This window comes from Pseudomonas extremaustralis (genome assembly GCF_900102035.1).
Taxonomy (GTDB): domain Bacteria; phylum Pseudomonadota; class Gammaproteobacteria; order Pseudomonadales; family Pseudomonadaceae; genus Aquipseudomonas; species Aquipseudomonas extremaustralis.
Map to the genome: position 1 here is coordinate 896,565 of NZ_LT629689.1, position 227,960 is coordinate 1,124,524.

Here is a 227,960-nt window from a genome sequence, read left to right on the forward strand (position 1 = left end):
TTGGCTTTGGCGTTCATCGCCGCGATGAAGGCCGCATAGCCGCCCGGATAATGGTGGGCCAGGCTGGCGGCAGCGCGGTTTTCCGAGGACATCAGGGCAATCAGCAACATCTCTTTGCGCGGCATTTGGCTGCCGATCTTCACGCGGGAGAACACGCCTTTCATCTCCGGCGTGTCGCTGATGTTGATGTCGATGTATTCATCCATGTTCTGCTTGGCCTCAAGCACGATGAGGCCGGTCATCAACTTGCTGACCGACGCGATGGGCACCACCACGTCGGGATTGCTGGAATAGATGACCTTGTTGGTCTGCAGATCCACCAGCATGGCGCTGCCGGAAGCGATTTGCAGTTTGGATGTATCACGCGGGGCCAGGGTGGATTCGGCGGCGTGCGCAAAGGTGCCTGTGAAAGCGAACAATAGGCTGACGAGAGAGAGACGAATTTTCACGCGGATGAACTCGCTAAAAAAGTAAAGAAATCCCGTTCTGCAACGGGCCTTATGAAAAATCACGTTACATTTTAGGAGTATGGATCAGAAAACGATAGAGAGCCTTTAAATAAAGGCTGTAAGACGATGATTGGTCGAACTTGTACTTATCCGTGGACAAAAAATGGCCCGCTTATGGGCGGGCCAAATGGAGTTCTTCAAAGGAGTAGGGGTAAGTTGCGCCCGATTGCGTCGATGGCGGGTGAAAAGGATGTCGAAGAATCGAGAAACCAGAGCGATCATCAGCCTCGGCGGCGTTATTGAATGCGCGGTTCAGCGCTTCCCCGTTGGCGGACCCCTGCACGGTGAAAGCAGAGCATGAGGTTTACACCCAAAACAAAAAGCCCTGCGCGAAGGCAGGGCTTTTTCAGTGCGGCGGCCGATCAGCCGTGCAGGGTTTCTGCGGCATACAAGGTGTTTTCCAGCAGGCAGGCACGGGTCATCGGGCCGACGCCACCGGGTACCGGCGTGATCCAGCCGGCACGGGGCAGGGCGGTTTCGTACACCACATCGCCGACCAGCTTGCCATCAGCCTGGCGGTTGATACCGACGTCGATGACGATGGCACCTTCTTTGATCCACTCGCCTTTGACCAGGCCCGGCTTGCCGGCGGCAACCACCACCAGGTCCGCCCGGCCAACGTGGCCGGCCAGATCCTTGGTGAAGCGGTGGGTGACGGTCACGGTGCAGCCGGCCAGCAACAATTCCATGGCCATCGGGCGACCGACGATGTTCGACGCGCCGACGATGACGGCGTCGAGGCCGTACAGGTCGACACCGGTGCTTTCCAGCAGGGTCATGATGCCTTTGGGCGTGCACGGGCGCAGCAGCGGGATCCGCTGGGCGAGGCGGCCGACGTTGTACGGATGGAAGCCGTCGACGTCTTTGTCCGGGCGGATGCGTTCCAGCAGCTTGGAGGCGTCCAGGTGCGCGGGCAGCGGCAGTTGCACCAGGATGCCATCGATCGCCGGGTCGTCATTGAGGCCGTCGATCAGGTCGGTGAGCGCCTGTTGGGTGGTGTCGGCAGGCAGGTCGTAGGCCTTGGAGATAAAGCCGACCTCTTCACAGTCTTTACGCTTGTGCGAGACATAAACCTGAGAGGCAGGATCGCTGCCGACCAGGATCACCGCGAGGCCCGGCGTGCGCAAGCCTTGCTGGCGACGCTCGGTGACGCGCTTGGCGATCTGCTGGCGCAGGCTGGCGGCGATTGATTTGCCGTCGATAAGTTGTGCAGTCATTACGCGTGATTAACCATCGAGAGGGGGAAGAAAAGTGCGCGCATTCTCGCATGCCAAGACGTGAGGGCAAAGGCGCTTGGTCTGCAAATTGGCCTAACCCCTTAAATAAAATGAATTTTTTTTAAAAAAGATTTGACGGGTTTCGGGACCCTCTATACTATTCGTCGCACTTGTCGGGCACAGCCTAGCACTGGTTAAGAAGGTCGAGTGGGATTGTTGTTCTGCAAGGCTGGAAGCACTTAGTTTGTAATCCTCCAAGAGTACAGATTAATCAGGCGCCCGTAGCTCAGCTGGATAGAGCATCCGCCTTCTAAGCGGATGGTCGCAGGTTCGAGTCCTGCCGGGTGCGCCATTAGGCAGCTTTGGCACAAGTAGCGCTATATGGTGGGCGTAGCTCAGTTGGTAGAGCACGGGATTGTGACTCCCGTTGTCGAGGGTTCGATCCCCTTCGTCCACCCCATATTTAGAAAGGCGCCAGATTAATCATCTGGCGCCTTTGCTTTAAGAGCTTCAAGCGCGGATGTGGTGGAATTGGTAGACACACTGGATTTAGGTTCCAGCGCCGCGAGGCGTAAGAGTTCGAGTCTCTTCATCCGCACCAATTAAAGCTTTGTTCAGCCATGGGGCAGGGCAAGGCTCAACAAAGAAGTGGTTTGGTTTCTTTGTTAACGCAATATGGTGGGCGTAGCTCAGTTGGTAGAGCACGGGATTGTGACTCCCGTTGTCGAGGGTTCGATCCCCTTCGTCCACCCCATATTCGAAAGGCGCCAGATTTAACAGTCTGGCGCCTTTTTTTGTTTTAGCGTTTCGAGTATCGGCGGCTGCAGGCACTGGGTCGCAACGGCAGGGCGTTTCGTCGTATTTATGTTTCTCGATGATGCTGCGCTGCCTGCCGATCCCGTTCTCGGGGTTGGCCGTCAGGGAGATGATTGGCGACCTCTTCTATATATAGAAGGGTTGGCGCAGAGCCCTGGCGTGATTGGCTGTATTTGTCACCGGGGCGAGGTGCATTCGTGCATTCGTACCGATAAATTGCCTGCTGTTTTTTTACCCGTTTCCAGTAGGGTGACTTCTTGAGTTTGACCCACTAGAATGCATGCCCTTGATTCTGGGGTCGGAAACGGCCGGCTAACGTCTGTGCAACGAGGAATATCCATGCAAGTTTCTGTTGAAAATACTACTGCTCTCGAGCGCCGCCTGAGCATCACCGTGCCGGCAGAGCGTATCGAAACTGCGGTCAACAAGCGTCTGCAGCAGACTGCCCAAAAGGCCAAGATCGCTGGTTTCCGTCCAGGCAAAGTGCCAATGAGCGAAATCAAGCGCCGTTTTGGTGCCGATGCGCGTCAGGAAGCTGTCGGTGACGTGATCCAGGCTTCTTTCTACGAAGCGGTCGTTGAGCAAAAGCTGAACCCGGCTGGCTCGCCTTCGATCGAGCCCAAGTCCCTGGAAGCTGGCAAGGACCTGGAATACGTAGCCGTATTCGAAGTGTTCCCAGAGTTTGAAGTTGCCGGTTTCGACGGCATCGCTATCGAGCGCCTGAGCGCCGAAGTGGCTGATTCCGACCTGGACAACATGCTGGAAATCCTGCGCAAGCAGAACACTCGTTTTGAGGTGGCCGAGCGTGCCGCCCAGAACGAAGATCAGCTGAACATCGATTTCGTGGGCAAGGTCGACGGCGAAGCATTCGCTGGCGGCTCGGCCAAGGGTACTCAACTGGTGCTGGGTTCCAACCGCATGATCCCTGGTTTCGAAGACGGTCTGGTGGGGGCAAAAGCCGGCGAAGAGCGCGTGCTGAGCCTGACTTTCCCGGCTGATTACCAGAACCTGGACCTGGCTGGTAAAGCCGCCGAGTTCACCGTGACCGTCAACAGCGTTTCCGAGCCTAAGCTGCCAGAGCTGAATGAGGCGTTCTTCGCTCAATTCGGCATCAAGGAAACCGGGATCGAAGGCTTCCGTACCGAAGTTCGCAAGAACATGGAGCGTGAGCTGCGTCAGGCCATCAAGTCCAAGGTCAAGAACCAGGTCATGGACGGTCTGCTGGCTACCAACCCGATCGAAGTGCCTAAGGCTCTGCTGTCCAACGAAGTGGATCGCCTGCGCGTGCAAGCGGTTCAGCAGTTTGGTGGCAACATCAAGCCAGACCAACTGCCGGCCGAGCTGTTCGAAGAGCAAGCCAAGCGCCGCGTCGTGCTGGGCCTGATCGTGGCCGAAGTGGTCAAGCAGTTCGACCTCAAGCCTGACGAAGACCGCGTTCGCGAAATGATCCAGGAAATGGCTTCGGCCTACCAGGAGCCTGAGCAGGTTGTGGCTTGGTACTACAAGAACGACCAGCAGCTGAACGAAGTACGTTCGGTTGTGCTGGAAGAACAAGTTGTGGATACTGTTCTGCAGAAGGCTAAGGTGACCGATAAAGCGGTCTCTTACGAAGAAGCAGTCAAGCCGGCGGAAGCAGCACAAGCCGACTGATTGTCCAATTCGTTGGAAATTCAACCATAAGCCAGCCTCGCGCTGGCTTATGCGTTTTCAAGACATGACTATTTGGGAGTAACTGCAGAGCATGTTCCGTAATTCCTATATTCAGCAGAACTCTGATATCCAGGCCGCAGGCGGCCTGGTCCCGATGGTTGTCGAGCAGTCCGCTCGTGGCGAACGCGCCTACGACATCTACTCGCGCCTGCTCAAGGAGCGAGTGATCTTTCTGGTGGGCCCGGTAGAGGACTACATGGCCAACCTGATCTGTGCGCAACTGCTGTTCCTTGAAGCGGAAAACCCGGACAAGGACATCCATCTTTACATCAACTCTCCGGGCGGTTCGGTAACGGCGGGCATGTCGATCTACGACACCATGCAGTTCATCAAGCCGAACGTATCGACTACGTGCATCGGTCAGGCATGCAGCATGGGCGCGTTCCTGCTCACCGCGGGTGCTCATGGCAAGCGTTACTGCCTGCCGAACTCCCGTGTGATGATTCACCAGCCACTGGGCGGTTTCCAGGGCCAGGCGTCGGATATCGAAATCCACGCCAAGGAAATCCTGTTCATCCGCGAGCGTCTCAACACGCTGATGGCCAAGCACAGCGGGCGCACCCTGGAAGAAATCGAACGCGACACCAATCGCGACAACTTCATGAGCGCGGAAATGGCGCGTGAATATGGGTTGATCGACGAAGTGATCGAAAAGCGCCCCGCTTAATATAAGCCGCTCAAAATAAGGCTGTTCGGCACATCCGACACCTGTGGGCTTGAAAAAGCCCGCATAAGCCTTCATCTTGTGTTGCAAGCCTATCGGATTTGGATCGAACGAATGACTGACACCCGCAACGGCGAGGACAACGGCAAGCTGCTCTATTGCTCCTTCTGTGGCAAAAGCCAGCATGAAGTACGCAAATTGATTGCCGGCCCCTCGGTCTTTATCTGCGACGAGTGCGTCGACCTGTGCAATGACATCATCCGTGAGGAGGTGCAGGAAGCACAGGCCGAAAGCAGCGCGCATAAATTGCCTTCGCCTAAAGAAATCAGCGGCATCCTTGACCAATACGTCATTGGTCAAGAGCGTGCAAAGAAGGTTCTGGCCGTAGCGGTGTACAACCACTACAAGCGTCTGAACCAGCGTGACAAGAAAGGCGACGAAGTCGAACTCGGCAAAAGCAACATCTTGCTGATCGGCCCTACAGGCTCGGGTAAAACCCTGCTTGCGGAAACCCTCGCTCGCCTGCTGAACGTTCCGTTCACCATCGCCGACGCCACCACCCTCACCGAGGCTGGCTACGTGGGCGAAGATGTCGAGAACATCATTCAGAAACTGCTGCAGAAGTGCGACTACGACGTAGAGAAAGCCCAGATGGGTATTGTCTACATCGACGAAATCGACAAGATTTCGCGCAAGTCCGACAATCCGTCGATTACCCGGGACGTTTCCGGTGAAGGCGTACAGCAGGCTCTGTTGAAGCTGATCGAAGGCACGGTTGCTTCCGTACCGCCGCAAGGTGGCCGCAAGCATCCGCAGCAGGAATTCCTTCAGGTTGATACGCGTAACATCCTGTTCATCTGTGGCGGTGCGTTCTCCGGTCTGGAAAAGGTTATTCAAAACCGTTCCACCCGTGGCGGCATCGGGTTCAGTGCAGAAGTGCGCAGTAAGGAAGAAGGCAAGAAGGTGGGCGAGTCCCTGCGTGAAGTCGAGCCTGACGATCTGGTCAAGTTCGGTCTGATCCCTGAATTCGTTGGCCGTCTGCCGGTCCTGGCTACGTTGGACGAGCTGGATGAGGCTGCTCTGATTCAGATCCTCACCGAGCCGAAAAACGCCCTGACCAAGCAATACGCCAAGCTGTTCGAGATGGAAGGTGTAGACCTCGAGTTCCGTACCGACGCGCTCAAGTCCGTGGCCAAGCGGGCGCTGGAGCGTAAGACGGGTGCACGTGGCCTGCGTTCTATCCTCGAAGGCGTGTTGCTCGACACCATGTATGAAATCCCCTCGCAATCCGAGGTGAGTAAAGTGGTGATTGACGAAAGCGTTATAGAAGGTAAGTCCAAGCCACTGTATATCTATGAAAACAGTGAACCGGCTGCCAAGGCTGCGCCAGACGCGTAAGCGTTTCGCAGTTTCGGTACAAACAAGGGGCCTCTAGGGGCCCCTTTGTTTTTCATAAGAATTTTTACTGCGTGTAACAGCAGGCATTGAGCTTGTTTTTTTTACACGCAGCCCCCATCTTGGCTTCAAGCTTACTTTTCAACTGTCATAGAGGCGAAATCATGAAGACAACCATCGAATTGCCTCTCCTGCCGTTGCGTGATGTCGTCGTCTATCCGCACATGGTTATCCCGCTGTTCGTGGGGCGCGAGAAGTCTATCGAAGCCCTCGAGGCTGCGATGGCGGGCGATAAGCAGATCCTGCTGTTGGCCCAGAGAAATCCTGCTGACGATGATCCGGGCGAAGACGCCCTGTATCGCGTTGGTACCGTGGCAACCGTGCTGCAACTGCTCAAGCTGCCCGATGGCACCGTCAAGGTGTTGGTGGAAGGCGAACAGCGCGGCGCGGTCGAGCGGTTCATGGAGGTGGACGGCCACCTGCGTGCCGAAGTGGCACTGATCGACGAAGTCGAAGCTCCTGAGCGTGAGTCCGAAGTTTTTGTACGCAGCCTGCTCTCGCAGTTCGAGCAGTATGTGCAGCTGGGCAAAAAAGTCCCGGCTGAAGTGTTGTCGTCCCTCAACAGCATCGATGAGCCAAGCCGCCTGGTCGACACCATGGCGGCGCACATGGCGCTGAAAATCGAACAGAAGCAAGACATTCTGGAGATCATCGACCTGGCCGCCCGTGTTGAACACGTGCTGGCGCTGCTGGATGCCGAAATCGATCTGTTGCAGGTCGAGAAACGCATTCGTGGTCGCGTGAAGAAACAAATGGAGCGCAGCCAGCGCGAGTATTACCTGAATGAGCAGATGAAGGCCATTCAGAAAGAACTCGGCGACAGCGAGGAAGGCCACAACGAAATCGAAGAGTTGAAAAAACGCATCGATGCCGCCGGCTTGCCAAAAGACGCCCTGACCAAAGCCAATGCCGAGTTGAACAAACTCAAGCAAATGTCGCCGATGTCGGCCGAAGCCACTGTGGTTCGTTCCTACATCGACTGGCTGGTGCAGGTACCTTGGAAGGCCCAGACCAAAGTCCGCCTGGACCTGGCCCGCGCCGAGGACATCCTTGATGCGGATCATTACGGCCTCGAAGAAGTCAAAGAACGCATCCTCGAATACCTCGCCGTGCAAAAGCGCGTGAAGAAAATTCGTGGCCCGGTGTTGTGCCTGGTCGGTCCGCCGGGTGTGGGTAAAACCTCCCTAGCCGAGTCCATCGCCAATGCCACCAACCGTAAATTCGTGCGCATGGCCCTCGGCGGCGTGCGCGATGAAGCGGAAATTCGTGGTCATCGGCGTACCTACATCGGTTCGATGCCAGGAAGATTGATTCAAAAGATGACAAAGGTGGGTGTACGCAACCCGCTGTTCCTGCTCGACGAAATCGACAAAATGGGCAGCGACATGCGTGGCGATCCGGCATCGGCTTTGCTGGAAGTGCTCGACCCCGAGCAGAACCACAACTTCAATGACCACTACCTGGAGGTCGACTACGACCTCTCCGATGTCATGTTCTTGTGCACCTCCAACTCCATGAACATTCCGCCAGCGCTGCTGGACCGGATGGAGGTGATTCGTCTGCCGGGCTACACCGAAGACGAGAAGATCAATATCGCGGTCAAATACCTCGCGCCCAAGCAGATTTCAGCCAATGGCTTGAAAAAAGGCGAGATCGAATTCGAAGTCGAGTCGATCCGTGACATGGTGCGCTACTACACCCGCGAGGCCGGTGTACGGGGGCTTGAGCGCCAGATTGCGAAGATTTGCCGCAAGGCGGTCAAAGAACATGCGCTGGAAAAACGTTTTTCGGTGAAGGTCACCGCCGATGTGCTGGAGCACTATCTCGGCGTGCGTAAATTCAGTTATGGCCTGGCTGAACAGCAGGACCAGGTAGGGCAGGTGACTGGCCTGGCGTGGACCCAGGTGGGCGGTGAACTGCTGACTATCGAAGCTGCAGTGATCCCGGGCAAAGGTCAATTGATCAAGACCGGTTCCCTGGGTGATGTGATGGTCGAGTCCATTACTGCCGCGCAGACCGTGGTACGCAGCCGCGCGAGGAGCCTGGGGATCCCCCTGGACTTCCACGAGAAGCACGATGTCCATATCCATATGCCTGAGGGGGCGACCCCTAAAGACGGTCCTAGTGCAGGTGTAGGCATGTGCACGGCGCTGGTGTCGGCATTGACTGGCATTCCAGTGCGCGCCGATGTCGCAATGACCGGGGAAATTACCCTGCGTGGTCAGGTATTGGCGATCGGTGGTTTGAAAGAGAAACTGCTGGCTGCGCATCGAGGTGGCATCAAGACCGTGATCATTCCAGAAGAGAATGTTCGCGACTTGAAGGAAATCCCGGACAACATCAAGCAGGATCTTCAGATTAAACCGGTTAAATGGATTGACGAGGTCCTGCAAATTGCGCTGCAATACGCGCCGGAGCCCCTGCCGGATGTAGCTCCGGAGATAGTCGCGAAGGACGAAAAACGCGAGTCTGATTCCAAGGAAAGAATTAGCACGCATTAATCCGCTAAAGCCTGGGGGCTTCCTTGACAGCTTTTTAGAGCCCTTGTTATAAAGCGGCTCTTAAGTGTCTGTAGGCCATTCAGCACTGGTTTTTGCTTTCACCAAAAAACTTAGAATCATACTCAATAGATATATAAGGGGACTTAGAGTGAACAAGTCGGAACTGATTGATGCTATCGCCGCATCCGCTGATATCCCGAAAGCTGCTGCTGGCCGTGCGCTGGACGCAGTAATCGAATCCGTCACTGGCGCTCTGAAGGCCGGCGACTCTGTGGTGTTGGTAGGCTTCGGTACTTTCTCTGTGACTGACCGTCCAGCGCGTACTGGCCGTAACCCACAGACTGGCAAAGCACTGCAAATCGCTGCTGCCAAGAAACCAGGTTTCAAAGCCGGTAAAGCCCTGAAAGAAGCTGTTAACTAAGCGTCGATCAAGCCTTACCTACCCGGGTCGGACGCCGTCCGGCCTGGCAGCGGAGCGGCAGCTGACCCATGTATCCATCGGGTCACCAAGCCGGGGGTGTGGGTTAAACCCCCCGTCCGCTCCGCCAGTTACGAGAAGGCGCATCCTCGGATGCGCCTTTCTTCTATCCGGACTCTACCCACGCTCCACGGTTGCCAATTTTTGAAGTTCAACCGTTTCTGGGGGACGCATGCTGCAAAATATCAGGGACAATTCACAAGGCTGGATTGCCAAGACCATTATCGGGATCATCGTCGCATTGATGGCGTTCACCGGTATCGAGGCCATTTTCCAGGCTTCGACCAATACCAAGCAGGACGTGGCCAAGGTCAATGGTGAAAAAATCACCCAGACCGAGCTGAGCCAGGCCGTCGACATGCAACGTCGCCAACTGATGCAACAGCTGGGCAAGGATTTCGATGCTTCGCTGCTGGACGAAAAACTGCTGCGCGATGCGGCGCTCAAGGGGCTGATCGACCGCAAGCTGCTCCTGCAAGGCGCGGCTGATTCCAAATTTGGCTTCTCTGAAGCGGAGCTGGATCAGGTGATCCTGCAGACGCCGGAATTCCAGGTGGATGGCAAGTTCAGCGCCGAGCGCTTTGACCAGGTGATCCGTCAACTGGGTTACAGCCGTCTGCAGTTCCGTCAGATGATGACCCAGGAAATGCTGATCGGCCAGGTTCGTGCAGGCATCGCAGGCAGCGGTTTCGTGACCGATGCCGAAGTGCTGGCATTCGCCCGTCTGGAAAAACAGACCCGCGACTTCGCCACCGTCAACATCAAGGCCAACCCTGCAGCGGTGAAACTCACCGACGATGAGGTCAAGGCTTATTACGACCAGCATGCCAAGGAGTTCATGACCCCTGACCAGGTGGTCATCGATTATCTGGAGCTGAAAAAGTCGTCCTTTTTCGACCAGGTCAGCGTCAAGGACGATGAACTGCAGGCGGCCTATCAGAAAGAAACCGCCAACCTCGCTGAACAGCGTCGCGCGGCGCATATCCTGATTGAAGTCAACGACAAGGTCACCGACGCGCAAGCCAAGGCCAAGATCGAGGAAATCCAGGCGCGCCTGGCCAAAGGCGAGAAATTCGACGCCCTGGCCAAGGAGTTCTCCCAGGACCCCGGTTCGGCCAACAATGGCGGCGATCTCGGGTTTGCAGGGCCTGGCGTCTACGACCCGGATTTCGAAACTGCCTTGTACGCCTTGAACAAGGATCAGGTCTCGGCACCGGTGCGCAGTTCCTTCGGTTGGCACTTGATCAAGCTGTTGGGTGTCGAGGCTCCAGAAGTGCCGACGTTTGACAGCCTCAAAGGCAAGCTGACCCGTGAACTCAAGACCCAACAGGTCGAGCAGCGTTTTGTTGAAGCTACCAAGCAACTCGAAGATGCGGCATTCGAAGCTTCCGACCTGGCTCAGCCAGCGTCTGACCTGAAATTGACCGTGCACACCTCCGCGCCGTTTGGCCGTGAGGGTGGCGAAGGTGTTACGGCCAACCGTGCCGTGGTCACCGCTGCGTTCAGCCCGGAAGTATTGGATGAAGGTGCCAATAGCACTGCCATCGAACTGGACCCGGAAACCGTCATCGTGCTGCGTGCCAAAGAGCACCTCAAACCTGCGCAACTGCCGTTGGAAAGCGTTGCCACGGCTATTCGTGCACAGATGACCAAGGAGCGCGCCAGCGCGACGGCCAAGACTCACGCTGACGAGTTGATCGCTAGCCTGCGTGACGGCAAGACCCCGCTGAACCAGCCGGTTGATGGCCAGGCGTGGAAAGTCACCGCGGCGGCTACCCGTGGCCAGGAATCGATCGATCCGGCCGTGCTGCAAGCCGTGTTCCGTATGCCCAAGCCTGCGGCGAAGGACAAACCGACCTTCAGCAGCGTGACCCTGGCTGACGGTAGCCTGGTAATCGTGCGCTTGAACGGCGTCAATGAAGCCGTTGCTCCAACGGACGAAGAAAAGGCGCAATACCGCCGTTTCCTCGCTTCCCGTATTGGTCAGCAGGACTTCGCGGCGTATCGCAAGCAACTGGAAGCCAAGGCTGACATCAAGAAGTACTGATGTCGTTTTGAAAGAAAAAGCCCCCGGCCTGAAAAGACCGGGGGCTTTTTCATGGGCGTTTGCCCAGCGCCAGCAGCATCAACAGCGCCACAGCCCAGGGAAAAGCCACGACGCCCCAGCTCTGTAATAGCAAACCGCCCGCCAAACCGCCTCCCGCAATGCCCAGGTTCCACACGGTCACCAGCATCGACTGTGCGGCGTCAGCCGACTCGCCGGCTGACTTGGCCAGCGCGGTTTGCAGCAGTGCCGGCAAACCACCGAATGCCAGGCCCCAAACCGCCACAGCGCTGTAGATGACTGTTGGCGAGTCGATCCAGAACACCAGCGACAGGGCCAGCAGGCCAAACAGCGAGCAACTGATCAGCACCAGCGGTCGCAGCCATCGATCGATCAGCAGCCCGACCAGCCAGATACCCAACAACGCCGACAGGCCAAATACCAGCAGCACCCGGTCTATGTCGGCCTCGATTCCCGCTGGCGCCAGCAGAGGCGCGATGTAGGTGTAGAGAATGTTATGGGCCAGCACGTAGGTAAAGGTTACCCATAGCACCGGACGAATACCCGGCAAGCCCAGCACTTGGCGCAATCCCAAACGTTTATCCGCCCGTTCGCCGGCAAAATCCGGCAGTTGCAGGCGCGCCCATATCAGCAGCACCAGCGTCAACCCGGTCATGATCGCAAAGCTCAGGCGCCAGCCAACGGTGGTACCGAGGAAAGTCCCCGCGGGCATGCCCAGTGACAGCGCCAACGGTGCGCCCACCATCGCCACGGCAATGGCGCGACCTTGCAGGTGAGGGGCCACCATGCGGCTTGCATATCCGGCCAGCAACGCCCAGAGCAGCCCGGCGAACACACCGGCAAAAAAACGTGCCGTCAGGCTCAGGCCGTAGTGGCTCGAAAGCGCGGTCATGCTGTTGACCAGAGCAAAGCCGCCGATGGCGAGCAGCAGTAACGGGCGCCTGCGCCAGCCACGGGTCAGCAGGGTGAGGGGGATGGCCGCCAACAGCGATCCCAGGGCATAGACAGTGACCAATTGGCCTGCCAGCGCGGGCGACACACCGAGGCCTTCGCTCATTTGCGGCAGGAGTCCCGCAGGCATGGCTTCGGTGAGGATGGTAATGAAACCGGCGCATGCCAGGGCCAGCAAGCCACCCAGTGGCAGCGCATCAGGTTGGGCGGACACGGGGTTTTCGGTCAGAGAGGGGCTGTCGTTCATGAGGTCGTATCCATGCAGAAGGTCAAGGACGCAGGGTAGAGGGCTGTGATGCACGGAAAAACAGGCTAAGGTTCCTGACTTATCGGACGTTGATGTCCGCAATAGGCAGGGATGGGGTCATGGACAGCTTGGGCAGCCTTTCGGTATTTGTGCAGGTGGCGGAGACGCGCAGCTTCACCGGCGCAGGCCGCGTGTTGGGGGTGTCGTCGTCGGCAGTGGGCAAAAGCATTGCGCGCATGGAAGAACGCCTGGGCGTGCGCTTGTTTCATCGCAGCACTCGCAGCATTACCTTGACCAGTGAAGGCTCGCTGTTTCTTGAGCGGTCGCGGCGTATTCTGGCGGAGGTGGAAGCGGCAGAGCGGGAGCTGACGCTGGCCAGCACCACGCCCAGGGGCAAGTTGCGCATCAGCGTGCCGCAAGTGCGGGGCTTGCTGATGCCGGTACTCAGCGCTTTTATGCGTGCTTATCCGGACATCGAGTTGGATGTGGATTTTTCCGACCGTATGGTGGACGTAATCGAGGAGGGTTTCGATGCGGTGATTCGTACCGGTAAGCCAGAAGATTCGCGCTTGATGGCCCGTCATCTGGGGCATTACCACCTGGTGCTGGTGGGCACGCCGGGGTACTTCCAGCAACACGGCACACCGAGCCTGCCCCGACACTTGAACGAGCATGCCTGCCTGCGCCACAAGTTCTGCGCCACGGGCAAGCTGGAACCCTGGCCCTTGCGGCTGGAGGCTGGCGCTGTGGAGCCCATGTTGCGCACCCCGTTGGTCAGCACCACGATCGAGTCCCTCAATCATGTGGTGCACGAAGGCTTGGGCATCGCCTGCCTGCCGGACTACATGGTCAATCAGGCCGTGGCAGAGGGACGCCTGCAACGGGTGCTGGATGACTATCTCGAGCATCAGGGCAGTTTCTGGATGCTGTGGCCATCCAGTCGTCACGCTTCTGCCAAATTACGCGTGTTTATTGATCATATGTGCGCCGGGCTTTTTCCTGCAGGCCCCGCTGTGTAGGCCTGTGACGTTTTACCGACAGGAATGCGCGCGCCAAGGCCTCGTTCTGTTGCACAATACGGCCCTGACTGTTTTCCTCAGGATTTTCAATGTCGACATCATTTCACTTGCGTAGCCTCGGGTTGGCGCTGGTGCTGGCGGGCGCTGCGGGCTGCTCGTCACCCAAGACCGCTATTTATGAACATGAGAGTTTCGACGACTCCGGCACGTTCTCGCGGGATTATCCGGTCTCCGATGTCGCCGCATGCGAAGCCGCCCGGCGTGCGTTGCTGAGCCAGGGTTACATCATCACCAGCAGCGATCCGAAACTGGTCGTGGGCAACAAGAGTTTCCAGCAGACCGGCGAGACTCACCTGCAGATCAGCTTCAACGTGGTGTGTGCCGACGACGGCAAAGGCAAGAACCACTCGACGATGTTCGCCAACGCCTTGCAGGATCGCTATGCGCTGAAGAAGGTCAACAATTCCGCGAGCCTGGGTGTAGGCGTGCTGGGTTCGGTGTCGATGCCGATCGGTTCCACCGATGACTCGATGGTGAAGGTGGCGAGCGAGACCGTCTCGGCGCCGAAGTTCTATGAGCGTTACTTTTCGTTGGTGGATTTGTTCCTGCCCCAGGAAGTGAAGAAGGCCGAGCACATTCCCGAGAAGCCAAAAGCCGAACTGGGTGTGCCTGAGCCTAAAGCAGCGCCGGCGGTCGAAAAGGTCGAGGCGCCGAAGGAGCAGCCCGCCGCCCCAGCGCCTGCAGCTTCCGAGCCCACCGCGCCGCAGCATGAGCCGGCACCGAGTGCCCCGCAACAAGAGCCGGCCCCAGCACCAACGAACTCGGAGCTGCCGGCCCCGACCGAGGCGATTCCGCCGTTGCCGACCCCTGCGCAGTGAGAGGCCAGCCGGTGATGAGCCCCGGCTGATAAATTCTCCAGGCGCTACTACGTTTAATCCTGTAATGCAGGAACGTCACAGCGCTGACTTTTTTTCGTCATCGCGGCACTTTAGGCTGGTCTTGCAGGTCTTAATTGGCAGCTGCTTTGAACCCTAAGGAGCCTTATATGGACGATTACCAGGAAGAACTGCTCGAGTACCAGGCGTTTGAGTTGGACCCGCTGGAACCGGACGACGCAACAGAGCTGTAAGACCGACTTCAGGCGGAATGCCGCTGACTGCGGCGAAATTCCCCTGGGGTCTGGTTGTTCCATCGCCGGAACGCCCGTTGGAAGGCCTGGGCCGAGGCAAAACCGAGCAAGTAGGCGATCTCGCCGAACGCCAGTTCCGTGTCGCGAATGTAGGTCATGGCCAGGTCGCGACGGGTATCGTTGAGAATGGCGCGGAACTGAGTACCTTCTTCGGCCAGTTTGCGGCGCAGCGTCCAGGTCGGCAGCTTCAAGCGTGCCGCCACTTCTTCCAGGTCGGGTTCCCGACCGCCATTGAGCATCGGCCCGAGCAAGCGGGTAATGCGCTCGCGCAGGCTGCGGGTGCGCGTCAGTTGCTCCAATTCCCGTTCACACAGTTGCAGCATCAGTTGCCAGGTACTCGGACAGTGCTGCGGGTTGCGCAGGGCCAGGGTTTGCTGGCTCAGACGCAATTGATTGACCTCGGCGCCGAAGTGGACCGGGCTGTCACTCAGGATGCTGTACCGCTCGCTGTACTCGGGGGCGTCGAATTCGATGTCGATGCGCTGTGCCTGTACCGTCTGCTGGGCCAGGTTGGACAATTGGTGCAGCCAGCCGGCAATGATCGAATCCACCACGAAACGGTTGTAGGCGTTGTAGGGGCTGATGGAGTAGAACCGCAGCCAGGCGCCTTCGGCATCTTCATGCAAGCTCGATTGCCCGCGATAGTTGGAACCGTACAGGGCTTCGAAGCGGGTCAGCGTGCGTGCCGCCTCGCGTACGTTGGGCGCCTGGGCGGCGGTGACGCCGGCCAGCCCGGCCTGACTCAAACGGCTGAACTGGCCCATGCGCAGGCCGAGGCCGGGGTCGCCGGTAAGTTGGATGGCCCCATGGCCCAGGCGCATATAGCGCGGGATCGATAAGCGTGCTCCTGCCTCGGCAAGTCGCGCCGGGTCAAGGCCGTATTGCAGCAGCAGCGGTTGCGGGTCCAGGCCATGGCTGTGGACGGCATCGGCGAGGGTCTGCACGAAGCCTACCGACAGATCCCCCAGGCGCACCGGCTTCAAGGCGCTACAGCCAGATATTCAGCAAACGCGCGCCACGGGCGTCGCCGTCGGCGCTGATTTGGCCATGGCTGCTGAGGAAGCTGTGCCCGGCGGTACCCAGGTCCCAGAACTGCCCGCGCAGAAATACGCTCATACCGGCGACGGCGTGGCTGACCGGTTGCTGGCTGATCAGCGTAAGGCGCCGCCACGCTTCGCCCTCGCTGAGTTCTTCAGGCTTGAGGCTCACTTGCGGCGGCGTCGACACGCTTTTGAAGCCGCGCCAGGGTCGGTCCCACGTATCACGACCCAGCACAAAGGCCGGCACGGCGATCAGTTGCGCGCCGCGCTCGTTGAGTTTGCGGTAGTTGTCCGGGTACCAGCTGTCACTGCCCACCAGCACGCCCAAGCGGCCGGCCGGAGTGTCGAACACGTTGACGAGGTTTTCATCGCCGGACTCGATAAAGCCGCGTTCATCGTAAATCGGATAGAACTGGCGCTGCGGCTCGCCGATGGGCAAACCGTCCGCGGCAAACACCACGCTGGCGTTGTACAGCGCACCATGACCGACCTGCAATTGGCCCTGGCTGACACTCGGGTTCGGCAAGGCGATGGAGCCGGCCACCAGCGTGACGCCGAACTCCTTGGCCAGACCGCCGAACAGCACCTGGTAGTCCCGCGCCATGGCCGGGGCTTTCATGCGCAGGTAGGCGTCGTCGGTACGATTGTCGCCGGTGGCGCTGATCCAGGCGCGCAGGAACAGCACCGGGTTGCTGGCCGACAGCCAGTTCATCGCATCCTTGGCATGCAGTGCCTGGTACACCTCGTTCTTTTCACCGGCCAGCATTAGCCATGTGCCGATATGTTCGGGCAGCACCACGATGGTCTTGTCGTTGATCAGCCCCTGTTCCCGTGCCTTTTGCAGATAGGCCGCGAGTTTCAGGTGCAGGCGTTCCAGGCTCTGGTAGTCGGCGGGGAACAGCTCCGGCTGGACCCCCAGCAGATTGCCGCGATCGGCGGGCAGGCCTTCATTCAGGGCGAGGGTGATGCGCAGGTCCGACAGGTAATGCGCCACGGGGCGTTCCTGGGTCCAGACCAGATACGCGGCGACGGCGGCAACCAGGGCCATGGAGAGGGTGAAGCCAAGAAGTTTACGCATGGGGCAACAGACAACAGACCGTGTGCTGGGTTCGTCGACTAGGGTAGGGCCCATGTACCGGCTTGCCAAGGGGCGCTGTGCATTTGGATCAATAACTTGTCAGTTTCGGTCATTGAGCGGTAATCCATCGCCTCTTAGTCTGTGGGACATAAACCGATGGGGCGTCATTCGAACGCCTCACGTCCCGTGATGATCCGTTGTGGAGCTTGACCATGACCGCTGCTGCCTACCCGCACCTGCTGGCCCCGTTGGACCTGGGTTTTACCACCTTGCGCAACCGTACCCTGATGGGCTCGATGCACACTGGCCTTGAAGAGAAACCCGGTGGTTTCGAGCGCATGGCGGCCTACTTTGCCGAGCGCGCCCGTGGCGGCGTGGGCCTGATGGTCACCGGCGGCATTGGCCCGAATGATGAAGGCGGCGTGTATTCCGGCGCGGCCAAGCTGACCACGGACGAAGAAGCGCAGAAGCACAAGATCGTGACCAAGGCCGTGCACGAGGCGGGCGGCAAGATCTGCATGCAGATCCTTCACGCCGGCCGTTATGCCTATAGCCCCAAGCAGGTCGCACCCAGCGCGATCCAGGCGCCGATCAATCCGTTCAAGCCCAAAGAGCTGGACGAGGAGGGGATCGAGAAACAGATCCGCGATTTCGTCACCTGCTCGTTGCTGGCCCAGTCCGCCGAGTATGACGGTGTGGAAATCATGGGCTCGGAAGGCTATTTCATTAACCAGTTCCTCGCGGCGCACACCAACCATCGCACCGACCGTTGGGGCGGCAGCTACGAAAACCGCATGCGCCTGGCAGTAGAGATCGTGCGCCGGGTGCGTGAGGCGGTTGGCCCGAATTTCATCATCATCTTCCGCCTGTCGATGCTCGACTTGGTGGAAGGCGGCAGCAGTTGGGAAGAGATCGTGCAACTGGCCAAGGCCATCGAGCAGGCGGGCGCGACCCTTATCAACACCGGGATCGGCTGGCACGAAGCGCGCATCCCGACAATCGCCACCAAAGTGCCGCGCGGCGCGTTCAGCAAAGTCACCGCCAAGCTGCGCGGTTCGGTGCAGATTCCGCTGATCACCACCAACCGCATCAACACGCCGGAAATCGCCGAAAAAATCCTGGCCCAGGGCGATGCCGACATGGTGTCGATGGCGCGCCCGTTCCTTGCTGACCCGGAATTCGTCAACAAGGCCGCTGCGGGCCGAGCCGATGAAATCAACACCTGCATCGGCTGCAACCAGGCCTGCCTGGACCACACCTTCGGCGGCAAGCTGACCACGTGCCTGGTCAACCCACGCGCGTGTTACGAAACCGAGCTCAACTACTTGCCGGTCAAGCAGATCAAGAAAATCGCCGTGGTCGGCGCTGGTCCTGCGGGTCTGGCCGCTGCCACGGTGGCGGCCGAACGCGGTCATCAGGTGACGTTGTTCGATTCCGCCAGCGAGATCGGCGGTCAGTTCAACATCGCCAAGCGCGTGCCGGGCAAGGAAGAGTTTTTTGAAACCCTGCGTTATTTCAATCGTAAATTGCAGACCACCCACGTCGAGGTGTGCCTCAACACCCGTGTCGATGTTGCGCAACTGACGGCGGGCGGCTACGACGAGATCATCCTGGCCACCGGGATTGCGCCGCGCACGCCGGCGATTCCGGGGATCGACAATGCCAAGGTGCTGAGCTACCTGGACGTGATTCTCGAGCGCAAACCGGTGGGCAAGCGCGTGGCGGTGATCGGTGCCGGCGGTATCGGTTTCGACGTGTCGGAATTCCTCGTGCACCAGGGCGTGTCCACCAGCCTGGACCGTGACGCGTTCTGGAAAGAGTGGGGCATCGACACCCAATTGCAGGCCCGTGGCGGCGTGGCCGGCATCAAGCCTGAGCGCCATGCGCCGGCACGCGAGGTGTTCCTGCTGCAGCGCAAAACCTCCAAGGTCGGCGACGGCCTGGGCAAGACCACCGGCTGGATCCACCGTACCGGCTTGAAGAACAAGCAAGTGCAGATGCTCAACAGCGTCGAGTACCTGAAGATCGACGACGAGTGCCTGCATATCCGCATCGGCGCCGAGGGTGAGCCGCAGCTGTTGGCGGTGGACAATATCGTCATCTGCGCCGGCCAGGACCCGTTGCGCGAACTGCAGGACGGCCTGCTCGCAGCGGGCCAGAATGTGCACTTGATCGGCGGCGCCGATGTGGCGGCCGAACTCGACGCCAAGCGCGCCATCAACCAGGGCTCGCGCCTCGCCGCCGAGCTGTAAGACCAGGGAAGGGGCGGTGTTAGACTACCGCCCCTTTTTCATGCAGACGCCGCTCCGATGGGTCCTTTCGATTGGCTTCCCCGTGCCCCGCTTGAATCCGTGCAGCTGGATTGGCTCAACGGCGTCGAGTTGGCCGTGCTGCGCCTGGATCGCATCGACCCGCTGATCAGCGGCAACAAGTGGTTCAAGCTCACCGAGCACCTGGCCTTGGCGCAGCAGGCCGGCGCCAGCGGGATCATCAGCCTTGGCGGCGCTTACTCCAACCATCTGCATGCACTGGCGGCGGCGGGGAAACGCTTTGGTTTTCCCACCGTCGGCTTGTTGCGTGGTCATCCCCAAGACACCCCCACCGTGCTCGACCTGAAAGCCTTCGGCATGCAACTGCATTGGCTCGGCTACGGCGGCTATCGCGCGCGCCACGCGGCGGATTTCTGGACGCCGTGGCGCGAGCGATACCCGGGTTTCTATCCGGTGCCCGAAGGCGGTGGCGGGATGGCCGGGGCGTTGGGATGCGCTGTCTTGGTCGAACAGGCCCGCCAGCAATTGAGCGATGTGGGCTGGGCCGATTACGACGCCTGGTGGTTGGCGGCAGGCACCGGGACTACGCTGGCGGGTCTGGCGCTCGCGGAAGCGTGCGCGCGCCCGGTGTACGGTGCGCTGGCGGTGCCGGATGATCACGGCGTCGCACAGAACGTGCAGGCCCTCGTAACGGGTGGGTATGCGTTGCTGGACGCCAGCCGGGGAGGCTTTGCGAAGGTCGATCCGCTATTGCTCGAATTTATCGAAACCACCGAGCAGGCCTGCGGTGTACCTCTGGAGCCGCTCTACACCGGTAAAGCGTTGCTGGCGTTGAAGCAACAGATCGAGGCCGGGCGCTTCGCCCCCGGCACTCGCCTGATCTTCGTGCACACCGGCGGCCTGCAGGGCCGCCGAGGTTTGGCGGTCTAGCGTTTGGGGATCATGCGCCGCACAGTGTTATCGCGCATGAAGTAGTGATGGTACAGCCCGGCCAAGGCGTGCAGGCCAATCAACCAATAGCCGATCGCGCCGCCCAGCTCGTGCCATTCCTTGATCTGCTTGGACAGGTCCTTGTTTTCGCCAATCAACGGCGGCAGCTCAATCCCGTAGAACATCACCGAATGCCCTTGGGCGCTGACGATCAGCCAGCCGGCAATCGGCATGCCGATCATGAACAGGTACAGCGCCCAGTGCATCAGGGTCGCCAGCAACGCCTGCCATTGCGGTGGTGCCGGGATGATTTTCGGTGCGACCCCCAGGGAACGTGCAAACAGGCGCAGCCACACCAGGACAAATACGGTCAGGCCGAACATGAAGTGCAGCTCCACGATCAATGCCCGCCCGCCACTGCCTTTGGGAAAGATCCCGCGAAACTCAATGCAGGCGTAAACCACCGCCAACAGCACCAGCATCAACCAGTGCAACGCAATCGACATGGTGCTGTAGCGCGTATCGGAATTTTTCCACGGCATCGCTTTTTTCCTCACTCATCAGGGCATATCTCCGTTCTTCGGTGACGAAGTCCTTTTACTGTATGCCTGTTTTACGTGATTTGCCTCGCGCGAATGTCCTTGTGTTGACCTTGATCAGTGACTTTGTGGCATTTCTCCGCGGGCCAGGCGTGCGTTGATGTCCGCGATGACCGCCGGCAGTTCGATGAGGGTGTCGATCAGGTAATGCGGGCGCGAGCCTTTGAACATCGCTTCGATGCGTTGACGTTCACCGCTCAAGGTGGCGGCATCCAGGTCGCGGAATTGCGCGTAGGTCAGGCCCAGGGCATTACCGGAGCAGGTCAGGGCCACGGTCCACATGCCGGCACGGCGACCTTCGAGAATGCCTGGCACGGTGTCGTCGACCTTGACGCACGCCGCCACATCGTCGATGCCCAGTGCGATCACGTTGGCCAACGCCTGGGCCGGCCATGGGCGGCCGTTGGGCACTTCGTCGGTGGCCACCACATGGTCGGCGATGTAGCCGTTGGTGGCGGCCAGCGCGACGACCTTGTCCATCACTTGCTTGGGGTAGCCGGAGCAGGAGCCGATCTTGAGGCCCTGCGCGCGAAGGCGGGCGATGGTGTCGAGGGCGCCTGGGATAAGGGCCGAGTGCTCGGCGATCTTTTCGATCTGCAGCGGCATGAAGCGTTGGTAGATGGCGGTGACGTCGTCGTCGGTAGGCGTGCGACCGAACGCCTGGCGGTAGCGCTCGGCGACTTGCGGCTGGTCGCAGAGGGTGCGGATGTGGTCCCACTTGCCCATGCCCATCGGGCCACGGGCTTCTTCGATGGAGACGTGCACATCGAACTCGGCGAAGGCCTCGACAAAAATCTGCGTGGGCGCGAAGGAGCCGAAGTCGACCACAGTGCCGGCCCAATCGAGGATGACGGCCTGGAGGGTGTTGGGATTTTGGTAATTCATGATTCAGATCCTGTAGGTAAAGAGCCTGTAGAAGCGAGCTTGCTCGCGAAAAACCTGAGGGCGCCGTTGTGAACCAGGCGCCCCGCGTTATCGTTAAAGACTTTCGCGAGCCAGCTCGCGCCTACACATTTCTTGCAGCACTTGGCCGATCGCCTTGACCGCAGCGTGCATGCCTGCCGCGTCGACATGGCCGATGCAGCCCACGCGGAAGGTGTCCACCTGGGTCAATTTTCCGGGGTACAAGATGAAACCCTTGGCCTTGACCCGCTCGTAGAAGTCTTTGAACTGATAGCGCGGGTCTGTCGGTGCGTGGAAGGTCACGATGATCGGCGCCTGGATCACCGCCGACAGGAAGCTGCGCAGGCCCAGGTCGGCCATGCCCTCGAGCAGTGCCTGGCAGTTGTCGGCGTAGCGTTTGTGGCGGGCGGGCAGGCCGCCTTCTTCCTGGTATTGCAGGAGTGCTTCGTGCAGGGCCGCGACCACATGGGTCGGCGGGGTAAAGCGCCATTGACCGGTCCTGGCCATATAGCTGTGCTGGTCGAACAGGTCCAGCGCCAGGGAATGGCAGTTGCCCTGGGCGGCGGCCAGTGCCTGTTTGTTGGCGAGCACAAAACCCATGCCCGGCACGCCTTCCAGACATTTGCCCGAGGCAGCGATCAACGCGTCGAACGGCACTGCGCGGGCATCGATCGGCAACGCGCCGAAGGAACTCATGGCGTCGACGATCAAGCGCTTGCCGTGCTGTTTGACGACCTGGGCGATGTCCGCCAGTGGATTGAGAATGCCGGTGCTGGTTTCGCAGTGGATCAACCCGACATGGGTGATGGCCTTGTCGGCGTGCAGCAGGCGGTCGACGTCGGCGGCGGTGGTGGGTTCGTCCTCGGCGGTTTCAAAGGTGCTGAAGTCGCGGCCGAGCACTTCGCAAATCTTCGCCAGGCGTTTGCCATAGGCACCGTTGATCAGCACCAGCACCTTGCCGGCGCGGGGGACCAGGGTGCCGACGGCGGCTTCGACGGCAAAGGTGCCGCTGCCCTGCAAGGGCACGCAATGGTGACTGCCTTCGCCCTGCACAATCGCCAGCAGTTGCGCGCAGACGCTGGCGGTGAGGGCGTTGAAGCGATCGTCCCATGAGCCCCAGTCTTCCAGCATGGCCTGGCGGGTGCGGGCAGAAGTCGTCAGAGGGCCGGGGGTCAACAGGATGGGCGCGGCAGTGTTCATCTCGGGTTCTCGCAAGGCGTCGGGGTTGAAGCTACGGCGCCTAAATTGCAGTTTGGCTTGTTATCAATCAAATTATTTGTTGTTATGCGAGCTATCAGTGAGGCCGATAGCTATGAACCTGTTTCAGTTGCGTGCATTCGATGCCGTGGCCCGCGAGGGCAGTTTTACCCGTGCGGCGGCGCGGCTGTTCATCAGCCAGCCGGCGGTGACCGGGCATATCAAGGCGCTGGAAGAGCACTACCAGATCCCGTTGCTGCGCCGCACCGCGCGCCGGGTGGAGTTGACTGAGGAGGGCGCGCGGCTGGCGGCGATCACGCGGGCGATCTTCGGCCTGGTGGACGAAGCGCAGACGCTATTGGAGGCCAACCGGCAACTGCTCAGCGGACGCCTGGAAGTCGCGGCGGATGGCCCGCACCTGGTGATGCCGATGATTGCCAGCCTGCGCGCGCGCTACCCCGGAATTACCGTCAACCTGCGCCTGGGCAACGCTCAGGAAACCCTGGCCGCGCTGTTGTCCGAGCATGCGGATGTGGCGGTGCTCACCGAAGTGGAACCGCGCAATGGCCTGCACCTGCAAGCGTTGGCGCAGTCGCGGATCTGCGCACTGGTGCCGGCCGGCCACGCGTGGGCGACGCACATGGAGGGCATTCGCCTGGATCAACTCAACGACGTGATCATGGTGTTGCGCGAGCCCGGTTCCATCACCCGGCGCACCTTTGATGACGCCTGTGTGGCCGCGGATGTGCGGCCTAAAGTGCTGCTGGAATTGGACAGCCGCGAAGCGGTTACCGAAGCCGTCGCCGCGCAGTTGGGGGTGGGCGTGGTCTCGTCCATGGAGGTCAGCCCGGACCCACGGGTCCAGGCGGTGGCGATCCAGGGCGACGGGTTGCTCAACCGGCATATGCTCGGTTGCATGGAGCGGCGCCGCTCATTGCGTTTGATCCAGGCGTTTTTCGAGTTGGCGCCCTGATGGTTTTTGGTGGAACGATGGGTTCTTGCGCTATAAACTCTGCCCCCAAAGCGCCGGCCAGTAGACGTTTCGGCGCGATGGACAGAAGAGAGCGAGTCATGGGCGCACAGTGGAAAGTCAAACATAAAGAAGCGGCAGCCAATGCCAAGGGCAAGATTTTCGGCAAGCTGGTCAAAGAAATCACCATCGCCGCCCGAAACGGCGCCGACACCGCGACCAACGCCCACCTGCGTCTGGTGGTGGAGCAGGCCAAAAAGGCCTCGATGCCCAAGGAAACCCTGGACCGCGCCATCAAGAAGGGCGCCGGTCTGCTCGGCGAAACCGTGCAGTACCACCGCGTGACCTATGAAGGGTTCGCCCCGCACCAGGTGCCGCTGATCGTCGAGTGCGTGACCGATAACATCAACCGTACCGTGGCTGAAATCCGCGTGGCCTTCCGCAAGGGCCAATTGAGTGCGTCCGGCTCCGTGGCCTGGGACTTCAACCACGTCGGCCTGATCGAAGCCTCGCCGGACCGCCCTGACGCCGATGCCGAAATGGCCGCCATCGAAGCCGGCGCGCAGGATTTCGAAGACGGCGAAGAAGAAGGCACCACCCTGTTCATCACCGAGACCACCGACCTCGACGCCGTGCAGAAAGCACTGCCGGAGCAGGGCTTTACCGTGCTGTCGGCCAAGCTGGGCTACATCTCGAAGAACCCGGTCAGCGGCTTGACCGATGAGCAGATGGCTGAAGTCGAGGCTTTCCTGGAAGGCCTGGACAACCATGATGACGTACAGGACATGTTCGTCGGTCTGGCCGGCTGATCCATAACCGAATAAATACGGTCAAACATGTGGGAGCGGACTTGCTCCCACATTCAGTTCAGGGGTGTGGCACGGATTGCAGCAGCGCTTCGACGTCCTCGAAGCTTGGCCGCGCCAACACCTCGGGCTGACAGCAACGTGCCTGCAAGCCTTCCAACAGCTGACGCGTTGCGTCGTTCAAGCCTGTGTCGATCCGCTCCAGCAACTCCCCGAGCAACACCCCGAACGCACGCACTTCAATACGCTGCAAGGCCCGGGTCTGCAAGGTGTCTGCCGTGGCATGGAACGACGCCGCGCCAAAGTCCCCCAGCAGGCAATCCCCAACTTCATTCCACAGAATATTGTGGCCGTACAAATCGCCATGGGTGATGCCGTGCCGGTGCAAGTGCGCCGCCACCGACGCAATGCCCTGTGCCATGCGCAGCGCTACCTCGAGGCTGAAGCGGGTAGTCGGTTCATAGATATCCCGGGTGCACGAGGCCAGGCTCGGTAGGGCGGCGAGGTTGCGGTAGCTCGGGTCGATCAGGTCCATCACCAGCGCGGCCTGCGCCTCGGGGTGGCCGACCACGCGGCCCTCCACCTTGATCAAATTGGGATGCAACCCGGCGGCGATGCAGGCCTGCATTTCGTGCAGCGGCGAGCCGTCACTGGTGATGGTGCCTTTGTAGAGCTTGACTGCGACGGGTTGCGCCAAGGGTGTCCACAGCGCCTTGCGAATCACCCCGGAAGCGCCTTCGCCCAGCACCTCGGCCATTTCCAGTTCGGACCAGGGGATATTCGGCGTGGTGTCATCCGGTGCCACTTCCTCGGCCATCTCCACCGGGTTACCGGCGTAGGCCAGCCAGGTCAGGCTCGGTAACGCCAGCAGCCACGCGGGCAGATGCGTCAGGCGGTTGGAGGCGATGCGGATCAGTTCCAGGTTTGTGCACTGGGCCAGGCTTTCAGGCAGATGGGCCAGTTGGTTGCCGGCCAGCATCAGCTTTTGCAGCAGGGGCCGCTGGCCCAATTCGTCGGGCAATTGGCTGATACGGTTGTCGGTGAGGATCAGCCAGCGCAACTGCGGCGGTAGCGCGGCGGCGGGAACATGGCTGATCTGGTTGGCCTTGAAGCCGATCATGCTCAGCTTCGCGCACTGACCCAGACACACCGGCAGTTCGGTAAAGAGGTTGTCCGAACAGAACAGCACGCGCAGGTGCGGCAGGCGGTGCAGGTCGTCGGGCAGGCTGCTCAGGGCGTTACCGCTGAGGTTGAGGATTTCCAGGGAATCGGCCAGTTCGAAGATTTCCCGCGGGAATTCGGTCAGCCCACAGGACAGGTCCAGGCGCGTGATGCCGGCCAATTGGCCGGTCTTGAGTTGGGCGAGGGTATGCATGAACGGCGCGATCACTCGGCAAGAGGGCTTGAAGGGCGCTCATGATACCGACTCGGACAGGACTTGCGGGGCGCCCTGTTGCAATTGGTTCAGGCGACTGGCGGTGCGCGCCAGGTCGATAGCCTGTCCCGCCAGGCTCTCGGCCAGGGATCGTGCGCCGATCAGGATCAGGTGTTTGTCTTGGTCGTACAGCACGTCCACCAGGTTGATAAAGCGCTGCTGCACGGCAATCGGGCAATCCCCCAGCAGGGGCAGGCCGTCGATGATCCAGTGGTCGAAGTCCTGGCACAGCAGCAGGTAGTCCATCACCGCCGTCAGTTGTTCGCAGAGGTCGCCGAAGGTAAAGACGATGGTCCGTGCGTGATGGCGGCGGCCTGTCAGCTGGCGGTTACCGACCGTCAGGGACTGCGCCGGGCCCTCCGTGGCAGGCAGACCGAGGGCTGTACGCTGGGCCGCCGTGCCCGGCCACACGTATTGGCCGGTGGTAAAGCGCTGCGTGGCATGGGCCTGGGGCAGACGGCGAAAATCCTGGGGCGAACTGACTTCCAGCACCTCCATCCGCGCGGCGATCAGGTCGATGACCGGCTTGAAGCGCTCGTGATACAGCGGGTTGGGCAACAAGCCCGCGGGCGGGTAGTTGGAGGTGACCAGCACCAGCACACCGCGCTCGAACAGCGCCTTGAACAGTCGGGTGATGAGCATCGCATCCCCGATGTCGTGGACATGGAACTCGTCGAAACACAGCACCCGGCAGCCCGCCAGTTGTTCGTCGAGACTGGCGGCCAGGGCGTCGGCGTGCTCACGGTGCTTGAACAGGCTGCGGTGCAGATGGGCGAAAAAACCGTGGAAATGCACGCGTTTTTTCTCGGTGATCGGCAGCGCCTGAAAAAAACCGTCCAGCAGCCAGCTTTTGCCGCGCCCCACCGGGCCGTGCAGATACAGGCTGCGCGTGGGCTGGCCGGCGAGCAGGCGTTGGCATTCGCGCGACATCGCCGCAATCGCCAGGGCCTGGCCGGCGCTGAGGGTGTAGCCCTGTTGTCGGGCCTTGTTCTGAAAGAATGTCTGGATGGAAACGTCGTTGTAGCGGTCGGTTTTTTTACCGAGCAAACGACGGATCAGCGGTAGCACGGCCAATGGGAATCACTCTGTGGTGCGGTGGTCGCTCACTTTAGGCGGCGTACCGCCGTTTGACCAATAGGAAAGTGCGCCGCCAGCCATCTCGAAACGGCATGTCGCTGCCGAGTGTGGGCGTCTAGAACTTCAGCATCGGCGGGGCGGGCTGATCCGTCGGACTGACCACCGCATAGTTGTAGCCGGCGCCGGACCAATACTGGGCCTGCAGCCCATCGGCGCTGCGGCTGCCACGGGGCAGGAAACCGTTGTCCGGTCCCGGCGGACGGATGTAGAAACTGATGCGCCGACCTTGCGGGTCTTCATACAGCACCATGGCCGCAGCGCCTTGGTCGGTGGTGAGCAGGCGCCCGCTCACCGGGGTGAATCCTGCCGCGCTCAAGTCAGGCAGACGATGGGCGTGGCTGAAGTAACGATCGAGCCAGGCTTGCATCGTGTCGCCGCCCTGGGTGTTGTAGTCGGCGGGCATGATGCCGTCCTGGGCAAACAGGCGGAACGCTTGCATCGCATCGGCCATGGGCAGCAGGGGCGGCTCGGTGGCTTCGCGGGCATGCCAGCCGCCAAGGCCGCCAAGGCTGATGGCCACCAGCAGCAGCGCCGCCGTGGCGAAGTGGCGGCGCGACTGCTGCTTGATACGTTGACGAATCAGCGCTGGGTCCAGGTCCGGGTTGGCCGGCTGTTGCAGCGCACCGGCCAACGACGCGCGCAGCGCTTGCGCGTCCTGTTGCCAGGCGTGGACCTGGGCGGCGACATCGGGGTGGGCCGCCAAGTAGGTGTCAAGCACGTGCCGGTCGCTCTCCGGCAACTGGTGATCGACGTAGGCATGCAAATCGCGTTCGCTGGGGGCAGGCTGATCATTTGAGTATCCGCAGGGAAGGGCTGGCGATTTCGCCATCGCTGAGTTGACGCAGGGCCTGGCGTGCCCGAGACAGGCGCGACATGACGGTACCGATCGGCACGTCAAGGATCTCGGCGACCTCCTTGTAGCTCAAGCCCTCGACCGAGACCCACAGCAACAGGGCGCGTTGTTCGCTACCCAGTTGATCGAAGGCTTGCAGGGTCGACTGGGCGATCACTGTACGTTCCACCGACGGCTGCGCGTCATCACGGCCGGTGAAAAACTCCAACATGCGCCCATAGCGTCGGCTGCGGCGATGAGCGTCGAGAAACTGCCGGTACAGGATCGAGAACAGCCACGCGCGCAGATCGCCCTCGCTGCGTTTGTCGGCCCAGCGGCTGATCGCCCGTTCCAGGGTCGACTGCACCAGATCGTCGGCGCTGCTGACGTTACGGGTCAGGGACACGGCGAAGCGCCGCAGCCTGGGGATGAGTTCACGTAACGGTTCATCGAGTTCATGCATGGGAGTGGGAGTCTAGCCGGTTGTGATGAGGTAGACGCTGGCCGTTGTAGGTTATTCCACCTTCAGCAGAAAGAAATCTTACGCAGCACAAGTGGGAAAGCTCTGCATAGCTTGTGAGTCTGTAATCCCGGGTCCCGTCCTCTATCCACCCCCTTACCTGCCGGCACTGAGTTGGCAGTGAAACAATGAGGGTGTGTCCATGACGTTTTCACCAACCGATAAACCGTGTTTTTCCCGCCGTGCGCTCACTCACTTGCCGGATGCGCAACAGGTGCTTTTCGAACAGTGGGGATGTGGCCCGTCGGCCCGGCCGGGTTTCAGCAGCGTGCACCAGGCAGTCGAAATGCATGCGGCGCGGGCGCCCGAGGCGACGGCGGCGGTGGCTGCGGGTCAACGCATCAGCTATGGGCAACTCAACCGCCAGGCCAACCGCTTGGCCGCGCGGTTGATCGAGCAGGGGGTGGCACGCGGCGACACGGTGGCACTGTTCGTCGAGCGCTCGATCCCCATGCTGGTGGGGTTGCTCGCGGTGTTGAAGATTGGCGCGGCGTATGTGCCCCAGGACGCACGGATCGTGCCGCCGCTGCAACTGGCGATGGTCCTCGAAACCTTGACCGCCCCGGTGATATTGACCCTGTCGAACCTGCAAGCGTGTGTGCCCGAAGCGCAAGCGCAGCGGTGCCTGTGTCTCGATGCGTTTCTGGCCGAGGAGCCTTGGGTGGCCGAGGACAACGATCGGGTGTCGACCGCAGTCGACCCGGACGACCTGTGTTTTGTGTTGTTCACCTCGGGCACCACTGGGCGGCCCAATGGCGTGCGTGTCAGCCATCGCAACCTGTGCAACATTTTACTGACCGAGCCTGGGCGGATGGGCATGGCGCCGGGGCGCAACGTGGGGCAGATCCTCAATATCGGATTCGACATGGCCGCCTGGGAAATACTCGGCTGCCTGGCCCATGGCGCCACCCTGATAATTCGCGGCAAGGACATTGCACACACCGCCGCACAGTGTGACGTATTGATTGCCACGCCTTCGATCCTCGCCACCCTCGATCCGCAACGCTGCCCCGATCTCAAGGTGGTCGCGGTGGCCGGTGAGCCTTGTCCTCAAGGGCTGGCCGACCGCTGGGCCGCGCACTGTGACTTCTACAACGGTTGCGGTCCGACCGAAACCACCATCGTCAATACCTTGCACCGGCATGTGCCCGGCACGCCGTTGAGCATTGGCCGGCCGACACCCAATAACACCGTGTATGTGCTCGACGCGCAGGGCCGCGCCTGTGAGCTGGGCGAAACCGGTGAAATGTGGGCAGGCGGTGCCGGTGTGACCGCAGGCTACCTGGGCAACGCCGAACTGACTGCGCAGCGCTACCGGCCGGACCCTTTTCTGGGGGCCGGGGCCGTGATGTTTCGCACGCGGGACCTGGGGCGCTGGACCCGTGACGGGCAGCTCGAACCCCTGGGACGTGTCGATGATCAGGTCAAGATTCGGGGCTTTCGCGTGGAACTGGACGCCGTATCTGTCGCGCTGGAGGCCGGCGACGGATGCGCGCGCGCGGTGGCGCTGAAACTCGACGAGCGCACTCTGGTCGCGTTCGTAACCCCCGCCAGCGCCGATATCGATGCTTGTCGGCATCAGTGCGAGCAGCGCCTGGCCTATTACTGCATGCCTCGGGCGATCTACGCCCTGGATCAACTCCCCCTGACCGCCAGGGGCAAGGTGGATAAAGCGCAGTTACTGCACTGGGCACGGCAACGACAGGACGTGAAGGAGATCGGCGATGTTTGAGGCCTTGACCCGCACGCCGATCCCGCCGAAGTCGACCCTGTGGCGCAGGGTGTCGGCGCTGCCCCTGTTTTCCTATTACCACCGGCTTTTCGCCTTGGTCATGGCCTGCAATGCAGCGGTTCTGTGGCTGGGGCCGGGCATACAGGCCATGGGCCTGGAACGTCTCTCGAGCCTGGTGCTGATCAACCTGTCGCTGGCGACATTGATCCGCCAGCAATACCTGATCAATGCGCTGTTCTGGTTGGCTACCCGCGTGCCGGTGGGCTGGCCGCTGGCGATCCGGCGCCGGGTGGCGAAGGTCTATCACTTCGGCGGTTTGCACAGCGGCGCTGCCCTGGCGGCCACCGGCTGGTTCGTCGCCATGGTCTGGGTACAGGTGCTGATGCACGTGCGTGAGCCTGGCAGTGTTTCGTCCCTGCGGCTGTGGCTCAGTGGCGGCTTGATGGCCTTGCTGCTGTCGATGGTGATCATGGCGTTGCCGTGGGTACGAGGCCGTTTTCACAATGGTTTCGAACGCGTTCACCGGTTCGCCGGCTGGAGCGTATTGCTGGTGTTCTGGGGGATGACGTTGCTGGCGCCCGCCGAAGGTTCGGCGAACCCGTTGTACAGCGGCACGTTTTGGATGCTGGTGGTGCTGAGCCTGAGCGTCGCCTTGCCATGGCTGCGCCTGCGTAAAGTGCCGATCGCTACGGTGCGGCCGTCCGGGCATGCGGTCATCGTGCGATTCACCCACACCACGCCCTTTACCGGTTCTTCCACCGCCATCAGCCGGAGCCCGCTGCTGGAGTGGCATTCATTCGCCAATATTCCTGCGCCGGGCCAACCGGGGTTTCGCCTGATCATTTCCCGGGCCGGGGATTGGACGGGGCAGTTCATCGAGCAGTTGCCATCCCATGTGTGGGTCAAAGGGATCACCACGGCTGGGGTCGCGAATGTGGAAACGCTGTTCAAGTCGGTGCTGTACATCGCCACCGGCAGCGGTATCGGCCCGGTATTGCCGCACTTGCTGGCCGGCAACGTGCCGCTGCATCTGATCTGGTCGACCCGCAGTCCGCGACAAACCTACGGTGACGCGTTGGTGGAGGAGATCCTGCAGGCCCAGCCGCAGGCGCTGATCTGGGACACCGATGCGCGTGGCAAGCCTGATCTTGTGCAACTGGCCTGTGGCGCCGTCCAGGCATTCGGGGTGGAGGCGGTGATCTGCATTGCCAACCAGGGTTTGACCCGGCGTGTGGTGCAAGAGTTGGAAGCCCGGGGAATCCCTGCCTATGGCGCGATCTGGGATTCGTGAAACGGCGTTGTGGGTCAAACAAATCAATCTGTGGAGGTGTCTATGAATCTCGTTATCGAGCGTCACGATCGGGTGGTGCTGGTGCGGCTCAATCGGCCGCAAGTCAAGAATGCGCTGAGTTCGGCATTGATGCGGGAACTGCTTTCGTGCCTGGAGGCACTGGACCAGGATCCCCAGGTCGGCTGCTTTGTCGTCACCGGTACGGCCGATTATTTCGCCGCAGGGGCCGACATCAAGGAAATGAGCGGCAAGTCCTATCTGGACATGTTGAACGAAGACTATTTTGTCGGCTGGGAGGCCTTTACCCGTCTGCGCACCCCGACCATTGCCGCCGTCGCTGGGTATGCGTTCGGCGGAGGTTGTGAACTGGCGCTGATGTGCGACATGATTTTTGCGGCCGATACCGCCACGTTCGCTCAACCGGAAATCAAGCTGGGCGTGATGCCGGGCATGGGCGCGACCCAGCGTTTGACCGGGCTGATCGGCAAGGCCAAGGCCATGGACCTGGTGCTGACCGGTCGACCGATGACGGCTCGCGAGGCCGAGCAGGCAGGCTTGGTATCCCGTGTCTATCCAGCAGCGACATTGTTAGCCCAGGCGCTGGAGGTGGCGGCGCAGATCGCCGGGTTCTCCCGAACGGCGACGCGGGCAGCGCGGGAGGCCGTGGCGCAGTCCCTGGAGCTGGGCTTGCATGAGGGCGTACGCCTGGAACGTCGGCTGTTTCATGGCTTGTTTGCCACCCCGGACCAGCATGAAGGCATGCAGGCCTTTTTGAGCAAGCGGCACGCATCCTTCAACCAGTCGTAAGGCGACGGGAACCCCCGGCAATTCATCTGCCATGAAAAAACTACAGTGAATGGGGAATAAACCTACATGGGATTCGTCCCATAGCACTTTCCCTTGCGGCCACGTGCCCTGGAGCTATTCATGGTAGATCATTCATCGCCGCCCAAACCGCCCCTCAGCACCGCCAGCCGGGTCATCAGGCTGGCGTGTATTGCCGGGGTGGTGGCGGTCATGGCCGGGGCATTCGCCTACGTCAACGGCACCCTCGACCCACAGCGCCTGCGTCCGAAAACCCTGGTCAATGCCCTGGAAACCAACAACGGCGTGCACCCGGGGTTCCGGCGTAACCACGCCAAGGGCGTATGCGTCGCCGGGTATTTCGAGAGCAGCCCTGAGGCGCGGGCCTACTCCAGCGCCCAGGTGTTCAGCGAAGCCAGGACCCCGGTGGTCGGCCGTTTCGCTTTGCCCAGCGGCAACCCCTATGCGCCGGACAGCAGCGTGCCGATCCGTAGTTTCGCCGTGCAGTTCAACCAGGCCAACGGCCAGCAATGGCGCACCGGGATGAACAGCATGCCAGTGTTCCCGGTGGGCACGCCCGAGGCGTTCTACCAGATGCTCAAGGCCGGCGCACCGGACCCGGCCACCGGCAAGCCCAACCCCGGGAACATGCCGGCGTTTTTTGCTGCCCATCCCGAGACTGCGGCGTTTCTGGCGTGGGTCAAGACCGCCAAGCCTTCGGCCAGCTATGCCACCGAAACCTATAACGGCATCAATGCCTTTTACCTGGTGGGTGCCGATGGCAAGCGTCAGGCGGTGCGCTGGGGTGTCGTCCCGCAGAGCCAGGACGCGCCGGATGCTGTTGCGCCAGCCGGCAATGATTTTCTCGAAAAAGACCTGGTGCAGCGCCTGGCGTCAGGACCGTTGCGTTGGCAGTTGAACATGACCCTGGCCAACCCCGGCGACCCACTGGATGACGCGAGCAAGACTTGGACCGGCGAGCACAAGGTGCTGAACGCCGGCACCCTGGTCCTGCAAAGCAGCCAGCCCCAGGCGGATGGCGATTGCCGCGACATCAACTTCGACCCGCTGGTGTTACCGAGCGGTATCGAAGCCTCCAATGACCCGCTGCTGGCCGCGCGTTCGGCAGCTTACGCCAGTTCCTACCTGCGTCGTGCCGGTGAAGTCAGCCCGTTGCACAGCGCGCCCCAGGAGTCGAAGCAATGAATGCCCAACCCCGGTTTTTCGCGCCCCTGGCGCGCCTGTTGCACTGGCTGATGGCGCTGATGGTCATCGCCATGCTGTTTATCGGCGCGGGTCTCGCGGCGTCCGTTTCCGAGCGGCATGAATGGTTGATCCACCTGCACAAGCCGTTGGGGATTGCGATCCTGGCGCTGGTGATCGTGCGGCTGGCGGTGCGTTTCTCCACGCGCCAACCGCCGTTGCCCAGCGATCTGCCGCTGTGGCAGGTGTTGGCGGCCAAGGCGTCCCACCTGCTGCTGTATGCCTTGATGCTGGTGCTGCCGCTGTTGGGTTGGGCAATGATTTCGGCGGCGGGCGACCCGGTGATGCTCAGCAGTTCCCTGCGGTTGCCCGCGCTGGTGACGGCCAATGCGCCGCTGTTCGCCGTACTGCGCAAGGCCCATGGATTTTTGGCTTATGTGCTGTTCCTGACGGTACTGGTGCACTTGGCGGCAGCGTTGTTCCATGGGTTGATTCGGCGTGACGGCGTACTGCAAAGCATGACCGGCACCAAGGACTGACGCCTAGCGCAAGGACGTGACGATGTCCGCCACCGTACTCAACACATCCTTGCCCAACTGCATCGAGCGTTTACCTGACCAGCCGGTTTGTGGGTTGGGGGCGTCGTCGTTGTCCTTGAATGGCATTTCCAGGGTCAGGGACAGGCAGTCGTACTTTTCGCCCACGGCGTTGCAGGCCAGGGTCATGTTGGCTTCGCCCGGCAGGTCGCGGGTGTAGCCATGGACGGTCTGGAAGTCGCGGGTCAGTGCGCTCAGGTGGCTGCGAAAGCGTTTCTCCAGCCCTTCGATGCGCGGGGTGTAGCCGGGGTTGCCTTCGCAGCCGGCGGTGAAGACGTAGGGGATTTCCTCGTCGCCGTGGATATCGAGGAACAGGTCCACGCCGTATTTTTCCATTTGCTGCTGCACGAACAGCACTTCAGGGCTGTTCTCTTCGCTAGCGCTCTGCCAGGCACGGTTGAGGTCCTGGCCCTTGGCGTTGGTGCGCAGGTGGCCGTGGAAGGCACCATCCGGGTTCATGTTGGGCACCAGGTACAGGTCGGCGACCGCCAACAGTTTTTTCAGTTCGGCGTCGCCGTCCTGTTGCAGGCGTTCGATGACGCCTTCCATGAACCACTCGGCCATGTGTTCGCCGGGGTGCTGCTGGGCGATGATCCACACGTTGAGGCGATCTTCACCGCCTTTGCCGCGGCGCAGCAGTTGGATATCACGACCTTCGACACTCTTTCCGGTGGCCAGCAACTGGGTGTCGGTGCGGTTCAACGCTCGCTCGATCAGCCAGTCGTGGCGTTCGCGGCTGTAGGGTTCGAAATAGGCGAACCAGGCGTGCTTCTCGCGGGTTTCGAGGCTGATATGCAAAATCTCGCCGTCAAACCGCGTGGGGACGCGAAACCAATGGACATGGTCGTAGGATGCCACGGCGTTGTAGCCGCTCCATGCATGCTTATAGGAAGACTTGCCGGCGTTGCTCAGGCGAAAGGTGTGGGTGTGGCCCACATGCATGCCTTCGGCCTTGAAGTGGAACCATTGGAAATGGGGGCTGTGAGTGTCGGGGTTGATCGCCAGCAATAACTGGTAGGCATCGCTGGCGTCGAGTACCTGGATATTGCCACTGTCGAAGTCGGTGCTGATCCTGATGGAGGTCAAAGCCACTGTCATAGTCTGGGTGCCTGATTATGATTGTTGTGGCGGCTATATTACACAGGAGCCCGGTAAAGACTGGATGCAAAATTGTTGCAGGGAGGAGGGGGGCGTCGTCCATGACGCTGTCGCAGCTTAGGTTCTGTGAGATTGATTCTCAAGCGCTATTTTGCAATGAGTTGGGCTGGAGCGTTCGGCTGGCTTTCTTTGGGAGATGGTCTTTTGCTACCATTCGCGCCATCGAGCGACACACAGTCTTCATTAGCCTGAAGCCAAGCCAGGGAAACTGGCAAAAAAAAGACCCGGCCAAAGAGCCGGGTCAAAAACCGTGATTAGCCTGATGAGGAGATATTCCAAGAGTCCGACCTAAGGTCCCTTGGTCTATCGACTGATCTCGCGATCAGTTGCCTCCAATAGTAATCATTATCATTTGCAAGTCAAATGTTTTTATCCGTGGGATAGAAATATTTTTGCTTCGCTCCCGCTATACGTTTGCCTGGGCCTGCGGCGCTTGCAACGATCGCTCCACCATCGCCTTCGCCATATCGATCAGATACACCACTGAAAACGCCAGGTCCCGGTGGTTGCCCTGGTGGCTGCTCGCCGACTCATAGGCCGTGGCCGCCGCGCTGCGCAGCAGGTCCGAAGCGTGCACCAGGGCTTCCTCCTGGCTGATGCCCGGCTTGATGGTGAACAGGGCGCCGTCCGCAGCTGGCACCGACATATTTTCTTTCAAGTAAAAGTCCAGTGCGCGCTGTGCGGCACCGCTGCTGCGCAGGTCTTGCAGATCATCGGATTGTGGGGGTTCAGGCAGGAGGCGAGGGCTCGTGGTCATAAGGGGCGGTACTCTCAAGTGGGGGCTGAAAACCTTATGCCTGATAATAGTACGTATCGTATTTATGTCGTTTTATGGATTACTACAAACTGTTTATTGCCCTGGAAAATACCTGACGTATCGTCATGCCCCATGGATAAGTGGATAGCGTTGGTGAAGGCCAACATGGAAGACCGCAAGGTCACGCAGGGAGAGCTGGCTGAACGCTTGGGCATGTCCCAGGGCGGAGTCGGCCATTGGCTGAACAAGCGCCGTGTGCCGAGCCTGGCGGATATGACGCGGGTGCTCGAAGCCCTGGGGCTTGGGTACCTGGAAGTTGCGTTGGAGATTCGCGAAAAGACCGACGAGAACCTGACTGCACATGCCCGCTACAACCCCTCTTTCCGTTACCCGGTCAGCGACTGGAAAGGCCTGTGCGAAGTGCGTGAAGAACGCGCGACCTACGGCGCGGCCCGCTTCGAATCGACCGATTACCACGCCCACGGCGAGGCGTTCTGGCTCCCGGTAACGGGCGATGCGATGACCGCCCCCAGCGGCTTGAGTATCAGCGCCGGGATGATGATCCTGGTCGATCCGGCCATCACGGCCGAGCCTGGCAGACTGGTGGTCGCCCAATGGGCCGGTCACCCCCAGGCCACCTTCCGTCAGTTACTCGAAGAGAGCGGCCAGCACTACCTGGTGCCGCTCAACCCTACCTATCCGAAGCGGCTGTACACCGACGATTGCCGCATCCTGGGCGTCGTCGTGCAGGCCACGGTGAAGTTTTAACCCGCTGCTTCGAGCTCCACCAGCGCGCAACCTTCGGCAACCATTTCGCCTTCCTGGCAGAACAGCGCCTTGATCATCCCGGCCTGGGGCGCCCGGATGCTGTGTTCCATCTTCATCGCTTCGAGCACCACCAACTGCGTGCCAGCCTCGACGGCCTGGCCCACCTCCACCAGTATCCGCACGATGCTGCCGTTCATCGGCGCGCTGAGCCCACCCTGATGGGAGTGGTTGGCTTCGACCGCCGCAATCGGATCGAACAGGCTCACGCCGTGCATCTCGCCGTCCCAGCGCAGGAACACGGTGCCTTCGCTGCGTACCGCCAGAAGCGCGCGACGCACACCCTGGCGTTCGATCAGCAACTGCTCGCCCCGCAACTGCGCGGCATTGTCCGCCAGCGTCATCCGCCGATCCTGGCCGTTGCAGCTCAAATGCAGCGAGATTTCGGCCGGTAATCCAGCGCGAAAACCTCGTGTATCCGCCCAAGGCCCATCGCCCGCCGGCAAGCTCTGTATGAAGGCCGAACCCGCCGCCTGCCAGAACTCATCACTCAACGGCCCCGCCTGGGGCAACAGTTCGTCCTGATAGCGTGGAATAAACCCGGTATCCAGTTCAGCCGCCGCGAACGCCGGATGCCCGATAATGCGCCGCAGAAAGCCCAGGTTGGTCTTGAGCCCGCCGACGGCAAACTCATCGAGCATGCTCAACAACCGCAGGCGCGCCTGTTCGCGGTCCTCGCCCCAGGCAATCAGCTTGCCGAGCATCGGGTCGTAGAACGGCGAGACGCTGTCGCCTTGTTCGACCCCGCTGTCCACCCGGCGCCCAGGGCCCGGGGCCGATTCGCGGTACAGCGTCAGGTGCCCGGTCGCCGGGAGGAAATCGTTCGATGGGTCTTCGGCATACAAGCGCACTTCGATCGCATGCCCGATCAGCGGCACTTGCGCCTGAGTGATCGGCAGCGCCTCGCCCTGAGCCACGCGAATCTGCCAGGCCACCAGATCGAGGCCGGTAATCGCCTCGGTGACCGGATGTTCGACCTGCAGTCGCGTGTTCATCTCCATAAAGAAAAATTCGCCACGCGCATCCAGCAAAAACTCCACGGTGCCCGCACCCACGTAACCGATGGCCTGGGCCGCGCGCACTGCCGCTTCGCCCATCGCGCGGCGTTGCTCAACGCTCAACCCCGGTGCCGGTGCTTCTTCCACGACTTTCTGGTGACGACGCTGGATCGAGCAATCACGTTCGTTGAGGTACAGGCAATGCCCATGCTGATCGGCAAACACCTGGATCTCCACATGACGCGGTTTGAGCAGGTATTTCTCCACCAGCATCTGCCCATTGCCGAACGAGGACAGCGCCTCACGCTGGGCCGACGCCAGGGCTTCGGCCAATTGGCTGACGTCTTCGACCACCTTCATGCCCTTGCCGCCCCCGCCGGCCGTGGCCTTGAGCAGCACCGGATAGCCGATGCGCGCGCAGGCGTCGCGAAAGGTGTCCAGGTCCTGGGCTCTGCCGTGATAACCCGGCACCAGCGGTACGCCGGCGGTTTCCATCAGCGCCTTGGCTGCCGATTTGCTGCCCATGGCATCGATGGCGGAGGCGGGCGGGCCGAGGAAGATCAAGCCCGCGGCCTCGATTGCACGGGCAAATTCGGCGTTTTCCGACAGGAACCCGTAGCCCGGATGAATCGCCTGGGCGCCGCTGGCGTGGGCGGCGGCGATCAGTTTGTCGATTTGCAGGTAGCTGTCGGCGGCTTTGCTGCCGCCCAGGTCGACACGGATATCCGCCTCGCGGCAGTGGCGTGCATCACGGTCGATGGCGCTGTGGACCGCCACGGTGCTCAGGCCCATGGCCTTGGCGGTGCGCATCACCCGGCAGGCGATTTCGCCCCGGTTGGCCACCAGTACGCGGGTCAATGTGCTCATGGGCGCGGTTCCTGTGGCTGCCAGCTGGGTGGACGTTTTTGCAAAAAGGCGCGCAAGCCTTCCTGGCCTTCGGCGCTGACGCGGATGCGCGCGATGGCATTTTCGCAATAGCGACGCAGGGCCGGGGTGAGTGCGCCGTTGCCGACTTCACGCAGCAGGTCCTTGCTGGCGCGCATCGCCGCCGGGCTGTTGTGCAGCAGGTTGGCGATCCAGTGTTCGACCTGGCGGTCGAGTTCGTCAATCGGATAGCTTTCCGCGAGCAGGCCGATTTCCCGCGCGCGCTGGCCGTCAAAGCGTTCGGCGGTCAAGGCATAGCGCCGCGCCGCCCGTTCGCCGATGGCCTGTACCACAAAGGGGCTGATCACCGCCGGCGCCAGGCCGATGCGCACTTCCGAGAGGCAGAACTGCGCATCATCGGCACCGATGGCCATGTCGCAGCAACTGATCAGGCCCAGCGCGCCGCCATAGGCCGCGCCTTGCACCACCGCCAGCGTGGGGATTTTCAGCTTGGCCAGGTTGTACATCAGCTCCGCCAGTTCGCGGGCGTCGTCCAGGTTGGTGGAGTAATCCAGCTCGGCCGATTGCTGCATCCACGCCAGATCGGCACCGGCGCTGAAGTGCTTACCGCGCCCGCGCAGCACCAGGAAGCGCAGGGACGCATCCGCCTGGACCTGGTCGAGGGCGATGATCAGTTCGCGGATCATTTGCGCATTGAACGCGTTGTTCTTGGCTTCGCGACTGAGCCACAGCGTGGCGAAACCACGGCTGTCGGTGATCAGTTCGAGGGTGTTGAAATCGCTCATGGGGGACAGCTCCATTTACATGCGGAACACGCCGAAGCGGCTCGGCTCGATGGGCGCGTTCAGCGCGGCAGACAGTGCCAGGGCCAGTACGTCGCGGGTCTGCAACGGGTCGATGACGCCGTCATCCCACAGGCGCGCACTGGAATAGTAGGGATGGCCCTGGGTTTCATACTGGTCGAGGATCGGCTGCTTGATCGCGGCTTCTTCCTCGGCGCTGAAGGCGACCCCCGCGCGTTCGGCCTGTTCGCGCTTGACCTGCACCAACACACCGGCCGCCTGTTCGGCGCCCATCACGCCGATGCGTGCGTTGGGCCACATCCACAAGAAACGCGGGTCATAGGCGCGCCCGCACATGCCGTAGTTACCGGCGCCGAAGCTGCCGCCGATGATCACGGTGAATTTCGGCACCTTGGCGCAGGCCACGGCGGTGACCAGTTTGGCGCCATGCTTGGCGATGCCGCCGGCTTCGTATTTCTGGCCGACCATAAAGCCGGTGATGTTCTGCAGGAACAACAGCGGAATCCCGCGCTGGCAGGCCAGTTCGATAAAGTGCGCGCCTTTTTGCGCGGCTTCGGCGAACAGAATGCCGTTGTTGGCCAGGATCGCGATCGGGTAGCCGTGCAAGTGCGCAAAGCCGCACACCAGAGTCGTGCCGAACAGCGCCTTGAATTCATCGAACACCGAGCCATCCACCAGCCGCGCGATCACTTCGCGTACATCGAAGGGCTGTTTGGCATCGGCCGGGATCACACCGTAGAGTTCTTCGCCGCTGTACAGCGGCGCCACCGACGGGCGTTGCCGCAGCTCGCCCTGTTTGCGCCAGTTGAGGTTGGCCACACTGCGGCGGGCCAGGGCCAGGGCGTGTTCGTCGCTGTCGGCATAGTGGTCGGCTACCCCGGAAATCCTGCAGTGCACATCGGCGCCGCCGAGGTCTTCGGCGCTGACCACTTCACCGGTGGCGGCCTTTACCAGCGGCGGGCCGGCGAGAAAGATGGTGGCCTGCTGGCGCACCATGATCGCTTCGTCGGCCATGGCCGGCACATAGGCGCCGCCGGCGGTGCACGAGCCCATCACCACGGCGATCTGCGGGATGCCCTGGGCGCTCATGTTGGCCTGGTTGAAGAAGATCCGTCCGAAGTGCTCGCGGTCCGGGAACACTTCATCCTGACGCGGCAGGTTGGCGCCGCCGGAGTCCACCAGGTAGATGCATGGCAGGCGGTTCTGCTCGGCGATGGTCTGGGCGCGCAGGTGCTTTTTCACGGTGAGCGGGTAGTAGGAGCCGCCTTTCACCGTGGCGTCGTTGGCGACGATCATGCATTCGACGCCTTCCACGCGGCCGATCCCGGCGATCAACCCCGCCGCGGGTACCTCTTCGCCGTAGACCTGATGGGCGGCCAACTGGCTGAGTTCAAGGAACGGCGAGCCGGGATCGAGCAGGCGATTGATGCGCTCGCGCGGCAGCAGTTTGCCCCGCGAGGTGTGCCGCTCCTGAGCCTTGGCGCCGCCGCCTTGCTGCACTTGGGCAAGCAGGGTGTGCAGGGCATCGACCTGTTGGCGCATCGCCGCGCTGTTGGCGGCGAATTCCGCCGAACGCGGGTTGAGTTGGGTGTGCAGGGTGGCCATGGCGCGCTCCTTCAGCGGGTTTCGTTGAAGAGTTCGCGACCGATCAGCATCCGGCGGATCTCACTGGTGCCGGCGCCGATTTCATACAGCTTGGCGTCACGCAGCAGGCGTCCGGCGGGGAATTCGTTGATATAGCCATTGCCGCCCAGGATCTGGATCGCGTCGAGGGCCATTTGTGTGGCGCGTTCGGCGCTGTAGAGGATCACCCCGGCTGCGTCCTTGCGCGTGGTCTCGCCGCGCTCGCAGGCCTGGGCCACGGCGTAGAGGTAGGCGCGGCTGGCGTTGAGTTGGGTGTACATGTCGGCGACCTTGCCCTGGATCAGCTGGAATTCGCCGATGCTCTGGCCGAACTGCTTGCGGTCGTGGATGTACGGCACGATCAGGTCCATGCACGCCTGCATGATCCCGGTGGGGCCGCCGGACAGGACGACGCGTTCGTAGTCCAGGCCGCTCATCAACACCTTCACGCCGCCGTTGAGCACGCCGAGGATGTTGTCTTCGGGCACTTCCACGTCATCGAAAAACAGCTCGCAGGTGTTGGAGCCGCGCATGCCGAGCTTGTCGAATTTGTTGCTGCGGCTGAAGCCTTTCCAATCGCGCTCGACGATAAAGGCCGTGATGCCGTGGGCGCCTTTTTCCAGGTCGGTCTTGGCGTAGATCACGTAGGTGCTGGCGTCGGGACCGTTGGTGATCCAGGTCTTGCTGCCGTTGAGCACATAGCGGTCGCCGCGTTTGTCGGCGCGCAGTTTCATCGAGACCACGTCGGAGCCGGCATTCGGTTCGCTCATGGCCAGGGCGCCGATGTGTTCGCCGCTGATCAGTTTCGGCAGGTACTTGAGTTTCTGGGCGTGGGTGCCATTGCGGTTGATCTGGTTCACGCACAGGTTGGAGTGGGCGCCGTAGGACAACGCCACCGACGCCGAGCCGCGGCTGATCTCTTCCATGGCCACCACATGGGCCAGGTAGCCCAGGCCGGCGCCGCCGTATTCCTCGGCAACGGTAATGCCCAGCAGGCCCATGTCACCGAACTTTCGCCACAGGTCTTCGGGGAACAGATTGTCGCGGTCGATCTGTGCGGCGCGGGGGGCGATCTCCTTGGTCACGAAGGACTGCACCTGATCGCGCAACATGTCGATGGTCTCGCCGAGGGCGAAGTTCAGGGACGGGTAACTCATGGCAGGCACCTTAATGTGAGCATTGTTGTTGTGCGGATTGGGCGCCAGGGGAGGGCGCTCACCTTTACGTTAACGTAAGCTTGCGTTGCGGCGCTGTCAATCGTAGTTTACGTTTACGTCAACCTACAAAAAAGACAACAGGGGTCGTTATGGATCAACCGAATCCGAGCTACAGCCGTGGCTCCCAGGACAAGACCTTGCTGGCCATGACCATTGGCCAGGCCTTCGACCGCACCGTTGCGCAGTATCCAGACGGCGATGCCCTGGTGGTGCGCCATCAACGGCTGCGCTACACCTGGCGGCAATTGGCCGAGACCGTTGATCTGCACGCCCGCGCATTCCTGGCCCTGGGCATGCAAACCGGTGACCGCCTGGGTATCTGGGCTCCCAACTGTGCCGAGTGGCTGATCTGCCAGATGGCCAGCGCCAAGCTCGGGGTGATCCTGGTCAATATCAATCCGGCCTATCGCAGCAGTGAATTGGCCTACGTGCTCGAGCAATCGGGCTGCCAGTGGCTGGTGTGCGCCGGCGCGTTCAAGACCTCCGATTACCACGGGATGCTGCGAGCGCTGAACCCCGACTTGCGCGGCCTCATCAGCCTCGATCCCAGCCCGCCGCCGGGGTTCATGCCCTGGTCGCAGTTGGCGGCCCTTGGCGCCGGTATCCCGCCCGAGCAACTGCACAACCGCCAGGCCAGCCTGCACGTCGATCAAGCCGTGAATATCCAGTACACCTCCGGCACCACCGGCTTTCCCAAGGGCGCGACCCTCAGTCACCACAACATCCTCAATAACGGTTACATGGTCGGCGAAAGCCTGGGCCTGACCGCGCAGGATCGCCTGGTGGTCCCGGTGCCGCTGTACCACTGTTTCGGCATGGTGATGGGCAACCTGGGCTGCATCACCCATGGCACCACCCTGATCTACCCGAATGACGGCTTCGACCCATTGCTGACCCTCACCGCCGTCGCCGAAGAGCGCGCCACCGGCCTGTACGGCGTGCCCACCATGTTCATCGCCCTGCTCGATCACCCGCGCCGCAGTGAGTTCGACCTGAGCAGCCTGCGCACCGGGATCATGGCCGGCGCCACGTGCCCCATCGAAGTGATGCGCCGGGTCATCGGCGAGCTGCACATGGGCGAGGTGCAGATCGCCTATGGCATGACCGAAACCAGCCCCGTGTCCCTGCAAACCGGCGCGGATGATGATCTCGAACGTCGCGTGACCACGGTCGGGCGTACCCAGCCGCAACTGGAAAACAAGCTCATCGACATCGATGGCAACACCGTGGCGCGCGGTGAGGTCGGCGAACTGTGCACCCGCGGCTACAGCGTGATGCTCGGCTATTGGAACAACCCCGAGGGCACCCGCGACGCCGTCGATGAAGCCGGCTGGATGCACACCGGCGACCTGGCCACCATGGATGAGCACGGCTATGTGTGCATCGTCGGGCGCAACAAGGACATGATCATTCGCGGTGGCGAGAACCTGTACCCGCGGGAACTCGAAGAATTCTTCTTCACCCACCCGGCGGTGGCGGACGTGCAGATCATTGGCATTCCCGATCCGCGTTACGGCGAAGAGATCGTCGCCTGGATCAAGTTGCACCCCGGCCATGGGGCCACGGCACTGGAGCTGCAAAGCTGGTGCAAAGGCCGGATCGCGCACTTCAAGACTCCCCGGTATTTCAAGTTCGTCGATGAGTTCCCAATGACCGTGACCGGCAAGATCCAGAAATTTCGCATGCGCGAGATCAGTCTCCAGGAGCTGCGGCGCGATGGCTGAAGCGTCATGCATGTCTACCGCTTGACGCTGGAACCCATTGCCTAGAGTGGCGGGATATTCCGCCATTTAAAGGTCATGCACATGACAGACAAGGTCATCGATCCCACCGCGCTCACTGCTGAGGATGAGCAGAGTCTTCACGCCAGGGTCATCAGCGACAACACCCCCGAGTGGTACACCGGAGCCCTGGACGCGCGCAAAACCGAGCTGGCCGCGCTGGATCTGCGCATTCCGGATTGGTACAAGCAGGCTTCAGCGGCGGACAGGGAGCGGATGAAGGAGGTCCATCTGCGCAGCCGCCGTTCCTTGAACCATCTGGACCAATTGTTCAGCCCGCTGAAAAATCCAGCGGACTATGCCGAGCCGTTGCTGGTGGCCGAAATAGAGAAAACCTTCGGTCAGCGCCTGGACGTCAGAAAGGTGTTCTATGCGCGAAAGATGGAGCAAAAGGAGTGCAATCCCGGCCCTGAGGAGGTGCCCACCGACAGAGTCAGCGCCCTGGAGCCTCAGTTCTACTTCTATAAAGGCTTGAGCCTGCTCGAAGCGGCCTTGAACAATTTCACGGAGGATGAGGCCAAACGACCGGTCTGTAGCGATTGCCACCTGATCACCCGGTACGATTTCCACCGATATCCCGCCAGCAAGCTGCATGTTCCGGCGAATGTCCAGGCGCTCAAGCTGGACATCGAGGCCCATGAGTTCGCCGCCATGTGCCGCCGGTTGGACCTGGGGGGCACGTATTTCGAATATATGCGTTCCGGGATCAATGCCCATATCCTCCCGCAGCCATCGGGCGCCCGGCCTGGAAAACTCTACGCCACGCTGATGACCAGCCATCGGAACCAAGTGGAACTGGCCGCCGAAATCGCCTTGATGAAGGGCGATATCCAACCCTCCCATTACGCCTTGATCAAAGCCATTCTGATCAAGCAGGCCGGGAACAAATGGGGCAAGGACATCGTCTCGTTCTGTCGCTTCAAGCTGTACTCGTTCCAACTGGACAGCATCCTGGTCATCGGTCCGGTGGTGTGGGAGGACTTGCTGGTCAACTCCGAGCTCCGGCCGCGGCCATGCATGGTTTACATCCCTGGCGACCCGCTTCACCCGCTCAAGGCTTATGACAACATCGGCGCTTTTACCGAGCATCTGACCACACGCCTGTGCGCTGTCGAGTACCGCCAGTTCTTCAGTCAATTCGTGCCGTTGTCCGAGCAGGATGGGTTTTATTCAAAGCTCAAGACATTGCTCGACCCTGGCGGCAACTACACGCCCGACCAGGATTTCGATGCGGCGAAGAAAAGCAAAATCACCGAGCAAGGCCATTACGGCCACCACTGGAGCGACCTGTGGTACGAGAGTGCCGTAAAACGCGTGTGCTTTATCATGGACAACGTTAGCTCCAGTGCGGTATCGACCGCAGACATCACCAAACGTGCCTACAACGCCTGGCTCTGGTCCTGGGGCAGCAAGGCCCTGGATATCCTCAACCTGGCGGCGTTCGTGGTGCCTTTCCTTGGGGAAGCGATGCTGGTGGTCGGCGCGATACAGATGATTTACGAGGTATGCGAAGGCATTAGCGCGTGGTCCGACGGCGATACACGTGCCACCTGGGCGCATTTTTCGGCGATGGCTCTGAACCTGGCAGGGCTGGCGGTTCCCAAAGTCTTGCTGGTGGCAAAGGACACGGCGATCGTCAGGCGCCTGGTGCATGTCGAGTTCGGTGGACGCACCCGTTTGTATGATTTCAATCCCGCGAGCTATCGGCATCAGCTCGCGTTACCGAGCGGTCTCAAGCCCGACGCCAGGGGGCTTTATGCCCACGAGGGGCGAACGTACCTGCCGGTCGAGGACGGCCACTATCAGGTGCAGGCCGCACAAACCGGTGACGACTTCAGGCTCATTCACCCCGACGGCGAGTCGCGCTATGCACCGCGCATTCGCCATAACGGCGAGGGTGCCTGGGTGCATGAATTCGAACAACCCCAGACCTGGGACCGCAGCACCTTGCTGCGGCGTCTCGGGCCCCGTGTCGAGAAGCTGAGCGATAGCCAACTGGAACAGATCCGCCTGATCAGCGGGGTGACGGATGATGAATTGCGCCGTGTCTATGTGGACCAGCAACTGCCGCCACCGTTATTCAGGGAAACCCTGCGGCGCTTTGAGTGGGCGGGCAAGCATCAAGCATTTATCGAGCAGTTGAGCAGCGCCGATCCGCAGGTGTCCAGCCGGGCCGATTGGGCTTTGCAATTGAAGGTGTTGGTGGACACTGGCATGTGGCCAAAATCCAAGGTGCTGGTGGTGTTTGACGCGCAAGGCGACCTGGTATGGCGATCGGCAGACGTCAAGGCGCGCGGACAGGTTGTGAAGCTCGATGTCCAAGAGATCGAGAACGGCGGGCTGGTGCCGTTACTGCTCAACCAGCTGAGTGAGCCTGAAATACGCCATTTGCTCAACGAAGCCGGTCTCAAGCGCCTCATGCGTGGGCGTGTGGCCATGGCGGGCGGCCTGGAGCTGGACGACACCGCAATTCCCAGGCCGAAAAATTCGGAGGAACTCGATGCTCAAGTCGAGCGCTTGATGCAAGAGTGGCGTACACCTCAGGCGCGGGCGTTACGCTACCGCGACCAGTTGCTGGGCGCCGCGAAACGCACGCGAGGCAAACTGTTCAGGGATGAGGTCACTGCGGGCGAGCTCTCCAGTGACCGCCATGTACAGTTGATCCAGCGTCATTTCCCCGGCCTGCCCAAGCTCGTGGCCGAGGAACTGGTCGACCAGGCCAACAGCCGCGATCTGACCCGGATGGACAGCACCTCGCGCCTGCCGTTGCGTCTGGCCGAAGAAGCCCGCAACTACTTGCAGAAAGCCCGGCTCATGCGTGCCCATACCGACCAGCTGTTCGACAGCGAGATGACCATGGACAGCGTGCATCTGGCGCTGCACAAGCTGGCTGCATTGCCTGGTCGCCTCGAGGGGGTGGGCATCGAGCTGCGCGCGGGGGCGTATGACGGTGAGGTGCTGGGCCGGGTAGGGCGCGCGGATGCTCCCCGCCAGTTTCGCCTGGTGCGGATGAGCATGAAGGAGTGGGCGGTGTACAGCGGGCCAAAGACGGTGGAGTACTGGCGGTCGGACCCCGATGCGTTCTACAGCGCGCTATGGATTGCCAGCAACGGCCAGTTCAGCGACTTTCCAGGGCTCAGGGCCTCGACCCAGGCCTTGAAGGCAGAGATTGCCGCGCAGCCCCTGAGCGAACAGGCGAGCAGGCAAGCCCTGGGCATGCAAGCCATCAAGCCGGGTTTCAAGTCGCCGATGCGCTTGTCCGATGGGCGGTTTGGCTATCCGCTGAGCCCGGTAGGCGGCACTGGCGGAGGGATGACGCTCTGTGAAATGAACGCGCGTTCCTTGTACCCCTCCAAAACGTTCGAAGAAACCATCGAGATGCTCGGGCTTCAAGGGCGTGGCGAGGCGGTATGGTTGGCACGATTGAATCAGCTTCAACAGGAGTTCACGCAACTGGACAAGGACTTGGTCGCCTGGCAGCAGGAGGGGGAGTCGGGTTACCGCAGGGCCCGGCGTCGAGTCAGCGCGTCTATCAAGGACGCTTGGCAGCGTCTGTCACCCCAGGCGTTTGCGGCTGATCAAACCCCTATCGGACATGTCTTGGAGTTGACCGATGAGGCAATCGGCGAGCTGCCTGCGCTGACGGCGAACATGGACCATGTGGGCAGCCTGGTGTTGCATCGTCTGTACCTGTCCGACAGTTCGTTGCCCTTTCTCGAATCGTTCGGCGGCCTGCGCTGGCTGAATATGCGTGAGAACAACCTCACGCGGTTGCCGGAATTCGCCAACGGCGGCACGCGGCTGACCAAACTCAACTTGAGTCGAAACGATATCCAGCTGACCGAACAAAGCCGTGCACGCCTGGAAGCCATGCAGAACCTGAAGATCCTTAACCTCTCCGACAACCGTCGCCTGGGATGGACCGCCGACTTGCGCGGCATGCGCAATCTGAACCAGCTTTACCTGCACGATACCGGCACCACCACATTCCCTGCGGGGGCGGAACGATTGACCCATCTGGCGCGCATCGATCTGCACACCAACCGCATCACGACCCTGCCGGAATACGCTTACCAGCACCCGGAACGCATCAACGTGCACGACAATCCGCTGTCGGCAGCGACCCTTGCGCGGCTTCACGGGGAGATTGCGCAGCAATGGGATGATCACGTGACGGCGGCTGAGGCGCGGACCTTATGGCTGCGTGACGTGCCGCCAAGCGAGCGGGCGCAGCGTGGCGAGCTGTGGGACGACGTGCTGGCCGACCCGGAGTCGAACGCATTTTTCACCGTGTTGGCCGACACCACCCGCAGTGCCGAATACGCCTCGCAGGCCACCCGCTCCGGGTTGGCGGCACGTCTGTGGGACATGCTCGAAGCGACTCGGGAAAGCCAGGAGATCCGCGAGACGCTGTTCAGCACCGCTGATGACCGCGTCACCTGTGGCGATGGCAGTACGGTCGAGTTCATGAACCTCGAAAGGGCATTGATCGGGGCAAGGGCGCTGGCGCTGGCGGGAGAGGCCAATGCCGAGGGCGCGCTGGTCGGCACCGCCAGAAAGCTGTTTCGCCTACACCTGGTGGATGCCATTGCACAACGGGACGTCGAGGCGCGCGGGCCTGGTTTCACGGAACAGGTCGAAGTCATCATGGCCTACCGCATCAAGTTGGCGGACCGCCTGGAACTGCCGATCAAGACCCGGGAGATGTTGTTTCCCCATCAAGCGAATGTGAGCGAGGCCGCGATCGACGAGGCCTACGAGCACGTCATCCGTGATGAACAGGTGGCAGCTGACGAAACGACGTTTTTCGTCGCCCAGGGCTTCTGGCAAAAACACCTGCGCAGCCGCTACGCCCAGGAACTCGAGGCGTTGATGGCGCCGGCTCGTGCGCAGCTCACGGAAAAAGCCGAGGCGCTGGAAGAACTGTCGGAGTGGCAAACCCGGCAGGCGAGCAGTGCGGATCCGGCGCAATGGCAGGCACGCCACCATGAGCTGGTCGACACCCTGGGGCGGCTGTTGGGCAAGCGTCGGGATGAAATCCTGGTCGACGGTTCGATGCAAAGTGCTTTTTACGTTGAGCAGTACAATGCCCTCGGCGTTGAGCAACTGGCGCAGGAGACGCAGGCGATGGGCACCTTGACTCGCTCGGTACTCAATAATTTTGCGGCGGTGCAAGGGACTGACGTCTGAAACGTCACAAAACACAAAGGGGACCCGAAGGTCCCCTTTAACGTGTCGTTGCGTGCTCTTTTTTTATTATTGAGGGGCGGTCTATTGTTGTTTTTGGCAACCGTGGCCCTTTACCGCTGTTTTTGGCGACCCCCATGCGGGATCAAGAGCAAACGTATTTTTTTGAGCGCTGATCTGCTTCTTCGTTAACGATCCAACCAGTGGGTAGCTACCTGAGGTAGTTTTATTTTTCTCTAACCGGTTGCGGGTTTCGGCATGCCGTTCCCTGCGAAGCACATCTTCTCCAAAAAAATCTGTTAGCTGCGTCTCTGCCGTGTTGTTTTTGTTATGTCAGAGTCGTTACGTCTTATTTTTATTAGGTTTGGCGCTTTTTATTCTTGTTATGCCATAGAGATAGCAGAAGCCGTGCCAACTTTTTAAAAGCCTTTAAAATCAATGATTTGAGTTTTTCGTGGGAAATTTCTTGCGGCAGATACGACAAATTATGTTCCCGTGTTACTCGATGTGTAGGCGTGCGGTAACACATTGTCACGGCCGCGCTACTCAAACGGCGTTACATGCCTTGGCCACACGCGAGCCGCTCGGGCGGCCCACGACCTGGCTGATTTGCCGGCCCGCGCCGATCAACGCCTGCAGGTCGATACCGGTGTGGATACCCAGGCCGTCGAGCAGGTACACCACGTCTTCGGTGGCGACGTTACCGCTGGCGCCCTTGGCATAAGGGCAACCGCCGAGGCCCGCAATAGAGCTGTCGAATACGTTGATCCCTTCCAGCAGGCTGGCATAGATGTTGGCGATGGCCTGGCCATAGGTGTCATGGAAGTGGCCAGCCAGCTTGTCCCGTGGCACCTGCGCGCCGACCACTTCGAACAGACGTCGCGTGGCGCCTGCCGTGCCGGTGCCGATGGTGTCGCCCAGGGATACCTCGTAGCAGCCCATGGCATACAGCTCCCGCGCGACCGCCGCGACTTGTTCGGGCGCGATGTCGCCTTCGTATGGGCAACCCAGCACGCAGGACACATAGCCGCGCACACTGATCCCCTGCTGCCTGGCCGCTGCCATGATCGGCGCGAAGCGTTCCAGGCTTTCGCTGATGGAACAGTTGATATTGCGCTGGGAAAACGCCTCGGACGCCGCTGCGAACACCGCGACTTCCTTCACGCCCGCCGCCACCGCATCTTCAAACCCGCGCAGGTTCGGCGCCAGTGCCGCATAGGTCACCCCCGGCTTGCGCTGGATCTGCGCGAACACCTCGGCGGAACCGGCCATCTGCGGCACCCATTTGGGCGAGACGAAACTGCCCACTTCGATATAACTCAAGCCCGCCGCGCTGAGGGCGTCCACCAACCGGACCTTGTCGGCCACGCTGATGGGCTGGGCTTCATTTTGCAGGCCGTCGCGCGGACCGACTTCGACCAGGCGTACGTGTGAGGGGAGGGACATAGCAGTTACCTTCTGGTCAATGGCCGACCTGGGCCATGGTTTGGGCCAGGGCCTGGGTGCAACGCTCTTCGGCGGTGTCCAGTTCCAGCTTCATCTGTTCGATATCCAGCAGTTGCTGTTCCAACTGCTCGCGGCGCTCGGCGATCTTGGCCAGCATGCTGTTGAGTTGGACGTGGTTACCGCTGGTAGGGTCGTACAGTTCGATCAACTCGCGGCATTCGGCCAGGGAAAAACCGATGCGTTTGCCACGCAGGATCAGTTTGAGGCTGACCTTGTCCCGCGCCGAATAGATGCGTTCCTGGCCCCGGCGTTCCGGGGCCAGCAGGCCTTGTTCTTCATAGAAGCGAATGGCGCGGGTGGTGATGTCGAGCTCGCGGGCGAGGTCGGAGATGCTGTAAGTGGTGCTCATGGGGGCGCTCAAGAAGGTCTTGGCGTTAAGCTAATGGCAGGTTGACGTAAACGTCAAGCCTGCAGGCCATTCTCCTGTAGGAACGAGCTTGCTCGCGAAGAACCTGAGAGCGCCGCATTCATTCAGGATGCCCGCGTTATCGTTGACGTTCTTCGCGAGCAAGCTCGTTCCTACACGGAATGGGCTTGCAGTTTGTCCAGCTTCTTTTCATGGGCTGTGACCTGCTGGCACAACTCGATCATCTGCTCGCGCATCCAACGGTTCGCCGGGTCCTGATCGGTGCTTTCGTGCCAGTACAGGTGAGTTTCCACCGGTGGCACGTCATTGACCGGCAGGTTGAACCAGTGCAGTTCATGGCGGCGGGCGAAGCGCTCGGGCACGGTCATGACCATGTCGGTCTGTTGCAGCACTTGCGAGGCCATCAGGTAATGCTGGGAGCGCAGGGCGATCTTGCGCTGGATGCCCATCTTGCCCAGGGCCAGGTCGACATGGCCCAGGCCGTTGCGGCGGCTGGAGATATGGATATGGGTCAGCGATAGGTAATCATCCAGGGTGAACTTGTCCTTGCCCGCCATCGGATGGCCCTTGCGCATGGCGCACACGTAACGGTCTTCCATCAGCTTGACGTGACGCACCTGTGGGTCGGTGTTGAGCGGCGCGTCCACGGCAAAGTCCAGGCGCCCGGCGGCCAGTTCCTTGGTGGTTTCGCGGCGTTTGGACAGGAAACTCTCGATCACCACCGTCGGCGCCAGGCGGCGCAGGCGCTGGAACAGCGGCGGCAGGATCACCGCTTCGGTGAGGTCGGTCATGCTGATGCGGTAGGTCTTGGCCGCCTGCTGCGGGTTGAAAATCCGGCTTTCCTGCACCGATACGCGCAGCAGCGACAGGGCGTTGCGCACCGGGCCGATGATGTTCTGCGCCATCGGCGTGGGCACCATGCCTTGGGCGGTGCGCACGAACAGCGGGTCATTGAAGGTTTCGCGCAGGCGCGCCAGCGCATTGGACACCGCCGGCTGGGTGATGCCGACAATCTGCCCGGCGCGGGTCAGGTTGGCTTCGGTGTAGATCGCGTCAAAGACGATAAACAGGTTGAGGTCGACCTTGCTCAGATTCATTTCGTTGCGCTCTTATTGTTAGGTGTCCATGCCCCGATCATATATCGGTGATGAATGTTAATACACGCCGAGAATAGGCTAGGTAAATTATCAACGCTGTTCTAGCATCGATTGCATGACCTAAACAACCTCTCAAAGAAGGGAGCTGCTCATGGATTTCGCCTATTCGCCCAAGGTTCAGGAACTGCGTGAACGCGTCACTGCGTTCATGGACGCTTACGTTTACCCGGCCGAACCAGTGTTCGAGCGCCAGGTCAGCGAAGGCGACCGCTGGCAGCCCACCGCGATCATGGAAGAGCTCAAAGCCAAGGCGAAAGCCGAGGGCCTGTGGAACCTGTTCCTGCCCGAATCCGAACTGGGCGCCGGCCTGACCAACCTCGAATACGCGCCGCTGGCGGAGATCATGGGCCGCTCGCTGCTGGGCCCGGAGCCGTTCAACTGCTCCGCGCCGGACACCGGCAACATGGAAGTGCTGGTGCGCTACGCCAACGCCGAACAGAAACAGCGCTGGCTCGAACCGCTGCTGCGCGGCGAGATCCGCTCAGCCTTCGCCATGACCGAACCCGACGTGGCCTCCTCGGACGCCACCAACATGGCCGCCCGTGCCGAGCGCCAGGGCGACGAATGGGTCATCAATGGCAAGAAATGGTGGACCTCCGGCGCCTGCGACCCGCGCTGCAAGATCCTGATCTTCATGGGCCTGAGCAATCCCGACGCACCGCGCCACCAGCAGCACTCGATGATCCTGGTGCCGGTGGACGCCCCTGGCGTGAAAATCGTGCGCCCGCTGCCGGTGTTCGGTTATGACGATGCGCCCCACGGCCACGCCGAAGTGCTGTTCGACAACGTGCGCGTGCCGTACGAAAACGTCCTGCTGGGCGAAGGTCGTGGCTTTGAAATCGCCCAGGGTCGTCTTGGCCCGGGCCGTATTCACCACTGCATGCGTTCCATCGGCATGGCCGAGCGCGCGCTGGAACTGATGTGCAAACGCGCCGTCAGCCGTACCGCGTTCGGCAAGCCCTTGGCGCGCTTGGGCGGCAACATCGACAAGATTGCCGACTCGCGCATGGAAATCGACATGGCGCGCCTGCTGACTCTGAAAGCGGCGTACATGATGGACACCGTGGGCAACAAAGTGGCGAAGAGCGAAATCGCCCAGATCAAGGTGGTGGCGCCGAACGTGGCATTGAAGGTGATCGACCGCGCGATCCAGATCCATGGCGGTGCCGGCGTCTCCAACGACTTCCCGCTGGCCTACATGTACGCCATGCAACGCACCCTGCGCCTGGCCGACGGCCCGGACGAAGTGCACCGCGCGGCGATCGGCAAGTTCGAGATCGGCAAGTATGTGCCCAGGGAACTGATGCGCGGCGGGCAGTAACACCGCGCCGCCAGCCATCGGGAGCAAACCCCCTCCCACACCCCAGTAGGAATGCAGTCGAATGTGGGAGGGGGCTTGCCCCCGATGACGTCGGATCAGGCAATACAGATCCGACCGTCCTCAGTACACCCAAACCTCCACCCGCCGATTCTTGATCCGTCCCTCATCCGCCGTATTCGCCGCCACCGGCATCTGCGCGCCGAACCCGCGGATATCGCGCAGCACCACGCCGCTTTTCACCAGTTCCCGCCGCACCGCCATCGCCCGCAATTTAGACAACAGCGCCGCACGTTGCGGGTCGTCCTTGGCGTCGCCAAATCCTACCAGGGTCACTTGTTTATTCAGCTTGTCGTGGCTTTTCAGGTAGGCCACCACCCGCTGCAAATCCTGGTGCGCCTTGTTGTCGAGGCTGGCGCTGCCCTCTTCGAAGCGAAAATTCACCGTCAGGCGCTGAGCGTCACGGGCGATGGCCTGATAGTCCTCGGGCATCGACGCCCGTGGCTCCACGGCCATCGCCTGCACCTGCTGCGCGATGAACCCGTTGGCCGCGACAATCGCCTGGCCCTGGCTGCTCTGGGTAAAGTCCACCAGCGCCTTGGCCCACGGGGTCGGGTTGGAGGGCGGCAGGTAGAAGAACAACCGGCGCGACAGTGGGTAGTCTTCGGTGGCAATCAGGCTGTTCAACGGCAACATTGGTTGCGAATCGCCATCGACGATCGCCACGGCCTTGGCCTGGCGCACATAGGGCAGGCCGATGAAACCGATGCCTTGTGGGTCCTGGCTGACGGCGTCGGATAGCTGCTCGCTGGATTCGAAACGCTTGGCGGACGCGGCCAGGGGCTTGCCGCGCAGGCGTAGCACCAGTTCCTTGAAGGTGTCGTAGGTGCCGGATTGGTCATCCCGCGCGTACAGATGAATGGGGCCGCCGATACCGCCCAGGGCTTCCCACGTGCTGATCTCGCCGTTGAAGATCTGCGCCAGTTGCTCGGTGTTCAGCGTATTCAGCGGGTTGCGCGGGTTGAGAATGATCGCCAGGCCGTCGATGGCGATCACCTGTTCGGCTTCCGGGCTTTTCAGGTCGCCCAGGGGTTCAAGGTCGACCAGTTCGCTGTCCTTGATCGGGCGAGAAGAGGCAGCGAGGTCGGCGCTGGCTTTTTTCAACGCGGCAAACCCGGTGCTTGAGCCATGGGCCGCGACGTCTATGGTGACCGTCTTGCCCTGGCGCGTCTTGCCGACCACGCGCTGTTCATTGGCGCCGCCGCCAGGTTCGCGGTGCACCGACTGCAAGCCCCGGTGCTCCATCAATCCCTCGACCAAGGCTGGGCCCAGCGCCGCGCCAATGGTGTTGGAACCCTGGATGCGCAATGCAGGGCCCTGGTCGGGGATGGGGAGGGGGGCGGCAACGACGGCAAAGGAACACGCGCAACATAACAAGGACAAAACGCGCAGCAGCATGCTGGCACCATCTCAGGACAAAGGGAGTGCCGCGAGATTAAGTCAGTAAGGTTGCAGCAATGTGACTGATGTTCAGCAGGTCAACATGTGGGAGTGGGCTTGCTCCCACAGTTAACCGAGTGCAGCCGGAAAGTCAGCTCAACTCGAGCCAGATCGGCGCATGGTCGGACGGTTTCTCCAGGCCGCGCAGTTCGTAATCCACGCCGGCATCCTTGACGCGCGGCACCAGGCCGGTGGAGGCCAGAATCACGTCGATACGCAGCCCGCGCTTGGGCTCATCTTCAAAGCCGCGGCTGCGGTAGTCGAACCAGCTGAAACGGTCGGTCACATCCGGGTTCAGGTGGCGGAAGCTGTCCACCAGGCCCCAGTTTTTCAGGCGCGCCATCCACTCGCGTTCTTCGGGCAGGAAGCTGCACTTGCCGGTTTTCAGCCAGCGCTTGGCATTGTCGGCGCCGATGCCGATATCGCAGTCTTCCGGGGAAATATTCACGTCGCCCATCACCACCAGGGCCTGGTCATTGCTGAACTGGCTCTCCAGTAGGTGTTGCAAATCTTCGTAGAAACGCTGCTTGGCCGGGAACTTGGTGGGGTGGTCGCGGCTTTCGCCTTGTGGGAAATAGCCGTTCATGATCGTGATCGGATGGCCATTTTCATCGGCGAAAGTGCCCCAGATGAAGCGGCGCTGGGCGTCTTCGTCATCGCTGGCAAAACCTTTGTGCACGCTCAACGCTTCCTGGCGCGAGAGCAGGGCCACGCCGTAATGGCCTTTTTGACCGTGGTAGTAGACGTGATAGCCCAGGGCCTGCACTTCGGCGAGGGGGAACTGCTCGTCATGGACTTTGGTTTCTTGCAGGCCAATCACATCGGGTTGATGCTTTTCAATCAGCGCCGCCAACTGATGAGGGCGGGCGCGTAGACCGTTGATATTGAAGGAGACGATTTTCATGGTCGGCAGTCCGGTCCTGGCAAAAAGGCGATGCTAGCCGACAAGTCAGACGGGGGCCAGCGTGGCGGTAGGACAGATGCACTGCTAATGTCTGGGAACGACTGGCGCTGCGTAGGTTCGTACCCATAAGAACGCCATCCTTTGAGTGGCGCCCAGGGAGATTGACTATATGCCTGACACTTTGAACGCCATTGCCGAAATCCGTCTGCTCAACAGCGACTATTCACCCGAGGCTCGCTCGCTGTTGTACCAGGCCTATCGGCATGAGCCGACGTTCGCCTACATCTTCGAGGCGGAACGTCCAGGCTATGAACAGCGGGTGCGCGCTACGGTGCGCGAGCTGGTGAAGCAACATTTCTTTCAGAAACTTCCCGCCATTGGCCTGTTCATCAACGATCGTCTGATCGGCGTCGCGCTGATCGCGCCGCCGCAACGGCGCCTGGGGATTACCGAGAGCTGGGCCTGGCAACTGCGCATGTGGTTGAGCACCGGTGTACGCGGCACCCGGCGCTATCTGGACTACTACAATGCGGTGCTGGCGTGTTTGCCTAGCGAGTCGGTGCATGTGCTGCCGCTGCTGGGTATCCACCCGCAATTGCAAGGCAAGCACTACGGTGAACAGCTGCTTGAAGCGGTGCACAACTGGTGCGCGGAAGACCCGCATTCGTCCGGCGTGGTGCTGGATACGGGCAATTCACGCTATCTGGATTTCTACAAGCGCCAGGGCTATGAGGAAGTCGGCGAAGTTGCTGTAGGACCGATCCTGGAGCATGTGTTTTTCCATCCCAATCCCCAGGTGTCACATGCTGCAACGGCTTAGCGCTGAATTTTCAGAATCGTCTGAGTACTAAGTTTCTCCTCAGCTCGTGTAGCATCCCCGGCTATGAAGTTTCCAGGAAGAGTTACCAGCGGCTTGATTCTGCTGTTCACAAGCTGCGGCGCATTCGCGCAAAGCGAATTGGACGTACGGATCAAGCCCTCGAACGACGCGTTGAAAGCCAACATCGAAGGCTACATCGGCGGTGTGGGCGATCGTGATGAAGAGGCCTTGCTGCGGTTCAGCCGTGGCGCCGAAGAGCAGGCGCGCAAAGCGGCCCAGGCGCTGGGTTTCTATCAGCCACGGATCGAGAGTTCTGTCGTGGGCGGCAAGAACCCGCGCCTGACCCTCACCATCGAGCCCGGCGAACCGGTGCATCTGCGCAACGTGACCATTCGGGTCGACGGCCCGGCCGCGAACCTCAAGGGCTTTCGCGTACCCGCCAGCAACGAGCTCACATCCGGCGCCGTACTCAACCACGGGCATTACGAAGACGCCAAGCGCCTGATCCAGAACCAGGCTTCGCGCTACGGCTTTTTCAGTGGGCGTTTCACTCGCCAGACACTGGCGGTAGACCCCAGGGCCGGCGTCGCCGATATCGAACTTGTCTATGACAGCGGTCCGCGCTACACCTTGGGCAAGGTCAGTTTTGCCGGCGATACACCGTTCGACGAAGAGCTGCTGCAACGCATGGTGCCGTTTAAAAGCGGCGATCCCTACGATTCCGAGCTGATTGCCGAACTCAACCAGAACCTGCAGGGCAGCGGCTTTTTCGAAGGCGTGCGCGTGGACGCCGCCCCGGCCGCCTCGGTCAACGACATGATCCCGGTGGCCGTACGCCTGGAAACCCGCAAGCCGCGCACCATGGGCCTGGGCCTGGGGTTTTCCACCGACGTCGGCCCGCGCGGCAAAGCCAATTGGACCCGCCATTGGGTCAATCCCCAAGGCCACAGCTATGGTTGGGAGGCCGAGCTCTCGGCGCCGCGGCAGAACGTGGGCCTGTGGTACGACATTCCGCTGGACCCGCCGCTCACCGATAAACTGCGTTTTGCCGGCGGCTACCAGAATGAAGAAATTGCCAACACCGACACCCTGAGTAAATTGCTCACGCTGGGGCCCGAATGGCACAGCAAGCTGCCCAGCGGCTGGACCCGGGTGATCTCGTTGAAATACCAGCGCGAGGAATATCGCCTGGGCAATGACTCGGGCATGAGTAACCTGGTGATGCCGGGGATCAGTTATTCCTACCTGCGCAGCGATAACCGTATCGATCCCCACCATGGCTACCACGTGCAATTCGATTCCAAGGTGGCCAAGGAGGGCCTGGGTTCGGACACCAACCTGCTTTACGGCACGGCGATGATCAAGGGCCTGACCACCTTGTGGGACAACCATCGTTTCCTCGCCCGTGCACAGGTGGGCGGTAGCGCCACTAACGGCTACAAATCGGTGCCGCCGTCGCTGCGCTTCTTTGCCGGTGGCGACCAGAGCGTGCGCGGCTACGAATACCAGACCCTGTCGCCGGAAAACGACCAGGGCGACCGCATCGGTGGCCGCTACATGGTGGCGTTGAGCGCCGAGTATCAATATTCCATCGCCGAGAAATGGCGGATCGCGACCTTTATCGACCAGGGCAACTCCTTCAACACCCTGGAAATGCCTAGCCTGAAAACTGGCGTTGGCGTGGGTATCCGCTGGGTCTCGCCGGTTGGCCCGATCCGCCTGGACCTGGCCCACGCCTTGGAAGATCCGGGCGGCATTCGATTGCACTTTTCCATGGGGCCTGAGCTGTGATGCGTGGTTTGAAAATCGCGGGGCTGGCTGTCGCGGCCGTTCTCGCCCTGGTAGTGCTGGGACTGTGGACGCTGCTTGGTACCCCGGCTGGCAGCCGCTGGGTCTTGGGCCAGGTGCCGGGCTTGAGCGTAGAGAACTTCCAGGGGCGTCTGGGCGGTGGATGGAGCGCCGATCATCTGTTGTGGCAACAGGACAGCAGTCGCGTCGAACTCACTGCGCCGGCCGTCGATTGGTCGCCGGCGTGCCTGTTGCGCATGACCCTGTGCATCAACCGGTTGGACGTGGAGCAAGTCAGCCTGCAATTTCCACCTGGCACCGAAGACAGCGGCGGGCCGATCCAACTGCCGGACCTGAAACTGCCCCTGTCCATCCAGTTGGGCGACGTTCGCGTCGGTAGCCTGCTGTTCAACGGCAGCGAAGAACTCAAGGGCCTGCAACTGGCGGCGCATTGGACTGCCGCCGGTATGCAGATCGATTCGGTGCGCTTGGAGCGGGAAGCCCTGGTACTGGACCTGGCCGGGCTGCTACAACCCACTGGCGACTGGCCATTGACCGCCAGCGGCAACCTGAGCCTGCCCTATGCGCCGGGCGGTGCGCCGTGGACGGTCGCGCTCAAGGTTGACGGCGACCTGCTCAAGACCCTCAAACTCGATGCCGACAGCCGCGGTTACTTGCCCGCCAGGCTCAGCGGCGAGCTGCAACCCCTGGCGGACAACCTCCCGGCCGAGCTGCGCATCACCGCCGACAGTTTCAAACCCAGCGCCGATTTGCCCGACACGCTGCAACTCAATCAACTCGATCTCACCGCCAAGGGCGACCTGAAGAACGGTTATCAAGTGCTCGGCAAGGCTGTATTGCCGGCGCAAAAAGGCCCGGTGGACCTGCTGCTGCAAGGCAAGGTCGACGCCAGGGGCGCGCAGATCGCCGGCCTGGAGTTGACGGCCGGCGACCGCCAGAGCCTCAGGCTCAGCGCCGAGCTGGATTGGCAGCAAGGCTTCAGCGCCGAGGCGAAAATCGCTTGGCTGGATTTCCCCTGGCATCGCCTCTATCCGGTGATTGACGAACCTCAGGTGGTTTTGCGTACTTTCAACGGCGAGGTCTCCTACAAGGACGGCAACTACCTCGGCAATCTCAAGGCCGATCTCGATGGTCCCGCCGGCAAGTTCAATGTGGTCACGCCGTTCAGTGGCGACCTCAAGCAGATCTTCCTGCCCGAGCTGAAACTGAGCGCCGGCCAGGGCAAGGCTGAAGGCCACCTGAACCTGCAATTCGCCGACGGCATCGCCTGGGATACGGCGCTGGACTTGTCGGCGCTGAACCCTGCTTACTGGGTTGCTGAATTGCCGGGGACCCTGGCCGGACCGCTGCGCAGCAAAGGTGAGTTCAAGAACGAACAGCTCAAGCTGAGCGCCGACCTCGACCTCAAGGGCCGCCTGCGCGGGCAAACCGCCGTGCTGGCGGCCAAGGCCGAAGGCGCGGGCGCGCAATGGACCCTGGCCAACCTGGACATGCGCCTGGGTGACAACCGCATCAACGGCAGCGGTAGCCTGCAACAACGCCTGGCCGGGCAGATCGATATCAAGCTGGCGCGCCTGGCCCAGTTGTGGCCGCAGTTGCGTGGGCAGATCAACGGTCGGCTCGATGTGGCCGGCAGCCTGAAAGCGCCCCAGGGCAAACTCGACCTCAAAGGGCAGCAATTGGCGTTCGCCGACAATCGCCTGCAAAGCCTGACCCTCGCCGCCAACCTCAATAATGCCCAGCGCGCGCAGATCGACCTCAAAGGCAGCGGCATCCAAAGCGGCGACACCCAGGTCGGCACGCTCACCGCCAGCGCTCAGGGCGATATCAACAGTCAGAAAGTCCAGCTGGATCTGGCGGGCCCGTTGGTCCAGCTCGCCCTGGCCCTGGACGGCAACCTCGACAAAGGCAACTGGCGCGGTCGCTTGGCCAGTGGCGACATACAAGCCGGCGGCCAGGACTGGAAGCTGCAAGCCCCGGCAAAAATCGAGCGCCTGGCCGACGGCAGGCTGACCTTCGCGGCGCACTGCTGGGTCTCCGGCCCGGCCAGCCTGTGCGGGGAAGACCAGCGGTTGATGCCCGAGCCCAAGTTGCGCTACCACCTCAAGCAGTTTCCCATCGACAGTCTGGCCGCGTTCTTGCCCAAGGATTTTGCCTGGCAGGGCAAGCTCAATGCCGACATCCAGCTCGACCTGCCCGACAGCGGTCCCAAAGGCGTGGTGTCGGTGGATGCCAGTGGCGGCACCTTGCGGGTCAAGGATAAGCAGCAATGGCTGGATTTCCCCTATGACACCCTCACCCTGGAAACCACCCTCAACCCCAAGCGCATCGACACGCGGCTGAACTTCCATGGCGGCAAACTCGGTGAGTTGTTGCTGCAGGCGCAGATCAACCCGCTGCCGAAAAACAAGCCGATCAGCGGCAACTTCAACCTTACCGGCCTCGACCTGGCCGTGGCGCGGCCGTTTGTGCCGATGGTGGAAAAGCTCCACGGCAAGCTCAACGGCAGCGGGCGTATTTCCGGCGGGTTGCTGGCGCCGCAGGTCAGCGGCAACGTGAATCTGGTGGACGGCGAGATTTCCGGGCCGGAGCTGCCTGTCAGCCTCGAGGACTTGAATGTGCAAGCGCTGATCGCTGGCGAAAGCATGGAACTCAATGGCACCTGGCGCAGTGGCAAGGCCGGACAGGGCAGCCTCAAGGGCCAGGTCGAATGGGCCCCGGCGTTGGCAATGGACCTGCGCCTGCAAGGTTCGCAACTGCCGGTCACGGTCGAACCCTATGCCGTGCTGGACGTGGCGCCCGACCTGAAAATCAGCCTGAAGAATGACCACCTGGCGATTGCCGGCAAGGTGCGGATCCCACGCGGTGACATCACCGTGCGCGAACTGCCGCCCTCGACGGTAAAGGTCTCGGACGACGCGGTGATCATCGGCAGCCAAACCGAAGAGGGTAAGCCGCCGATGGCCATGGCCATGGATATCGACGTGGCGGTGGGCGAAGACCAGCTCAATTTCTCGGGCTTCGGCCTTACCGCCAAGGTCCAGGGGAATGTGCATATCGGCGACAACCTCGACACCCGTGGCGAGCTGTGGCTTAACGATGGCCGCTACCGTGCCTATGGTCAGAAACTCGATGTGCGCCGCGCAAGGTTGCTGTTCGCCGGGCCGCTCGATCAGCCCTATCTGGATATCGAAGCGATCCGCAAGACCGACGATGTGATCGCCGGTATCCGCCTGAGCGGCAGTGCCGAGCAGCCCACCACGCAAATCTTCTCGGAACCGGCCATGAGCCAGGAACAGGCGCTGTCCTACCTGGTGCTGGGGCGTCCGCTGAGCAGCACCGGCGAAGACAACAACCTGCTCGCCCAGGCCGCCCTTGGCCTGGGCCTGATGGGCAGCGCCGGGGTGACCTCGGACCTGGCCAGGGACTTGGGTATTAAGGATTTCGAGCTCGACACCCAGGGCAGCGGCACCACCACGGCGGTGGTCGCCAGCGGCAAGATCACCGAGAAACTCAGCCTGCGTTATGGCGTGGGGGTGTTCGAACCGGCCAGCACCATCGCCTTGCGCTATCTGTTGAGCAAGAAGGTGTACCTGGAAGTGGCCAGCGGCGTGGCCAGCTCGTTGGATATTTTCTACAAGCGGGACTTCTGACCCACACCTCTGTAGGGGCCGGCTTGCTGGCGAAAAACGCCCAGGCGCCACGTTCATCCTGACGACTCACGTCATCGTTAACGACCCTCGCTGGCAAGCCATCTCCGGTTTTGCATTTCCTCCGGTCGTCGGTCAATTAGCAAGCAAGCTAATTATTCATTTTGACATTCGCTGCCTAAGCAGTAATATCCCGTCACACATTCACTGCCTAGGCAGTAATAAGGTGACTTTGGATGAAGCACTTCACCCCCGAAAACTTCCACAACTGCCACCTCGGCCTGTTGCTGGGCCGCGCCGCGATTCTCAAGGACCGCATCATCGACACCCACATGGAACCCCACGGCATCACCGCCGCGCAGTTCAAGGTGCTGATCATCATGGCGCAGTTTGGCGTCGACACCCCGGCAGAGCTATGTCGCCACCTGTCCCTCGACAGCGGCTCGATGACCCGCATGCTCGACCGGCTGGAGCAAAAAGGTTTGCTCAGTCGTAAGCGTTCCGAGCTGGATCGCCGCCAGGTGCAGCTGGTTCTCACCGAGGACGGTCAGCAGCTGGCGGGCATGCTGCCGCATATCGGCGCCCAGGCGTTGAACCAGTTGGCCGGTGCATTGGAGCCCGGCGAGTTGCAGACCCTGGAAAAGATCCTCAAGAAAATTCTGATAGCTGCCGGTGATTCCATCACCCTGCAGCGGGTAGGTAAAGAATGAACACACGTGCCCTTTGCCTGGTCCTCGCGGCCATGAGCATGGCCGGTTGCGCCAACTTCAGTGGCCTCGATACCCAGGGCCAGCGCCTGGATGCCAACACCCTGCAAACCGGTAAATCCCTCAGCGGCGTGACGCTGTCGAGTGCCGCGTGGCCCCGCGCTGACTGGTGGAAAAGCCTCGGCGACCCGCAACTCGACAGCCTGATCTCCGAGGCCCTGCAAAACAGCCCGGATATGCAAGTGGCCAGCGCCCGTGCCCATCAGGCCGAAGCCGCCGCGTATGCCGCGAATGCCGCGCGTATGCCGACCCTGGATGCCAGCGCCGGCGTGAGCCGCTCGCGCCTGGCCAGGGACCAGGACCCGCTGGGGCAGGGCGACGCTTACTCGACCGTGCGTAACATCGGTGCCAGCTTCAATTACAACTTTGACCTCTGGGGCGGCCAGCGCGCCGCCTGGGAAGCGGCATTGGGCCAGGCCCGTGCCGCCGAAGTCGACCAACAGGCCGCGCGCCTGACCCTCGCCGCCGATGTGGCCAAGGCCTACAGCGACCTGGGTCAGGCCCATATCGTGCGTGACCTGGCCATCGATGACCTCAAGCGCACCCGGACAATGCTCGACCTGAGCCGGCGGCGCCTGAACTCGGGCATCGACAGCCAGTATCAGTACCAGCAGACCGAAAGCCTGGAAGCCAGCTCCCAGTCCCAACTGATCGATGCGGAAAAACAACTGCAGAGCGCCAAGATCGCCCTGGCGGTGTTGCTTGGCAAAGGCCCCGACCGTGGCAATGAGCTGGCCCGCCCGAGTGTGCTCAAGCCCAATGCCGTGGCTGTGCCCTCGGTATTGCCTGCCGAATTGCTCGGCCGCCGCCCGGACCTGATCGCCGCTCGCTGGCGTGTGGAGGCCGCAAGCAAGAACATCGCCGCCGGCAAGGCCAGCTTCTATCCCAACCTCAACCTCAGCGCGAGTGCCGGGGCCGAGTCGTTGCTGGGGGATGCGATGTTCGGTTCGGCCAGCCGCTTCTTCAACATCGCGCCGACGATCTCGCTGCCGATCTTCGATGGCGGCCGCCTGCGCGCCAATCTCGACGCGCGCGACGCCGACTATGACCTGGCCGTGGCGCAGTACAACAAAACCCTGGTGCAAGCCCTGGGCGATATCGGCACCACCCTTTCACAACTGCGCGACACCGGTCGGCAGATCAAGGCCCAGCAACACGCCGCGGACATTGCCCAGCAGTCCTACGACACCGGGATGCAGCGCTACAGCTCCGGGATCGGTAACTACCTGGATGTGCTCAGCATCGAGCAGCAATTGCTCCAGGCCCAGCGTCAGCTGGCGACCTTGAATGCGGCGCAGATCGATCTGTCGATTCAATTGATGCAGGCCCTGGGCGGCGGCTACGGCGCCGACAACGTGGCAGCGACCACCCCAGCCACACGCACGGAATAATTCGAGGTATTTGTCATGGCCACTGCCGAAAGCACCACCGCAACACAATCCAAAGACAACAACCCACGCAAGCGCAAAGTCATGCTGGTCGGCCTGGCGCTGATCGTCATCCTCAGCGTCGTTGGCGTGTGGGGCTGGCATGAACTCTACGGACGCTTCAACGAAAGCACCGACGATGCCTATGTGAACGGCAACGTGGTGGAAATCACCCCGCTGGTCACCGGCACCGTGGTCAGCATCGGCGCCGACGATGGCGACCTGGTCCACGAAGGCCAGGTGCTGGTCAACTTCGACCCCAACGACGCCGCGGTCGGCCTGCAAAGTGCCCAGGCCAACCTGGCTCGCACCGTGCGTCAGGTGCGCGGTTTGTACAGCAACGTCGACGGCATGAAAGCCCAGGTCAATGCGCAGAAAGCCGATGTGCAAACCGCCCTGGACAACTTCAACCGCCGTAAAACCCTGGCCCAGGGCGGGGCGATTTCCCAGGAAGAACTGTCCCACGCCCGCGACAGCCTGACCGCCGCCAAGAACGCCCTGACCAACCTTGAACAACAGCTCAAGACCAGCAACGCCCTGGTGGATGACACCGTGATCTCGTCCCATCCGGACGTGCAGGCCGCCGCCGCACAACTGCGTCAGGCCTACCTGGCCAATGCCCGCAGCACCTTGATCGCGCCGGTCACCGGCTACGTGGCCAAGCGCACCGTGCAATTGGGCCAGCGCGTGCAGCCGGGGACCGCGTTGATGGCGGTGATCCCGCTGAACCAACTGTGGATCGATGCCAACTTCAAGGAAACCCAGCTGCGCGATATGCGTATCGGCCAGCCGGTGGACATCGAGTCGGACATCTACGGCAGTGACGTGAAGTACAGCGGCACAGTGGACAGCCTGGGTGCCGGGACCGGCAGCGCGTTTGCCCTGCTGCCGGCGCAGAACGCCACCGGTAACTGGATCAAGATCGTGCAGCGTGTGCCGGTGCGTATCCATATCAACGCCGAGGAACTGGCCAAGCACCCATTACGGGTGGGCTTGAGCACGGTGGTCAATGTGGACCTGCACGACCAGAGCGGCCCGATGCTGGCGCAACAGCCGCCGCAAAAGGCCTCGTTCACCACCAACGTGTACGACCGCCAACTGGCCGAGGCAGACGCTATGATCACCCAGTTGATCCATGACAACAGCATCGCCGCGCCCAAGGCTGTGCAACGCTGATGAGCCATAACGCCTCCTTCACGCCGCCCAGCCTGCTGATGGCCACCATTGGCCTGTCGCTGGCGACCTTCATGCAGGTGCTCGACACCACCATTGCCAACGTGGCATTGCCGACGATCTCCGGCAACCTCGGCGTGAGTTCGGAGCAGGGCACCTGGGTGATCACCTCGTTCGCAGTGAGCAACGCCATCGCCTTGCCGCTGACCGGTTGGTTGAGCCGGCGCTTTGGCGAGGTGAAGCTGTTCCTGTGGGCGACGATGCTGTTTGTACTGGCGTCGTTCCTCTGTGGTATTTCCACCTCGATGCCCGAGCTGATCGGCTTTCGCGTGCTCCAGGGGTTGGTCGCCGGGCCGTTGTACCCGATGACCCAGACGTTGCTGATCGCGGTCTACCCGCCGGCGCGGCGCGGCATGGCCCTGGCGCTGCTGGCGATGGTCACGGTGGTGGCGCCGATTGCGGGGCCGATCCTCGGCGGCTGGATCACCGACAGCTACAGCTGGCCGTGGATCTTCTTTATCAACGTGCCCATCGGCGTGTTTGCGGTGATGGTGGTGCGTTCGCAGCTGAAGAAACGCCCGGTAGTCACCAGCCACCAGCCGATGGACTATGTGGGGCTGCTGAGCCTGATCGTCGGGGTTGGCGCCTTGCAGATCATCCTCGACAAGGGCAACGACCTGGACTGGTTCGAATCCAACTTCATCCTGATCGGTGCAGCGATTTCGGCGATTGCCCTGGCGGTGTTCATCATCTGGGAACTCACCGACAAGCATCCGGTGGTCAACCTGCGGCTGTTCGCCTACCGCAACTTCCGCATTGGCACCATTGTGCTGGTCCTGGGCTACGCGGGGTTCTTCGGCATCAACCTGATCCTGCCGCAGTGGCTGCAAACCCAGATGGGCTATACGGCTACCTGGGCCGGTCTGGCGGTGGCGCCGATCGGGATTCTGCCGGTGGTGATGTCGCCGTTCGTGGGCAAGTACGCACCCCGGTTCGACCTGCGCCTGCTGGCGGGCCTGGCGTTCCTGGCGATTGGCTTGAGCTGCTTCATGCGGGCCGGCTTTACCAATGAAGTGGACTTCCAGCACATCGCCCTGGTGCAACTGTTCATGGGCATCGGCGTGGCGCTGTTCTTCATGCCGACCTTGAGCATCCTGATGTCCGACCTGCCACCGCACCAGATCGCCGACGGCGCCGGGCTTGCGACCTTCCTGCGCACCCTGGGCGGTAGTTTTGCCGCGTCGTTGACCACCTGGATCTGGATTCGCCGCGCGGACCAGCACCATGCCTACATGAGCGAGAACATGACCACCTACGACGCGGCGACCCGCGATGCGTTACAGGCGCTCGGCGGGGCAGGGCACAAGGCGTATGCGCAACTGGACCAGATCCTCACCAGCCAGGCGTACATGATGTCCACCGTGGATTACTTCACGTTGCTGGGGTGGATGTTCATGGCATTGATGCTGCTGGTGTGGCTGGCCAAGCCGCCGTTCACTGCCAAAGCGGGACCTGCGGCGGCGGGGCATTGATGTTGCGATAACCTCTGGAGCGAGCTTGCTCGCGAAAAATGTGAAACCACCGCGGGGCATCAGGTGCCCCGCGTCAGCGTTGACGAATTTCGCGAGCAAGCTGGCTCCTACAGGGGAGGGGGTCAGTTGCCGGGCAGTGCTAGTTGTGGGTTGACGAAATCGAACGCTGCTAACTGAAACCCTTGCCCATCGACCTGCAGCGCCCAGCCTTGCTTGTCCCAATCCCCCAGCACAATGCGCTTGGCCGCCTGGTCGCCAATCTGCAACTTATGGATGGCCGGGCGGTGCGTGTGGCCGTGGACCAGGGTGCGGACGCCGAACTGCTGCATCACCCGCGGTACTTCCTCGGGGGTGACGTCGACAATATCGTTGGTCTTCATGCGTGTCTGCGTGCGGCTCTCGCTGCGCAGTTTGCGCGCCAGCCTGTGTCGGGTGCGCAGCGGCAGGTGACGCAGGATAAACAGCACGATCGGGTTGCGCAGGATGCGCCGCAGCTTCATATAGCCAAGGTCGCGGGTACAGAGGCTGTCGCCGTGCATCAGCAGCACGGGCTCGCCATACAACTGCACGACACTCGGGTCCTTGAGCAAGGTGGCGCCTGCCGCTTTGCAGAACGCCTTGCCGATCAGGAAATCGCGGTTGCCATGCATGATGAAAATCGGGGTGCCACTGTCGCTCAGTTCACGCAGGGCAGCGCAGATCGAGCGTTGGAAATCGCTCATCCCATCGTCGCCAATCCAGGCTTCGAAGAAGTCCCCCAGAATGTACAACGCCTGGGCGCCACGGGCGCGACCGTGGAGCAGATCCAGAAACGCCCGGGTAATGTCCGGGCGCTCCTCTTCCAGATGCAAATCTGAAATCAGCAATATCACTCAATGATCTCGGCTTTCTCGATGATCACGTCTTCGACCGGTACGTCCTGGTGACCGGCTTTACCGGTGGTCTGCACGCCCTTGATCTTGTCGACGATGTCAGTGCCTTCGGTGACTTTACCGAACACTGCGTAGCCCCAACCCTGCACGTTCTTGCCGCTGTGGTTCAGGAAGGCGTTGTCGGCGACGTTGATGAAGAACTGCGCGGAGGCCGAATGCGGCTCCATGGTACGGGCCATGGCGACGGTGTACTTGTCGTTGGAAAGGCCATTGTCCGCTTCGTTCTGGATGCTTGGGCGCTTGTCTTTCTTTTCTTTCATGCCCGGCTCGAAACCGCCGCCCTGGATCATGAAGTTGCCGATGACGCGGTGGAACACCGTGTTTTCGTAGTGGCCGGCTTTAACGTACTCGATGAAGTTGGCGACGGTGAGCGGCGCTTTCTCGGCGTTCAGTTCGATGACGATGTCGCCGTGGTTGGTGCTCAGTTTGACTTGAGTCATATCTACTACTCGTTCAGGAAATTCGTGGGGCGCGCGTGTCAGGCGCCAGACCGGCATGGCTAAACAGCGGCCAAGGCGCGCAGTTTAGCGTGCCCGCCAGGAATTTCGAGGTGGTTTTTTACCGCCCAGGCAATTAAAGCCGCAGTTTTCGGCCGCGCTCTGTCAGCGGGTTGACAGGTTCGGCTATGATAAGCGCTTTGTTTTATCGGCCTAACCTGGCCCAGTACTTCCGTCTGTTCAAGGATCCTATGAGCAAGCCCACTGTCGACACTACCTCGAATTCCAAGGCCGGACCTGCCGTCCCGGTCAACTTCCTGCGCCCGATCATCCAGGCGGACCTGGATTCGGGCAAGCACACGCAGATCGTCACCCGTTTCCCGCCAGAGCCCAACGGCTACCTGCACATCGGTCACGCCAAGTCGATCTGTGTGAACTTCGGCCTGGCCCAGGAGTTCGGTGGCGTCACGCACCTGCGTTTCGACGACACCAACCCGGCCAAGGAAGACCAGGAATACATCGACGCCATCGAAAGCGACGTGAAGTGGCTGGGCTTCGAATGGTCCGGTGAAGTGCGCTATGCCTCGCAATATTTCGACCAGTTGCACGACTGGGCCGTGGAGCTGATCAAGGCCGGCAAGGCCTACGTCGACGACCTGACTCCGGAGCAGGCCAAGGAATACCGTGGCAGCCTCACCGAGCCTGGCAAGAACAGCCCGTTCCGCGACCGTTCGGTGGAAGAGAACCTGGACTGGTTCGCCCGCATGCGCGCCGGTGAGTTCCCGGATGGTGCCCGCGTACTGCGCGCCAAGATCGACATGGCCTCGCCGAACATGAACCTGCGCGACCCGATCATGTACCGCATCCGCCATGCCCACCACCACCAGACCGGTGACAAGTGGTGCATCTACCCCAACTACGACTTCACCCACGGTCAGTCGGACGCCATCGAAGGCATCACTCACTCCATCTGCACCCTGGAGTTCGAGAGCCACCGTCCGCTGTACGAATGGTTCCTCGACAACCTGCCGGTACCGGCGCACCCGCGTCAGTACGAATTCAGCCGCCTGAACCTGAACTACACCATCACCAGCAAGCGCAAGCTCAAGCAACTGGTGGATGAAAAGCACGTCAACGGCTGGGACGACCCGCGCATGTCGACCCTGTCGGGCTTCCGCCGCCGCGGCTACACCCCGGCGTCGATCCGCAACTTCTGCGAGATGGTCGGCACCAACCGCTCCGATGGCGTGGTCGACTACGGCATGCTCGAGTTCAGCATCCGCCAGGACCTCGACGCGAACGCTCCGCGCGCCATGTGCGTGCTGCGTCCATTGAAAGTCGTGATCACCAACTACCCGGAAGACAAGGTCGATCATCTCGAACTGCCGCGTCATCCGCAGAAAGAAGAACTCGGCGTGCGCAAGTTGCCGTTCGCCCGTGAAATCTACATCGACCGCGATGACTTCATGGAAGAGCCACCCAAGGGCTACAAGCGCCTGGAGCCGAACGGCGAAGTGCGCCTGCGCGGCAGCTACGTGATCCGCGCCGACGAAGCCATCAAGGACGCCGATGGCAACATCGTCGAACTGCGTTGCTCGTACGACCCGGACACCCTGGGCAAGAACCCTGAAGGCCGCAAGGTCAAGGGCGTGGTCCACTGGGTACCGGCCGCGGCCAGCATCGAATGCGAAGTGCGCCTGTACGACCGCCTGTTCCGCTCGCCGAACCCTGAGAAGGCTGAAGACAGCGCGAGTTTCCTCGACAACATCAACCCTGACTCCCTGCAAGTACTCACTGGTTGTCGTGCCGAGCCATCCCTTGGCAACGCACAGCCGGAGGACCGTTTCCAGTTCGAGCGCGAAGGTTATTTCTGCGCGGATATCAAGGACTCGAAACCGGGCGCTCCGGTATTCAACCGTACCGTGACCTTGCGTGATTCGTGGGGCCAGTGATTAAGGAACCGTCGTGCTAACGATCTACAACACGCTCAGCAAGAGCAAAGAAGTCTTCAAGCCGCTGGATGGCAACAAGGTGCGCATGTATGTGTGCGGCATGACCGTATACGACTACTGCCACATCGGCCACGGCCGCAGCATGGTTGCCTTCGACCTGGTGACTCGCTGGTTGCGTTTCAGCGGCTATGACTTGACCTATGTGCGCAACATCACCGACATCGACGACAAGATCATCAACCGCGCCAACGAAAACGGTGAGTCGTTCGACGCCCTGACCGCGCGCATGATCGCCGCCATGCACGAGGACGAGGCACGCCTCAACATCCTCAAGCCGGACATGGAACCGCGTGCCACGGATCACATCCCTGGCATGCACGCGATGATCCAGACCCTGATCGACAAGGGCTACGCCTACGCCCCGGGCAACGGTGACGTGTACTACCGCGTCGCCAAGTTCATGGGCTACGGCAAACTGTCGCGCAAGAAAATCGAAGACCTGCGCATCGGTGCGCGCATCGAAGTCGACGAAGCCAAGCAAGACCCCCTCGACTTCGTGCTGTGGAAAGGCACCAAGCCGGGCGAGCCAAGCTGGGAATCGCCCTGGGGTCCAGGTCGTCCGGGCTGGCACATCGAATGCTCGGTGATGTCCACCTGCTGCCTGGGCGAGACCTTCGACATTCATGGCGGCGGTAGCGACCTCGAGTTCCCGCACCACGAGAACGAAATCGCCCAGAGCGAAGCCGCCACCGGCAAGACCTACGCCAACGCCTGGATGCACTGCGGCATGATCCGCATCAACGGCGAGAAGATGTCCAAGTCCTTGAACAACTTCTTCACCATCCGCGACGTGCTGGAAAAGTACCACCCGGAAGTGGTGCGTTACCTGCTGGTCTCCAGTCATTACCGCAGCGCGATCAACTACTCGGAAGACAACCTCAAGGACGCCAAGGGCGCCCTGGAGCGTTTCTACCACGCGCTCAAAGGCCTGCCCGCAGTGGCTCCGGCTGGCGGCGAAGCGTTCGTGGCACGCTTCACCGAAGTCATGAACGACGACTTCGGCACCCCGGAAGCCTGCGCGGTGCTGTTCGAGATGGTCCGCGAGATCAACCGCCTGCGTGAGAGCGATCTCGACGCAGCGGCTGGCCTGGCGGCGCGCCTGAAAGAACTGGCGAGCGTGCTGGGCGTGTTGCAGATGGAAGCCGATGACTTCCTGCAAGCCGGTGCCGAAGGGCGTGTCGATGCAACTGAAGTGGACGCGCTGATCCAGGCACGCTTGGCGGCTCGGGTCAACAAGGACTGGGCGGAGTCCGACCGTATCCGTGACCAACTGACCGCGATGGGTGTGGTGTTGGAAGACGGTAAGGGCGGGACGACGTGGCGGTTGGCTGATCAGGCTTGATCTGTAGGCGCTGAATGAAAAACGCCCCGACTGGTTCGGGGCGTTTTTTTGCGGACTCGCTTAGGGGCGTTGCCACCACCAGTTCAGGTCGCGTTTGACCGGAAGTGCCAGTGGGTGTAACAGGAAACATATGAATGCGAACCAACCTATTGATGGGTAGGTTTCAATGAGTTCCGGGCAACTACCAAAATATAAATATTTATCAAATTTGAAAGCCTCCAGAAGTGGCATCATGAAGAAAATATTTATTGCGAGCCCCAAGTAAAACTTTGTATATCCGAGATTTTTGCTGGAGAGGATGACTTTCATGCTGTAGGCAACTAGCAGGCCAAAAATTGAAAATGCAGGGAATGCCCAGATGATCATTTTTTTAACTCTTCGTGTATTTGCTTTAGTGTCACTGCATCTATGGTCGCCTCCGTCGTCAGTGAAATCGGATGCATGGTTTTATAGGCTCGCACATTGTCTGCGTCGAGGTATCTGAACAGGCGCCAGGCATCAGGCTTTAGCACGCGCCTAGCGAGACTAGTAACGGACAGCCCGATATCAACGGCACCATAGGCTATGTCGGCCTCTCCCTCGCCATAACCCATCGCGGATGATAGCGCCTTATATCCCAGGCGCAGAGGGCCAGTCGTATCTGATTGTCCTGTCATAAGATTACGTCCATTTTCATACATGTTGTTCGCACCATGTGCCATCAGTGGCACTCCTGCGATGACGCAAAGTGTTCCAACTGAGACGTAGCAGATCCCTACCCCCGTGGCGATTTGAAAGCCGCCAGCAACGATACCTAATCCCTTTAATGCGATTTCTCGTGACTGATTCGACAAGCTGCGATGTTCGGTTTCTATCTCGATCAGCCCTTGTGCAAAACTCTTCTCACCTTGCTCAACATCGCTAACAATACTGCGCGCGTAATAGGCCACTTCTCGATTGAACAAGGACCTTGTAATCCCATCGTGCAGATGCCGCGCACTTATCGTGCAAGCATGGTTGGTCAACTGTGCTGCGGCTTCACTGATCTTCCAGAACTCGTGGGAGGTTGATATCGACGTTTCACTTTTTTCTTTCATCGGCTGTCTTGATCCCGGTGTCCTTCCTGGCATTTGTTGCCGATGGACTCCTGGGTCGAACAACCGGCAGAAATCAGCCCTTGGGTTTCGCCGATGAGGGTCATGTAACCGTGATTAGCCATAAAGATCTCCTGACGTGTACGGCTTTCAGATTACGAAAAAAAACAAATAGGAAATATCGGATGTTTCGCTTTGAAGGGTGTGAGTTATATGTAGGATATTTTCCTGTTTCTGCGCAGCATGTTGTATTTGCGGCTTTTTTTCGGTCTGGAGGGCGATAGGATCGCGTCGCGGGGGGATTGCTGCCGTCGTTGGAATCGATCGGGGCTATGTCGATGGTTTGGCTGGTTGTACGTCCAATGACCCTGGACGGATGGCCAATTGCAGCTACTGGCCATGGGGCACCGCAGAAAACCTGTGTCGTCTTTCTTGACAAATATCTGGATACGATCCTGACTTAAGTCAGAGAACGTCCATGCGGTTCGCGGCGAAACAGTTTTATCTCTTAAAGAATTTTGATCTCCTCACCGGTACGAAGGATATTGAAATGAATAAGATATTTTCTGTATTGGCGCTGCTGTTATGGATGCCAATTTCCCATGCACAAAGTGTGTGGCTGCAACTGCAAAGTCGACACGATACTGTAGAAGTTGTTGAAGTGGCCATCGGTGATTACAGAGTCCCGCCGGCCATTTCAGCAGAACATGCCGCGGTCGAGCGAGGCTGGAAAGTGGTCGCGGTGGATGCCCAAGGTAATACGCTTTATAGCAGTACGCTCGATGACAGCCGTTATCTTCGAGGCGAAGTCTTTAATGAAATAACGGGTGAGATCCGAAGTGTCAGGGAAGCGCCTGCGGTCGAGGGCAGCGAAGAAGTATTGCTCCCCTACGACAGCCAGGTTTCCCGGATCAGGATCTATCGCATTGACCTTAAAACGGATGAAGCACTTAAAGGCAATGTACCGCGCAAACCACTGGTTGAACTTGATCGCCAGGCCATCGAGCGCCTGTCGAAGCGCGCTCCCTTGCGTGGCGTGCTCGGTGATATCGACAGCGATAAAGTTGTCATGCTCAATCCGGACGGCAGCACACAGCGAAAGCCGTTGGTGTTCGCGATTGTCGGGGACGGTTATGCCCAGGAAGATATGGGGACGTTTCGTGAAGATGCCCAGGCGGCCATCGATATCATTATGGGTGATACTGTTTTCGATGCGATTAAAGATAAAGTGGGTTTCTTGCGTTATGACCATGTTTCGCCGGTATCCGGCCAGCCCGATACTAAGAATATTGAAACGATCATGCGGCACAGTAATCAGTTGGGGCATGGCATTTACGATGTGTCCATTAAACTGTCCAGGTTTACGTACCACCAGATCGGCGTCGGTGGGCTGGCCAGTACCAATAAGATTTATATCTTTAAGCCGAGTGCCAATACGCCGCTGGCAATCACATCGATTCCCCATGAAATCGGGCATGCGTTGTTCGGACTGGCGGATGAATACCCCTCTTATGACTACGGCGGATATTGTTCCGGTAACGAGCCTGCGACGCCGAACATTACCCATCAGACCGATAGAGCAAGAATCAAGTGGGGTGACCTGATCGGTGCGCAGACAGCTGTTCCAACCGACGAAAATGCGGCGGAGGCAGGCGCGATAGGTTTGTACACCATCCATAAAGACTGTCTGTACAACGGCGTGCCCCAAGGCGTCATGGGCGGTGGGCGCTATGGCGTGAAGAGTCACGATGCCGGTTGGGGAGCCATCAACGAGCGGCAGATTCGCAGGGTCCTGCATGCCTACCTGGGGAACGATGTGCCGCTCATTTTTGCCCCGTCGGTTGTCATGAAAGTAAAGGTCGGCGAGAAACGCGAGCCCATAACCTCATCTTTCCGTGACAGCCGCGTTCCGTTGATCATGGAAGCAGGGTCGACCAGTGTGCCCAATGCTGGCGGAACGCCGTTTACGTATCGCTGGAAGATATCTGCTGAACTCAGTCCACAGGTCAACGGGCGTTACGCGCAAATCCTGGCCCCCGAAGCACCGCATTTCATGCAATACCCGGTTGAAGTCGAGGTCTCGGATGGCAAGGCTACGAACGCCCGGGCCGAGATGCTGAAAATCCTTCCCACTGTGCGAGTCAAGGGGCAAATCACCGGGGCCTCTTCTGCGGTCGGGGGGACATGGGTGGACCTCACGGCCGACACCTCCCATGAGGGTGGAGATAACCCGGAATTCCAATACAACTGGAGCGTGCCGGCCGGTTGGACCCAACCCATCGGTCTCACTCGTTCGACGTTGCGTGTCCTCGCCCCTACGCCCACTGCCAGCACGCCGTTCGCGCTCAGTGTCCGTGTCACGCCAGTGGTGAACGCGCCAGGTACCGAGAACGATCCCTACCCGCAAAAAATCAGCATTCCTGCCGATGCCGTGACATTGGATACCACCGTGGTCGTTCGGCGCCGGCAACCGGTCGACATTGACCCCTATGCCAAAATCCAGGGGCCTTTGTCGATAAAAAGCGCCCAAGCCTTTCGGCTCGATGGGTCCGGTTCCGAGATCCCCTATTCGTCAGCGAAGATGACGTATCGGTGGAATGCCGTCGATTTTGAGCCATCCAGTTCGACCGAAGTGGCGCCTGAGTTCAAGGCACCGGCGAAAGCGGGCAGTTATCCCGTGTCTCTGACGGTGACCAACAGCGAGAATCGCAGCAACACCGTCACGCGTACCCTTCAGGTCGAGTCCGATGAGGTCACACCTGGCCCCGACAGGTTGGAGGGACCGCAGATGCTGATGTCCGGCGAAGTCGTTACCTTCAACGCCGTCGTCAACAACCTGCAGGATGTTCGCGGCTATAGCTGGTCGTTCTCGCCAGGATTTGTCTTCCAGAACGTGAATGCCCCGAATATCGTGGCGAAGGGGCCTGTGGTCACGCAAAGCACGGCGGGCAGGGTGGTGGTCTTGGTTTATCGAAGCGGCCCCAACCCCACTTCGCTGTCCAAGGATGTCGTGATAGAGCCCAAGCCAGTGGACAGCCCAGCGCCGGTGGCGACGATCAGTGGTCCTGCCACGGTGGAAGCGGGCAAGACACTGACGCTGTCGGGCGTGGGGTCGAGCGGCGACAATCTGCGTTATGCATGGACGGCAAATGAGTTTTCGCCTGCGTCTTCCGCCGGGGTCGGTCCGATCTTTACCGCGCCTGCCACGGCTGGCCCACGCACCATCACCCTGACGGTGACCGCCGCCGACAACCGCAGCGCCAGTGCCGATCATACGGTGAACGTCACCGCTCGGCAGGCCAGTGACTGCGCGCCGGCCTGGGTGGCGAGCAAGGCCTACGCGACGCCCAACGAGAGGGTGTCCTATGACGGCTACAACTACGAGGTCGCGCACTGGACGCAGAATAATCGGCCGGACCTGAACTTTGTCTTGAGCGGTGCAGCCAAGCCGTGGCGACGCTTGAGTCCTTGCACGCCCTGAGGCGGGAGGCCCCACTCTCTCTCGCCACGATAAGCCTGGAGCGCTGCGTTATCGTTGACGACCTTCGCGAGCAAGCTCGCTCCTACAAGGGGGGCGGCGCGCCAGGCTTGCAGGCAACGCCAGCTACCGGCTGTTGTAGGAGCGAGCTTGCTCGCGAAAAACCCGAGAGCGCCGCATTTTTCCAGCATGACCGCGTTATCGTTGACGATCTTCGCGAGCAAGCTCGCTCCTACAATGGGGGCGGCGCGCCAGGCTTGCAGGCAACGCCAGCTACCGGCTGTCGTAGGAGCGAGCTTGCTCGCGAAAAACCCGAGAGCGCCGCATTTTTCCAGCATGACCGCGTTATCGTTGGCGATCTTCGCGAGCAAGCTCGCTCCTACAAGGGGGCCGGCGCGCCAGGTTTGCAGGCAACGCCAGGTACCGGCTGTTGTAGGAGCGAGCTTGCTCGCGAAAAACCCGAGAGCGCCGCATTTTTCCAGCATGACCGCGTTATCGTTGACGACCTTCGCGAGCAAGCTCGCTCCTACAAGTGCCTTGTGGCACCGCCCACCTGTAGGAGCGAGCTTGCTCGCGAAAAACTTCAAGGCACCGCCGGCATCCAGGCTGCCCGCGTTATCGGGATGCTGCGGCTATGGCGTTTTTTCAGTGCGACGGCTGCTGACCTCGGCGGGCACGTCATCGCCGGCCATGCGCTTGCGGAACAGCGCCGTCCTGGCCAGCAGCAAGGTGGTGACCGGCACCGTGATCGACAGCAAAACCGGGATCAGCCACCCATGCAGTACCGGGCCGGACTTGAGCATCGAAAAATAGAGGATCGATGCCAGCGCCACGCACCAGGCCCCCAACGTCGAGGCCAATGCCGGTGGGTGCATGCGCTGGAAAAAGTCCTTCATGCGCAGCAACCCGATTGCGCCAATCAACGCAAACATGCTGCTCAGCACCAGCAGCACGGCCACGCACACTTCAATCCATAGCGGCATCATTCGATCACCTCGCCACGCAGCAGGAATTTGGCCAGGGCAAACGAGCCCACGAAGCCAAACAGCGCAATCAGCAACGCCGCTTCAAAGTAGGTGTCACTGGCATAGCGAATGCCCAGCACCAGCATCATCAGCATCGCCAGGATATACAGGTAGTCCAGCGCCAGGACCCGGTCCTGGGCCGACGGGCCTTTGAACAGGCGCACCAGGGTCAGCACCATGGCCAGGGAGAACAGGAACAGGCTGAACAGGATCGCATTGGCGAGCAGGGGGCTCATTCGAAGATCTCCATCAGGGGTCGCTCGTAGGTGGTCTTGAAGTGCTCGATAAACCGCGCTTCATCGTCCAGATCGAACACGTGCAGCAGCAGGATGCTGCGGTCCAGGGCCAGTTCCGACCAAATGGTGCCGGGGACCACGGTGGTGATCATCGACAGCGCAGCCAGGCCGTTGGCGTCGCGCAGGTCCAGGGGGATCTTGATAAAGCGCGAACGTGGCGGACGCGAGCCGCACACCAGTACCCCCCAGGCCACTTGCAGGTTGGACACGATCACGTCGCGGCCCACCAGGAAGAACAGGCGGATGACCACACCGGGACGTCGGATGCGGATCGGCAGCGGACGCAGCGGCGCCATCAGCAGTGGCGCGAGAAAGCCCATCAACGCACCTAGCAGCAGGTTGCCGGGGCTGGCCGACAGGTTCAGCACCAACCACAACACCCACAGTGCCAGGGACAGCCACGGAGCAGGGAACAGCCGTTTCATGGTTGCACCTCCAGCGCGGCGGCCTTGGCTTCGGGGCTGAGCACCGGACGCGTCGCCATCACCGCCATCACGTAGCGTTCGGGGTTGTTCAGGCTGTCGGCGGCGGCCTGGGTGTAGCGCATCAGCGGTTCGGCCTTGAAGGTGAGGAGAATGCTCAGGCCGAGCAGCAAGAAGATCGGCACGCACTCATAGCGGCGCAGCAGTGGCGAGGGCCGTTCTTCCGGAGTCCAGAAACGCTGGATGCCCAGGCGTGCAAAGGCGATCAGCGAGGCCAGCCCGGAGAGGATCAGCAGTGCCACCAGGCCCCAGGCGGCGGGGCGGATCGGCGTGTCACCGCTTGCCCCCAGGCCAGACGGATTGACCAGTGCACTCAACAGGCCGAGCTTGCCGATAAACCCGGACAGCGGCGGCATGCCGATGATCAACAGTGCGCAGGCGATAAAGCTCAAGCCAAGGAACGCCATGGTCCAGGGGATGACCTGGCCGACCACGGCTTTCTGCTCGTCATCGAGGTTCACGCCGGGCCGCGGATGCAGGGATTCCATGGCCTTGGGCAGCGCATCGATCTCTTCGTCCAGCGGCAGGTCGTTGGCCGAGCGCGACCGTTCGATCAACTCGGCCAACAGGAACAACGCGCTCAATGCCAGCGTGGAACTGACCAGGTAAAACAACGCACCGGCCGTCAGGCTTGGCTGGGCAAAACCCACCGCCGACAGCAGGATCCCGGCGGACACCAGAATGCTCAGGCTCGCCATGCGTTCCAGGCGCTGCGCCGCCACCATCGCCAGTGCCGCGCAGACGATGGTGGCCATTCCGCCATACACCAGCCAGTCACCGCCAAACAATGCCGAGGCACCGGCCTGGCCGGAGAACAGCAGTGTCCACAGGCGCAGTACGGTGTACACGCCGACCTTGGTCATGATCGCGAACATCGCCGCCACCGGCGCGCTGGCCGAGGAATAGGCCGGCGCGAGCCAGAAGTTCAGTGGCCACATGCCGGCTTTGGCCAGGAAGGCGGTCGCGAGGATCGCCGCACCAGCATGCAACAGGCCACGATCGGCTTCCGGCACCAGCGGGATCTTCAGCGCCAGGTCGGCGAAGTTCAGCGTGCCGGTGACGCCATAGATCATCGCCGCACCGATCAGGAACAGCGTCGATGCCAGCAGGTTGATCGCAATGTAATGCAGCCCCGCCGATACCCGCGCACGACCCGAACCGTGCAACATCAGGCCATAGGACGCCGCCAGCAGCACCTCGAAGAACACGAACAGGTTGAACAGGTCGGCAGTCAGGAAGGCGCCGTACAGGCCCATCATCTGGATCTGGAACAGTGCATGGAAACTGGTGCCCGCCCGGTCCCAGCGAGCCATGGCGAACAGCAGCGCACTTACGCCGATGATCCCGGTGAGCACCATCATCAGCGCCGACAGTTGGTCCACCACCAGCACGATGCCGAATGGCACCTGCCAGTTGCCCGGCAAGTACACGCCAATCGAGCCGGGGCCGCCTTTTTGCGTCCAGTACAGCAGCAGGATCGCGATACCCAGGCCGAGCATGCTGGAGAACAGGTTGATCTTGGCTTTGAGCGGACGGCGTTTCTCGCCGAGCATCAGCATCAGCGCGGCGGTGAGCAGCGGCAGCAGGATCGGCGCGACGATCAGTTGATTCACCCAGTTCATTCCTTGGGCTCCCGGCCGTCCACATGGTCGGTGCCGGTCAGCCCACGGGATGCCAGCAGCACCACCAGGAACAACGCGGTCATGGCGAAGCTGATCACGATTGCGGTGAGTACCAGGGCCTGGGGCAGCGGATCGGTGTAGTTGAGCAGGTCTTGCGGCACGCCGTCCTTGATGATCGGCTCCTTGCCGATGAACAGGCTGCCCATGCTGAAAATGAACAGGTTGACCCCATACGACAGCAGGCACAGGCCCATCACCACTTGGAACGTCCGTGGCCGCAGGATCAACCAGACGCCGGAGGCCGCCAGGACCCCAATGGCAATTGCGATGACTTCTTCCATCAGGCGGCTCCTTCCGTTGTGGCAACCACTTTGGCCTGGTTGCTCGGTTTATGGGCCCGCACGGATTGGTGACCGAGGGCGGTGAGCATCAGCAGGGTCGAGCCGACAACCATGGCGTATACGCCAACGTCGAAGAACAGCGCGCTGGCGATATGAATATCGCCAAGCACCGGCAAGCTGAAATGCCAGGTATGGGTGGTGAGGAACGGGTAGCCGGCAAACAATGCGCCAAGCCCGGTTAGGGTGGCCGAGAACAGGCCGAAGCCCATCCAGCGCATCGGCCGCAGGCTCATCTGTGCCTCGACCCACTGGGTGCCGGCCACCATGTATTGCAGGATAAACGCCACCGACATCACCAGCCCCGCGACAAACCCGCCGCCCGGTTGGTTGTGGCCGCGCATGAACAGGTAGAACGACACCACCAGCGCAATCGGCAGCAGCAGGCGCACCAGCACCGCTGGCACCATCATGTAGCCCAGGGCGGTGTCACTGGCCTGGCGTGGGTTGATCAGGTCGGTGGCCACGTCCGGCGCGAGTTGGCGCTGTTGCGCGGGCAGTTGCATGCTTTCCTTGGAGGGGCGGAAGCGTCGCAGCAGGGCATACACGGTCAGCGCCACGGCGCCGAGCACAGTGATTTCGCCGAGGGTGTCGAAGCCACGGAAGTCCACCAGCATCACGTTCACCACATTGCTGCCGCCGCCTTCGGGGAGGGCGCGGCTCAAGTAGAACGAGGAAATGTCGTTAGGCGTCTGGCGGGTCAGCATCGCGTAGGACAGCAGCGCCATGCCGCTGCCCACCACGGTGGACAGCAGGAAGTCGCGCACCCGGCGAATCCGCGCCTTGCGCAAGGTGTTCGGCAGCGGCGACACCTCCTCGATCCGCCGTGGCAGCCAGCGCAGGCCCAGCAGGATCAGCACCGTGGTGACGACTTCCACCACCAGTTGCGTCAGCGCCAGGTCCGGTGCCGAGAACCACACAAAGGTGATGCAGGTCATCAGGCCGCACACGCTGACCATGGTCAGGGCCGCCAGCCGGTGATACTTGGCTTGCCAGGCGGCGCCCAGGGCACAGGCAATCGCCAGCAGCCACAGGGTCACGAACACAATGGAACCTGGGATTTTCGGGCGGTCGCCCCAGCTCAGGCCACTGTTGAGCATCGGGATCATGCCGCCGATCACCGCCACCAGCACCAGCAGGAACAGCTGGGTCTGCAGGCGCTTGGTACTGATGCGTTTTTCGATCCGGCGCACGCCGCGCATCATCACCACCAGGCAGCGCTCGAAGCCACGCTTGCCATTGAAGTAGCTGATGATCGGCGGGTACTTGAAGCGGCCACGCTTGAGTTGCTTGCGCAGCAGCAGGTACAGCACCACGCCGCCGGACATGGCCACCAGGCTCATGATCATCGGCGCGTTCCAGCCGTGCCAGATCGCCAGGCTGTATTGCGGCAGGACGCCGCCCACCACTGGCAGCGCGGCGGCGGCGAGGATCGAACCGACCACCTGGGCCGGGAAGATCCCCACCAGCAGGCAGGTGAACACCAGCAACTCCACCGGGGCGCGCATCCAGCGCGGCGGCTCGTGCGGAGTGTGGGGCAGGTCGGTGGCGGGCGGGCCGAAGAACACATCGACCGTAAACCGCAGGGCATAGGCCACGCTGAAGGTACCGGCGATGGTGGCGATTACCGGCAAGGCGATTTCCACCCATTTTGTCGCCGAGATAAACACGGTTTCGGCGAAGAACATCTCTTTGGACAGGAAACCGTTGAGCAGCGGTACCCCGGCCATGGACGCACTGGCCACCATCGCCAGGGTCGCGGTAAACGGGATCAAGCGCACCAGTCCACTGAGTTTGCGGATGTCTCGTGTGCCGCTTTCATGGTCGATGATGCCCGCGGCCATGAACAGCGAGGCCTTGAAGGTCGCGTGGTTGAGGATATGGAACACCGCCGCGACGGCGGCCAACGGGCTGTTGAGGCCCAGCAGCAGGGTGATCAGCCCGAGGTGGCTGATGGTGGAATAGGCCAGCAGGCCTTTGAGATCGTTTTGGAACATGGCGCAGTAAGCGCCGAGCAGGAGGGTGATCGCGCCGGCACCGCCGACGATCCAGAACCATTCTTCGCTGCCGGACAGCGACGGCCACAGGCGGGCCAGCAGGAACACGCCGGCCTTCACCATCGTCGCCGAATGCAGGTAGGCCGAAACCGGCGTTGGCGCCGCCATGGCGTGGGGCAGCCAGAAGTGGAAGGGGAACTGCGCGCTTTTGCTCAAGGCGCCGATCAGCACCAGCACCAGCATCAGGGGGTACAACGAATGCGCGCGGATCTGATCGCCCGCCGCCAGCACCTGGTCCAGGTCATAGCTGCCGACGATATGCCCCAGCAGCATCACGCCAGCCAGCAGGCACAAGCCGCCGGCGCCGGTGACCATCAACGCCATATAGGCACCGCGCCGGGCATCGGCGCGGTGGTGCCAGTAGCCGATCAGCAGGAACGAAAACAGGCTGGTCAGTTCCCAGAAAAATACGATCTGGATCAGGTTGCCGGAGATCACCAGGCCAAGCATGGCGCCCATGAAGGCGAGGAAAAACGCGAAGAAACGCGGCACCGGATCGTCCGGCGACATGTAGTAACGCGCATACAGCGAGACCAGCGCGCCGATGCCCAGCACCAGCATTGAAAACAGCCAGGCGAAGCCATCCATGCGCAGCACGAAGTTCAGCCCGAGGCTGGGCAACCACATGAATTCTTCGCGGATCACGCCACCATCGGCGATCTGGGGGTAGAGCAGGGCGACTTGAAGGGTGCCGACCAGGGCGACAAGGCCGGCGAGCAGGGATTCGGTGTTACGTGCGTTGTGCGGCAGCAAGGCCGCCAGACAGCTGCCAATGAATGGCAGAAGCAGTAGAACTATCAGGGACATAGGCTTCTAATCTGCGGGAGTTTGGGATGCATCATACGTGCCGCTTTGGTGATCACCAAACGGCAACATGTGGCAGGATCCTACAAGGTAGGCCCAAAATCCCGGCTTGGCATGCTTTCCGACCTTAGCCCTGTTGCTCTTGTTCCCGCTCGTTCTGCAGTTCGATAGCCTTTTGCCCGCGCGTCTTCAACTCGCTCACGATGACCGCCAATACAATCAACCCCGCCCCCACCATGGCAATCGGCGGGAAACGCTCCCCGGCAATCCGCCCGACTACCCCGGCCCATACCGGCTCACCGGCATAAATCAACGTTGCCCGGGTCGGCGAAACACTCTGCTGCGCCCAGTTCATCGCCACCTGGATCACCGCACTGGTCAGGCCCAGGCCCACCGCGCTGAACAGCAGCAACCACGAAAAGCCCGGCAACGCCTCGCCCATCGGTACCACCATCAGGAACGACAACAACGACGCAGTGGACAGTTGCACCACGGTGACCCGGCGCACATCCACCTGGCCGGCAAAGGCGCTGATCAGAATGATTTCCGCCGCAATCGCGATGGCACCGATCAAGGTCGCGATTTCACCGGGGCTGAAGTCCAGCGAAGCGCCGGCCGGGCCGGTCAACAACATCAGCCCGGCAAACGCGAGCATGATGCCAAGGCTCGGCATCAAGCCCGGACGACGGCCGAGCACCAGCCATTGCAGCAATGGCACGAACGGTACGTAGAGCGCGGTGATGAAGGCCGACTGGCTGCTCAGGATCGTCTGCAGGCCGATGGTTTGCAGCCCGTAGCCGAACATGATCGCCACGCCGATAAATACGCCGGCCTTCAACTCGAACAAGGTCAGGTCGCGCAAGGTGCGCAAGGAAAAGCAGCCGACCACGATGGCCGCTGCCGCAAAGCGCAGGCCGACGAAGAACATCGGCCCGCTGACGGTCATGGCGTGTTGCACCAGCAAAAAGGTGCCGCCCCAGATCATGGTGATGAACACCAGGATGCATTCGGCTTTGCTGAAGCGGTTGAAACGCGAAGGAGAGTTCGGGGGGGTCATGGCGGCTCGGTCTTGCAAGGGAAAGGCACGGACCGCACAATGCGCCGCACGCTGGGCAGTATACTGCGCACCCCCACCCATTGAGCAATATAGTGCACAAAGAAAATCCACAACGGGCTTCGGTCCTGCAGCACGTCAGCCAGAACGTCCGTCGCCTGCGCCGCGCCGCCGACATGAGCCAGACCGCGCTCTCGGAAAAATCCGGGGTCAGCCGGCGCATGCTGGTGGCTATCGAGGCCGGCGAGAAAAACGTCAGCCTGTCCACCCTCGATCGTGTGGCCGAAGCGCTGGATGTGGCCTTCAGCGACCTGATCCAGGCCCCGGATGCCCCCGACCACAGCCGTATCAACGAACTCGCCTGGGCCGGTGACATTCCCGGCAGCAAGGCGGTCTTGCTGGCCAGGGCCCACGCCCGGCGTGAAGTCGAACTGTGGGAAATGCGCTTGGAACCGGGAGACTGCTACAGCCCCGAGCCAGACCCGGAAGGCTGGAGCGTGCAGTTGTTCGTGTTCGAAGGCCACCTGACATTGGTGCTGGACGACCAGGAAAAACACGTCGCCGCCGGTGAGTTCTATATGTTCGCCAGCCGCCAGGCCCACGCCTATCGCAATGATGGCGACGTGGCCCTGCGCTTTGTGCGCAATGTGGTGATCTAACTGTTGACCCGGCAACAGTGGATGGACACTTTGCTGGATTGCGCATTGGCAATGTATCCGTGATGACCCGGCAACCTACTGATTTTATTGACGATTAATTTCAGGCACGACTCCTGCAATCACTCCAGTAATCCCTCGGACCCTGGAGTCGGCCCATGTCAGCCCACCCTCAACACCCTGCTCATATCATCCGCTCAGACGCGGAAGCCATCGAGGTCGCCAAACGCCTGGCCGAACGCTTCGCCGTCGACGCCAGCGTGCGCGACCGCGAGCGACGCCTGCCTGTGGCGGAACTCGACGAATTTTCCGCCAGCGGCCTATGGGGCATCACCATCCCCAAGGCCTACGGCGGTGCGCAAGTGTCCTATGTGACAGTGGCAGAGGTGATCAAGTTGATCGCCGCCGCCGATCCGTCTCTGGCGCAGATCCCGCAGAACCACCTGGGCGTGGTGGATATCCTCTTGCAAACCGGCAGCGAGGAGCAAAAGCGTTACTACTTTGAAAAGGTCCTGGCGGGTTACCGTTTCGGTAATGCCTTTTCCGAGGCCAAGAGCAAAAACGCCGGGACTTTCGATACCCAGATCCGTGTACACGGCGATCACGCCCGCATCGACGGCGAGAAGTTCTACTGCACCGGCGCGCTGTTCGCCCATATCGTGCCCGCCGTCGGCACCAACGAAGCGGGCAAGGCCTTTATCGCCTTCGTCGAGCGCAATGCGCCGGGTCTCACGGTCATCGACAGCTGGGACGGCTTCGGCCAGCGCACCACCGCCAGCGGCGGCGTGACCCTGGACGGCGTGACCGTGCCGTTGAGCGCGGTGATTCCGGCTCACCTGGCGTTCGACAACCCCACCGCCGACGGCCCGATCTCGCAAATCATCCAGGCGGCGGTCGACACCGGCATCGCCTTGGGCGCCCTCGAGCAAGCGAAGCTTTATGCGCGCCAGGCCCGTCCATGGATCGACAGCCAGCAGGATCACGGCTGGCAGGACCCATTCACCATCGCCGCCATCGGTGATCTGGAATGGCGTGTACATGGCACCGAAGCCATCCTCGCCAAGGCCGGTATCGCCGTCGACCAGGCCCTCGCCGAGCCGAACGAAGACACGGTCGCCAACGCTTCGCTGATCGTTGCCCAGGCCAAAGTCCTGTCGGCCGAAACCGCGTTGCTTGCCAGCAGCAAGTTGTTCGAACTGGGCGGCACCCGCTCGGTGACCGGCAAGCACAACCTCGACCGCTTCTGGCGCAACGCGCGCACCCACACCCTGCACGACCCGGCCCGCTGGAAATACCACCTGATCGGTAACTTCGTACTCAACGGCGTGAAACCCGCACGCCATGCCTGGAACTGAGGAGCCTGCCCCCATGAATGCACTGACCCAACCCACCGCGCTTGACCAGGCTCGCCAATTGCTGGAAAGCACCCGCCGTTTCGTCAAGCACAGTGATGACCCTTACGTGATCAGCCGCTTCGGCGACTGGCAGATTCGCGTGGACGTGGCGGCCGCCTTGCAGGAATACGCCGAGACCCATCCAACGCCTGTCGCCGCCACCGAAGCGCAGATCGCCGCCGCAGAGGCCTTGCTGTTCGCCAGCGCCGCCGAATTCGAACTGACCGGCCAGCGCACCGCGTTGCCGGCGACCCTCGAAGACCCGTTGCGCTGGAAGTACCAGCTTGTCGGCAACTACCACCTCAACGGTGTCGCCCCTGGGAGTGCGGTTTGATGGCTCGTGAAATCCGCTTGAACGCCTTCGACATGAACTGCGTCGGTCACCAATCCCCCGGTCTGTGGGCGCATCCCCGTGACCGTTCGTGGCAGTACAAGGACCTGGAATACTGGACCGACCTGGCGAAAATCCTCGAGCGCGGCAAGTTCGACGGCCTGTTTATCGCTGACGTGCTGGGCATCTACGACGTGTACAACGGCAATGGCGACGCGGCGATCCGCCAGGCGACCCAAGTGCCGGTCAACGATCCGCTGTCGCTGATCGCGCCGATGGCGCTGGTCACCGAACACCTGGGGTTCGGCCTGACCGCGTCGTTGTCTTTCGAGCACCCGTACCCGTTCGCCCGCCGGCTCTCGACCCTCGACCACCTGACCAAGGGCCGCATCGGCTGGAACATCGTCACTTCCTACCTGGAAAGCGGTGCGAAGAACCTCGGCCAGAAAGCCCAGACCGAACACGACGCGCGCTATGACTACGCCGAGGAATACCTGGAAGTTTGCTACAAACTCTGGGAAGGCAGTTGGGAGGACGGCGCCGTGCTGCGTGACCGCGAGCGCCGGATTTTCAGCGATCCGAGCAAAATCCACGAGATCCACCACGTCGGCAAACACTTCCAGGTGCCCGGCATTCACCTGTGCGAACCGTCGCCGCAGCGCACACCGTTGCTGTACCAGGCGGGCGCGTCCAGCCGAGGCAAGCAATTCGCCGCCGAACAGGCCGAGTGTGTGTTTGTCGCCGCACCGTCCAAGGCGCTGCTGAAAAATACCGTCGCCGACATTCGCCGCCGCGCCGCCGAGGCCGGGCGCGATCCAAGGAAAATCCTGATCTTCAACCTGCAGACGGTGATCGTCGGCGAGACCGATGCGAAGGCCAAGGCCAAGTTCGACGAATACAAATCCTACGTCAGCTATGAAGGTGCGATGGCGCTGATCTCCGGCTGGACTGGCATCGATTTCAGCCAGTTCAAACCGGATGAGCCGCTCAAGCACGTGCACACCAACGCGATTCAGTCGGCGGTGGAAGCCTTCTCCACCGCGGACCCGAGCAAGGTCTGGACGCCCAAGGAGCTGGCCGACTGGGTCGGTATTGGCGGCTTTGGCCCGCTGTTCGTCGGCAGCCCGGAGACGGTCGCGGACTTGTTGCAGGAGTGGGTGGAAGACACTGACGTGGACGGCTTCAACCTGGCCTATGCGCTGACCCACGAAACCTTTATCGACGCGGTGGAACTGCTGGTGCCGGAGTTGCAGAAGCGCGGGGTCTACAAGACCGAATATGCCCAGGGCACGTTGCGCGAAAAGTTGTTCGGCGAAGGCCCGAGGTTGCCGTCGAACCATCCCGGCGCCGGCTACCGCGACCTATCAGGCTCACATAAAACCAATGTGGGAGGGGGCTTGCCCCCGATAGCGGTGGGTCAATCAAAAGTGTTCTAACCGACACACCGCCATCGGGAGCAAACCCTCTCCCACCTTTGGATTTTCATTGCCTGATCAACATCAGCCAGCGGACCACCGCACGCTTGACCACCCAATAGGAGCATCACCCCTATGAGCGTGCACGCACTCAAACGTCCGCTGGTATTGGAATGGCCTGCCGAACGGCTCGACAACTTGCCCAATGCCCTGGAACAACTGCACCACTGGGCGCAGATCACGCCGCTGCGTACAGCACTGCGCCACAAGCGCCAGGGCCAGTGGTATGCCTGGCGCTGGATCGACACCTTGCGCGATGTGGAACGCCTGGCCGACGGCTTGCGCCAGCAGGGTTTCAACGAGCAGTCACGGCTGGCCCTCAGCGGCGCGTACGAGCCTAACCTGTTGCTGTTGGCCCTGGCCGCGCAGTCCGTGGGCGGCCAGGTCCTGACCCTCGCCGACGACCTGGACGCCGAGGCTTTGCAGCAACAGTTGTGGCGCATTCGTCCGACCCATTCTTATGTGCAGGGTCGCCAGCAGGTGCGGCATTGGCAGGCCGCCAACGTGTTGGACTTCAACCAATTGCTCGGTCCGGCAGACCCAGCGCAACACGTGCAGCGCTGGTGGCAGCCGCGCGACGAAACGCTGTTTTGGAGCGAGGAGGGGACTCACTGGCAAGGCGGCCTGGCGGTCGTGCTGGCGCAATGGCTGAGCAGTGGCCATGGTCTGGCCTTCCCGGAAAGCCAGGCCTCGTCCCGGCGCGATCGCACTGAGGTCGCACCGACCGGCCTACTGCTGTCATCCCCGCGCTTGCAGCACGTGGCCGACGACATCGAAAGCCGTCTGGCGCCCCACGGCACCTGGCGTCGTCGCCTCTGCGACTGGGCCATCGCCCACCCGCAAAGCGGCCTGCGCCGTCTGCTGAAAAACCGCGTACGCAAACTGCTCGGCTTTCAACGCCTGGCCTATATCTGGCAACCGCTCAAATCCACCGACGAGCCAACGTGGCTGGCTGAATTCAAACGGGACATCGCATGAGCCAAGCCATTCTCCAGGTGCGGGATATCTCGCTGTCGTTCAAAGGGGTCAAGGCGATCAACGCCTTGTCCTTCGATGTACAGCGCGGCGAGATCTGCGCGCTGATCGGCCCCAACGGCGCCGGTAAAAGTTCATTGCTCAACGTGCTCAACGGCGTGTACCGCTTCGACGCCGGCGAGATCGTGTTCGAGGACCAGCACTTCCAGCGCATCGACCCCTTGGGGGCGGCGCGCCGCGGCATTGGCCGTACCTTCCAGAACAACGCACTGTTCAAGAAGATGAGCGTACTCGACAACATCCTCACCGGCCTGTCGCGGCACATGCGCAGCACCTTTATCGAACAGGCCCTCGGTTTGCCCCGTGCACGGCGTGAAGCCGAGGCATTCCGCTTGCAGGCCCAGGGCATCCTCGAGTTTCTCGAACTACAGGCCTATCGCGATGTGCTGGTGGGCAACCTGTCCTACGGCCTGCAAAAACGTGTGGAACTGGGCCGTGCCTTGATCGCCGGGCCCAGCCTGTTGCTGCTCGACGAACCCATGGCCGGGATGAACGCCGAGGAAAAACAGGAAATGGCGCGCTTCGTCGCAGATGTAAACCGCGAACTAGGCACCACCGTGGTGTTGATCGAACACGACATCGGCGTGGTCATGGGCCTGTCCGACCACGTGGTGGTGCTCGACTACGGGCGCAAGGTCGGCGACGGCACCCCGGCCGAGGTGCAAGCCAACCCCGAGGTCATCGCGGCCTACCTGGGAGTCAAGCACTGATGACGTTCTTCCTCGAAACCCTGCTCGGCGGACTGCTCGCCGGCACCATGTATTCCCTGGTCGCCATCGGCTTCGTGCTGATCTACAAGGCCAGCGGCGTATTCAATTTCGCCCAGGGCTCAATGCTGCTGTTTGCGGCGCTGACGTTTGTCTGCCTGCATGACCAGGGCGTGCCGTTCGCGTTGGCGTTGCTGCTGACGGTGATCGTGATGATCGTCGGCGCCTTGTGCATCGAACGCCTGGTGCTGCGGCCACTGGTCAACCGTTCGCAGATCACGCTGTTCATGGCCACCCTGGGCCTGTCGTTTGTCATCGAAGGCCTGGCCCAAGGCCTGATGGGTTCGCAGGTGCGCGCCCTGGACTTGGGCATCGACGACGTGCCGCTGTTCCTCGGGCCGTTGATGCTCAGCCAGTTTGATCTGATCGCAGCGGCGGTCGCGGTGGTGCTGGTGACGGTGCTGGCGCTGCTGTTCAACAAGACCCGCATCGGCGTGTCGCTGCGTGCGGTGGCCGATGACACCACGGCGGCGCTGTCCATCGGCATCAACCTCAACCGCATCTGGCAGATCGTCTGGGCGGTCGCCGGGATTGTCGGGCTGGTGGCCGGGCTGTTGTGGGGCGCGCGCCAGGGCGTGCAATTCTCGCTGTCGCTGGTGGTGCTCAAGGCCCTGCCGGTGTTGATCATCGGCGGCTTCACCTCGATTGGCGGGGCGATTGTCGGCGGGCTGATCGTCGGCGCGGCGGAGAACCTTGCCGAGGTGTATATCGGCCCGCTGATCGGTGGCGGCATCACGCCGTGGTTCGCCTACGTATTGGCCCTGGCCTTCCTGTATATCCGTCCCGCCGGCCTGTTCGGCGAGCGCGCCATCGAGCGAGTCTGAAACCATGTCGCTACCTGTAGCTCAACAAACCGCGCCGCTGCTGCTGATCCAGCGCCGCGTGCCCTTTGGCCTGATCGGCCTGCTGGTACTGGCTTTTATCGTGGTACCGCTGTGGGGCAACGATTATTGGCTCAATGCGATCCTGATCCCGTTCCTGGTGCTGTCCCTGGCCGGTCTGGGACTGAACCTGTTGACCGGCTACACCGGGCAGACCTCGGTGGGCGCGGCCGGTTTCATGGCCGTCGGCGCCTTCGCCACCTACGGGTTCCTGCTGCGCCTGCCGGAGCTGGGCTTGCCGCTGGCGTTGCTCGGCGGCGGCCTGATCAGCGCCGTGGTCGGCCTGGTGTTCGGCCTGCCCAGTTCGCGGATCAAGGGCTTCTACCTGATGGTCACCACCCTGGCGGCGCAGTTTTTCCTGGAGTGGGTGTTTGTCAAATTCCCCTGGTTCTACAACTACGGCTCGTCCGGCACTATCTCCGCGCCCAGACTGGCGCTGTTCGGCCATGACCTGAACACGCCGTTGGGCCGTTACCTGCTGACCCTGGTGACGGTGCTGCTGCTGACCTGGACCGCGATCAACCTGGTGCGCAGCCAGGTGGGCCGCAACTGGATGGCGATCCGCGACATGGACACCGCCGCCGCCGTGGTCGGTATCCCGGTGGTGCGCTACAAGCGCCTGGCCTTCGCAGTCAGCTCGTTCTACCTGGGTATCGCCGGCGCGCTGTGGGCCTTCGCCTACCTGGGCACGGCCAGCGCCAGCAGCTTCGATATCAACCGTTCGTTCCAGATCCTGTTCATCATCATCATCGGTGGCATGGGCAGCATCGCCGGCAACTTCGTCGGTGCGGCGTTCATCAGTTTGCTGCCGATCTTCCTCAGCCACGCCGGGCAGCTGTTGTTCGGCGGTTCGGTGGATGCGGGGCAGTTGCAGAACCTGCAGAAAATCATCTTTGGCGTGTTGATCATCGTGTTCCTGATCAAGGAACCCGAGGGCTTGATTCGCCTGTTGCACAACCTTCGCGATCGGCTGCGTCAGTGGCCGCTACGTTTCTGACCTCTATGAGAACTCCCATGCGTGCATCCTTGAAACGTTCCCTGGCCGGCGCCGCGCTCTCGTTGGCCGTGCTGGCCGGTGCAGTCCCCCAGGCCATGGCTTCGGCCGACCAGCAATTCTTCCCCCTGGCCACCTACCGCGTCGGCGCCTATGCCTCCAGCGGCGTGCAGGTGTGGGCCGGGATGATCGACTACCTGCGCTACATCAACGAGGTCGAAGGCGGTATCAACGGCGTCAAATTGGTGTGGCAGGAATGCGAGACCGAATGGACGGCGGAGAAGGGCATCGAGTGCTACGAGCGCTTTAAAAATGGCCTGGATGGCGCGCCGGTCGCGGTGTATCAGCCCAACGGCGCACCGGCGGCCTATGCCCTGAGCGAACGGGCGGAAGTCGACAAGATCCCGCTGATCACCCTCGGCTACGGTCGCACCGAAGCCACCGACGGCACGGTGTTTCCCTACAACTTCCCGGTGATGCTGACCTTCTACAGCGAAGCCTCGTCCCTGGTGAACTACATCGCCCAGCGTGAAGGCGGCTTCGACAAACTCAAGGGCAAGAAGATCGCCACGGTCTACCACGACTCGGCCTACGGTCGCGAAACCCTAGGGCCACTGAAGTTGCTCGCCGAGAAATACGGCTTCGAGAATATCCAGATTCCGGTGGCCGACCCCGGCAACGAGCAGTCGGCGCAATGGCGCCAGGTACGCCAGGCCAACCCGGATTGGGTGTTCCTGCGCACCTGGGGCGTGTCCACCCCGGTGGCGGTGAAGACCGCTGCACGCTTCGGCTTCCCGGTGGACCATATCGTCGGCGATATCTGGGCCAGTTCCAGCGAAGACGTGTTGCCCGCCGGTGACGCCGCCAAAGGCTACCTGGCGCTCACGCCATACCCGGCCGGAGCGGATTTCGAAATCCACAAACGCCTCAAACAGTACGTACTCGATAAAGGCCACAGCGACCTCAAGGACCTGAAGAACTTCGGCAGCGTCTATTACAACTCGGGCCTTGTGAACGCCGCCGTGGCGGTCGAAGCGATCCGCACCGCCCAGGCCAGATTCGGCAAGCGCCCGCTCAATGGCGAAGAGGGCCGCTGGGGCCTGGAACATCTGAATATCGACGACGCGCGGCTCAAGGCCATGGGTTACCTGGGCCTGATGCAAAACCTCAAGCTGTCGTGCCGTGACCACGAAGGCGGTGGTTCGGCGCGCGTGCAGCAGTGGGACGGCACCCAGTGGACGCTGGTCAGCGACTGGATTGCCGCCGACCGCGCCTTGTTGCGCCCGCTGATCGACGCAAAATCCGCAGCGTTCGCCAAGGAAAAAGGCCTGACACCACGCACCTGCACCGGGGATGAATAAACCATGAGCCAGACTGCCGCTGTATCCGCCAGCCCGTCGCTGTTGAGCGTCAATGACATCGAAGTGATCTACGACGGCGCGATCCTCGCCGTCGCCGGGGTGTCGCTGAGTGTGCCCAAGGGCGCGATCGTGGCGCTGCTCGGCGCCAACGGTGCGGGCAAGAGCACCACGCTCAAGGCGATTTCCGGGCTGGTGCGGGCCGAGCGCGCCGAGGTCAGCCGTGGCGTGATCGAATACGCGGGCGTCGACCTGGCCGGTGTCGACCCCAGCCAGCGGGTGCGCCAGGGCATGGTGCATGTGCTCGAAGGCCGTCATGTGTTCGGCCAACTGACTGTTGAAGACAACCTGCGCAGCGGCGGTTTTGTACGGCGCCTGAGCCGCAAGGCCATGGAGGCGGACCTGGAGCGCATCTACGCCTGGTTCCCCCGGCTCAAGACCAAGCGCCATACCCGCGCCGGACTCACCTCCGGCGGCGAGCAGCAGATGGTCGCCATCGGTCGGGCGTTGATGACCCGTCCTACTTTGGTACTGCTCGACGAGCCGTCCATGGGGTTGGCGCCTATGATCGTGCAGGAAATCTTCGAGATCATCGCGCAGCTCAACCGCGAACAGCAGGTGAGCTTCCTGATTGCCGAGCAGAACATCAACGTCGCGCTCACCTATGCGTCCCAGGGCTACGTGCTGGATACTGGCCGCGTGGCCTTGAGTGGCAGCGCCGCCGAACTGTTGGCGCGGGGCGATTTGCACGACATTTATCTGGGTAAACAGTAAAGGCGAATTTGCATGACTGAAACCATCCGCAACGCTGATGTCCTGATCATCGGCGGCGGCCTGAGCGGTACCATGCTGGCCGTGCAACTGCTGCGCCTGCCTGGCCGGCGGCAGATCCTGGTGATCGAACCGCGCAGTGAACTCGGGCGTGGCGAGGCCTACAGTGCAGTCGAACTGGGCCACACCTTGAACGGCAACGCCGCGCGCATGAGCGTCGACCCGGACAATGCCGACGACCTGACCCAATGGCTCACCGACTACATCGGCGCCGGCGGCTGGCCGCAGGCGCACGAACAGCCTGTGCCCATCAGTGAATTGTTCCCGCCTCGCGGGATTTTCGGTTTGTACGCGCAGCAGCGGCTGGCCGAAGCCAAGGCGCAGTCAGCGTCCAGCGTCGAGCATATCCGCGCCGAAGTGGTCGACCTGCAAGTGGACGCCGATTCGGTCCTGTTGACCCTCGACAACGGCCAGCACCTGCGCGGTGCCCACGCCGTATTGGCCACCGGCATGTTCCCGGCGGCGCGTACGCCGCAAACCCAATCCAGCGGCTTGAACGCCGCCGCCGTGGACCCTTGGGACGTGGCGGCCATGCGCCAACTCGACCCACTGTCGACGGTGCTGATCATCGGTTCCGGGTTGACCATGGTGGATGCCGTGGTGTCCCTGGAGCAGGCCGGGCATCGTGGGCCGATCGAGGTGTTTTCACGCCATGGCCTGTTGCCGCACGTGCGCCGGCAGCCGCCGGGCTGGGAAGATTTTCTCGGTGCCGACCACAGCCTGCGCAGCCCTCGGCAATTGCTGCGCGAAGTGCGTCGCCAATGCCGGATCGCGCTGGCCCAGGGCATTGATTGGCAGGCGCCGCTGGACACGGTGCGCGCCCATATCGGCCGTTTGTGGAGCCAGGCCAGCGAGCGCGAGAAACGCCAGTTCGTGCGTCATGTGCGGCCCTGGTGGGAGAGCCATCACCACCGCTCGCCGCCGTTGAGCGCGCAGTTGGTGGCGCGGCTGCATGAAGAGGGGCGGCTGCGGATTCGTGCTGCGTCGTTCAAGGGGCTGGAGCCGGGTGGGGAGGGCGTGACGATTCGTCTGCGCCCGCGTGGCGAACAGGCGCTTACCCAGGTGTCCGGCGCCGCGCTGATCAACTCCAGCGGCATCGAATACGACTGGCGCCGGGTGGCAAGGCCGCTGCCGCAGCAGTTGCTCAAGCGTGGGTTGATTCAGCCTGGGCCATTGGCGTTGGGGATTGCGGCGGACACCTCCGGCGCGGTGCTGGATGCTCGGGGGCAGGTGAGCCCGCGGCTGTTCGCCATGGGCCCGCCTTTGCGCGGGATGTGGTGGGAGAGTACGGCGGTGACGGATGTGGCGTTGCAGGCGAAGGCGTTGGCGGCGCGATTGGGGCGGGGCTGACGGGGGCGCCCCTCACCCCCCCGCCCTCTCCCCGGAGGGGAGAGGGAGCCGACCGAGTTGCGCGGGTTGATACATTGACCTGAACCACCGAGTCGATTGTGGATTCAGAGGCAAAGCTTCAGGTCGATGCAGAGCTCCAATATTCCCCGATCGGCTCCCTCTCCCCCTGGGGAGAGGGCTGGGGTGAGGGGCCAATCTCAAGCCGAACCCCGCCTCAAGACCCCACCCGCACAAACCCCGCCTTCAACCCGAACACCTCAACCCCCTGGGGCGTCGACTGCCCGGTGGTCACCGTCACCCGCTCCACCGGCTGGTCCATCGCCGCGCGATACTCCACCGTCATGTCCGGCCGGATCGCCTGGCTCGGAATCACTATCGCCTGGGCATTGTTGTAGGTGACGATGGTCAGCCGCGCACTCATCCCCAGGCGCACACGCTGCACTTGCTGGGGCGTCAGCTGGGGGATCGACAGGGTCACCGGAAACTGCGCGCTGCCCTGGCTGTCGCTGGCAATCGCCAACCCGCTGACCACACTCACCGAGCCGGTCAGGCGCTCGCCATCAAAGCCATCGCCCAGCACTTCCACGGCCTGGCCCTGGTGCAGTTGGTTGATGTCCAGCTCGGAGACTTTGGCGACGATTTTCAAGCGTTCGATATTGGCCAGCCCGAACAGCACCTGGCCTTGACTGACCTTGCTGCCGGCCTGCACGGGCGTGTTGTTGTTGGCGCCGCCCTGGGGTGAGTTATTGCCGGGCGCGGGCACCACGATGCCGGAGAAGGGCGCCTTGACTTCCCGGCCGTCGAGCAGCTTGCGCAGGGCCTCGTATTTCACCGTGGCGTTGGTCAGTTCCATATCGGCGATCTGCCGGTATTCGCCCTTGCCTTGCTCCAGTGCCTGTTGCAATTCGCTGCGGGCCGACGTGAGGTCCAGCTGTTGTTGTTGGGCCTGTTGCTTGAGGTCGTCCAGTTCATTGCGCGGGATGATGCCGCGCTGGAACAGGTTTTCGCTTTCGGTCAGTTTGCGCTGGGTATTGCCGGCGGTCATTTCTGCGGTGCGCAGGCTGCGGCGCGCGCGGCTGACGGTGGGGCTGCTGTCCCAGTCCTGCATCTCTTGCACGGTGCGCCGGGCCTTGAGCTGGGCGGAAAGAGCGTCGCGCAATTGCACTTCCAGGGTGGACGGGTCCATGCGCAGCAGGACCTGCCCGGCCTCGACCCGCTGGCCTTGCTCCACCAGGTTGGCCTGCACATTGCCATCGAAGGGCGCAGTGAGGGTCAGGGTGGTGTCGGGCTCGATCTTGCCCACCAGGCCGATCTGGTGCACCAGCGGGTCGGGCTTGACCGCCAGCCACTGTTCGGCGGCGGTGGCCGGGTTTGAAGCCGGGCTGCGCAAGGCCAGTCCCGCGCCGGCTAGCAACACGATCACCGCAGCGCCGAGCAGGCGTTTCTGATTAGTAGTCATTGAGGGCGATTTCCCAACTTTCCAGCGTCATGCCCAGGGTCAAGTCGAGCTGGGTCTGGGCGTTCAAATAAGCGATCAGCGCATTGATTTGCGCGTTTTCGGCGTTGCGCAGGTCGGTCTCGAAGCTCAGCACCTGGAAGTTGGTGGAGCGTCCGGCGCTGAGTTTTTCCCGCTCGATCTCGATCTTGCGCCGCGACAACTCCACCGCACGCTGGGAGATTTCATATTGGCGCCACCGGGTGCCGAGGTCGCGCACCACATCGTTGACGCTGCGTTCCAGTTCCTGGCGGGCATCGGTGATGCGGATCTCCTGGTCCTCGACGTTCACCCGCGCGCGCACTTCGGCCTGGCGCGTACTGATATCGCCGATGGGGATCTGCACCTGCACCCCGGCGTAGCTGTCCCACGTGCGGTTGCTGCTGCGCCCGGCATCGTTGTCGTAGTTGTCGCGGATCTGGTTCGCGCCGGCCACCAGGTCCACTTGCCAGCGCGCGGAGTCCTTGGCGATCACCAGGTTGAGGTCGGCCTGCTGGCTGCCGAGCAGAGTGGCGAGGTATTCCGGTTGCTGGGTCTGCGCCAGGTTGAAGGCTTGGCGCTTGTCGATCTGCATGGGCTTGGCCTCCAGGGCTTCGGTGGCGCGAATCGGCGTGGACAGGTCCAGGGCCAGCAGGCGCAGGAGCGCCAGGCGGCTGGTGTCCAGTTGGTTCTGCGCCTCTTCCACGCCCAGTTGTTGGGTGGCGATGTCGGCCTCGGTCTGCACGATTTCAAACTCGGCCATGCGCCCGGCGCTGATCAACGCCTTGTTCACTTCCAGCAAGGTGCCGGAACGCTTGAGCGCATCCTGCACGATGCTCAGTTGCTCCTGGGCGCGCAGCAACTCGCGGTAGGTGGCGATGATCTGGCTGATGGTCTGCGCCACGGTGGCCTTGAGGTTCAAACGGTTGGCCTGTTCCGCCAGGCGCGACAGACGCAGCGGCGCGGTGGTGGCGTTCCAGCCGGCGCCGCGCATCAACGGTTGGATCAATGCCAGGTCCAGGCCGTCGCTGCGGTAGCGGCCGGCGCGGTCGGCGTTGTTCAGTTGCTGGGTCCAGGCCATGCTCAGGCGGGTGCCGTACTCACCGAGCAGGCTGGTGGCCGGCGCCACGTTGGCGTTGCGCGAATTGTCGCTGGAGCCGCGGGTACTGCGGTAATAGCTGTTGAGGGTGAGCTTGGGGTTGAACGTATCTTCGGCTACGCGCAGGTCGAATTTCTGCGCCACCCGTTGCAGGTACGCGCTGCGGATCGCCGGGTTGTTGCGCAGGCCCAGGTACACGGCGTCGCCCAGGGTCAAGCTGGTGGTCTGGGCATTCAGCGATACGCTGCGCTCGTAACCACTGCGGGTGGTACCCGGCGCCGACGGTTTGATGACTACCTCGGCGGCCACACCGGGCAGGCACACCAACGCAAGCAGCCACAGGCCTTTACTCATCGCGCAATGCCTCCACCGGCTGCAACCGCGAGGCCGAGACCGCCGGGTAGATACCGAAGAACAAGCCCACAAACAGCGTACTGCCGATCCCCAGGGGCAGGGCGGCGACGGCCAATGCGAACGCCCAGCCGGACAGCCACGCATACAGCCACGCGGCCGTCATGCCCAGTACCGCGCCGCACAGCGCGCCGACTGCGGTGAGCGTCACCGCTTCGAGCAGAAACAGGTTGCGGATATCCCGCTGGCGCGCGCCCAGGGCCATGCGAATGCCGATCTCGCGGCGGCGTTCCGAGACGTTCATCAGCATCACGTTCATCACGCCGACACCGCCACCGATCAGGGAGATCGCGCCCAGGGCCAGCAGCAGGTAAGCGAAGGTGCGGCTTTGGCGGGTCATGCCGTCGATCATTTGCTGGGGCACCGTGATGCCGACCTCGTGGTCGGTGAGTTGGGCATTCAAGGCGGCGGCGGCCTGCGTCGCGATATGCTCCATGTCCTGGTCGGGGGCGGCGCGGATGATCACGTTACCGATTTGCGGGGTGGCGTAGATCCGGCGCATGCCGTCGGCGGGGAGAAACAGCGACTCGTTGGCCTGGACCGGCATCAGCATCGCCCGTGGTTGAGGCTGCAGGAGACCCACCACCACAAACAGGTAGTCGTTGATGCGCACGCGCTCGCCCACTTTCAACGCATCGCCCGGTGTGCCCAGGCGCTGGGCCAATTGCTCGCCGATCACGGCGTAGGTTTCGTTGGCATCGAAGCTCGACAGGAAACGCCCGTCCTGCACCACCAGGCGCATGGCGTCTTTGATGTCCGGTGTGATGCCGACCACATTGGCATTGGCGCTGCGACCATGAAACACGACAGGCCCGCTGAACAGGGTGAGCGCGCCAATATGGGCAATACCGGGGACGGCCTGGCGCACGGCGTCGAGATCGAGGTGGGTGCGCATCGGCACATTGCTGTTGCCCTTCGGCGGGAATTGGACGACCAGGGTGTCAGTGCCCATGTCCTTGAAAATCATCGCGGCATCCACCGCCGCGTTGTGGCCGATATTGATCAATGCCACCACCGACGAACTGCCGATCACGATACCCAGCAAGGCCAGGATCGAGCGTTTGCCCAGGGTGCGCAGGCTGACGAGCGCCTCGTGCAGCAGTTGGCTCAGGCTCTGTTCGACCCGCGGGCTCATCGGCACCCGGCCTCTTGCACCACGCCGTTGCGCACCAGGATCTTGCGTTCCAGGCGCTCGGCGATGTGCGGGTCGTGGGTAACGATGATCAGCGTGACCTGTTGCTCGCGGTTCAGCGCCAGGAGCAGGTCCATGATCTCTTGGGCCGTGGTGCTGTCGAGGTTACCGGTGGGCTCGTCGGCGAGGATCACCGACGGCTTGCCCACCAGCGCGCGGGCAATCGCCACGCGTTGGCGCTGGCCGCCGGAGAGATCGGCGGGACGATGGTGGGCGCGTTCGGCCAGACCGACCTGTGCGAGCATGCGCAGGGCCTGTTCCACCGACTCATGGCGCGACATACCGCGATAGCTCAGGGGCAGGGCGACGTTGTCCAGGGCGCTCAGGCGTGGCAGCAGGTTGAAGCTCTGGAATACAAAACCGATCTGCTGGTTACGGATCGCGGCCAGTTGGTCGGGGCTGGCGTTGAAAATATCGTGGCCGGCAAAGTGGTACTGGCCGCAGTTGGGCAAGTCCAGCAGGCCGAGGATATTGAGCAGGGTGCTTTTGCCGGAGCCCGAGGCACCGAGGATGCCGCAGCTGTCCCCGCTGGCGATGGACAGGCATACATCATTGAGAATCGACAGGTGTTGCCCGGCCAGCTGATAGCTTTTGCCGATGCCTTGCAGAGAGATCAAGCCTGGGTGCGCGGGGGTGTTTGTCATCATGACTACGCCTTCAGTCTCGATGCTGCCGCCACGCCCCTGAAAAGCTTTGTAACAAGTTCGGGAGCCGCCTGGTACGCGTCACGGACTGGTTTTGTTTCTTGTTTTTAAAATATTCTTTGAATACTAACCGCGTTCCGTCGGCTTCGCCAGCCATGGAGATAGAGCGTTTTTACCCTTTGAAACGATTTGCTCAGCGGGCGTCCATACTCCCCAACGAGTCCTCGACCTGCCTTGAAAAGCCCATCAGTCAAGGCTTTTGACCCTATGGCGGAGTGTCATCACTTGCTTTAGGACGGCGGGCCCGGTATAAAAAAATCAAATTATTTTTTAAAACAATATTTCCCACGTGGAACTTTTATGGCCGCGAAGAAACTCAGCGCTCCAAACATTACCAAGACTCGATTGCTGGATGCGACAGAGGCTCTTTTTATCAAGTACGGTTATGACGCGGTGTTGCTGCGGCAAATTACCGAGCGTGCCCAGGTGAACCTGGCCGCCGTGAATTACCACTTCGGGGACAAGGATTCCCTGATGAAAACCCTGCTGATGCAGCGCCTGGAGCCGCTCAACGAGCAACGCCTGGAACTGCTGGCACGGTGCGAAGCCGAATCCGACGGCCCGCTGGACTGCGACACCCTGCTCGGCGTGCTGTTCGCCCCGGCCATGGGCCTGGAGCGCAGCGATCCGGCCAGTGGTGAAGGGCGTTCGTTCATTCGGTTCCTGGGGCGGGTCTACAGCGACACCTCGCCGTTCATCCAGGAATACCTCAAGGTGCATTACCAGCCGGTGTTCCAGCGTTTCTTCGAAGCCTTCGCCCTGGCCTTGCCGGATTTGCCCCGCAATGAGCTGGGCGTCCGCCTGCAATTTGCGCTCAAGGCGATTTCCGGGGTAATGGCGGGGACTGAACTGCGCTTGCTGATGAACTCCATGAGCCTTGGCCGCCCGGCGACGGATGCCGAAGTCATGGCCAAGTTGATCACGCTGGTTTCTGCGGCGATTCGCGTGCCACAGCAAAGTCCGGAAGCTGAAAATGCCTTGGCCAAGGTGCTGGATACCCAGCGCGCGATTCGCGAGCAAGCCTCTGCATCCACAAGCAAGGTCTCGCGTTAGGTCAAATTCCAGGCAAAAAAAGCCCGCTGGGGCGGCGGGCTTGATTTGCAACATTTGTAACGGATGAGGCTTCACCCTACGTCTGTGGATGTGAATAAAGCGTGAAAGAAATGTAAGAGAAAGTGTGAAAGTGAAGCGTCTATTTCAAAGCACGAGCGGTTTTGTACGTGACGCTACGGACTTCCGTTCGTCGCTACTGTCAAATTTCACAGCTAGACGCCTGTACTGAGCGGGTCTTTGATTTCCCTAGGCGCGTGTTCTGTAAACACGCTGTTCAACCTGGAGAATGAAAATGTCGACCAAGCCCTCCTCTTCAAGACCTGTTCCCAATGCCAAGAAACCAGCTGTCCGCAAGCCGGCGCCCTACGATCCAGCGGTTACAGTAATCGAAGATCTGGACTCTCCCTACACGTCTCCGCTACAGGTCACGCCTGTACAAGGCGCGTCGTACGGATTGGGCCTGCGTCATATCGAAGGAGGCGTCGACTTTATCTTCGAGCGGTGGTTCGAGCTTCGAGAAGGTGACACTTATCGCATATATTTCGGGAATGTCAGCAAGGCCGATAGCACCATCACGGCCGCTCAGGTAAGCGAGGATCGATTCTTCTTGAATGTCCCTCGAGAATCATTGGGCTTTCAACCCGGCATGAGTTTTTTATTCATTCCGGACGTTTATGGTGAGGTACTCAGGATAGGCTCCTCGACCCCCAGTACTTCCCCCCCTCAGATCGTATTTATCAAGCAAACCCGTCCTGGCGGCATTGATAAGGGCCCGTTTGAGCAGTGGCACTCGGAGCTGCATTTGACGCTTAGGGACAAGATCATCGGTGCTGGGCAAAGCACGACGGCAACGATCAAGGCCTGGGAGCACATGAGGGTCAATGACCTGGTGATGTTCTATTGGGGAGGAAATCGTTTCGAGATTCCTCGGATAACGCCCGAGCAAGTGGGGCAGGACCTGACGTTCGAGATTGACGAGGCGTTTATCGTCGCCGCCGGCAGCGGGGAGCATGCGGTGGCATTCTATTTGTATGACGAAGTGCTCAATATGTCGGGTGAATTGCAGCACTGGAGCAAGCCGGTACACATATCGGTGAACCTGCAACTGACGCTGCTTCCCGAACCGTTCATTCTGGAGGCTGACCTTGATCTGATGGCACTGGATGCTGACGCGCTGGGCAAAGAGCCTGCAAACGCGCTGGTGGAGATCCCGTTCCGCAATCCGCCGTTGTTCCGAATCGGTGACGAGATCGTGCTGACGGTTCATGGGATGACTTTTGATGGAACCTATATCAGTGAGTCGTTCAGACAGAGTGTCAAGAAAGTGCCTGATTACCTCTATTTCCCGATCCGTAATGAGGTGGTCAGGTCCTTTTTGCTCAGTACGATGGTTGTCGATTACGTGCGCATACGCGCGCTGACGGAGGATCTGCCTTCCAGAAGTGCGTCCGTTGCAGTGATCGGTCAGCGTTATGATTTGCCCAAGCCGAGTGTCAATGAGGCTCATGGCCCATTCATCGCGCCGGACCATGTTCGCATTACCGTCAATATGCCTGACTACCAGCCCTCAGGTTCCCCGGGTGATGCTCTGGAGGTCAGGCTCAATGGCTTGCACGTGGATAACACCCAGGAGCTTGTTACCTCGACCCGTCTTGCGGGCACCCCCCCACGTACCCGCGACTTTGAGAACGCTCTCTATATGCGTCTGGAAGGGTTGAGGGACACCAACGTTCACTACATCGTCCACGGCGCGACTGGGTCCCGTGAATCCGAGCGTCTGTGGGTGCAAATCGGACGGCCACCTCGGGATCAGCCGGCTCCGGTGATCTGGGAAGCGGTTAATGGCAACGTCGACCCCAAGACGGTGGGTAGCGTCGGCACCCTCGAGCTGCGGGCGAATTTCAAACAGGGCGACATCGTTACCGTCCACTACACCGGCTCGAACAGTGGTTTGCTGCAGGAGGAATACACGCTGTTCATGGACGCTAACCCGTTACTTATAGACATTTCAAAGAACTTGTTCCTCGATAACATCGACGGAACGCTCACGGTCAGCTACTGGATTGATCGTGGCGGTGTTTATCTGTATTCCGAAGAACTGGTGGTAAGCATCGGAACTGCCTTGGGTGAGTTGTTCTTGGCTGAGGTGCTGCAGGCGACGACTGAACCCGATGAACTTGACCCGATGCAGGTCTGGCCGAACGGCGCGACAGTGCGGTTGCGGTATGACTCGATCAAGCCTAAAGACAAGGTGGAGGTCAAATGGGTAGGACTGGCAGGTGCCGGCTCCTACTTTGAAATCAAGGAAAACCAGAGCGGGGACCACATCGACTTTACCGTCCCCTCCGACGTCATCGGGTTTAATATCCACCCCCTTGGACGCGATATCCTGGTGTCGTTCACCGTTATCCGCAACGGCTTCGCCACGGATTCACCCGTTCTGACGCTGCGCCTGCTGAGCCTGCATCATCCGTCGGGTCCGGTAATCGACAGCATTGGCGAGGATGCGGTACTGCACGTGCCGCTGCTTGCCGATTTTGATGAAACCCGCGTACCTGCCTGGCCTTACGCCAAGGTAGGGCAGCGCATGTGGCTCGCGTATGACGGTACGCGCAATACGGGTGCGGCTTATAAAAACGAGATTTTTCGTGCGCGTCCTGTCGACGTCAGTGAGGCGCTCTATGGCGTCAGCAGCGAAACGCCGGTGCTGGCGTTGCGTAATTTGCAGGAGTGGTCGGAGTTGACCATCCGCTTCTGGGTCGCGTTTGACCATAGCGATGAACTCGACAACGCGGTGTTGTTTGAGGTCCGGCACCATAGGATCGAGCTGGTGTCCGCTACCTTTCCTTTCCCGAAAATCAAGGATTCGGTGCCCCAGGATGAACAGGTGGTGTCCATCAATCCCCTGAGCGTCGAAAACAAATGTCAAGTGCTGGTGAGTTATCCGAACATGAACCAGGGCGGTACGGACAGGGTTACCTTGAACTGGATCTACGCGGACGGGAGCATCGCGTATATCGCGACCCAGGACGGGCTGGACGGTGGCACCGTAACGTTCAATATCAAAAACGACCTCATCGCTCGCAGCGTCAACAGCACGATTCACCTGCAGTATTCGGTTGAGCTGGGCCGGGGAGGGTCCGCCGTCTCCGAAGAGCAAACGGTCGTGGTGGGCACCATCCTGCCGGCCAGTCTTCCGCGTGCACTGATCAATAACGTGGCCCACGGTGGCAGCCTTAACCCGCCGGGCTTCACGGGCGATGGCTTGGCGGCCAGTCAAAAATGGCCCCTGAGCCTTGCAGGCCAACGGGTGTGGCTGACTCTCACCACTAGCAGTTCCGGCATCGCACCGCTGCCAGTGCTGGTAAATCACTCGTTGACCCCACAACAGCAGGCCAACGGATTGGCGAACATTGCGGTCAGTCGAGCCTGGTTACTGAGCCTGCCCAACAATGCACGTATCACGCTGCATCTGAAGGTCACGTTCAATGGCAGTCAGGACGAGTCTGATGCGGTACCGTTTCCGACTACCGAATACACCATCAGCCTGCTCAGCCCGTTGGTTGTGGACACAAGCACTGCTTTCCTTAGCACACGTACTTACCTGATACCGGGTAATCCCGGAGTGTTGCCAGCGTTTGGTTCCGGCAACTCGGTTCGCCGTGCTGCGACAGGCGGCACAGCGCCGTATAGCTACTCCTCCAACAATACGGCGGTGGCGGTCGTCGATTCGACGGGGTTGGTCACCGTGCGCGGCAACGGGACAGCGACGATCACCGTGCGAGACTCCTCCTTACCGGCGCAAACGCGCAGCTATGCGGTTTCTGTCAGTGGTGTGGTGCTGTGTTATGGCTTGGGGGGCGGTGGGTTTGCGCAAATCCGTAACAATGCCAGCAGCCAAGGGTTGCGCCTGGCAAGCATTGATGAGTTACGCGCATTGAGCAATGCATATGGTTCCCGCTGGCCGATGGGTAATTTTTCCTATTGGTCGAGTACTTACGGAGGCAGAAACTTACTCTTCGATTATTACTACGGTCGGAACATCAATACAGGCGCTGAGGCCAACTTTAAAGTCTGGGCGGGGAACAATCTGCTGGGCGTAGGCTTGAGGTAGTCGTCAGAAGGGACAGCCTTATCTGATGATGGGTAGGCTGTCCCTTTTTTCCAGGCTCAAATCTTCCACTGCCTGGATGTCTTCGCCAAACGCTGGCGCATTGCATCGATGTTTGCAGCCAATTGCAGGGTCAGTAACCGATATCCATCCATGGCACTGTGCAGTGGCACTTCAAGGGTTGGCTCCTGAGTCGAAGTCGAACTCGGTCTCTCCAACCGCTCCGTCACCCCCGATTTCAACGCCCGCGCCATCCCCACCAACTGCACCCGGATCTGCCGGTGCTCGGCCCGCAATATCAGTTGCATTCGCGCCATCGCTTGTTTGTCCTGTGGGTCGGGGCGGGTATTGCCGAGAATCTCCAGGGTGCTGATGCACAGACGCAGGTGCCGCTGGATCGTGTCCAGTTCGGTCATGGAAATCCGCACTTCCTTGGACACCGATGGCATCAGCGAACGCAGTTGCAGCATCGCCGCATTCAGGCGGTTGAGCAGTTTCAGGTGCTCATCGTCAGTGACCGACTGGCCATTGATGATCCGGCTGTAGATCTGCGCGCAATCACGCAAGGCACTGGCCAGGTTGTAGCGCCACGAGTACACGGCATACAGCGGCAGGGCGAAGGAGAACGCCAGGGCCAGGGCGATGCCGATCAGGATGTCGACGGTGCGCCACAGGCCGTCGGAAATCGGATTGTCCCCGTGGCCGGCGACGATGAACACCGTGATCGCCGACAGCAGCGCGATGTAACCGCCCTTGCCGATGGCGTGATAGGAAAAGAACCCGCACACCCCCGACATCAACAGATAAGTCAGCAGCGATTGGCCGAAATAGGCCTGCTGCAGCACGATCAACAGGCCGACGCTGGCGCCGATCAAGGTGCCATAGGCGCGTTCCACGGCTTTCTTGCCGATATTGCCGTGGTGCTGCAAGCCGCCGATCACGATCAGCATGGTCACCGACGCCCATTCACCGTGGGGCAGGTTGATGCCGGTGGTGAGCAGGATCGTGGCCAGCAAGCCGATGGACACGCGCACGGCGTGGATCAACTTGGCATGGCGATAGCGGCGGTACGGGTCGAGCAGCGGACGCAACAGGCGCCGGGCAAACGCAGGCAAAGGCAGGTTAATCAACAGCGCATCGTCCTCTAGAAAATGTAGTCGGTGGTCAGGAAGCTCGAATCACGGTTGTGCAGGATCTCGCCCAGCAGCGCCTTGTTGCTTTCCTGGAACTTGGTGGCCACCAGGGTGCGGATCGAAAATACGCGCAGCGCGTCATGTACCGACAGGGTGCCTTCGGCCGAGTTCTTGCGTCCATTGAAGGGAAAACTGTCCGGCCCGCGTTGGCATTGGGCGTTGATGTTGATGCGACCGACCTGATTGGCGAAGGTGTCGACCAAGCGGCCGATGTCCGCCGGGTTGGTGCCGAACAGGCTCAGTTGCTGGCCGAAATCCGAGTCCAGCACGTAGTCGATCACCGTCTCCAGGTCGCGATAGGGCACGATCGGCACCACCGGGCCGAATTGTTCCTCATGGTACACGCGCATCTGCGGGTTCACCGGGTACAGCACCGCCGGGTAGAAGAACGACCCGCGACTGATGCCGCCGTTGTCATTCACAACCCTGGCGCCGTGTTGCGCCGCATCGGCTACCAGCGCGTTGAGGTAATCCACCTTGCCCACCTCGGGCAATGGCGTCAGCGAAACGCCGTCTTCCCAGGGCATGCCGGGTTTAAGCGTGGCCAGCTTGCGGTTGAATTTCTCGATAAAACTGGCGACCACATCCTCGTGCACAAACAGGATTTTCAACGCGGTGCAGCGCTGCCCGTTGAACGACAGGGAGCCGGTGATCGCTTCGCTGACGGCGTTGTCCAGATCCACCTCGGGCAGCACGATGCCAGGGTTTTTCGCATCCAGGCCCAGCGCGGCGCGCAAGCGGTGCGGCCTGGGGTGCAGTTTTTTCAGGTCGCTGGCGGCCTTGTTGGTGCCGATAAAGGCAAAAATGTCGATCTTGCCACTGGCCATCAGCGCGCTGACGGTTTCACGGCCGCTGCCGTAGATCACGTTGATCACCCCGGCCGGGAAGCTGTCGCGGAATGCTTCCAGCAACGGGCGGATCAGCAGCACGCCGAGCTTGGCCGGCTTGAACACCACGGTATTGCCCATGATCAGCGCCGGGATCAGCGTGGTGAACGTCTCGTTGAGCGGATAGTTGTAGGGGCCCATGCACAGTGCCACGCCCATCGGTACGCGGCGGATCTGGCCGAGGGTGTCCTGTTCCAGCTCGAAGCGGCTGGAGCGGCGGTCGAGTTCCTTGAGGGCATTGATGGTGTCGGTGATGTAGTCGCAGGTGCGGTCGAATTCTTTCTGCGAGTCCTTGAGGTTCTTGCCGATCTCCCACATCAGCAGCTTGACCACCGCCTCGCGCTGTTCGCGCATGCGCCGCAAGAACGCTTCCACATGCTGGATCCGCTCGACCACGCGCATCGTCGGCCATGCACCCTGGCCACGGTCATAGGCACGCACGGCGGCGTCCAGCGCGGTGAGGGCGGTGTCGGCGTCCAGCAACGGGGTGCTGCCGATATGCACGCGTTCGTCCCCGAATTGCACCGGGCTGATGACCTGGGCCAGCGGGCCGTTCCACATCTGCAGTTGACCGTCGACCAGGTAGTCACGCTGTTCGATGGGCGCTGCCAGGCGGAATTGCTCGGGAATATCGGCGGCGCTGGCGGGAAACAGCTGGGCAAGCAGGTTGTTGGTGCTCATGGCGCTACCCCTGAAATGGTTTCAAAACATGACTAGAGAGTCACCCAACAACCGGCTTCATGGCAAGGCTTGTGCGCTTTGGAGTACGCACGGTGGCATGCGCCGGGTAAACTCTGTGGCTTTCTTGAAGGAGTTCACATGAGCCAGTACCAGCCAGGCATTCTTGCCGCACCGGTGCCTTTGCAGGCACGCCATTTGTTTTTTGCCGTGGATACCCTGGCCGCCGTGCCCGTTGCGCTGGACGCGTTGCTGCAGTTGGCCGATTCGGCGGCAGTGGTCGGGTTTGGCGAGCCGCTGGTGAAAGCGCTGGGTACCAGGATTGAAGGCTTGCGCGCTTTCCCTGACGTGAACGGGCCGGGCGCGCATAACCCATCCACCCAGCAGGCGCTGTGGGTGTGGCTGCATGGCGAGGATCGCGGCGAACTGTTGCTGCGCAGCCGTGCGTTCGAAAAGGCCCTGGCCCCGGCGTTCCGCCTGGTGCAGTCGATCGAAGGCTTCCGCTACAAGACCGGCTTCGACCTCACCGACTACGAAGACGGCACCGAAAACCCCCACGATGACGCCGCCGTTGAGGCCGCCCTCACCGACAGCGGTGCCAGCTTCGCCGCGATCCAGCAATGGCAGCACGACCTCGACGGCTTCGCCGCCTTGCCCGCCGAGGAGCGCGACCACATCATCGGCCGCCGCCATGGCGACAACGAAGAACTCGAAGACGCCCCCGAATCCGCCCACATCAAGCGCACCGCCCAGGAAAGCTTCACCCCGGAAGCCTTCGTGGTACGCCGCTCCATGCCCTGGGCCGAGAACGGCCAGGCGGGGTTGATGTTCCTTGCGTTCGGGCATTCCTTCGACGCGTTCGAAGCACAGCTGCGCCGCATGAGCGGCCTGGAAGACGGGATCGTCGATGGCCTGTATCGCATCAGCACGCCATTGACCGGTGGCTATTACTGGTGCCCGCCGGTCAAGGATGGGCGTTTGGACTTGAGTGCCCTGGCAGTCCAAGCCCACTGACGGCCTGGGCAGTGGTGGCACATAGGGAAGTGCCTGTCTTTAAAAGGCGAACCTTCTGACATTCGGCGCGGATAGCAACTCTTTACTCTCTGGGACTTCGCAGACCCAGGAACTTATGCGGTTCTCTGGGTTGCCCTTTTGCCGACCTTGAGTGAAGCGCGCCATGGAGAATCAGAGATTTGACCTTTCCAGCCCAAACCGAAGTGAGCCGATGTATGTTTCAGACCCTCCTTGCGCGCCGCCTCAACCGCCTGCACAAATAAGTGACGACACACTCGCGCCACTGAAGAACTGGTGCCATCCCTTCAAGGATAAGATCAACCCGTTGCTGCAATTGACCCAGATGGCCAATGCGGTGGCGGGGTATTACCCCTTGGGACGCAATGGCCTACCGCATCGACGAGCACTCGCCGACCACGACCTACGTCGTTGAACAGCTGTGCGTGCCAAAGCCCTTTTCACGCAATTTCGTGCTGGTACGCCATCGACTTGTCGCACCCGAAATCGAAGGAAGCCCGGACGAACCGCCAAGCCTGACTTTTTATAGCCTGTACATGCACCTGCGGGATTGGGCGGTTTACAGGCATGACCCTTCCATTCCCCGTCCGGCCTTCTGGCCCGAGGGACTAAGCGGCCATGTTAAAGCTACGGCGGGGGATACACTCCCAGGCCATCCCAGGGAACAGGGTCTGAAGGTTTACAACCAGGCGCAGCACGGCAAAGCGCTGGGATTGCTGTCACCGGGGACGCCAGTGACGGTCAGCGGCAAAGGTGAACTCCGAAAACTGGAAAACACCCATGGGCCTGATCGCTTGAAAAGCGCCGATGGTTCGCTGCTCGGTTACCTTCACATTGACTATCTGGCCCACATCGCCGGTGATGAGTATCGGATCAAGGCGAATCCCTCACTGCGCGTGCGCGCCGAAGCCAACATCAGCAGCACCATCCTGATGGAGCTGCCCCATGGCACGGAAGTTACCGCCAGCGGCGAAGGCGCATTCCGTAAGCTGGAGCGCGTCAATCAGTATGTTCACTTCGACTCCTTGGACGGTGTGCGCGAACCCATAGCGGACCGCATTGTGGTTCTCGATCAGCCCATCGCGATCAAAGCGGGCGACTTGATCGGTCATATGGGGACTTACCAAAACGGCGATGCGGAACACCCGGAAACAAAGTTGCATCTGGAAGCGTTCAGTGCTGACTGCGTGGAATCATTCATAGAGACGAGCCGTGCCTGGGCACAACGACTGCCCATCACAGGCAAGACTTGGCTGAAACTTGCCAAGGGCACTACCCTCGTAATGCATCAGGCGCATTTCAGCGCCACCTACCCACCCAGCCTGAACGAAGCCAACACACTCAGTGATGCCGATCTACTGGTGCCTGATAGCTTGCTCAATGGCCTCCCAGCCGAGAATAAAATCACTATCGCGGCAACGGCAGACCGAAAAACCTGCCACTGGTACCGCCTTGATGGATTACTCCACGACGCGAATGGCACGTTACTCAATGGCTGGCTGCGCGAAGAAGTGGGCATCACTCCGAGGGTCAACCCGTGGTCGTGGGAAGGCTACGACGTCATTTTCAACGACGACGCCCCTGGACAATCCCTGGCGTCCTTTTTTCGAGCGGTTGGCCAGTTCAGCGAGGGAGAACTCGAACGCCATGGGGACTTGGCCGACAAGTCGGATAAAGGGCCGCTAAAGAGCCGTCTGTACGACATCATCGACCGTGACCGAGATGGGAACATGACCGCTGCCGAGTTGCAGTCAGCCATTGGCCTACCCGCGCACGCTCAATCGCTGGCGCAACTGATCGTCCACTACGAAAGCGAATGGCGCCACACCCCCCATAAGTGGGACGCGCTGGATGAAGTGCTTGACCATAGTGCTTCGACCCCACTGCGGAACTGGCTGGCGGAAAAGGAGCGGATCAAGCAGATCAGTTGGTGGAATGAAGTGGCACTGAAAGTGGGGTTGCCGGTGCATGGGCGGGTGTATCACTTGCATCCGGTGGGGTTGGGAGCACGTTTCTTAGTCGTCAGTCCTCTAGAAATCACCTTCGCGCAGTTGAAAATGATATTTCCTACTGCTGATGATAGTGATATTGATGTAGTGCTTGGTGAGATAAACGGTCGCTTAAGCGAGTTTAAGTTAGATACTAGACTGCGGCAGCGCCACTTTTTCGCTCAGATTAAAGGGGAGGTGGGTTCCTCTATGAGAGGCGTCTCTGAGAGTTGGGAGTATTCACGGGAAGTCCTGAGATCATTTAGTGCTTACTATCGCGCGTATCCGATCGAAGCAGAAGAGGACGGATACTTGAAAGATAAGCAGGGGCGGATTGTTCGCAGGGCTAATCAGCGAAATGTTGGTCGCAAGCATTTTCAGCGATTAAATGGTAATCGGGAGTCATTTCCTGATGATGGATATAATTTTCGTGGCAGAGGTTTAATACAGATAACGGGGTATGAAAAATATAATGGATTCATGTAGGCGTATTCTAAGTATTGGCAGGGCGCCGTACCCAATACAGTGGAGGATCCGGATCTTATTAATGAAGGGCCATACGAAGCGCTTTGTGGTTCTGGCTGAATTATAGGATCTATGATGCAGAGTGTGGAAATGGTTTTTCGGATGTTGGCGGTGTGACAAGAAGAGTGAATGGAGGGGACGTTGGGCTTGAAGAGAGAAAGGCTGCATATGAACTTGCGGAGAGGGTTCTGACTTGAGCGTAATCAACGGTAGGATGGTGGTTTTTTTGACTTCTCTGGGCGTGAGTTTAGATTCGTACAGTGCTGGATTCAGTCTGTGTGCACCTGATGAGTTGATCATCGCTTCTTGTCAGTTGGAGGAAGCAAAGAGCAGGACGGTATCTTTTTGTGCTAGTGCTGATAGGGCGATGGTTAGTTATAGGTTTGGTTTGAGTACGAATGTGGAGATAAACTCTGTTTTTTTCAGTGATAGGACGTTAAGTCGGTGGGTGGATCTCGCCACCTATACTGTTTATCTGGGGTTTAGGCGAGGTGAATATAGTTATGTTTTTGGTGTTCCACAGGAGAGACCAGGTGCTAAATCTTTTCTGGACGTGTTCAAGGATAACAAGGCTATCATGAGTGCTAAATGCACCGATAATTCATTTGGGGAAAAGGACATAAGGAGCAGTGCGATAAAAGAGGTGGCAGACGAATTCGTTAGAGGTTATGGCTTTGTGTTTCCGCCTAATGATATTGCAGAGCACTAAAGTGGTTATTGCGCAGGTTGAGTGTCAATGAATTCGTTAAGGAAGGTTCAGCTGTTCCGTAGGGTGAAGTATCTTTTGGCATGGGTGTTTTCTTGGGGCTCGCGCATGAAAATTCTGACAGACAAGCAATCGCGCACTGAAAAAATCCCCGGCTGCCCGTAATCTAGACGCCTCTGTTACCTGCACGGACCGTTCATGTCTTCTGTTGCCGATGGGTTGCCCCTCAATAAACGCCTGCCGGCCGTCATTGCGATTTCCCTAGGAATCGGCATGGCGACCCTAGACACGGCCATCGTCAACACCGCGTTGCCCACGCTGGCGGAAGGGATCGGTACCGATTCCGCCTCGGTGATCTGGGTGGTCAACGCCTACCAACTGGCAATCATCGCCACGGTGCTGCCGTTTGCCTCCCTCAGTGATGTGCTTGGGCATCGACGGGTGTACCTCGGCGGGTTGCTGCTGTTTATCCTGTCGTCGTTGTTCTGCGGGCTGGCCGGTTCGCTGGTCACCCTGACAGTCGCGCGGGTGGTGCAGGGGCTGGGGGCGGCGGCGATCATGAGCGTCAATACCGCGTTGCTGCGGCATATCTACCCGTCAAAAATGCTGGGGCGGGGCCTGGGGTATAACTCGCTGGTGGTGGGCTTGGCCTTTACGCTGGGGCCGACGGCGGCGTCGGCGATTCTATCAGTGGCGACCTGGCATTGGCTGTACCTGATCAACGTGCCGCTGGGGTTGCTGGCCCTGGCGTTGGGCATGCGTTCATTGCCGACCCTGCCAATCGCCGGGCATGCCTTCGACCGCTTGGCTGCCGTGTTGTGCGCCGGGTTGTTTGCCTTGCTGGTGTTGGGGCTGGGCACCGCGGTGCATGGCGCTCAGGGCGCGCTGACCCTGGGTTTGATTGCGCTGGCGCTGGTGTGCGGCGCCTTGTTGTTGCGCCGCCAGGTCGGCCACCCTGCGCCGATGCTGGCCCTGGACCTGTTCAAGCGGCCGGTGTTTGCGTTGTCTTCCCTCACCGCGATCTGCGCATTCAGTGCCCAGGGCCTGGCCTTTGTGTCGCTGCCGTTTCTGTTGCAGGCGGTGCTGGGCCATAGCCAGGTGGAAACCGGTTTTCTGATGACGCCATGGCCTGCCGTCGTGGCGGTGATGGCGCTGGTGGCGGGGCGGTTGGCGGACCGTGTGTCCCTCGGCGTGTTGTGCGGGATCGGCCTGTTGATGCTGGGCGTGGGCATGGCCGCCTTGGCGAACCTGAGCACTGGCGCGTCGGCGTTCGATATCGGCTGGCGCATGGCACTGTGCGGCGCCGGTTTTGGCTTTTTCCAATCCCCCAACCTCAAGGCCTTGATGACCAGTGCACCGTTGGCCCGCAGCGGCGGGGCCAGCGGTATTGTGGCGATTTCGCGGTTGCTGGGGCAGACGCTGGGCGCTTCATTGGTGGCCCTGTGTTTCCATCTGTCCTCGGGAAGCGGCCCGCACTATGCGCTGTGGCTGGGTTGTGTGTTCGCACTGGTAGGCGCCGTGGCCAGCGGTCTGCGTTTATTGCCCTATGGGAAAAAGGCGTGATTGGGCGTTGTAAAGAATCGGTTGGGAAGGCTACCGTGGCGACCTGAATATTTCGGGATGTTTCAGATTTATGTCCAGCCTGGCCCACCGCACTGCTGATGTCACTTCCCGCCGCGCTGCGCTGACCCTTGCTTTATGCCTGCCCAGTGATGTGTTGCTCTACCTGCTGCTGCCCATGGAGTCCCAGGCCTTTGGGATCACGCTGGCCCAGGCCGGGATACTGCTGGCGGCCAACCGCCTGGTGCGGATTTTCGGCTACCGCCATGTTCTGAATTTTTATGCGCGCAACGGCGACCGCCTGACCTGCATGATCGCCGCCGGTGCCGCGATGTTGTGTGCCCTGGGCAACTCGATGTTGTCGGGCTTCGCGGCGCTGCTGGGGTTACGGCTGGTGTGGGGCCTGTGTTATGCCGCGTTGAACCTGTCGACCCAAGTGCTGGCCACCTCGGAACCGACAGGCGCCGCGCGCCGCGCAGGGCGTTCACGTGCGTTGATAGCCCTGGGGCCGATGCTGGCATTGCCACTGGGCGGATGGCTGACGTTATGGGCAGGTCCGCGTCCGATCTTTCTGATTCTCGCCGGCTGCTGCCTTGTGGGACTCCTGATGGCGCGCGGGCTGCCCGCCGCCGCGCATGATCTGCACAGCACACTGGGGCGCCGCTTCAAGTGGCCCGACAGCGTGGCGATGTGGTCGTTTATCGAAGGCGTAGCGCTGGATGGGCTGTTTATTTTTGGTCTGTCGATCCAGGCGCAGAAACTGCTGGGCGGCGATGCGGTGTTGATCGCCGGGGGCTTGATGGCGCTGCGTTATGTTTCGGAAATGCTCCTGAGCCCGTTGGGCGGCCACGCAGCCCAACGGTTTGGTGCCACCTCGATGTTGTTGCTGTTTTCGTTCCTCAGTGCGTTGGCGTTGACTGCGTTTGGCAGCTACTGGGTGATCGTCGGCGCGGCGGCGGTGCTGGTCCTGCGCGCGTTGCAATTGCCGTTGGTGACCACCCTGGTGGCCGAGCGCAATCCCGGCACCATGCGGGTATCGGCGCTGGCCTCGAATGCCGTATGGCGCGACATCGGCGCGGGCATGGGGCCTTTGCTGGCAGGCCTGTTGCTGCCGATTGCCTCGGCGCCGCTGGTGTTCGGCCTGGCGGGTACGGCGATTGCGGTGAGCGCGATATTCTGCTGGCGAGCAAAAATTTCCCACTGATGAGATGAGGTTGTCTGTGTGCTTTCAAGAGTCTTTCGTACAAACGCTGGATGATGCCTACCGACACTGGACCGGCCAGGGGCTGCCGGCCCCGGCGCACCTGGACTCGCAACAACGCCTGGCCTGGCTGCACAGTCACGCGCCCTACAGCCTGCTGGCCCATGATGGCGCGGCGGACCCGCGTTTTACCTACGTCAATGAATGCGCGCTGAAGTGCTTCAAATACCCGCGCGAGACCTTCATCGGCATGCCCTCGCGTTTCAGCGCCTCGGAGCTCGACCGCGCCGCACGCCAGGTGCTGCTGGAGCAGGTCACTGCCAACGGTATCGCCGAGGGCTACAGCGGCTGGCGGGTGGATGCCCATGGCCAGCCGTTCATGATCCACGCCGGCGTGGTGTGGACCTTGTTGGATGAAGCGGGTCGAGCCGTTGGCCAGGCGGCGTTGTTCTGGCCGGATGAACAGCGCGTCGGCGTGTTGGCTTAAGCGCTCTTCAGTTGTTCCAGCCAGACGGGGTCGAGGCGGGTTTGCTCGGTGTCGATTCCCAGCGCGTGCATCTTCGCCTGATGGGCTTCGATTTCCCCGACCAATTGCGCCTGGGCACTGGAATTGGCGTCCAGCGCATGCATCTGCGTCAGCCCCAGGTGATAGAAACGCAGCACTTTGATCGCCGTCGGGTCGTTGGCTTGCACCCGTTCGGTGACGGTGTGCATCACATTGGTCACGCGCATCAGGTTGCGCTTGAGCTGCCAGCCATACACCGCGGGCGCCAGCCATGGCTGGGTCCAGAACGGGCCACGCACCAGCGCGACGGTGATTAGCACCCCGGCGAAGACGCCTGCGACGTTGAAGCGAAAGTTATCGCCGCCGGCCTCGCCGAACAGCATCACCGCCAGGCTCGACAGCAGCATCGCCAAGGCAATGAACAACACGGCCACGATCAGCGTGCTGCGGCGGGTTTGTTGACGGTAGGTGACGGGGTCGCAGGGTTTGAGTTCGAACATCCGGGTTATATCTCCATAAAGGACTGGCATCTTCGCATGCTTTGGGCAATCAAGTTGAATGATGGTAAGGGCGCCTTTCTCCAAACCTGTGCAGGCCGCCCACCCCCGCGAGGTGAACCATCATGGCCGAATACAAACAGCCCCGACCCTGATCGCACGCCCGGCGAAAAAAAGCCGCCCTAGATCCGTTGGGCGGCTTGAAAAAGTAAACCGAGCCCCGCTATCGAGTGGGGCTTTTGTTTATCTGGGGGGTGTCCATTTGACGTCGGTAATGCCGTACTTCTCGGCCCATGGGCGTGTGGTCTTCTTCACTTGTTCGTGACCCACCCGGCCTATGCGACTCACGTGGGCAATGTCGGCATCAACGGCCGCCCAGTGCCAGGCCTCTGCGTTGTTCATCACTTCGGCACGCACCACAAAGGACTTTGGTTGGCCGTGCAAATGGTAGTGGATGGTGTAGATCTTTGCGGTACTCATGTTGCCTCCCTGTCTTGTTATAGATGGATAGGGGAGCGTTCAAAAAGGTTCATTCAAAATGACAATCTGCAAGGCCTAAGTGACTTAGGCAGGTCGCCACGCACCCGCAATTGCCATGGGCAGGGCCAGTGCATCAAAGCCATCGATCCGCTCGCCACGGTGACCACTGTTTGATTTGCGCGATTGTTCCCCCAGAACGCAAAAACGGCGCCCGAAGGCGCCGTTCTGTTTACCGCATCCCGCTAAGCGATCAAACGCCCAGCACCGCGTGCTGCACCAGGGTGAGCAACGGTTGTGGGTACACGCCGAGGAAGAAGGCGAGCACTGCGATGGCCAGCAGCATCACGCCGCCAGCTTTCTGTTCCCAGTGCAGCTCGGCATCCACGCGACGCAGGTTTGGCTCGATCAGGTACAGGGTGACCATCACGCGCAGGTAGTAGAACACGCCGATGGCGCTACCCAGGATCAGCGAGGCAACCAGCCACCATTGATGTGCTTCAACGCCGGTCGCGATGATGTAGAACTTGCCGATAAACCCAGCAGTGAGCGGGATACCGGCCAGGGACAGCATCATCAGGGTCAACACGGCGGTCAGGTACGGACGGCGCCAGAACAGGCCGCGATACTCGTACAGGGCGTCGGCGTCACGGCCTTTGTACGGCGAGGACATCAAGGTGATGACACCGAAGGCGCCGAGGCTGGTGATCACGTAGGTGACCAGGTACACGCCGATCGCTTCCAGGGCCAGGCCTTTGCTCGCCACCAGGGCGATCAGCAGGTAGCCGAAGTGGGCGATGGACGAGTAACCCAGTAGACGCTTGAGGTTGTTCTGGGTCAGCGCCAGCAGGTTACCGAACAGGATCGACGCAATGGCGATCACGCTCAGCACGTTGCTCAGCACGCCGGTGTTGGCCGCCGGGGAGATCTGGAACAAACGCACCACCACCGCAAACACCGCAACTTTCGTCGCCGTGGCCAGGAACGCGGCCACCGGCGCCGGAGCACCTTCGTACACGTCCGGGGTCCACAAGTGGAAGGGCACCAGCGACAGTTTGAAGGCCAGGCCGATCAGCATCATCGCCAGGCCCAGTTGGGCGATCGGCGCAGGCATGCTGGTGCTCGCCAGGGCGTGACCGATACCGGTGAAGCTCAGGCTGCCGGCTTCGGCGTAGAGCAGGGCCATACCGAACAACAGGAACGCGGAACCGGCGGCCGACAGCACCATGTACTTGATGCCGGCTTCCAGGGAGCGCTTGTTGAAGAAGGCATAGGCCACCAGGCCGTAGGTCGGGATCGACAACAGTTCCAGGCCGATGAACAAGCCGGCCAGGTGCTGCGCGCTGACCAGCACGATGCCACCGGCCGCAGCCAGAAGAATCAGCAGGTACAGCTCTTCGCGGTTGCCCGGATAACCGGTGCCGCCTTCGCCGAGGTAGGCGTGGGCGAGGGTGACGCAGGCCAGCGTGGCAACGAGGATCAACGCGATATACAGCAGCGCGAAGTCATCGATCATCATCAGCGGGGTCACCGCCAGCGGAGCGACCTTGAGTGCCGGGATGATCGACAACAAGGCCAGGTTCAAACCCGCACAGGACAGCAGGAAGGTTTGCGCATGATTGCGGCGGCAGGCGATCGCCAGCATCACCACCACAATGGTGAGGCTGGTGATCAGCAGCGGCGCAAGCGCGATAAAGTGTTGGATCGTGAATTCCATAGCGCTCTTACCGGGCCGAAGCGAGTTGAGAGAAGGCGGTGCCGAACCACTGCTGCACGCCATGCATCGTTGCGGCAGAAGTGTCCAGGAACGGTTGTGGGTACACGCCGATGTAGATCAGCAGGACCGCCATACCGAGCACCATGATCAGTTCGCGAGCATCCATACCGCGCAAGACGGTGTCCGACTTGGCCGGACCGAAATATGCACGGTGGATCATGATCAGCGAGTAGACCGAACCGAATACCAGGCCGGACGTGGCAATTGCACTGATCCACGGTGTCTGCACGAACGTGCCCATCAGGATCAGGAACTCGCCGATGAAGTTACCGGTGCCCGGCAAGCCCAGGGACGCGGCGGCAAAGAACAGGCTGATCGCCGGCAGGTAGGCGATGCGCGACCACACGCCACCCATCTCACGCATGTCACGGGTGTGCAGGCGCTCGTACAACTGGCCACTGAGGATAAACAGCGCAGCGGCCGAGACACCGTGGGCCAGCATCTGGATCACCGCGCCTTGCAACGCCACCTGGCTGCCGGAGTAGATGCCGATCAGTACGAAACCCATGTGGGAAACGGACGAGAACGCGACCAGACGCTTGATGTCGGTTTGGGCGAAGGCCAGGAACGCACCGTAGAAGATCCCGATCAGACCCAGGGTCATGGCGATCGGCGCGAACTCGGCCGAGGCATTCGGGAACAGCGGCAGGGCGAAACGCAGCAGGCCATACGCCGCCGTCTTCAGCAGGATACCGGCCAGGTCCACGGAACCGGCGGTCGGCGCCTGGGCGTGAGCATCCGGCAGCCAGGAGTGGAACGGCACCACCGGCAGCTTGACCGCGAAGGCGATGAAGAAGCCCAGCATCAGGATGTACTCGGTGGTCAGGGACATCTTGGTTTTCAGCAGGTCGGCGTAGTTGAACGTAATCACGCCAGTGCTGTTGAAGTTGACCAGTACCAGACCCAGGATCGCCACCAACATGATCAGGCCGGAAGCCTGGGTGAAGATGAAGAACTTGGTCGCCGCGTAGATCCGGGTTTTCTTGCCGTCCGAAGAACTGTGACCCCAGAGCGCGATGAGGAAGTACATCGGCACCAGCATCATTTCCCAGAAGAAGAAGAACATGAACAGGTCGAGGGCGAGGAACACGCCGACTACGCCGCCCAGGATCCACATCAGGTTCAGGTGGAAGAAGCCCACGTGACGCTGAATCTCTTTCCAGGAGCAGAGTACCGAGAGGACACCCAGCAGGCCGGTCAGCAGGATCATCAGCAACGACAGGCCGTCGAGGGCCAGGTGTACGTTGATGCCGAAGCGCTGGATCCAGACGTGCTTGAACTCAAGCGCCCAGGTCGGGTCGGCGCCAGGCGCCGGAGCAAATGAATAGTCACCATGGGCCCACAGCCAGAGGCCGAGCGCGAGTTCCAGGGACATGGTCAGCAACGCAATCCAGCGGGGGAGGGTGGCGCCGAAGCGTTCACCCATCCAGCAGAGCAGGCCGCCGATAAAGGGGATCAGGATTAGCCAGGGCAGAATCATGACGGGCTCGTTTCCTTTCGCAAGTTCGCAAAGTTCGCAATGTGCATAGTCAGACCGCTACCACAACGATGGCGCCGATCACCAGAACGGCACCAGCCGCCATGGAAGCTGCATACCAACGCAATTGGCCAGTCTCGCTGCGGCTCAGGGCGGTGTGACCACCCTTGGCGGCGCGCGGGATCAAACCGATGGTCTGGTCGAGCGGGTCTTTGCGCAGTACATGGCTGATGGCAAGGTAAGGCTTGACGAACAGTTTGTCGTAGATCCAGTCGAAGCCCCAGGCGGCGAACCACCAGGCCGAAAGGAAGCGGCCGATGCCACTGTTGGCGACGGCAGTCACGAAGCGACGCTTGCCGAGGAACAGCAGGGCCGCCAGCAGGATACCGGCGATGGCAATGGCGCCCGAGGCGATTTCCAGGCTGTGCTGGGCGTCGCCGCCGGCATGGCCGACGCTTTCAGGCAGTACGCCGGCCAGTGGCGGGGTGATCAAGGCGCCGATGAAGGTCGACAGGATGATCAGCACCGACAGTGGCAGCCAGTGGGAGATGCCGTGGCCTGCGTGCGCTTCAGTCTTGGCTTCACCGTGGAAGGTGATGAAGATCAGGCGGAAGGTGTACAGCGAGGTCATGAAGGCACCGACCAGACCTGCATACAGCAGACCGTGGTTACCGCTGGCAAAGGCTTCCCAGAGGATTTCGTCTTTCGAGTAGAAACCGGCGGTCACCAGCGGCAGGGCAGCGAGTGCGGCACCACCGACGATGAAGCTGGCGTAGGCCAGTGGCAGTTTCTTCCACAGGCCGCCCATCTTGAAGATGTTCTGCTCGTGGTGGCAGGCAACGATCACCGCACCGGACGCGAGGAACAACAGGGCCTTGAAGAAGGCGTGGGTCATCAGGTGGAAGATCGCCGCGTCCCAGGCACCGACGCCCAGGGCCAGGAACATGTAGCCGATCTGGCTCATGGTCGAGTAGGCGAGGATACGCTTGATGTCGGTCTGCACCAGCGCGGCGAAGCCGGCCAGTACCAGGGTCACGCCGCCGACCACGCCCACCAGGTGCAGGATGTCCGGCGCCAGGGTGAACAGGCCGTGGGTACGGGCGATCAGGTAGACACCGGCGGTCACCATGGTTGCGGCGTGGATCAGTGCCGAAACAGGCGTCGGGCCGGCCATCGCATCCGCCAGCCAGGTTTGCAGCGGCAGTTGCGCGGATTTACCCACGGCGCCACCCAGCAGCATCAGAGTCGCCAGGGTGATCCAGAAGTCGCCGACCTGGAATTTCTGCGGTGCCAGCACCAGCAGTTCCTGGATGTTCAGCGTGCCTACCTGTTGGAACAGGATGAACAGGCCGATGGCCATGAACACGTCGCCGATCCGGGTGACGATAAAGGCCTTGAGTGCTGCGTTACCGTTGTTGCGGTTGCTGTAGTAGAAACCGATCAACAGGTACGAGCACAGGCCCACGCCTTCCCAGCCGAAGTACAGGAACAACAGGTTATCGCCCAGCACCAGGAACAGCATGCTGGCGATAAACAGGTTGGTGTACGCGAAGAAGCGCGAGTAACCGGCTTCACCGCGCATGTACCAGGACGCGAACAGGTGGATCAGGAAGCCCACGCCCACCACCACGCCAAGCATGGTGATCGACAGGCCGTCGATGTAGAGGGCGAAGTTAGGCTTGAAGCCCTCCACCGACATCCACTGCCACAACACCAGGGTGTAGTGGCCGCCTTCCGGTGGCGCGACGTTGAATTGCCAGATGACGTAGGCGGCGACGATCGCCGACAGGCCAATGGAACCCACACCGACCAGGGCCGAGAGGTTTTCCGACCAGCGTCCGCGAGAGAACGACAGCAGCAGGAAACCGATCAGGGGAAATACGAAAGTCAGAAAGATCATGTTCATCCGCGCATCTCACTGGCAGCGTCGATATCAAGCGTGTGGAAGCGACGGTACAGCTGCAGCAGGATCGCCAGGCCGATACTGGCCTCGGCGGCTGCCAGGCTGATCACCAGGATGAACATCACTTGTCCATCCGGCTGGCCCCAACGTGCACCCGCCACGATGAACGCCAGTGCCGCGGCGTTCATCATGATTTCCAGGCTCATCAACACGAACAAAATATTACGGCGAACCATCAGGCCGACCAGGCCAAGGCAGAACAGGATGCCGGCGACCGCCAGACCATGCTCCAAGGGGATAGCAGGCATCGTCATTGCTCCTTGGCTTCGTTACGGCCCAAGTGGAAGGCGGTGATGGCTGCGGCGAGCAGCAGCATCGAAGCCAGTTCGACCACCAACAGGTACGGGCCGAACAGGCTGATGCCCACGGCCTTCGCGTCGACGGTGGTGTGGCCGATGGCCTGGCCGCTCTGGTGAGCGAACAGGACATACAGCAGTTCAGCCAGCAGCAGCGCTGCCAGGACGACCGGGCCGAGCCAGATGCCGGGCTTGAGCCAGACGCGTTCCTGGGCGACCGAGGCCGGCCCGAGGTTGAGCATCATCACCACAAACACGAACAGCACCATGATGGCGCCAGCGTAGGCGATCACTTCCAGCACACCGGCGAACGGTGCGCCGAGGCTGAAAAAGGTCATGGCCACGGAGATCAGCGAAATGATCAGGTAGAGCAGGGCGTGCACGGGGTTGGTGTTGGTGACCACGCGAAGCGTCGACACTACGGCGATACCCGATGCGAAATAGAAAGCGAATTCCATCTTTCTTCCTTAAGGCAGCAAGCTCTTCACGTTGATCGGCTCGGCTTCGTTTTGTGCGGCGCCTTTCGGCTTACCGGCAACGGCCATACCTGCAACACGATAGAAGTTGTAATCAGGGTTTTTACCGGGACCAGAGATCAGCAGATCTTCTTTCTCGTACACCAGGTCCTGACGTTTGAACTCGGCCATCTCGAAATCCGGTGTCAGCTGGATCGCGGTGGTCGGGCAAGCTTCCTCGCAGAGGCCGCAGAAAATGCAGCGCGAGAAGTTGATGCGGAAGAAGTCCGGGTACCAGCGACCGTCTTCGGTTTCAGCTTTCTGCAGGGAGATACAACCTACCGGGCACGCCACGGCGCACAGGTTGCAGGCTACGCAACGCTCTTCGCCATCGGGGTCGCGGGTCAGCACGATACGACCGCGATAGCGCGGCGGCAGGTACACCGCTTCTTCCGGGTATTGCAGGGTGTCGCGTTTGCGGAAGCCGTGACCGAACACCATCACCAGGCTTCGCAACTGGGTACCGGTACCCTTAACGATGTCGCCAATATATTTGAACATGGGTCAAATCCTCACTGAACCGCGCCCGCTGGCGTGTTCAACAACACAACGGCAGCAGTCACCAGCAAATTGATCAGGGTCAGCGGCAGGCAGAAACGCCAGCTGAAATCCATCACCTGGTCATACCGTGGACGCGGAATGGACGCGCGCAGCAGGATAAACAACATGATGAAGAACGCGGTCTTCAGTAAGAACCAGAAGATCGCCAGCTGCGGCAGGATGCCGAACGGACCGTGCCAGCCGCCGAAGAACAGCGTGACCAGCAGGGCCGAGATCAAGATGATGCCGATGTACTCACCGACGAAGAACATGCCCCATTTCATGCCGGCATATTCAATGTGGTAACCGTCGGCCAGTTCCTGTTCCGCTTCCGGCTGGTCGAACGGATGACGGTGAGTCACGGCCACGCCAGCGATGAAGAAGGTACAGAAGCCGAAGAACTGCGGAATGATGAACCACAGGTTCTGCGCCTGGTATTCGACGATATCGCGCATGTTGAACGAGCCGACCTGGATCACGATGCCCATCAGCGCCAGGCCCATGAACACTTCGTAGGACACGGTCTGGGCCGAAGCCCGCAAGCTGCCCAGGAGGGCGAACTTGTTGTTGCTCGACCAGCCGGCGAACAGCACCGCGTAGACCGACAGACCGGCCATGGCGAAGAAGAACAGCAAGCCGATGTTCAGGTCCGCGACGCCCCAGGTCGGGGTGACCGGGATGATCGCGAAGGCGATCAGCAAGGCGCTCATGGCCACGACCGGCGCCAGGGTGAAGATCACCTTGTCGGCGAACGGCGGGGTCCAGTCTTCCTTGAAGAACATTTTCAGCATGTCGGCAGCGATCTGGAACATACCGAATGGGCCGACGCGGTTCGGACCATAGCGGTCCTGCCACCAGCCCAGCAGGCGACGTTCGACGAAGCTGAGCAGCGCGCCCGCCACGACCACGGCCAACAGGATCACGATGGCCTTGACGACCGAGATGATCACGTCGATCACTTCAGGGGTGAACCAAGTCATTGCGCTGCCTCCTGCAGACCATCAACGGTTTTGCCAAAGATGGCCGGCGGGATACCGGCGATACCCTTGGGCAGTGCGACCAGGCCGGCGCCCAGCTCTTCGTTGATACGCAGTGGCAGACGCAGGGTCTGGCCAGCCACGTTCAGGCTGAGCAGGGCACCGTCGTTGACACCCAGGCGATCGGCTTCGGACTTGGCCAAGGACACGTAGGCTTCTGGAATGCGCTCTTGCACCGGCGCGGCCTTGGAAGAGGTCTCTTCGCTGCCGAACAGGTGGAAGAACGGCACAACCTGCCAGGTGCCCTGGGCCGGGTTGAACGGACGCGGTACGGCGGCGAACCAGTTCAGCGCATCGCCCTGGGGTTCGATCAGGCGGGTGCCCGGGTCGCCAGCGCGGATGTGACCACCGACTTCGTCCTGGAATTTGTTCCAGGCCTGCGGCGAGTTCCAGCCCGGCGACCAGGCGAACGGCACCTGCTGACGGGGCTCGACCGAACCCGAGTAACCTTCCATGGAGAAGGCGAACGCGGTGTCCTCGTCCTGCGGGGTACGCGGCTCGTGCACGCTGATATTCGCGCGCATGGCGGTACGACCGGAGTAGCGCAGCGGCTCACGGGCCAGTTTCAAGCCCTTGATGCGGAACGCGGCGGACGGCGCGGCGTCGACAATGCGCGCCAGTTGCGGTGCGCTCGCGGCGACAGCGGCGGTGACGTGGTCGAGCAGGGTCCAGTCGATCGGCTGGTTCAGCAGGGTCGAGCGCAGGGCATGCAGCCAGCGCCAGCCTTCGTGAACCTGGATGCTGGCGTCCATGTACTTCGGATCGAACACCTGGAAGAAGCGCTGGGCGCGGCCTTCCTGGCTGACCAGGGTACCGTCGCCTTCGGCGAAGGTGGCGGCCGGCAGCACCAGGTCGGCACGCTCGCTGGTAGCGGTCTTCTGGTGGTCGGCGACGATCAGCACTTTGGCGGCGTTCAGTGCCGCGTCAACCTTGGCGGCATCGGTGCGGGTGTACAGGTCGTTTTCCAGCACCACGATGGCGTCGGCTTTGCCGTCGATCACGGTTTGCAGGGCTGCGTCCAGGGATTCGCCACCGAGCATGGCCAGGCCAAGGCTGTTGGCTTCCGGTACGACCAGGCTGATGGAACCGTTCTTGTCGCGCAGCTTCAAGGCCTTGGCGATGTTGGCAGCGGCTTCGATCAGTGCCTTGGAACCCAGCGAGGTACCGGCAATGATCAGCGGACGCTTGGCCGCCAGCAGGGCGTCGGCGATGCGCTGGGCGAGCGCCACGGCTTCAGCGTCCAGGCCTTCGACGGCAGGCGCGCTGGCGTCGAGGGCGTGGGCCACGGCAAAACCGAGGCGGGCCAGGTCATCCGGCGCGGCGTGTACGCATTCTTCGGCGATGTCGTCGAGCTTGGTTTCGGCCAGGCTGGCGATAAACAGCGGGTTCAGCGCGTGCTGGCCGATGTTTTTCACTGCGGCGTTGAGCCAAGGCTGTACGCGCATGGATTCGGCCATGGCTTCGGCCTTGCCTTTGACCGACTGACGCAGCGACAGGGCGATACGCGCGGCGGTCTGGGTCAGGTCTTCACCGAGCACGAAGATCGCATCGTGGTCTTCGATGTCGCGCATGTTCGGTACCGGCAGCGGGCTGTCGTTCAGCACCTGCAGGACCAGGCGGATGCGCTCCAGCTCACCGGCTTCGATACCGCTGTAGAAGTGTTCGGCGCCGACCAGTTCGCGCAACGCGTAGTTGCTTTCGAGGCTGGCGCGTGGCGAACCGATACCGACGATGTTGCGACCGCGCAGCAGGTCGGCGGCTTTATCCAGGGCTTCGTCGGTGTTCAGCTTCGCACCGCCGGCCAGCAGTGGCTGGCGTGGGCGGTCTTTGCGGTTGACGTAGCCATAGCCGAAACGGCCACGGTCGCACAGGAAGTACTGGTTGACCGAACCGTTGAAGCGGTTTTCGATGCGACGCAATTCGCCGTAGCGTTCGCCGGGGGAGATGTTGCAACCGCTGGAGCAGCCATGGCAGATGCTTGGTGCGAACTGCATGTCCCACTTACGGTTGTAGCGCTCGGAGTGGGTCTTGTCGGTGAACACGCCGGTCGGGCAGACCTCGGTGAGGTTGCCGGAGAATTCGCTTTCCAGTACGCCGTCTTCAACGCGACCGAAGTACACGTTGTCGTGGGCGCCGAATACGCCGAGGTCGGTGCCGCCGGCGTAGTCTTTATAGAAACGCACGCAGCGGTAGCAGGCGATGCAGCGGTTCATTTCGTGAGCAATGAACGGGCCGAGTTCCTGGTTCTGGTGGGTGCGCTTGGTGAAGCGATAGCGGCGCTCGTTGTGGCCGGTCATCACCGTCATGTCTTGCAGGTGGCAGTGACCGCCTTCCTCACAGACTGGGCAGTCGTGGGGGTGGTTGGTCATCAGCCATTCGACGACACTGGCGCGGAACGCCTTGGATTCTTCATCGTCGATGGAGATCCAGGTGTTGTCGGTGGCTGGGGTCATGCAGGACATGACGATGCGACCACGGGTGTCGTTCTCGTCGGTGTACTGCTTGACCGCACACTGGCGACAGGCACCGACGCTACCAAGCGCGGGGTGCCAGCAGAAATACGGGATGTCGAGGCCTAGTGACAGACACGCCTGTAACAGGTTGTCCGCCCCATCGACTTCGAGCGCTTTGCCGTCTACGTGGATAGTGGCCATGGTTCAAAGATCTTCGTTGGCCCGTTGTCAGCGGGCGTGGCTAATGGAATCTTGTTATTCATGTGCATCAACACAGCCTTGACGGCGTCAGCACATGACGAGGCGAAGGGCACGGACCTTTCGCCTGTTTAAGCGTTACGCGCCGACTACGATCGGCTTCGCCAGAGGCGGGACGGCGGCGCGGGTAGGCGCGATGCCGGCTTCGAACTCCGAGCGGAAATATTTGATTGCGCTGCCCAATGGCTCCACGGCGCCCGGTGCGTGAGCACAGAAAGTCTTGCCTGGGCCGAGGAAACCGACCAGACCCAGCAGGGTCTCGATGTCACCCTCGCGGCCTTCGCCTTTTTCCAGGGCCATCAGCAGCTTGACGCTCCACGGCAGACCATCGCGGCATGGGGTGCAGAAGCCGCAGGATTCACGGGCAAAGAACTGCTCCATGTTGCGCAGCAGCGAGACCATGTTCACGGTGTTGTCCACCGCCATCGCCAGGCCGGTACCCATCCGGGTGCCCACCTTGCCGATGCCGCCGGCATACATCTGTGCGTCGAGGTGCTCGGGGAGCAGGAAGCCGGTACCGGCGCCGCCTGGCTGCCAGGCCTTGAGGGTGTAGCCGTCGCGCATGCCGCCGGCGTAGTCCTCGAACAACTCGCGCGCGGTTACGCCGAACGGCAGTTCCCACAAGCCAGGGTTCTTGACCTTGCCGGAGAAGCCCATGAGCTTGGTGCCCATGTCTTCACTGCCTTCGCGGGCCAACGATTTGTACCAGTCCACGCCGTCGGCAATGATCGCCGGCACGTTGCACAGGGTTTCGACGTTGTTCACGCAGGTCGGCTTGCCCCACACGCCGACGGCGGCAGGGAAGGGTGGCTTGGAGCGCGGGTTGGCGCGGCGGCCTTCGAGGGAGTTGATCAGTGCGGTTTCTTCACCGCAGATATAACGCCCGGCGCCGGTGTGCACGAACAGCTCGAAGTCGAAGCCCGAGCCGAGGATGTTCTTGCCCAGCAGGCCCGCTGCCTTGGCTTCTTGCACGGCACGGTTGAGGTGCTTGGCGGCGGTGGTGTATTCGCCACGCAGGAAGATGTAGCCACGGTAGGTTTTCAGCGCACGGGCGCTGATCAGCATGCCTTCGATCAGCAGATGGGGCAGTTGCTCCATCAGCATGCGGTCTTTCCAGGTGTTGGGCTCCATTTCATCCGCGTTGCACAACAGGTAGCGGATGTTGATGGATTCGTCTTTGGGCATCAGGCCCCACTTCACACCAGTGGGGAAGCCTGCGCCGCCGCGGCCTTTGAGGCCGGCGTCTTTGACGGTCTGGACGATGTCGTCCTGGGCCATGTCGGCGAAGGCTTTACGCGCAGCGGCGTAGCCGTTCTTGGCCTGGTACTCGTCGAGCCATACCGGCTCGGCATCGTCACGCAGGCGCCAGGTCAGCGGGTGAGTCTCGGGCGACCGCTTGATGCGGTTGGCCGGGCCGAAGGAAGTCAGGGTCATGGGTAGCCCTCGAGCAATTGGGTCACGCCAGCAGGCTGCACGTCACCGAATGTGTCGTCGTCGATCATCAGCGCCGGCGCCTTGTCGCAGTTGCCCAGGCAGCACACCGGCAGCAGCGTGAAGCGGCCGTCCGGGGTGGTCTGGCCGAGGCCGATGCCTAGCTTGGCCTGGATTTCGCTGACCACCGATTCGTGGCCACCGATGTAGCAGACCATGCTGTCGCACACGCGAATGATGTGGCGACCCACAGGCTGGCGGAAGATCTGGCTGTAGAACGTGGCCACGCCTTCAACGTCGCTGGCAGGGATGCCGAGGATCTCGCCGATGGCGTAGAGGGCGCCGTCCGGCACCCAGCCACGTTCCTTCTGGACGATCTTCAAGGCTTCGATCGACGCCGCGCGCGGGTCTTCGTAGTGATGCAGCTCGTGCTCGATGGCCGAGCGCTCGGTTTCACTCAGGGTGAAACGGTCTGTCTGGATAAGCGTGCTATTCATGCTTAGCGGTCCACGTCGGCCATAACGAAATCGATACTACCCAGGTACGCAATCAAGTCCGCGACCATCTCGCCTTTGATCACCGAAGGGATCTGCTGCAAGTGGGCGAAGCTTGGGGTACGGATCCGGGTGCGGTAGCTCATGGTGCCGCCATCGCTCGTCAGGTAATAACTGTTGATACCCTTGGTCGCTTCGATCATCTGGAAGGACTCGTTGGCCGGCATCACCGGGCCCCACGAGACTTGCAGGAAGTGCGTGATCAGGGTTTCGATGTGCTGCAGCGTGCGCTCTTTCGGCGGTGGCGTGGTCAGCGGGTGATCCGCCTTGTACGGGCCGGCCGGCATATTGCGCATGCACTGCTCGATGATCTTCAGGCTCTGGCGCATTTCTTCGACGCGCACGATGCAACGGTCGTAGGCATCGCCATTGGCCGCCAGCGGCACTTCGAACTCGAAGTTCTCATAGCCGGAGTACGGACGCGCCTTGCGCAGGTCGAAGTCGCAACCGGTGGAACGCAGGCCCGCACCAGTGACGCCCCATTCCAGGGCTTCCTTGGTGTTGTACTGGGCAACGCCGATGGTCCGGCCCCTGAGGATGCTGTTGTCGAGCGCGGCTTTCTGATACTCGTCCAGACGCTTGGGCATCCAGTCGATGAATTCCTTGACCAGTCGATCCCAGCCGTTGGGCAGGTCGTGCGCCACACCGCCAATGCGGTACCAGGCCGGGTGCAGGCGGAAACCGGTAATGGCTTCGATGACCTTGTAGGCGCGCTGACGGTCGGTGAAGGTGAAGAACACCGGGGTCATGGCGCCGACGTCCTGGATATAGGTACCCAGGAACAGCAGGTGGCTGGTGATCCGGAAGAACTCGGCCATCATGATGCGGATGGTGTCGACGCGGTCCGGCACCTTGATGCCGGCCAGTTTCTCGACCGAGAGCACATACGGCAGGTTGTTCATCACGCCGCCGAGGTAGTCGATACGGTCGGTGTACGGGATGAAGCTGTGCCAGGACTGACGCTCGGCCATCTTCTCGGCACCACGGTGGTGGTAACCGATGTCCGGCACGCAGTCGACGATTTCTTCGCCGTCCAGTTGCAGGATGATACGGAACGCACCGTGGGCCGAAGGGTGGTTCGGGCCCAGGTTGAGGAACATGTAGTCCTCGTTGGTGCCGGAGCGTTTCATGCCCCAGTCTTCCGGACGGAAGCGCGCAGCTTCTTCTTCCAGCTGCTGCTTGGCCAGGTTGAGGCTGAAAGGGTCGAATTCGGTGGCGCGGGCCGGGAAGTCCTTGCGCAGCGGGTGACCTTCCCAGGTTGGCGGCATCATGATGCGCGTCAAGTGCGGGTGGCCGGGGAAGTCGATACCGAACATGTCCCAGACTTCGCGTTCGTACCAGCTGGCGTTGGGCCAGATACCGGTCACGGTCGGCACGCTCAGGTCGCTTTCGGAAAGAGCGACCTTGATCATCACGTCGCTGTTACGTTCGATCGACAGCAGGTGATAGAACACGGTGAAGTCGGCACCGCTCGGCAGCCCCTGGCGCTTGGTGCGCAGGCGCTCGTCCACGCCATGCAGGTCATAAAGCATGACGTAGGGCTTGGGCAGGTTACGCAGGAAGGTCAGGACTTCGACGAGCTTGGCGCGCGCCACCCACAGCACCGGCATACCGGTGCGTGTGGCCTGGGCGGTGAAGGCGTCAGGGCCAAAACGGTTATTGAGTTCGACGACCACATCCTGGTCGTCTGCCTTGTAAGGCGGGATGTACAGAGCACTGCCTGTAGTCATGGTTTTTTATCGCTTTCGGTCAACGTAAAGAATGAAACCAGGTTTTCGTTCTATGAAAGAAACGGTGCTGGATCAGACTTCGTCGGGGCTGCGCAGGTTGGTGACCTGAATACGCTGTTCGCGGCGCTGTTCCTTTTGTGACGGCATCTCGGCGCGGTAGACGCCTTGATCTCCGACAACCCAGGAAAGTGGGCGACGCTCCTTGCCAATCGATTCCTGCAACAGCATCAAGCCTTGCAGAAATGCTTCGGGGCGGGGCGGGCAGCCAGGCACGTAGACGTCCACGGGCAGGAACTTGTCCACCCCCTGAACCACGGAGTAGATGTCGTACATGCCACCGGAGTTGGCGCACGAACCCATGGAGATAACCCACTTCGGCTCGAGCATTTGCTCGTAGAGACGCTGAATGATCGGCGCCATCTTGATGAAGCAGGTTCCGGCGATAACCATGAAATCCGCCTGGCGCGGTGATGCCCGGATCACCTCGGCGCCAAAGCGCGCGATGTCGTGGGGCGCCGTGAAGGCGGTGGTCATTTCCACGTAGCAGCAGGACAGACCGAAGTTGTACGGCCACAGGGAGTTTTTACGTCCCCAGTTGACCGCGCCACTCAGCACGTCTTCCAGCTTGCCCATGTAGATGTTTTTGTGGACTTGGTCTTCTAACGGATCGGAAACGGTTTCCCGTTCGCCGATGGGGTACTGCTCGTTAGGAGCATCCGGGTCGATCCTGGTGAGATTGTATTGCATCGCCAAAGCCTCATTGTTTCAGCTTCGCTTGCCGCTTGCGACGAGCTTCCGGAGCCCAATCAAGGGCGCCCACTCGAAATAGGTAGACAAGGCCTGCCAACAGAATTGCTATGAAAACGAGGGCTTCGACGAATCCGGTCCAGCCGCTTTCGCGGACGGACACAGACCAGGCAAAGAGAAAGAGGGCTTCGATATCGAAGATCACGAAGAGCATCGCGACCAGATAGAATTTGGCGGAGAGTCGCAGGCGGGCACCACCTGTAGGCAGCATGCCGGACTCGAACGGTTCGTTCTTGCTGCGGCCCCAGGCTTTTGAGCCTAGGAGGCTGGAGACGCCGAGCATGAAGGCACAGAGGCCGACAACACCGAGGAGGAAAATGGCAAAGCCCCAGTTGTGGGCCATGAGTCCTGTCGCTTCGGTCATGCTGGTAATCCTTAGCAGAGAGCAAAGGTCTCTGAGCTCGAGAAAGTAATAATGCAGTGACGATATGTCGCAGCGCAATCAATCGCGTTGATTTTATGGCTAAACACCGGGCAAGTAAAATTCCGATGGTGAAATTATTCGATGGAATAACGGCATAGTGTACCTTCCTGGGGCTGCAGCCCTTGTAATTCGGGCATTAGCGGGCATTTGATCAAATGTGTTTTGTTTAACCTGTAACAGCGTTTTCATGTGCCAAATGATAATGAATGTTGTTTGGGTGGGTTTTAAGTGGGTGGTTGTGGTGGGGCGGGGGAAGTTGCCGTTACTTGCTTGATTACCGCTTAGTTGCCGGAATGGATCTTTTAACCGATTTGATCGCGCTGAATGCCGCTCTGGATCAATATTTTGTACAAAAAACTTCAGGCTCATCACATTTGCCCCCTCCCATATTTTTGGTCCTGGTGGTCTCCAGAGCGCATTTTTCCGGGCAAAAAAACGCCCCGAACGAGTCGGGGCGTAATTGTCGCGCGGTACGGCGGTTAGCTCTTCAGCGGGACCGCAGTGGCCGTGTTCTCACTTCAATCAGTGGAACTGCTCTTCTTCGGTCGAACCGGTCAGCGCGGTCACGGACGAGGTGCCGCCCTGGATCACGGTGGTCATGTCGTCGAAGTAGCCGGTGCCGACTTCCTGCTGGTGAGCCACGAAGGTGTAACCTTTGGCGGCGTCAGCGAATTCCTGCTCCTGCAGTCGCACGTAGGCGGTCATGTCGTTGCGGGCGTAGTCGTGCGCCAGGTTGAACATGCTGTGCCACATGTTGTGAATGCCGGCCAGGGTAATGAACTGGTGCTTGTAGCCCATGGCGGACAGTTCGCGCTGGAACTTGGCGATGGTCGCGTCGTCCAGGTTTTTCTTCCAGTTGAAGGAAGGCGAGCAGTTGTAGGACAGCAGTTGGTCCGGGTATTCCTTTTTGATCGCTTCAGCGAAGCGACGGGCTTCTGCCAGGTCCGGCTTGGCGGTTTCGCACCAGATCAGGTCGGCGTACGGGGCATAGGCCAGGCCGCGAGCGATGGCCTGGTCGAGACCGGCGCGTACTTTGTAGAAGCCTTCCTGAGTACGCTCGCCAGTGACGAACGGTTGGTCGTAAGGGTCGCAGTCCGAAGTCAGCAGGTCGGCAGCGTTGGCGTCGGTACGGGCCAGGATGATGGTCGGTGTGCCGGCAACGTCAGCCGCCAGACGGGCAGCGGTCAGTTTCTGTACGGCTTCTTGGGTCGGTACCAGTACCTTGCCGCCCATGTGGCCGCATTTCTTCACCGAGGCCAGTTGGTCTTCGAAGTGAACGCCGGCGGCGCCTGCTTCGATCATGCTCTTCATCAGCTCGTAGGCGTTCAGTACGCCGCCGAAACCGGCTTCGGCGTCAGCCACGATTGGAGCGAAGTAATCGATGTAGCCTTCATCGCCCGGGCCTTTACCGGCTTTCCACTGGATCTGGTCGGCGCGACGGAACGAGTTGTTGATGCGCTTGACCACGGTTGGTACGGAGTCCACCGGGTACAGCGATTGGTCGGGGTACATGGATTCAGCGGAGTTGTTGTCCGCAGCCACTTGCCAGCCGGACAGGTAGATCGCCTGGATACCGGCTTTTACCTGTTGTACTGCCTGGCCACCGGTCAGGGCGCCCATGCAGTTGACGAAATCTTTGTCGGGACGGAAGGAAGGCTTGGCGCCCTGGGTGACCAGGTTCCACAGCTTCTCGGCGCCGAGTTTTGCAAAGGTGTGCTCAGGTTGAACCGAGCCACGCAGGCGGACGACGTCAGCAGCGGAATAAGCGCGGGTCACGCCTTTCCAGCGTGGGTTTTCAGCCCAATCTTTTTCAAGGGCTGCAATTTGCTGTTCGCGTGTCAGTGCCATGGGGAAAAACCTCGTCGCATAGGTCTGGGTGGAAAATTCCGTTTGCCAGCCACGTATTCAGTGCGTGGCAATGGCTGCTCGCTGATCAGAAGCTTAGGTGTTCAAGTCAAGTTCGGCGGAGAAGGCGACGGGATGAACGAAGAGGCTCAAGGGCGGAATTGAGCAGGTAAGGGCGAACTGCGAACGGTCTTCGGGCGTCGTGGGCCTTTGTACGATCCATCAGTGTGTAGCCGGGTTACCTGGTTAGCTTCCGTCCCTCGGGACAACTTCGTTCCAGTCGCAACCTCGTCAAACACACCTTGTGGGCGGTACAGACACGAATCGGCTCAGGTGGATAACTTGGAGCGACGATCCGAAGGCCCTTGCCAGGGCCTCTGATTAGCGGGAGCGAGGCCATCATGCCCATGCTTTTTTGGATCGTCAAATGTTTTGTAGTGGTTTTTTTCAAGCACTACATCTTTAGTCTTAGGCGACTCGCCAGTCAGGTTTTGATGCTTCAGTTCAGAGTGTCGACTTTAACCCGCAAAGTCAGGTCGTCGCGGCCCTGGGTAGCGTAATTACGGGTTGTAGTGGATTTGTCGGCTTGTGTCTCGCGATTGATGCCGGCCACGGTAATCCATTCGCCCAGGCGACCGCTGATGGTTGTGTCGGTGCTTTGCACATTCACTACATCGGGACGCTCCTGGCTCATGCGGTCGTGATTGGTGCTGATCGCCAGGTGCACGGTCTCACCTGTGACGCTGGCGGTGACGTAGAAACCCTGGGTGACATTGCGGTACTGGGTCTGGTTTTGCGGGCGACCGTAGCTGTCGGGCTGGGTGGTGGTCAGCGGAACGCTCTGGCCCACCTGGATCAGTGCGGGGACGCCTTCGCTGGCCTGGATCTGCTGGATGCCGCCATCCCGGCTGGTGGTGCCGTAGCTGATGATGCGGGTCTGGCTGTCGGCGCTGTTTTGCTGGTTGTTTTCGTTGGTGTCGACGGTGATCAGCAGGCGTTTGGCTGGCGTGTCCAGTTGAGCGAGCAGGGCGCGCAGGTCCTGAATTTTGCCAGGGTCGGCGTTCACGATCAGTTGATTGCCATAGGCGCTGACGGTGCCGTCTTTACCGATGAAGTTCTGCGCCACAGGCAATAGGTCGGTGCTGGTGCGGTTGCTCAGGTTGACGACTTCGGTGTCGGCCGCCGCCGTGAAGCTGGCGGTCAGGAGGAGGGCGGTGAGCAGGGTGCGTAGGGACATGTCCGTTATCTCTGCGAGTCAAAGGCTTGATAGTGCCAGTTTGTCGGCCTGGCAGGTCGCAAGTTTAGTGAGGAACGAGCTGGATGTGCCGGGCGGGCCTGCTGTGGTGAGCGGGCTCGCCCCGCGCTGGGCTGCGCAGCAGCCCCCATAAAAAACGCCGCGTTCTTTCAGAAAGAACGCGGCGTCTGGTTTTGAGGCTGCTACGCAGCCCAGCGCGGGGCGAGCCCGCACGCCACAGGGATCAGCCCTCGCGCACCATGTCGACGTGCGGAATCCCGACTTCGAGGAATTCCTCGCTGACGATCTTGAAGCCCAGTCGTTCATAGAACGGAGCAGCGTAGACCTGTGCGCTGAGGAACTGCTTGGTCTGGCCGCGTTTCTCTGCCTCGCCGATCACCGCTTCCATCAGCTTGTCGCCGACTTTAAGTCCGCGCCAATCCTTGAGGACCGATACGCGACCGATTTCGCCGCTAGGCAGCAGGCGTGCGGTACCAATCGGAAAGTCGCCTTCATACGCCAGGAAATGCACGGCGTCTGCGTCGTCCGCATCCCACTCAAGTTCAGGTGGGACTGATTGTTCAGCGATAAATACCGCTTCACGAATGCGCCGAATCTCGGCGATATCCTTTTGCCAGTCCGCGACACGTACGTGAATCTTATTCATCGGCAAACCCCAGGCTTCCTTGCTTGACCAGCTCGCATAGCAGGTCGCGGCCATCTTCGTCCGCCAGCCACTCGCCAAGGTTATCGCTGTGCAGCGCATCGGCCGAGCACACCAGTTTCAACAATTCACGCAGTTTGCCCGGCAGGTAGCGGCTCTGGCCGCTGGCGAACAGCAGCACGTCGTCGTCGACTTCGGACCAAGCCATGCGTGCGCTTGGGTTGCGCACCAGGATCGCACCGTCTTGCAGGCTGCTGATGAAGTCTTCTTCGATCAGCTCTTCGCCAGCGATCAGCTCCGGGTAGCGTGGCTCGGTCATGAACTGGCCGAACCAGGTCAGCAGCATGCGCTCGTCGCTCATGTGCTCGGCCAGCAGGCTTTTGAGGCGGTCCAGGGCGTCGCTCTGGATCTGGTGTGGGTCGCTGACCGGCTGGGCATCCGCATCGGTGTAGCGCTCTTCGTCGGTCAGGTACTGAGCGAGGAAGTCGGTGAAGTGGGTCAACACCTCGGCGGCGCTCGGGGCGCGGAAGCCGACCGAGTAGGTCATGCAATCGTCTTCGGCAATGCCGAAGTGGGCCAGGCGTGGCGGCAGGTAGAGCATGTCGCCCGGTTCCAGCACCCATTCGGCGCTTTCTTCGAATTCGGCAAGAATGCGCAGGTCGGCGTGTTGCAGCATCGGACTTTCAGAGCTGCACATCTGGCCGATCTTCCAGTTGCGCTTGCCATGGGCTTGCAGCAGGAACACGTCGTAGTTATCGAAGTGCGGACCCACGCTGCCGCCGGGTGCGGCGAAGCTGATCATCACGTCGTCGATGCGCCAGCTCGGCAGGAAGCGGAACTGCTCCAGCAACTCGGCGACTTCGGGCACGAATTGGTCGACCGCCTGCACCAGCAGGGTCCACTCGCGCTCGGGCAGGGTGCTGAAGGTGTCTTCGGTGAACGGGCCGCGACGCAGTTCCCACGGGCGCTCGCCGTGTTCGATCACCAGGCGCGACTCGACTTCTTCTTCCAGCGCCAGGCCTGCCAGTTCGTCGGCGTCGATCGGGCTTTCGAAATCAGGAATGGCCTGACGGATCAGCAGGGGTTTTTTCTGCCAGTAGTCGCGCAGGAATTCCCGTGCCGTGATGCCGCCCAGAAGTTGAAGAGGGATATCAGGATTCATGTGTAACCTATTGAAAAAAAGCACTTTTAAGACTGAAATAAAAACGCCCGGCGCGGCCGGGCGTCTCAAAGGAGCTTGCGGTAATCAGATACGTTTGGCTTGGGCCACGGCGTTGCCGATGTAGTTGGCCGGGGTGAGCAGTTTCAGCTCGGCCTTGGCAGCGGCGGGCATATCCAGGCCGTCGATGAAAGTTTGCAGCGCTTGCGGGCTGATGCCCTTGCCGCGTGTCAACTCTTTGAGTTTCTCGTAAGGGTTTTCGATGTTGTAGCGGCGCATCACGGTCTGGATCGGCTCGGCCAGGACTTCCCAGCACGCGTCCAGGTCAGCGGCGATTTTCTGCTCATTGAGTTCCAGCTTGCTGATGCCTTTGAGGCTGGCTTCGTAAGCGATCACGCTGTGGGCAAAGCCCACGCCGAGGTTGCGCAAAACGGTGGAGTCGGTCAGGTCGCGCTGCCAGCGGGAGATCGGCAGCTTGCTGGCCAGATGCTGGAACAGCGCGTTGGCGATGCCGAGGTTGCCTTCGGAGTTTTCGAAGTCGATCGGGTTGACCTTGTGCGGCATCGTCGACGAACCGATCTCGCCGGCAATGGTGCGCTGCTTGAAGTAGCCCAGGGAGATATAGCCCCAGATATCGCGATCGAAGTCGATCAGGATGGTGTTGAAGCGTGCAATGGCGTCGAACAGTTCGGCGATGTAGTCGTGCGGTTCGATCTGCGTGGTGTACGGGTTGAAGCCCAGGCCCAGTTCGTCTTCGATGAAGGCGCGGGCGTTGGCTTCCCAGTCGATCTCGGGGTAGGCCGACAGGTGGGCGTTGTAGTTGCCGACAGCGCCGTTGATCTTGCCCAGCAACGGTACCGCAGCGACTTGAGCGATCTGGCGCTCCAGGCGGTACACCACGTTGGCCAGTTCTTTGCCCAGGGTCGTCGGTGAGGCCGGCTGGCCGTGGGTGCGCGACAGCATTGGTACTTCGGCGAAGCGAATGGCCAGCTCACGGATGGCTTCGGCGGTCTGGCGCATAAGCGGCAGCATCACGTCATCACGGCCTTCGCGCAGCATCAGGGCGTGGGACAGGTTGTTGATGTCCTCGCTGGTGCAGGCAAAGTGGATGAACTCGCTGACCTGGGCCAGTTCCGGCAGCTTGGCCGCTTGCTCTTTGAGCAGGTATTCGATGGCTTTGACGTCGTGGTTGGTGGTGCGCTCGATCTCTTTGACACGCTCGGCGTGCTCCAGAGAGAAGTTTTCCGCCAGGGTGTTCAATACCGCATTGGCTTCGGCGGAGAACGCCGGCACTTCACTGATGGCAGGGTGAGCGGCCAGGCGCTGGAGCCAGCGCACTTCAACCAGTACACGGGCACGGATCAGGCCGTATTCGCTGAAAATAGGGCGCAGGGCCTGGGTCTTGCCGGCGTAGCGGCCGTCAACAGGGGAAACCGCAGTGAGCGAAGAAAGCTGCATGGGGTGTTCTCGGACAGTCGGGCAACGAAATGGGGCGCGTATCATACATGAAAAAATCCGCCGGTCCGTTGCCAACTGACCGGCGTATTACGCGTAACGGCTGAAAAGGGCCTGTCGCTGCGACTTATTCGTTGCGCATCAACGGGTAAAGCTCTTTAAGCAATTTGCGACGGCTGATGACCAGTTGCCAGCGATGACCGCCCAATTGGCGCCACAACCGCGCCGAGCGAATACCGGCCAAGAGCAGGGCGCGGATTTTCGAGGCGTTGTTCGGTTGTTGCAGGTTGCGCATGTCACCATGCACCTGGATGCGCTGGCGCAAGGTGCTCAAGGTGTCCTGGTACAGCGCGCCGCAGGCGGCGATAACGTTTTCGTGGGCCGGACCGAAGTGTTCGACCTGGGACTGGATCTGCGGCAGACGCTTGCCGATGGTTTCCAGCAGGTCGTCTCGCTTGGCCAGTTGACGCTCGAGGCCAAGCATCGACAGGGCGTAGCGCAGTGGTTCGCGCTGCAAGGTGCTCGGGTCGCGTTCCAGGGCGCCGACCAGTGCGCGGTAGCCTTCACGCAGCGCCAGATCGTCACCGCCATAGACTTCCAGCGTGTCCTTAGGGTCGCGGATCAGCAGGCTGCCGAGCATGCAGGTCAGGCCGGCTTCAGTGACCTGGCCGGTCTTGGCGATCTTGTCCACCAGTACTGCGGCGAGGAAGACGCCGCCCAGTGCTGTCAATTGCTCCTGGGTCGGGGTCATGCCGGGTTGCTCCAGGGTTCGGCGACTTCTATCACGCCGCCGCCCAGGCACACTTCGCCATCGTAGAACACCACGGACTGGCCGGGCGTGACCGCGCGTTGCGGGTCATCGAAGGTGGCGCGGTAACCGCTGGCGGTTTTTTCCAGGGTGCAGGGCTGGTCGCTCTGGCGATAGCGCACCTTGGCGGTCAGGCGGCGCGGGGCGCTCAGGTCCACCGGGTTGACCCAGTAGATGTCCGAAGCGAGCAGCGCGCGGGAGAACAACCAAGGGTGGTCATTGCCCTGGCCGACGATCAGTTCGTTGTGCTCCAGGTCCTTGACCAGTACGTACCATGGCTCGTCACCGGCGTCTTTCAAGCCACCGATGCCCAGGCCCTGGCGCTGGCCGATGGTGTGGTACATCAGGCCGTGATGACGACCGATGACCTCGCCTTCGGTGGTCTTGATCTCGCCCGGTTGCGCTGGCAGGTATTGCTTGAGGAAGTCGCTGAAGCGGCGTTCGCCGATAAAGCAGATCCCGGTGGAATCCTTTTTCTTCGCGGTGGCCAGGTCGTGCTTTTCGGCAATCCTGCGTACTTCGGGCTTTTCCAGTTCGCCCACTGGGAACAGGGTCTTGGCGATCTGTTCGCCGCCGACGGCGTGCAGGAAGTAGCTCTGGTCTTTGTTCGCATCCAGGCCTTTGAGCAGTTCGGTGCGTCCGTCGATATCGCGGCGGCGCACATAGTGGCCTGTGGCAATCAGGTCGGCACCGAGCATCATGGCGTAGTCGAGGAACGCCTTGAACTTGATCTCTCGGTTGCACAGGATATCCGGGTTCGGCGTGCGACCGGCCTTGTATTCGGCCAGGAAGTGCTCGAACACGTTGTCCCAGTACTCGGCGGCGAAATTGGCGGTGTGCAGCTTGATACCGATCTTGTCGCAGACAGCCTGGGCGTCCGCCAAGTCGTCCATGGCGGTGCAATATTCCGTTCCATCGTCTTCTTCCCAGTTCTTCATGAACAGGCCTTCCACCTCATAACCCTGCTCCATGAGCAGAACGGCGGAAACGGAAGAATCCACGCCGCCGGACATGCCGACGATGACGCGCTTCTTTTGTATGTCAGAAGGGGCTGGATCACGCATAGGGTTTCAACGGGTGTCTTGAAAAAGGACGCGATTCTATCAGGCTGCAGCCTCTAAGGCTAAAGAGAAGGTCGGATCAATTCGAGACTGTGGCGCTGGCCGTTCAAATAATCATCGATGCAATGGATGATCAGCTCGCTGCGCCAGGCATCGCGCAGGGTCATCAGCTCGTCACGGGTCAACCAGCGGGCACGCACGATGCCTTCGTCCAGTTGATAGTCTGGGTGATGTTTCAGGGCCTTGGCGGTGAAGCACACGCGCTGGTAGGTCACGCCGTTGCTCGGTGCGGTGTACAGATAGATGCCGACGATGCCGGTGGCTTCGACGTCCCAACCGGTTTCTTCGAGGGTCTCGCGCACGGCGGCTTCGATCAGGGTTTCGTGCGGGTCGAGGTGGCCGGCGGGCTGGTTGAGCACGGCGCGGCCGCCCTTGAGTTCTTCGACCATCAGGAAGCGGCCGTTGTCTTCGACGATGGTGGCGACGGTGATGTGGGGTTGCCAGGTCATGGGATGCCTTTCGATTCTGAGTGCTGTGTGGTCTTGGAGCAGGATTACCGTCAGTGTAGGAGGGAGCAAGCCCTTTCCCATATTTGGAATGCTGGAAACACAAACCCCGGCACAGGGCCGGGGTTTGTTTGCATCGTTACAACTTTACTTCAGCTTGGCAATCGCCGCATTGAGCGTGTTGCTTGGGCGCATGACCTTGCTGGTCAGCTCTGGGTTTGGCGCGTAGTAGCCGCCAATGTCCACAGGCTTGCCCTGTACAGCGTTGAGCTCGGCAACGATGGTTGCTTCGTTCGCGGTCAGGGTCTTGGCCAGTTCGCTGAATTGACCTTGCAGTGCAGTGTCTTCAGTCTGCGCGGCCAGGGCCTGGGCCCAGTACAGTGCCAGGTAGAAGTGGCTGCCGCGGTTGTCGATATTGCCGACTTTGCGCGATGGCGACTTGTTGTTGTCCAGGAACTGGCCGGTGGCCTGGTCCAGGGTCTTGGACAGAACCAGGGCTTTCGGGTTTTTGTAGGTTACACCCAAATGCTCAAGCGATGCCGCCAGGGCCAGGAACTCGCCCAGGGAATCCCAGCGCAGGAAGTTTTCTTCCAGCAGTTGCTGCACGTGTTTCGGTGCCGAGCCGCCGGCGCCGGTTTCGAACAGGCCGCCACCGTTCATCAGCGGCACGATCGACAGCATCTTGGCGCTGGTGCCCAGTTCCATGATCGGGAACAGGTCGGTCAGGTAGTCGCGCAGTACGTTACCGGTTACCGAGATGGTGTCCAGACCTTTGCGAGTACGCTCCAGGGTGAACTTCATCGCGTCGACCGGCGACATGATGCGGATGTCCAGGCCTTCGGTGTTGTGGTCTTTCAGGTAGGTCTGGACTTTCTCGATCACCGCACCATCGTGGGCGCGCTGTGGGTCCAGCCAGAAGATGGCCGGGGTGTTGCTGGCGCGGGCACGGTTGACGGCCAGTTTGACCCAGTCCTGGATCGGCGCGTCTTTGGCTTGGCACATGCGGAAGATGTCGCCGGCTTCGACGGGCTGCTCCATCAGCAGCTTGCCCTTGCTGTCGGTGACGCGGACGACGCCGTCAGCCTTGACCTGGAAGGTCTTGTCGTGAGAGCCGTACTCTTCGGCTTTCTGGGCCATCAGGCCAACGTTCGGCACGCTGCCCATAGTGGTCGGATCGAACGCGCCATGGGCCTTGCAGTCTTCGATGACGGCTTGGTAGATGGTGGCGTAGCAGCGATCCGGAATCACGGCCTTGGTGTCATGCAACTTGCCGTCGGTGCCCCACATTTTGCCGGAGTCACGGATCATGGCTGGCATCGAGGCGTCGACGATAACGTCGCTCGGTACGTGCAGGTTGGTGATGCCTTTGTCGGAGTTGACCATCGCCAGGGCAGGGCGCGCGGCGTAGACCGCCTGGATGTCCGCTTCGATCTGGGCTTGCTGTTCGGCTGGCAGGGCCTTGATGCGAGCGTACAGGTCGCCGATGCCGTTGTTCAGGTTGAAGCCGATCTGCTCCAGCACGGTGGCGTGCTTGGCCAGGGCGTCTTTATAGAATTCGGCAACGATCTGGCCGAACATGATCGGGTCGGAGACCTTCATCATGGTGGCTTTCAGGTGAACCGACAGCAGTACGCCTTGTTTCTTGGCGTCTTCGATTTCAGCGGCGATGAAGCTGCGCAGGGCGTTCTTGCTCAGTACGGCGCTGTCGATGATTTCGCCAGCTTGTACGGAAGTCTTTTCCTTCAGTACGGTTGCGGTACCGTCTTTGGCGATCAATTCGATTTTGACAGCATCGGCTGCTTCGATCTGTACGGCTTTTTCGCTGCCGTAGAAGTCGCCGTGGTTCATGTGAGCGACGTGGGATTTGGAGTCGGCAGCCCAGGCGCCCATTTTGTGCGGGTGCTTGCGAGCGTAGTTCTTGACCGACAGTGGTGCGCGGCGGTCGGAGTTGCCTTCGCGCAGAACCGGGTTCACGGCGCTGCCCTTGATTTTGTCGTAACGTGCACGGGTTTCTTTTTCCGCGTCGGTGGTTACGGTTTCCGGGTAGTCCGGCAGGGCATAGCCCTTGGCCTGCAGTTCCTTGATGGCCGCCTGCAACTGAGGGGTCGAGGCACTGATGTTAGGCAGTTTGATGATATTGGCTTCAGGCGTAACGGCCAGGGCGCCCAGTTCGGCGAGGTGGTCCGGGACGGCTTTGTTGCCCAGTTGCTCGGGGAAGCTTGCGAGGATGCGCCCGGCGAGGGAAATGTCGCGGGTTTCCACGGCAATATCAGCGGAAGCGGTGAAGGCCTCTACGATAGGCAGCAGTGAATAGGTGGCGAGGGCTGGTGCTTCGTCGGTGAAGGTGTAGATGATCTTCGAGCGGGTGGGCATATTCGGATTAACTCTCTTCTTTGCTGAAAGCGTGCGCAGAAACTCGAGATGCGCCGGGTAGAGCGCGTTCGTTCAAAGTCATCCATGAGCGAAAGGTCGAGGTTTCTTCGCGGTGATGTTGGGTTGCATCAGTCGAGCGTCAAGCGGGTGGGCTATTGTAATAGCCCTGCTTTCTGGCTGAGGGCTCGGTTCTAGAGCGGTCCGCCGTCGTGACTCTTAGGTCAGCGGCGGCATTATACATAGGTCGCTATGCTTACGCCGAGCCTTCATACAAAAGGTGTGTCGTCCATTGGTCTAAAGGTCGCAGGTACCGGGTTACGCCTAAAGTCGCACGATGTGCTCAAGATTGGCATTTTTCCCTTTGCTTTCAGGCTTGTAGGCGACAAATTATGCTGTTTTCGATGCAAATGAGCATGGCGTGAGGTTTCGGTCGCCATTTATCTGGAGTAGGCTCGAACGCAGCCAGATGTTTAATCCATAGATGGAGTTCAGCATGGGATACAAGAAGATTCAGGTTCCGGCAGTCGGCGACAAAATCACCGTCAATGCAGACCATTCTCTCAATGTTCCTGACCAACCGATCATTCCTTATATCGAAGGTGACGGTATTGGCGTCGACATCAGTCCGGTGATGATCAAGGTGGTCGACGCCGCTGTTGAAAAAGCTTACGGCGGCAAGCGCAAGATTTCGTGGATGGAAGTTTTCGCCGGTGAAAAGGCGACTCAAGTCTACGACCAGGACACCTGGCTGCCCCAGGAAACCCTGGATGCGGTCAGGGACTATGTCGTTTCCATCAAGGGCCCGCTGACGACGCCGGTCGGCGGTGGTATCCGTTCGTTGAACGTCGCCCTGCGCCAGCAACTCGACCTTTATGTGTGCCTGCGCCCTGTGCGCTGGTTCGAGGGCGTGCCGAGCCCGGTCAAGAAGCCGGGTGATGTGGACATGACCATCTTCCGCGAGAACTCCGAGGATATTTACGCCGGGATCGAGTGGAAGGCTGGCTCGCCCGAAGCGATCAAGGTGATCAAGTTCCTCAAGGAAGAAATGGGCGTTACCAAGATCCGTTTCGACCAGGACTGCGGTATTGGCATTAAGCCGGTTTCCAAAGAGGGTACCAAGCGCCTTGCGCGCAAGGCCCTGCAATATGTAGTGGATAACGACCGCGAGTCGCTGACCATTGTGCACAAAGGCAACATCATGAAGTTCACCGAAGGTGCCTTCAAGGAATGGGCCTATGAAGTGGCAGCCGAAGAGTTCGGCGCGACGCTGCTTGACGGTGGGCCGTGGATGCAGTTCAAGAACCCGAAAACCGGCAAGAATGTGGTGGTCAAAGACGCTATCGCCGACGCCATGCTCCAGCAGATCCTGCTGCGCCCGGCCGAGTACGACGTGATTGCCACCCTCAACCTCAATGGCGACTATCTGTCTGACGCCTTGGCGGCGGAAGTGGGCGGTATCGGTATTGCGCCGGGGGCCAACCTGTCCGACACCGTGGCCATGTTCGAAGCCACCCACGGTACTGCGCCCAAGTATGCGGGCAAGGATCAGGTCAACCCGGGGTCATTGATCTTGTCGGCGGAAATGATGTTGCGCCATATGGGGTGGACGGAAGCGGCCGATTTGATCATCAAGGGCACCAATGGCGCTATTTCGGCCAAGACCGTGACCTATGACTTCGAGCGCCTGATGGATGGTGCCAAGCTGGTGTCGTCGTCTGGCTTTGGGGATGCGCTGATCTCGCATATGTAAGTCGAAGGCTATAAAAAAACCGGCCATTCTGATGAATCAGGATGGCCGGTTTTTTTGCGGGCTATTTATTCAAACGTTGATCAGGCCGTTTGTTTGGTTTTCGATTGAGCGGATTGATCTGTTTGAGGTTTCGCTCCATGCGTTTCCTTGTGGGTTTTTCCGGGCATCCCTGCGCAGGCTGCACAAATATCTACGGCGTGCAGTCCCTTGGGTCCTTGAATGATTTCAAATTCCACGTGTTGGCCCGCTTTCAGCGTCTTGTATCCGTCCATTTTGATCGCTGAGTAATGCGCAAAAAGGTCTTCGGACTTGCCATTTTCAACAATGAAGCCGTATCCCTTGGCATTGTTGAACCACTTGACCTTGCCACTGATCTTGACGCCAGACATACCCATATCCCTCTGCACCAGACTCCATCACTGGAGTATCATCCAGTTTATCCGTCCTAACCCGAATAAATAAGGTTGACTGCGCGGACCTTTTTTACCCACTGTGGGTTCTATTGGTTGTAACACCGATTTGCCGATAGTCAAGGCGACCGGTTGGTCAGAGTTGAAAATCTGGCAGGTCGCCCCCACCACTGTATTTGAACCACTGACGAACCTTTCTTTCCATGCATGCAATCAGCCAGATTCGACTAACATTCAATCAGGATCGACCGGATCACGAACACGATGACGACGGTTCTGCAGGCATTGCTGTTCAGGAGGCCAAGCCTGCTCTACAGGCGCCGCCGATGTACAAGGTGGTTTTGTTCAATGATGACTACACACCGATGGATTTCGTGGTCGAAGTGCTCGAGGTGTTTTTTAACCTGAACCGCGAGTTGGCGACCAAGGTAATGCTGGCCGTTCACACAGAAGGACGGGCAGTATGTGGAGTGTTTACCCGCGACATCGCCGAGACAAAGGCTATGCAGGTCAACCAGTACGCCAGGGAAAGCCAGCATCCGCTACTCTGTGAAATCGAGAAGGACGGTTAACGCCGACCACTTGGGTATGAGGTGAAGCTATGTTAAACCGCGAGCTCGAAGTCACCCTCAATCTTGCCTTCAAGGAGGCTCGTTCGAAGCGTCATGAATTCATGACCGTAGAACACCTGCTGCTGGCACTTTTGGATAACGAAGCTGCCGCCACCGTTCTGCGTGCGTGCGGCGCCAACCTCGACAAGCTCAAGCATGACCTGCAGGAGTTTATCGACTCCACCACGCCACTGATTCCCGTGCACGACGAGGACCGTGAGACCCAGCCAACCCTGGGCTTCCAGCGGGTGTTGCAGCGCGCTGTTTTCCATGTGCAGAGCTCCGGTAAGCGCGAAGTCACGGGCGCCAATGTGCTCGTGGCGATCTTCAGCGAACAGGAAAGCCAGGCAGTGTTTCTGCTCAAACAGCAGAGCGTTGCCCGTATTGATGTCGTCAACTACATCGCCCACGGTATCTCCAAGGTGCCAGGGCACGGCGATCATTCCGAGGGTGAGCAGGATATGCAGGACGACGAGGGCGGTGAGTCTTCTTCTTCGGGCAATCCACTGGATGCCTATGCGAGCAACCTCAATGAGCTGGCGCGCCAGGGGCGGATCGATCCGCTGGTGGGGCGTGAGCTCGAGGTCGAGCGTGTGGCGCAGATCCTGGCGCGTCGTCGCAAGAACAATCCGTTGCTGGTGGGTGAGGCTGGCGTGGGTAAAACCGCGATTGCCGAAGGCCTGGCCAAGCGTATCGTCGATAACCAGGTGCCTGACCTGCTGGCCAACAGTGTCGTCTACTCCCTTGACCTGGGCGCTTTGCTCGCGGGGACCAAATACCGTGGCGATTTCGAGAAGCGCTTCAAGGCGTTGCTCGGCGAGCTGAAAAAACGCCCGCAGGCGATTCTGTTCATCGATGAAATCCACACCATCATTGGTGCCGGTGCGGCGTCCGGTGGGGTGATGGACGCCTCTAATTTGCTCAAGCCATTGCTGTCGTCGGGCGATATCCGTTGCATCGGATCGACCACGTTCCAGGAATTCCGCGGCATTTTCGAGAAAGATCGTGCCCTGGCGCGCCGCTTCCAGAAAGTCGATGTGTCCGAGCCTTCGGTTGAGGACACCATCGGCATCCTGCGTGGGCTCAAGGGGCGTTTCGAAGCGCACCATGGCATCGAGTACACCGATGAAGCCCTGCGTGCCGCTGCCGAGCTGGCGTCGCGCTACATCAACGATCGGCACATGCCGGACAAGGCCATCGACGTGATCGACGAGGCCGGTGCCTACCAGCGCCTGCAGCCGGTCGAGAAGCGTGTGAAGCGCATCGATGTGCCTCAGGTCGAGGATATCGTGGCGAAGATCGCGCGGATTCCGCCAAAACACGTCACCAGTTCCGACAAGGAGCTGCTGCGTAACCTCGAGCGCGACCTCAAGCTGACCGTATTCGGCCAGGATGCGGCCATCGATTCGTTGTCCACGGCGATCAAGCTGTCGCGTGCGGGCCTCAAGTCGCCGGACAAGCCTGTTGGTTCATTCCTGTTCGCCGGCCCGACCGGTGTCGGCAAGACTGAAGCAGCGCGGCAGTTGGCCAAGGCTATGGGGATCGAGCTGGTTCGTTTCGACATGTCCGAATACATGGAGCGTCATACCGTGTCGCGCCTGATCGGTGCGCCGCCAGGCTATGTCGGTTTCGACCAGGGCGGCCTGTTGACCGAGGCGATCACCAAGCAACCGCATTGCGTATTGCTGCTCGATGAAATCGAGAAGGCGCATCCGGAAGTCTTCAACCTGCTCTTGCAGGTGATGGATCACGGGACCCTGACCGACAACAACGGGCGCAAGGCGGACTTCCGCAACGTGATCGTGATCATGACGACCAACGCCGGTGCCGAAACGGCCGCCCGGGCTTCGATTGGCTTCAGCCATCAGGATCACTCTTCCGATGCCATGGAAGTGATCAAGAAGAGCTTTACGCCGGAGTTCCGTAACCGTCTGGACACCATTATCCAGTTTGGTCGCCTCAGTCATGAGGTTATCAAGAGCGTGGTGGACAAGTTCCTCACCGAGCTTCAAGCGCAGTTGGAAGACAAGCGTGTGCAGTTGGATGTTACGGATGCGGCGCGCAACTGGCTGGCAGAGGGTGGCTACGATGCGGCAATGGGCGCTCGCCCAATGGCGCGTCTGATCCAGGACAAAATCAAACGGCCGTTGGCTGAAGAGATCTTGTTTGGCGAGCTTTCCGATCATGGTGGCGTAGTGCATATCGACCTGAAGGACGGCGAGCTGACCTTCGAGTTCGAAACCACCGCTGAAATGGCCTGACCGCTATACCTGTAGGGGCGAGCTTGCTCGCGAAGAGCGTCGGCGATAACGCATTTTTCCTGATTCAGAGCGTTGTCCTTGGGTTTTTCGCGAGCAGGCTCGCTCCTGCAGGTGTTTTGCGGTCGCTATAAATCCCACGCACACAAAAACGCCCGGCATAACCGGGCGTTTTGTATTGACTTGTTTAACGAGCGCGGTAAGTGATGCGCCCTTTGCTCAAGTCATAGGGCGTCAGCTCGACGCGCACTTTGTCACCGGTAAGAATACGAATGTAGTTCTTGCGCATCTTGCCGGAGATATGCGCGGTTACGACGTGCCCATTTTCCAACTCCACACGAAACATGGTGTTGGGCAGGGTGTCGACGACAGTGCCTTCCATTTCGAAGCTGTCTTCTTTCGACATGCAGTAAAGCCCTCGGTATCCAGTGAATGGCCCGGTGCAACTGCGCCAGGCAAAAGCGGCGTGCATTGTGCCCGAAAAAGGGTGTTTAAGCCAAGGGGTTCTAGTTAAGCGTGACCCATCTTTGATTAATCAGCAGCTCAATGGGCCGATATTGGGTCTTGTAGTTCATCTTTTTGCAGTTTTTGATCCAATAACCGAGGTACACGGCCTCCAGTTCCTGGCGCAATGCTTCGCCAATTTGCCAGAGGATGGCAAAACGCCCCAGGCTGCGGCGCTCCTCGGCCGGCTCGTAGAAGGTATAGACCGCAGAGAGGCCATTGGGCAGCAAATCGGTCACGGCGACCGCCACCAGGCGACCGTCGAGGCGAAACTCATAGAATCGCGAGAAGGGCAGGTCGCGTACCAGAAAGGTGGAGAACTGGTCGCGGCTGGGTGGAAACATATCGCCGTCGGCGTGACGTTGCTCGATGTAGCGCTGGTAAAGATCGAAATACTCTTCGGTAAACCTTGGCTTGCTCGCGGTCACCGTCAGGTCTGCATTGCGTTTGAGGATGCGTTTCTGATTGTGGGCCGGCACAAATTGCGCAACGGGGATGCGTGCCGGAACACAGGCATTACAGTTCTGGCAATGGGGTCGGTACAGATGATCGCCGCTGCGCCGAAAGCCCATTTCCGAGAGATCGGCGTACACGTGCACATCCATCGGCTGGCTGGGGTCGAGGAACAGCGTGGTGGCCTGCTCGTCGGGCAGATAGCTGCAAGAGTGGGGTTGAGTGGCATAAAACTTCAAGCGCGCCAACTCGGTCATGATCAACCCTCGGATAAGCTTTGAAATAAGTGTAAGCCAGGTGCGCGCAAGTCGCCTAGGAAACCCATGGTCCAGTATTGGGTTGATCGAGAAAGTCACGCAGGAAACCCGCGAATTCGCTGCGTGAAATGGCACGCGCGCCCAGACTGTGCAGGTGATCGTTGGGCATCTGGCAGTCGATCAGCACAAAACCCCACGCCTGCAATTGGCGGGTCAATGTCACAAAGCCGAATTTGGACGCGTTGTCCGCGCGGCTGAACATGGATTCGCCAAAAAACAGCTTGCCCATCGCCAGGCCGTACAGGCCGCCCACCAGCTCGCCGTTGTCCCATACTTCCACCGAGTGGGCGTAGCCGCGCTTGTGCAGCTCCAGGTAGGCGTTCTGTATGCCTTCGGTGATCCAGGTGCCATCAGCATAGGCGCGCGGCGCGGCGCAGGCCTGGATGACCGCAGCGAAATCGTGGTCGAAGGTGACGGCATAGCGCTGCTGGCGCAATAGTTTGCCCAGGCTGCGGGAGACATGCAGTTCGTCCGGGAATATCACGGTGCGCGGGTCGGGCGACCACCAGAGAATCGGCTGGCCTTCCGAGAACCACGGAAAGCAGCCGTGGCGGTAGGCCTGGATCAATCGGTCGGCCGACAGGTCGCCACCGGCGGCGAGCAGGCCATTGGGTTCGCGCATGGCTTTGGCCAGCGGAGGGAAGGTCAGGGTGTCGCGTTGCAACCAGGTCAGCATGGCATCCAGGCTTATGGAAGGGGAGGGGGGTGGCAGGTAGGTCATCTGCCCCAAGGGGATGATTATTGTCGAGCCTGTGCTGTGGGGCCAGCCCGAATCTGTCATGGGTGAGCATTAGCGTTAACAGGTGTTTCTGCAACTCTCTGCATAAGGCGTGGTCGTAATCGGGTCTGGCCGATACAGGCCATTTGCCAAGCTTGCCTGGATTGGTAAAAGCCGCTCATAAGCCTTTGTCAGCAAAGACAATGCATGCTCAAATTGAACATGTTGCAGCACGCTAATGGCTATGCTGTTGGAAGACCGCCAAGCGGCGTGGCATCAAGGACACAAACCCGTACAATGCGGCCATTGTCGTGTTATCGCCATTTCATCCAGCAATCGCTCAGTGTAAAAAGTAGATTCAACGACGCTCGTTCATTTTTCAACTGCCCGGATTCGGCAGTATTTGCAGTCATTCAACAGATGGACGCGCTAAAGGCGCAGGAAAAGACCCGTTTTGAAGAAAACCACCGCGACACCCAAGACAGTCGTGCCGGCCTGGCGTCAGCACCTGCATTATCGACTCAAGGAAGGTGCGCTGATCGCGATCGGTGCGCTGTGCCTGTTCCTGATGATGGCCTTGCTCACCTATGGCAAGGACGATCCGGGCTGGAGCCATAACAGCAAGATCGAAGACGTACAGAACTTCGGTGGGCCTGCCGGTTCCTACAGCGCCGATATCCTGTTCATGGTGTTGGGTTACTTCGCCTATATCTTCCCGCTGCTGTTGGCGATCAAGACCTGGCAGATCTTTCGCCAGCGCCATGAGCCGTGGCTGTGGAGCGGCTGGTTGTTCTCGTGGCGCCTGATCGGTCTGGTGTTCCTGGTGCTGTCCGGCGCGGCGCTGGCGCATATCCATTTCCATGCGCCTACCGGCCTGCCGGCGGGCGCGGGCGGGGCGCTCGGCGAAAGTCTCGGCGACCTGGCGCGCAAGACCCTGAATATCCAGGGCAGCACCCTGATGTTCATCGCGCTGTTCCTGTTCGGCCTCACGGTGTTCACCGACCTGTCGTGGTTCAAGGTGATGGATGTGACCGGCAAGATCACCCTCGACCTGCTGGAGCTGTTCCAGGGCGCCGCCAACCGCTGGTGGGCGGCGCGGGTCGAGCGTAAGCGCATGGTGGCCCAGTTGCGCGAGGTGGATACCCGTGTCAATGAGGTGGTAGCCCCTAGCACCCCGGACCGCCGTGAGCAGGCCAAGGTCAAGGAGCGCTTGATCGAACGGGAGCAGGCCCTGAGCAAACACATGTCGGAACGCGAGAAGCAGGTGCCGCCGGTGATCGCTCCCGCGCCACCCAAGCCGGCCGAGCCCAGTCATCGCGTACAGAAAGAGAAGCAGGTACCGCTGTTTGTCGACAGCGCCGTCGAAGGCACCTTGCCGCCCATTTCGATCCTCGATCCGGCGGAAAAGAAACAACTCAACTATTCCCCTGAGTCCCTGGCGGCCGTCGGCCATCTGCTGGAAATCAAACTCAAGGAATTCGGCGTCGAAGTGTCGGTGGATTCGATCCACCCCGGCCCGGTGATCACCCGTTACGAAATCCAGCCTGCCGCTGGCGTCAAGGTCAGCCGGATCTCCAACCTGGCCAAAGACCTTGCCCGTTCCCTGGCCGTGACCAGCGTGCGCGTGGTGGAAGTGATTCCCGGCAAAACCACCGTGGGCATCGAGATTCCCAACGAGGACCGCCAGATCGTGCGCTTCTCCGAGGTGCTGTCGACCCCGGAATATGACAACTTCAAGTCGCCGGTCACTCTGGCCCTGGGTCATGACATCGGCGGCAAGCCGGTGATCACTGACCTGGCGAAAATGCCTCACCTGTTGGTCGCCGGTACCACTGGTTCCGGTAAGTCGGTGGGTGTGAACGCAATGATCCTGTCGATCCTGTTCAAGTCGGGCCCGGAAGACGCCAAGCTGATCATGATCGACCCGAAGATGCTGGAATTGTCGATCTACGAAGGTATTCCGCACCTGTTGTGCCCGGTGGTCACCGACATGAAGGACGCCGCCAACGCCCTGCGCTGGAGCGTCGCCGAGATGGAGCGGCGCTACAAACTGATGGCGAAGATGGGTGTGCGCAACCTGTCGGGTTTCAATGCCAAGGTCAAGGAAGCCCAGGACGCCGGCACGCCACTGACGGACCCGCTGTACAAGCGCGAAAGCATCCACGACGAAGCACCATTGCTGACCAAGTTGCCGACCATCGTGGTGGTGGTCGACGAATTTGCCGACATGATGATGATCGTCGGCAAGAAGGTCGAAGAGCTGATCGCACGTATCGCCCAGAAGGCCCGTGCCGCCGGTATCCACTTGATTCTCGCCACCCAGCGCCCTTCGGTGGATGTGATCACCGGTCTGATCAAGGCCAACATCCCGACGCGCATGGCGTTCCAGGTATCGAGCAAGATCGACTCGCGGACCATCATCGACCAGGGTGGCGCCGAACAACTGCTGGGCCACGGTGACATGCTCTACATGCCGCCGGGCACCAGCCTGCCGATTCGCGTACATGGCGCGTTCGTTTCCGACGATGAAGTGCACCGCGTGGTGGAAGCGTGGAAACTGCGCGGCGCGCCGGAATACAACGACGATATCCTCGCGGGTGTTGAAGAGGCCGGCAGCGGCTTCGACGGCGGCAGCAGCGGTGGCGACGATGATGCTGAAACCGACGCGCTGTATGACGAGGCCGTGGCCTTCGTGCTGGAAAGCCGTCGCGCCTCGATTTCCGCAGTGCAGCGCAAACTGAAAATCGGCTACAACCGCGCCGCCCGCATGATCGAGGCCATGGAAAATGCCGGCGTCGTCACCGCAATGAATACCAACGGTTCGCGCGAAGTCATCGCCCCCGGGCAGATGCGCGACTGATCCCGCGCCGCGTGGCAGCACGCGGCGCGTCCTAACGACTCAATGAGGACTCCCATGCGTCTTATCCGCATGCTGTTGTTGCCGGCACTGGCCCTGACTGCTGTTTCGGCCCACGCTGATCCAGCCTCCGTCGCGAGCCTGACCAACCTGCTGGACAAATCCAAGACCCTGACCGCACGCTTCTCCCAGCTGACCCTGGATGCCGGCGGTACCCGGTTGCAGGAAACCGCCGGTGAAATGGCCGTGCAGCGTCCAGGTCTGTTCTACTGGCACACCGAAGGCAAGGCCGAGCAGACCATCGTTTCCGACGGTCAGAAGGTCACGCTGTGGGACCCTGACCTGCAACAGGCGACCATCAAGAAGCTCGATCCACGCTTGAACCAGACCCCGGCGCTGCTGCTGTCGGGCGATGTGTCGAAGATCGACGACAGCTTCGACATCACCTCCAAGCAAACCAGCAACGTGATCGAGTTCACCCTCAAGCCGAAAACCAAGGACACGTTGTTCGACACCCTGAACCTGTCGTTCGGCAACGGGGTGATCAATAACATGCGCCTGATCGACAGTGTCGGTCAGCGCACCGATATTCTGTTCACCGGGGTAAAGGCCAACCAGCCGGTGCCGGCATCCAAGTTCAAGTTCGACATCCCCAAGGGTGCCGACGTGATCCAGGAATAATCTGCCTAGAGGTTTCAAGCGCTGCCCATGGACCTGTTTCGAAGTGACCCGATTGCCCAGCCTTTGGCCGCACGCTTGCGTTCGACCAATCTGGATGAGTACGTCGGCCAGGAACACCTGCTCGCTCGCGGCAAGCCCTTGCGTGAAGCGCTGGAGCAGGGTGCGCTGCACTCGATGATTTTCTGGGGCCCGCCGGGGGTGGGTAAGACCACTCTGGCGCGGCTTCTGGCGAAAGTCTCGGATGCCCACTTCGAAACGGTTTCGGCAGTGCTGGCCGGGGTCAAGGAGATCCGCCAGGCGGTGGAAGTGGCCAAGCAGCAGGCCGGGCAATACGGCAAGCGCACCATCCTGTTCGTCGACGAAGTGCATCGCTTCAACAAATCCCAGCAGGATGCGTTCTTGCCGTATGTCGAAGACGGCACGTTGATTTTTATCGGTGCAACCACCGAGAACCCATCCTTCGAATTGAACAACGCTTTGCTCTCGCGGGCGCGGGTGTATGTGCTCAAGAGCCTGGATGAAGCGGCGATGCAAAAGCTGCTGCACCGGGCGCTGAGCGAAGACAAGGGGCTGGGCAAGCGTCATCTGAGCCTCAGTGATGAAGGCTTCAAGATCCTGTTCAGCGCCGCCGATGGCGACGGCCGTCGCTTTCTCAACCTGTTGGAAAACGCCTCCGACCTGGCCGAAGATGGCAGCGAGATCGGTGTCGATCTGTTGCAGAGCCTGCTCGGCGACACGCGTCGGCGTTTCGATAAGGGTGGCGAAGCCTTCTACGATCAGATCTCGGCGCTGCACAAATCCGTGCGCGGTTCCAACCCCGATGGGGCGTTGTACTGGTTTGCGCGGATGATCGACGGTGGTTGCGACCCGTTGTACCTCGCCCGCCGCGTGGTGCGCATGGCCAGCGAAGATATCGGCAATGCCGACCCCCGGGCCTTGAGCCTGTGTCTGGCAGCGTGGGATGTGCAGGAACGCCTGGGCAGCCCGGAAGGCGAACTGGCGGTGGCCCAGGCCATCACTTACCTGGCCTGTGCGCCGAAAAGCAACGCGGTATACATGGGCTTCAAGTCCGCGTTGCGCGCGGCCGCCGAACACGGCTCCCTCGAAGTGCCGCTGCACCTGCGCAATGCGCCGACCAAACTGATGAAACAACTGGGTTACGGTGATGAATACCGCTATGCCCACGATGAGCCGGACGCCTATGCCGCTGGCGAAGATTATTTTCCCGATGAGCTTGAACCGCAGCGGTTCTACCAGCCGGTGCCCCGTGGCCTGGAGCTGAAGATCGGTGAAAAGCTCAATCACCTTGCCCAACTCGACCGGTTAAGCCCCAAACAGCGGAGAAAGTAGTGCTCAAGACGATTCTTGCCGTGTCCGCAGCCGGCATCGCTGGTACATTATTGCGTTTCGCCACCGGCACTTGGGTCAGCACCCACTGGCCAAGGCATTTTTATGCGGCGACCCTGGCGGTCAACCTGGTGGGCTGTCTGATCATCGGGTTGTTGTACGGCTGGTTTCTGCTGCGCCCGGAAGTGCCGATTGAAATTCGTGCCGGCTTGATTGTCGGCTTTGTAGGCGGTCTGACCACCTTTTCATCCTTTTCACTGGATACGCTACGCCTGCTGGAAAGCGGGCAGGCCCTGGTCGCCTTCGGGTACTTGGGCATCAGCGTGTTCGGCGGGCTGCTCGCCACCTGGGCTGGCCTGTCCTTGACCAAACTTTGATAAACGAGAGACCGACATGCTCGATTCCAAACTGTTACGTAGCAACCTTCAGGACGTAGCGGACCGCCTGGCATCCCGTGGCTTCACCTTGGATGTCGCGCGCATCGAAGCGCTGGAAGAACAGCGCAAGACCGTCCAGACCCGCACCGAAGCACTGCAGGCTGAGCGCAATGCACGTTCCAAATCCATCGGTCAGGCCAAGCAGCGTGGCGAAGACATCGCGCCGTTGATGGCGGATGTCGAGCGCATGGGCACCGAGTTGTCCGACGGCAAGGTCGAGCTGGACAGGATTCAATCCGAGCTGGATTCGATCCTGCTGGGCATCCCCAACCTGCCGCACGAGTCGGTGCCGGTGGGTGCGGACGAAGACGGCAACGTCGAAGTGCGTCGCTGGGGCACGCCAAAAACCTTTGATTTCGAGATCAAGGATCACGTCGCCCTGGGCGAATTGAGCGGTGGCCTGGATTTCGAAACCGCCGCCAAGTTGTCCGGCGCGCGTTTTGCCTTGCTGCGTGGCCCGATCGCACGCCTGCATCGCGCCCTGGCGCAGTTCATGATCAACCTGCACACCGGCGAGCATGGCTACGAAGAAGCCTACACCCCGTATCTGGTACAGGCTCCCGCACTGGTGGGTACCGGCCAGTTGCCCAAGTTCGAGGAAGACCTGTTCAAGATCGGCCGCGACGGTGAAGCGGACCTGTACCTGATCCCCACTGCCGAAGTGTCGCTGACCAACATCGTGTCCGGTGCGATCCTCGACGCCAAGCAACTGCCGATCAAGTTCGTCGCTCACACTCCGTGCTTCCGCAGTGAAGCCGGTGCGTCGGGTCGCGATACCCGCGGCATGATCCGCCAGCACCAGTTCGACAAGGTCGAGATGGTACAAGTGGTCGAGCCGTCGACCTCCATGGAAGCCCTGGAAGGCCTGACCGCCAACGCCGAGCGCGTGCTGCAACTGCTGGAGCTGCCGTACCGCGTACTGGCCTTGTGCACTGGCGACATGGGCTTCAGCGCCGTGAAGACCTATGACCTTGAGGTATGGGTGCCGAGCCAGGACAAATACCGCGAGATTTCGTCGTGCTCCAACTGCGGCGATTTCCAGGCCCGTCGCATGCAGGCGCGTTTCCGTAACCCGGAAACCGGCAAGCCGGAACTGGTGCACACCCTCAATGGTTCGGGCCTGGCCGTAGGCCGTACCCTGGTGGCCGTGTTGGAAAACTATCAGCAGGCCGACGGTTCGATCCGTGTGCCTGAGGTGCTCAAGCCGTACATGGCGGGCATCGAGGTCATCGGCTAAATGGAATTTCTGCCGCTGTTTCATAACCTGCGCGGCAGCCGTGTGTTGGTCGTCGGCGGTGGGGAGATTGCCTTGCGCAAATCCCGGCTGCTGGCCGATGCCGGTGCGGTGTTGCGGGTGGTTGCTCCCCAGATCGAAGGCCAACTGCGTGAGTTGGTACTGGGCAGTGGCGGGGAATTGATGCTGCGCGGTTACCAGGAGGCGGACCTTGACGGTTGCACCCTGATCATCGCCGCGACCGACGACGAGCCATTGAACGCGCAAGTGTCCAGTGATGCCAAGCGCCGTTGCGTGCCGGTCAATGTGGTGGACGCGCCGGCCTTGTGCAGCGTGATCTTCCCGGCAATCGTCGACCGCTCGCCGCTGGTGATTGCAGTGTCCAGCGGCGGCGATGCGCCGGTGCTGGCGCGCTTGATCCGGGCCAAGCTGGAAACCTGGATTCCGTCCACCTACGGTCAACTGGCCGGGCTGGCGGCGCGTTTTCGCGCCCAGGTCAAAAGCTTGTACCCGGATGTGCAGCAGCGCCGCGCGTTCTGGGAAGAAGTGTTCCAGGGCCCGATTGCCGATCGCCAATTGGCCGGGCAGGGCGATGAAGCCGAGCGTCTGTTGGTCGAAAAGGTCAACGGCGCGCCACCCCATGCGCCGGGTGAGGTGTATCTGGTGGGCGCTGGCCCGGGTGATCCGGACCTGCTGACCTTTCGGGCCTTGCGCCTGATGCAGCAAGCTGACGTGGTGTTGTATGACCGCCTGGTGGCGCCCGCGATTCTCGAGCTGTGCCGCCGTGATGCCGAGCGTGTTTACGTCGGCAAGCGTCGCGCCGACCACGCCGTGCCGCAAGACCAGATCAACCAGCAGTTGGTCGACTTGGCCAAGCAAGGCAAGCGTGTGCTGCGCCTCAAGGGTGGCGATCCGTTCATCTTTGGTCGTGGCGGTGAAGAAATCGAGGAACTGGCGGCCCATGGCATTCCGTTCCAGGTGGTGCCGGGAATTACCGCCGCCAGTGGCTGTGCGGCGTATGCCGGGATTCCGTTGACCCATCGCGACTATGCGCAGTCGGTACGCTTTATCACCGGACACTTGAAGGACGGGACCTCGGACCTGCCCTGGCATGATCTGGTGGGGCCGTCCCAGACCCTGGTGTTCTACATGGGCTTGATTGGCTTGCCGATCATCTGCGAACAGTTGATCAAGCACGGGCGTGCGGCGGATACCCCGGCGGCGTTGATCCAGCAGGGCACCACGTCCAACCAGCGCGTGTTTACCGGCACCCTGGCGGACCTGCCGCGCATGGTGGCGGAGCATGAAGTGCATGCTCCGACGCTGGTGATCGTGGGTGAGGTGGTGGTGTTGCGTGAGAAGCTGAAGTGGTTTGAAGGCGCTCAGGCTCAGGTTTGAGCCTTAAAGACATCGCAAGCAAGCCCCCCATTTGACTGTGTTCACAGATTCCAATGTGGGGGGGCTTGTTCCCGACGAGGCCTTCAGGCACAGCCCACCTTTCGGATCAATGCCAGACGCCGTTCCCGCTTAACCGCTTCCGATCATGCGGGGCATCAAACCGCTGCAATGGCCCCTTCGGCACAATCCCGGTGGGGTTGATGGTGCGATGGCTAGCGTAGTAATGGCCCTTGATGTGCTCGAAATCCACCGTCTCGGCTACACCCGGCCACTGATACATCTCCTTCAGCCAATTCGACAGGTTCGGATAATCGGCAATCCGCCGCAAATTACATTTGAAGTGGCCGTAATACACCGCATCAAAGCGAATCAGCGTGGTAAACAGCCGCACATCGGCCTCGGTCAAGTATTCGCCGGCCAGGTAGCGGTGGTCGCTCAGGTGCTGTTCCAGGTGATCCAATTCGGCAAACACATCATCGAACGCGCTTTCGTACGCCTGTTGCGAAGTGGCGAAGCCTGCGCGATACACGCCGTTGTTGACGGCCGGGTAGATCCGCTCGTTCAGCGCGTCGATGACCGGGCGTAGCGCATCGGGGTAGAAATCCAGGGTGTTGCCGGTCAAGCCGTTGAATGCGCTGTTGAACATGCGGATGATTTCCGCCGATTCATTGCTCACGATGCGATTGAGCTTTTTGTCCCACAGCACCGGTACGGTGACGCGCCCGGTGTAATCGGCGGTATCGGCGGTGTAACGCTGGTGCATGAAGACCAGGTCGTCGAGCCTGTCGCCAGTGGAGCCGTGGGCTTTGTCGAAGGTCCAGCCGTTTTCCAGCATCAGCCAACTGACCACCGAGACGTCGATCAGGTGTTCCAGTCCTTTGAGCTTGCGCAGGATCAGTGTGCGGTGGGCCCAGGGGCAGGCGAGGGACACATAGAGGTGGTAGCGACCGGCTTCTGCCTTGAATCCCCCTTCGCCCGTCGGGCCCGGCGCGCCGTCGGCGGTCACCCAATGGCGGCGTTGTGCCTGTTCGCGTTGGAAAGCGCCGTCTGCGCTACTTTCGTACCACTGGTCTTTCCAGTGTCCTTCGATCAGTAAACCCATGACTGGCTCCTCGACTAATAAACGTTGGAGCCCAGTCTAAAGGGATGAGTTCGAACTAAAAGCGCAAAGACCCGGAGTGAATTATCGATTAAATCGATTTATCCCGCGTATCCCAGTATTGCTGGGCCAATTCGAACGCCTGCTCCCTTGGGTGGCCAAGGCCACGCAACGCCAACGCCATAGTCGCGATCAGCGCCAGTTGCGGGTAGCTGTCCTCGATGTCGCCTCGCCATACCGCCTTTAGCTGTTCAGGCTCGAGCGTGGCCGGTTTGACGTGGCGCTGGGCGGAGAGGGCCGGCCATTCTTCATCCCAGCTCTGGCCTCCGGTGGTGCCGTAAAGATGGCTGAGTGTGTCGGGGTTGATTTCGATCTCGCCGCCATCGCCCTTCACCACAATCACATTGTCGCCCAGCAGGCCACTGGCATCGCGGTGCACGCCCTGGTAACCGGGATGAAAAATGCTTTGCAGGCCGCACCGGGCATTGAGCGGGTTGAGCAAGCGCGCCAGCGAGTGGATCGGCGAGCGCAGCCCCAGGGTGTTGCGCAGGTCGATCATGCGTTGCAGTTGCGGTGCCCAGTCGCCCAGGGGGATGAACGCCAGGTTGCCTTGCTCGAAGGCCGTCTCGACCTGTTGCCAGTTGCGGCACAGCGGGATCTGCAAGGTGTCGAGCAATTGTTCGGTGTACAGCCGGCCGGCGGTGTGCGCGCCGCCGCCGTGCATGAGGATGCGCACGCCGTTTTGCGCCAGGCACTTGGCCGCTAGCAGGTACCACGGCAGGTGGCGTTTCTTGCCGGCGTAGGTCGGCCAGTCGAGATCGACATTCAACGCCGGCGCGTGCAGGCGCTCGCGCACGGCCTCGGTGAAACCGGCGAGTTCTTCGGGGCTTTCTTCCTTGTGGCGCAGCAGCATCAGGAAGGCACCGAGCTGGGTATCCTCGACTTTTTCGTCGAGCAGCATGCCCATGGCTTCGCGGGCTTCTTCGCGGGTGAGGTTGCGCGCGCCGCGCTTGCCTTTGCCCAGGATGCGTACGAATTGCGCAAACGGGTGCTCTGCAGGGGTTTCGAGGGTCAGCGGGGCAAAGTCGGTCATAAGCAATTCGTCGGCCTGGGCAGGCCCGCCAGCTTGGCGGCGAGTTTGGCGGGAGTGCCGTTGAACAATTTGTTGAGGTGCAGGCTGTTGCCCTTTTCCGGGCCCAGCTTCAAGGCGGTGTATTTGATCAGCGGGCGTGTGGCGGGGGATAGCTGGAACTCGGCGTAGAAGCCGCGCAGCAACTCGAGGATTTCCCAGTGGTCCGCGGTCAGTTCCAGGGCTTCGACGGCGGCCAGGGCGTTGGCCACCTCCGGTGACCACTCGTTCAGGTCGACAAGGTAGCCGTCCTTGTCCAGTTCGAGGCTGCGTGAGCCTACGGTCAGGGTGTTCATAGCCAAGTGTTGACCTTGTCGTAGTCGATCGACAGTTGCACGAAACCCGGGTAGTCCACGCTGTCGGCCCAGTCCGGCAGGGGCATATTGCGCGCCTGCATGTCTTCAGCCAGCACAAAGACTTTCACGCCCTTGGTTTGCAGGATGGGGCTGTGCAGCCCGTAGGCACCGTCGCCGCAGAGCAGGATCGCGTCCTCGACGCCGCAGATGCGCAGGCAACTGTCGAGGCGGCTATCGGTAAACGGGGAGTGGGACACCACATGTAGAGTTGACATCAGAGGGTCATCACCTGGTCGTAACGGTCAATCAATTTGGAAATGGCTGCGCTGTCCAGCGGCTGGGCGCTGACAGGCTGGGTGAGCCCGCGCTCAGTCAAGCTGTGGCTGCAAGCGAACACATCGTCGATGCCGAACAGCCCTAGTGCCTGCAAGTTGGCACTGAGGTCTTTCTGTTGCACGGCCTTGGCGTCCTGGTGCGGCGCGAGCTGGAACACGCCGTCGTCCATGAACAGCAGGCCGATGGGCAGATCGAATGCACCGCCGGCCAGCACGATATCCAGCGCTTCCCGCGCACTCGGCCCGGACCAGGGTGCCTGGCGGCTGATCACCAACAAGGATTTGGACATGTTACGGCCCTCCAAAACAGATCAGGCGGTCGGCCGTCTGCGCAGCGTCGTGCAATTGCCCCAGGCCCGAGAGCGCCCACGGTGCTTCCAGATTGACCGCGCTGCGCTGATAGCGCGTGGCTTCCTCCTGGTCGAGCACGCCACGACGCAAGGCGGCGGCGATGCACACCACGCCGTCGAGTTGGTACACATTGACCAGTTCACGCCATTGGCGGGCGATGTCTTGCTCATCCTGGGGCGCAACGATGTTATTGGAGGCGCTGTACACGCCATCCTGATAGAAAAACAACCGCACAATCTCATGCCCGCCAGCCAACACCGCCTGGGCGAACAGCAGGGCGCGGCGCGAGGAGGGTGCGTGGGCGGCGGAAAACACGGCAATCGCAAACTTCATGGAACACTCTGCAAGCAAACGTGGGCCAATGATAAAGCCGCTTGCACGAAAAAGCCCGCCGTGATCAAAACGGTCACTGTCGCTGATCGTTCTGACGATTGCCCGTAGGCCCGCAGCTGCCTAGTCTGTGGGAATTCGAAACCCCAATGGAGTCTCCATGACAGGTCCCCTGGCGTCCCTCAAAGTATTGGATTTTTCCACCTTGTTGCCCGGCCCGTTTGCGTCCTTGATGCTCGCGGACATGGGCGCCGAAGTGCTGCGGATCGAATCGCCCACCCGCATGGATCTGCTGCGGGTATTGCCGCCCCATGATCAGGGCACCTCGGCCAGCCACGCCTACCTCAATCGCAACAAGCGCAGCCTGGCGCTAGACCTCAAGCAGGCTGCGGCGGTGGAGATCGTGCACGCGCTGGTCAAGGACTATGACATTGTCCTCGAGCAGTTCCGTCCTGGGGTGATGGAGCGCCTGGGTTTGGGTTATGAGGCGCTCAAGGCGATCAATCCTCGCTTGATTTATGTATCGATCACCGGCTACGGCCAGACCGGCCCTTATAAGGATCGCGCCGGACACGACATCAACTACCTGGCACTCGCCGGTGTAGCCAGTTACACCGGGCGCCGGGACAGCGGGCCGCTGCCCTTGGGGGTGCAATTGGCGGATGTGGGCGGTGGTTCGCTGCATGCGGTGGTGGGGTTGTTGGCGGCAGTCGTTGCTCGGCAAAGCAGCGGGGTGGGCCAATACCTGGATGTGAGCATGACTGATTGCACCTTCAGCCTGAACGCCATGGCCGGCGCCGGCTACCTGGCCTGCGGGGTGGAGCCGGAGTGGGAAAGCCACGTGCTCAATGGCGGCAGTTTCTACGACTACTACCGCTCCCGGGATGGGCGCTGGATGTCGGTCGGCAGCCTGGAGCCGGCCTTCATGCAGCAATTGTGCGCGGCATTGGGGTGCCCGGAACTGGCTGGGCAAGGTTTGTCACCCAGCCCCGAAGCGCAAAAAGTCCTCAAGCTAGCGCTGCAAGTTGAGTTCGAGAAGCGCAGCTTTGACGAGTTATGCGCGTTGTTTGCCGGGGTGGATGCGTGCGTGGAACCGGTACTGCGTTTGAGCGAGGCCGTGGAGCATCCGCAACTGAAGGCGCGAGCGCTGGTGAGTCAGGTTCCACGAGCGGATGGCTCGACCCAGGCGCAAATTGCCTGCCCGCTGAAGTTCTCCGCGGGATTGCCGGAACCTCGGCACATCGGCGCCGCAGTGGGCGCGCACAGTGATGAAGTGCTGGGGGAGCTGGGTTTTAGCCCGCGACAAATCAGTGAGCTGCGGCACGCCAGGGTGATTGCGTAATTCAGCGATCTGAATATGGGAGGGGGCCTGCTCCCGATGAGGGCCATACAGGCAGCGCCCATCTCACTCGACGCGGGTTTCACCGGTAAACACCAGGGTCTGCCGGCAGCGCCTGCACAAATAACGCCGCCCTTGAGCCACCATGCCATGGCGCTGTGGCGAAAACGGGAAGTCGCTGTCGGCACACGGGCACCGGTAGATGTAGCGGGTCACCTGGCGGCGCTTCACGGCATAGGTGTGGCAGCGGTCCGGCGGCAATTCATAGACCCCGCGCATGATCAGTTGCCATTCCTCGCCATGGGGCTGGATGCGCTCACCGAACAATTGGTGGGCAATCAGGTGCGCCACTTCATGGGCCACGGTCTGCTTGAGGAAATGTTGGCTGTTTTCACGGTACAGCTGTGGGTTGAAGCGCAGCAGGTTCTCGTGCAAATGCGCGACACCGGCCTTTTGGCCCCGCAGCTTGAGGCTGACCTGGGGGCGTTTGAAGCTTCGTTTGAAAAAGGATTCGGCTAGCAGGAAACACTCTTCGACGCGGGTATTGAGTTGCTCGGGCATGCTGTACATCTCTCCAGAGGCGTTCAGTATGCCGCAAAGCACAGTGTTTCCGAATCTGTCAGGCGCCGAATGGTCATGCATCACGCACAAAGCCACCTTGCGGTGGCCTTGCCTGCGGGGTTATCCGCTTAGTTGGTATAGATAGGCCCTACGCCGAGGCCCCAGACGACCACGGTAAACGCCATGATTGCCACCAGTACCACCAACCCTACGGCCAGTATTGAGCTGGAAAACAGGAAGCCTTCATCCGGATCGATGCTCATGAAGGTCGGCACGCCGACGTACAGTAGATACACCGTGTAGCAGATTGCCGCCGTGCCCACGATCATACCCAGCCACATATGCGGGTAGAGCGCTGCCAGCCCACCGATGAACAAGGGTGTCGCGGTGTAGGTGGCAAACGCCACGCAGCGCGCCATGCTGGGGCTGGCGTCGTAGGTACGGGCCATCCAGTGAATGAACGCACCCATCACCGCCACGCCACAAAGCATGGCGACGTACGACATGATGGTCATCCACAACGCGCTTTCCTGGGTCAGCATCACCGGCGAGCGGCTGCCGATGACCCAGCCGACCTGGGTGGTACCGATAAAGGCTGATATGGCGGGGATCGCCGCGAGAATCAGCGTGTGAGTGAGGTACATGTGGCCGATGCTTTCTTCTTTATCGCCACGAATGTCCCGCCATTCCTGGTCGGGATGGGTAAAAAGCCCCACGACGTGATGGATCATGCCAGTCACTCCTGTCGTTATTACCATCGCCCCCCATCGGAGCGCCTACGGGCCAGGTGGCCTCAAAGGTCTGGATATGTGTGCGACCTCTAGTCGCAGTATAGGAAGTGATAACCGGAAAAACCGTAGGGCTTTAGAGCAAATCGCGCTGTAAACATTGGGGTTAATCGCGGTGGGGTCTGTAGAGGGCACTGCCGTTGAGTGTGGCAGGGAGCCGGCCCCCTCCCAGATTGGAACTCGGCCCGCCTTACCGGTAAAATGCCCGGCTTTTCGTCACACACCTCTAGCGGATCCAAGCGCCATGGGCACTCTTACGGTCAACCAGAACAAACTGCAAAAACGCCTGCGTCGCCTGGCCGGTGAAGCGGTCGCCGATTTCAACATGATCGAGGACGGCGACAAGGTCATGGTCTGCCTCTCCGGCGGCAAAGACAGCTACACCATGCTCGATGTGCTGCTGCACCTGCAGAAGGTCGCACCGATCAAGTTCGAGATCGTCGCCGTCAACATGGACCAGAAACAACCGGGTTTCCCCGAGCATGTGCTGCCGGCCTACCTCAAGGAGCTGGGCATCGAGTACCACATCGTCGAAAAAGATACTTACTCGGTGGTCAAGGAACTGATCCCCGAAGGCAAGACCACCTGTTCACTGTGTTCGCGCCTGCGCCGTGGCACGCTCTACACCTTTGCCGATGAAATCGGTGCAACCAAGATGGCCCTGGGTCATCACCGCGACGACATCGTCGAGACCTTTTTCCTCAATATGTTCTTCAACGGCTCGCTCAAGGCCATGCCGCCCAAGTTGCGTGCCGATGACGGGCGCAACGTGGTGATCCGGCCGCTGGCATATTGCAACGAGAAGGACATCCAGGCCTACTCCGACTTCAAGCAATTCCCGATCATCCCGTGCAACCTGTGCGGCTCCCAGGAAAACCTGCAGCGCCAGGTAGTCAAGGAGATGCTGGTGGACTGGGAGCGCAAGACCCCGGGTCGCACCGAAAGCATCTTCCGCAGCCTGCAGAACGTGATCCCGTCGCAGTTGGCCGACCGCAACCTGTTCGATTTCACCAGCCTGAAAATTGACGAGAGCGCTGCTTCGCGCTTCGTCAATGTTGTGAACCTCTGAGTGTATTCAATGCTCTGAGACACGGCGCTTGCGGGCGCCGTTTTCAATTCAATTGCCAGAATTCAACAGCAGGAGAGGGCATGCGCGATTACAAGTGGCTGCACGAATATTGTCTGAACCGCTTCGGTTCAGCGGCCGAACTGGAAGCCCATCTGCCTGTCCCCAAGACTCCGGCGCAATTGCGCAAGATCACCGATGACCGCTACTTGTCGACCCTGGCGTTGCGCGTATTTCGCGCGGGCTTGAAGCACAGCGTGGTCGACGCCAAGTGGCCGGCGTTCGAGCAGGTGTTTTTCGGCTTCGACCCGGAAAAGGTCGTGCTGATGGGGGCTGAGCACCTGGAGCGTTTGATGCAGGACACGCGCATCATCCGTCACCTGGGCAAGCTCAAGAGCGTGCCGCGCAATGCACAGATGATTCTGGATATCGCGCAGGAAAAAGGCAGCTTCGGCGCATTTATCGCCGACTGGCCGGTGACCGATATCGTCGGGCTATGGAAGTACCTGAGCAAACACGGCCACCAGTTGGGTGGGCTGTCGGCGCCGCGCTTCCTGCGCATGGTTGGCAAGGACACGTTCGTGCCGAGCGATGACGTGGTTGCGGCCTTGAATGCGCAGAAGATCGTCGACAAGGCCCCAACCAGCCTGCGCGATCTGGCGATCGTGCAGGGTGCGTTCAACCAGTGGCATGCCGAGAGTGGGCGGCCGATGTGCCAGTTGTCGATGATGTTGGCTTATACGGTGAATCATTGAAACCGTAGAGATATCGACGGCGAGCCGGCTCCTAGACGGTTTGTAGATCTGCCGTCAGCCGGCGATTCAACTGATGCCGCCACCGCACATACAGCAGCGCGGTGCAAAACACCGCCAGGCTCGCCAGCATCTCCAGCACCCCGAACCACTGGCGGTTCGGGTCGTAAGCCGCGAGTGCGCCCTTGATGAAATACAGGTTCACCGCAAAGCACATCCACGAATGCCCGCGTGCGCTGCCCAGCAGCATCCCCGGCGCAAGTATCAATAGCGGCACCAGTTCGATCAGCAGGATCACCCACGGACGCGCGCCATGCAGGTCGGCGACGAACAGGTAATACACGCACAGCAAACCCACCAGGCCGAAAAACGCCAGCAGGCTCAATGCGCGTGCTGCCTTGACCCGTGGTGCCAGCCACGCCTGGGGCGGCAGGATCTTAGGTTTTCTGGCCACGGCCGGTCTCCAACAAGGTCGCGGTGGTGGCCAGGCGCAGGCCCAGGGCCCGACACAGGGTGATTTCATGTTGATCGAGCAGGCGTTTGCCATCGGGGCCGGCATGGTGGCTGGCACCGTACGGCGTGCCGCCGCCCTGGGTGTCGAGCAGTGCCTGTTCGCTATAGGGTAGGCCGGTGATCAGCATGCCGTGGTGCAACAGCGGCAACAGCATCGACATCAGCGTGGTTTCCTGGCCGCCATGCAGGCTGGCGGTGGAGGTGAACACCCCGGCAGGCTTGCCGACGAGCGCCCCGGTCAGCCACAGGTTGCTGGTGCCGTCGATAAAGTACTTCAACGGTGCAGCCATATTGCCGAAACGGGTCGGGCTGCCCAGGGCCAGGCCCGAGCAGTTCTTCAAGTCATCGAGGCTGGCATATAGCGCGCCTTCGTCCGGAATGCTCGGCGCTACGGCTTCGCACTCGGTGGAAATCGCCGGCACGGTGCGCAAGCGCGCTTCCATCCCGCCTTGCTCGATGCCCCGGGCAATTTGCCGGGCCATTTCGCTCACCGAGCCGTTGCGGCTGTAATACAGGACCAGCACGTAGGGCGTGGTCACGGCAGGATCTCCAGCACGTTCTCGGGCGGACGGCCAATGATCGCCTTGTCAGCGGTTTCCAGGATCGGGCGTTCCATCAGCTTCGGGTGTTCGGCGATGGCAGCGATCAACTGTGTTTCACTGAGTGTCGTATCCGCCAGGTTGAGGGATTTGTATTCTTCTTCGCCGGTGCGCAGCAGTTGGCGCGCGCTGATCCCCAGTTTGGCCAGCAGGGCCTTCAATTGCGCGGCGTTCAGCGGGGTTTCCAGGTAGCGCACTACGGTGGGGGTGAGGCCGCGGGCTTCCAGCAGTTCGAGCGCTCCGCGGGATTTCGAGCAGCGCGGGTTGTGATAAAGCGTCAGATCGGTCATGTGCGGGTCGCATCTTGCGTAAGGTGGCGGGTATTCTACCTGCGCTGCGCCCGGTCCTTAAACCGTAAGAGGCGATCCGTCGCAGCCAACGTTCATTTTTGCGAAGGATTACCCCATGACAAGGCGACTGATCGGTGTATTGGCGATCATCACAACCCTGCTGCTCAGCGGCTGCGGCAATGACTATGGCGTTGACCAGTACGGCCAGAAAGTCGCGGCCGAACGCCTGGACAAACAATGGCTGGTGCTCAACTACTGGGCGGAATGGTGTGGCCCGTGCCGCACGGAAATTCCGGAGCTCAACGCCCTGGCGGAGCAGTTGAAGGGGCAGGGCGTGGGGGTGTTCGGAGTCAACTTCGACAATGTGCAGGGCGCAGAACTGAAGGAAGCCAGCGAGAAACTGGGGATCAAGTTCACGGTGCTGGCACAGAATCCGGATGGCATCTTCGATATTCCGCGCAGCGAAGCCTTGCCGGTGACCTACATCATCGATGACAAGGGCAAGGTGCGTGAACAGTTGATGGGCGAGCAGACCGCAGAAGGGGTGTTGGCCAAACTCAAGGCCCTCAAAGGCTGACACCATTTACCGTAATTGAATGGACTCGCCCAAGCCGAGGCGTCTGTGCGCCACGGTGGCATTCTTATAGAAAGCCAACGACAGCGAGGGCGAGACCATGAAAAAGCATACGACGATCAACCAGTCTTTGTCAGCCGATGTATCTACCTGCATGAACGTTGCGGTAGATCTTGCCAAAAAGGTCTTTCAGGTGGCCGGTGAGGATGCGCTCGGACAGGTGATATTCGAGGATCGGATCAAGTCACGTGAAGCCTTCCAGGCCTTTCTTCAGAAGCTTCCAGCAAGCGTGACGGTGCTGGTGGAAACCGGGCCAGGCGCTCAAGCATGGGCGCGGTTGCTGCAAGCGCAGGGCAATCCCGTGTGCATCCTGCCCGCTCAGCATGTTGCCAATCATCGCAGCGGCCCGAAAAACGATCGCAATGATGCATTGGCGATCCTGCGTGCAGGCCGCGATTGCACGATATCAGCGGTACCGGTCAAGAGCGCAGCGGCGATGGCGATGCAAGCACTGCACCGGGCCCGGCAGGGGTACATTCGGCGACGTACGGCGGTCGGTAATCAGATGCGTGGCTTGTTGCTGGAGCAAGGGGTCTCTATGGCGCAGGGCGAAACAGCCATCAGCCAACGTGTCCCTCGAATACTGGAAGATGCTACTCAGCCATTACCCGATTTGCTGCGTGAACTGATCGCCGAGCTGCTAGGAGAATGGGATCAATTGGGCGAACGCGTGAACGTGTTGACTGGTCGGCTCGAAACAGCGGCCAAGCAGAACGAGACCGCCAAGCGGCTGATGACGGTACGCGGAGTGGGGCCGATCATTGCCACAGCGCTACTGGCCAAGCAAACCGAGCCTGAACGCTTCGCCAATGCTCGACAGTTCGCCGCCTACTTCGGGTTGGTACCCAGCCAACACAGTAGTGGCGAGAAGATCCGGTTGGGCAAGATGAGCAAACAGGGTGATGCTTACTTGCGCAGCTTGGCGATCCAAGGTGCCCACGCAGTTCTAAGACAGGTACGACCGGATTCAGAGCAGCCGGACGACCAGCGTCTACAGCGCTGGATATCCCGTCTGGGACGCAAGGAGGCGGCGGTGCGTTTGGCCAACCGCAACCTGCGCATCCTCTGGCGGCTCCTTCAAAATGACCAGACTTATCGTCGCCAACCAGGCAATAGCCAGGAGGCTACGATGAGTCACTGATCTACAGCGTTCTGCCACCGGGGCGTTAAGCCGCTCCAACCCATGCTAAAGAACATTGACCCCTGGTCAGACCGTCGCGAACTGATGCCTGCGCTCCTACCGGCCCTTGAGGCCTAACTGTAATGGGCATATCGCGAGCTGATCCAATGTTGGCCAGAAGCTGCTTGGGCTTCCTCGAATAGGCCTGATACATAGATGCAACCGGGTAACAATGTTTGAAAAGCGGGTTGAATGTGGGGGCGAGTCCATACATAGGAGCGAGCTTGCTCGCTCCTACGGTAAATGCGCGGGATCAGCCTTCTTCAAGCCACAGGCGAATGGGCTTGCCCTCGGCCGGCCAGAAACGGGTCTGCTCGATCGGTGAGATGTCCCAGCGCTCCACGCCTTGCAGGGCCTGGAAGAAACGGTGTTCCTGCTCCATCAAGGCCTCGGCGCAAAGTTTGCGGGTGCTGCCGATCTGGCCGAAGCTGAGCTTGTCGCCCTCGACGGTGTACGGTGCGAACCAGTGGTTGCAACCGCCATTGCCATAGGCGCGACCATCGGCGCCAAGGGTGACGGTCAGGTGCGCGTAATCCATCAGCGGCCGCTCACCAATCCATTCAACCACGTAGCTGTGATCCTGCTTGAGCTGGACCCCATCACCGGCGCAGCCAGCGACGGCCGCTCCGGCGACGGCGAGCAGCAGCAACCCCCTCATTGCGCAGCCTTCTGGCAGGTCGGGCAGCGATGCTTGTCGTTTTCGCTGGCCCAGCCCAATTCCTTGATGCGCGCGTTGGCTGCTGGTTGCAGTGGTTCTTTGCGCAGCTTGGTTTCCACCGAGAATTCAAACTCCAGCACCGCGTCGCAGCTGTCGCAGTTGACCTTCCAGGTGTGAATCTCCAACTCGCCGAATGTCGGCCCTTTGGCCATGGCGACCCATTGGCCCGCCGGGCGGATGGAGTAGCGTGCGTCGCCTTCGACGGTCAGGCGCATCGACAGGGTTTTACTGCCGCGCAGGGTGACGATCAGCACGTCGCCGTGCTTGATCGAGCCACCGTTGCCGGTGACCTGGTAACGGCCCGGCACCAGGGCGCGGCATTCGATCAGGGTGTGTTGCGGGCTCAGCAAGCTGAAGCGGAAATCGTGTTCGGCCATGGATCCTCCAAATAGGCGCGGCATCCTATCACGGGTGCCGGCCTATCATGAGCCCGGTATGTGACCGCTGATCATCCTTCGACAAGGTTCTGCGCGCGGCCATCGGCCCACGCCGCAATGTTGGCCAGGGTCGTGCTGGCGATCGCTGCCAGGGCCTCGCGAGTGAGAAACGCCTGGTGCGCGGTAATGATCACGTTGGGGAAGGTCAGCAGGCGCGCAAGCACATCGTCTTGCAGGGGCAGGTCGGAGCGATCCTCGAAAAACAGCTGGGCTTCCTCCTCGTACACATCCAGCCCCAGGTAGCCAAGCTGGCCGTCCTTGAGGGCTTCGATCAATGCCGGTGTATCGACCAGGCCACCGCGACCGGTATTGATCAGCATCGCGCCGGGCTGCATCCGTGCCAGGGAGGCGGCATTGATCATGTGCTTGCTGCCGTCGGTCAACGGACAGTGCAGGCTGATGATCTGCGCCTGGGCCAACAGCTCCGGCAGCTCCACGTAGCGTGCTCCAAGGGCCTGGACCTGCGGGTTGGGGAACGGGTCGCTGGCCAGCAGCGTGCAGCCGAAGCCGGTCATGATCCTGGCGAATGTGGCGCCGATCTGGCCGGTGCCGACCACGCCGACGGTCTTGCCCACCAGGTCGAAACCGGTGAGGCCGTGCAGGCTGAAGTCGCCATCGCGGGTGCGGTTGTAGGCGCGGTGCAAGCGGCGGTTAAGGGCGAGGATCAAGGCCACGGCATGTTCGGCGATGGCGTGGGGCGAATAGGCGGGGACGCGCACAATGGTCAGGCCCAGGCGCTTGGCGCTGGGCAGATCCACGTGGTTATAGCCGGCCGAGCGCAGCGCGATCAGGCGGGTGCCACCGTGGGCCAGTTGTTCCAGCACCGGGGCGCTGAGGTCATCGTTGATAAAGGCGCACACCACTTCGTGTTGCGCGGCCAGGGCCACCGTGTCGAGGTTGAGCCGGGCGGGCTGGAATTGCAGTTCCAATCCCGGTGGCAGCTGCTCACCTAGAAAGCTGTCGCGGTCGTAGGCTTGGCTGCTGAAAAGAATCACGCGCATTGAAAAGCTCCCTGCCATTTTTAATAAGTGCGTTCAGGCGCTGACCCGTGCTTCGCTGGCCAATCGGGCGATGGCCATGTCCAGCTCGTCCAGTGCGTGCAGCGCCTTGGCGTCATCCTGCTTGAGCAGGGTTTCGGCGCGTTGGCAGGCGGCGCGCAGCTGCGGGACGCCACAGTAGCGGGTGGCGCCATGCAGGCGGTGGACGCGTTCGATCAGGGCGTTGTTGTCATTGGCGTCGCGGGCGATGTTGATGGCCAGGCGGTCGGCCTCCAGCGATGCCAGCAGCATAGCCAGCATATCGGCGGCCAGGTCGGTCTTGCCGGCGGCCAGGCGCAGGCCCTCGTCGTGGTCCAGTACGGGCAACTGCTCGCGAGGGGCGAGGCCGTCGGCACTGCGCTCCGGGCCCTGGTTACGCAGGGCCAGGCCGGTCCATTTCAATACCACCTGAGCCAGTTGCCGCTCGCTGATGGGTTTGGTCAGGTAGTCGTCCATGCCACTTTGCAGCAAGGCGCGTTTCTCGTTGGCCATGGCGTGGGCAGTGAGGGCGACCACCGGCAATGGCGTGCCATGGCCTTCGCTTTCCCACTGGCGGATGGCCTCGGTACTCTGACGGCCATCCATGCCGGGCATTTGCACGTCCATCAGCACCAGGTCGAAGGTGTCCTGTTTCACTGCCTCGACCGCCGCATAACCGCTTTCCACGGCCCGCACTTTTGCCCCCATGTCTTCCAGCAGGGTCTGTACCAGCAGCAGGTTCGCCGGGTTGTCATCCACGCACAGCACGCGCGGCGCCCGGCTGGACAGCGGCTCGCCGGGCTCGCTGCGCGACGGCCGTGGGCTGACGAGATCGGCCAGCGCCCGGCGCAGTTTGCGTGTGCAGGCCGGCTTGGCTTGCAGCTGGCTGTTGGGGTTGGGTACCGACTGGTTGAACAGCATCTGTTCAGTGGTGGGGCACAGCACCAGCACTTTGCAGCCCAGGTGTTCGAGATCCCACAGGTGCTGGTTGAGGCGCTCGGGCGGAATGTCGTTGGCGGTGACGCCGAGTACCGCCAGGTCGATGGCCTGATCGGTCTGATGGGCACTGGTAATGCCGTTGGTCAGGCTTTCCAGGGTATTGAATGGTGTGACTTGCAGGCCGCAGTCTTCCAACTGATGTTGCAGGGCCTGGCGCGCCAGCTCATGGTTTTCCAGCACCGCGACGCGATGGCCGAGCAAAGGCGCGCAGGGCAAGTCTTCGACATCGTCGCGGGTCTTGGGCAGGTTGAGGCTGATCCAGAATTCCGAACCCTCGCCCGGAGTGCTGTCGACCCCGATTTCACCGCCCATCTGCTCGATCAGCCGCTTGGAAATCACCAGGCCCAGCCCCGTGCCGCCGGGTTGGCGTGACAGCGAATTATCCGCCTGGCTGAACGCCTGGAACAGCGCGCGCACATCCTGGTTGGACAGGCCGATGCCCGTGTCCTGCACGCTGATACGCAGTTGCACGCTGTCTTCCTGTTCGTCCTCGATCATCGCGCGCGCGACGATAGTGCCTTCGCGGGTGAACTTGATCGCATTGCTGATCAGGTTGGTGAGGATCTGCTTGAGGCGCAGCGGGTCACCCACCAGCGCCAGCGGCGTGTCGCGGTAGACCAGGCTCACCAGTTCGAGCTGCTTGGCATGGGCGGCAGGGGCGAGGATGGTCAAGGTGTCCTGCAGCAAGTCCCGCAGGTTGAAGGGGATGCTGTCGAGTACCAGCTTGCCGGCTTCGATCTTCGAGAAGTCGAGGATCTCGTTGATGATGCCCAGCAGGTTGTCGGCGGATTTCTCGATGGTGCCGAGGTAATCCAGCTGGCGTGGGGTCAGTTCGCTTTTTTGCAGCAGGTGGGTAAAGCCCAGTATGCCGTTGAGCGGCGTGCGGATTTCATGGCTCATGTTGGCCAGGAACTCCGACTTGATGCGGCTGGCTTCCAGGGCCTCTTTGCGCGCCAGGTCCAGCTCGATGTTCTGGATCTCGATGGTTTCCAGGTTCTGGCGCACGTCTTCGGTAGCCTGGTCAATGCTGTGTTGCAGTTCTTCTTGAGCGTTTTGCAGGGTTTCGGCCATGCGGTTGATGCCCGAGGCGAGCTGGTCCAGTTCCTGGCTGCCGAGTGACGGCAGGCGCGTTTCCAGGTGGCCGTCCTTGAGTTGGGCCACGGCTTGCTTGATCAGCCCGATGGGGGAATTGATCGTGCGGCTGATGCGCAGGGCCAGGGCGGCGGTGCAGATCAGGCCGATGGCAATCAGCAGCAGGCTGGCGAACAGGCTACGGTAGCCGCGCAGCAACATGCCGTTGTGAGACAGTTCCACCTCGACCCAGCCGAGCAGGCGGTCGGATTCATCGGGGATCAGGTCGCCGGCGAGGTTGCGATGGCGGCCGAATACGGGCAACAGATACCGAGTGGCGTCGTTGCCGGTGCGCTGCAGCAGATGGGAGCTGTTACCGACGGGCGGCGGGTTCAGCATGGTCGGGCCGGCATGGGCGAGGGGGCCACGGTCCGCGGCGAGGAACGACACAGCGCGCACGTCCGGTTGTTCAAGGGATTGGGTGGCGATCCGCTCCAGCAGTTCGGTGTTTCGCGCGCTCAAGGCCGGCGCTGCCAGCGGCGCCAATTGCTCGGCGATCATTTCGCCGCGTTGCAGCAATTGGGTCTGGAGTTCCGAGAGCTGCATCCAGGTGAAATAGCCCCCCAACAGCGAGGCCATCAGGCTGGTCGGTAATAAGGTCAGCAACAGTACGCGGCCCTTTATCCCCATTCTTCTAAGCACGCCACTCTCCTGCTACCACAGTGTTATCGATGATGGGAGTGGGCATCCGGCCCGCACCACCTGCGCAGTGTAGCCATTTGCGCGGCGTGGAATCTTGCAAATTGATGTCAGGTGGCAATCTTCGCGCCATTTCGCGGGGGGGGGGGGGATTGCCTGTGGCGGGGGAATCTTGAACAATCATCGATTGAGAATGACTTGCAGACGCTAATGAATCCCGTAGCTATTGACCTACCCCGTATCCTGACTATCGAAGATGACCCCGTGCTGGGTGCCTATGTCCACGAGCACCTGGGGCGGTGTGGGTTCCAGGTCACCTGGTGCCAGAATGGCCAGCAAGGCCTGCAGTTGGCGCGCGACCAGGCATTCGATGTGGTGTTGATGGACATCCTGCTGCCGGGGTTGGATGGCTTATCGATCCTGACCCATCTGCGCCGGAGTCATTCGATCCCGGTGATTCTGATGTCCGCTCTGGGGGCCGAAGCCGATCGTGTCAGTGGTTTTCGCCTGGGCGCCGATGATTACCTGCCCAAACCGTTCAGCATGATCGAGTTGCGGGTGCGCATCGAGGCCATCCTGCGCCGAGTGGCTCTGGACCGGCGCCCATTGCCCAGCCTGGCACCCGTGCGCGACGACGTGCATACCCTGCGCTTCGACGATGAACTGTGCGATGTCTTCCACCAGGAACACTGGGCCGGCCTGACCCGCAGCGAATACCGCTTGCTGGAAACCCTGCATCGCAACAGCGAAGAAGTGCTCAGCAAAGCCTTCCTTTATCAGCATGTGTTGCAACGCGGTTACGCCCCCCATGACCGCAGCCTTGATATGCACATCAGCCAGATCCGCCGCAAACTCAAAGCCATCGGCTACAGCGAATACCAAGTGCGCACCGTATGGGGCAAGGGCTACGTCCTGAGTGGTCACGATGCCGGGCTTTGATCATTCCTTGACGCGGCTGCCGGGCAAGCACTCGTTATTCTGGAAGCTGGCCTTTCTGCTGATCGCCTTCTGCTTGCTGATGATCTGGCTCAGTTGGTCCTGGGGCCGGTATATGGAGCAGAAGAACGCCTACTTGTCCGATGAAGCGCGGATAACCCTGAGTGGTTACGCGGCAGACGCCGAGCAGGCCTGGAACCGAGACGGTCGTGCAGGCATTGACGCGTGGTTGCAGGCGTTGGGCAAGCGGGAGAACACCTGGATAGGCGTGATTGGCAATGATCTGCAATCGTTGAGCAGCTACCCACTGACCGACAAGGAAAGCCAGCGCCTGACGTTCCTGCGGGGGCTGGACTGGCCGGTCAGCCGTCACGTCAGGGGGCTGCCCTGGTTGAAGATCCCGTTTCCGGTCGATCCCGGCGTCGGCTCGCTGGTGATCGAATTGCCGCAGCGTTTCATGCCGGGGCGCTACCAACTGTTCTGGCGGGTGGTGACCAACGGTCTGATCCCTGGCTTGTTTACCTTGTTGCTGTGCATTGGCTTGTATCGATTGCTGATCATCCCCCTCAACCAACTGCGCGAGCAGGCCAACGCCTGGCGTGCTGATCAATTGAATACGCGGATGCCCCACGATGCCACCAGTCGTCAGGATGAGTTGGGCGAACTGGGGCGGGCTTTCGACCATATGTCCGAGCGTTTGCAGGGGACCGTGGTGCTGCAACAGCAATTACTGCGAGACATGTCCCATGAGCTGCGCACGCCATTGAGCCGCTTACGTGTGGCCTGTGACAGTGAGCAAGACCTTGCGCAACTTCGGGAGCGGCTGAGCCGGGAGATCGACGGCATGCAGCGCCTGGTGGAAGACAGCCTGCAACTGGCCTGGCTGGATACCGAGAGGGCGCCATTGTCCCAGGAAGATATCCAGCTTCAGGCCTTATGGGACATGTTGCGGGAAAACGCGTGCTTTGAAAGTGATTGGCCCGCGTCGCGCCTGCCTTGCCTATTGGCCGCTGATTGTTGGGTCCGGGGTAACCTGAATGCCCTGGCCCAGGCCCTGGAAAATATCCTGCGCAATGCCATTCGGCACTCGCCACCGGACGGTACGGTGCGCCTGGGTGGGCGTCGGGATGGTGAGTACTGGCATCTATGGCTGGAGGATCAGGGCGGGGGTATTGATGAGCAGGATCTGGAGCGGATCTTCGCGCCCTTTACTCGCCTTGACGGCTCGCGGCCGGGTGACGGCGGTTTCGGCCTGGGCTTGAGCATCGCACGCAACGCCGTGCAGCGTCAGCATGGCAGCCTGTGGGCGGAAAATACGGGCGGCGGCCTGCGCGTACACCTGCGTCTGCGGGCCTGCTGACCTTCAGCCGCGACGCTGTTTGCGCTTCTTCCACTGGTGCGCCACCCACCAGCGCCAGTAGCCCATGGTCAGGCAATAAGCCAGTACGCCTGATACCAGCCCCAGCACCACCGAGCCCAGCAGAAACGGCTGCCATAACGTGCTCAACTGGCTGCTGATCCATTCCCAGGTCAGGTCATCGGGCAGGCCGCGGGGCGGTACGTTCATCAACCAGGCGCCGGTCATGTAGGTGCAGATAAATACCACCGGCATCGTGATCGGGTTGGTCAGCCACACCAGGCTGATCGCGATGGGCATGTTGCCACGCACCGTAATCGCCAGGATCGCCGCCAACAGCATCTGCAGCGGAATCGGGATAAATGCCGCGAACAAACCCACGGCCATGGCCCGCGCCACTGAGTGCCGGTTCAGGTGCCAGAGGTTCGGGTCATGCAGCAACGTGCCGAGAAACTGTAATGACTTGTGTTCCCTGATACTGGTGGGATCGGGCATGTACCGTTTGAATAAGCGCCGGGGCATAAGGGGTCCAGGTCGGTTCGAGGGGCAAGTATGCCCGCATTCTATAAACAGGAAATTCAGACTTTGTGACAAAACATCATAGGCCTTGCCGGGCGCTCGACTAAGACTGAGTGGATCACTTGAAAGGGATGATTCATGAGGACAGGGATGTTTGCGCTTGCGCTAGGGCTGCTGGCCTTGCGTTTTTTACCGGCACTGCCGTCTATCGGCTGGCTGATAGCGATGCCGGTGGTGGCGTTGATGCTGTTACCGTTTCGCACGTACCCGCTGGCGTTTTTCCTGCTGGGGCTGAGCTGGGCCTGCTTCAGTGCACAATCGGCACTCAACGATCGCCTGAAGCCGGCATTGGACGGCCAGACACGCTGGGTGGAGGGGCGGGTCACCGGGTTGCCGCAACGGACGGGCGATGGGGTGCGTTTTGAATTGACCGACAGCCGGTCGCGCAAGACACACTTGCCTGAACGCATTCGCGTGTTTTGGCGTGGCGGGCCAGAGGTGCGCAGCGGTGAGCGCTGGCGTCTGGCAATCGCTCTCAAACGTCCGTTCGGGCTGCTTAATTTCCATGGATTTGATCAGGAGGCCTGGCTGTTGGCCCAGCGCATCGGTGCCACGGGCTCGGTGAAGGATGGCGAGCGGCTGGCACCGGCGCGTAATGCCTGGCGCGACAGCGTCCGCCAGCGCCTGATGGCGGTGGATGCCCGAGGTCGGGAGGCCGGGGTCGCGGCCCTGGTGTTGGGAGATGGCTCGGGATTGGCCGCCGAAGATTGGCAAGTATTGCAGGACACCGGCACCGTGCATTTGCTGGTGATTTCCGGCCAGCATATCGGCTTGTTGGCGGGGCTGGTCTATGGCCTGGTGGCTGGCCTGGCGCGCTATGGATGCTGGCCTCGGGCCTGGCCGTGGCTGCCTTGGGCGTGTGGCCTGGCATTCGCCGCAGCGCTGGCCTACGGCCTGTTGGCCGGGTTCGGCGTGCCGGTGCAGCGCGCGTGCGTGATGGTGGGATTAGTGTTGCTGTGGCGGTTGCGTTTTCGCCATCTGGGAATCTGGTGGCCATTGTTGCTGGCGCTCAATGGGGTGCTGATGCTGGAACCATTGGCCAGTTTGCAGCCGGGCTTTTGGTTGTCCTTTGCGGCGGTGGCGGTGCTGGGTCTGGCGTTCGGTGGGCGGCTCGGGCCTTGGCGTTTGTGGCAAGCGTGGACCCGTCCGCAGTGGATGATCGCTATCGGCCTGTTTCCTGTGCTGCTGGTGCTCGGTCTACCCATCAGCCTGAGTGCGCCGCTGGCCAATCTGGTTGCCGTGCCGTGGATCAGTCTGGTGGTGTTGCCATTGGCGTTGCTGGGGACTGTACTGCTGCCGCTTCCTTTCGTGGGGGAGGGCTTGTTGTGGTTGGCGGGTGGTGCGCTGGATGGATTGTTCATAGGCCTGGCGTGGCTCGCCGGGCTGGTACCGGCGTGGGTGCCGACCGAAGTGGCGCCGGTTTACTGGTGCATCAGCCTGCTGGGCGCGGTGCTGTTGCTGTTACCCAAAGGGGTGCCGTTTCGCTTGCTGGGCTGGCCGATGCTGTTGCTGGCAGTGTTTCCCCCGCGAACGCTGGTACCCCATGGACAGGTGGAAGTCGTGCAATTGGATGTCGGGCAGGGACAAGCGTTGATCCTGCGCACGCGTCACCACACGCTTCTCTACGATGCCGGCCCGCGTTCAGGAGCGTTCGACTTGGGCGCGCGGGTGGTGCTGCCGTCGTTGCGAAAACTCGGGGTCGGGACCTTGGACATGATGCTGCTAAGCCATGCCGATGCGGATCATGCCGGCGGCGCGGTGGCGATTGCCAATGGCATGCCGATCACGCGTGTCGTTGGCGGGGAAACCGAGAGGTTGCCGACGGTTCTCGGCACCCAGCCGTGCGTCAGCGGTGAGCAATGGCGGTGGGACGGTGTGTCATTCGAACTCTGGCAGTGGGCTGACGCCGTTGCCGGCAATCCGAAATCCTGCGTGCTGCTGGTGCAGGCTAATGGTGAGCGCCTGCTGCTGACCGGCGATATCGACCGTGCGGCTGAACAGGCGTTGCTCAGCACGCCGCTTGCGGTGCCTACCGATTGGCTGCAAGCACCGCACCATGGCAGTCGCAGCTCCTCATCCTGGGCCTTTTTGCAACGGCTGACGCCCAAGTCGGTGCTGATTTCGCGTGGACGTGGCAATGCCTTCGGTCATCCCCATCAGCAGGTGCTAGAGCGCTATCGGGCGTTAGGCAGCCGGGTGTACGACAGCGCGGAGCAGGGCGCCGTGCGCCTGCGACTCGGGGCCTTTGCCCCGCCGGTTGTTGCGCGCAGTCAACGCAGGTTCTGGCGTGAACGGTTACCCTGATCGTACTGTCGGCAGTGCCATGGCCGACGAACCCCGCCGCCGAGCCTATATGGTAAAGTGGCGCACTTTTTCGAGGGGACATTCACTGTGTGGGAATTGGTCAAATCCGGCGGCTGGATGATGTTGCCGATCATCATGAGTTCTATCGCCGCACTCGGCATCATTGCCGAACGCCTGTGGACCCTGCGCGCCAGTCGCGTGACCCCCGAGCATCTGCTGGGGCAGGTCTGGGGCTGGATCAAGAACAAACAACTGGACAAGGACAAACTCAAGGCACTGCGCGCCAACTCGCCGCTGGGGGAAATCCTCGCAGCGGGCCTTGCCAACTCCAAGCATGGCCGCGAGATCATGAAAGAGTGCATTGAAGAGGCCGCCGCCCGGGTCATCCATGAACTGGAGCGCTATATCAACGCGCTCGGCACCATCGCAGCCATGGCGCCATTGCTCGGCTTGCTGGGCACGGTGCTGGGCATGATCGATATTTTCAGCTCGTTCATGGGGTCGGGCATGACCACCAACGCTGCCGTGTTGGCCGGTGGTATTTCCAAAGCCTTGATCACCACGGCGGCGGGCCTGATGGTCGGTATTCCCTCGGTGTTCTTCCACCGCTTCCTGCAACGGCGCATCGATGAGCTGGTGGTCGGTATGGAGCAGGAAGCCATCAAGCTGGTGGAAGTGGTGCAGGGTGACCGTGATGTGGATCTGGTTGAGGGCAAAGCGTGAAATTTCGCCGCAAGCAACGGGAAAATGTCGATATCAACCTCGCGTCGCTGATCGATGTGGTGTTTATCCTGCTGCTGTTTTTTGTGGTTACCACCACGTTTACCCGACAAACCGAACTACGGGTCGACCTGCCCGAAGCGGTGAGCGGTTCGCCGGCCGAAGACCAGAACGTCAAGCAACTGGATATCGCCATCAGCGCCGAAGGGGTGTTTTCGGTGAATAACCAAGTGCTGGAGAAAAACGACCTCAACAGCCTGATGGACGCGTTGCAGAAGGAATCCGGAGGCGATACCAAGCTGCCGCTGTCCATCAGCGCCGATGGCAAGACCCAGCACCAAGCCGTGATCACTGCCATGGATGCCGCTGGCAAGCTCGGCTTCAGCCATCTGCGCATGAGCACTGTCGAGGCGGCGAGCCAACCCTGATGGCCCTGTCCGATCGATTGCTCAAAGCCTGGTACGAGGGCCATCCGGCGCTGACGTTGCTGCGTCCGCTGGAGTCGCTGTATCGCCGGGTGGTAGAGCGCAAACGCGCGCGGTTCGTGGCGGGAGAGGGCGAGATTTATCAAGCGCCGGTGCCGGTGGTGGTGGTCGGCAATATTACCGTGGGTGGCACCGGCAAGACGCCGTTGATCCTGTGGTTGATCGAGCATTGCCAGCGCAGCGGTTTGCGCGTTGGAGTGGTCAGTCGTGGGTACGGCGCCAAGCCCCCGCAGTTGCCGTGGCGGGTCGAGGCCAATCAAAGCGCCGAGGTGGCCGGTGATGAACCGCTGTTGATCGTGCAGCGCTGCGGCGTGCCACTGATGATCGACCCCGACCGCAGTCGCGCGGTCAAGGCCCTGCTGGCAACTGGGCCTGTGGACCTGATCCTCTCCGACGATGGCCTGCAGCACTACCGCCTGGCCCGTGACTTGGAACTGGTCCTGATCGATGCTGCCCGCGGCCTTGGCAACCGCCGTTGCCTGCCTGCCGGCCCCTTGCGCGAGCCGGTGGAGCGTCTGCAGAGTGTCGATGCGGTGCTCTACAACGGCGCCGCTGCCGATCATGAGGATGGCTTTGCCTTTCGCCTGCGGCCTACCGCACTGGTCAATCTGCAGACGGGCGAACGCCGACCGGTGGATCACTTCCCGCCAGGCCAAGCGGTGCATGCGGTCGCCGGAATCGGCAACCCGCAACGTTTCTTCAAGACCCTTGAAACGCTACACTGGCAGCCAATACCCCATGCTTTTGCCGACCACGCGCCCTACAGCGCCGAGGTCTTGAATTTTACGCCGTCATTGCCGCTGGTCATGACCGAGAAAGACGCGGTGAAGTGCCGCGGATTCGCCCGGCCCGACTGGTGGTACCTTGCAGTGGATGCCGTGCCGTCGCCAGCGTTTGTCGCCTGGTTCGACACGCAGTTGATGCGCCTGCTGCCCGCCCGTCTTTTGCCTTAAATGCTGCTATCCAGGAAACACTCATGGACACCAAACTGCTCGACATCCTCGCTTGCCCGATCTGCAAAGGCCCGCTCAAGCTCAGCGCCGACAAAACCGAGCTGATCAGCAAAGGCGCTGGCCTGGCTTACCCGATCCGTGATGGCATCCCGGTGATGCTCGAAAGCGAAGCCCGCACCCTGACCACCGATGAGCGTCTGGATAAATGACTACAGCCTTTACCGTCGTCATTCCTTCGCGCTACGCCTCGACCCGCCTGCCGGGCAAGCCACTGCAACTGATCGGCAGCAAGCCGATGATCCAACTGGTGTGGGAACAGGCCTGCAAAAGCAGCGCCGAGCGCGTGGTGGTGGCCACCGATGACCCGCGCATCATCGAAGCCTGCAAAGGCTTTGGCGCCGAAGCCGTGCTGACCCGCGAAGACCACAACTCCGGCACCGACCGCCTGGCCGAAGTCGCTACACAGCTTGGTCTGGCGCCTGACGCCATCGTGGTCAACGTGCAAGGCGACGAACCGTTGATTCCACCGAGTGTGATCGATCAAGTGGCCGCCAATCTGGCTGCCCATGGCGAAGCGCGCATGGCGACCCTGGCCGAGCCCATCGAAGATATCGAAACCCTGCTCAACCCGAACGTGGTCAAGGTGGTCAGCGACATCAATGGCCTGGCGCTGACCTTCAGCCGTTCGACCTTGCCCTGGGCGCGCGATGCGTTCGCCAAGCATCCTGACATATTGCCGGAAGGCGTGCCGTACCGGCGCCATATCGGCATCTACGCCTACCGCGCCGGCTTCCTGCATGACTTCGTCAACTGGGGCCCGTGCTGGTTGGAAAATACCGAGTCCCTGGAGCAACTGCGTGCCCTGTGGCACGGTGTGCGTATCCATGTGGGCGATGCGCTGGAAGCACCGCCGGCAGGCGTTGACACCCAGGAAGACCTGGAGCGCGTCCGTCGCCTGTTGGGGGTTTGATGGAGGTTTTGTTTGTCTGCCTGGGCAATATCTGCCGCTCGCCAACCGCCGAAGGTGTATTGCGCCATAAATTGCGCGAAGCCGGCCTGGCGGGCCAGATCGAGGTGGCATCCGCCGGTACTGGTGAATGGCATGTCGGCAACCCGCCCGACCCACGCAGCCAACGTGCGGCGCTCGTGCGTGGTTATGATCTGTCGGCGCAGCGTGCCCAGCAGGTGTCCCGCGCCGACTTTGCGCGCTACGACCTGATCCTGGCCATGGACCACAGCAACCTGCGTAACCTGAAGGCCATGCAGCCGGAGCAGGGCAAGGCAGAGCTGGACCTGTTCCTGCGCCGCTTTGATGCTGAAGTGGACGAAGTGCCGGACCCTTATTACGAGGGTGACCAAGGGTTTGAACGGGTTCTGGACCTGATCGAGTGCGCCTGTGATTTATTGGTGATCGAATTGAAGGGGCGGTTATGACCTTGCACGTGCTTGCGCAGGTATCGCTCAAGCCATTCAACAGTTTTGGCATTGATGTGCGTGCCCGGCTGTTCGCCGAAGCCCACAGCGATGACGATGTGCGCGAGGCGCTGGCTTACGCCGCCGCAAACGCATTGCCCTTGCTGGTGATCGGTGGCGGCAGCAACCTGTTGCTGACCCAGGATATTGCAGCCCTGGTCCTGCGTATGGCTACTCAAGGCATCCGTGTCTTACGTGATGATGGCGTACAGGTGGTGGTCGAAGCCGAAGCGGGCGAGGCCTGGCACTCGTTCGTGCTGTGGAGCCTGGAGCAAGGGTTCTGCGGTCTGGAAAACCTCAGCCTGATCCCCGGCACCGTTGGTGCGGCCCCCATGCAGAACATCGGCGCCTATGGCGTAGAGATCAAGGATGTGTTCGCCGGGTTGACCGCCTTGGATCGTCAGACCGGCGAACTGCGGGATTTCAGCCTGGAGGAATGCAACTTTGCTTATCGTGACAGCCTGTTCAAGCATGAAACCGGACGCTGGCTGATCCTGCGCGTGCGCTTTGCCCTGAGCCGCGCAAGCCACCTAAAACTCGACTACGGCCCGGTGCAACAGCGCCTGGCCGGGCAGGGCATCACCGAAGCGACACCGAGTGATGTCAGCCGGGCGATCTGTAGTATTCGCCGCGAAAAGCTGCCGGACCCGGCCGAACTCGGCAATGCCGGCAGTTTCTTCAAGAACCCGCTGGTATCCCAGGCGTTGGCGGCAGAGTTGCAGGGGGCGTATCCGGACCTGGTGGCCTATCCCCAGGCGGACGGGCAGATGAAACTCGCTGCTGGCTGGCTGATCGACAAGGCAGGCTGGAAGGGCTTCCGTGAGGGCGATGCCGGCGTACACAAGCTGCAGGCGCTGGTGCTGGTCAACTATGGTGGTGCCACAGGGCACGATATCGCCAACCTGGCCCGGCGTATCCAGCGCGACATCGCCGAGCGTTTCAAGGTCGAGTTGGAAATGGAACCCAACCAGTACTGACGTCATGAAAACAAAAATGCCCCGTATCTTTCGATACGGGGCATTTTTTATACCGCTATGAATCAGTCATCGCGGCCCATGATGCCGAAGATCTGCAACAGGCTGATAAACAGGTTGTAGATCGACACATACAGGCTAACCGTCGCCATGATGTAGTTGCGCTCACCGCCGTGGATGATTGCACTGGTCTGGAACAGGATGCATACCGAGGAAAACAGCACAAAACCTGCGCTGATTGCCAGTTGCAGGCCGCTGATCTGGAAGAACATGCCTGCGACCACGGCGGCCAGGAGCACGAAGAAACCGGCGGTGATGAAGCCGCCCAGGAAGCTCATGTCCTTGCGGGTGATCAGTACGTAAGCCGACAGGCCACCAAACACCAGGGCTGTCATGGCAAACGCCGAGCTGACTACCTCCGCGCCGCCGGCCATGCCGAGGTAACGGTTGAGGATCGGACCGAGGATAAAGCCCATGAAGCCTGTCAGGGCAAACGCCGACAAGAGACCCCACGCCGAGTCGCGCAACTTGTTGGTCAGGAAGAACAGGCCATAGAAACCGATCAGCACGACAAAGATATTCGGGTAGCCAACACGCATCTGTTGCGCCACGAACGCCATCAAGCCGCTGAATGCGAGCGTAAGGGCGAGCAAGCCATAGGTGTTGCGCAACACGCGGCTGACTTCAAGCTGCTCAGCCTGCACGTTGCCATTCACTGCGTAATTCTGTTCGCGCATGGCGACACTCCTTCGGTTTTGAAACGTTCAGTCGCAAAGATCATAACAGACGCTCTGTAACAAGCGATGGCGAGAGTTTGACAGTGTGTTTCATTCGGGTATTATGGCGCCCGCTGAGACGGGATGGGCTATTATGATCCCGTGATGCAAAAGGGAAATTGGCAGAGTGGTTGAATGCACCGGTCTTGAAAACCGGCGAACGTTAATAGCGTTCCCAGGGTTCGAATCCCTGGTTTCCCGCCAAGATTCAAACGAAAGCCCCGCACTAGCGGGGCTTTTGTGTTTCTGGGTTCTGCAAAGTTAGACGGCTTATTTGCTGATCGTTTCCGCATCATTTCAGGCAGTTTCCGCAACTCCGCCAGATTTCGGAATCAACGGGTCGGTTTCACGATCTCATCGACGCGCCGATAAACCGTCTCTGTGATTCGCTTGTCGGTGTGCCCCAGCTAAGCGCCCGCCAAACACACCTTGCGCAATTGGCCGGGTGCCCATCTAACCGTCTCGATACCTTTATTATTCTCGCTTTACTTCAGTTGCTTCTCAAAACGAATGTCACCTTCCGGTAGGTTCTTCACGGGCTGCCAGCCAAGGTTTCTATAGAATCCACTCGCACGGCTTGCTTCAGCGGTTTCTAACCATATCTTCTGATGGCGTTGAAATAGAAAAGACTCTGCTTTGTGCATCAGATTGCGCCCCAACCCATACCCTTCGAATTCCGGCAAGACGAAGATCGCGAATACGCAACGATCTTCAATATCGACCATCGAAAACCGACTGGAACACCACTGACCTCCGCGACCCAAGCGCACGGAGTCTCTGAAATTGCCTGACTTATAGCTTCAGGCGTTATGCCTATCTCCGTTAACTGATCTTGAGATAAGTGATTTTCCCGAACACTGGTTCGAATCTTAAAAATCGCATCGATATCGGCAAGTTTGGTAAGTCGGATTACTGCGTCCATGGCATCTTCCTTTTTTCCATCCGTATGATGAAAGCATCCTTACATATCCGGGCTATCAAAGGTGGCTCCAATTGTGTGGTGACAACTCCCCAATCTCACTTGCCCGCTGTGTCGGCAGTCGTGTCAGCGGTTTAACCATCATTCGGAAGGCGACCACTGGCTCAGGCCGACCAATCAGCCGGTAGAACTCGGCAGTGGCGAGACGGGAGCGCTGATGCAGGCCTTCGACGATGTCGCGGCGCGATTGGGTGCTGTGGTGCATGGTCACCTCCAAAGTGGCGTGTTGTTCACCTGTATTCGTCAACACTCATCCGCTCCGCTGGTTGCCGTTTGGCGCAGAGGGGAGTGCATTCGGGTGGTGTTGGGAGCTAGATGAGTAACTGCGCAGACTCATTAGCGAGTACGACGCGCAGAAAAAAGCCCGCGAGAAAGGCGGGCTTCAGCGGGGAGGGCGGGCCTTCAGAGGCAATCGGACTTGTCTACATGAAACTCGACTATCGGTGAGCTGGTTGAGTCTTTGAAGATGCAGTTAACGGAAAGACCCGATTTCACGAATTCGCCTAGACCTTTTTCTGCAGGTGGGCGGTTATAGGCCGCGATTTCGTCCGCATCGGGGTGTGATTGGAGCACCAGGGCGCTACCCCTAGTTGTTTTCCGCCGAGTTTGTAGTATTGGCCGGCTCGCTCATACCGGCTCAGGACATTCACGGGTCTTTGCGATCCTAGCACTGCTGCTCACTTGGGCACGCTCCGATAACACCACGACGCGGCCTGGTGCTGGAGAGTACCAGGGCCTCGGGCAGTTAATGACAGGCTGTCGTGGTGCTGGTTGTTCAGTCGTAGAATTACTACGCGAGGAGGACGAGTAGTGGCTGCTCCGGTATCGGATATGACCCCCATTGTGCTTTAGCCAACAGATGGATGATTCACAAAACGCTGCACCCATAGAAACTCCGAGTAGCCCTCGTGGCCATCGGACGGTCCGATTCTTTTGCGTTGATTTACTGGCCTGAGTTTGCCAACCCGGCATCAAGACTTGGTGGATTTTGTCGATATGGTATGTGCTTGGCGCGACAATTAACCGAGTTGTCGGGCTATTCCTTCAGTGCCATAGACATTTTCCATTCTTACGCCTGGCGATCACATCGAGTTTTTTATTTGTGCTCCGGCGTACGATCTCGTATAGGCACTTTTTTTCCTATGGAGCGTGATGTGGAACGAGATCAGAAGCTGTTAGTAAAAATCCTGGAAGTGTGCATTATGGATTCTGAAGAGTGGAGATTGAATGTATCGGCAAAGGATATTCGTGACCACTTTTCCGTTGAACAGTGCGAACACTGGTCTCTTGTGGTCGTGAATGGCCATATCGAGTTGCTGGTCGATATGGGGTGCGTCAATGTTCAGGGGGAAGCACCGGATATATTTATCCAGCGTGTTACAAATGCGGGATACAACTATATCGACCGAAGCAAAAGATTAAACGGTCGGTACAATGAGTTGCTTATCCAGTAGATAACGATACATTGAGCCCTGCCTGGTGCAGGGCTTTTTTGTTTGCACGCCCAAGTGATGACGATGCATGCACAGCCAGCTCTGGTATCATTGCGCCGCTACTCTCCAATCGACCCTTCGCCCCTCTCCGTGGGGTGGCTGGGGGGAGGGCTATCCCGACTCAGTCGGTTTTTATTGCGCTCATATTGTTTGAGGCCAGTAAACAGGGCCTCGGACTGCATACAGGGAGAGCGTCATGGTGTTGCGTGGCATGGCACAGATGCATGTAGACGACTTGGCGGAGAGATTCAAGACGTTGGTGATAGCGGCTTGCGGTAAGGCGGACATTCAATTTGCATGGGTCGTCTTTTACCAGGGCCGAATGTTTGGCGCATACGCGACTGCTGAGCAGGCTCTCCAGAAAATAACGGATATCGAGCATTGCATCAGCGTCGATGAGGCGCCGGTCCCTCAAACCTCATCTGACTGATCCATCATTCACGCCTTGCCTTGCGCAGGGCGTTTTTGTTTGCGGGCAAGGCAATGAAAAACGAACCGCCTGGCAGAATGCCTACCTGGTGAGTGATCCCGATAGACGCGGTGCTGGTCAAGTTAACCTACAAGACCAGAGCCTGTGATGAATCCAACAGCATTTATATGCTTATGTAAAAGCACTGTCTTTTCATTATGCTCAATCTCAACCAGAACGTAATCTTCTGCAACTACCGCTATTCTTCCGGGAAATAACCGGCCGGCGAATTCAAAAAGTGCTTGGATGTCCTGATTGTGCATGTACTCAAGCTTGTCTGTGAAGGCTGACATGGTATGTCCCTCTGCCTGGGTCTGAAGCTTCGTGCTCGTTGTCGACTCACTGTCAGTATGGTCGTGTCCAGCTTCAACTGAAGCCTGGTACTTAGCAGACGATTAGGGATTTTTCTTGCTAATGCTATTAAAGGTTAAATTTTGTCCAAGTTTCGCTGCTTATCCTCTGCGATTCCAACGTGAAGGCAGCTGGCCAGATTACCCGTTAAGTCAGCGGTCTTCTGCAGCATAGCCTCTGGCCAAGTCGATGGCTGCGTTAATAGCGGCCCGGGCTTGGGGGCTATTTTTCCAGCATGTCGAACCCACTGCCGCTGAGGCTTGAGCGAGGATGTCATTGACATCCGATTGCCCTAATTCGGCCAATGAGTTGATTCCCATTTGTTCGAGTCTGGCAATGACGGTCGGTCCTACGCCCTTGAGCGCAAGCATCGCGGTTCTTTCTTTCAATGAGAAGGGCATGCGTAAAGTCCTTTTAGTTCACCGATTATGCTGAAGTGTCCTTGGAAGTTGTCACTTGAACAGTCATTACAAGGGGGAGCAGTGTAAGCCGCTTGATTGTCGGGCACTATACCGAGGCGAACGAAAGGCAATACCTTTCCTCGCCACAACCGCAGCTTAAATCAGAAAGCAGTCACGCACGGCTCAGCAAAAAAGCTGAGCCATTGATAGCAGGCAAATAATTTGCACGACCATTTGAGCTCTAATGGGATGTTTCATCGCGGATACTCTCCTGTATAGCCGCTGCTGAGAGTGCCGTGGAACAATCAGATCCACCTTGGATCGCCAGCAACACTCGTAACGGTTGATTGAGTATAGATACAGAAACGAACTCTTCACGATTGAGCAACCCACACCGCCCAGAGGCGCTGCTTACAATCATTTGCGCGGCCACTCCGCACTTTTTTGATGTCTTCGATCTATCTTTGCCTGAGCCTCATCGATCTCCGCGCGGGCACGAGAACCAGATCGGGTGCCGATACATCACACGTTACTTTCATTCAACATTCGACGAATGCGCCGACCGCTGTTGCTGGCTGCGGTGTCATCGCTTTGTGTGGGCGGTTGCACCCAGCAACAGAGTCGGGATGTCGGCGCATTCATCTGTGCCATCGGCAGCATGCTCGTGACCGCCCACGGCGGGCGCATCGGGCTCAATTACGCGCAGAGCCTGCTGCTGATGAATTTCCTGCCGGTGCAGTAAGGGGTTTCTCGGCTCAGCCATCGCCGATGTGGTCATTGGGTGCGCTATTTCCGCAACAAATGTAGGAAACGGCCTATCTTGCTTTCCGATGCTTGAAACGCCCCGCTGTGCGCAATAGCCTCGGATTTTTCCGAAAAAATGAGGCTCTCCCTTGGGTAAGCGAAAAACGGTTTGGCCGACCGACCGCGAAATACGCCTGCGCTTTATCCTATTCGCCGTGATTGATGCTGCGAGCGTTCAGGGCGTTACAGCCGAGTTGTTACTGCCTGCGCACAAGCTGCTGCGCGACTCGCCGACAGAGGCACAGTTGCTCGGTACCCTGGGTGAAATTCTCGCCACCGATGAAATGCACGGCTTCAGATTTCCCCTCGGGTCAGAAGCGGAAGAGTTGATGCGAACACTGGAAAAGACCGTTCGCTAGGTCTGTCCGTTACACCGTTTATTTCCTTCTGGTCGGTCAACATTCCCTGATCGAATAACCAGGACGTCCATTGGAGTTGTTAAGCGGATTCAAGCTCTGCAGTGCTTGCATGTGGTAATTCGATTTTGGACTTAGTAAATGATTCTGGTCCGATGCCGTTGTGGGAAGGTTCTGGTCCGTCGATAGGGCGTGACCTGAAGGGCGTCCCCGCCTTCCCATCACTGTTCGCGTGCCTGGCCCAGCCCTGCATGCCCCTGAATTCCAAGGACTTGCCTCATGCTGCTGCGCCACCCTCCGTTCCTGTTCGCCGCTCTGACCTTAAGCTCGCTGGTGCACGCCGAAGACCTGCAATTGGCCCCGGTCGAGGTCACCGGCAGTGAAGCCAGTGCTGGCGAAGTGGCTCAGGCGCAGCTCAAGAGCGTGCCCGGCGCCACCAATTACATCGACATGAACAGCGTACGGCAGGGGCGGGTGAGCACCAACGAGGATGTGTTCAAGTACCAGGCCGGGGTGTACGCCAAGGCGGCGAACAACGAAGGGGTGAAGCTGTCCATTCGCGGTTCGGGCCTGAACCGCAGCCCCGGCGCCCATGCCTCGGGCTTGTACGAAACACTCGACGGCTTGCCGCTGACCGGCCCCGGAGGCACGCCTTACGAACTCAAGGACCCGTTGTGGCAAAGTCGCGTCGAGGTGCTGCGCGGCGCCAACGGCTTTGATCGCGGCGCGTTGGCGTTGGGTGGTGCGGTCAACTATGTGACGCACACCGGCTACGATGCGCCCAAACTGCAAGTGCGCTATGAAGCCGGCAGCCGCGGCTACGCCCAGCGCGAGATCAGTTCGGGCCAGGTACTGGGAGACGCCGACTACTACGTCAGCCTCACCGACTCGGAGTCTGACGGCTACCAGCACCAGAGCGCAGCCAGCGGCAAAGGTGTCGCCGCCAACTTCGGCTACCGTTTCAGCCCCGAACTGGAAACCCGCTTCTATTTCCGCTACCGCGAAACCACCAACGACACTCCCGGCAAACTCACCCGTGAGCAGATCAGCCACGACCCACGAGCCGCCAACAGCCTCAACGCCGCCCGCGATTCCAAACGCCTGCAACCGGGGTCGACGTGGCTCGCCAACAAGACCACCCTGCAGTTGGACGACAGCTCGCGCCTCGAAGTCGGCCTGGCCTATCACGATTACCCGATGGACCTGCGTGAAGGCACCAACCGCCTTAAAGTCGCCTACACCGACGTCAGCGGTACCTTGAACTACATTCGCCAGGACACGCTGTTCGGCCACGACAGCACCACCACCATCGGTCTGCGCACCACCCAGGCGATGCCCAACAACGGCGCGTCGGAGTACGTGCGTACCCCGGCCGGCAACACGGCCACCTATGCCCCCGGCACCAAGACCCGCGACTACAGTTACCTGGGCTCCGACACCGTGCTGCATATCGGCAACGACCTGGAACTGGTCCCGGACCTGTGGCTGACCACCGGCCTGGCCGCGATCTACACGCGCCGCGAAACCCAGGTCACCTACCCCGAGGGCCAGGCGCCACTGAGCCAGCACGATTGGGACTACGCACCGCGCATCGGCCTGCGTTATGAGTTCAGCCCGCAACTGCAGGTGTACGGCAACCTGAGCCGTTCGGTCGAACCGCCGCATGCGTGGTCGATGATCTGGGGTTCCAACAAGTATTTCGCCAGCGGTGCGGCCAAGGGCCTGGCCCGCGAAGGCGTGAGCCTGAAAAACCAGACCGCCACCACCCTTGAAATCGGCGGCCGGGGCGAGGCCGTGTTCGGCCAGTGGGACTTGGCGCTGTACCGCTCCGAAGTGCGTCACGAACTGCTCACCGTGGAAACCCAGGCCCAGACCCAGACCAGCAATGCCATCGTCGCCGAGTCCAACGCCAGCCCCACTGTGCACCAAGGCGTGGAACTGAGCCTGCTCAGCCCGCTGTGGGACGGCGGTCGCAGCGGTAAGCTCGACCTGCGCCAGGCCTACACCTTCAGCGACTTCCATTACCGCGACGACGACCGCTTCGGCGACAACACCTTGCCGGGCATCCCCAAGCACTACTACCAGGCGCAAGTGCGCTACAGCCATCCGACGGGGTTCTATACCAGCCTCAACACCGAGCATTCCTCGCGGGTGGCGGTGGACTACGCCAATTCCTACTACGCCGCGGCCTACACCATCCTCGGCGCGACCTTCGGCTACGACGCGCCGAAGCAGGACTGGCAGGCCTGGGTTGACCTGCGCAACCTGACCAACCGACGCTACGCCAACACCGTCACGCCGGGCTACGACGACAAGGGCCTGGACGTCGCCCGCTCCACCCCGGCGGACGGCCGAGGGGTCTACACCGGCGTTTCATGGAGCTGGCGCTGACGGAACACAGTCTTTCAGACATGCAGTAGCAAAGGGGCAGCCAGGCGCTTCCCCTATTTTTCGGCACCTTCGCAGACGGTGGCGCCCCCTTGCCCCGCCCTCGTTTTACTGGCATTGTTCGCGCAATTGGTAACTCTTCCCATTTGAGATTATTTTGCGCATGCATGACATTCCGGCCGCGCTGGGCGATTCAGTGCGTCAGCAGACCCTAACGGCGATGTACAGCGAGCACCACGGCTGGTTGCACGGTTGGCTGCGCAAAAAACTCGGGTGTTCCCAGCAGGCTGCGGACCTGGCCCACGATGCGTTTATCCGCGTATTGCTGCTGGCCGAGCCGCAAAACATCAAAGAGCCGCGAGCGTTCCTGGCCACCACGGCGGGGCGGTTGTTGATCGATGGTGCTCGGCGTCGGCGTATTGAAAAAGCCTACATGCAAGCCCTGGTCATCCAGTGCGAAGACGCCGGAATGCCCGACCCGGCGGCGATCCATGTGGCGCTGCAAGCCTTGGAACGTATCGCCGAACTGCTCGCCGGCTTGCCCGCCAAGGCCCGTGAGGCGTTTCTGTTGAGTCGCCTCGACGGGCTGACCTACAGCGACATCGCCACGCGCCTGGAGGTGTCGCCCAGCACCGTCAAAAACTACATCGCCAGCGCCTTGGTGCACTGTTACCACAGCCTGCACGCGGCAGATCCGCTGGTATGAGCACCGAACACATCATTCAGCAAGCCGCGAATTGGCTGACACGCCTGCACGACGAAGACGTCAGCGAGAGCGAGCGCCAAGCCTTCAACGCCTGGTGCCAGGCCGACCCGCGCCACGCGGTGGCCATCGAGCGCATGCGTGCCCTGTGGGGCAGCTTCGACACTTTGCCCGCGCAACCGGCCCGTGTCGCCCTCAACCGCGCGTTTGCGCCACGACCCGCGCGCGGCGTGCAGGCGATGGCCGTACTGGGCCTGGTGCTGTGCGGCTGGCTGGGCCTGGAGCAACTGCCGGTGTGGATGGCCGACCAGCGCACCGGCGTCGGCGAACGCCTCCAGATCGCTCTTGCCGACGGCAGCCAGTTGCAGCTCAACAGCAACTCGGCGGTGGACGTGAGGTTCGACGGTCACCAGCGGGTGATCGAGCTGCTCCAAGGCGAACTGTGGGTGGACGTGGCCAAGGATGCCCGGCGGCCATTCGTGGTGCGCACCGACCAGGGCACCGCGACTGCCCTGGGCACCCGTTACCTGGTCAAGCGTGCGCCGGACGGGACGACCGTGGTGACGGTGATCGAGTCTACGGTGGCGGTCAAAGGTGATACGAACGAGGGGGTCAAGGTCATGGCCGGCCAGCGTTCGATCCTCGACCACGGCCGCGCCGAGCCGCCCCAGGCCATCGACGACACCGACCCGGACGCCTGGACTCGCGGCCTGCTCAAAGTCAACGACCAACCCCTGAGCGATGTGCTGCAAACCCTGGCCAGTTATCGCCATGGCCTGGTCCGCTTCGATCCCCAGACCCTTCGGGGCCTGCGCGTGTCCGGGGTGTTCAGGCTCGATGACACGGCGGCGGCGTTGGCCGCGCTGGCGGATAACCTGCCCATCCAGGTGGAGTACTTCACCGACCTGCTGGTGGTGGTCAAGCCGCGCTAGGCATCGTTTTGGCGCAAGCGCTTGTACAGGGTATTGCGGCTCACCCCCAGCTCCCGCGCCAGGTGGGAAATGTTCCCGCCTGCGGCCTTCAAGCGTCGGCCCAGGTCGACGCTGTCGTCCAGGTCCTCACCGACGGGCTGGGGCGGCGACAGGTTCAAATCCACGAAGAAATCATCCGGCAGATGCTCCGGGCGGATCGGTTGCTCCTCGGCCATCGCCAGCGCCACCTGAAGCACGCTGCTCACCTGGCGCAAATTGCCCGGCCACGGGTGCTGCTCGAACAGCCTCTGCACCTCGGCGCTGAGCCCGGCCCATTGGGTCGGCTCGCGGTGTTGCTGCCACAGTTGCTGGAACAGCGCGTGCTTGTCGCTGCGTTCGCGCAGGGGCGGCAGTTCCAGGGTCAGGCCGCCGATGCGGTAGTACAAATCCTCACGAAACCGCCCGGCCTGCACCTGCTCGCGCAGCGTGCGGTTGGTGGCCGAGATGATGCGCAAATCCACCGGGAATACCTCGCTGCTGCCCACCGGCTGCACGCAACGCTCCTGCAATACGCGCAACAGCCGCGCCTGGGTCGGCAGCGGCATATCGCCGATTTCATCGAGAAACAGCGTGCCCTTGTCCGCCTTGCGGATCAGCCCGATGCTGCCTTTCTGGTTGGCGCCGGTGAACGCGCCTTTTTCGTAGCCGAACAGTTCCGATTCCACCAACTCGGCAGGAATCGCCGCACAGTTCACCGCGATAAACGCCTGCTGGCTGCGGGAACTGGCCTGGTGCAGGGCTTTGACGAACACCTCTTTGCCCACACCGGTTTCGCCATGGATCAGCAGCGGGATGTCCTTCTCCAGCAGACGCTCGGCCTGGCGCACGGCTTTTTCCACGCGGGCATCGCCGAAATGCAGGCTCTTCAGGCTAATTGCGGCCGGCCTTGGCGACACGGGCGCGCTGAACACCCGCGCCTGCACCGGCATCTGCTTGGGCCGTTTGAGCAGGCACTGGAAGCGGTTGCGTCCCGCCGCCTGCAATGAAAAGGGCTGGCCCTCCGGTTGATTGAGCAGCTCCAGCAGCGACACCTTGAACAAACTGTCGATCATCACCCGCGACAAACTGATGCCCAGCAGGTTGTCGGCGCGGCGGTTGGCCGAGAGCACCTGGCCGCTTTCATCAAAGATCAGCAGGCCCGCCCATTGGCTGTCGAGGTTGCTCAGGCCGGTGTTGAAGGTCAGCTGAAAATGTTCGCCGCGAAACAGGTTGAGGATCAGCCGGTTCTCCACGGTCTGGCTCATCATCTTGACCATGCCCAGGGTGTGGGAGGGCGGCAGGTAACTGTCGCTGGACACATCCAGTACCGCGATGATTTCGCGCTGGGCATCGAAGATCGGCGCCGCCGAACCGGTCATGAAGCGGTTGGCCTTGAGAAAGTGTTCGTCGTGTTCGATGTGTACCGCCTGGGCACAGGCCAATGCGGTACCGATAGCATTGGTGCCGCTGGAACGCTCCCTCCAACTGGCGCCGGCGCTGAAACCACGGGCCAGCTTGGGCTCGATAAAGCGCTGGGTGCCCCAACTGGTCAACACCTGGCCCTGGTTGTCCGCCAGCATGATCAGGCAGTTGGAATTGCTCAGGATGTTTTCATAGTAGGGCAGCACTTCCTGATGGGTGGTCTGCACCAGGGAGTGCTGGCTTTCCAGCAGTTGGCTGATGCCCTCGGCGGGCAGTTGGTCGAAGCTGGGCGTGCTCTGGTGATCCAGACCGAAGGCGCGGCAGCGGCGCCAGGATTCCTGGATAAGGGTGTCGTGCGCCAAGGGTTCGGCCATGGGAATGAGCTTCCGGTTTTTATTGTTCTTATGGATGCACGTCCCCTTGTAGGAGCGAGCTTGCTCGCGAAAATCGTCAACGATAACGCTGCGCTTCTGGCGGACCGCGGCGTCTTTGAGGTTTTCGCGAGCAAGCTCGCTCCTACAGGGGGAGGGGTGAAGCCTATTCAGTGTTGTTCAGAACTGTTCATTGTCAACCGCCCAATTGTTCAGTTGTTCAGTCGGGACTGTTCATTTCTGTTCACTCCTGAACATGCCGCATGTCCCATTTCCTTGTGAATCAAGCACCTGCCGCTTTTGGCACGAAACTCGCTCTGACGACCGGGCAGATTCATTCCAATAATAAAAAGGGCGTGTCATGTCATTGACCCTGGAACATGTCTCCCTCGTCGCCTCCGGTCAGACTTGGATCGACGACGCCAACCTGCGCTTTGAAGCCGGTTCCTTCAACGTACTGCTCGGCCGTACGCTGTCCGGCAAGACCAGCCTGATGCGTCTGATGGCCGGCCTGGATAAGCCCGACAGCGGCCGCATCCTGATGAACGGTGTGGACGTCACGCAAAAGCCGGTGCGCTTGCGCAACGTGTCAATGGTGTATCAGCAGTTCATCAACTACCCCACCATGACCGTGTTCGAGAACATCGCCTCGCCGTTGCGCCAGGCCGGTGTGTCCAACGAACTGATCCACAGCAAGGTGCTGGAAACCGCAAAGATGCTGCGCATCGAAAAATTCCTCCAGCGCCACCCGCTGGAGTTGTCCGGTGGCCAGCAGCAACGCACGGCCATGGCCCGCGCCCTGGTGAAAGACGCCGAGCTGATCCTGTTCGATGAGCCGTTGGTGAACCTGGACTACAAACTGCGCGAAGAGCTGCGTCAGGAAATGCGCGAGCTGTTCGCCGCGCGGCACACCATTGCCATCTACGCCACCACCGAACCCAACGAAGCCCTGGCCCTGGGCGGCACCACCACCATCCTCCACGAAGGCCGGGTGATCCAGAGCGGCAAGGCGGCCGAGGTCTATCATCAGCCGCAGACCGTCTTGGCCGCCGAGTTGTTTTCCGAACCGCCGATCAACCTGATGCCGGGGCGCATCAGTGGCAACGAAGTGAGCTTCGCCAATTTCGTACATTTCCCACTCAATGTTGATCTGCGTCCTATCGGTGAAGGCGAGTTCCGTTTTGGTGTGCGTCCCAGCCATATCAGCCTGGTGCCGAGCAACGACGATGACCTGGAGCTGGCGGTGACCGTGGAAGTCGCCGAGATCAGCGGCTCGGAAACCTTCCTGCATGTGCGCAGCGAACACTTCCTGCTGGTGCTGCACCTGCCGGGGGTGCACGAGTACGACGTCGACGCGCCGATCCGCGTGTATATCCCCACCCATAAACTGTTTGTGTTCGATGGTCAGGACCGTTTGGTCCAGGCCCCCGGGCGCCGTGTCGCGAGGGTTGCCTGATGGCCGAGATCCATTTGCAGAACCTGGCGCACAGCTACAGCCCTACGCCCAATGGCCCCGAGGACTACGCCATTCGGGAAATGAACCACATATGGGAGCAGGGCGGCGCCTACGCCTTGCTCGGGCCTTCGGGCTGCGGCAAGTCGACCCTGCTCAATATCATTTCCGGCTTGCTCAGCCCGTCCGAAGGGCAAGTGCTGTTCGACCATAAAGTGGTCAACGAGCTGACCCCGGAAAAACGCAATATCGCCCAGGTGTTCCAGTTCCCGGTGGTGTACGACACCATGACGGTGTTCGACAACCTGGCGTTCCCGTTGCGCAACCAAGGCATGGTCGAGGCGAAAATTCACAGCAAAGTGCAGGAAATCGCCGAGGTTCTTGACCTGCAAAACCTGCTGAACAAAAAGGCGCGCAACCTCACCGCCGACGAAAAACAGAAAGTCTCCATGGGCCGTGGCCTGGTGCGTGACGACGTGTCGGCGATCCTGTTCGACGAGCCACTGACGGTGATCGACCCGCACCTCAAGTGGAAGCTGCGGCGCAAGCTCAAGCAGATCCATGAGCAGTTCAACATCACCATGGTCTACGTCACCCACGACCAGTTGGAAGCCTCGACCTTCGCCGACAAGATCGCGGTGATGTACGGCGGGCAGATCGTGCAGTTCGGTACGCCCCGCGACCTGTTCGAGCGGCCGAGCCATACCTTTGTCGGCTATTTCATCGGCAGCCCTGGGATGAATCTGATCCAGGTGCAGGCCGAGGCCGGCGGGGTACGCTTTGCCGGCACCCATCTGCCCTTGTCCGAAGCGCTGCAGCGACGCATTGCCCATAGCGACTACCAGACCCTGCAGGTGGGCATCCGCCCGGAATTTATCCACGTGTGGGACGAGTACAACCCTGACGCCCTGCAGGCCGACGTCACACATGTCGAAGACCTCGGCACCTACAAGATCCTGACCCTGAGGCTGGATGGCGTGCCGCTGAAAATACGCCTGGCCGAAGACAAACCGGTGCCCGACGGCAAGGCCTCCCTGAGCTTTCCCGCGCAATGGCTGATGGTGTATGCCGACGATTACCTGCTGGAGGTCCAGCCATGAACAAGGTGCAGAACAACAAGGCCTGGTGGCTGGTGTTGCCGGTGTTCCTGCTGGTGGCGTTCAGTGCGGTGATCCCGATGATGACCGTGGTCAACTACTCCGTGCAGGACATCTTCGACCAATCCAGCCGCTACTTTGTCGGCGCCGACTGGTACAAACAGGTGCTGCTCGACCCACGCCTGCACGATTCGCTGCTGCGCCAGTTCATCTATTCGGCCTGCGTGCTGCTGATCGAAATCCCCCTGGGCATTGCCATCGCCCTGACCATGCCGACCAAGGGTCGCTGGTCGTCGCTGGTGTTGATCGTTCTCGCCATTCCGCTGCTGATCCCGTGGAACGTGGTGGGCACCATCTGGCAGATCTTCGGCCGCGCCGATATCGGCTTGCTCGGCTACAGCCTCAATGCCATGGGCATCAGCTACAACTACGCGGCCAACACCCTGGACGCCTGGGTCACCGTGCTGGTGATGGACGTTTGGCACTGGACTTCGCTGGTGGCACTGCTGTGTTACTCGGGGCTGCGGGCCATCCCGGATGTGTACTACCAGGCGGCACGGATCGATCGGGCCTCGGCTTGGGCGGTATTCCGACATATCCAGTTGCCCAAGATGAAAAGCGTGCTGCTGATCGCGGTGATGCTGCGTTTCATGGACAGTTTCATGATCTACACCGAGCCCTTCGTACTGACTGGCGGTGGACCGGGTAACGCCACTACCTTCCTCAGTCAGACGCTGACCCAGATGGCGGTAGGCCAATTCGATCTTGGCCCGGCGGCGGCGTTTTCCCTGGTGTACTTCCTGATCATCCTGTTGGTGTCCTGGCTGTTCTACACCGCCATGACCCATTCCGACGCCAACCGCTAGGGCCGCCAACATGAGCAAGCGTAAAGTCATACCGCTGCTGATCTACATCCTGTTCCTGCTGGTGCCGATCTACTGGCTGCTGAACATGTCCTTCAAGAGCAACACCGAAATCCTCGGCGGGCTGACCCTGTTTCCGCAGGATTTCACCCTGGCCAACTACAAGGTGATCTTCACCGACCCGAGCTGGTACACCGGTTACCTCAACTCGCTGTACTACGTCAGCCTGAACACGGTGATCTCCCTGAGTGTGGCGCTGCCGGCGGCCTATGCGTTTTCGCGCTACCGCTTCCTTGGCGACAAGCACTTGTTCTTCTGGCTGCTGACCAACCGCATGGCGCCGCCGGCGGTATTTCTGCTGCCGTTCTTCCAGTTGTATTCGTCCATCGGCCTGTTCGATACGCATATCGCCGTGGCCCTGGCCCACTGCCTGTTCAACGTGCCGTTGGCGGTGTGGATTCTGGAAGGCTTCATGTCTGGCGTGCCCAAGGAGATTGACGAAACCGCCTACATCGACGGCTACTCGTTTCCCAAGTTCTTCGTGAAGATTTTCATCCCGCTGATCGGCTCCGGCATCGGCGTGACGGCGTTTTTCTGCTTCATGTTTTCCTGGGTCGAGCTGCTGCTGGCACGCACGCTGACCTCGGTCAACGCCAAGCCCATCGCGGCGGTGATGACGCGCACGGTGTCGGCGTCGGGTATCGATTGGGGCGTGCTGGCGGCGGCGGGGGTGTTGACCATCCTGCCGGGCATGCTGGTGATCTGGTTTGTGCGCAACCACGTGGCCAAGGGCTTTGCCCTCGGCCGGGTCTAGAGGAGTCGATGATGGAATGGATGGCCTGGACCACCCCCACCGCGCTGTTCTTTGGCGGCATTGCCCTGATTCTGGCGGGCATGACCACATGGGAACTGCGCGCGCCGAGCATCCCCCGGCGCGGGTTTCTGCCGATCAGCACCACCCGTGGTGATCGCTTGTTTATCGGTCTTCTCGGTAGCGCCTACCTGCACCTGCTGGTGATCGGCGTAACCGACTGGAGCATCTGGGTGGCGTCCGCGCTCTCCCTGGTATGGCTGTTGTGTGTGATGCGTTGGGGCTAGTGCCGATGCCTCTATTCCCTGTAGGAGCGAGCTTGCTCGCGAAATTCGTCAACGATAACGCGGCGTTTCTGGAAGGACGCGGTGTCTGGGCGTTTTTCGCGAGCAAGCTCGCTCCTACACGGGGGGCGTTTGTAGTCCCGTTTGAAATCAACCAGGAGGTCTCTATGTTCGATAAAAACAATAAGCTGCGACATAGCATTTCATTGGCCGCCGTATTGGCCCTCAGTGGTTTGAGCGCCACGGCCTGGGCCGATGCGTATGAAGAGGCGGCAAAAAAATGGATCGGCAGCGAGTTCAAACCGTCGACCCTCACGGCCGACCAGCAGCTCGAGGAACTCAAGTGGTTTATCAAGGCCGCCGAACCGTTTCGTGGGATGAAGATCAACGTGGTGTCGGAAACCCTCACCACCCACGAGTACGAATCCAAGGTGCTGGCCAAGGCCTTCAGTGAAATCACCGGGATCAAGCTGACCCACGACCTGTTGCAGGAAGGCGATGTGGTGGAAAAGCTGCAGACCCAGATGCAGTCCGACAAAAATATCTACGATGGCTGGGTCAACGATTCCGACTTGATCGGTACGCACTTTCGCTATGGCAAGACCGAATCCATCACCGACCTGATGGCCAACGAAGGCAAGGACTTCACCTCGCCGACCCTGGACATCAAGGACTTTATCGGTATCTCCTTCACCACCGCGCCGGACGGCAAGATCTACCAGTTGCCCGACCAGCAGTTCGCCAACCTCTACTGGTTCCGCGCCGACTGGTTCGAACGGCCGGAGCTCAAAGCCAAGTTCAAGGAAAAATACGGCTACGACCTCGGCGTGCCGGTGAACTGGTCGGCCTATGAGGACATCGCCAAGTTCTTCAGCGAAGACGTCAAGGAAATCGACGGCAAGCGCATCTATGGGCACATGGACTACGGCAAGAAAGACCCGTCCCTGGGCTGGCGTTTCACCGACGCCTGGTTTTCCATGGCCGGCGGCGGCGACAAAGGCCTGCCCAACGGTTTGCCGGTGGACGAGTGGGGCATTCGCGTCGAGGACTGCCACCCGGTGGGTTCCAGCGTGACCCGTGGCGGCGACACCAACGGCCCGGCCGCTGTGTTCGCCACGCAAAAATACGTGGACTGGATGAAAGCCTACGCACCGCCGGAAGCGGCGGGCATGACCTTCTCCGAATCCGGCCCGGTACCGTCCCAGGGCAATGTCGCCCAGCAGATCTTCTGGTACACCGCCTTCACGGCTGACATGACCAAGCCTGGGCTGCCGGTGGTGAACGCCGATGGCACGCCGAAATGGCGCATGGCGCCGTCGCCGGTCGGGCCTTACTGGGAAAAGGGCATGAAAAAGGGGTATCAGGACGTGGGTTCCTGGACCTTCCTCAAGTCGACGCCGGAGAAACAAAAACTCGCGGCCTGGCTGTACGCGCAGTTCGTGACCTCGAAAACCGTGTCGCTGAAGAAAACCATCGTCGGCCTGACGCCGATTCGCGAGTCCGACATCAACTCCCAGGCCATGACCGACCTGGCACCGAAACTCGGTGGCCTGGTGGAGTTCTACCGCAGCCCGGCGCGGGTGGAATGGACGCCGACCGGCACCAACGTGCCGGACTATCCACGGCTGGCGCAACTGTGGTGGAGCAACATCGCCGCCGCGGCCAGCGGCGAGAAAACCCCGCAACAAGCGCTGGACAACCTGGCCAAGGAACAGGACGCGATCATGACGCGCCTGGAGCGCTCCAAAGTGCAACCGGTATGCGGCCCGAAAATGAACCCCGAGCGTGACGCGCAATACTGGTTCGACCAGCCGGGCGCGCCGAAACCGAAACTGGCCAACGAGAAACCCAAAGGCGAAACCGTGGGCTACAACGATCTGCTCAAGCAGTGGGAGGCAGCACGTCAATAACCCCATCCGGGCATGAACGACAAAACGGCACCCAGCGTGCCGTTTTGCTTTCTCTCCCCACTGTAATTGAATGGACTCGCCCAAGCCGAGGCGTCTGTGCGCCACGGTGGCATTCTTATAGAAAGCCAACGACAGCGAGGGCGAGACCATGAAAAAGCATACGACGATCAACCAGTCTTTGTCAGCCGATGTATCTACCTGCATGAACGTTGCGGTAGATCTTGCCAAAAAGGTCTTTCAGGTGGCCGGTGAGGATGCGCTCGGACAGGTGATATTCGAGGATCGGATCAAGTCACGTGAAGCCTTCCAGGCCTTTCTTCAGAAGCTTCCAGCAAGCGTGACGGTGCTGGTGGAAACCGGGCCAGGCGCTCAAGCATGGGCGCGGTTGCTGCAAGCGCAGGGCAATCCCGTGTGCATCCTGCCCGCTCAGCATGTTGCCAATCATCGCAGCGGCCCGAAAAACGATCGCAATGATGCATTGGCGATCCTGCGTGCAGGCCGCGATTGCACGATATCAGCGGTACCGGTCAAGAGCGCAGCGGCGATGGCGATGCAAGCACTGCACCGGGCCCGGCAGGGGTACATTCGGCGACGTACGGCGGTCGGTAATCAGATGCGTGGCTTGTTGCTGGAGCAAGGGGTCTCTATGGCGCAGGGCGAAACAGCCATCAGCCAACGTGTCCCTCGAATACTGGAAGATGCTACTCAGCCATTACCCGATTTGCTGCGTGAACTGATCGCCGAGCTGCTAGGAGAATGGGATCAATTGGGCGAACGCGTGAACGTGTTGACTGGTCGGCTCGAAACAGCGGCCAAGCAGAACGAGACCGCCAAGCGGCTGATGACGGTACGCGGAGTGGGGCCGATCATTGCCACAGCGCTACTGGCCAAGCAAACCGAGCCTGAACGCTTCGCCAATGCTCGACAGTTCGCCGCCTACTTCGGGTTGGTACCCAGCCAACACAGTAGTGGCGAGAAGATCCGGTTGGGCAAGATGAGCAAACAGGGTGATGCTTACTTGCGCAGCTTGGCGATCCAAGGTGCCCACGCAGTTCTAAGACAGGTACGACCGGATTCAGAGCAGCCGGACGACCAGCGTCTACAGCGCTGGATATCCCGTCTGGGACGCAGGGAGGCGGCGGTGCGTTTGGCCAACCGCAACCTGCGCATCCTCTGGCGGCTCCTTCAAAACGACCAGACTTATCGTCGCCAACCAGGCAATAGCCAGGAGGCTACGATGAGTCACTGATCTACAGCGTTCTGCCACCGGGGCGTTAAGCCGCTCCAACCCATGCTAAAGAACATTGACCCCTGGTCAGACCGTCGCGAACTGATGCCTGCGCTCCTACCGGCCCTTGAGGCCTAACTGTAATGGGCATATCGCGAGCTGATCCAATGTTGGCCAGAAGCTGTTTGGGCTTCCTCGAATAGGCCTGATACATAGATGCAACCGGGTAACAATGTTTGAAAAGCGGGTTGAATGTGGGGGCGAGTCCATACATAGGAGCGAGCTTGCTCGCGAAAAACACCCAGGCAACGCGGACTCGCTGAAGCGCTGCATTATCGTTGACGATCTTCGCGGGCAAGCTCGCTCCTACCGGGGATTTTGCGGGGCTGGGACAAAGCGCCTGGCCAGGAAGCCATAGAGCAAATACCCGAACGCCAGCACCAGCATCGCGCCAAACACCGCCGCTTCACCACACGCATAAATCGCATACAGCGAATACCCCACCGCCACCAGCACCACCAGCGTATTGCGCGCCTGCACCGACGGGCTGGCATGGGCCTTGTCCATCATCACCAGCAAGCCGGAGAGGGCGGTCACGTAGGGCACCAGGTTGGTCACCACCGCCAGGTTCACCAGCTTGCTGAACTGTGCGCTGGCCGTGGGCGAGATGGTCGACAGGGCAATCAGACTCTGCAGCGTCGCACACGCCAGCAGCCCCAGTATCGGCGCGTTCGCCTGGCTGACCCGGCTGAAAAATCGCGGGAACAGACGCTGGTCCGCCGACATCTTGGCCGTCTGCGCCAAAGTGAATTGCCAGCCCAGCAGCGAGCCGATGCAGGCCACCACCGCCAGTGCCATGATCACCTTGCCGACCCCAGGGTTGAACAACTGCGTGTAGGCCAACGCAAACGGCGCCGAGGACGCGGCCAGTTCGGCGTTGGGGACGATGCCCTGAATCACCGCCGTCGATAGCACATACACCACGGCCACGCTCAGGGTGCCGAGCAGGCATGCCAGGGGCACGGTGCGTGTGGGGTTCTCGACGGCGTCATAGCCTTGGGCGGCCGTCTCCATGCCGAGAAACGCCCACAACGTCAGCGGAATACTCGCGCTGACGGCGTCCCACAGGTGCCGGTCGTGGGGGTTCCAGGCCGCGCTGAACACCTCGGGTTTGAACGAGAACCAGCCGATCACACACAGCCCCGCCACCGGAATGATCACGCCCCACACCGTCACCACGCCGATGCGCCCGGTGATGCGCGGGCCACCGAAGTTGGCCGCGGCGGTCAGCCAGATCAACGCCAGGCTGCCGACGAACAACGGCAGCGGCCCAGTGCCCAGCCACGGAATAAACGCCGACAGGTAACCCACCGCCGAAATGGCGATCGCCACATTGGCGATGATCAGCGAGAGGAAATACAGAAACGAGCACATGAAGAACCCGGACTTGCCGTGGGCCTCTTCGGTGTACGCCGACATGCCGCCGCTGCGCGTACAGAACAGCCCACATTGGGCAAAGCCATAGGCAATCGCCATCGAACCGATTGCCGTGACCACCCACGACAGCAACGAAATCGCGCCCAACTGCGCCATGCTGGCGGGCAACATGACGATCCCCGAGCCCATCATGTTGATCGCCACCAGGGTGGTGAGACCCAGCAGGCTCATTTTTTTGCTTGGCTCGGCCATTGGGGTTCCTTGGTGGTGGACGCGCGCAGAGCAGGCTAGCACGGCAATGCTGTATCGCCATGTCGCTGGATCAAATGGTCGCTTGTGGCTGGAGGTGCAGTTCACCCCCGACGTCCTTGACCAACCCACTGGCCAGAAACAGCGGCACCAGGCGCTTATGCAACTGCGGCTCGACAAACTCTTTCACCGTGTCCAACGCCAGCGCACCACTGGGCGGCAGCTCGGCCTTGGTGTACGACAACCAGGCCTTTTTCAACGCCATCAACACATCGCTGCCCGTAGTGGACGCGAAGCGGCGGTGGACGGGTTTCGCGTCGAAATGGAAGGTGTGCTGGAACTCGAAGCCGGTTTCGTTACCGCCACTGACAGTGCAACGGGTGCAGGTGCATGGGCCGTCGCCGAAGGCGCTGCGCAGGTAGGCGTTGAAGTCCACCACGGGTTTGAGTGACAGGCGCTTATCCACCTCGAACAGGTCCCCGGTCATTTTTTCGTCAGTGTTCAACGTCCATTTCCTCGCAATGTGTGGCTGTTTTACAAAGCGCGGCACAATACCAGCCACGCGGCGTTTTAGGGATTATTTGCATAACAATAGATCCCGATATTCTTTTCCAGTCTTAAAAATCGTAGCTAGGCTCCATCACCTTCTTAAAAACGCGGCAGATCCCCATGACTTTCAAGCGATCCTCCCTGACCCTGCTGGCGGCTGCGACAGCCATGATCAGCCTTGGCGCCCAGGCCGAAGGCAAGATCAGCATCGCCCAGCAATTCGGTATCGGCTACCTGATCCTCGACGTGGTGCGCGACCAGCACCTGATCGAAAAACACGGCAAGGAACAGGGCCTGGCTATCCAGGTGGAGTGGAACAGCATCTCAGGCGCGACCGCCATGAACGAATCGCTGCTGGCCGGCGCCCTGGACGTGGTCTCGGCCGGTGTGCCGCCGATGCTCACCCTGTGGGACCGTACCAAGGGCAAGCAGAACGTCAAGGCCATCGCTTCCCTGGGCTCGATGCCCAACTACCTGCTGACCAACAACCCCAACGTGAAGACCCTCAAGGACTTCACCGAAAAAGACCGCATCGCCGTGCCGGCTGCCGGCGTGGGCTTCCAGTCGCGCACCTTGCAGATCGAAACCGCCAAGCAGTTCGGCGACGCCAACTACAAGAAATTCGACGACATCTCCATCAGCCTGGCCCACCCCGACGCCACGGCGGCGTTGATTGCCGGCGGTTCGGAGATTAACTCGCATTTTTCCAGCCCGCCGTTCCAGTACCAGGAACTGTTGAATCCCAACGTGCACAAGGTGCTCAGTTCCTACGACATCCTTGGCGGGCAGGCCACCTTTAACGTGCTCTACACCACGCAGAAATTCCACGACGAAAACCCCAAGACCTACAAGGCGTTCTACGACGCGCTGGCCGAAGCCGAGCAGATCATCAAGGCCGACAAACCCGCCGCCGCCAAGGCGTACATCCGCGTCGAGCAGTCGAAGTTGCCGCTGGACCTGGTGGAGAAAATCGTCCAGGACCCGGAAATCGACTTCACCATCGTGCCCCAGCGTACCTATATCTATGCCGAGAAATTGCAGGCGTTGGGGGTGTTGAAAAACAAGGCGGCGAGTTGGAAGGATTACTTCTTCGAAGAGGCCCATGGGGGGGACGGTAGCTGATAACCCTCCGAAACCCATCTACGGGAGGGAGTGTCAGCGGAAAAACTCCCCTGGCGTGGCATCGAACTGCTGGCGAAACGCATTGATAAACGCCGAGGTGGATTCATATCCGCAACCCAGCGCCACATCCGTGACGCGCTCGCCTTGCTCCAGGGCGGGCAGGGCGCTCAGCAGGCGCAGGCGTTGGCGCCAGGCGCGGAAGGTCAGGCCGGTGTCGCTCAGGAACAGCCGGCTGAGGGTTTTCTCGCTGACCGCGAGTTTGCGGCTCCAATCCCCCAGCGTCGTCTGCTGCTCCGGGTGCAGATTCAAACTGCGATAGATCTGCCGCAAGCGCGCATCCAGCGGTAATGGCAGCATCAGGTCCACCTGGGGCGCGGCGGCCAATTGGTCCAGCAGCACCTGGGCCAGCCTGCCGTCCGGGCCGTCCTCGGTGTACTCCACCGGCACCTCGCTGAAGCTGCGGATCAACTCGCGCAGCAAGTTGCTCACCTCCAATACATGACAATGCTCGGCCGCCCATGTGGTCACGTTGCAGTCCAAGTACAGGCTGCGCATTTCCGTATGGGGCGAGCTGTACACCCGGTGCGGCATGCCGGCGGGAATCCACACCGCGCGCTGTGGCGGGGCGACGAAGCGCCCGGCGCTGGTCTGGATCTCCAGCACCCCGGAAATCGCGTAGGACAATTGCACCCACGGGTGGCTGTGCCGACGGGTCAGCGCACGGTTGGGCAGCGATTCAGTGCGCCCATAGACTGGCCGAGGCAGGCTGGACAGCCCGGGAATGCTGCGGCGCACGGTGTTGGCATGTCCTTTAGGCGGCATTTACTGGCTCATTGGCGTTAGTCGGTAACAAGTGGTTACGTTAGAGTCGCCAAGACGCTCTTGGCAACCCCCCGGATGATCTGCTTATGACTCGCCCCCGTTTTCTGCCCGACAACTTCACCCTGACGTTGCTCGCCACGGTGATCCTCGCTTCCCTGCTGCCCGCCAGCGGCCAGACCGCCGTGGCCTTCGGCTGGGTGACCAACCTGGCGATCGCGCTGCTGTTTTTCCTGCACGGTGCCAAGCTGTCGCGCCAGGCCATCGTCGCCGGCGCCGGCCACTGGCGTTTGCACCTGCTGGTGTTCAGCCTGACCTTTGTACTGTTCCCGCTGCTGGGGCTGGCGCTCAAGCCGGTGTTGTCGCCGCTGATCGGCAAAGACCTGTACATGGGCATGCTCTACCTCTGCGCGCTGCCGGCCACGGTGCAATCGGCGATTGCCTTCACCTCGTTGGCGCGCGGCAATATCCCTGCGGCGATCTGCAGCGCGGCGGCTTCCAGTCTGTTCGGGATTTTCCTCACGCCGTTGCTGGTGACGCTGTTGCTCAATGTGCACGGCGAGGGCGGTTCCACCGTGGACGCGATCCTGAAAATCAGCGTGCAACTGCTGCTGCCGTTTATCGCCGGGCAGATCGCTCGCCGTTGGATCGGCGAGTGGGTCGGCCGTAATAAAGCCTGGCTGAAGTTCGTCGACCAGGGTTCGATCCTGCTGGTGGTGTACGGCGCGTTCAGCGAAGCGGTCAATGAAGGCATCTGGCACCAGATCCCGCTGTGGGAACTGGGCGGGCTGGTCGTCGCCTGCTGCGTGTTGCTCGCCCTGGTGCTGGTGGCGTCCACGGTGCTGGGCAAGGCGTTCGGTTTCAACCAGGAAGACCGCATCACCATCCTGTTCTGCGGTTCGAAGAAAAGCCTGGCCACCGGTGTGCCGATGGCCCAGGTGCTGTTCGCCGGAGCGACCATGGGGGTGCTGATCCTGCCCTTGATGTTGTTTCACCAGATTCAGTTGATGGTGTGTGCGGCCTTGGCGCAGCGTTATGCCAACCGCCCGGAGTCGATCCCGGAACTGATGGGACAGGTCGATCCTTGAAGCGTCGTGTTACTATTTTTCCGCGCAACTCAAGGGTCGGCACTGGGTCGGCTTGATCTGCGCGGAAACTGAGTACGACAACCTGTCAATGACCCTTTCAACTGCAACTCCCCAAGCCAATTGGCAACCGGTCATCGCCCTGGCGCTGGCCGCGTTTGTGTTCAACACCACCGAATTCGTGCCCGTCGGGCTGCTCAGCGCCATCGGCGCCAGCTTTGACATGCCCATCGCCAGCGTTGGCCTGATGCTCACCATCTATGCGTGGATCGTGTCCCTGACCTCGCTGCCGGTGATGCTGCTGACCCGTAACGTCGAACGGCGCAAATTGCTGATCGTGCTGTTCGGCCTGTTTATCGCCAGCCATATCCTCTCCAGCGTCGCCACCAGTTTCGGCATCCTGATGCTCAGCCGGGTTGGCATCGCCTTGTCCCATGCGTTGTTCTGGTCGATCACTGCATCCCTGGCGGTGCGCCTGGCGCCGGCGGGCAAGCAGGTGCAAGCCCTCGGCCTGCTGGCCACCGGCACCTCGCTCGCGATGGTCTTGGGCATCCCCCTCGGGCGCCTGCTCGGCGAAGCCATGGGCTGGCGCACCACGTTCCTGGTGATCGGCGCGTTCGCCGCTGTCCTGGTGTTCTGGCTGGCGCGCACCTTGCCGCTGCTGCCGAGCCAGAACTCCGGCTCGCTGCGCAGCCTGCCACTGCTGTTCAAGCGCCCGGCGCTGGTAGCGCTGTACGTGCTCACCGCGATGACAGTGACCGCGCAATTCACTGCCTACAGCTACATCGAACCGTTCGTCGAAGGCGTGGCGGGTATGAGTGGCAGCACGGTCACTTTGATCCTTTTGGTGTTCGGCGGCGCGGGCGTCATCGGCTCGCTGCTGTTCAGCCTGGTGCACCGTTTCAACCCCCACTTATTCGTGGTCGGCACGGTGTTCCTGCTGGCAGCGTGCCTGGCGCTGCTGCTGCCATTGAGCGGTGCCGAATCCTACCTGGTGATCCTGAGCATCGTCTGGGGCATGGCGATCATGGGCTTCGGCCTGGCCATGCAATCCAAGGTGCTGGTACTGGCCCCGGACGCCACCGATGTGGCCATGGCGATGTTCTCCGGCATCTACAACATCGGCATTGGCGGCGGCGCGTTGATGGGCAGTTGGGTCGGCAGCCACTTCGGCTTCGCCTGGATCGGCGCGGCCGGCGGCTTGCTGGCGGCGGTCGCCTTGATCGGATACTGCCTGGCGATCCGGCGGTTTGGGACGGGTGTGATGCAACACTGATAGGTGGAAGGGGCTTGCTCCCGATGGCGGTGGGTCAGGCAATACTTTGGTGACTGACACCTTGCTATCGGGAGCAAGCCCCCTCCCACATTTGACCGGGTTCGGCGTCCGGTCTCAGGTCGGCTATGAAGCTGCTTTGGCCTTTGATCTGGGGCTGGGCCGGCTGATACACACAGATCCCATTGTGGAAGGGGGCTTGGCCGAGTCAGGGTTGCCAAGTGTCGACATCCTTGGCGTCCACCGCCTTGGGCAATAACCCCGCCTTGAAAAACGCATCGGCGATCTTCTGCTGTTCGCCCAATTGATCAATCGTCACTGGCTGCACCTGATAGCTGCGGTGCGCATTGGCCGCTTCCACGGTGGCCAGATCCAGGTTGCCCCACAACGGTCCGAGCACTTTCGCCGCTTCCTGCGGGTGGGTTTTCACCCATTGGCCGGTTTTTTCCAATTGCGCGTACACCACTTTCAACACCTCGGGATGGGCCTTGGCGTAGGGCGTGCCGGTCAGGTAGTAACGCTTGTAGCTGGCCAGTCCCGCGCCATCCGCCAGGGTGCGGGTGGGCAGTTGGCGCTGCACGCTGGTGAGGAAGGGTTCCCAGGTGACCCACGCATCCACCTTGTTGTTCTCGAAGGCCGCGCGGCCATCGGCCGGCGACAGATAGGCCGGCTCGATATCCGAGAACGCCAGCCCTGCCTTGGCCAACGCAGCGATCAGCAAATAGTGGGTGCCGGCGGCTTTGGTCAGCGCGATTTTCTTGCCTTTCAACTCCACCAGTTGCTGGATCGGCGAATCCTTGCGCACCACGATGGCCTGGGCCGAAGGCGAGGGCGCTTCCTGGGCAAAGTAGGTGAGTTTGGCCTGGGCCGCCTGCGCGAAGATCGGCACGGTGTCGGCCACGTCGGCGCTGATGTCCACGTTGCCCACGTTCAGCGCCTCCAGTAACGGCAGACCGCTGGGGAATTCATGCCAGGACACATCGATATGGTCGGCCTTCAGGGCTTTTTCCAGGGTGCCCTGGGTCTTGAGCAGGGTGATCAGGGTCGAGGATTTCTGGTAACCGATGCGCAGGGTTTCCTGGGCATCGGCACTCACGGCGATGGAAAAAGCCAGCAACCCTAATACCGCAGCGAGGGGACGACGAATGGACATGGCGCGCTCGATCTTCAACGAAATAGTGCTGAGCTTAATGATCTAAAAACGATTCTATAAATAATTTTTAGATCTTAGCTTAGGGCACTTTTCCCGCGATCCGATCAATCGGACATAACCATAGAATTATATGGTTCTTTCATAATCACTCGACCTTAATATAATCGAATTAACTTTTACGCCAGGTCTTATGTCGTCTTTTGGCATATGCAGCTGGCTCCCTCACTTTCACGCCAAGGCCTTTCATGACGCTGAAAAAACTGATCGCCGCTGCCAGCCTGCTGTTCGTCGCCGCAGCGGCCCATGCGCAACAAACCCTGGATATCAGCTACCAGCGCTCGTCCACCTTATGGATTCTGCTCAAGCAAAACGGCGAGCTGGAACAGCGCCTCAAGCCCCTGGGGTTCAGCGTCAATTGGCATGAATTCAGCACCGGCCTGCTCAGCTCGCTTAACGCCGGTAGCGTCGACTTACATGCCGACGTCGCCGACGCCTTCGCGCTGTTCACCCAGGCCGCCGATGCACCGCTGACTTACTACGCCCAGGAAAACGCTTCCCCCGGCGCCCAGGCGATCATCGTGCAGGACGCGTCGCCGATCCACAGCGTTGCCGACCTCAAGGGCAAGACCGTCGCCGTGTCCAAGGGCTCGGGCAGCAACTTCCTGCTGATCTCTGCCTTGAACAAAGCCGGCCTGACCCTGGCCGACATCACCCCGCGCTACCTCGAAGCCCCGGACGGCGGCGCGGCATTCGCCAATGGCAGCGTGGACGCCTGGGTGATCTGGGACCCGTTCTACGCCACCCAGCAACTCGATCACCACGTGCGCGTGATCGCCGACGGCAGCGACGGCCTGGCCCATTACAACCGTTTCTACCTGGCCACGACCGCCTTTGCCAAAGCCCATCCGGACGTGCTGCAAGTCACCTTCGACACCCTGCGCGAGACCGGCCAGTGGGTCAAAGCCCACCCCAAAGAGGCGGCTGAAATCCTCGGCCCGCTGTGGGGCAATATCGCCCCGGCCACGGTGGAGCGCGCCAATAGCCGGCGTAGCTACGACATCATCCCGGTCAAGGTGGCCAACCTCGCCGAGCAGCAACGCATCGCCGACACCTACTACGCCGCCAAGCTGATCCCCAAACCGCTGAACATCAACGACATCACCGTATGGACGCCTAAGCCATGAGCCGCCAACTTCATCTGTCTGCCTTCCTGTTGAGCGGGCCAGTGGTGCACAGCCACGCGGTGTGGCGTCACCCGCAAACCCTGGGCAACTACCTCGACCCCGAGTACTACGCGCGCGTCGCCAAGGTGGTGGAGGAGGGGTTGTTCGACTTCCTGTTCTTCGCCGACCGCCTGGCCGTGGGCGACCAGATGGGCGGCTCCCGCGAGCTCGCCTTGCGTTACGGCGCCCAGGACGCCACGCGCCTGGACCCGTTGCCGATCCTGTCCTATCTGGTCGGCCAGACCAGCAAGCTGGGCCTGGGCGCCACCCGTTCCACCACCTATTACGAACCGGCGCACATCGCCCGCGAATTCGCCACCCTCGACCACCTGTCCAAGGGCCGCGCGGCGTGGAATATCGTCACCTCGATGAACGACAGCGAAGGGCGCCTGTTCGGCAAGGACAAGCACCTGGAACACGACCTGCGCTACGACCGCGCCGATGAGTTCGTCGAGGTCGCGCTCAAGCTCTGGAACAGCTGGGGCAAGGGTGCGCTGAAGCTGGATCGCGAGAGCGGGGTGCTGGCCGACCCGACACTGATCCGTTCGGTGCAGCACCAGGGCGAATGGTTCAAGGTCGAAGGCCCGCTGAACATTCCGCGCACGCCCCAGGGGCGACCGGTGCTGATCCAGGCAGGTTCCTCCGGGCGCGGCCGGCGCTTCGGGGCACGCTGGGCCGAGGCGATTTTCACCATTCACCCGCACCTGGCGGCCATGCGTGCATTTCGCGATGACGTGCGTGCCCAAGTGGTACAGCAAGGTCGCGACGCGGACAGCTGCAAGGTGTTGACGGCGGTGATGCCGTTCATTGGCGGCAGCGAGGCCGAAGCCCGTGCCAAGCGCGACCGCCACAACGCCCTGGCGCGGCCCGAACTGGGCCTGGTGACCTTGGCCTCGCAGCTGAATGTTGACCTGTCGCCGTTCGCGCTGAGCGACACCCTGGCGCAAATCGCCCAGTCGCCACTGATTCACCCGGCCGCCGCGGAAAAACTCTTGATGCAAGGCCCGGACACCACCCTGGAACAACTGGGCCGCATCTTCGCCAGCAGCGTGCGCGTGCCGCAACTGGTGGGCACTGGTGCGCAGATCGCCGACCAACTGGCCGAACTGTTCGAGCAGGGCGGTTGCGACGGCTTTGTGATTTCACCGGCGTACCTGCCGGGTTCGTTCACCGAATTTGTCGAGAGTGTGATTCCGCATTTGCAGCGCAAGGGTTTGTTCCGCAAGGCCTATGAAGGGTCGACGTTGCGTGAGCATTTGGGGTTGGGGGCGTTGAGCGACTGACGTTGTGGCAAGCCCGCTCGCCACAAGCCGCACCCACCGCCTTCACCGCTACAACCAAGTACATCAATCAAAAGGGATATTGTTCATGGCAGCTTCCGATCACTTGACCCGTCGCCGCGTGCTTGGCCTGGCCGGTCTGACCCTGGCCGGCCTGACGCTGCCGCGCCTGGGGTTTTCCGCCGATGTGCACGCCGGCCATAACACCCCTCAGGAACCCGCCGGTACCGGGGATTTCATTCGCCTGGATACGCCGCGCAAGCTGAAATTGGCGGTCAACCTCAATGCCGTGTGCCTGGCCCCGGTGGTGATCGCCCACGGTCAGGGTTTCTTCACCCAGCACAACCTCGACGTGGAACTGGTCAACTTCGGCAACTCCACCGAAGTGCTGCTCGAAGCCATCGCCACCGGCAAGGCCGATGCGGGCGTGGGCATGGCGCTGCGCTGGCTCAAGGCGCTGGAGCAGGGGTTCGATGTGAAGCTCACCGCCGGCACCCATGGCGGTTGCCTGCGGTTGCTCAGTGCGGCGAACGATGGCGTAAGCCGCCTGGAAGACCTCAAGGGCAAGGTCATCGGCGTGACCGACATGGCCAGCCCGGACCGCAACTTCTTCTCGATCCTCCTGAAAAAACACGGCGTCGACCCGGTGCGCGATGTGGAGTGGCGCCTGTACCCGGCCGACCTGCTCGGCACCGCCCTGGAGCGTGGCGAAGTGCAGGCGGTCAGCGGCAGTGACCCGTTCATGTACCGCCTGATCAAGTCCGGCGTGGCGCGTGAGCTGTCCACCAACCTGGCGGAGGAATACGCCAACCTCAGTTGCTGCGTGGTCGGCGTCACCGGCAAGCTGGTCCGCGAAGACAAGCGCGTGGTCGCGGCGCTGACCCAGGCGATTCTTGAAGCCCATGATTATTCCGTGCAGCACCCCGAAGCCGTCGCCAAGGGCTTCCAGGCCTATGCGCTGAATACTTCCACCGAAGAAGTGCAGGCGATCCTCCACGATCACACTCACGGCCACCATGCGGTGGGCGCGGCGCTGACGCAGGAAATCCTCACCTACGTCACCGATCTGAAAACCGTCGAAGTGATCAGCAAGGGCACCGACCCGGTGGCATTCGCCAAGGAGATCACCGCCGATGTCTTCAGCTGACACGACAACCCTCAACCCGCCCATTGCCCTTGCGCGTGGCTGGCAAGGCGCCGCAGTGGTGGCGGCCTGGGTGGCCGTCGCGCTACTGATCAGCTATTGGCCCAACGCGACGCGCCACTGGCCGATGACCCAGGGCTTGGCCAATCTTTGTATGGGCGTGGGCGCGCTGTTCATCGGCCTGAGCCTGCTGGGGCGCCGGGTCACGCGACTCGCGCTGCGCCTGCGCACGGCCACGCCGTGGCTGATCGCCTTGCCGGTGCTGCTGGGCATCTGGGAGTTGCTCACCGCCAAGCTTGCGCTGTTGCCGGTGCCGTTCTTCGCGCCGCCCCAAGCCTTGCTCGCGGTGTACGTCGAAGACTACGCACGTTTGGCCGACAGCCTGCTGCACTCGGCACTGCTGCTGGGCTCGGGCGTGGCCCTGGGCGCGGCCACCGGGTTTGTCGCCGGCGTGGCCATCGGTTGGTCCACGCGCATCGGCTACTGGCTGCACCCGGTGCTGCGCATCCTCGGTCCGGTGCCATCGACGGCGTTGCTGCCGCTGTGTTTTTTCCTGTTTCCCAGCAGTTGGAGCGCCAGCGTATTTTTGATCGCCCTGGCCACCTGGTTTCCGGTCACGGTGCTGACCTGGTCCGGCGTCGCCAGTGTGGATAAAGCCTATTACGACGTGGCCCGCACCCTGGGCGCCAAGCAGCGCTTCCTGATTTTCAACGTGGCGATTCCCGCCGCGTTGCCCCATGTGTTCGTCGGCCTGTTCATGGGCCTGGGCGCGTCGTTTTCGACCCTGGTGGTAGCGGAAATGATGGGCGTGAAATCCGGCATCGGCTGGTACCTGCAATGGGCCCAGGGCTGGGCCGCCTACGCCAATATGTATGCCGCGCTGTTGATCATGGCGCTGGCCTGTTCGGGGTTGATCACTGGATTGTTCCTGGTGCGCGACCGGTTGCTGGCCTGGCAGAAAGGAGCGATGAAATGGTAGCCCTGGCACCTGCGGTATCGGCGTCAGCGGGGTTGGCGCTGCGCATCGAACACGTGAGCCACGGCTTTGCCCTGGATGGCTTGCATTTGCCGGTCTTGGAGCGCGTGTCGCTGGAGGTGGCGCCCGGTGAATTCGTGGCGTTGCTCGGGCCTTCCGGCTGCGGCAAGTCCACCTTGCTGCGCCTGGTGGCCGGCCTGGAACCGGCGGACTCCGGCCGGCTGCTGGCCGATGGCAAACCGATCCTCGGTCCCGACCCCAGCCGTGTAGTGGTGTTCCAGGACCCGACCCTGTACCCATGGCGACGCGTGTGGGACAACGTCGCCATCGGCCTGCACGCCCAGGGCCTGCTCAAGACCCACGCGGCCAAGGTCGATGAGGCCCTGGAAAAAGTCGGCCTCAGCCACTTCGCCCGCGCCTATCCCCGACAGCTGTCCGGCGGCATGGCCCAGCGCGTGGCACTGGCTCGCGCGCTGGTCAATCAACCGCGCCTGCTGATCCTCGACGAGCCCCTGGGCAAACTCGACTCGCTGACGCGTATCACCATGCAAAAGGAACTGATCGACCTGTGGCAACGCCAGGGCTACACAGCCCTGCTGGTCACTCACGATGTGGAAGAAGCGCTGCTGCTGGCCAACCGCGTGATTGTGTTCAGCGACCGCCCGGCGAAGATCCAGGCGCAATTGAGCATCGACCGGCCATATCCTCGCCACCGGGATGATCCTTACCTGGTGGACCTGCGGCGGCAGATACTCGGCCTGCTCGGATTGGGAGAAAACTGGTAGCCATGATGGCGTTGGTGAAATGGGCTCGGTGCCTGGAGCTGCCACGATTCGCGGTCAATCGAAGAGGGTGGCAGCTATACGCGGGTTGACCGACCGGTTATCAACGAAGCAAGCGCAAATAACAGGTGCCCCGCCGTCATGTGCAGCGTTGCCCAAAAGGCGATCAGAAACCCCAGGTACAGCGGGTATAAAAGTGTGACCAGGAAAACCAGGTAGCAGCCAGCGCTGTATATGAGTCCGAGCAGGCGCGCCGGTAGGTTGTTCGCGCTGTTTTGCAGGTTCATGGACGATTCCTTTCGCGCATGGTGAAGGGGTCAGCCAGTCGACGATTGAGGTTCGACTGGCCAAGGCTAGCGGTGTTTGGGGGCGCGGTAACCTGTGAGAGTTGACAGTCGCTTAGACTGTTTGGCGATTGATCTTCAACCGATGTTCAACCGATCCAACAAGCTGTACCACGCCACACCCGCCCCAATGTAAAACCGCTGCAACCCATGCAACGGCAAGCGCTGCAACGGCGTCACCGGATAAACGAACTCCGCGTGGCTGTCACACAAACGCCCGGCCAATTGTTGCCCCAGGCTGGTACACAATGCGATGCCGCGCCCATTGCACCCCAACGCCAGGGTCAGCCCCGGTGCCGGTTCGTGCACGTGGGGCATGAAGTCACGGGTGATCGCGATACGCCCGGCCCAGCGATATTCGAACGCCAACGGCCCCAACTGCGGAAACAGCAACGCCAGGGAACGTTCCAGGTGCGCGAAATCGGTGGGCGATGTGGGATCGTTGAACAAGCCGCGTCCGCCCATGAGCAAGCGCCCGTGGTTGTCCTTGCGAAAATACAGCAGCAGGCGTTGTGCGGTGGACACGGTTTCCTGCCCCGGCAAAATGCTGTCCGCCGCGCGCCCGCTCAGTGGCTTGGTGGCGACGATGAAACTGTTCGCCGCGAGGATGCTCTGGGCCATGCCCGGCCACAGGTTGCCGCTGTAGCCATTGGTCGCCAGCACCACTTGATCGGCGGTCACCTGCGCGCCGCCAGCCGTGTGCAATTGCCAGCCGGTACCCTGGCGCTGTAGCCCGGTCACCGCACTGTGGCCATGAATCTGTGCGCCTGCTGCCAATGCTGCGCTCACCAGCCCACGGGCGTACGCCAACGGTTGTATCGCCCCGGCGCGGCCGTCCAGCCAGCCGCCGGCAAACGCCTGGCTGCCCAGGCGCGAAGCCACCGCCGTGGCGTCCAGCCGCTGCACCGGTACACCGCGCCTGGCCCATTGATCGGCGCGCGCATGCAGACCGGCCACGCCTTTGTCGGTGTACGACAGTTGCATCCAGCCCTTGCGCACCGGCGTGCAGTCGATGCCATGGCGTTCGATCAGGTTGAACACCAGGTCTGCCGAATTCGACACCGTGGAGATCAACGGCTCGGCCCGTTCCGACCCATACATCCGCACCAGTTGCTCCGGGTCGTATTTGAGCGTCGGGTTGACCTGCCCACCGTTACGCCCGGACGCGCCCCAGCCCGGCTCGTTGGCCTCCAGCACGCACACGCTGACGCCGCGCTCGGCCAGGTGCAGGGCGGTCGACAGGCCGGTATAACCGGCGCCGACGATCGCCACATCCACCTTCACCGATTCACTCAATGCGGGCGTCGGTACCACCGACGGCGCAGTCGCTGACCATAGAGACTTCATGACAGGCTCCGTGCAGTACCGGTGGGGTGCAGCACCCGCCGCAGAAAATCCTGGGTGCGCGGGTGTTGCGGGTTGCCCAGTACCTGTTCGGCCGGGCCGCTCTCGACGATGTAGCCGCCGTGCAGGAAACACACGCGGTCGGCCACTTCCCGCGCAAAGCCCATCTCGTGGGTGACCACGATCATGGTCATGCCTTCGTCCGCCAGGGTGCGCATCACCGCGAGCACATCGCCGACCAGTTCCGGGTCGAGGGCGGAGGTGGGTTCGTCGAACAGCATGGCGTCGGGTTTCATCGCCAGGGCGCGGGCAATGGCCACGCGCTGTTGCTGACCGCCGGAGAGCTGTTCCGGGTAGGCGTCGGCCTTGGCGCTCAGGCCGACTTTTTCCAGCAGCACCAGGGCTTCTTCACGGGCCTGTACGAGCGGCTCGCCTTTGACGTACACCGGGCCTTCCATGACGTTTTCCAGCACGGTGCGGTGGGGGAACAGGTTGAAGCGCTGGAACACCATGCCCATGCGGCTGCGCAGGGCGTGCACGCTTTTGCTGGCGCGTTGCACGGTTTGGCCGAACACGTTGATGTGGCCGCCGTCGTAGGCTTCCAGTGCATTGATGCAGCGCAGCAGGGTGGATTTACCCGAGCCCGACGGACCGATCAGGCACACCACTTCGCCCTTGGCCACGTCGAGGTCGACGCCGTGCAGCACGTGGTGGCTGCCGTAGTGTTTTTGCAGTTGGCGAATCTCGATCATGCTTTTTTCCTCCGGCCCAGGTGCTGTTCCATGCGTCGCAGGCCATACACCAGCGGCAGGCTCATCAGCAGGTAGAGCAGGGCGACCAGGGTGTAGACGGTCATGTTCTGGAAGGTGGACGAGGCGATCAGTTGGCCCTGGCGGGTCATCTCGGCCACGGTAATCGTGGACACCAGGGACGAGTCCTTGAGCATCATCACCAGGGTGTTGCCGTAGGGCGGCAGGGCGATGCGAAACGCCTGCGGCAGGATCACCCGACGCATCATCAGCGCCGAGCGCATCCCCAAGGCTTCGGCGGCTTCGCGCTGGCCCTGTTCCACGGCGATGATGCCGGTGCGGAAGTTCTCGGCCTGGTACGCCGAGTAGGCGATGCCCATGCCGATGACCCCGGCATAGAAGGCGGTCAGGTGCACGCCCATGTCCGGCAGCACGAAGTAGATGTAGAACAGCTGCACGATGATCGGCAGGCCCCGGATCACATTGATGACGGTGCTCGCCGCCCACGACAACGCGCGGATCGGCGACAGCTTGAGCAACGCCAGTACCAGGCCGATGGCGCTGCTGAGCAGGAATGACAGCACGGTGATCTGAATGGTCACCCACGCGCCTTGCAGCAGGATCGGCAGGAAGTCCGTGGCGTTTTGCAGGAATTCAGACAGGTTCATGGCGTCACCTGGGCCTCGAGTCCCCACTTCTTGAGGATGCTGTTCAGCGTGCCGTCGGCCTTGATGCTGGCTATGGCGGTATTCAGGCGTTCAAGGGTTTGTGCATCGCCCTTGCGCACCACCAGGCACACGTCGCCGACGTGGGTGGGTACGTAGTCAGGTGCCAGCTTCACGCCTTTGAACAGCTTCTGGCTGATCTGGTAGGCGACCACCGGCTGGTCGCCGACGGCGGCCTTGATGCGACCCAGGGACAGGTCGCGGACCATCTCGCCGATGGAGTCGTAGGTGCGGATTTCCTTGAAGATGCCCAGCTTGTTCAGTTGGTCGTAAAAGATCGTGCCGGCCTGCACGCCGACTACCTGGCCTTTGAGCGGGGTGAGGTCGGGGTAGGCGGCGTTATCGTCGGCGCGGACGATCAGGCCTTCTCCGTAGGCATACACCGGAGCGCTGAAGTCGACGACCTTGGTGCGTTCTTCGGTCTTGAGCATGCCGGCGGCGATGAAGTCGAGCTTGCCGGAGGTGAGGGATGGGATCAGCGCGGCGAAGTTGGTCTGTTCGATCTGGCTGGTAAAGCCGCCGGCCTTGCCCACGGCCTGGGCCACGTCGACCATCACGCCCTGGATGCTGTTGCTTTTGATATCGAGGAAGGTGAACGGCGAACCGCTGGCCGTTGCACCGACTTTGTACGAAGGCGCACTTTCTGCGTGCACTGCGGTGACACACAGCGCGGCGCAGAAACCGAAGGCAAGGCGGCGAAACAAGGGCGAAAGACTGTTCATCGGGTTACTCCAGAAGGAAAACGGATCGTCAGTACCGCAAGCGGCTGGTGATGAAACCGCAAGCTCTGTGCCATTTCGATTGTGGTAAATCGAATACCGCTCTATAAAACCGACAAAATGAACCTTTCGTATCGGTATGCGATATTTAGTGGTCTATTTTTGTGATTTGGAGTAGAAATAGCGCCACGCCTGATCGACCTGACCGTGAGTCCGCCATGTCCGAAGAACGCAACAGCTTGCACAACCAATCCCTGGAAAAAGGCCTGTCGGTGCTCAAGGCATTCAGCGCCCAGCGCCGCAGCATGAGCCTTGCAGAGGTGGCCGAGGCGGCGGGCATGACCAAAAGCTCGGCCCAGCGCATGGTGTTTACCCTCGAAAGCCTGGGTTACCTTCGGAAACACTCCCGCACCCGACATTACCAACTCACCCCCCACGTGCTGGAGCTGGGCTTCAGTTACCTGGATGCCCATTCGCTGATCGAAGTGGCCAACCCGTTTTTGTCCGAGCTGACCCGGCTGACCGGCGAGACGTCGTGCCTGACCGAGCCGGCGGGTTACGACATGACCTATATCGCGCGGTTCGTCAGCTCGGGTTTTGTGCCGGTGCACATGCCGATCGGCTCGCGGGTACCGATGTACTGCACGGCGTCGGGGCGGGCGTATTTGAGTGCGTTGCCAGCCGATGAGGCATTGGTGCTGATCGAGAACAGCCAGAGGGTGGCGCACACCAGCCATACGCTGACCGATGTCGACATGATCGTGGCGTCGCTGCAACAGGTGCGCGAGCAGGGTTATGCGGTGAATACCCAGGAGCTGTTCCTGGGCGACATGACCATCGGCGCCCCGGTGCTCGGCGCCAATGGCCGCCCGGTGGCGGCGGTGCATGTGGTGGCGCCCACCAGTCGATGGAGCAGGGCGGACGCGGAGCGGCAGTTGGCGCCGGCGTTGTTGCAGTGTTCAAGGGCGCTGAGCAACTCGGCGCGCAACCTGGAATAACAGACACCCTGAAACCAACTGTGGGAGGGGGCTCGCCCCCGATTACAGTGTGTCAGTCAATACAGCTGTGACTGATCTACCGCTATCGGGGGCAAGCCCTCTCCCACATTTTGGTTCGGTCTGCTATCGCCTATCAGGCAATCGCATCCCAGGCCCGATCGCCGTGCTCGTCTTTGATCCGAGTCGGCAGGCCCATCACATCCAGGGCTTTCAGGAACGGCTCGGCTGGCAGTTCCTCGACGTTGGCCATGCGCTTCACATCCCACTCGCCACGGGCGACCAGCAGCGCGGCGGCGACCGGTGGTACGCCGGCGGTGTAGGAGATGCCCTGGCTATCAGTCTCGGCGTAGGCTTCTTCGTGATCGGCCACGTTGTAGATGAACACCTCGCGCGGCTGGCCATCCTTGGTGCCTTTGACCAGGTCGCCGATGCAGGTCTTGCCGGTGTAGCCGGGAGCGAGCGACGACGGGTCGGGCAGCACGGCCTTGACCACTTTCAGCGGCACCACTTGCAAGCCTTCGGCGGTAGTGACCGGTTTTTCGGAGAGCAGGCCGAGGCTGTTCAGCACAGTGAACACGTTGATGTAGTGCTCGCCGAAGCTCATCCAGAAACGCACGTTGGGCACGTCGAGGTTTTTCGACAGCGAGTGCACTTCATCGTGGCCGGTGAGGTAGAGGTTCTGCGAACCGACCACTGGCAGGTCGTCGGTGCGTTTGACTTCGAACATGGTGTTGCTGGTCCACTGGCTGTTCTGCCAGCTCCACACCTGTCCGGTGAATTCGCGGAAATTGATTTCCGGGTCGAAATTGGTAGCGAAGTATTTGCCATGGGAGCCGGCATTGACGTCGAGAATGTCGATCGAATCAATGCGGTCGAAATGCTGTTGCTGCGCCAGCGCGGCATACGCGTTGACGACACCCGGGTCGAAGCCCACGCCAAGGATGGCGGTGATGTTCTTCTGTTTGCACTCTTCCAGGTGGTTCCATTCGTAGTTGCCGTACCACGGCGGGGTCTCGCAGACTTTGCCCGGCTCTTCGTGGATGGCGGTGTCGAGGTAGGCAACGCCCGTGTCGATGCAGGCACGCAGTACCGACATGTTGAGGAACGAGGAGCCCACGTTGATGACGATCTGCGATTGTGTCTCGCGGATCAGGGCCTTGGTCGCTTCCACGTCCAGGGCGTTCAGCGCGAAGGCTTGGATGTCGGCGGGAACCTTGAGACTACCCTTGGTCTTGACGCTGTCGATGATGGCCTGGCATTTGGAGATGTTGCGCGACGCGATAGCAATACGACCGAGTTCGTCGTTGTGCTGCGCGCACTTGTGGGCCACCACCTTGGCGACACCTCCTGCACCAATGATAAGAACGTTCTTTTTCAATTGCTTTATCTCTCCTTTATCCGCCAGCTTACGAAAGGCTGGACAGGTAGTCGTCGTAACCAAATTCACGAACCACCTCGACGGTACCGTCGAGTTGTTTCACTACGATGGACGGCATTTTCAGGCCGTTGAACCAGTTTTTCTTGACCATGGTGTAGCCCGCGGTGTCGATGAACGACAGCCGATCGCCGATGGTCAGCGGACGATCGAATTGATACTCGCCGAAGATGTCCCCGGCCAGGCAGGATTTGCCGCACACCATGTAGGTGTGTTCACCCGCGCTCGGCGCCAGCTTGGCGTTGAGGCGATAGATGAGCAGGTCCAGCAGGTGGGCTTCGATGGAGCTGTCGACCACGGCCAGGTGCTTGCCGTTGTAGAGGGTGTCGAGCACGGTGACTTCCAGGGAGGCGCTGTTGGTGATCGCCGCTTCGCCCGGTTCCAGGTACACCTGCACGCCGTACTTCTCGGAGAACGCTTTCAACCGGGCGCAGAAGGCGTCCACGGCATAGTCTTCGCCGGTGAAATGGATGCCGCCGCCGAGGCTGACCCACTCGACCTTGTGCAGCAGCGCGCCGAAGCGTTCTTCGATGGTGCTGAGCATGTTGTCGAACAGGCTGAAGTCGTCGTTCTCGCAGTTGTTGTGGAACATGAAGCCGGAGATCTGCTCGATCACGCCTTCGATCTTCACCGGGTCCCATTCGCCCAGGCGGCTGAACGGACGCGCCGGGTCGGCCAGCAGGTAGTCTGAACTGCTCACCTGTGGGTTGACGCGCAGGCCGCGGGTCTTGCCTTCGCTGCGTGCGGCAAAGCGCTGCAGCTGGCTGATGGAGTTGAAGATGATCTTGTCGCAGTTTTCCAACATCTCTTCGATTTCGTCGTCGGCCCAGGCCACGCTGTAGGCGTGCGCCTCGCCTTCGAATTTCTGGCGACCGAGCTTCAATTCATACAGCGACGACGAGGTGGTGCCGTCCATGTATTGCTGCATCAGGTCGAACACCGACCAGGTGGCAAAGCACTTGAGCGCCAGCAGGGCCTTGGCGCCGGACTGCTCGCGCACGTAGGCGATCTTCTGCATGTTGACCAGAAGCTTCTGTTTATCGATGAGGTAGTACGGCGTTTTGATCATTTTTGAGAGCCTGCGGTGGTGCCTGCCAAAAAAGGACACGCATTGTGCCCTCACTTGGAGCAGATCGAAAGGTTAGTGGGCGGAATTTGCGCGCCGGGTTTTCAAGCATAGCCATGCAATATGACTATCCAACGGCATGCCCCCTCACACATGGGGACCTTTGTGGACCCGCTTCGCTGACATCAAACCGTCATCTGCTCACCACGTAGCTGCCACATTGCATCGCTACTGTCCTCGCCAATGAGATCGATCTCAAGCGAGTGATCATGACTGACCTGAAAGACGTTGCGCGGTTGGCCGGGGTGTCCCGTGCCACCGCCGCCCGCACCTTTGCCAGCCCCGAGCAAGTGCGCCCGGCCACCCGTGAGCAGGTGTTCGCCGCCGCCCGCGAGCTGGGGTTTCGCCCCAATTTGCTGGGCCGCCAACTGCGTTTGCAAACCACCCAGTTGATCGGCGTGGTGGTGCCCAATCTGCTTAACCCGGTGTTCGCCGAACAGTTCCAGGCCATGGAGCGGGCGGCGCGGTTGCGCGGCTACAGCCTGTTGCTGGCGACCACCGACTACAGCAGCGAGCGCGAGTGGGTGGTGGTGGAAGAACTGCTGCGCCAGCGCGTCGATGGCCTGGTGCTGACGGTGACCGATGCCGAAAGCAATAGCGTGCTCAGCAGCCTGAACAGCGAAAAAACTCCGTTCGTGCTGGCCTATCACCAACCCGGCAACCCCAACTACAGCGCGGTGTCGGTCGACAACCGCGCGGGCATGGCCTTGGCGACCCGCTATCTGCTGGACGCCGGGCATCGCCGCATCAGCATGGTCGCCGGCCCTGCCTTGCAGTCCGACCGCGCGCGGCTGCGCTATGCCGGTTACTGCGACGCCATGACTGAGTACGGCCTGCACAGCCGCCCGGTGATCGAAATGCCGGCCCACACCGAGGCCGAATTCGCCGCCATCGCGCCGTATCTACAGGGCCCCGAGGCACCCACCGCGCTGGTGTGCTCCAACGATTTCCTGGCGATCAGCCTGATCGCCGAACTGCGCCGCAACGCCTGGCATGTGCCGCAACAGCTATCGGTCGTGGGCTTTGACGGCATCTCCCTGGGTACCCAGATGCACCCGACCCTGTGCAGCGTGGTGCAGCCCATCGCGCTGCTGGCCAGCACCGTGATCGAGCAACTGCTGGCGCAAATCGCCGGCAACGCCCCGACGTCCCATTGCCTGCCTTGCCATATCCGGCCGGGCGAAAGCACCCAACCCCTTGAGGAGACCCCCGATGCGCGCATTCAGTAAAACCCTGGCCGCCGTGCTGCTGTGCGGCGTGGCCAGTCTGGCCCAGGCCGCCGAGACCGCGATTTGCTACAACTGCCCGCCGGACTGGGCCGACTGGGGCACCCAGCTCAAGGCCATTGCCGCCAGCACCGGCGTGCAAGTGCCGCTGGACAACAAGAACTCCGGCCAGTCCCTGGCGCAACTGGTGGCCGAACAGGCCGCGCCGGTCGCTGACGTGGTGTACTACGGCGTGACCTTCGGCCTGCAGGCGCAAAAGGCCGAAGTGGTCGACACTTACAAACCCCACGGCTGGGAGCAGATTCCCGCCGGTTTGAAAGACCCCGCCGGCCATTGGTTCGCGATCCACTCCGGCACCCTGGGCATCATGGTCAACGTCGATGCACTTGGCGGCTTGCCCGTGCCCCAGGGCTGGGCTGATCTGCTCAAGCCACAGTACAAAGGCATGGTCGGTTACCTGGACCCGTCCAGCGCCTTCGTCGGTTACGTATCGGCGGTGGCGATCAACCGTGCCATGGGCGGCGACCTGGACAACTTCGCCCCGGCCATCGACTACTTCCAGAAACTGGCGAAAAACGCGCCCATCGTGCCCAAGCAAACCGCGTATGCGCGAGTGTTGTCCGGTGAGTTGCCGATCCTGGTGGACTACGACTTCAACGCCTACCGCGCGCGCTACAAAGACCACGCCAACGTCGCCTTCGTGATTCCCCAGGAAGGCAGCATCAGCGTGCCCTATGTGATGAGCCTGGTGGCCAACGCCCCGCACCGCGCGAATGCCGAAAAGGTCCTCGACTTTGTGCTCTCCGATCAAGGCCAGGCGCTGTGGGCCAAGGCTTACCTGCGCCCGGTGCGCCCGATAGAGATGCCCGCCGAGGTCGCCGCGCAGTTCCTGCCCGATAGCGATTACGCCCGCGCCGGCGTGGTGGACTACCAGAAAATGGCCGCTGTGCAGGAAGCCTTCGCCGCCCGTTATCTGAACGAGGTCAAGTAAGTGTCCGCATCGGCAAAACACGCCGCCTGGGCCCTGGCTCCGGCGTTTGCGGTGCTGCTCGCGTTCTGGTTGCTGCCGCTTGCGCACCTGATGGTGTTGGGCGCCGAAAGTCGCGACAGCCTCGGCAGCGGCTATTGGCAGGTACTCAGCAGCGCACAGTATCTGGGCAGCCTGGCGCAAACCTGTGCGCTGGCGGTGTTCGTCACGCTGGTGGCGCTGCTGATCGGCGGCATCAGCGGGGTGTTCCTAGCCCGGCAGCGGTTTTTCGGGCGCTCGGCGCTGGTGGCGTTGCTGACCTTTCCGCTGGCGTTTCCCGGCGTGGTGGTGGGCTTTCTGGTGATCCTGCTGGCCGGGCGCCAGGGCCTGCTGGCGTCCCTGGGCCTGCAACTGGCCGGTGAGCGCTGGATCTTCGCCTACTCCCTGGCCGGGCTGTTTGTCGGCTACCTGTATTTCTCGATCCCGCGGGTGATCCTCACGGTGATGGCCGCGTGCGAAAGCCTCGACCGCAGCCTCGAAGAAGCCGCGCATTCCCTGGGCGCCGGGCACTGGCGCGTGGTGTGCGACGTGATCGTGCCGGGCCTGGCGCCGGCGTTGGCGTCTTGCGGCGCGATCTGCTTCGCCACCTCCATGGGCGCCTTCGGCACCGCCTTTACTTTGGGCACGCGCCTGAACGTCACTCCGGTGGCGATCTACAACGTGTTCACCAACTACGCCAATTTTGCCGTCGCCGCCGCGTTGTCGGTGGTGCTGGGCGCGCTGACCTGGGCCGTGCTGTTGCTCACCCGGCGCCTGGTGAACAATGCGGGGACTGTCCTGTGAAACGCTCATCGCTGTTCGTGCTGCAACTGCTGTTTAGCCTGTTGGTGTGCGCCTTCATGTTGGTGCCGGTGTTGATGTCGTTGCTGGCCGGGCTGACGCGCAACTTCTTCGTCGGCTTGTCCAGCGGCCTGACTTTCGATTGGTTGATCCAGGTGTGGCAGGCCTATTCGCCGACGGTGTGGCTGTCGCTGCAATTGGCCCTGGCCTGCGCGGTGTGCGTCTGCGTGATTGGCGTGCCGGCAGCCTATGCCCTGGTGCGCATGAACAACCGCTTCAGCCGCGCCTTCGAGGAATTGATGGTGCTGCCGGTGGCGATGCCGGGGCTGGCCAGTGCGCTGGCATTGCTGCTGACCTACGGCCAGTTCGGCACGTTTCGCAGCAGCTGGCTGTTCATCCTCGTCGGCCATGTGCTGTTCACCTTGCCGTTCCTGGTGCGCCCGGTGATGGCGGTGATGCAACGCCAGCACTTGCCGGTATTGGAGGAGGCGGCGGCCAGCCTCGGCGCCGGTCCCATTAAGCGCTTCTTCAGCGTGGTGGTGCCCAATTGCCGCGCCGGGATTCTCGCCGGGGTGCTGATGGTGGTGACCTTGTCCCTGGGTGAATTCAACCTGACCTGGATGCTCCATACGCCCATGACCAAGACCCTGCCGGTGGGCCTGGCCGATAGCTACGCCTCGGCGCGCCTGGAAATCGCCAGCGCCTACACCCTTATCTTTTTGCTGATGATCGTGCCGCTGCTGATTGCGCTGCAGGCCATCAGTGCCCGTCTGTCCCGTGGAGAGCGTCGATGACCGCTATCACTATCCGCCTGCAAGGCTGTCGCAAGGCATTCGCCGACGGCACCGTGGCCGTGCATGACTTGAACCTGAGCGTCGAAGGCGGCGAGACCCTGGCCATTCTCGGCCCATCCGGCTGCGGCAAAACCACGACCTTGCGCCTGATCGCCGGCCTGGAACGCCCGGATGTGGGCCAGGTGTTTTTCGGCGATCAGGACGTCACGCGCCTGCCCATCGAGCGTCGTGACGTGGGCATGGTGTTCCAGAACTACGCGCTGTTTCCCAACCTCGATGTGGCCGGGAATATCGTCTACGGCTTGAAGATTCGCGGTGTGCCGGTGCGCGAGCGCAACACCCGTTGCGACGAGCTGCTGGAGCTGGTCGGCTTGCAGGCTCACGGCCAGCGCAGCATCCACGAATTGTCCGGCGGCCAGCGCCAGCGTGTGGCCCTGGCCCGTGCATTGGCGCCGCGCCCCA

The 227,960-nt window shown here is 61.0% G+C and carries 203 protein-coding genes, 5 tRNA genes and 3 pseudogenes (2 of these 211 cut by a window edge); 108 read left to right on the top strand and 103 right to left on the bottom strand.

Annotation, left to right across the window (positions count from 1 at the left end):
• A protein-coding gene (gene pbpG / locus BLR63_RS04480) for a D-alanyl-D-alanine endopeptidase (RefSeq protein WP_010564902.1) crosses the window boundary here: on the bottom strand, positions 1-449 show its 5' end (the start). Its footprint begins 475 nt before the window's first position; only the first 449 of its 924 coding nucleotides appear in the window; its start codon is at positions 447-449; the stop codon falls past the left edge of the window.
• Positions 450-871: 422 nt separating this feature from the next.
• Positions 872-1,726 carry a bifunctional methylenetetrahydrofolate dehydrogenase/methenyltetrahydrofolate cyclohydrolase FolD gene (folD, locus tag BLR63_RS04485; RefSeq protein WP_010564903.1) on the bottom strand — a complete coding sequence of 285 codons (855 nt, stop codon included), beginning with the start codon at positions 1,724-1,726 and terminating at the stop codon, positions 872-874.
• Between the two features lie 275 nt (positions 1,727-2,001).
• Between folD and BLR63_RS04490 the strand changes: the two genes are divergently transcribed.
• The 10 genes from BLR63_RS04490 to BLR63_RS04535 all read left to right on the top strand — a co-directional run bounded on the left by BLR63_RS04490 (position 2,002) and on the right by BLR63_RS04535 (position 11,397).
• Positions 2,002-2,078: transfer RNA gene (locus BLR63_RS04490), tRNA-Arg, on the top strand.
• Positions 2,079-2,110: 32 nt separating this feature from the next.
• Positions 2,111-2,186: transfer RNA gene (locus BLR63_RS04495), tRNA-His, on the top strand.
• A 56-nt stretch (positions 2,187-2,242) separates the two neighbouring features.
• Positions 2,243-2,327: transfer RNA gene (locus tag BLR63_RS04500), tRNA-Leu, on the top strand.
• A 77-nt stretch (positions 2,328-2,404) separates the two neighbouring features.
• Positions 2,405-2,480 (top strand) — tRNA-His (locus tag BLR63_RS04505).
• Positions 2,481-2,881: 401 nt separating this feature from the next.
• Positions 2,882-4,192: a trigger factor gene (tig, locus tag BLR63_RS04510; protein WP_010564904.1), complete on the top strand. Its 1,311-nt coding sequence runs from the start codon at positions 2,882-2,884 to the stop codon at positions 4,190-4,192.
• Positions 4,193-4,283: 91 nt separating this feature from the next.
• Positions 4,284-4,919 (top strand): ATP-dependent Clp endopeptidase proteolytic subunit ClpP, encoded by a 636-nt coding sequence (gene clpP, locus BLR63_RS04515; protein ID WP_010564905.1) that lies wholly within the window; start codon positions 4,284-4,286, stop codon positions 4,917-4,919.
• Positions 4,920-5,030: 111 nt separating this feature from the next.
• A complete protein-coding gene (gene clpX / locus BLR63_RS04520; protein ID WP_010564906.1) occupies positions 5,031-6,314 on the top strand; it encodes an ATP-dependent Clp protease ATP-binding subunit ClpX in 1,284 nt (427 codons plus the stop codon).
• 161 nt (positions 6,315-6,475) lie between these two features.
• Positions 6,476-8,872 (top strand): endopeptidase La, encoded by a 2,397-nt coding sequence (gene lon, locus BLR63_RS04525; RefSeq protein WP_010564907.1) that lies wholly within the window; start codon positions 6,476-6,478, stop codon positions 8,870-8,872.
• 148 nt (positions 8,873-9,020) lie between these two features.
• On the top strand, positions 9,021-9,293 hold the full coding sequence (locus BLR63_RS04530; RefSeq protein WP_003174819.1) for an HU family DNA-binding protein: 273 nt from the start codon (positions 9,021-9,023) through the stop codon (positions 9,291-9,293).
• A 229-nt stretch (positions 9,294-9,522) separates the two neighbouring features.
• On the top strand, positions 9,523-11,397 hold the full coding sequence (locus BLR63_RS04535) for a SurA N-terminal domain-containing protein (protein ID WP_010564908.1): 1,875 nt from the start codon (positions 9,523-9,525) through the stop codon (positions 11,395-11,397).
• A gap of 49 nt (positions 11,398-11,446) precedes the next feature.
• Here BLR63_RS04535 and BLR63_RS04540 read toward each other — a convergent pair whose 3' ends face one another.
• Positions 11,447-12,613, bottom strand: coding sequence for an MFS transporter (locus tag BLR63_RS04540; RefSeq protein WP_010564909.1), 1,167 nt, complete (start codon positions 12,611-12,613; stop codon positions 11,447-11,449).
• 119 nt (positions 12,614-12,732) lie between these two features.
• Between BLR63_RS04540 and BLR63_RS04545 the strand changes: the two genes are divergently transcribed.
• Both BLR63_RS04545 and BLR63_RS04550 read left to right on the top strand, forming a co-directional pair.
• A complete protein-coding gene (locus BLR63_RS04545; RefSeq protein WP_010564910.1) occupies positions 12,733-13,632 on the top strand; it encodes a LysR family transcriptional regulator in 900 nt (299 codons plus the stop codon).
• Positions 13,633-13,721: 89 nt separating this feature from the next.
• Positions 13,722-14,510, top strand: coding sequence for a DUF2242 domain-containing protein (locus BLR63_RS04550; protein WP_010564911.1), 789 nt, complete (start codon positions 13,722-13,724; stop codon positions 14,508-14,510).
• Between the two features lie 259 nt (positions 14,511-14,769).
• On the opposite strand, the gene BLR63_RS04555 is transcribed toward BLR63_RS04550, so the two are convergent.
• Both BLR63_RS04555 and BLR63_RS04560 read right to left on the bottom strand, forming a co-directional pair.
• Positions 14,770-15,804, bottom strand: a complete 1,035-nt coding sequence (locus BLR63_RS04555) for an AraC family transcriptional regulator (protein ID WP_010564912.1) — start codon at positions 15,802-15,804, stop codon at positions 14,770-14,772.
• A 4-nt stretch (positions 15,805-15,808) separates the two neighbouring features.
• Positions 15,809-16,939 carry a carbon-nitrogen hydrolase family protein gene (locus BLR63_RS04560; protein WP_042946803.1) on the bottom strand — a complete coding sequence of 377 codons (1,131 nt, stop codon included), beginning with the start codon at positions 16,937-16,939 and terminating at the stop codon, positions 15,809-15,811.
• Positions 16,940-17,151: 212 nt separating this feature from the next.
• Here BLR63_RS04560 and BLR63_RS04565 point away from each other — a divergent pair, with 212 nt between their 5' ends.
• Both BLR63_RS04565 and BLR63_RS04570 read left to right on the top strand, forming a co-directional pair.
• Positions 17,152-19,191 (top strand): NADPH-dependent 2,4-dienoyl-CoA reductase, encoded by a 2,040-nt coding sequence (locus BLR63_RS04565; RefSeq protein WP_010564914.1) that lies wholly within the window; start codon positions 17,152-17,154, stop codon positions 19,189-19,191.
• A gap of 57 nt (positions 19,192-19,248) precedes the next feature.
• Positions 19,249-20,139: a 1-aminocyclopropane-1-carboxylate deaminase/D-cysteine desulfhydrase gene (locus BLR63_RS04570; RefSeq protein WP_010564915.1), complete on the top strand. Its 891-nt coding sequence runs from the start codon at positions 19,249-19,251 to the stop codon at positions 20,137-20,139.
• Here BLR63_RS04570 and BLR63_RS04575 read toward each other — a convergent pair.
• From BLR63_RS04575 to BLR63_RS04585, 3 genes are all read right to left on the bottom strand, one after another.
• On the bottom strand, positions 20,136-20,681 hold the full coding sequence (locus BLR63_RS04575) for a cytochrome b (RefSeq protein WP_010564916.1): 546 nt from the start codon (positions 20,679-20,681) through the stop codon (positions 20,136-20,138). The genes BLR63_RS04570 and BLR63_RS04575 overlap by 4 nt on opposite strands.
• A 114-nt stretch (positions 20,682-20,795) precedes the next feature.
• Positions 20,796-21,623, bottom strand: coding sequence for a phosphonoacetaldehyde hydrolase (gene phnX / locus BLR63_RS04580; protein WP_010564917.1), 828 nt, complete (start codon positions 21,621-21,623; stop codon positions 20,796-20,798).
• Positions 21,624-21,716: 93 nt separating this feature from the next.
• Positions 21,717-22,841 (bottom strand): 2-aminoethylphosphonate--pyruvate transaminase, encoded by a 1,125-nt coding sequence (locus BLR63_RS04585; RefSeq protein ID WP_010564918.1) that lies wholly within the window; start codon positions 22,839-22,841, stop codon positions 21,717-21,719.
• A 112-nt stretch (positions 22,842-22,953) separates the two neighbouring features.
• Between BLR63_RS04585 and BLR63_RS04590 the strand changes: the two genes are divergently transcribed.
• Together BLR63_RS04590 and BLR63_RS04595 are read left to right on the top strand one after the other, a co-directional pair.
• Complete coding sequence (locus BLR63_RS04590) at positions 22,954-23,811, top strand: LysR substrate-binding domain-containing protein (protein ID WP_010564919.1); 858 nt, start codon at positions 22,954-22,956, stop codon at positions 23,809-23,811.
• Between the two features lie 98 nt (positions 23,812-23,909).
• Entirely contained in the window at positions 23,910-24,617 is a 708-nt protein-coding gene (locus BLR63_RS04595) for a YebC/PmpR family DNA-binding transcriptional regulator (RefSeq protein WP_010564920.1), read from the top strand.
• 58 nt (positions 24,618-24,675) lie between these two features.
• On the opposite strand, the gene BLR63_RS04600 is transcribed toward BLR63_RS04595, so the two are convergent.
• From BLR63_RS04600 to BLR63_RS04615, 4 genes and pseudogenes are all read right to left on the bottom strand, one after another.
• Positions 24,676-25,989 (bottom strand): protein kinase, encoded by a 1,314-nt coding sequence (locus BLR63_RS04600; RefSeq protein WP_010564921.1) that lies wholly within the window; start codon positions 25,987-25,989, stop codon positions 24,676-24,678.
• Between the two features lie 39 nt (positions 25,990-26,028).
• A complete protein-coding gene (gene zapE / locus BLR63_RS04605) occupies positions 26,029-27,123 on the bottom strand; it encodes a cell division protein ZapE (RefSeq protein ID WP_010564922.1) in 1,095 nt (364 codons plus the stop codon).
• A 118-nt stretch (positions 27,124-27,241) separates the two neighbouring features.
• Positions 27,242-27,978 (bottom strand): annotated as a pseudogene (locus BLR63_RS04610) (anti-sigma factor family protein).
• Entirely contained in the window at positions 27,975-28,481 is a 507-nt protein-coding gene (locus tag BLR63_RS04615) for a sigma-70 family RNA polymerase sigma factor (RefSeq protein WP_010564924.1), read from the bottom strand. The pseudogene BLR63_RS04610 and the gene BLR63_RS04615 overlap by 4 nt, the downstream one beginning before the upstream one ends.
• Positions 28,482-28,680: 199 nt before the next feature.
• Between BLR63_RS04615 and BLR63_RS04620 the strand changes: the two genes are divergently transcribed.
• The 5 genes from BLR63_RS04620 to BLR63_RS04640 all read left to right on the top strand — a co-directional run bounded on the left by BLR63_RS04620 (position 28,681) and on the right by BLR63_RS04640 (position 34,107).
• Positions 28,681-30,270, top strand: a complete 1,590-nt coding sequence (locus tag BLR63_RS04620) for an amino acid adenylation domain-containing protein (RefSeq protein ID WP_010564925.1) — start codon at positions 28,681-28,683, stop codon at positions 30,268-30,270.
• Complete coding sequence (locus BLR63_RS04625; protein WP_010564926.1) at positions 30,263-31,561, top strand: ferredoxin reductase domain-containing protein; 1,299 nt, start codon at positions 30,263-30,265, stop codon at positions 31,559-31,561. Before BLR63_RS04620 ends, BLR63_RS04625 begins: the two co-directional genes overlap by 8 nt.
• Before the next feature lie 42 nt (positions 31,562-31,603).
• Positions 31,604-32,368, top strand: a complete 765-nt coding sequence (locus BLR63_RS04630; RefSeq protein WP_010564927.1) for an enoyl-CoA hydratase-related protein — start codon at positions 31,604-31,606, stop codon at positions 32,366-32,368.
• A gap of 120 nt (positions 32,369-32,488) precedes the next feature.
• A complete protein-coding gene (locus BLR63_RS04635) occupies positions 32,489-33,571 on the top strand; it encodes a catalase family peroxidase (RefSeq protein WP_010564928.1) in 1,083 nt (360 codons plus the stop codon).
• Entirely contained in the window at positions 33,568-34,107 is a 540-nt protein-coding gene (locus BLR63_RS04640) for a cytochrome b (protein ID WP_010564929.1), read from the top strand. The genes BLR63_RS04635 and BLR63_RS04640 overlap by 4 nt, the downstream gene beginning before the upstream one ends.
• A gap of 3 nt (positions 34,108-34,110) precedes the next feature.
• Here the strand turns inward: BLR63_RS04640 and BLR63_RS04645 are convergent, their stop codons facing one another.
• Positions 34,111-35,262, bottom strand: a complete 1,152-nt coding sequence (locus tag BLR63_RS04645; protein WP_010564930.1) for a M14 family metallopeptidase — start codon at positions 35,260-35,262, stop codon at positions 34,111-34,113.
• Positions 35,263-35,363: 101 nt separating this feature from the next.
• Here BLR63_RS04645 and BLR63_RS04650 point away from each other — a divergent pair, with 101 nt between their 5' ends.
• Positions 35,364-35,576, top strand: a complete 213-nt coding sequence (locus tag BLR63_RS04650; RefSeq protein WP_010564931.1) for a hypothetical protein — start codon at positions 35,364-35,366, stop codon at positions 35,574-35,576.
• A 152-nt stretch (positions 35,577-35,728) separates the two neighbouring features.
• Here the strand turns inward: BLR63_RS04650 and BLR63_RS04655 are convergent, their stop codons facing one another.
• Positions 35,729-36,079 (bottom strand): DUF6124 family protein, encoded by a 351-nt coding sequence (locus tag BLR63_RS04655; protein ID WP_010564932.1) that lies wholly within the window; start codon positions 36,077-36,079, stop codon positions 35,729-35,731.
• Between the two features lie 132 nt (positions 36,080-36,211).
• Between BLR63_RS04655 and BLR63_RS04660 the strand changes: the two genes are divergently transcribed.
• Positions 36,212-36,847 (top strand): LexA family protein, encoded by a 636-nt coding sequence (locus BLR63_RS04660; protein ID WP_042946806.1) that lies wholly within the window; start codon positions 36,212-36,214, stop codon positions 36,845-36,847.
• On the opposite strand, the gene BLR63_RS04665 is transcribed toward BLR63_RS04660, so the two are convergent.
• Genes BLR63_RS04665 through BLR63_RS04680 form a run of 4 tightly spaced genes read right to left on the bottom strand, consistent with a single transcriptional unit; the run spans position 36,844 to position 42,370 of the window.
• Entirely contained in the window at positions 36,844-38,769 is a 1,926-nt protein-coding gene (locus tag BLR63_RS04665; RefSeq protein ID WP_010564934.1) for an acetyl/propionyl/methylcrotonyl-CoA carboxylase subunit alpha, read from the bottom strand. The genes BLR63_RS04660 and BLR63_RS04665 overlap by 4 nt on opposite strands.
• Positions 38,766-39,572, bottom strand: a complete 807-nt coding sequence (locus tag BLR63_RS04670; protein WP_010564935.1) for a gamma-carboxygeranoyl-CoA hydratase — start codon at positions 39,570-39,572, stop codon at positions 38,766-38,768. The genes BLR63_RS04665 and BLR63_RS04670 overlap by 4 nt, the downstream gene beginning before the upstream one ends.
• 15 nt (positions 39,573-39,587) lie before the next feature.
• Positions 39,588-41,195: a carboxyl transferase domain-containing protein gene (locus BLR63_RS04675; protein ID WP_010564936.1), complete on the bottom strand. Its 1,608-nt coding sequence runs from the start codon at positions 41,193-41,195 to the stop codon at positions 39,588-39,590.
• An 11-nt stretch (positions 41,196-41,206) separates the two neighbouring features.
• Positions 41,207-42,370: an isovaleryl-CoA dehydrogenase gene (locus BLR63_RS04680; protein WP_010564937.1), complete on the bottom strand. Its 1,164-nt coding sequence runs from the start codon at positions 42,368-42,370 to the stop codon at positions 41,207-41,209.
• Between the two features lie 149 nt (positions 42,371-42,519).
• Here BLR63_RS04680 and BLR63_RS04685 point away from each other — a divergent pair, with 149 nt between their 5' ends.
• A complete protein-coding gene (locus tag BLR63_RS04685; protein WP_010564938.1) occupies positions 42,520-44,154 on the top strand; it encodes an AMP-binding protein in 1,635 nt (544 codons plus the stop codon).
• 81 nt (positions 44,155-44,235) lie between these two features.
• A complete protein-coding gene (locus BLR63_RS04690; RefSeq protein WP_010564939.1) occupies positions 44,236-49,401 on the top strand; it encodes an NEL-type E3 ubiquitin ligase domain-containing protein in 5,166 nt (1,721 codons plus the stop codon).
• Between the two features lie 543 nt (positions 49,402-49,944).
• Here the strand turns inward: BLR63_RS04690 and BLR63_RS04695 are convergent.
• The 3 genes from BLR63_RS04695 to BLR63_RS04705 form a co-directional block, all read right to left on the bottom strand.
• On the bottom strand, positions 49,945-50,844 hold the full coding sequence (locus BLR63_RS04695) for a hydroxymethylglutaryl-CoA lyase (protein WP_010564940.1): 900 nt from the start codon (positions 50,842-50,844) through the stop codon (positions 49,945-49,947).
• A gap of 16 nt (positions 50,845-50,860) precedes the next feature.
• Entirely contained in the window at positions 50,861-51,253 is a 393-nt protein-coding gene (locus BLR63_RS04700; RefSeq protein WP_010564941.1) for a MerR family transcriptional regulator, read from the bottom strand.
• Positions 51,254-51,423: 170 nt separating this feature from the next.
• A complete protein-coding gene (locus BLR63_RS04705) occupies positions 51,424-52,368 on the bottom strand; it encodes a LysR family transcriptional regulator (protein WP_010564942.1) in 945 nt (314 codons plus the stop codon).
• 151 nt (positions 52,369-52,519) lie between these two features.
• Between BLR63_RS04705 and BLR63_RS04710 the strand changes: the two genes are divergently transcribed.
• The gene (locus tag BLR63_RS04710; protein WP_010564943.1) at positions 52,520-53,749 is read left to right on the top strand and encodes an acyl-CoA dehydrogenase; all 1,230 of its coding nucleotides are present in this window, start codon (positions 52,520-52,522) and stop codon (positions 53,747-53,749) included.
• Between the two features lie 120 nt (positions 53,750-53,869).
• On the opposite strand, the gene BLR63_RS04715 is transcribed toward BLR63_RS04710, so the two are convergent.
• Together BLR63_RS04715 and xthA are read right to left on the bottom strand one after the other, a co-directional pair.
• Positions 53,870-55,204 (bottom strand): substrate-binding domain-containing protein, encoded by a 1,335-nt coding sequence (locus tag BLR63_RS04715; RefSeq protein WP_010564944.1) that lies wholly within the window; start codon positions 55,202-55,204, stop codon positions 53,870-53,872.
• 133 nt (positions 55,205-55,337) lie between these two features.
• Positions 55,338-56,150, bottom strand: a complete 813-nt coding sequence (gene xthA, locus BLR63_RS04720; RefSeq protein WP_010564945.1) for an exodeoxyribonuclease III — start codon at positions 56,148-56,150, stop codon at positions 55,338-55,340.
• Positions 56,151-56,319: 169 nt separating this feature from the next.
• Here xthA and BLR63_RS04725 point away from each other — a divergent pair, with 169 nt between their 5' ends.
• From BLR63_RS04725 to BLR63_RS04755, 7 genes are all read left to right on the top strand, one after another.
• A complete protein-coding gene (locus BLR63_RS04725) occupies positions 56,320-56,970 on the top strand; it encodes a GNAT family N-acetyltransferase (RefSeq protein WP_010564946.1) in 651 nt (216 codons plus the stop codon).
• 63 nt (positions 56,971-57,033) lie between these two features.
• Positions 57,034-58,761: an autotransporter assembly complex protein TamA gene (locus BLR63_RS04730; protein ID WP_010564947.1), complete on the top strand. Its 1,728-nt coding sequence runs from the start codon at positions 57,034-57,036 to the stop codon at positions 58,759-58,761.
• Positions 58,761-62,432, top strand: coding sequence for a translocation/assembly module TamB domain-containing protein (locus BLR63_RS04735; RefSeq protein ID WP_010564948.1), 3,672 nt, complete (start codon positions 58,761-58,763; stop codon positions 62,430-62,432). Before BLR63_RS04730 ends, BLR63_RS04735 begins: the two co-directional genes overlap by 1 nt.
• 233 nt (positions 62,433-62,665) lie before the next feature.
• Positions 62,666-63,139 carry a MarR family winged helix-turn-helix transcriptional regulator gene (locus BLR63_RS04740; RefSeq protein ID WP_010564949.1) on the top strand — a complete coding sequence of 158 codons (474 nt, stop codon included), beginning with the start codon at positions 62,666-62,668 and terminating at the stop codon, positions 63,137-63,139.
• Positions 63,136-64,587, top strand: a complete 1,452-nt coding sequence (locus BLR63_RS04745) for an efflux transporter outer membrane subunit (protein ID WP_010564950.1) — start codon at positions 63,136-63,138, stop codon at positions 64,585-64,587. Before BLR63_RS04740 ends, BLR63_RS04745 begins: the two co-directional genes overlap by 4 nt.
• 15 nt (positions 64,588-64,602) lie before the next feature.
• The gene (locus BLR63_RS04750) at positions 64,603-65,799 is read left to right on the top strand and encodes an HlyD family secretion protein (protein WP_010564951.1); all 1,197 of its coding nucleotides are present in this window, start codon (positions 64,603-64,605) and stop codon (positions 65,797-65,799) included.
• A complete protein-coding gene (locus BLR63_RS04755) occupies positions 65,799-67,328 on the top strand; it encodes a DHA2 family efflux MFS transporter permease subunit (RefSeq protein WP_010564952.1) in 1,530 nt (509 codons plus the stop codon). Before BLR63_RS04750 ends, BLR63_RS04755 begins: the two co-directional genes overlap by 1 nt.
• 122 nt (positions 67,329-67,450) lie before the next feature.
• Here the strand turns inward: BLR63_RS04755 and lpxH are convergent, their stop codons facing one another.
• Positions 67,451-68,200 (bottom strand): UDP-2,3-diacylglucosamine diphosphatase, encoded by a 750-nt coding sequence (lpxH, locus tag BLR63_RS04760; RefSeq protein WP_010564953.1) that lies wholly within the window; start codon positions 68,198-68,200, stop codon positions 67,451-67,453.
• Complete coding sequence (locus BLR63_RS04765) at positions 68,197-68,700, bottom strand: peptidylprolyl isomerase (protein WP_010564954.1); 504 nt, start codon at positions 68,698-68,700, stop codon at positions 68,197-68,199. Before BLR63_RS04765 ends, lpxH begins: the two co-directional genes overlap by 4 nt.
• A gap of 248 nt (positions 68,701-68,948) precedes the next feature.
• On the opposite strand from BLR63_RS04765, the gene BLR63_RS04770 reads away from it, so the two are divergent.
• Positions 68,949-70,649 (top strand): glutamine--tRNA ligase/YqeY domain fusion protein, encoded by a 1,701-nt coding sequence (locus BLR63_RS04770; RefSeq protein WP_010564955.1) that lies wholly within the window; start codon positions 68,949-68,951, stop codon positions 70,647-70,649.
• A 13-nt stretch (positions 70,650-70,662) separates the two neighbouring features.
• Positions 70,663-72,051 (top strand): cysteine--tRNA ligase, encoded by a 1,389-nt coding sequence (cysS, locus tag BLR63_RS04775; protein WP_010564956.1) that lies wholly within the window; start codon positions 70,663-70,665, stop codon positions 72,049-72,051.
• A gap of 60 nt (positions 72,052-72,111) precedes the next feature.
• On the opposite strand, the gene BLR63_RS04780 is transcribed toward cysS, so the two are convergent.
• The 3 genes and pseudogenes from BLR63_RS04780 to BLR63_RS04790 form a co-directional block, all read right to left on the bottom strand.
• A complete protein-coding gene (locus BLR63_RS04780; RefSeq protein WP_010564957.1) occupies positions 72,112-72,417 on the bottom strand; it encodes a hypothetical protein in 306 nt (101 codons plus the stop codon).
• On the bottom strand, positions 72,414-73,127 hold the full coding sequence (locus tag BLR63_RS04785; protein WP_010564958.1) for a DUF4225 domain-containing protein: 714 nt from the start codon (positions 73,125-73,127) through the stop codon (positions 72,414-72,416). The genes BLR63_RS04780 and BLR63_RS04785 overlap by 4 nt, the downstream gene beginning before the upstream one ends.
• Positions 73,128-73,135: 8 nt before the next feature.
• Positions 73,136-73,249: pseudogene (locus BLR63_RS04790) on the bottom strand (type VI secretion system tube protein Hcp); the annotation flags it as partial.
• A 353-nt stretch (positions 73,250-73,602) separates the two neighbouring features.
• Here BLR63_RS04790 and BLR63_RS04795 point away from each other — a divergent pair.
• On the top strand, positions 73,603-76,605 hold the full coding sequence (locus BLR63_RS04795) for a M64 family metallopeptidase (RefSeq protein WP_010564960.1): 3,003 nt from the start codon (positions 73,603-73,605) through the stop codon (positions 76,603-76,605).
• Positions 76,606-77,234: 629 nt separating this feature from the next.
• On the opposite strand, the gene BLR63_RS04800 is transcribed toward BLR63_RS04795, so the two are convergent.
• From BLR63_RS04800 to BLR63_RS04830, 7 genes are all read right to left on the bottom strand, one after another.
• Positions 77,235-77,588, bottom strand: coding sequence for a Na+/H+ antiporter subunit G (locus tag BLR63_RS04800; RefSeq protein ID WP_042947407.1), 354 nt, complete (start codon positions 77,586-77,588; stop codon positions 77,235-77,237).
• On the bottom strand, positions 77,585-77,863 hold the full coding sequence (locus BLR63_RS04805; RefSeq protein ID WP_010566912.1) for a K+/H+ antiporter subunit F: 279 nt from the start codon (positions 77,861-77,863) through the stop codon (positions 77,585-77,587). The genes BLR63_RS04800 and BLR63_RS04805 overlap by 4 nt, the downstream gene beginning before the upstream one ends.
• Complete coding sequence (locus tag BLR63_RS04810; protein WP_010566911.1) at positions 77,860-78,348, bottom strand: Na+/H+ antiporter subunit E; 489 nt, start codon at positions 78,346-78,348, stop codon at positions 77,860-77,862. The genes BLR63_RS04805 and BLR63_RS04810 overlap by 4 nt, the downstream gene beginning before the upstream one ends.
• Positions 78,345-80,027: a monovalent cation/H+ antiporter subunit D gene (locus BLR63_RS04815; RefSeq protein WP_010566910.1), complete on the bottom strand. Its 1,683-nt coding sequence runs from the start codon at positions 80,025-80,027 to the stop codon at positions 78,345-78,347. The genes BLR63_RS04810 and BLR63_RS04815 overlap by 4 nt, the downstream gene beginning before the upstream one ends.
• Positions 80,024-80,368: a Na+/H+ antiporter subunit C gene (locus BLR63_RS04820; protein ID WP_003192163.1), complete on the bottom strand. Its 345-nt coding sequence runs from the start codon at positions 80,366-80,368 to the stop codon at positions 80,024-80,026. Before BLR63_RS04820 ends, BLR63_RS04815 begins: the two co-directional genes overlap by 4 nt.
• Positions 80,368-83,289 (bottom strand): monovalent cation/H+ antiporter subunit A, encoded by a 2,922-nt coding sequence (locus BLR63_RS04825; RefSeq protein WP_010566909.1) that lies wholly within the window; start codon positions 83,287-83,289, stop codon positions 80,368-80,370. The genes BLR63_RS04820 and BLR63_RS04825 overlap by 1 nt, the downstream gene beginning before the upstream one ends.
• A gap of 124 nt (positions 83,290-83,413) precedes the next feature.
• The gene (locus tag BLR63_RS04830; protein WP_010566908.1) at positions 83,414-84,343 is read right to left on the bottom strand and encodes a DMT family transporter; all 930 of its coding nucleotides are present in this window, start codon (positions 84,341-84,343) and stop codon (positions 83,414-83,416) included.
• Positions 84,344-84,435: 92 nt separating this feature from the next.
• On the opposite strand from BLR63_RS04830, the gene BLR63_RS04835 reads away from it, so the two are divergent.
• The 11 genes from BLR63_RS04835 to BLR63_RS04885 all read left to right on the top strand — a co-directional run bounded on the left by BLR63_RS04835 (position 84,436) and on the right by BLR63_RS04885 (position 95,412).
• Complete coding sequence (locus BLR63_RS04835) at positions 84,436-84,999, top strand: helix-turn-helix domain-containing protein (RefSeq protein ID WP_010566907.1); 564 nt, start codon at positions 84,436-84,438, stop codon at positions 84,997-84,999.
• Positions 85,000-85,154: 155 nt separating this feature from the next.
• Positions 85,155-86,351, top strand: coding sequence for an SfnB family sulfur acquisition oxidoreductase (locus BLR63_RS04840; RefSeq protein WP_010566906.1), 1,197 nt, complete (start codon positions 85,155-85,157; stop codon positions 86,349-86,351).
• 13 nt (positions 86,352-86,364) lie between these two features.
• Positions 86,365-86,724 (top strand): acyl-CoA dehydrogenase, encoded by a 360-nt coding sequence (locus BLR63_RS04845; protein WP_010566905.1) that lies wholly within the window; start codon positions 86,365-86,367, stop codon positions 86,722-86,724.
• Positions 86,724-88,157 carry an LLM class flavin-dependent oxidoreductase gene (locus BLR63_RS04850; RefSeq protein ID WP_010566904.1) on the top strand — a complete coding sequence of 478 codons (1,434 nt, stop codon included), beginning with the start codon at positions 86,724-86,726 and terminating at the stop codon, positions 88,155-88,157. The genes BLR63_RS04845 and BLR63_RS04850 overlap by 1 nt, the downstream gene beginning before the upstream one ends.
• 114 nt (positions 88,158-88,271) lie before the next feature.
• Positions 88,272-89,174 carry an AMP-binding protein gene (locus BLR63_RS04855; protein WP_010566903.1) on the top strand — a complete coding sequence of 301 codons (903 nt, stop codon included), beginning with the start codon at positions 88,272-88,274 and terminating at the stop codon, positions 89,172-89,174.
• A complete protein-coding gene (locus BLR63_RS04860) occupies positions 89,171-89,941 on the top strand; it encodes an ABC transporter ATP-binding protein (RefSeq protein ID WP_010566902.1) in 771 nt (256 codons plus the stop codon). Before BLR63_RS04855 ends, BLR63_RS04860 begins: the two co-directional genes overlap by 4 nt.
• Positions 89,941-90,822 (top strand): branched-chain amino acid ABC transporter permease, encoded by an 882-nt coding sequence (locus BLR63_RS04865; protein ID WP_010566901.1) that lies wholly within the window; start codon positions 89,941-89,943, stop codon positions 90,820-90,822. The genes BLR63_RS04860 and BLR63_RS04865 overlap by 1 nt, the downstream gene beginning before the upstream one ends.
• A 4-nt stretch (positions 90,823-90,826) precedes the next feature.
• Positions 90,827-91,876, top strand: a complete 1,050-nt coding sequence (locus tag BLR63_RS04870; RefSeq protein WP_010566900.1) for a branched-chain amino acid ABC transporter permease — start codon at positions 90,827-90,829, stop codon at positions 91,874-91,876.
• Between the two features lie 17 nt (positions 91,877-91,893).
• The gene (locus tag BLR63_RS04875) at positions 91,894-93,234 is read left to right on the top strand and encodes an ABC transporter substrate-binding protein (RefSeq protein ID WP_010566899.1); all 1,341 of its coding nucleotides are present in this window, start codon (positions 91,894-91,896) and stop codon (positions 93,232-93,234) included.
• 3 nt (positions 93,235-93,237) lie between these two features.
• A complete protein-coding gene (locus tag BLR63_RS04880; protein WP_010566898.1) occupies positions 93,238-94,005 on the top strand; it encodes an ABC transporter ATP-binding protein in 768 nt (255 codons plus the stop codon).
• Between the two features lie 12 nt (positions 94,006-94,017).
• The gene (locus tag BLR63_RS04885) at positions 94,018-95,412 is read left to right on the top strand and encodes an FAD/NAD(P)-binding protein (RefSeq protein WP_010566897.1); all 1,395 of its coding nucleotides are present in this window, start codon (positions 94,018-94,020) and stop codon (positions 95,410-95,412) included.
• Between the two features lie 214 nt (positions 95,413-95,626).
• Here BLR63_RS04885 and BLR63_RS04890 read toward each other — a convergent pair whose 3' ends face one another.
• From BLR63_RS04890 to BLR63_RS04905, 4 genes are read right to left on the bottom strand one after another with little or no spacing between them, the layout of a single operon-like run.
• A complete protein-coding gene (locus tag BLR63_RS04890; protein ID WP_010566896.1) occupies positions 95,627-96,871 on the bottom strand; it encodes an efflux RND transporter periplasmic adaptor subunit in 1,245 nt (414 codons plus the stop codon).
• Entirely contained in the window at positions 96,861-98,339 is a 1,479-nt protein-coding gene (locus tag BLR63_RS04895; RefSeq protein ID WP_010566895.1) for a TolC family protein, read from the bottom strand. The genes BLR63_RS04890 and BLR63_RS04895 overlap by 11 nt, the downstream gene beginning before the upstream one ends.
• A complete protein-coding gene (locus tag BLR63_RS04900) occupies positions 98,332-99,531 on the bottom strand; it encodes an ABC transporter permease (RefSeq protein WP_010566894.1) in 1,200 nt (399 codons plus the stop codon). The genes BLR63_RS04895 and BLR63_RS04900 overlap by 8 nt, the downstream gene beginning before the upstream one ends.
• A complete protein-coding gene (locus tag BLR63_RS04905) occupies positions 99,528-100,235 on the bottom strand; it encodes an ABC transporter ATP-binding protein (protein WP_042947403.1) in 708 nt (235 codons plus the stop codon). Before BLR63_RS04905 ends, BLR63_RS04900 begins: the two co-directional genes overlap by 4 nt.
• Positions 100,236-100,592: 357 nt before the next feature.
• Between BLR63_RS04905 and BLR63_RS04910 the strand changes: the two genes are divergently transcribed.
• Both BLR63_RS04910 and BLR63_RS04915 read left to right on the top strand, forming a co-directional pair.
• Positions 100,593-101,345 carry a TetR/AcrR family transcriptional regulator gene (locus BLR63_RS04910; protein WP_010566892.1) on the top strand — a complete coding sequence of 251 codons (753 nt, stop codon included), beginning with the start codon at positions 100,593-100,595 and terminating at the stop codon, positions 101,343-101,345.
• A gap of 292 nt (positions 101,346-101,637) precedes the next feature.
• Positions 101,638-105,459: a hypothetical protein gene (locus BLR63_RS04915; RefSeq protein WP_010566891.1), complete on the top strand. Its 3,822-nt coding sequence runs from the start codon at positions 101,638-101,640 to the stop codon at positions 105,457-105,459.
• Between the two features lie 56 nt (positions 105,460-105,515).
• On the opposite strand, the gene BLR63_RS04920 is transcribed toward BLR63_RS04915, so the two are convergent.
• Both BLR63_RS04920 and BLR63_RS04925 read right to left on the bottom strand, forming a co-directional pair.
• Positions 105,516-106,577: an FUSC family protein gene (locus BLR63_RS04920; protein WP_042947409.1), complete on the bottom strand. Its 1,062-nt coding sequence runs from the start codon at positions 106,575-106,577 to the stop codon at positions 105,516-105,518.
• Between the two features lie 23 nt (positions 106,578-106,600).
• Positions 106,601-108,217 carry an NADP-dependent glyceraldehyde-3-phosphate dehydrogenase gene (locus BLR63_RS04925; protein WP_010566889.1) on the bottom strand — a complete coding sequence of 539 codons (1,617 nt, stop codon included), beginning with the start codon at positions 108,215-108,217 and terminating at the stop codon, positions 106,601-106,603.
• A gap of 138 nt (positions 108,218-108,355) precedes the next feature.
• On the opposite strand from BLR63_RS04925, the gene BLR63_RS04930 reads away from it, so the two are divergent.
• The 6 genes from BLR63_RS04930 to BLR63_RS04950 all read left to right on the top strand — a co-directional run bounded on the left by BLR63_RS04930 (position 108,356) and on the right by BLR63_RS04950 (position 115,713).
• Positions 108,356-109,228 (top strand): Dyp-type peroxidase, encoded by an 873-nt coding sequence (locus tag BLR63_RS04930; protein ID WP_010566888.1) that lies wholly within the window; start codon positions 108,356-108,358, stop codon positions 109,226-109,228.
• A 383-nt stretch (positions 109,229-109,611) separates the two neighbouring features.
• A complete protein-coding gene (locus BLR63_RS04935) occupies positions 109,612-111,720 on the top strand; it encodes a hypothetical protein (protein ID WP_130926062.1) in 2,109 nt (702 codons plus the stop codon).
• Between the two features lie 232 nt (positions 111,721-111,952).
• Positions 111,953-112,468 carry a hypothetical protein gene (locus BLR63_RS31065; protein ID WP_130926063.1) on the top strand — a complete coding sequence of 172 codons (516 nt, stop codon included), beginning with the start codon at positions 111,953-111,955 and terminating at the stop codon, positions 112,466-112,468.
• Positions 112,469-112,663: 195 nt separating this feature from the next.
• Entirely contained in the window at positions 112,664-114,028 is a 1,365-nt protein-coding gene (locus tag BLR63_RS04940) for an MFS transporter (protein ID WP_042947400.1), read from the top strand.
• A gap of 70 nt (positions 114,029-114,098) precedes the next feature.
• Positions 114,099-115,229, top strand: a complete 1,131-nt coding sequence (locus BLR63_RS04945) for an MFS transporter (RefSeq protein WP_010566885.1) — start codon at positions 114,099-114,101, stop codon at positions 115,227-115,229.
• Between the two features lie 16 nt (positions 115,230-115,245).
• Positions 115,246-115,713 (top strand): MEKHLA domain-containing protein, encoded by a 468-nt coding sequence (locus BLR63_RS04950; RefSeq protein WP_010566884.1) that lies wholly within the window; start codon positions 115,246-115,248, stop codon positions 115,711-115,713.
• On the opposite strand, the gene BLR63_RS04955 is transcribed toward BLR63_RS04950, so the two are convergent.
• The 24 genes from BLR63_RS04955 to BLR63_RS05070 all read right to left on the bottom strand — a co-directional run bounded on the left by BLR63_RS04955 (position 115,710) and on the right by BLR63_RS05070 (position 143,072).
• Positions 115,710-116,231 (bottom strand): DUF3087 domain-containing protein, encoded by a 522-nt coding sequence (locus tag BLR63_RS04955; protein ID WP_010566883.1) that lies wholly within the window; start codon positions 116,229-116,231, stop codon positions 115,710-115,712. The two genes, BLR63_RS04950 and BLR63_RS04955, sit on opposite strands and share 4 nt — an antisense overlap.
• Positions 116,232-116,471: 240 nt before the next feature.
• Complete coding sequence (locus BLR63_RS04960) at positions 116,472-116,708, bottom strand: DUF6555 family protein (protein WP_010566882.1); 237 nt, start codon at positions 116,706-116,708, stop codon at positions 116,472-116,474.
• Between the two features lie 250 nt (positions 116,709-116,958).
• A complete protein-coding gene (gene nuoN / locus BLR63_RS04965) occupies positions 116,959-118,422 on the bottom strand; it encodes an NADH-quinone oxidoreductase subunit NuoN (RefSeq protein WP_010566881.1) in 1,464 nt (487 codons plus the stop codon).
• A 7-nt stretch (positions 118,423-118,429) separates the two neighbouring features.
• The gene (gene nuoM / locus BLR63_RS04970) at positions 118,430-119,962 is read right to left on the bottom strand and encodes an NADH-quinone oxidoreductase subunit M (RefSeq protein WP_010566880.1); all 1,533 of its coding nucleotides are present in this window, start codon (positions 119,960-119,962) and stop codon (positions 118,430-118,432) included.
• Positions 119,963-120,011: 49 nt separating this feature from the next.
• Positions 120,012-121,865 (bottom strand): NADH-quinone oxidoreductase subunit L, encoded by a 1,854-nt coding sequence (gene nuoL, locus BLR63_RS04975; RefSeq protein ID WP_010566879.1) that lies wholly within the window; start codon positions 121,863-121,865, stop codon positions 120,012-120,014.
• Positions 121,862-122,170 (bottom strand): NADH-quinone oxidoreductase subunit NuoK, encoded by a 309-nt coding sequence (gene nuoK, locus BLR63_RS04980; protein ID WP_003174727.1) that lies wholly within the window; start codon positions 122,168-122,170, stop codon positions 121,862-121,864. Before nuoK ends, nuoL begins: the two co-directional genes overlap by 4 nt.
• A gap of 2 nt (positions 122,171-122,172) precedes the next feature.
• The gene (gene nuoJ / locus BLR63_RS04985; protein ID WP_010566878.1) at positions 122,173-122,676 is read right to left on the bottom strand and encodes an NADH-quinone oxidoreductase subunit J; all 504 of its coding nucleotides are present in this window, start codon (positions 122,674-122,676) and stop codon (positions 122,173-122,175) included.
• Positions 122,677-122,685: 9 nt separating this feature from the next.
• Positions 122,686-123,234: an NADH-quinone oxidoreductase subunit NuoI gene (nuoI, locus tag BLR63_RS04990; protein WP_003174725.1), complete on the bottom strand. Its 549-nt coding sequence runs from the start codon at positions 123,232-123,234 to the stop codon at positions 122,686-122,688.
• 11 nt (positions 123,235-123,245) lie between these two features.
• Positions 123,246-124,253 (bottom strand): NADH-quinone oxidoreductase subunit NuoH, encoded by a 1,008-nt coding sequence (gene nuoH, locus BLR63_RS04995; protein ID WP_010566877.1) that lies wholly within the window; start codon positions 124,251-124,253, stop codon positions 123,246-123,248.
• Positions 124,250-126,964: an NADH-quinone oxidoreductase subunit NuoG gene (gene nuoG, locus BLR63_RS05000; RefSeq protein WP_010566876.1), complete on the bottom strand. Its 2,715-nt coding sequence runs from the start codon at positions 126,962-126,964 to the stop codon at positions 124,250-124,252. The genes nuoH and nuoG overlap by 4 nt, the downstream gene beginning before the upstream one ends.
• A gap of 135 nt (positions 126,965-127,099) precedes the next feature.
• Positions 127,100-128,455: an NADH-quinone oxidoreductase subunit NuoF gene (gene nuoF, locus BLR63_RS05005; RefSeq protein ID WP_010566875.1), complete on the bottom strand. Its 1,356-nt coding sequence runs from the start codon at positions 128,453-128,455 to the stop codon at positions 127,100-127,102.
• Complete coding sequence (gene nuoE, locus BLR63_RS05010; RefSeq protein WP_010566874.1) at positions 128,452-128,949, bottom strand: NADH-quinone oxidoreductase subunit NuoE; 498 nt, start codon at positions 128,947-128,949, stop codon at positions 128,452-128,454. The genes nuoF and nuoE overlap by 4 nt, the downstream gene beginning before the upstream one ends.
• Positions 128,950-128,951: 2 nt before the next feature.
• Positions 128,952-130,736 carry an NADH-quinone oxidoreductase subunit C/D gene (nuoC, locus tag BLR63_RS05015; protein ID WP_010566873.1) on the bottom strand — a complete coding sequence of 595 codons (1,785 nt, stop codon included), beginning with the start codon at positions 130,734-130,736 and terminating at the stop codon, positions 128,952-128,954.
• A gap of 72 nt (positions 130,737-130,808) precedes the next feature.
• On the bottom strand, positions 130,809-131,483 hold the full coding sequence (locus BLR63_RS05020) for a NuoB/complex I 20 kDa subunit family protein (protein WP_003219572.1): 675 nt from the start codon (positions 131,481-131,483) through the stop codon (positions 130,809-130,811).
• Between the two features lie 10 nt (positions 131,484-131,493).
• Positions 131,494-131,907, bottom strand: a complete 414-nt coding sequence (locus BLR63_RS05025; protein ID WP_003219575.1) for an NADH-quinone oxidoreductase subunit A — start codon at positions 131,905-131,907, stop codon at positions 131,494-131,496.
• 582 nt (positions 131,908-132,489) lie between these two features.
• Positions 132,490-133,815, bottom strand: a complete 1,326-nt coding sequence (aceA, locus tag BLR63_RS05030) for an isocitrate lyase (RefSeq protein ID WP_010566872.1) — start codon at positions 133,813-133,815, stop codon at positions 132,490-132,492.
• Between the two features lie 496 nt (positions 133,816-134,311).
• Positions 134,312-135,049, bottom strand: coding sequence for a secretin N-terminal domain-containing protein (locus tag BLR63_RS05035; RefSeq protein ID WP_010566871.1), 738 nt, complete (start codon positions 135,047-135,049; stop codon positions 134,312-134,314).
• 241 nt (positions 135,050-135,290) lie between these two features.
• A complete protein-coding gene (locus BLR63_RS05040; protein WP_010566870.1) occupies positions 135,291-135,713 on the bottom strand; it encodes a GNAT family N-acetyltransferase in 423 nt (140 codons plus the stop codon).
• Positions 135,706-136,872 carry a ribosomal protein uL16 3-hydroxylase gene (locus BLR63_RS05045; protein ID WP_010566869.1) on the bottom strand — a complete coding sequence of 389 codons (1,167 nt, stop codon included), beginning with the start codon at positions 136,870-136,872 and terminating at the stop codon, positions 135,706-135,708. The genes BLR63_RS05040 and BLR63_RS05045 overlap by 8 nt, the downstream gene beginning before the upstream one ends.
• Positions 136,873-136,956: 84 nt before the next feature.
• A complete protein-coding gene (gene purB, locus BLR63_RS05050) occupies positions 136,957-138,327 on the bottom strand; it encodes an adenylosuccinate lyase (protein WP_010566868.1) in 1,371 nt (456 codons plus the stop codon).
• Positions 138,328-138,451: 124 nt separating this feature from the next.
• A complete protein-coding gene (gene hflD, locus BLR63_RS05055; RefSeq protein WP_010566867.1) occupies positions 138,452-139,075 on the bottom strand; it encodes a high frequency lysogenization protein HflD in 624 nt (207 codons plus the stop codon).
• Entirely contained in the window at positions 139,072-140,196 is a 1,125-nt protein-coding gene (gene mnmA / locus BLR63_RS05060) for a tRNA 2-thiouridine(34) synthase MnmA (RefSeq protein ID WP_010566866.1), read from the bottom strand. The genes hflD and mnmA overlap by 4 nt, the downstream gene beginning before the upstream one ends.
• Positions 140,197-140,255: 59 nt before the next feature.
• Complete coding sequence (locus BLR63_RS05065) at positions 140,256-140,702, bottom strand: NUDIX hydrolase (protein WP_010566865.1); 447 nt, start codon at positions 140,700-140,702, stop codon at positions 140,256-140,258.
• Positions 140,703-140,846: 144 nt separating this feature from the next.
• The gene (locus BLR63_RS05070) at positions 140,847-143,072 is read right to left on the bottom strand and encodes an NADP-dependent isocitrate dehydrogenase (RefSeq protein ID WP_010566864.1); all 2,226 of its coding nucleotides are present in this window, start codon (positions 143,070-143,072) and stop codon (positions 140,847-140,849) included.
• 493 nt (positions 143,073-143,565) lie between these two features.
• Here BLR63_RS05070 and icd point away from each other — a divergent pair, with 493 nt between their 5' ends.
• A complete protein-coding gene (gene icd / locus BLR63_RS05075) occupies positions 143,566-144,822 on the top strand; it encodes an NADP-dependent isocitrate dehydrogenase (RefSeq protein ID WP_010566863.1) in 1,257 nt (418 codons plus the stop codon).
• A gap of 80 nt (positions 144,823-144,902) precedes the next feature.
• Here icd and cspD read toward each other — a convergent pair whose 3' ends face one another.
• Positions 144,903-145,211 (bottom strand): cold shock domain-containing protein CspD, encoded by a 309-nt coding sequence (gene cspD, locus BLR63_RS05080; RefSeq protein WP_042947874.1) that lies wholly within the window; start codon positions 145,209-145,211, stop codon positions 144,903-144,905.
• 224 nt (positions 145,212-145,435) lie between these two features.
• Here cspD and clpS point away from each other — a divergent pair, with 224 nt between their 5' ends.
• Positions 145,436-145,804 carry an ATP-dependent Clp protease adapter ClpS gene (clpS, locus tag BLR63_RS05085; RefSeq protein WP_010567912.1) on the top strand — a complete coding sequence of 123 codons (369 nt, stop codon included), beginning with the start codon at positions 145,436-145,438 and terminating at the stop codon, positions 145,802-145,804.
• A 29-nt stretch (positions 145,805-145,833) separates the two neighbouring features.
• Positions 145,834-148,104 carry an ATP-dependent Clp protease ATP-binding subunit ClpA gene (gene clpA, locus BLR63_RS05090; protein ID WP_010567913.1) on the top strand — a complete coding sequence of 757 codons (2,271 nt, stop codon included), beginning with the start codon at positions 145,834-145,836 and terminating at the stop codon, positions 148,102-148,104.
• Positions 148,105-148,288: 184 nt separating this feature from the next.
• On the opposite strand, the gene infA is transcribed toward clpA, so the two are convergent.
• The 3 genes from infA to aat all read right to left on the bottom strand — a co-directional run bounded on the left by infA (position 148,289) and on the right by aat (position 150,051).
• Positions 148,289-148,507 carry a translation initiation factor IF-1 gene (gene infA / locus BLR63_RS05095; protein ID WP_002553999.1) on the bottom strand — a complete coding sequence of 73 codons (219 nt, stop codon included), beginning with the start codon at positions 148,505-148,507 and terminating at the stop codon, positions 148,289-148,291.
• Between the two features lie 100 nt (positions 148,508-148,607).
• A complete protein-coding gene (locus BLR63_RS05100; RefSeq protein WP_010567914.1) occupies positions 148,608-149,315 on the bottom strand; it encodes an arginyltransferase in 708 nt (235 codons plus the stop codon).
• 55 nt (positions 149,316-149,370) lie between these two features.
• Positions 149,371-150,051 carry a leucyl/phenylalanyl-tRNA--protein transferase gene (gene aat, locus BLR63_RS05105; RefSeq protein WP_010567915.1) on the bottom strand — a complete coding sequence of 227 codons (681 nt, stop codon included), beginning with the start codon at positions 150,049-150,051 and terminating at the stop codon, positions 149,371-149,373.
• A 496-nt stretch (positions 150,052-150,547) separates the two neighbouring features.
• Between aat and BLR63_RS05110 the strand changes: the two genes are divergently transcribed.
• The 6 genes from BLR63_RS05110 to cysG are packed head-to-tail and all read left to right on the top strand — an operon-like array spanning position 150,548 to position 158,047.
• Positions 150,548-152,953 (top strand): DNA translocase FtsK, encoded by a 2,406-nt coding sequence (locus BLR63_RS05110; protein WP_010567916.1) that lies wholly within the window; start codon positions 150,548-150,550, stop codon positions 152,951-152,953.
• A gap of 54 nt (positions 152,954-153,007) precedes the next feature.
• On the top strand, positions 153,008-153,631 hold the full coding sequence (gene lolA, locus BLR63_RS05115; RefSeq protein WP_010567917.1) for an outer membrane lipoprotein chaperone LolA: 624 nt from the start codon (positions 153,008-153,010) through the stop codon (positions 153,629-153,631).
• A 27-nt stretch (positions 153,632-153,658) separates the two neighbouring features.
• Entirely contained in the window at positions 153,659-154,981 is a 1,323-nt protein-coding gene (locus tag BLR63_RS05120) for a replication-associated recombination protein A (RefSeq protein WP_010567918.1), read from the top strand.
• Positions 154,981-155,355: a fluoride efflux transporter CrcB gene (gene crcB, locus BLR63_RS05125; RefSeq protein ID WP_010567919.1), complete on the top strand. Its 375-nt coding sequence runs from the start codon at positions 154,981-154,983 to the stop codon at positions 155,353-155,355. Before BLR63_RS05120 ends, crcB begins: the two co-directional genes overlap by 1 nt.
• 16 nt (positions 155,356-155,371) lie before the next feature.
• On the top strand, positions 155,372-156,652 hold the full coding sequence (serS, locus tag BLR63_RS05130; protein WP_010567920.1) for a serine--tRNA ligase: 1,281 nt from the start codon (positions 155,372-155,374) through the stop codon (positions 156,650-156,652).
• Positions 156,653-158,047: a siroheme synthase CysG gene (gene cysG / locus BLR63_RS05135; RefSeq protein WP_010567921.1), complete on the top strand. Its 1,395-nt coding sequence runs from the start codon at positions 156,653-156,655 to the stop codon at positions 158,045-158,047.
• A gap of 106 nt (positions 158,048-158,153) precedes the next feature.
• On the opposite strand, the gene BLR63_RS05140 is transcribed toward cysG, so the two are convergent.
• From BLR63_RS05140 to tusD, 6 genes are all read right to left on the bottom strand, one after another.
• The gene (locus BLR63_RS05140) at positions 158,154-159,149 is read right to left on the bottom strand and encodes a glutathione S-transferase family protein (protein WP_010567922.1); all 996 of its coding nucleotides are present in this window, start codon (positions 159,147-159,149) and stop codon (positions 158,154-158,156) included.
• Positions 159,150-159,237: 88 nt separating this feature from the next.
• Positions 159,238-160,221 (bottom strand): glycosyl transferase family protein, encoded by a 984-nt coding sequence (locus BLR63_RS05145; protein ID WP_193384753.1) that lies wholly within the window; start codon positions 160,219-160,221, stop codon positions 159,238-159,240.
• A gap of 14 nt (positions 160,222-160,235) precedes the next feature.
• Positions 160,236-160,571 carry a TusE/DsrC/DsvC family sulfur relay protein gene (locus tag BLR63_RS05150; RefSeq protein ID WP_010567924.1) on the bottom strand — a complete coding sequence of 112 codons (336 nt, stop codon included), beginning with the start codon at positions 160,569-160,571 and terminating at the stop codon, positions 160,236-160,238.
• The gene (gene tusB, locus BLR63_RS05155) at positions 160,568-160,846 is read right to left on the bottom strand and encodes a sulfurtransferase complex subunit TusB (RefSeq protein ID WP_010567925.1); all 279 of its coding nucleotides are present in this window, start codon (positions 160,844-160,846) and stop codon (positions 160,568-160,570) included. The genes BLR63_RS05150 and tusB overlap by 4 nt, the downstream gene beginning before the upstream one ends.
• On the bottom strand, positions 160,846-161,196 hold the full coding sequence (gene tusC / locus BLR63_RS05160; RefSeq protein WP_010567926.1) for a sulfurtransferase complex subunit TusC: 351 nt from the start codon (positions 161,194-161,196) through the stop codon (positions 160,846-160,848). Before tusC ends, tusB begins: the two co-directional genes overlap by 1 nt.
• 1 nt (position 161,197) lies before the next feature.
• Positions 161,198-161,590: a sulfurtransferase complex subunit TusD gene (gene tusD, locus BLR63_RS05165; protein ID WP_010567927.1), complete on the bottom strand. Its 393-nt coding sequence runs from the start codon at positions 161,588-161,590 to the stop codon at positions 161,198-161,200.
• 157 nt (positions 161,591-161,747) lie between these two features.
• Here tusD and BLR63_RS05170 point away from each other — a divergent pair, with 157 nt between their 5' ends.
• Positions 161,748-162,929, top strand: coding sequence for a CaiB/BaiF CoA transferase family protein (locus BLR63_RS05170; RefSeq protein WP_010567928.1), 1,182 nt, complete (start codon positions 161,748-161,750; stop codon positions 162,927-162,929).
• 63 nt (positions 162,930-162,992) lie between these two features.
• Here BLR63_RS05170 and BLR63_RS05175 read toward each other — a convergent pair whose 3' ends face one another.
• Complete coding sequence (locus tag BLR63_RS05175; RefSeq protein WP_010567929.1) at positions 162,993-163,487, bottom strand: SprT family zinc-dependent metalloprotease; 495 nt, start codon at positions 163,485-163,487, stop codon at positions 162,993-162,995.
• A gap of 128 nt (positions 163,488-163,615) precedes the next feature.
• Entirely contained in the window at positions 163,616-164,218 is a 603-nt protein-coding gene (locus BLR63_RS05180) for a Yip1 family protein (RefSeq protein ID WP_010567930.1), read from the bottom strand.
• Positions 164,219-164,519: 301 nt separating this feature from the next.
• Here BLR63_RS05180 and ttcA point away from each other — a divergent pair, with 301 nt between their 5' ends.
• Both ttcA and BLR63_RS05190 read left to right on the top strand, forming a co-directional pair.
• A complete protein-coding gene (ttcA, locus tag BLR63_RS05185) occupies positions 164,520-165,344 on the top strand; it encodes a tRNA 2-thiocytidine(32) synthetase TtcA (RefSeq protein ID WP_010567931.1) in 825 nt (274 codons plus the stop codon).
• A gap of 80 nt (positions 165,345-165,424) precedes the next feature.
• Positions 165,425-166,096: a DNA-3-methyladenine glycosylase I gene (locus BLR63_RS05190; protein WP_010567932.1), complete on the top strand. Its 672-nt coding sequence runs from the start codon at positions 165,425-165,427 to the stop codon at positions 166,094-166,096.
• A gap of 31 nt (positions 166,097-166,127) precedes the next feature.
• Here the strand turns inward: BLR63_RS05190 and BLR63_RS05195 are convergent, their stop codons facing one another.
• From BLR63_RS05195 to arsC, 3 genes are read right to left on the bottom strand one after another with little or no spacing between them, the layout of a single operon-like run.
• Positions 166,128-166,547: a DUF2069 domain-containing protein gene (locus tag BLR63_RS05195; RefSeq protein ID WP_010567933.1), complete on the bottom strand. Its 420-nt coding sequence runs from the start codon at positions 166,545-166,547 to the stop codon at positions 166,128-166,130.
• A complete protein-coding gene (gene wrbA / locus BLR63_RS05200; protein WP_010567934.1) occupies positions 166,531-167,145 on the bottom strand; it encodes an NAD(P)H:quinone oxidoreductase in 615 nt (204 codons plus the stop codon). Before wrbA ends, BLR63_RS05195 begins: the two co-directional genes overlap by 17 nt.
• Positions 167,142-167,495, bottom strand: coding sequence for an arsenate reductase (glutaredoxin) (gene arsC, locus BLR63_RS05205; RefSeq protein ID WP_010567935.1), 354 nt, complete (start codon positions 167,493-167,495; stop codon positions 167,142-167,144). Before arsC ends, wrbA begins: the two co-directional genes overlap by 4 nt.
• A 115-nt stretch (positions 167,496-167,610) precedes the next feature.
• Here arsC and BLR63_RS05210 point away from each other — a divergent pair, with 115 nt between their 5' ends.
• Together BLR63_RS05210 and BLR63_RS05215 are read left to right on the top strand one after the other, a co-directional pair.
• Complete coding sequence (locus BLR63_RS05210) at positions 167,611-168,072, top strand: TlpA disulfide reductase family protein (RefSeq protein ID WP_010567936.1); 462 nt, start codon at positions 167,611-167,613, stop codon at positions 168,070-168,072.
• A gap of 97 nt (positions 168,073-168,169) precedes the next feature.
• On the top strand, positions 168,170-169,270 hold the full coding sequence (locus BLR63_RS05215; protein WP_408003382.1) for an IS110 family RNA-guided transposase: 1,101 nt from the start codon (positions 168,170-168,172) through the stop codon (positions 169,268-169,270).
• A 292-nt stretch (positions 169,271-169,562) separates the two neighbouring features.
• Here the strand turns inward: BLR63_RS05215 and BLR63_RS05220 are convergent, their stop codons facing one another.
• The 4 genes from BLR63_RS05220 to BLR63_RS05235 form a co-directional block, all read right to left on the bottom strand.
• Entirely contained in the window at positions 169,563-169,967 is a 405-nt protein-coding gene (locus tag BLR63_RS05220; protein WP_010567796.1) for an META domain-containing protein, read from the bottom strand.
• Positions 169,964-170,404: a hypothetical protein gene (locus tag BLR63_RS05225; RefSeq protein WP_010567797.1), complete on the bottom strand. Its 441-nt coding sequence runs from the start codon at positions 170,402-170,404 to the stop codon at positions 169,964-169,966. The genes BLR63_RS05220 and BLR63_RS05225 overlap by 4 nt, the downstream gene beginning before the upstream one ends.
• 71 nt (positions 170,405-170,475) lie before the next feature.
• Positions 170,476-171,465: a 2-hydroxyacid dehydrogenase gene (locus BLR63_RS05230; RefSeq protein ID WP_010567798.1), complete on the bottom strand. Its 990-nt coding sequence runs from the start codon at positions 171,463-171,465 to the stop codon at positions 170,476-170,478.
• A gap of 33 nt (positions 171,466-171,498) precedes the next feature.
• Positions 171,499-174,252 (bottom strand): response regulator, encoded by a 2,754-nt coding sequence (locus BLR63_RS05235; RefSeq protein ID WP_010567799.1) that lies wholly within the window; start codon positions 174,250-174,252, stop codon positions 171,499-171,501.
• 207 nt (positions 174,253-174,459) lie between these two features.
• Between BLR63_RS05235 and BLR63_RS05240 the strand changes: the two genes are divergently transcribed.
• Positions 174,460-175,188: a response regulator transcription factor gene (locus tag BLR63_RS05240; RefSeq protein ID WP_010567800.1), complete on the top strand. Its 729-nt coding sequence runs from the start codon at positions 174,460-174,462 to the stop codon at positions 175,186-175,188.
• The gene (locus BLR63_RS05245) at positions 175,175-176,545 is read left to right on the top strand and encodes a sensor histidine kinase (RefSeq protein WP_010567801.1); all 1,371 of its coding nucleotides are present in this window, start codon (positions 175,175-175,177) and stop codon (positions 176,543-176,545) included. Before BLR63_RS05240 ends, BLR63_RS05245 begins: the two co-directional genes overlap by 14 nt.
• Before the next feature lie 3 nt (positions 176,546-176,548).
• Here the strand turns inward: BLR63_RS05245 and BLR63_RS05250 are convergent, their stop codons facing one another.
• Positions 176,549-177,064 carry a DUF2062 domain-containing protein gene (locus BLR63_RS05250; protein ID WP_042947820.1) on the bottom strand — a complete coding sequence of 172 codons (516 nt, stop codon included), beginning with the start codon at positions 177,062-177,064 and terminating at the stop codon, positions 176,549-176,551.
• A gap of 147 nt (positions 177,065-177,211) precedes the next feature.
• Here BLR63_RS05250 and BLR63_RS05255 point away from each other — a divergent pair, with 147 nt between their 5' ends.
• From BLR63_RS05255 to murB, 8 genes are all read left to right on the top strand, one after another.
• Positions 177,212-179,425 (top strand): DNA internalization-related competence protein ComEC/Rec2, encoded by a 2,214-nt coding sequence (locus tag BLR63_RS05255; protein WP_010567803.1) that lies wholly within the window; start codon positions 177,212-177,214, stop codon positions 179,423-179,425.
• Between the two features lie 87 nt (positions 179,426-179,512).
• Positions 179,513-180,148, top strand: coding sequence for a MotA/TolQ/ExbB proton channel family protein (locus tag BLR63_RS05260; protein WP_010567804.1), 636 nt, complete (start codon positions 179,513-179,515; stop codon positions 180,146-180,148).
• Positions 180,145-180,573 carry an ExbD/TolR family protein gene (locus BLR63_RS05265; protein WP_010567805.1) on the top strand — a complete coding sequence of 143 codons (429 nt, stop codon included), beginning with the start codon at positions 180,145-180,147 and terminating at the stop codon, positions 180,571-180,573. Before BLR63_RS05260 ends, BLR63_RS05265 begins: the two co-directional genes overlap by 4 nt.
• On the top strand, positions 180,573-181,583 hold the full coding sequence (lpxK, locus tag BLR63_RS05270; RefSeq protein WP_010567806.1) for a tetraacyldisaccharide 4'-kinase: 1,011 nt from the start codon (positions 180,573-180,575) through the stop codon (positions 181,581-181,583). The genes BLR63_RS05265 and lpxK overlap by 1 nt, the downstream gene beginning before the upstream one ends.
• Before the next feature lie 23 nt (positions 181,584-181,606).
• The gene (locus BLR63_RS05275) at positions 181,607-181,792 is read left to right on the top strand and encodes a Trm112 family protein (RefSeq protein WP_003174668.1); all 186 of its coding nucleotides are present in this window, start codon (positions 181,607-181,609) and stop codon (positions 181,790-181,792) included.
• Complete coding sequence (kdsB, locus tag BLR63_RS05280; RefSeq protein ID WP_010567807.1) at positions 181,789-182,553, top strand: 3-deoxy-manno-octulosonate cytidylyltransferase; 765 nt, start codon at positions 181,789-181,791, stop codon at positions 182,551-182,553. The genes BLR63_RS05275 and kdsB overlap by 4 nt, the downstream gene beginning before the upstream one ends.
• Positions 182,553-183,017, top strand: a complete 465-nt coding sequence (locus BLR63_RS05285; protein WP_010567808.1) for a low molecular weight protein-tyrosine-phosphatase — start codon at positions 182,553-182,555, stop codon at positions 183,015-183,017. The genes kdsB and BLR63_RS05285 overlap by 1 nt, the downstream gene beginning before the upstream one ends.
• Positions 183,014-184,033: a UDP-N-acetylmuramate dehydrogenase gene (murB, locus tag BLR63_RS05290; RefSeq protein ID WP_010567809.1), complete on the top strand. Its 1,020-nt coding sequence runs from the start codon at positions 183,014-183,016 to the stop codon at positions 184,031-184,033. Before BLR63_RS05285 ends, murB begins: the two co-directional genes overlap by 4 nt.
• Positions 184,034-184,095: 62 nt before the next feature.
• Here murB and BLR63_RS05295 read toward each other — a convergent pair whose 3' ends face one another.
• Entirely contained in the window at positions 184,096-184,767 is a 672-nt protein-coding gene (locus BLR63_RS05295) for a Bax inhibitor-1/YccA family protein (RefSeq protein ID WP_010567810.1), read from the bottom strand.
• Between the two features lie 152 nt (positions 184,768-184,919).
• On the opposite strand from BLR63_RS05295, the gene BLR63_RS05300 reads away from it, so the two are divergent.
• Positions 184,920-185,010 (top strand) — tRNA-Ser (locus BLR63_RS05300).
• 128 nt (positions 185,011-185,138) lie between these two features.
• Here the strand turns inward: BLR63_RS05300 and BLR63_RS31760 are convergent.
• The 3 genes and pseudogenes from BLR63_RS31760 to BLR63_RS05310 form a co-directional block, all read right to left on the bottom strand.
• Positions 185,139-185,213 (bottom strand): annotated as a pseudogene (locus BLR63_RS31760) (tyrosine-type recombinase/integrase); the annotation flags it as partial.
• A gap of 78 nt (positions 185,214-185,291) precedes the next feature.
• Positions 185,292-185,531 carry a GNAT family N-acetyltransferase gene (locus BLR63_RS32280; RefSeq protein WP_010567811.1) on the bottom strand — a complete coding sequence of 80 codons (240 nt, stop codon included), beginning with the start codon at positions 185,529-185,531 and terminating at the stop codon, positions 185,292-185,294.
• Positions 185,532-185,783: 252 nt separating this feature from the next.
• On the bottom strand, positions 185,784-185,990 hold the full coding sequence (locus BLR63_RS05310) for a hypothetical protein (protein WP_042947824.1): 207 nt from the start codon (positions 185,988-185,990) through the stop codon (positions 185,784-185,786).
• 949 nt (positions 185,991-186,939) lie between these two features.
• Between BLR63_RS05310 and BLR63_RS05315 the strand changes: the two genes are divergently transcribed.
• Positions 186,940-187,239 (top strand): hypothetical protein, encoded by a 300-nt coding sequence (locus BLR63_RS05315; protein WP_010567812.1) that lies wholly within the window; start codon positions 186,940-186,942, stop codon positions 187,237-187,239.
• A gap of 235 nt (positions 187,240-187,474) precedes the next feature.
• On the top strand, positions 187,475-187,708 hold the full coding sequence (locus BLR63_RS05320) for a hypothetical protein (protein WP_010567813.1): 234 nt from the start codon (positions 187,475-187,477) through the stop codon (positions 187,706-187,708).
• Positions 187,709-187,830: 122 nt separating this feature from the next.
• Here BLR63_RS05320 and BLR63_RS05325 read toward each other — a convergent pair whose 3' ends face one another.
• Positions 187,831-188,040, bottom strand: coding sequence for a hypothetical protein (locus BLR63_RS05325; RefSeq protein ID WP_010567814.1), 210 nt, complete (start codon positions 188,038-188,040; stop codon positions 187,831-187,833).
• Between the two features lie 210 nt (positions 188,041-188,250).
• Positions 188,251-188,499, bottom strand: a complete 249-nt coding sequence (locus tag BLR63_RS05330) for a hypothetical protein (RefSeq protein ID WP_010567815.1) — start codon at positions 188,497-188,499, stop codon at positions 188,251-188,253.
• A 553-nt stretch (positions 188,500-189,052) separates the two neighbouring features.
• On the opposite strand from BLR63_RS05330, the gene BLR63_RS05335 reads away from it, so the two are divergent.
• From BLR63_RS05335 to BLR63_RS05355, 5 genes are all read left to right on the top strand, one after another.
• Positions 189,053-189,241, top strand: a complete 189-nt coding sequence (locus tag BLR63_RS05335; protein ID WP_010567816.1) for a hypothetical protein — start codon at positions 189,053-189,055, stop codon at positions 189,239-189,241.
• A gap of 151 nt (positions 189,242-189,392) precedes the next feature.
• Complete coding sequence (locus BLR63_RS05340) at positions 189,393-189,662, top strand: hypothetical protein (RefSeq protein WP_010567817.1); 270 nt, start codon at positions 189,393-189,395, stop codon at positions 189,660-189,662.
• Positions 189,663-189,938: 276 nt separating this feature from the next.
• Positions 189,939-192,050, top strand: a complete 2,112-nt coding sequence (locus tag BLR63_RS05345) for a TonB-dependent receptor family protein (protein ID WP_010567818.1) — start codon at positions 189,939-189,941, stop codon at positions 192,048-192,050.
• A 160-nt stretch (positions 192,051-192,210) separates the two neighbouring features.
• The gene (locus BLR63_RS05350) at positions 192,211-192,753 is read left to right on the top strand and encodes a sigma-70 family RNA polymerase sigma factor (protein ID WP_010567819.1); all 543 of its coding nucleotides are present in this window, start codon (positions 192,211-192,213) and stop codon (positions 192,751-192,753) included.
• Positions 192,750-193,682: a FecR family protein gene (locus tag BLR63_RS05355; protein WP_010567820.1), complete on the top strand. Its 933-nt coding sequence runs from the start codon at positions 192,750-192,752 to the stop codon at positions 193,680-193,682. Before BLR63_RS05350 ends, BLR63_RS05355 begins: the two co-directional genes overlap by 4 nt.
• Here BLR63_RS05355 and BLR63_RS05360 read toward each other — a convergent pair.
• On the bottom strand, positions 193,679-195,496 hold the full coding sequence (locus tag BLR63_RS05360) for a sigma-54-dependent Fis family transcriptional regulator (RefSeq protein WP_010567821.1): 1,818 nt from the start codon (positions 195,494-195,496) through the stop codon (positions 193,679-193,681). The genes BLR63_RS05355 and BLR63_RS05360 overlap by 4 nt on opposite strands.
• 358 nt (positions 195,497-195,854) lie before the next feature.
• On the opposite strand from BLR63_RS05360, the gene BLR63_RS05370 reads away from it, so the two are divergent.
• The 7 genes from BLR63_RS05370 to BLR63_RS05400 all read left to right on the top strand — a co-directional run bounded on the left by BLR63_RS05370 (position 195,855) and on the right by BLR63_RS05400 (position 203,160).
• Positions 195,855-196,949, top strand: a complete 1,095-nt coding sequence (locus BLR63_RS05370) for an ABC transporter ATP-binding protein (protein ID WP_010567822.1) — start codon at positions 195,855-195,857, stop codon at positions 196,947-196,949.
• Complete coding sequence (locus BLR63_RS05375; RefSeq protein ID WP_010567823.1) at positions 196,949-198,046, top strand: ABC transporter ATP-binding protein; 1,098 nt, start codon at positions 196,949-196,951, stop codon at positions 198,044-198,046. Before BLR63_RS05370 ends, BLR63_RS05375 begins: the two co-directional genes overlap by 1 nt.
• Complete coding sequence (locus BLR63_RS05380; RefSeq protein ID WP_010567824.1) at positions 198,043-198,909, top strand: carbohydrate ABC transporter permease; 867 nt, start codon at positions 198,043-198,045, stop codon at positions 198,907-198,909. Before BLR63_RS05375 ends, BLR63_RS05380 begins: the two co-directional genes overlap by 4 nt.
• Before the next feature lie 10 nt (positions 198,910-198,919).
• Complete coding sequence (locus BLR63_RS05385) at positions 198,920-199,720, top strand: carbohydrate ABC transporter permease (protein WP_003174634.1); 801 nt, start codon at positions 198,920-198,922, stop codon at positions 199,718-199,720.
• Positions 199,721-199,731: 11 nt separating this feature from the next.
• Positions 199,732-200,004, top strand: a complete 273-nt coding sequence (locus BLR63_RS05390) for a DUF2160 domain-containing protein (protein ID WP_010567825.1) — start codon at positions 199,732-199,734, stop codon at positions 200,002-200,004.
• 164 nt (positions 200,005-200,168) lie between these two features.
• A complete protein-coding gene (locus BLR63_RS05395) occupies positions 200,169-201,911 on the top strand; it encodes an ABC transporter substrate-binding protein (RefSeq protein ID WP_010567826.1) in 1,743 nt (580 codons plus the stop codon).
• A gap of 148 nt (positions 201,912-202,059) precedes the next feature.
• On the top strand, positions 202,060-203,160 hold the full coding sequence (locus BLR63_RS05400; protein WP_408003384.1) for an IS110 family RNA-guided transposase: 1,101 nt from the start codon (positions 202,060-202,062) through the stop codon (positions 203,158-203,160).
• A gap of 345 nt (positions 203,161-203,505) precedes the next feature.
• Here BLR63_RS05400 and potE read toward each other — a convergent pair whose 3' ends face one another.
• Both potE and BLR63_RS05410 read right to left on the bottom strand, forming a co-directional pair.
• Positions 203,506-204,828, bottom strand: a complete 1,323-nt coding sequence (gene potE, locus BLR63_RS05405) for a putrescine-ornithine antiporter (protein ID WP_010564531.1) — start codon at positions 204,826-204,828, stop codon at positions 203,506-203,508.
• A 70-nt stretch (positions 204,829-204,898) separates the two neighbouring features.
• On the bottom strand, positions 204,899-205,330 hold the full coding sequence (locus tag BLR63_RS05410; RefSeq protein WP_010564532.1) for a hypothetical protein: 432 nt from the start codon (positions 205,328-205,330) through the stop codon (positions 204,899-204,901).
• A 164-nt stretch (positions 205,331-205,494) separates the two neighbouring features.
• Between BLR63_RS05410 and BLR63_RS05415 the strand changes: the two genes are divergently transcribed.
• Positions 205,495-206,496 carry an ABC transporter substrate-binding protein gene (locus BLR63_RS05415; RefSeq protein WP_010564533.1) on the top strand — a complete coding sequence of 334 codons (1,002 nt, stop codon included), beginning with the start codon at positions 205,495-205,497 and terminating at the stop codon, positions 206,494-206,496.
• A gap of 33 nt (positions 206,497-206,529) precedes the next feature.
• Here BLR63_RS05415 and BLR63_RS05420 read toward each other — a convergent pair whose 3' ends face one another.
• The gene (locus tag BLR63_RS05420; RefSeq protein ID WP_010564534.1) at positions 206,530-207,318 is read right to left on the bottom strand and encodes an AraC family transcriptional regulator; all 789 of its coding nucleotides are present in this window, start codon (positions 207,316-207,318) and stop codon (positions 206,530-206,532) included.
• 86 nt (positions 207,319-207,404) lie between these two features.
• Here BLR63_RS05420 and BLR63_RS05425 point away from each other — a divergent pair, with 86 nt between their 5' ends.
• On the top strand, positions 207,405-208,403 hold the full coding sequence (locus tag BLR63_RS05425; protein WP_010564535.1) for a bile acid:sodium symporter family protein: 999 nt from the start codon (positions 207,405-207,407) through the stop codon (positions 208,401-208,403).
• Between the two features lie 88 nt (positions 208,404-208,491).
• On the top strand, positions 208,492-209,676 hold the full coding sequence (locus BLR63_RS05430; RefSeq protein ID WP_010564536.1) for a sugar transporter: 1,185 nt from the start codon (positions 208,492-208,494) through the stop codon (positions 209,674-209,676).
• A gap of 205 nt (positions 209,677-209,881) precedes the next feature.
• On the opposite strand, the gene BLR63_RS05435 is transcribed toward BLR63_RS05430, so the two are convergent.
• Positions 209,882-210,826 (bottom strand): aliphatic sulfonate ABC transporter substrate-binding protein, encoded by a 945-nt coding sequence (locus BLR63_RS05435; protein ID WP_042946738.1) that lies wholly within the window; start codon positions 210,824-210,826, stop codon positions 209,882-209,884.
• A 245-nt stretch (positions 210,827-211,071) separates the two neighbouring features.
• Here BLR63_RS05435 and BLR63_RS05440 point away from each other — a divergent pair, with 245 nt between their 5' ends.
• The 5 genes from BLR63_RS05440 (at position 211,072) to BLR63_RS05460 (ending at position 216,234) form a co-directional block, all read left to right on the top strand.
• Positions 211,072-212,010, top strand: coding sequence for an aliphatic sulfonate ABC transporter substrate-binding protein (locus tag BLR63_RS05440; RefSeq protein ID WP_010564538.1), 939 nt, complete (start codon positions 211,072-211,074; stop codon positions 212,008-212,010).
• Complete coding sequence (locus BLR63_RS05445; protein ID WP_010564539.1) at positions 212,007-213,332, top strand: LLM class flavin-dependent oxidoreductase; 1,326 nt, start codon at positions 212,007-212,009, stop codon at positions 213,330-213,332. The genes BLR63_RS05440 and BLR63_RS05445 overlap by 4 nt, the downstream gene beginning before the upstream one ends.
• Before the next feature lie 85 nt (positions 213,333-213,417).
• On the top strand, positions 213,418-214,476 hold the full coding sequence (locus tag BLR63_RS05450) for an ABC transporter substrate-binding protein (protein WP_010564540.1): 1,059 nt from the start codon (positions 213,418-213,420) through the stop codon (positions 214,474-214,476).
• The gene (locus BLR63_RS05455; protein WP_010564541.1) at positions 214,463-215,452 is read left to right on the top strand and encodes an ABC transporter permease; all 990 of its coding nucleotides are present in this window, start codon (positions 214,463-214,465) and stop codon (positions 215,450-215,452) included. Before BLR63_RS05450 ends, BLR63_RS05455 begins: the two co-directional genes overlap by 14 nt.
• The gene (locus BLR63_RS05460) at positions 215,446-216,234 is read left to right on the top strand and encodes an ABC transporter ATP-binding protein (RefSeq protein WP_010564542.1); all 789 of its coding nucleotides are present in this window, start codon (positions 215,446-215,448) and stop codon (positions 216,232-216,234) included. Before BLR63_RS05455 ends, BLR63_RS05460 begins: the two co-directional genes overlap by 7 nt.
• Before the next feature lie 74 nt (positions 216,235-216,308).
• Here BLR63_RS05460 and BLR63_RS31765 read toward each other — a convergent pair whose 3' ends face one another.
• From BLR63_RS31765 to BLR63_RS05485, 5 genes are all read right to left on the bottom strand, one after another.
• Positions 216,309-216,518, bottom strand: a complete 210-nt coding sequence (locus tag BLR63_RS31765) for a hypothetical protein (RefSeq protein ID WP_010564543.1) — start codon at positions 216,516-216,518, stop codon at positions 216,309-216,311.
• 135 nt (positions 216,519-216,653) lie between these two features.
• Positions 216,654-217,922: an NAD(P)/FAD-dependent oxidoreductase gene (locus BLR63_RS05470; protein ID WP_042946716.1), complete on the bottom strand. Its 1,269-nt coding sequence runs from the start codon at positions 217,920-217,922 to the stop codon at positions 216,654-216,656.
• Positions 217,919-218,671 (bottom strand): amino acid ABC transporter ATP-binding protein, encoded by a 753-nt coding sequence (locus BLR63_RS05475; RefSeq protein ID WP_010564545.1) that lies wholly within the window; start codon positions 218,669-218,671, stop codon positions 217,919-217,921. The genes BLR63_RS05470 and BLR63_RS05475 overlap by 4 nt, the downstream gene beginning before the upstream one ends.
• On the bottom strand, positions 218,668-219,336 hold the full coding sequence (gene ehuD / locus BLR63_RS05480; RefSeq protein ID WP_010564546.1) for an ectoine/hydroxyectoine ABC transporter permease subunit EhuD: 669 nt from the start codon (positions 219,334-219,336) through the stop codon (positions 218,668-218,670). The genes BLR63_RS05475 and ehuD overlap by 4 nt, the downstream gene beginning before the upstream one ends.
• Complete coding sequence (locus BLR63_RS05485) at positions 219,333-220,115, bottom strand: ABC transporter substrate-binding protein (protein WP_010564547.1); 783 nt, start codon at positions 220,113-220,115, stop codon at positions 219,333-219,335. Before BLR63_RS05485 ends, ehuD begins: the two co-directional genes overlap by 4 nt.
• Positions 220,116-220,330: 215 nt before the next feature.
• On the opposite strand from BLR63_RS05485, the gene BLR63_RS05490 reads away from it, so the two are divergent.
• A complete protein-coding gene (locus tag BLR63_RS05490; protein WP_010564548.1) occupies positions 220,331-221,110 on the top strand; it encodes an IclR family transcriptional regulator in 780 nt (259 codons plus the stop codon).
• Positions 221,111-221,243: 133 nt separating this feature from the next.
• Here the strand turns inward: BLR63_RS05490 and BLR63_RS05495 are convergent, their stop codons facing one another.
• On the bottom strand, positions 221,244-222,488 hold the full coding sequence (locus BLR63_RS05495) for a saccharopine dehydrogenase family protein (RefSeq protein ID WP_010564549.1): 1,245 nt from the start codon (positions 222,486-222,488) through the stop codon (positions 221,244-221,246).
• A 28-nt stretch (positions 222,489-222,516) separates the two neighbouring features.
• Positions 222,517-223,614, bottom strand: coding sequence for a carboxynorspermidine decarboxylase (locus BLR63_RS05500; protein WP_010564550.1), 1,098 nt, complete (start codon positions 223,612-223,614; stop codon positions 222,517-222,519).
• 266 nt (positions 223,615-223,880) lie between these two features.
• Between BLR63_RS05500 and BLR63_RS05505 the strand changes: the two genes are divergently transcribed.
• The 5 genes in view from BLR63_RS05505 to BLR63_RS05525 are tightly spaced (each overlapping or abutting the next) and all read left to right on the top strand, a layout consistent with a single transcriptional unit that may run on beyond the window.
• Positions 223,881-224,900: a LacI family DNA-binding transcriptional regulator gene (locus tag BLR63_RS05505; protein WP_042946719.1), complete on the top strand. Its 1,020-nt coding sequence runs from the start codon at positions 223,881-223,883 to the stop codon at positions 224,898-224,900.
• Positions 224,884-225,888 carry an ABC transporter substrate-binding protein gene (locus BLR63_RS05510; protein WP_010564552.1) on the top strand — a complete coding sequence of 335 codons (1,005 nt, stop codon included), beginning with the start codon at positions 224,884-224,886 and terminating at the stop codon, positions 225,886-225,888. Before BLR63_RS05505 ends, BLR63_RS05510 begins: the two co-directional genes overlap by 17 nt.
• A complete protein-coding gene (locus BLR63_RS05515; protein WP_010564553.1) occupies positions 225,889-226,707 on the top strand; it encodes an ABC transporter permease in 819 nt (272 codons plus the stop codon). It begins immediately after the preceding gene.
• The gene (locus BLR63_RS05520) at positions 226,704-227,498 is read left to right on the top strand and encodes an ABC transporter permease (RefSeq protein ID WP_010564554.1); all 795 of its coding nucleotides are present in this window, start codon (positions 226,704-226,706) and stop codon (positions 227,496-227,498) included. Before BLR63_RS05515 ends, BLR63_RS05520 begins: the two co-directional genes overlap by 4 nt.
• Positions 227,495-227,960 carry the beginning of an ABC transporter ATP-binding protein gene (locus tag BLR63_RS05525; RefSeq protein ID WP_010564555.1) on the top strand. It continues 566 nt past the right edge of the window, so 466 of the gene's 1,032 nt are visible here — the first part of the coding sequence; the start codon lies at positions 227,495-227,497; its stop codon lies off the right edge, out of view. Before BLR63_RS05520 ends, BLR63_RS05525 begins: the two co-directional genes overlap by 4 nt.

What these genes read in the sequence shown, in the direction of transcription:
- BLR63_RS05345 (WP_010567818.1), top strand. Translation starts at nt 189,939, where the DNA reads ATGCTGCTGCGCCACCCTCCGTTCCTGTTCGCCGCTCTGACCTTAAGC.
- BLR63_RS04700 (WP_010564941.1), bottom strand. Translation starts at nt 51,253, where the DNA reads ATGAGCACCACTTACAGCATCTCCGACCTCGCCCGCGAGCTCGACATC.
- nuoK (WP_003174727.1), bottom strand. Translation starts at nt 122,170, where the DNA reads ATGCCTGCTATCCCCTTGGAGCATGGTCTGGCGGTCGCCGGCATCCTG.
- BLR63_RS04590 (WP_010564919.1), top strand. Translation starts at nt 22,954, where the DNA reads ATGAACCTGTTTCAGTTGCGTGCATTCGATGCCGTGGCCCGCGAGGGC.
- tig (WP_010564904.1), top strand. Translation starts at nt 2,882, where the DNA reads ATGCAAGTTTCTGTTGAAAATACTACTGCTCTCGAGCGCCGCCTGAGC.
- BLR63_RS05035 (WP_010566871.1), bottom strand. Translation starts at nt 135,049, where the DNA reads ATGTCCCTACGCACCCTGCTCACCGCCCTCCTCCTGACCGCCAGCTTC.
- BLR63_RS05180 (WP_010567930.1), bottom strand. Translation starts at nt 164,218, where the DNA reads ATGATCCATCACGTCGTGGGGCTTTTTACCCATCCCGACCAGGAATGG.
- BLR63_RS05070 (WP_010566864.1), bottom strand. Translation starts at nt 143,072, where the DNA reads ATGCCCACCCGCTCGAAGATCATCTACACCTTCACCGACGAAGCACCA.
- BLR63_RS05425 (WP_010564535.1), top strand. Translation starts at nt 207,405, where the DNA reads ATGACTCGCCCCCGTTTTCTGCCCGACAACTTCACCCTGACGTTGCTC.
- BLR63_RS05065 (WP_010566865.1), bottom strand. Translation starts at nt 140,702, where the DNA reads ATGACCTGGCAACCCCACATCACCGTCGCCACCATCGTCGAAGACAAC.
- BLR63_RS04745 (WP_010564950.1), top strand. Translation starts at nt 63,136, where the DNA reads ATGAACACACGTGCCCTTTGCCTGGTCCTCGCGGCCATGAGCATGGCC.
- BLR63_RS05450 (WP_010564540.1), top strand. Translation starts at nt 213,418, where the DNA reads ATGGCAGCTTCCGATCACTTGACCCGTCGCCGCGTGCTTGGCCTGGCC.
- BLR63_RS04690 (WP_010564939.1), top strand. Translation starts at nt 44,236, where the DNA reads ATGACAGACAAGGTCATCGATCCCACCGCGCTCACTGCTGAGGATGAG.
- arsC (WP_010567935.1), bottom strand. Translation starts at nt 167,495, where the DNA reads ATGACCGATCTGACGCTTTATCACAACCCGCGCTGCTCGAAATCCCGC.
- BLR63_RS04655 (WP_010564932.1), bottom strand. Translation starts at nt 36,079, where the DNA reads ATGACCACGAGCCCTCGCCTCCTGCCTGAACCCCCACAATCCGATGAT.
- BLR63_RS05460 (WP_010564542.1), top strand. Translation starts at nt 215,446, where the DNA reads ATGGTAGCCCTGGCACCTGCGGTATCGGCGTCAGCGGGGTTGGCGCTG.
- BLR63_RS05355 (WP_010567820.1), top strand. Translation starts at nt 192,750, where the DNA reads ATGAGCACCGAACACATCATTCAGCAAGCCGCGAATTGGCTGACACGC.
- tusC (WP_010567926.1), bottom strand. Translation starts at nt 161,196, where the DNA reads ATGTCCAAATCCTTGTTGGTGATCAGCCGCCAGGCACCCTGGTCCGGG.
- BLR63_RS05380 (WP_010567824.1), top strand. Translation starts at nt 198,043, where the DNA reads ATGAACAAGGTGCAGAACAACAAGGCCTGGTGGCTGGTGTTGCCGGTG.
- BLR63_RS04820 (WP_003192163.1), bottom strand. Translation starts at nt 80,368, where the DNA reads ATGGAAGAAGTCATCGCAATTGCCATTGGGGTCCTGGCGGCCTCCGGC.
- BLR63_RS04570 (WP_010564915.1), top strand. Translation starts at nt 19,249, where the DNA reads ATGGGTCCTTTCGATTGGCTTCCCCGTGCCCCGCTTGAATCCGTGCAG.
- BLR63_RS05255 (WP_010567803.1), top strand. Translation starts at nt 177,212, where the DNA reads ATGTTTGCGCTTGCGCTAGGGCTGCTGGCCTTGCGTTTTTTACCGGCA.
- BLR63_RS04595 (WP_010564920.1), top strand. Translation starts at nt 23,910, where the DNA reads ATGGGCGCACAGTGGAAAGTCAAACATAAAGAAGCGGCAGCCAATGCC.
- nuoM (WP_010566880.1), bottom strand. Translation starts at nt 119,962, where the DNA reads ATGATTCTGCCCTGGCTAATCCTGATCCCCTTTATCGGCGGCCTGCTC.
- BLR63_RS04660 (WP_042946806.1), top strand. Translation starts at nt 36,212, where the DNA reads ATGGATAAGTGGATAGCGTTGGTGAAGGCCAACATGGAAGACCGCAAG.
- BLR63_RS04955 (WP_010566883.1), bottom strand. Translation starts at nt 116,231, where the DNA reads ATGTTCGAACTCAAACCCTGCGACCCCGTCACCTACCGTCAACAAACC.
- BLR63_RS04805 (WP_010566912.1), bottom strand. Translation starts at nt 77,863, where the DNA reads ATGAGCCCCCTGCTCGCCAATGCGATCCTGTTCAGCCTGTTCCTGTTC.
- BLR63_RS04630 (WP_010564927.1), top strand. Translation starts at nt 31,604, where the DNA reads ATGAATCTCGTTATCGAGCGTCACGATCGGGTGGTGCTGGTGCGGCTC.
- BLR63_RS04550 (WP_010564911.1), top strand. Translation starts at nt 13,722, where the DNA reads ATGTCGACATCATTTCACTTGCGTAGCCTCGGGTTGGCGCTGGTGCTG.
- nuoG (WP_010566876.1), bottom strand. Translation starts at nt 126,964, where the DNA reads ATGGCCACTATCCACGTAGACGGCAAAGCGCTCGAAGTCGATGGGGCG.
- BLR63_RS04890 (WP_010566896.1), bottom strand. Translation starts at nt 96,871, where the DNA reads ATGACTACTAATCAGAAACGCCTGCTCGGCGCTGCGGTGATCGTGTTG.
- BLR63_RS05225 (WP_010567797.1), bottom strand. Translation starts at nt 170,404, where the DNA reads ATGGCCGAACACGATTTCCGCTTCAGCTTGCTGAGCCCGCAACACACC.
- BLR63_RS04575 (WP_010564916.1), bottom strand. Translation starts at nt 20,681, where the DNA reads ATGCCGTGGAAAAATTCCGATACGCGCTACAGCACCATGTCGATTGCG.
- BLR63_RS04650 (WP_010564931.1), top strand. Translation starts at nt 35,364, where the DNA reads ATGACGCTGTCGCAGCTTAGGTTCTGTGAGATTGATTCTCAAGCGCTA.
- BLR63_RS04795 (WP_010564960.1), top strand. Translation starts at nt 73,603, where the DNA reads ATGCGGTTCGCGGCGAAACAGTTTTATCTCTTAAAGAATTTTGATCTC.
- BLR63_RS04740 (WP_010564949.1), top strand. Translation starts at nt 62,666, where the DNA reads ATGAAGCACTTCACCCCCGAAAACTTCCACAACTGCCACCTCGGCCTG.
- BLR63_RS31765 (WP_010564543.1), bottom strand. Translation starts at nt 216,518, where the DNA reads ATGAACCTGCAAAACAGCGCGAACAACCTACCGGCGCGCCTGCTCGGA.
- BLR63_RS05335 (WP_010567816.1), top strand. Translation starts at nt 189,053, where the DNA reads ATGCGCCGACCGCTGTTGCTGGCTGCGGTGTCATCGCTTTGTGTGGGC.
- BLR63_RS04875 (WP_010566899.1), top strand. Translation starts at nt 91,894, where the DNA reads ATGCGTGCATCCTTGAAACGTTCCCTGGCCGGCGCCGCGCTCTCGTTG.
- icd (WP_010566863.1), top strand. Translation starts at nt 143,566, where the DNA reads ATGGGATACAAGAAGATTCAGGTTCCGGCAGTCGGCGACAAAATCACC.
- nuoL (WP_010566879.1), bottom strand. Translation starts at nt 121,865, where the DNA reads ATGAACATGATCTTTCTGACTTTCGTATTTCCCCTGATCGGTTTCCTG.
- BLR63_RS04810 (WP_010566911.1), bottom strand. Translation starts at nt 78,348, where the DNA reads ATGAAACGGCTGTTCCCTGCTCCGTGGCTGTCCCTGGCACTGTGGGTG.
- BLR63_RS05500 (WP_010564550.1), bottom strand. Translation starts at nt 223,614, where the DNA reads ATGATCAAAACGCCGTACTACCTCATCGATAAACAGAAGCTTCTGGTC.
- aat (WP_010567915.1), bottom strand. Translation starts at nt 150,051, where the DNA reads ATGCTGACCTGGTTGCAACGCGACACCCTGACCTTCCCTCCGCTGGCC.
- BLR63_RS04825 (WP_010566909.1), bottom strand. Translation starts at nt 83,289, where the DNA reads ATGTCCCTGATAGTTCTACTGCTTCTGCCATTCATTGGCAGCTGTCTG.
- BLR63_RS05475 (WP_010564545.1), bottom strand. Translation starts at nt 218,671, where the DNA reads ATGATCGAGATTCGCCAACTGCAAAAACACTACGGCAGCCACCACGTG.
- BLR63_RS05240 (WP_010567800.1), top strand. Translation starts at nt 174,460, where the DNA reads ATGAATCCCGTAGCTATTGACCTACCCCGTATCCTGACTATCGAAGAT.
- BLR63_RS05320 (WP_010567813.1), top strand. Translation starts at nt 187,475, where the DNA reads ATGGTGTTGCGTGGCATGGCACAGATGCATGTAGACGACTTGGCGGAG.
- BLR63_RS04915 (WP_010566891.1), top strand. Translation starts at nt 101,638, where the DNA reads ATGTCGACCAAGCCCTCCTCTTCAAGACCTGTTCCCAATGCCAAGAAA.
- BLR63_RS05510 (WP_010564552.1), top strand. Translation starts at nt 224,884, where the DNA reads ATGCGCGCATTCAGTAAAACCCTGGCCGCCGTGCTGCTGTGCGGCGTG.
- nuoH (WP_010566877.1), bottom strand. Translation starts at nt 124,253, where the DNA reads ATGACTTGGTTCACCCCTGAAGTGATCGACGTGATCATCTCGGTCGTC.
- BLR63_RS05375 (WP_010567823.1), top strand. Translation starts at nt 196,949, where the DNA reads ATGGCCGAGATCCATTTGCAGAACCTGGCGCACAGCTACAGCCCTACG.
- BLR63_RS04715 (WP_010564944.1), bottom strand. Translation starts at nt 55,204, where the DNA reads ATGCTGCTGCGCGTTTTGTCCTTGTTATGTTGCGCGTGTTCCTTTGCC.
- BLR63_RS04735 (WP_010564948.1), top strand. Translation starts at nt 58,761, where the DNA reads ATGCGTGGTTTGAAAATCGCGGGGCTGGCTGTCGCGGCCGTTCTCGCC.
- BLR63_RS05485 (WP_010564547.1), bottom strand. Translation starts at nt 220,115, where the DNA reads ATGAACAGTCTTTCGCCCTTGTTTCGCCGCCTTGCCTTCGGTTTCTGC.
- BLR63_RS05455 (WP_010564541.1), top strand. Translation starts at nt 214,463, where the DNA reads ATGTCTTCAGCTGACACGACAACCCTCAACCCGCCCATTGCCCTTGCG.
- BLR63_RS05045 (WP_010566869.1), bottom strand. Translation starts at nt 136,872, where the DNA reads ATGAATCCTGATATCCCTCTTCAACTTCTGGGCGGCATCACGGCACGG.
- BLR63_RS05445 (WP_010564539.1), top strand. Translation starts at nt 212,007, where the DNA reads ATGAGCCGCCAACTTCATCTGTCTGCCTTCCTGTTGAGCGGGCCAGTG.
- BLR63_RS04860 (WP_010566902.1), top strand. Translation starts at nt 89,171, where the DNA reads ATGAGCCAAGCCATTCTCCAGGTGCGGGATATCTCGCTGTCGTTCAAA.
- infA (WP_002553999.1), bottom strand. Translation starts at nt 148,507, where the DNA reads ATGTCGAAAGAAGACAGCTTCGAAATGGAAGGCACTGTCGTCGACACC.
- BLR63_RS05120 (WP_010567918.1), top strand. Translation starts at nt 153,659, where the DNA reads ATGGACCTGTTTCGAAGTGACCCGATTGCCCAGCCTTTGGCCGCACGC.
- ttcA (WP_010567931.1), top strand. Translation starts at nt 164,520, where the DNA reads ATGGGCACTCTTACGGTCAACCAGAACAAACTGCAAAAACGCCTGCGT.
- BLR63_RS04960 (WP_010566882.1), bottom strand. Translation starts at nt 116,708, where the DNA reads ATGAGTACCGCAAAGATCTACACCATCCACTACCATTTGCACGGCCAA.
- BLR63_RS05360 (WP_010567821.1), bottom strand. Translation starts at nt 195,496, where the DNA reads ATGGCCGAACCCTTGGCGCACGACACCCTTATCCAGGAATCCTGGCGC.
- clpX (WP_010564906.1), top strand. Translation starts at nt 5,031, where the DNA reads ATGACTGACACCCGCAACGGCGAGGACAACGGCAAGCTGCTCTATTGC.
- BLR63_RS05370 (WP_010567822.1), top strand. Translation starts at nt 195,855, where the DNA reads ATGTCATTGACCCTGGAACATGTCTCCCTCGTCGCCTCCGGTCAGACT.
- lon (WP_010564907.1), top strand. Translation starts at nt 6,476, where the DNA reads ATGAAGACAACCATCGAATTGCCTCTCCTGCCGTTGCGTGATGTCGTC.
- BLR63_RS05150 (WP_010567924.1), bottom strand. Translation starts at nt 160,571, where the DNA reads ATGAACACCCTGACCGTAGGCTCACGCAGCCTCGAACTGGACAAGGAC.
- BLR63_RS04625 (WP_010564926.1), top strand. Translation starts at nt 30,263, where the DNA reads ATGTTTGAGGCCTTGACCCGCACGCCGATCCCGCCGAAGTCGACCCTG.
- BLR63_RS05100 (WP_010567914.1), bottom strand. Translation starts at nt 149,315, where the DNA reads ATGACCGAGTTGGCGCGCTTGAAGTTTTATGCCACTCAACCCCACTCT.
- BLR63_RS05435 (WP_042946738.1), bottom strand. Translation starts at nt 210,826, where the DNA reads ATGTCCATTCGTCGTCCCCTCGCTGCGGTATTAGGGTTGCTGGCTTTT.
- BLR63_RS05215 (WP_408003382.1), top strand. Translation starts at nt 168,170, where the DNA reads ATGAAAAAGCATACGACGATCAACCAGTCTTTGTCAGCCGATGTATCT.
- BLR63_RS05040 (WP_010566870.1), bottom strand. Translation starts at nt 135,713, where the DNA reads ATGAATAAGATTCACGTACGTGTCGCGGACTGGCAAAAGGATATCGCC.
- BLR63_RS04785 (WP_010564958.1), bottom strand. Translation starts at nt 73,127, where the DNA reads ATGAAAGAAAAAAGTGAAACGTCGATATCAACCTCCCACGAGTTCTGG.
- BLR63_RS05250 (WP_042947820.1), bottom strand. Translation starts at nt 177,064, where the DNA reads ATGCCCCGGCGCTTATTCAAACGGTACATGCCCGATCCCACCAGTATC.
- BLR63_RS05245 (WP_010567801.1), top strand. Translation starts at nt 175,175, where the DNA reads ATGCCGGGCTTTGATCATTCCTTGACGCGGCTGCCGGGCAAGCACTCG.
- BLR63_RS04770 (WP_010564955.1), top strand. Translation starts at nt 68,949, where the DNA reads ATGAGCAAGCCCACTGTCGACACTACCTCGAATTCCAAGGCCGGACCT.
- folD (WP_010564903.1), bottom strand. Translation starts at nt 1,726, where the DNA reads ATGACTGCACAACTTATCGACGGCAAATCAATCGCCGCCAGCCTGCGC.
- BLR63_RS04850 (WP_010566904.1), top strand. Translation starts at nt 86,724, where the DNA reads ATGGCTCGTGAAATCCGCTTGAACGCCTTCGACATGAACTGCGTCGGT.
- BLR63_RS05020 (WP_003219572.1), bottom strand. Translation starts at nt 131,483, where the DNA reads ATGCAATACAATCTCACCAGGATCGACCCGGATGCTCCTAACGAGCAG.
- BLR63_RS05310 (WP_042947824.1), bottom strand. Translation starts at nt 185,990, where the DNA reads ATGCACCACAGCACCCAATCGCGCCGCGACATCGTCGAAGGCCTGCAT.
- BLR63_RS04565 (WP_010564914.1), top strand. Translation starts at nt 17,152, where the DNA reads ATGACCGCTGCTGCCTACCCGCACCTGCTGGCCCCGTTGGACCTGGGT.
- BLR63_RS05325 (WP_010567814.1), bottom strand. Translation starts at nt 188,040, where the DNA reads ATGTCAGCCTTCACAGACAAGCTTGAGTACATGCACAATCAGGACATC.
- BLR63_RS04540 (WP_010564909.1), bottom strand. Translation starts at nt 12,613, where the DNA reads ATGAACGACAGCCCCTCTCTGACCGAAAACCCCGTGTCCGCCCAACCT.
- murB (WP_010567809.1), top strand. Translation starts at nt 183,014, where the DNA reads ATGACCTTGCACGTGCTTGCGCAGGTATCGCTCAAGCCATTCAACAGT.
- BLR63_RS05505 (WP_042946719.1), top strand. Translation starts at nt 223,881, where the DNA reads ATGACTGACCTGAAAGACGTTGCGCGGTTGGCCGGGGTGTCCCGTGCC.
- BLR63_RS04930 (WP_010566888.1), top strand. Translation starts at nt 108,356, where the DNA reads ATGAGCCAGTACCAGCCAGGCATTCTTGCCGCACCGGTGCCTTTGCAG.
- BLR63_RS05400 (WP_408003384.1), top strand. Translation starts at nt 202,060, where the DNA reads ATGAAAAAGCATACGACGATCAACCAGTCTTTGTCAGCCGATGTATCT.
- phnX (WP_010564917.1), bottom strand. Translation starts at nt 21,623, where the DNA reads ATGAATTACCAAAATCCCAACACCCTCCAGGCCGTCATCCTCGATTGG.
- BLR63_RS04585 (WP_010564918.1), bottom strand. Translation starts at nt 22,841, where the DNA reads ATGAACACTGCCGCGCCCATCCTGTTGACCCCCGGCCCTCTGACGACT.
- BLR63_RS04645 (WP_010564930.1), bottom strand. Translation starts at nt 35,262, where the DNA reads ATGACAGTGGCTTTGACCTCCATCAGGATCAGCACCGACTTCGACAGT.
- BLR63_RS05190 (WP_010567932.1), top strand. Translation starts at nt 165,425, where the DNA reads ATGCGCGATTACAAGTGGCTGCACGAATATTGTCTGAACCGCTTCGGT.
- BLR63_RS04535 (WP_010564908.1), top strand. Translation starts at nt 9,523, where the DNA reads ATGCTGCAAAATATCAGGGACAATTCACAAGGCTGGATTGCCAAGACC.
- BLR63_RS04870 (WP_010566900.1), top strand. Translation starts at nt 90,827, where the DNA reads ATGTCGCTACCTGTAGCTCAACAAACCGCGCCGCTGCTGCTGATCCAG.
- serS (WP_010567920.1), top strand. Translation starts at nt 155,372, where the DNA reads ATGCTCGATTCCAAACTGTTACGTAGCAACCTTCAGGACGTAGCGGAC.
- nuoJ (WP_010566878.1), bottom strand. Translation starts at nt 122,676, where the DNA reads ATGGAATTCGCTTTCTATTTCGCATCGGGTATCGCCGTAGTGTCGACG.
- BLR63_RS04545 (WP_010564910.1), top strand. Translation starts at nt 12,733, where the DNA reads ATGGACAGCTTGGGCAGCCTTTCGGTATTTGTGCAGGTGGCGGAGACG.
- BLR63_RS04710 (WP_010564943.1), top strand. Translation starts at nt 52,520, where the DNA reads ATGGATTTCGCCTATTCGCCCAAGGTTCAGGAACTGCGTGAACGCGTC.
- BLR63_RS04895 (WP_010566895.1), bottom strand. Translation starts at nt 98,339, where the DNA reads ATGAGTAAAGGCCTGTGGCTGCTTGCGTTGGTGTGCCTGCCCGGTGTG.
- BLR63_RS04910 (WP_010566892.1), top strand. Translation starts at nt 100,593, where the DNA reads ATGGCCGCGAAGAAACTCAGCGCTCCAAACATTACCAAGACTCGATTG.
- BLR63_RS05170 (WP_010567928.1), top strand. Translation starts at nt 161,748, where the DNA reads ATGACAGGTCCCCTGGCGTCCCTCAAAGTATTGGATTTTTCCACCTTG.
- BLR63_RS04730 (WP_010564947.1), top strand. Translation starts at nt 57,034, where the DNA reads ATGAAGTTTCCAGGAAGAGTTACCAGCGGCTTGATTCTGCTGTTCACA.
- lolA (WP_010567917.1), top strand. Translation starts at nt 153,008, where the DNA reads ATGCGTCTTATCCGCATGCTGTTGTTGCCGGCACTGGCCCTGACTGCT.
- BLR63_RS04680 (WP_010564937.1), bottom strand. Translation starts at nt 42,370, where the DNA reads ATGAGTTACCCGTCCCTGAACTTCGCCCTCGGCGAGACCATCGACATG.
- BLR63_RS04560 (WP_042946803.1), bottom strand. Translation starts at nt 16,939, where the DNA reads ATGCGTAAACTTCTTGGCTTCACCCTCTCCATGGCCCTGGTTGCCGCC.
- tusD (WP_010567927.1), bottom strand. Translation starts at nt 161,590, where the DNA reads ATGAAGTTTGCGATTGCCGTGTTTTCCGCCGCCCACGCACCCTCCTCG.
- BLR63_RS04905 (WP_042947403.1), bottom strand. Translation starts at nt 100,235, where the DNA reads ATGATGACAAACACCCCCGCGCACCCAGGCTTGATCTCTCTGCAAGGC.
- cysG (WP_010567921.1), top strand. Translation starts at nt 156,653, where the DNA reads ATGGAATTTCTGCCGCTGTTTCATAACCTGCGCGGCAGCCGTGTGTTG.
- BLR63_RS05490 (WP_010564548.1), top strand. Translation starts at nt 220,331, where the DNA reads ATGTCCGAAGAACGCAACAGCTTGCACAACCAATCCCTGGAAAAAGGC.
- BLR63_RS04830 (WP_010566908.1), bottom strand. Translation starts at nt 84,343, where the DNA reads ATGACCCCCCCGAACTCTCCTTCGCGTTTCAACCGCTTCAGCAAAGCC.
- BLR63_RS05470 (WP_042946716.1), bottom strand. Translation starts at nt 217,922, where the DNA reads ATGAAGTCTCTATGGTCAGCGACTGCGCCGTCGGTGGTACCGACGCCC.
- BLR63_RS05430 (WP_010564536.1), top strand. Translation starts at nt 208,492, where the DNA reads ATGACCCTTTCAACTGCAACTCCCCAAGCCAATTGGCAACCGGTCATC.
- BLR63_RS04935 (WP_130926062.1), top strand. Translation starts at nt 109,612, where the DNA reads ATGGCCTACCGCATCGACGAGCACTCGCCGACCACGACCTACGTCGTT.
- BLR63_RS04675 (WP_010564936.1), bottom strand. Translation starts at nt 41,195, where the DNA reads ATGGCCACCCTGCACACCCAACTCAACCCGCGTTCGGCGGAATTCGCC.
- ehuD (WP_010564546.1), bottom strand. Translation starts at nt 219,336, where the DNA reads ATGAACCTGTCTGAATTCCTGCAAAACGCCACGGACTTCCTGCCGATC.
- BLR63_RS05415 (WP_010564533.1), top strand. Translation starts at nt 205,495, where the DNA reads ATGACTTTCAAGCGATCCTCCCTGACCCTGCTGGCGGCTGCGACAGCC.
- BLR63_RS04640 (WP_010564929.1), top strand. Translation starts at nt 33,568, where the DNA reads ATGAATGCCCAACCCCGGTTTTTCGCGCCCCTGGCGCGCCTGTTGCAC.
- hflD (WP_010566867.1), bottom strand. Translation starts at nt 139,075, where the DNA reads ATGACCCCGACCCAGGAGCAATTGACAGCACTGGGCGGCGTCTTCCTC.
- aceA (WP_010566872.1), bottom strand. Translation starts at nt 133,815, where the DNA reads ATGGCACTGACACGCGAACAGCAAATTGCAGCCCTTGAAAAAGATTGG.
- BLR63_RS04635 (WP_010564928.1), top strand. Translation starts at nt 32,489, where the DNA reads ATGGTAGATCATTCATCGCCGCCCAAACCGCCCCTCAGCACCGCCAGC.
- BLR63_RS04945 (WP_010566885.1), top strand. Translation starts at nt 114,099, where the DNA reads ATGTCCAGCCTGGCCCACCGCACTGCTGATGTCACTTCCCGCCGCGCT.
- tusB (WP_010567925.1), bottom strand. Translation starts at nt 160,846, where the DNA reads ATGTCAACTCTACATGTGGTGTCCCACTCCCCGTTTACCGATAGCCGC.
- BLR63_RS04880 (WP_010566898.1), top strand. Translation starts at nt 93,238, where the DNA reads ATGAGCCAGACTGCCGCTGTATCCGCCAGCCCGTCGCTGTTGAGCGTC.
- BLR63_RS05390 (WP_010567825.1), top strand. Translation starts at nt 199,732, where the DNA reads ATGGAATGGATGGCCTGGACCACCCCCACCGCGCTGTTCTTTGGCGGC.
- clpP (WP_010564905.1), top strand. Translation starts at nt 4,284, where the DNA reads ATGTTCCGTAATTCCTATATTCAGCAGAACTCTGATATCCAGGCCGCA.
- BLR63_RS05385 (WP_003174634.1), top strand. Translation starts at nt 198,920, where the DNA reads ATGAGCAAGCGTAAAGTCATACCGCTGCTGATCTACATCCTGTTCCTG.
- BLR63_RS04765 (WP_010564954.1), bottom strand. Translation starts at nt 68,700, where the DNA reads ATGACTCAAGTCAAACTGAGCACCAACCACGGCGACATCGTCATCGAA.
- BLR63_RS05140 (WP_010567922.1), bottom strand. Translation starts at nt 159,149, where the DNA reads ATGGGTTTACTGATCGAAGGACACTGGAAAGACCAGTGGTACGAAAGT.
- BLR63_RS04670 (WP_010564935.1), bottom strand. Translation starts at nt 39,572, where the DNA reads ATGAGCGATTTCAACACCCTCGAACTGATCACCGACAGCCGTGGTTTC.
- BLR63_RS05295 (WP_010567810.1), bottom strand. Translation starts at nt 184,767, where the DNA reads ATGCGCGAACAGAATTACGCAGTGAATGGCAACGTGCAGGCTGAGCAG.
- BLR63_RS04780 (WP_010564957.1), bottom strand. Translation starts at nt 72,417, where the DNA reads ATGATCATCTGGGCATTCCCTGCATTTTCAATTTTTGGCCTGCTAGTT.
- BLR63_RS04800 (WP_042947407.1), bottom strand. Translation starts at nt 77,588, where the DNA reads ATGATGCCGCTATGGATTGAAGTGTGCGTGGCCGTGCTGCTGGTGCTG.
- BLR63_RS04815 (WP_010566910.1), bottom strand. Translation starts at nt 80,027, where the DNA reads ATGAACTGGGTGAATCAACTGATCGTCGCGCCGATCCTGCTGCCGCTG.
- nuoC (WP_010566873.1), bottom strand. Translation starts at nt 130,736, where the DNA reads ATGACTACAGGCAGTGCTCTGTACATCCCGCCTTACAAGGCAGACGAC.
- xthA (WP_010564945.1), bottom strand. Translation starts at nt 56,150, where the DNA reads ATGAAAATCGTCTCCTTCAATATCAACGGTCTACGCGCCCGCCCTCAT.
- potE (WP_010564531.1), bottom strand. Translation starts at nt 204,828, where the DNA reads ATGGCCGAGCCAAGCAAAAAAATGAGCCTGCTGGGTCTCACCACCCTG.
- BLR63_RS05220 (WP_010567796.1), bottom strand. Translation starts at nt 169,967, where the DNA reads ATGAGGGGGTTGCTGCTGCTCGCCGTCGCCGGAGCGGCCGTCGCTGGC.
- cspD (WP_042947874.1), bottom strand. Translation starts at nt 145,211, where the DNA reads ATGTCTGGCGTCAAGATCAGTGGCAAGGTCAAGTGGTTCAACAATGCC.
- BLR63_RS04885 (WP_010566897.1), top strand. Translation starts at nt 94,018, where the DNA reads ATGACTGAAACCATCCGCAACGCTGATGTCCTGATCATCGGCGGCGGC.
- BLR63_RS04620 (WP_010564925.1), top strand. Translation starts at nt 28,681, where the DNA reads ATGACGTTTTCACCAACCGATAAACCGTGTTTTTCCCGCCGTGCGCTC.
- BLR63_RS05285 (WP_010567808.1), top strand. Translation starts at nt 182,553, where the DNA reads ATGGAGGTTTTGTTTGTCTGCCTGGGCAATATCTGCCGCTCGCCAACC.
- mnmA (WP_010566866.1), bottom strand. Translation starts at nt 140,196, where the DNA reads ATGCGTGATCCAGCCCCTTCTGACATACAAAAGAAGCGCGTCATCGTC.
- BLR63_RS05330 (WP_010567815.1), bottom strand. Translation starts at nt 188,499, where the DNA reads ATGCCCTTCTCATTGAAAGAAAGAACCGCGATGCTTGCGCTCAAGGGC.
- purB (WP_010566868.1), bottom strand. Translation starts at nt 138,327, where the DNA reads ATGCAGCTTTCTTCGCTCACTGCGGTTTCCCCTGTTGACGGCCGCTAC.
- clpA (WP_010567913.1), top strand. Translation starts at nt 145,834, where the DNA reads ATGTTAAACCGCGAGCTCGAAGTCACCCTCAATCTTGCCTTCAAGGAG.
- nuoI (WP_003174725.1), bottom strand. Translation starts at nt 123,234, where the DNA reads ATGTTCAAATATATTGGCGACATCGTTAAGGGTACCGGTACCCAGTTG.
- BLR63_RS04705 (WP_010564942.1), bottom strand. Translation starts at nt 52,368, where the DNA reads ATGAATCTGAGCAAGGTCGACCTCAACCTGTTTATCGTCTTTGACGCG.
- nuoF (WP_010566875.1), bottom strand. Translation starts at nt 128,455, where the DNA reads ATGACCCTGACTTCCTTCGGCCCGGCCAACCGCATCAAGCGGTCGCCC.
- BLR63_RS05420 (WP_010564534.1), bottom strand. Translation starts at nt 207,318, where the DNA reads ATGCCGCCTAAAGGACATGCCAACACCGTGCGCCGCAGCATTCCCGGG.
- BLR63_RS05025 (WP_003219575.1), bottom strand. Translation starts at nt 131,907, where the DNA reads ATGACCGAAGCGACAGGACTCATGGCCCACAACTGGGGCTTTGCCATT.
- BLR63_RS04615 (WP_010564924.1), bottom strand. Translation starts at nt 28,481, where the DNA reads ATGCATGAACTCGATGAACCGTTACGTGAACTCATCCCCAGGCTGCGG.
- kdsB (WP_010567807.1), top strand. Translation starts at nt 181,789, where the DNA reads ATGACTACAGCCTTTACCGTCGTCATTCCTTCGCGCTACGCCTCGACC.
- BLR63_RS04925 (WP_010566889.1), bottom strand. Translation starts at nt 108,217, where the DNA reads ATGAGCACCAACAACCTGCTTGCCCAGCTGTTTCCCGCCAGCGCCGCC.
- BLR63_RS04940 (WP_042947400.1), top strand. Translation starts at nt 112,664, where the DNA reads ATGTCTTCTGTTGCCGATGGGTTGCCCCTCAATAAACGCCTGCCGGCC.
- BLR63_RS04750 (WP_010564951.1), top strand. Translation starts at nt 64,603, where the DNA reads ATGGCCACTGCCGAAAGCACCACCGCAACACAATCCAAAGACAACAAC.
- BLR63_RS04665 (WP_010564934.1), bottom strand. Translation starts at nt 38,769, where the DNA reads ATGAGCACATTGACCCGCGTACTGGTGGCCAACCGGGGCGAAATCGCC.
- BLR63_RS04685 (WP_010564938.1), top strand. Translation starts at nt 42,520, where the DNA reads ATGGATCAACCGAATCCGAGCTACAGCCGTGGCTCCCAGGACAAGACC.
- BLR63_RS04900 (WP_010566894.1), bottom strand. Translation starts at nt 99,531, where the DNA reads ATGAGCCCGCGGGTCGAACAGAGCCTGAGCCAACTGCTGCACGAGGCG.
- BLR63_RS04725 (WP_010564946.1), top strand. Translation starts at nt 56,320, where the DNA reads ATGCCTGACACTTTGAACGCCATTGCCGAAATCCGTCTGCTCAACAGC.
- BLR63_RS05210 (WP_010567936.1), top strand. Translation starts at nt 167,611, where the DNA reads ATGACAAGGCGACTGATCGGTGTATTGGCGATCATCACAACCCTGCTG.
- lpxK (WP_010567806.1), top strand. Translation starts at nt 180,573, where the DNA reads ATGGCCCTGTCCGATCGATTGCTCAAAGCCTGGTACGAGGGCCATCCG.
- BLR63_RS32280 (WP_010567811.1), bottom strand. Translation starts at nt 185,531, where the DNA reads ATGGTCGATATTGAAGATCGTTGCGTATTCGCGATCTTCGTCTTGCCG.
- nuoN (WP_010566881.1), bottom strand. Translation starts at nt 118,422, where the DNA reads ATGGAATTCACGATCCAACACTTTATCGCGCTTGCGCCGCTGCTGATC.
- clpS (WP_010567912.1), top strand. Translation starts at nt 145,436, where the DNA reads ATGCATGCAATCAGCCAGATTCGACTAACATTCAATCAGGATCGACCG.
- nuoE (WP_010566874.1), bottom strand. Translation starts at nt 128,949, where the DNA reads ATGAATAGCACGCTTATCCAGACAGACCGTTTCACCCTGAGTGAAACC.
- BLR63_RS04600 (WP_010564921.1), bottom strand. Translation starts at nt 25,989, where the DNA reads ATGCATACCCTCGCCCAACTCAAGACCGGCCAATTGGCCGGCATCACG.
- BLR63_RS05175 (WP_010567929.1), bottom strand. Translation starts at nt 163,487, where the DNA reads ATGCCCGAGCAACTCAATACCCGCGTCGAAGAGTGTTTCCTGCTAGCC.
- BLR63_RS04865 (WP_010566901.1), top strand. Translation starts at nt 89,941, where the DNA reads ATGACGTTCTTCCTCGAAACCCTGCTCGGCGGACTGCTCGCCGGCACC.
- BLR63_RS04755 (WP_010564952.1), top strand. Translation starts at nt 65,799, where the DNA reads ATGAGCCATAACGCCTCCTTCACGCCGCCCAGCCTGCTGATGGCCACC.
- BLR63_RS04840 (WP_010566906.1), top strand. Translation starts at nt 85,155, where the DNA reads ATGTCAGCCCACCCTCAACACCCTGCTCATATCATCCGCTCAGACGCG.
- BLR63_RS04695 (WP_010564940.1), bottom strand. Translation starts at nt 50,844, where the DNA reads ATGTCCCTCCCCTCACACGTACGCCTGGTCGAAGTCGGTCCGCGCGAC.
- BLR63_RS05350 (WP_010567819.1), top strand. Translation starts at nt 192,211, where the DNA reads ATGCATGACATTCCGGCCGCGCTGGGCGATTCAGTGCGTCAGCAGACC.
- BLR63_RS05230 (WP_010567798.1), bottom strand. Translation starts at nt 171,465, where the DNA reads ATGCGCGTGATTCTTTTCAGCAGCCAAGCCTACGACCGCGACAGCTTT.
- BLR63_RS04855 (WP_010566903.1), top strand. Translation starts at nt 88,272, where the DNA reads ATGAGCGTGCACGCACTCAAACGTCCGCTGGTATTGGAATGGCCTGCC.
- BLR63_RS05440 (WP_010564538.1), top strand. Translation starts at nt 211,072, where the DNA reads ATGACGCTGAAAAAACTGATCGCCGCTGCCAGCCTGCTGTTCGTCGCC.
- BLR63_RS05275 (WP_003174668.1), top strand. Translation starts at nt 181,607, where the DNA reads ATGGACACCAAACTGCTCGACATCCTCGCTTGCCCGATCTGCAAAGGC.
- BLR63_RS04845 (WP_010566905.1), top strand. Translation starts at nt 86,365, where the DNA reads ATGAATGCACTGACCCAACCCACCGCGCTTGACCAGGCTCGCCAATTG.
- BLR63_RS05395 (WP_010567826.1), top strand. Translation starts at nt 200,169, where the DNA reads ATGTTCGATAAAAACAATAAGCTGCGACATAGCATTTCATTGGCCGCC.